The 224,121-nt window shown below is 47.8% G+C and carries 232 protein-coding genes, 9 tRNA genes, 2 other RNA genes, 2 pseudogenes and 1 riboswitch (2 of these 246 running past the window's edge); of the genes and pseudogenes, 167 read left to right on the forward strand and 78 right to left on the reverse strand.

Annotation, left to right across the window (positions count from 1 at the left end; translation table 11 throughout):
* Together A1sIIB142_RS00835 and A1sIIB142_RS00840 are read left to right on the forward strand one after the other, a co-directional pair.
* Positions 1-2,228, forward strand: partial view of a UPF0182 family membrane protein gene (locus tag A1sIIB142_RS00835; protein WP_095693290.1) — the 3' portion only. It extends 577 nt beyond the left edge of the window; 2,228 of the gene's 2,805 nt are visible here — the last part of the coding sequence; its start codon lies off the left edge, out of view; the stop codon is at positions 2,226-2,228.
* Between the two features lie 68 nt (positions 2,229-2,296).
* Positions 2,297-2,373: transfer RNA gene (locus A1sIIB142_RS00840), tRNA-Met, on the forward strand.
* A 41-nt stretch (positions 2,374-2,414) separates the two neighbouring features.
* Here the strand turns inward: A1sIIB142_RS00840 and A1sIIB142_RS00845 are convergent.
* From A1sIIB142_RS00845 to aroA, 4 genes are read right to left on the reverse strand one after another with little or no spacing between them, the layout of a single operon-like run.
* Positions 2,415-4,706: a heavy metal translocating P-type ATPase gene (locus A1sIIB142_RS00845; RefSeq protein ID WP_095693291.1), complete on the reverse strand. Its 2,292-nt coding sequence runs from the start codon at positions 4,704-4,706 to the stop codon at positions 2,415-2,417.
* A gap of 12 nt (positions 4,707-4,718) precedes the next feature.
* Positions 4,719-5,525, reverse strand: coding sequence for a histidinol-phosphatase (hisN, locus tag A1sIIB142_RS00850; RefSeq protein WP_095693292.1), 807 nt, complete (start codon positions 5,523-5,525; stop codon positions 4,719-4,721).
* 9 nt (positions 5,526-5,534) lie between these two features.
* Positions 5,535-6,545, reverse strand: a complete 1,011-nt coding sequence (gene rsgA / locus A1sIIB142_RS00855) for a ribosome small subunit-dependent GTPase A (protein WP_095684349.1) — start codon at positions 6,543-6,545, stop codon at positions 5,535-5,537.
* Complete coding sequence (aroA, locus tag A1sIIB142_RS00860) at positions 6,542-7,819, reverse strand: 3-phosphoshikimate 1-carboxyvinyltransferase (protein WP_095693293.1); 1,278 nt, start codon at positions 7,817-7,819, stop codon at positions 6,542-6,544. Before aroA ends, rsgA begins: the two co-directional genes overlap by 4 nt.
* 71 nt (positions 7,820-7,890) lie before the next feature.
* Here aroA and A1sIIB142_RS00865 point away from each other — a divergent pair, with 71 nt between their 5' ends.
* The 4 genes from A1sIIB142_RS00865 to A1sIIB142_RS00880 are packed head-to-tail and all read left to right on the forward strand — an operon-like array spanning position 7,891 to position 10,068.
* Entirely contained in the window at positions 7,891-8,613 is a 723-nt protein-coding gene (locus A1sIIB142_RS00865) for an SOS response-associated peptidase (RefSeq protein ID WP_095693294.1), read from the forward strand.
* Positions 8,614-8,628: 15 nt separating this feature from the next.
* Entirely contained in the window at positions 8,629-9,255 is a 627-nt protein-coding gene (locus A1sIIB142_RS00870; protein WP_095693295.1) for a sigma-70 family RNA polymerase sigma factor, read from the forward strand.
* Entirely contained in the window at positions 9,252-9,650 is a 399-nt protein-coding gene (locus A1sIIB142_RS00875; RefSeq protein ID WP_095684353.1) for a hypothetical protein, read from the forward strand. The genes A1sIIB142_RS00870 and A1sIIB142_RS00875 overlap by 4 nt, the downstream gene beginning before the upstream one ends.
* Positions 9,651-9,660: 10 nt before the next feature.
* Positions 9,661-10,068, forward strand: coding sequence for a thioesterase family protein (locus tag A1sIIB142_RS00880; protein WP_095674380.1), 408 nt, complete (start codon positions 9,661-9,663; stop codon positions 10,066-10,068).
* Positions 10,069-10,083: 15 nt separating this feature from the next.
* Here the strand turns inward: A1sIIB142_RS00880 and sodN are convergent, their stop codons facing one another.
* Positions 10,084-10,482 carry a superoxide dismutase, Ni gene (gene sodN, locus A1sIIB142_RS00885; protein ID WP_095693296.1) on the reverse strand — a complete coding sequence of 133 codons (399 nt, stop codon included), beginning with the start codon at positions 10,480-10,482 and terminating at the stop codon, positions 10,084-10,086.
* 51 nt (positions 10,483-10,533) lie between these two features.
* On the opposite strand from sodN, the gene A1sIIB142_RS00890 reads away from it, so the two are divergent.
* Positions 10,534-10,911: a S26 family signal peptidase gene (locus A1sIIB142_RS00890; RefSeq protein WP_190283269.1), complete on the forward strand. Its 378-nt coding sequence runs from the start codon at positions 10,534-10,536 to the stop codon at positions 10,909-10,911.
* On the opposite strand, the gene A1sIIB142_RS00895 is transcribed toward A1sIIB142_RS00890, so the two are convergent.
* A complete protein-coding gene (locus A1sIIB142_RS00895) occupies positions 10,883-11,152 on the reverse strand; it encodes a mycoredoxin (RefSeq protein WP_095693298.1) in 270 nt (89 codons plus the stop codon). The genes A1sIIB142_RS00890 and A1sIIB142_RS00895 overlap by 29 nt on opposite strands.
* Positions 11,149-14,865 carry a multifunctional oxoglutarate decarboxylase/oxoglutarate dehydrogenase thiamine pyrophosphate-binding subunit/dihydrolipoyllysine-residue succinyltransferase subunit gene (locus A1sIIB142_RS00900; RefSeq protein WP_095693299.1) on the reverse strand — a complete coding sequence of 1,239 codons (3,717 nt, stop codon included), beginning with the start codon at positions 14,863-14,865 and terminating at the stop codon, positions 11,149-11,151. Before A1sIIB142_RS00900 ends, A1sIIB142_RS00895 begins: the two co-directional genes overlap by 4 nt.
* Before the next feature lie 198 nt (positions 14,866-15,063).
* Here A1sIIB142_RS00900 and A1sIIB142_RS00905 point away from each other — a divergent pair, with 198 nt between their 5' ends.
* Positions 15,064-15,825, forward strand: a complete 762-nt coding sequence (locus A1sIIB142_RS00905; protein ID WP_095693300.1) for an SDR family NAD(P)-dependent oxidoreductase — start codon at positions 15,064-15,066, stop codon at positions 15,823-15,825.
* 7 nt (positions 15,826-15,832) lie between these two features.
* On the opposite strand, the gene A1sIIB142_RS00910 is transcribed toward A1sIIB142_RS00905, so the two are convergent.
* Positions 15,833-16,255, reverse strand: a complete 423-nt coding sequence (locus A1sIIB142_RS00910; protein ID WP_223298164.1) for a hypothetical protein — start codon at positions 16,253-16,255, stop codon at positions 15,833-15,835.
* 117 nt (positions 16,256-16,372) lie between these two features.
* Here A1sIIB142_RS00910 and A1sIIB142_RS00915 point away from each other — a divergent pair, with 117 nt between their 5' ends.
* From A1sIIB142_RS00915 to ssrA, 13 genes are all read left to right on the forward strand, one after another.
* Complete coding sequence (locus A1sIIB142_RS00915) at positions 16,373-16,774, forward strand: diguanylate cyclase domain-containing protein (RefSeq protein ID WP_190283270.1); 402 nt, start codon at positions 16,373-16,375, stop codon at positions 16,772-16,774.
* Positions 16,775-16,843: 69 nt separating this feature from the next.
* Positions 16,844-17,839: a TadA family conjugal transfer-associated ATPase gene (locus A1sIIB142_RS00920; protein WP_095693302.1), complete on the forward strand. Its 996-nt coding sequence runs from the start codon at positions 16,844-16,846 to the stop codon at positions 17,837-17,839.
* Between the two features lie 23 nt (positions 17,840-17,862).
* On the forward strand, positions 17,863-18,564 hold the full coding sequence (locus A1sIIB142_RS00925) for a type II secretion system F family protein (protein ID WP_125898842.1): 702 nt from the start codon (positions 17,863-17,865) through the stop codon (positions 18,562-18,564).
* The gene (locus A1sIIB142_RS00930; RefSeq protein ID WP_095693304.1) at positions 18,561-19,358 is read left to right on the forward strand and encodes a type II secretion system F family protein; all 798 of its coding nucleotides are present in this window, start codon (positions 18,561-18,563) and stop codon (positions 19,356-19,358) included. The genes A1sIIB142_RS00925 and A1sIIB142_RS00930 overlap by 4 nt, the downstream gene beginning before the upstream one ends.
* Before the next feature lie 64 nt (positions 19,359-19,422).
* Entirely contained in the window at positions 19,423-19,671 is a 249-nt protein-coding gene (locus A1sIIB142_RS00935) for a hypothetical protein (RefSeq protein ID WP_223299199.1), read from the forward strand.
* Complete coding sequence (locus tag A1sIIB142_RS00940) at positions 19,672-20,037, forward strand: hypothetical protein (protein WP_095693305.1); 366 nt, start codon at positions 19,672-19,674, stop codon at positions 20,035-20,037.
* Between the two features lie 2 nt (positions 20,038-20,039).
* Entirely contained in the window at positions 20,040-20,498 is a 459-nt protein-coding gene (locus tag A1sIIB142_RS00945) for a TadE family protein (RefSeq protein ID WP_095693306.1), read from the forward strand.
* On the forward strand, positions 20,495-21,076 hold the full coding sequence (locus A1sIIB142_RS00950; RefSeq protein WP_125898843.1) for a pilus assembly protein TadG-related protein: 582 nt from the start codon (positions 20,495-20,497) through the stop codon (positions 21,074-21,076). The genes A1sIIB142_RS00945 and A1sIIB142_RS00950 overlap by 4 nt, the downstream gene beginning before the upstream one ends.
* An 85-nt stretch (positions 21,077-21,161) precedes the next feature.
* Positions 21,162-22,265, forward strand: coding sequence for a peptide chain release factor 2 (prfB, locus tag A1sIIB142_RS00955; RefSeq protein ID WP_095693308.1), 1,104 nt, complete (start codon positions 21,162-21,164; stop codon positions 22,263-22,265).
* 160 nt (positions 22,266-22,425) lie between these two features.
* Positions 22,426-23,115, forward strand: coding sequence for a cell division ATP-binding protein FtsE (gene ftsE / locus A1sIIB142_RS00960; RefSeq protein WP_095693309.1), 690 nt, complete (start codon positions 22,426-22,428; stop codon positions 23,113-23,115).
* 10 nt (positions 23,116-23,125) lie between these two features.
* Complete coding sequence (gene ftsX, locus A1sIIB142_RS00965) at positions 23,126-24,028, forward strand: permease-like cell division protein FtsX (protein WP_095674390.1); 903 nt, start codon at positions 23,126-23,128, stop codon at positions 24,026-24,028.
* Positions 24,029-24,032: 4 nt separating this feature from the next.
* Complete coding sequence (gene smpB / locus A1sIIB142_RS00970; protein WP_095693310.1) at positions 24,033-24,512, forward strand: SsrA-binding protein SmpB; 480 nt, start codon at positions 24,033-24,035, stop codon at positions 24,510-24,512.
* A 231-nt stretch (positions 24,513-24,743) separates the two neighbouring features.
* Positions 24,744-25,114: a transfer-messenger RNA gene (gene ssrA / locus A1sIIB142_RS00975) on the forward strand.
* 13 nt (positions 25,115-25,127) lie between these two features.
* Here the strand turns inward: ssrA and A1sIIB142_RS00980 are convergent.
* Positions 25,128-25,403 carry a DUF3039 domain-containing protein gene (locus A1sIIB142_RS00980; RefSeq protein ID WP_095674393.1) on the reverse strand — a complete coding sequence of 92 codons (276 nt, stop codon included), beginning with the start codon at positions 25,401-25,403 and terminating at the stop codon, positions 25,128-25,130.
* Positions 25,404-25,465: 62 nt separating this feature from the next.
* Here A1sIIB142_RS00980 and argF point away from each other — a divergent pair, with 62 nt between their 5' ends.
* From argF to A1sIIB142_RS01000, 4 genes are read left to right on the forward strand one after another with little or no spacing between them, the layout of a single operon-like run.
* Positions 25,466-26,404 (forward strand): ornithine carbamoyltransferase, encoded by a 939-nt coding sequence (argF, locus tag A1sIIB142_RS00985; protein ID WP_095693311.1) that lies wholly within the window; start codon positions 25,466-25,468, stop codon positions 26,402-26,404.
* A gap of 59 nt (positions 26,405-26,463) precedes the next feature.
* Positions 26,464-27,609 carry a Re/Si-specific NAD(P)(+) transhydrogenase subunit alpha gene (locus A1sIIB142_RS00990; protein WP_095693312.1) on the forward strand — a complete coding sequence of 382 codons (1,146 nt, stop codon included), beginning with the start codon at positions 26,464-26,466 and terminating at the stop codon, positions 27,607-27,609.
* Entirely contained in the window at positions 27,609-27,899 is a 291-nt protein-coding gene (locus A1sIIB142_RS00995) for an NAD(P) transhydrogenase subunit alpha part 2 (RefSeq protein ID WP_095693313.1), read from the forward strand. The genes A1sIIB142_RS00990 and A1sIIB142_RS00995 overlap by 1 nt, the downstream gene beginning before the upstream one ends.
* Positions 27,896-29,305 carry an NAD(P)(+) transhydrogenase (Re/Si-specific) subunit beta gene (locus A1sIIB142_RS01000; protein WP_095693314.1) on the forward strand — a complete coding sequence of 470 codons (1,410 nt, stop codon included), beginning with the start codon at positions 27,896-27,898 and terminating at the stop codon, positions 29,303-29,305. Before A1sIIB142_RS00995 ends, A1sIIB142_RS01000 begins: the two co-directional genes overlap by 4 nt.
* A 3-nt stretch (positions 29,306-29,308) precedes the next feature.
* Here the strand turns inward: A1sIIB142_RS01000 and A1sIIB142_RS01005 are convergent, their stop codons facing one another.
* A complete protein-coding gene (locus tag A1sIIB142_RS01005) occupies positions 29,309-30,337 on the reverse strand; it encodes a pirin family protein (RefSeq protein WP_095693315.1) in 1,029 nt (342 codons plus the stop codon).
* A 125-nt stretch (positions 30,338-30,462) separates the two neighbouring features.
* On the opposite strand from A1sIIB142_RS01005, the gene trhO reads away from it, so the two are divergent.
* From trhO to A1sIIB142_RS01070, 13 genes are read left to right on the forward strand one after another with little or no spacing between them, the layout of a single operon-like run.
* Positions 30,463-31,392 (forward strand): oxygen-dependent tRNA uridine(34) hydroxylase TrhO, encoded by a 930-nt coding sequence (gene trhO, locus A1sIIB142_RS01010; RefSeq protein WP_095693316.1) that lies wholly within the window; start codon positions 30,463-30,465, stop codon positions 31,390-31,392.
* A gap of 52 nt (positions 31,393-31,444) precedes the next feature.
* Entirely contained in the window at positions 31,445-32,011 is a 567-nt protein-coding gene (locus A1sIIB142_RS01015) for a GNAT family N-acetyltransferase (protein WP_095674400.1), read from the forward strand.
* A gap of 2 nt (positions 32,012-32,013) precedes the next feature.
* The gene (locus A1sIIB142_RS01020) at positions 32,014-32,331 is read left to right on the forward strand and encodes a hypothetical protein (protein WP_095693317.1); all 318 of its coding nucleotides are present in this window, start codon (positions 32,014-32,016) and stop codon (positions 32,329-32,331) included.
* The gene (locus A1sIIB142_RS01025) at positions 32,328-34,100 is read left to right on the forward strand and encodes a glycosyl hydrolase family 18 protein (protein ID WP_095693318.1); all 1,773 of its coding nucleotides are present in this window, start codon (positions 32,328-32,330) and stop codon (positions 34,098-34,100) included. The genes A1sIIB142_RS01020 and A1sIIB142_RS01025 overlap by 4 nt, the downstream gene beginning before the upstream one ends.
* Complete coding sequence (gene clpS, locus A1sIIB142_RS01030; protein WP_095674403.1) at positions 34,100-34,393, forward strand: ATP-dependent Clp protease adapter ClpS; 294 nt, start codon at positions 34,100-34,102, stop codon at positions 34,391-34,393. The genes A1sIIB142_RS01025 and clpS overlap by 1 nt, the downstream gene beginning before the upstream one ends.
* Entirely contained in the window at positions 34,390-34,974 is a 585-nt protein-coding gene (locus tag A1sIIB142_RS01035) for a DUF2017 domain-containing protein (RefSeq protein WP_095674404.1), read from the forward strand. The genes clpS and A1sIIB142_RS01035 overlap by 4 nt, the downstream gene beginning before the upstream one ends.
* 24 nt (positions 34,975-34,998) lie before the next feature.
* Positions 34,999-35,415: a M67 family metallopeptidase gene (locus A1sIIB142_RS01040; RefSeq protein ID WP_095693319.1), complete on the forward strand. Its 417-nt coding sequence runs from the start codon at positions 34,999-35,001 to the stop codon at positions 35,413-35,415.
* A 46-nt stretch (positions 35,416-35,461) separates the two neighbouring features.
* On the forward strand, positions 35,462-35,734 hold the full coding sequence (locus A1sIIB142_RS01045; RefSeq protein ID WP_095674406.1) for a MoaD/ThiS family protein: 273 nt from the start codon (positions 35,462-35,464) through the stop codon (positions 35,732-35,734).
* Between the two features lie 2 nt (positions 35,735-35,736).
* A complete protein-coding gene (locus tag A1sIIB142_RS01050) occupies positions 35,737-36,687 on the forward strand; it encodes a PLP-dependent cysteine synthase family protein (protein WP_095693320.1) in 951 nt (316 codons plus the stop codon).
* 26 nt (positions 36,688-36,713) lie between these two features.
* Complete coding sequence (gene murI / locus A1sIIB142_RS01055; protein ID WP_095693321.1) at positions 36,714-37,511, forward strand: glutamate racemase; 798 nt, start codon at positions 36,714-36,716, stop codon at positions 37,509-37,511.
* 56 nt (positions 37,512-37,567) lie between these two features.
* Positions 37,568-38,293: a ribonuclease PH gene (rph, locus tag A1sIIB142_RS01060; protein ID WP_095693322.1), complete on the forward strand. Its 726-nt coding sequence runs from the start codon at positions 37,568-37,570 to the stop codon at positions 38,291-38,293.
* Entirely contained in the window at positions 38,294-38,911 is a 618-nt protein-coding gene (rdgB, locus tag A1sIIB142_RS01065; protein ID WP_095693323.1) for an RdgB/HAM1 family non-canonical purine NTP pyrophosphatase, read from the forward strand.
* Positions 38,912-38,961: 50 nt separating this feature from the next.
* Positions 38,962-39,843: a superantigen-like protein SSL4 gene (locus A1sIIB142_RS01070; RefSeq protein ID WP_095693324.1), complete on the forward strand. Its 882-nt coding sequence runs from the start codon at positions 38,962-38,964 to the stop codon at positions 39,841-39,843.
* Between the two features lie 42 nt (positions 39,844-39,885).
* Here the strand turns inward: A1sIIB142_RS01070 and A1sIIB142_RS01075 are convergent, their stop codons facing one another.
* The 3 genes from A1sIIB142_RS01075 to trhA all read right to left on the reverse strand — a co-directional run bounded on the left by A1sIIB142_RS01075 (position 39,886) and on the right by trhA (position 43,179).
* Positions 39,886-41,631: an acyltransferase family protein gene (locus A1sIIB142_RS01075; RefSeq protein ID WP_095693325.1), complete on the reverse strand. Its 1,746-nt coding sequence runs from the start codon at positions 41,629-41,631 to the stop codon at positions 39,886-39,888.
* Between the two features lie 5 nt (positions 41,632-41,636).
* The gene (locus A1sIIB142_RS01080) at positions 41,637-42,446 is read right to left on the reverse strand and encodes a hypothetical protein (RefSeq protein WP_095693326.1); all 810 of its coding nucleotides are present in this window, start codon (positions 42,444-42,446) and stop codon (positions 41,637-41,639) included.
* Between the two features lie 85 nt (positions 42,447-42,531).
* The gene (gene trhA / locus A1sIIB142_RS01085) at positions 42,532-43,179 is read right to left on the reverse strand and encodes a PAQR family membrane homeostasis protein TrhA (RefSeq protein ID WP_095693327.1); all 648 of its coding nucleotides are present in this window, start codon (positions 43,177-43,179) and stop codon (positions 42,532-42,534) included.
* 283 nt (positions 43,180-43,462) lie between these two features.
* On the opposite strand from trhA, the gene A1sIIB142_RS01090 reads away from it, so the two are divergent.
* Positions 43,463-44,224: a bacteriorhodopsin-like gene (locus tag A1sIIB142_RS01090; protein ID WP_095674415.1), complete on the forward strand. Its 762-nt coding sequence runs from the start codon at positions 43,463-43,465 to the stop codon at positions 44,222-44,224.
* Positions 44,225-44,305: 81 nt separating this feature from the next.
* Positions 44,306-44,557, forward strand: coding sequence for a hypothetical protein (locus tag A1sIIB142_RS01095; RefSeq protein WP_223298168.1), 252 nt, complete (start codon positions 44,306-44,308; stop codon positions 44,555-44,557).
* Between the two features lie 3 nt (positions 44,558-44,560).
* On the opposite strand, the pseudogene A1sIIB142_RS01100 reads toward A1sIIB142_RS01095, so the two are convergent.
* The 3 genes and pseudogenes from A1sIIB142_RS01100 to A1sIIB142_RS01110 all read right to left on the reverse strand — a co-directional run.
* Positions 44,561-45,922 (reverse strand): annotated as a pseudogene (locus A1sIIB142_RS01100) (bifunctional o-acetylhomoserine/o-acetylserine sulfhydrylase); the annotation flags it as partial.
* A riboswitch (SAM riboswitch) is annotated at positions 45,886-45,995 on the reverse strand. Its footprint overlaps the pseudogene before it by 37 nt.
* Before the next feature lie 87 nt (positions 45,996-46,082).
* Positions 46,083-46,415: a helix-hairpin-helix domain-containing protein gene (locus A1sIIB142_RS01105; RefSeq protein WP_095693328.1), complete on the reverse strand. Its 333-nt coding sequence runs from the start codon at positions 46,413-46,415 to the stop codon at positions 46,083-46,085.
* 27 nt (positions 46,416-46,442) lie between these two features.
* Positions 46,443-46,524: transfer RNA gene (locus A1sIIB142_RS01110), tRNA-Leu, on the reverse strand.
* 104 nt (positions 46,525-46,628) lie between these two features.
* Here A1sIIB142_RS01110 and argS point away from each other — a divergent pair.
* The 22 genes from argS to A1sIIB142_RS01220 all read left to right on the forward strand — a co-directional run bounded on the left by argS (position 46,629) and on the right by A1sIIB142_RS01220 (position 67,518).
* Complete coding sequence (gene argS / locus A1sIIB142_RS01115) at positions 46,629-48,299, forward strand: arginine--tRNA ligase (RefSeq protein WP_095693329.1); 1,671 nt, start codon at positions 46,629-46,631, stop codon at positions 48,297-48,299.
* Positions 48,300-48,302: 3 nt separating this feature from the next.
* Positions 48,303-49,631: a diaminopimelate decarboxylase gene (lysA, locus tag A1sIIB142_RS01120; protein ID WP_223299201.1), complete on the forward strand. Its 1,329-nt coding sequence runs from the start codon at positions 48,303-48,305 to the stop codon at positions 49,629-49,631.
* 4 nt (positions 49,632-49,635) lie between these two features.
* Entirely contained in the window at positions 49,636-50,931 is a 1,296-nt protein-coding gene (locus A1sIIB142_RS01125) for a homoserine dehydrogenase (protein ID WP_095693330.1), read from the forward strand.
* Positions 50,931-52,019 carry a threonine synthase gene (gene thrC, locus A1sIIB142_RS01130; protein ID WP_095693331.1) on the forward strand — a complete coding sequence of 363 codons (1,089 nt, stop codon included), beginning with the start codon at positions 50,931-50,933 and terminating at the stop codon, positions 52,017-52,019. The genes A1sIIB142_RS01125 and thrC overlap by 1 nt, the downstream gene beginning before the upstream one ends.
* 3 nt (positions 52,020-52,022) lie before the next feature.
* On the forward strand, positions 52,023-52,949 hold the full coding sequence (gene thrB, locus A1sIIB142_RS01135; protein WP_095684370.1) for a homoserine kinase: 927 nt from the start codon (positions 52,023-52,025) through the stop codon (positions 52,947-52,949).
* Between the two features lie 120 nt (positions 52,950-53,069).
* Positions 53,070-54,644 (forward strand): transcription termination factor Rho, encoded by a 1,575-nt coding sequence (gene rho / locus A1sIIB142_RS01140; protein WP_095684371.1) that lies wholly within the window; start codon positions 53,070-53,072, stop codon positions 54,642-54,644.
* A gap of 126 nt (positions 54,645-54,770) precedes the next feature.
* Complete coding sequence (gene rpmE, locus A1sIIB142_RS01145) at positions 54,771-54,986, forward strand: 50S ribosomal protein L31 (protein WP_095674423.1); 216 nt, start codon at positions 54,771-54,773, stop codon at positions 54,984-54,986.
* 110 nt (positions 54,987-55,096) lie between these two features.
* Complete coding sequence (prfA, locus tag A1sIIB142_RS01150) at positions 55,097-56,179, forward strand: peptide chain release factor 1 (RefSeq protein ID WP_095674424.1); 1,083 nt, start codon at positions 55,097-55,099, stop codon at positions 56,177-56,179.
* A gap of 21 nt (positions 56,180-56,200) precedes the next feature.
* Positions 56,201-57,055, forward strand: a complete 855-nt coding sequence (gene prmC, locus A1sIIB142_RS01155; RefSeq protein ID WP_095693332.1) for a peptide chain release factor N(5)-glutamine methyltransferase — start codon at positions 56,201-56,203, stop codon at positions 57,053-57,055.
* 2 nt (positions 57,056-57,057) lie between these two features.
* Positions 57,058-57,699 (forward strand): L-threonylcarbamoyladenylate synthase, encoded by a 642-nt coding sequence (locus A1sIIB142_RS01160; protein WP_095693333.1) that lies wholly within the window; start codon positions 57,058-57,060, stop codon positions 57,697-57,699.
* Between the two features lie 34 nt (positions 57,700-57,733).
* Positions 57,734-58,996: a serine hydroxymethyltransferase gene (locus A1sIIB142_RS01165; RefSeq protein ID WP_095674427.1), complete on the forward strand. Its 1,263-nt coding sequence runs from the start codon at positions 57,734-57,736 to the stop codon at positions 58,994-58,996.
* A gap of 13 nt (positions 58,997-59,009) precedes the next feature.
* The gene (locus tag A1sIIB142_RS01170) at positions 59,010-60,101 is read left to right on the forward strand and encodes an MraY family glycosyltransferase (protein WP_095674428.1); all 1,092 of its coding nucleotides are present in this window, start codon (positions 59,010-59,012) and stop codon (positions 60,099-60,101) included.
* The gene (locus tag A1sIIB142_RS01175; protein WP_095693334.1) at positions 60,082-60,510 is read left to right on the forward strand and encodes a Cg1360 family ATP-synthase-associated protein; all 429 of its coding nucleotides are present in this window, start codon (positions 60,082-60,084) and stop codon (positions 60,508-60,510) included. Before A1sIIB142_RS01170 ends, A1sIIB142_RS01175 begins: the two co-directional genes overlap by 20 nt.
* Positions 60,491-60,694 (forward strand): hypothetical protein, encoded by a 204-nt coding sequence (locus tag A1sIIB142_RS01180; protein WP_095684378.1) that lies wholly within the window; start codon positions 60,491-60,493, stop codon positions 60,692-60,694. Before A1sIIB142_RS01175 ends, A1sIIB142_RS01180 begins: the two co-directional genes overlap by 20 nt.
* Positions 60,695-60,786: 92 nt before the next feature.
* The gene (atpB, locus tag A1sIIB142_RS01185) at positions 60,787-61,614 is read left to right on the forward strand and encodes a F0F1 ATP synthase subunit A (protein WP_095684379.1); all 828 of its coding nucleotides are present in this window, start codon (positions 60,787-60,789) and stop codon (positions 61,612-61,614) included.
* Positions 61,615-61,655: 41 nt separating this feature from the next.
* Positions 61,656-61,859, forward strand: a complete 204-nt coding sequence (atpE, locus tag A1sIIB142_RS01190; RefSeq protein WP_017954667.1) for an ATP synthase F0 subunit C — start codon at positions 61,656-61,658, stop codon at positions 61,857-61,859.
* A gap of 25 nt (positions 61,860-61,884) precedes the next feature.
* Positions 61,885-62,418, forward strand: a complete 534-nt coding sequence (locus tag A1sIIB142_RS01195; protein WP_095674432.1) for a F0F1 ATP synthase subunit B — start codon at positions 61,885-61,887, stop codon at positions 62,416-62,418.
* 6 nt (positions 62,419-62,424) lie between these two features.
* Positions 62,425-63,258, forward strand: coding sequence for a F0F1 ATP synthase subunit delta (locus A1sIIB142_RS01200; RefSeq protein ID WP_095693335.1), 834 nt, complete (start codon positions 62,425-62,427; stop codon positions 63,256-63,258).
* A 17-nt stretch (positions 63,259-63,275) separates the two neighbouring features.
* The gene (gene atpA, locus A1sIIB142_RS01205; RefSeq protein ID WP_095693336.1) at positions 63,276-64,916 is read left to right on the forward strand and encodes a F0F1 ATP synthase subunit alpha; all 1,641 of its coding nucleotides are present in this window, start codon (positions 63,276-63,278) and stop codon (positions 64,914-64,916) included.
* Positions 64,917-64,919: 3 nt separating this feature from the next.
* Positions 64,920-65,834 carry a F0F1 ATP synthase subunit gamma gene (locus A1sIIB142_RS01210; protein ID WP_095693337.1) on the forward strand — a complete coding sequence of 305 codons (915 nt, stop codon included), beginning with the start codon at positions 64,920-64,922 and terminating at the stop codon, positions 65,832-65,834.
* A complete protein-coding gene (atpD, locus tag A1sIIB142_RS01215) occupies positions 65,834-67,252 on the forward strand; it encodes a F0F1 ATP synthase subunit beta (protein WP_095674436.1) in 1,419 nt (472 codons plus the stop codon). The genes A1sIIB142_RS01210 and atpD overlap by 1 nt, the downstream gene beginning before the upstream one ends.
* A gap of 14 nt (positions 67,253-67,266) precedes the next feature.
* Complete coding sequence (locus A1sIIB142_RS01220; protein ID WP_095693338.1) at positions 67,267-67,518, forward strand: F0F1 ATP synthase subunit epsilon; 252 nt, start codon at positions 67,267-67,269, stop codon at positions 67,516-67,518.
* Between the two features lie 15 nt (positions 67,519-67,533).
* On the opposite strand, the gene A1sIIB142_RS01225 is transcribed toward A1sIIB142_RS01220, so the two are convergent.
* The 5 genes from A1sIIB142_RS01225 to A1sIIB142_RS01245 all read right to left on the reverse strand — a co-directional run bounded on the left by A1sIIB142_RS01225 (position 67,534) and on the right by A1sIIB142_RS01245 (position 72,667).
* The gene (locus A1sIIB142_RS01225) at positions 67,534-68,406 is read right to left on the reverse strand and encodes a glycoside hydrolase family 16 protein (RefSeq protein ID WP_095693339.1); all 873 of its coding nucleotides are present in this window, start codon (positions 68,404-68,406) and stop codon (positions 67,534-67,536) included.
* A 9-nt stretch (positions 68,407-68,415) separates the two neighbouring features.
* On the reverse strand, positions 68,416-69,516 hold the full coding sequence (locus A1sIIB142_RS01230; RefSeq protein WP_095693340.1) for a Gfo/Idh/MocA family protein: 1,101 nt from the start codon (positions 69,514-69,516) through the stop codon (positions 68,416-68,418).
* The gene (locus A1sIIB142_RS01235) at positions 69,516-70,388 is read right to left on the reverse strand and encodes a carbohydrate ABC transporter permease (protein ID WP_190283272.1); all 873 of its coding nucleotides are present in this window, start codon (positions 70,386-70,388) and stop codon (positions 69,516-69,518) included. Before A1sIIB142_RS01235 ends, A1sIIB142_RS01230 begins: the two co-directional genes overlap by 1 nt.
* Positions 70,388-71,308 carry a carbohydrate ABC transporter permease gene (locus tag A1sIIB142_RS01240; RefSeq protein WP_095693342.1) on the reverse strand — a complete coding sequence of 307 codons (921 nt, stop codon included), beginning with the start codon at positions 71,306-71,308 and terminating at the stop codon, positions 70,388-70,390. Before A1sIIB142_RS01240 ends, A1sIIB142_RS01235 begins: the two co-directional genes overlap by 1 nt.
* Positions 71,309-71,398: 90 nt before the next feature.
* Entirely contained in the window at positions 71,399-72,667 is a 1,269-nt protein-coding gene (locus A1sIIB142_RS01245; RefSeq protein ID WP_190283273.1) for an ABC transporter substrate-binding protein, read from the reverse strand.
* Between the two features lie 277 nt (positions 72,668-72,944).
* Between A1sIIB142_RS01245 and A1sIIB142_RS01250 the strand changes: the two genes are divergently transcribed.
* Positions 72,945-74,138, forward strand: coding sequence for an acyltransferase family protein (locus A1sIIB142_RS01250; RefSeq protein ID WP_095693344.1), 1,194 nt, complete (start codon positions 72,945-72,947; stop codon positions 74,136-74,138).
* A complete protein-coding gene (locus A1sIIB142_RS01255) occupies positions 74,128-75,300 on the forward strand; it encodes a glycoside hydrolase family 5 protein (protein WP_095693345.1) in 1,173 nt (390 codons plus the stop codon). Before A1sIIB142_RS01250 ends, A1sIIB142_RS01255 begins: the two co-directional genes overlap by 11 nt.
* A 3-nt stretch (positions 75,301-75,303) precedes the next feature.
* Here A1sIIB142_RS01255 and A1sIIB142_RS01260 read toward each other — a convergent pair whose 3' ends face one another.
* Complete coding sequence (locus A1sIIB142_RS01260) at positions 75,304-75,996, reverse strand: ThuA domain-containing protein (protein WP_095693346.1); 693 nt, start codon at positions 75,994-75,996, stop codon at positions 75,304-75,306.
* A gap of 129 nt (positions 75,997-76,125) precedes the next feature.
* Between A1sIIB142_RS01260 and A1sIIB142_RS01265 the strand changes: the two genes are divergently transcribed.
* Both A1sIIB142_RS01265 and A1sIIB142_RS01270 read left to right on the forward strand, forming a co-directional pair.
* Positions 76,126-77,136 (forward strand): aldo/keto reductase family protein, encoded by a 1,011-nt coding sequence (locus A1sIIB142_RS01265; protein WP_095693347.1) that lies wholly within the window; start codon positions 76,126-76,128, stop codon positions 77,134-77,136.
* Positions 77,137-77,151: 15 nt separating this feature from the next.
* Positions 77,152-77,856 carry an SDR family NAD(P)-dependent oxidoreductase gene (locus tag A1sIIB142_RS01270; RefSeq protein WP_095693348.1) on the forward strand — a complete coding sequence of 235 codons (705 nt, stop codon included), beginning with the start codon at positions 77,152-77,154 and terminating at the stop codon, positions 77,854-77,856.
* Positions 77,857-77,866: 10 nt separating this feature from the next.
* Here A1sIIB142_RS01270 and A1sIIB142_RS01275 read toward each other — a convergent pair whose 3' ends face one another.
* Positions 77,867-78,826 carry an aldo/keto reductase gene (locus A1sIIB142_RS01275; RefSeq protein WP_190283274.1) on the reverse strand — a complete coding sequence of 320 codons (960 nt, stop codon included), beginning with the start codon at positions 78,824-78,826 and terminating at the stop codon, positions 77,867-77,869.
* Positions 78,827-78,908: 82 nt separating this feature from the next.
* On the opposite strand from A1sIIB142_RS01275, the gene A1sIIB142_RS01280 reads away from it, so the two are divergent.
* Genes A1sIIB142_RS01280 through A1sIIB142_RS01295 form a run of 4 tightly spaced genes read left to right on the forward strand, consistent with a single transcriptional unit; the run spans position 78,909 to position 82,647 of the window.
* Entirely contained in the window at positions 78,909-79,391 is a 483-nt protein-coding gene (locus A1sIIB142_RS01280) for a heme-binding protein (RefSeq protein WP_190283275.1), read from the forward strand.
* A gap of 2 nt (positions 79,392-79,393) precedes the next feature.
* Positions 79,394-80,185 carry a sugar phosphate isomerase/epimerase family protein gene (locus tag A1sIIB142_RS01285; RefSeq protein WP_095693351.1) on the forward strand — a complete coding sequence of 264 codons (792 nt, stop codon included), beginning with the start codon at positions 79,394-79,396 and terminating at the stop codon, positions 80,183-80,185.
* A complete protein-coding gene (locus tag A1sIIB142_RS01290) occupies positions 80,182-81,558 on the forward strand; it encodes a family 1 glycosylhydrolase (protein WP_095693352.1) in 1,377 nt (458 codons plus the stop codon). The genes A1sIIB142_RS01285 and A1sIIB142_RS01290 overlap by 4 nt, the downstream gene beginning before the upstream one ends.
* Positions 81,559-81,609: 51 nt before the next feature.
* The gene (locus A1sIIB142_RS01295; protein WP_190283276.1) at positions 81,610-82,647 is read left to right on the forward strand and encodes a LacI family DNA-binding transcriptional regulator; all 1,038 of its coding nucleotides are present in this window, start codon (positions 81,610-81,612) and stop codon (positions 82,645-82,647) included.
* 14 nt (positions 82,648-82,661) lie between these two features.
* On the opposite strand, the gene murA is transcribed toward A1sIIB142_RS01295, so the two are convergent.
* Positions 82,662-83,927, reverse strand: a complete 1,266-nt coding sequence (gene murA, locus A1sIIB142_RS01300) for a UDP-N-acetylglucosamine 1-carboxyvinyltransferase (protein ID WP_095693354.1) — start codon at positions 83,925-83,927, stop codon at positions 82,662-82,664.
* A gap of 28 nt (positions 83,928-83,955) precedes the next feature.
* Between murA and A1sIIB142_RS01305 the strand changes: the two genes are divergently transcribed.
* On the forward strand, positions 83,956-84,528 hold the full coding sequence (locus tag A1sIIB142_RS01305; RefSeq protein WP_095684387.1) for a cob(I)yrinic acid a,c-diamide adenosyltransferase: 573 nt from the start codon (positions 83,956-83,958) through the stop codon (positions 84,526-84,528).
* On the opposite strand, the gene A1sIIB142_RS01310 is transcribed toward A1sIIB142_RS01305, so the two are convergent.
* Genes A1sIIB142_RS01310 through A1sIIB142_RS01325 form a run of 4 tightly spaced genes read right to left on the reverse strand, consistent with a single transcriptional unit; the run spans position 84,525 to position 87,197 of the window.
* Positions 84,525-84,851, reverse strand: coding sequence for a hypothetical protein (locus A1sIIB142_RS01310; protein ID WP_095674440.1), 327 nt, complete (start codon positions 84,849-84,851; stop codon positions 84,525-84,527). The two genes, A1sIIB142_RS01305 and A1sIIB142_RS01310, sit on opposite strands and share 4 nt — an antisense overlap.
* Entirely contained in the window at positions 84,852-85,616 is a 765-nt protein-coding gene (locus A1sIIB142_RS01315; protein WP_223299202.1) for a hypothetical protein, read from the reverse strand.
* Positions 85,559-86,350 (reverse strand): ABC transporter permease, encoded by a 792-nt coding sequence (locus A1sIIB142_RS01320; protein WP_095693355.1) that lies wholly within the window; start codon positions 86,348-86,350, stop codon positions 85,559-85,561. Before A1sIIB142_RS01320 ends, A1sIIB142_RS01315 begins: the two co-directional genes overlap by 58 nt.
* The gene (locus A1sIIB142_RS01325; RefSeq protein ID WP_095693356.1) at positions 86,343-87,197 is read right to left on the reverse strand and encodes an ABC transporter ATP-binding protein; all 855 of its coding nucleotides are present in this window, start codon (positions 87,195-87,197) and stop codon (positions 86,343-86,345) included. The genes A1sIIB142_RS01320 and A1sIIB142_RS01325 overlap by 8 nt, the downstream gene beginning before the upstream one ends.
* A 47-nt stretch (positions 87,198-87,244) precedes the next feature.
* Here A1sIIB142_RS01325 and A1sIIB142_RS01330 point away from each other — a divergent pair, with 47 nt between their 5' ends.
* Entirely contained in the window at positions 87,245-87,562 is a 318-nt protein-coding gene (locus tag A1sIIB142_RS01330; protein ID WP_095684391.1) for a hypothetical protein, read from the forward strand.
* Between the two features lie 20 nt (positions 87,563-87,582).
* Positions 87,583-88,293, forward strand: a complete 711-nt coding sequence (locus A1sIIB142_RS01335; protein ID WP_095693357.1) for an alpha/beta hydrolase — start codon at positions 87,583-87,585, stop codon at positions 88,291-88,293.
* Here A1sIIB142_RS01335 and A1sIIB142_RS01340 read toward each other — a convergent pair.
* Positions 88,290-89,405 carry an AI-2E family transporter gene (locus tag A1sIIB142_RS01340; RefSeq protein WP_095693358.1) on the reverse strand — a complete coding sequence of 372 codons (1,116 nt, stop codon included), beginning with the start codon at positions 89,403-89,405 and terminating at the stop codon, positions 88,290-88,292. The genes A1sIIB142_RS01335 and A1sIIB142_RS01340 overlap by 4 nt on opposite strands.
* Positions 89,406-89,439: 34 nt before the next feature.
* Between A1sIIB142_RS01340 and A1sIIB142_RS01345 the strand changes: the two genes are divergently transcribed.
* Genes A1sIIB142_RS01345 through A1sIIB142_RS01355 form a run of 3 tightly spaced genes read left to right on the forward strand, consistent with a single transcriptional unit; the run spans position 89,440 to position 92,752 of the window.
* Positions 89,440-90,687: a DUF4032 domain-containing protein gene (locus A1sIIB142_RS01345; RefSeq protein WP_095693359.1), complete on the forward strand. Its 1,248-nt coding sequence runs from the start codon at positions 89,440-89,442 to the stop codon at positions 90,685-90,687.
* Positions 90,687-91,547, forward strand: a complete 861-nt coding sequence (locus A1sIIB142_RS01350; RefSeq protein ID WP_095693360.1) for a co-chaperone YbbN — start codon at positions 90,687-90,689, stop codon at positions 91,545-91,547. Before A1sIIB142_RS01345 ends, A1sIIB142_RS01350 begins: the two co-directional genes overlap by 1 nt.
* On the forward strand, positions 91,547-92,752 hold the full coding sequence (locus A1sIIB142_RS01355) for an MFS transporter (RefSeq protein ID WP_095693361.1): 1,206 nt from the start codon (positions 91,547-91,549) through the stop codon (positions 92,750-92,752). The genes A1sIIB142_RS01350 and A1sIIB142_RS01355 overlap by 1 nt, the downstream gene beginning before the upstream one ends.
* Position 92,753: 1 nt before the next feature.
* Here A1sIIB142_RS01355 and aceE read toward each other — a convergent pair whose 3' ends face one another.
* Entirely contained in the window at positions 92,754-95,474 is a 2,721-nt protein-coding gene (gene aceE / locus A1sIIB142_RS01360; RefSeq protein WP_095693362.1) for a pyruvate dehydrogenase (acetyl-transferring), homodimeric type, read from the reverse strand.
* 111 nt (positions 95,475-95,585) lie between these two features.
* Between aceE and A1sIIB142_RS01365 the strand changes: the two are divergent.
* From A1sIIB142_RS01365 to A1sIIB142_RS01380, 4 genes and pseudogenes are all read left to right on the forward strand, one after another.
* Positions 95,586-95,966 (forward strand): annotated as a pseudogene (locus A1sIIB142_RS01365) (DUF3052 domain-containing protein).
* Between the two features lie 9 nt (positions 95,967-95,975).
* Positions 95,976-96,434, forward strand: coding sequence for a peroxiredoxin (locus tag A1sIIB142_RS01370; protein ID WP_095693363.1), 459 nt, complete (start codon positions 95,976-95,978; stop codon positions 96,432-96,434).
* Between the two features lie 70 nt (positions 96,435-96,504).
* Positions 96,505-96,576 (forward strand) — tRNA-Val (locus A1sIIB142_RS01375).
* A 26-nt stretch (positions 96,577-96,602) separates the two neighbouring features.
* Complete coding sequence (locus A1sIIB142_RS01380) at positions 96,603-97,448, forward strand: hypothetical protein (protein WP_125898844.1); 846 nt, start codon at positions 96,603-96,605, stop codon at positions 97,446-97,448.
* A 30-nt stretch (positions 97,449-97,478) separates the two neighbouring features.
* Here the strand turns inward: A1sIIB142_RS01380 and A1sIIB142_RS01385 are convergent, their stop codons facing one another.
* Genes A1sIIB142_RS01385 through A1sIIB142_RS01395 form a run of 3 tightly spaced genes read right to left on the reverse strand, consistent with a single transcriptional unit; the run spans position 97,479 to position 100,484 of the window.
* Positions 97,479-98,681 carry a hypothetical protein gene (locus A1sIIB142_RS01385; protein ID WP_095693365.1) on the reverse strand — a complete coding sequence of 401 codons (1,203 nt, stop codon included), beginning with the start codon at positions 98,679-98,681 and terminating at the stop codon, positions 97,479-97,481.
* A gap of 4 nt (positions 98,682-98,685) precedes the next feature.
* Positions 98,686-100,062: a metallopeptidase domain-containing protein gene (locus A1sIIB142_RS01390; protein WP_095693366.1), complete on the reverse strand. Its 1,377-nt coding sequence runs from the start codon at positions 100,060-100,062 to the stop codon at positions 98,686-98,688.
* On the reverse strand, positions 100,059-100,484 hold the full coding sequence (locus tag A1sIIB142_RS01395; RefSeq protein WP_095693367.1) for an iron chaperone: 426 nt from the start codon (positions 100,482-100,484) through the stop codon (positions 100,059-100,061). Before A1sIIB142_RS01395 ends, A1sIIB142_RS01390 begins: the two co-directional genes overlap by 4 nt.
* 33 nt (positions 100,485-100,517) lie before the next feature.
* Here A1sIIB142_RS01395 and A1sIIB142_RS01400 point away from each other — a divergent pair, with 33 nt between their 5' ends.
* The 10 genes from A1sIIB142_RS01400 (at position 100,518) to A1sIIB142_RS01445 (ending at position 107,232) form a co-directional block, all read left to right on the forward strand.
* Positions 100,518-100,892, forward strand: a complete 375-nt coding sequence (locus A1sIIB142_RS01400) for a copper resistance CopC family protein (RefSeq protein WP_190283277.1) — start codon at positions 100,518-100,520, stop codon at positions 100,890-100,892.
* A gap of 76 nt (positions 100,893-100,968) precedes the next feature.
* A complete protein-coding gene (locus A1sIIB142_RS01405) occupies positions 100,969-101,697 on the forward strand; it encodes a zinc ribbon domain-containing protein (RefSeq protein ID WP_095693369.1) in 729 nt (242 codons plus the stop codon).
* Positions 101,697-102,779 (forward strand): bifunctional RNase H/acid phosphatase, encoded by a 1,083-nt coding sequence (locus A1sIIB142_RS01410; RefSeq protein ID WP_095693370.1) that lies wholly within the window; start codon positions 101,697-101,699, stop codon positions 102,777-102,779. The genes A1sIIB142_RS01405 and A1sIIB142_RS01410 overlap by 1 nt, the downstream gene beginning before the upstream one ends.
* Positions 102,776-103,666, forward strand: coding sequence for a TerC family protein (locus tag A1sIIB142_RS01415; protein WP_190283278.1), 891 nt, complete (start codon positions 102,776-102,778; stop codon positions 103,664-103,666). Before A1sIIB142_RS01410 ends, A1sIIB142_RS01415 begins: the two co-directional genes overlap by 4 nt.
* Before the next feature lie 70 nt (positions 103,667-103,736).
* Positions 103,737-104,168 (forward strand): CBS domain-containing protein, encoded by a 432-nt coding sequence (locus A1sIIB142_RS01420; RefSeq protein ID WP_095674455.1) that lies wholly within the window; start codon positions 103,737-103,739, stop codon positions 104,166-104,168.
* 23 nt (positions 104,169-104,191) lie between these two features.
* Positions 104,192-104,557: RNase P RNA component class A (rnpB, locus tag A1sIIB142_RS01425), an RNA gene on the forward strand.
* A gap of 69 nt (positions 104,558-104,626) precedes the next feature.
* Entirely contained in the window at positions 104,627-105,295 is a 669-nt protein-coding gene (locus A1sIIB142_RS01430) for a hypothetical protein (protein WP_095693371.1), read from the forward strand.
* 8 nt (positions 105,296-105,303) lie between these two features.
* A complete protein-coding gene (locus tag A1sIIB142_RS01435) occupies positions 105,304-105,753 on the forward strand; it encodes a hypothetical protein (protein WP_095693372.1) in 450 nt (149 codons plus the stop codon).
* 197 nt (positions 105,754-105,950) lie between these two features.
* Complete coding sequence (locus tag A1sIIB142_RS01440) at positions 105,951-106,391, forward strand: DUF305 domain-containing protein (protein ID WP_223299203.1); 441 nt, start codon at positions 105,951-105,953, stop codon at positions 106,389-106,391.
* Between the two features lie 34 nt (positions 106,392-106,425).
* Positions 106,426-107,232, forward strand: coding sequence for a WD40/YVTN/BNR-like repeat-containing protein (locus tag A1sIIB142_RS01445; RefSeq protein WP_125898845.1), 807 nt, complete (start codon positions 106,426-106,428; stop codon positions 107,230-107,232).
* Positions 107,233-107,610: 378 nt separating this feature from the next.
* Here A1sIIB142_RS01445 and A1sIIB142_RS01450 read toward each other — a convergent pair whose 3' ends face one another.
* A complete protein-coding gene (locus A1sIIB142_RS01450; RefSeq protein ID WP_095693375.1) occupies positions 107,611-108,351 on the reverse strand; it encodes a sulfite exporter TauE/SafE family protein in 741 nt (246 codons plus the stop codon).
* 148 nt (positions 108,352-108,499) lie between these two features.
* Between A1sIIB142_RS01450 and A1sIIB142_RS01455 the strand changes: the two genes are divergently transcribed.
* The gene (locus A1sIIB142_RS01455; RefSeq protein ID WP_095693376.1) at positions 108,500-108,781 is read left to right on the forward strand and encodes a PGPGW domain-containing protein; all 282 of its coding nucleotides are present in this window, start codon (positions 108,500-108,502) and stop codon (positions 108,779-108,781) included.
* Here A1sIIB142_RS01455 and A1sIIB142_RS01460 read toward each other — a convergent pair.
* Complete coding sequence (locus A1sIIB142_RS01460) at positions 108,774-109,250, reverse strand: GNAT family N-acetyltransferase (RefSeq protein WP_223299204.1); 477 nt, start codon at positions 109,248-109,250, stop codon at positions 108,774-108,776. The genes A1sIIB142_RS01455 and A1sIIB142_RS01460 overlap by 8 nt on opposite strands.
* Positions 109,251-109,284: 34 nt before the next feature.
* On the opposite strand from A1sIIB142_RS01460, the gene A1sIIB142_RS01465 reads away from it, so the two are divergent.
* On the forward strand, positions 109,285-110,040 hold the full coding sequence (locus A1sIIB142_RS01465; RefSeq protein ID WP_095693377.1) for an SDR family oxidoreductase: 756 nt from the start codon (positions 109,285-109,287) through the stop codon (positions 110,038-110,040).
* On the opposite strand, the gene A1sIIB142_RS01470 is transcribed toward A1sIIB142_RS01465, so the two are convergent.
* The gene (locus A1sIIB142_RS01470) at positions 110,037-111,473 is read right to left on the reverse strand and encodes an aminotransferase class I/II-fold pyridoxal phosphate-dependent enzyme (RefSeq protein ID WP_095693378.1); all 1,437 of its coding nucleotides are present in this window, start codon (positions 111,471-111,473) and stop codon (positions 110,037-110,039) included. The two genes, A1sIIB142_RS01465 and A1sIIB142_RS01470, sit on opposite strands and share 4 nt — an antisense overlap.
* A gap of 71 nt (positions 111,474-111,544) precedes the next feature.
* On the opposite strand from A1sIIB142_RS01470, the gene gabT reads away from it, so the two are divergent.
* Positions 111,545-112,885 (forward strand): 4-aminobutyrate--2-oxoglutarate transaminase, encoded by a 1,341-nt coding sequence (gene gabT / locus A1sIIB142_RS01475; RefSeq protein ID WP_095693379.1) that lies wholly within the window; start codon positions 111,545-111,547, stop codon positions 112,883-112,885.
* An 89-nt stretch (positions 112,886-112,974) separates the two neighbouring features.
* A complete protein-coding gene (locus tag A1sIIB142_RS01480; RefSeq protein WP_125898846.1) occupies positions 112,975-115,584 on the forward strand; it encodes a helix-turn-helix transcriptional regulator in 2,610 nt (869 codons plus the stop codon).
* A gap of 6 nt (positions 115,585-115,590) precedes the next feature.
* On the opposite strand, the gene tgt is transcribed toward A1sIIB142_RS01480, so the two are convergent.
* Both tgt and A1sIIB142_RS01490 read right to left on the reverse strand, forming a co-directional pair.
* Positions 115,591-116,841, reverse strand: coding sequence for a tRNA guanosine(34) transglycosylase Tgt (gene tgt, locus A1sIIB142_RS01485; protein ID WP_095693381.1), 1,251 nt, complete (start codon positions 116,839-116,841; stop codon positions 115,591-115,593).
* A 30-nt stretch (positions 116,842-116,871) separates the two neighbouring features.
* Positions 116,872-118,836, reverse strand: coding sequence for a M13 family metallopeptidase (locus tag A1sIIB142_RS01490; RefSeq protein ID WP_190283279.1), 1,965 nt, complete (start codon positions 118,834-118,836; stop codon positions 116,872-116,874).
* 63 nt (positions 118,837-118,899) lie between these two features.
* Here A1sIIB142_RS01490 and A1sIIB142_RS01495 point away from each other — a divergent pair, with 63 nt between their 5' ends.
* A complete protein-coding gene (locus A1sIIB142_RS01495; RefSeq protein ID WP_095693382.1) occupies positions 118,900-119,382 on the forward strand; it encodes a MarR family winged helix-turn-helix transcriptional regulator in 483 nt (160 codons plus the stop codon).
* A gap of 45 nt (positions 119,383-119,427) precedes the next feature.
* Here the strand turns inward: A1sIIB142_RS01495 and A1sIIB142_RS01500 are convergent, their stop codons facing one another.
* Both A1sIIB142_RS01500 and panB read right to left on the reverse strand, forming a co-directional pair.
* Positions 119,428-119,826, reverse strand: a complete 399-nt coding sequence (locus A1sIIB142_RS01500) for a hypothetical protein (RefSeq protein ID WP_095693383.1) — start codon at positions 119,824-119,826, stop codon at positions 119,428-119,430.
* A 335-nt stretch (positions 119,827-120,161) separates the two neighbouring features.
* The gene (panB, locus tag A1sIIB142_RS01505; protein ID WP_095693384.1) at positions 120,162-120,977 is read right to left on the reverse strand and encodes a 3-methyl-2-oxobutanoate hydroxymethyltransferase; all 816 of its coding nucleotides are present in this window, start codon (positions 120,975-120,977) and stop codon (positions 120,162-120,164) included.
* Between the two features lie 89 nt (positions 120,978-121,066).
* Between panB and A1sIIB142_RS01510 the strand changes: the two genes are divergently transcribed.
* The 6 genes from A1sIIB142_RS01510 (at position 121,067) to A1sIIB142_RS01535 (ending at position 128,689) form a co-directional block, all read left to right on the forward strand.
* Positions 121,067-122,734 (forward strand): NAD+ synthase, encoded by a 1,668-nt coding sequence (locus tag A1sIIB142_RS01510; protein ID WP_095693385.1) that lies wholly within the window; start codon positions 121,067-121,069, stop codon positions 122,732-122,734.
* Positions 122,735-122,812: 78 nt separating this feature from the next.
* Complete coding sequence (locus A1sIIB142_RS01515) at positions 122,813-124,105, forward strand: glutamine synthetase family protein (protein WP_095675459.1); 1,293 nt, start codon at positions 122,813-122,815, stop codon at positions 124,103-124,105.
* A 448-nt stretch (positions 124,106-124,553) separates the two neighbouring features.
* Positions 124,554-125,321: a heliorhodopsin HeR gene (gene heR / locus A1sIIB142_RS01520; RefSeq protein ID WP_095693386.1), complete on the forward strand. Its 768-nt coding sequence runs from the start codon at positions 124,554-124,556 to the stop codon at positions 125,319-125,321.
* Between the two features lie 170 nt (positions 125,322-125,491).
* Positions 125,492-127,207 carry a 2-isopropylmalate synthase gene (leuA, locus tag A1sIIB142_RS01525; protein ID WP_095693387.1) on the forward strand — a complete coding sequence of 572 codons (1,716 nt, stop codon included), beginning with the start codon at positions 125,492-125,494 and terminating at the stop codon, positions 127,205-127,207.
* Positions 127,208-127,221: 14 nt separating this feature from the next.
* Positions 127,222-127,968, forward strand: a complete 747-nt coding sequence (gene recO, locus A1sIIB142_RS01530; protein ID WP_095693388.1) for a DNA repair protein RecO — start codon at positions 127,222-127,224, stop codon at positions 127,966-127,968.
* A 10-nt stretch (positions 127,969-127,978) separates the two neighbouring features.
* Positions 127,979-128,689, forward strand: a complete 711-nt coding sequence (locus tag A1sIIB142_RS01535) for an isoprenyl transferase (protein WP_095693389.1) — start codon at positions 127,979-127,981, stop codon at positions 128,687-128,689.
* On the opposite strand, the gene A1sIIB142_RS01540 is transcribed toward A1sIIB142_RS01535, so the two are convergent.
* Positions 128,686-129,051, reverse strand: a complete 366-nt coding sequence (locus tag A1sIIB142_RS01540) for a Fur family transcriptional regulator (protein ID WP_095693390.1) — start codon at positions 129,049-129,051, stop codon at positions 128,686-128,688. The two genes, A1sIIB142_RS01535 and A1sIIB142_RS01540, sit on opposite strands and share 4 nt — an antisense overlap.
* Positions 129,052-129,801: a ZIP family metal transporter gene (locus tag A1sIIB142_RS01545; protein WP_095693391.1), complete on the reverse strand. Its 750-nt coding sequence runs from the start codon at positions 129,799-129,801 to the stop codon at positions 129,052-129,054.
* 65 nt (positions 129,802-129,866) lie between these two features.
* Between A1sIIB142_RS01545 and A1sIIB142_RS01550 the strand changes: the two genes are divergently transcribed.
* The 9 genes from A1sIIB142_RS01550 to A1sIIB142_RS01590 all read left to right on the forward strand — a co-directional run bounded on the left by A1sIIB142_RS01550 (position 129,867) and on the right by A1sIIB142_RS01590 (position 138,660).
* Entirely contained in the window at positions 129,867-130,136 is a 270-nt protein-coding gene (locus A1sIIB142_RS01550) for an antibiotic biosynthesis monooxygenase (protein ID WP_095684429.1), read from the forward strand.
* 63 nt (positions 130,137-130,199) lie between these two features.
* Positions 130,200-131,579: a glycine--tRNA ligase gene (locus A1sIIB142_RS01555; protein WP_095693392.1), complete on the forward strand. Its 1,380-nt coding sequence runs from the start codon at positions 130,200-130,202 to the stop codon at positions 131,577-131,579.
* The gene (gene dusB / locus A1sIIB142_RS01560) at positions 131,549-132,715 is read left to right on the forward strand and encodes a tRNA dihydrouridine synthase DusB (protein ID WP_095694121.1); all 1,167 of its coding nucleotides are present in this window, start codon (positions 131,549-131,551) and stop codon (positions 132,713-132,715) included. Before A1sIIB142_RS01555 ends, dusB begins: the two co-directional genes overlap by 31 nt.
* On the forward strand, positions 132,715-133,374 hold the full coding sequence (locus A1sIIB142_RS01565; protein WP_095693393.1) for a YdcF family protein: 660 nt from the start codon (positions 132,715-132,717) through the stop codon (positions 133,372-133,374). Before dusB ends, A1sIIB142_RS01565 begins: the two co-directional genes overlap by 1 nt.
* Positions 133,352-134,602 carry a deoxyguanosinetriphosphate triphosphohydrolase gene (locus tag A1sIIB142_RS01570; RefSeq protein ID WP_474117133.1) on the forward strand — a complete coding sequence of 417 codons (1,251 nt, stop codon included), beginning with the start codon at positions 133,352-133,354 and terminating at the stop codon, positions 134,600-134,602. Before A1sIIB142_RS01565 ends, A1sIIB142_RS01570 begins: the two co-directional genes overlap by 23 nt.
* A 9-nt stretch (positions 134,603-134,611) precedes the next feature.
* A complete protein-coding gene (dnaG, locus tag A1sIIB142_RS01575; protein WP_095693395.1) occupies positions 134,612-136,447 on the forward strand; it encodes a DNA primase in 1,836 nt (611 codons plus the stop codon).
* A gap of 50 nt (positions 136,448-136,497) precedes the next feature.
* Positions 136,498-136,572: transfer RNA gene (locus A1sIIB142_RS01580), tRNA-Asn, on the forward strand.
* Positions 136,573-136,601: 29 nt separating this feature from the next.
* A complete protein-coding gene (locus A1sIIB142_RS01585; protein ID WP_095693396.1) occupies positions 136,602-137,495 on the forward strand; it encodes a Rieske 2Fe-2S domain-containing protein in 894 nt (297 codons plus the stop codon).
* Between the two features lie 58 nt (positions 137,496-137,553).
* Entirely contained in the window at positions 137,554-138,660 is a 1,107-nt protein-coding gene (locus tag A1sIIB142_RS01590) for a S1C family serine protease (RefSeq protein WP_223299206.1), read from the forward strand.
* 16 nt (positions 138,661-138,676) lie between these two features.
* On the opposite strand, the gene galT is transcribed toward A1sIIB142_RS01590, so the two are convergent.
* The 6 genes from galT to A1sIIB142_RS01620 all read right to left on the reverse strand — a co-directional run bounded on the left by galT (position 138,677) and on the right by A1sIIB142_RS01620 (position 143,899).
* Complete coding sequence (galT, locus tag A1sIIB142_RS01595) at positions 138,677-139,789, reverse strand: galactose-1-phosphate uridylyltransferase (RefSeq protein ID WP_095693397.1); 1,113 nt, start codon at positions 139,787-139,789, stop codon at positions 138,677-138,679.
* Between the two features lie 26 nt (positions 139,790-139,815).
* A complete protein-coding gene (locus A1sIIB142_RS01600) occupies positions 139,816-141,111 on the reverse strand; it encodes a glycoside hydrolase family 25 protein (RefSeq protein WP_095693398.1) in 1,296 nt (431 codons plus the stop codon).
* Positions 141,108-141,377 carry a hypothetical protein gene (locus A1sIIB142_RS01605; protein WP_095674502.1) on the reverse strand — a complete coding sequence of 90 codons (270 nt, stop codon included), beginning with the start codon at positions 141,375-141,377 and terminating at the stop codon, positions 141,108-141,110. Before A1sIIB142_RS01605 ends, A1sIIB142_RS01600 begins: the two co-directional genes overlap by 4 nt.
* A gap of 24 nt (positions 141,378-141,401) precedes the next feature.
* Positions 141,402-142,088, reverse strand: a complete 687-nt coding sequence (locus tag A1sIIB142_RS01610; RefSeq protein ID WP_095693399.1) for a LuxR C-terminal-related transcriptional regulator — start codon at positions 142,086-142,088, stop codon at positions 141,402-141,404.
* 63 nt (positions 142,089-142,151) lie between these two features.
* On the reverse strand, positions 142,152-142,841 hold the full coding sequence (locus A1sIIB142_RS01615) for a response regulator transcription factor (RefSeq protein WP_095684439.1): 690 nt from the start codon (positions 142,839-142,841) through the stop codon (positions 142,152-142,154).
* The gene (locus tag A1sIIB142_RS01620; RefSeq protein WP_095693400.1) at positions 142,838-143,899 is read right to left on the reverse strand and encodes a sensor histidine kinase; all 1,062 of its coding nucleotides are present in this window, start codon (positions 143,897-143,899) and stop codon (positions 142,838-142,840) included. Before A1sIIB142_RS01620 ends, A1sIIB142_RS01615 begins: the two co-directional genes overlap by 4 nt.
* An 89-nt stretch (positions 143,900-143,988) precedes the next feature.
* Between A1sIIB142_RS01620 and phoU the strand changes: the two genes are divergently transcribed.
* Positions 143,989-144,651, forward strand: coding sequence for a phosphate signaling complex protein PhoU (gene phoU / locus A1sIIB142_RS01625; protein ID WP_095693401.1), 663 nt, complete (start codon positions 143,989-143,991; stop codon positions 144,649-144,651).
* Positions 144,652-144,660: 9 nt separating this feature from the next.
* On the forward strand, positions 144,661-145,575 hold the full coding sequence (locus A1sIIB142_RS01630) for a Ppx/GppA phosphatase family protein (RefSeq protein ID WP_095693402.1): 915 nt from the start codon (positions 144,661-144,663) through the stop codon (positions 145,573-145,575).
* Between the two features lie 19 nt (positions 145,576-145,594).
* On the opposite strand, the gene A1sIIB142_RS01635 is transcribed toward A1sIIB142_RS01630, so the two are convergent.
* From A1sIIB142_RS01635 to A1sIIB142_RS01655, 5 genes are all read right to left on the reverse strand, one after another.
* A complete protein-coding gene (locus A1sIIB142_RS01635) occupies positions 145,595-146,473 on the reverse strand; it encodes an NUDIX hydrolase (protein WP_095693403.1) in 879 nt (292 codons plus the stop codon).
* Positions 146,470-148,533, reverse strand: coding sequence for an RNA degradosome polyphosphate kinase (locus tag A1sIIB142_RS01640; protein ID WP_095693404.1), 2,064 nt, complete (start codon positions 148,531-148,533; stop codon positions 146,470-146,472). The genes A1sIIB142_RS01635 and A1sIIB142_RS01640 overlap by 4 nt, the downstream gene beginning before the upstream one ends.
* A gap of 108 nt (positions 148,534-148,641) precedes the next feature.
* Positions 148,642-149,589, reverse strand: coding sequence for a Gfo/Idh/MocA family protein (locus tag A1sIIB142_RS01645; RefSeq protein WP_095693405.1), 948 nt, complete (start codon positions 149,587-149,589; stop codon positions 148,642-148,644).
* Positions 149,586-150,617: a Gfo/Idh/MocA family protein gene (locus A1sIIB142_RS01650; protein ID WP_095693406.1), complete on the reverse strand. Its 1,032-nt coding sequence runs from the start codon at positions 150,615-150,617 to the stop codon at positions 149,586-149,588. Before A1sIIB142_RS01650 ends, A1sIIB142_RS01645 begins: the two co-directional genes overlap by 4 nt.
* A 37-nt stretch (positions 150,618-150,654) precedes the next feature.
* Positions 150,655-150,728 (reverse strand) — tRNA-Ile (locus A1sIIB142_RS01655).
* Between the two features lie 70 nt (positions 150,729-150,798).
* Here A1sIIB142_RS01655 and ald point away from each other — a divergent pair.
* Positions 150,799-151,878 (forward strand): alanine dehydrogenase, encoded by a 1,080-nt coding sequence (gene ald, locus A1sIIB142_RS01660; RefSeq protein ID WP_095693407.1) that lies wholly within the window; start codon positions 150,799-150,801, stop codon positions 151,876-151,878.
* A gap of 4 nt (positions 151,879-151,882) precedes the next feature.
* Here ald and A1sIIB142_RS01665 read toward each other — a convergent pair whose 3' ends face one another.
* On the reverse strand, positions 151,883-152,188 hold the full coding sequence (locus A1sIIB142_RS01665) for a lycopene cyclase domain-containing protein (RefSeq protein ID WP_095693408.1): 306 nt from the start codon (positions 152,186-152,188) through the stop codon (positions 151,883-151,885).
* On the reverse strand, positions 152,185-152,520 hold the full coding sequence (locus tag A1sIIB142_RS01670) for a lycopene cyclase domain-containing protein (protein ID WP_223298175.1): 336 nt from the start codon (positions 152,518-152,520) through the stop codon (positions 152,185-152,187). Before A1sIIB142_RS01670 ends, A1sIIB142_RS01665 begins: the two co-directional genes overlap by 4 nt.
* Positions 152,521-152,569: 49 nt before the next feature.
* On the opposite strand from A1sIIB142_RS01670, the gene A1sIIB142_RS01675 reads away from it, so the two are divergent.
* Both A1sIIB142_RS01675 and A1sIIB142_RS01680 read left to right on the forward strand, forming a co-directional pair.
* On the forward strand, positions 152,570-153,520 hold the full coding sequence (locus tag A1sIIB142_RS01675) for a Brp/Blh family beta-carotene 15,15'-dioxygenase (protein ID WP_095694123.1): 951 nt from the start codon (positions 152,570-152,572) through the stop codon (positions 153,518-153,520).
* 25 nt (positions 153,521-153,545) lie between these two features.
* The gene (locus A1sIIB142_RS01680; RefSeq protein ID WP_095693409.1) at positions 153,546-154,130 is read left to right on the forward strand and encodes a M23 family metallopeptidase; all 585 of its coding nucleotides are present in this window, start codon (positions 153,546-153,548) and stop codon (positions 154,128-154,130) included.
* A 64-nt stretch (positions 154,131-154,194) separates the two neighbouring features.
* On the opposite strand, the gene A1sIIB142_RS01685 is transcribed toward A1sIIB142_RS01680, so the two are convergent.
* Positions 154,195-154,398: a cold-shock protein gene (locus tag A1sIIB142_RS01685; protein ID WP_017955223.1), complete on the reverse strand. Its 204-nt coding sequence runs from the start codon at positions 154,396-154,398 to the stop codon at positions 154,195-154,197.
* 325 nt (positions 154,399-154,723) lie between these two features.
* Here A1sIIB142_RS01685 and A1sIIB142_RS01690 point away from each other — a divergent pair, with 325 nt between their 5' ends.
* Positions 154,724-155,209 (forward strand): DUF3145 family protein, encoded by a 486-nt coding sequence (locus A1sIIB142_RS01690; RefSeq protein ID WP_095674522.1) that lies wholly within the window; start codon positions 154,724-154,726, stop codon positions 155,207-155,209.
* A gap of 7 nt (positions 155,210-155,216) precedes the next feature.
* Positions 155,217-155,972, forward strand: a complete 756-nt coding sequence (locus tag A1sIIB142_RS01695) for an SIMPL domain-containing protein (protein WP_095693410.1) — start codon at positions 155,217-155,219, stop codon at positions 155,970-155,972.
* A 6-nt stretch (positions 155,973-155,978) separates the two neighbouring features.
* On the opposite strand, the gene A1sIIB142_RS01700 is transcribed toward A1sIIB142_RS01695, so the two are convergent.
* The 8 genes from A1sIIB142_RS01700 to A1sIIB142_RS01735 all read right to left on the reverse strand — a co-directional run bounded on the left by A1sIIB142_RS01700 (position 155,979) and on the right by A1sIIB142_RS01735 (position 164,158).
* Positions 155,979-157,367: an acyl-CoA carboxylase subunit beta gene (locus A1sIIB142_RS01700; protein WP_095693411.1), complete on the reverse strand. Its 1,389-nt coding sequence runs from the start codon at positions 157,365-157,367 to the stop codon at positions 155,979-155,981.
* 9 nt (positions 157,368-157,376) lie between these two features.
* On the reverse strand, positions 157,377-158,615 hold the full coding sequence (gene fabF, locus A1sIIB142_RS01705; protein ID WP_095693412.1) for a beta-ketoacyl-ACP synthase II: 1,239 nt from the start codon (positions 158,613-158,615) through the stop codon (positions 157,377-157,379).
* Between the two features lie 28 nt (positions 158,616-158,643).
* Positions 158,644-158,892 carry an acyl carrier protein gene (locus tag A1sIIB142_RS01710; protein WP_095693413.1) on the reverse strand — a complete coding sequence of 83 codons (249 nt, stop codon included), beginning with the start codon at positions 158,890-158,892 and terminating at the stop codon, positions 158,644-158,646.
* 105 nt (positions 158,893-158,997) lie between these two features.
* On the reverse strand, positions 158,998-160,026 hold the full coding sequence (locus A1sIIB142_RS01715) for a beta-ketoacyl-ACP synthase III (RefSeq protein WP_095693414.1): 1,029 nt from the start codon (positions 160,024-160,026) through the stop codon (positions 158,998-159,000).
* Complete coding sequence (locus A1sIIB142_RS01720; RefSeq protein ID WP_095693415.1) at positions 160,026-160,934, reverse strand: ACP S-malonyltransferase; 909 nt, start codon at positions 160,932-160,934, stop codon at positions 160,026-160,028. Before A1sIIB142_RS01720 ends, A1sIIB142_RS01715 begins: the two co-directional genes overlap by 1 nt.
* Before the next feature lie 62 nt (positions 160,935-160,996).
* Positions 160,997-161,848, reverse strand: coding sequence for an SGNH/GDSL hydrolase family protein (locus tag A1sIIB142_RS01725; protein ID WP_095693416.1), 852 nt, complete (start codon positions 161,846-161,848; stop codon positions 160,997-160,999).
* A gap of 1 nt (position 161,849) precedes the next feature.
* Positions 161,850-163,007, reverse strand: a complete 1,158-nt coding sequence (locus tag A1sIIB142_RS01730) for a glycosyltransferase (RefSeq protein ID WP_095693417.1) — start codon at positions 163,005-163,007, stop codon at positions 161,850-161,852.
* A complete protein-coding gene (locus A1sIIB142_RS01735; protein ID WP_095693418.1) occupies positions 163,004-164,158 on the reverse strand; it encodes a glycosyltransferase family 4 protein in 1,155 nt (384 codons plus the stop codon). The genes A1sIIB142_RS01730 and A1sIIB142_RS01735 overlap by 4 nt, the downstream gene beginning before the upstream one ends.
* Positions 164,159-164,298: 140 nt before the next feature.
* On the opposite strand from A1sIIB142_RS01735, the gene A1sIIB142_RS01740 reads away from it, so the two are divergent.
* From A1sIIB142_RS01740 to A1sIIB142_RS01870, 27 genes are all read left to right on the forward strand, one after another.
* Positions 164,299-165,081: an electron transfer flavoprotein subunit beta/FixA family protein gene (locus tag A1sIIB142_RS01740; RefSeq protein WP_095693419.1), complete on the forward strand. Its 783-nt coding sequence runs from the start codon at positions 164,299-164,301 to the stop codon at positions 165,079-165,081.
* The gene (locus A1sIIB142_RS01745; RefSeq protein ID WP_095693420.1) at positions 165,078-166,031 is read left to right on the forward strand and encodes an electron transfer flavoprotein subunit alpha/FixB family protein; all 954 of its coding nucleotides are present in this window, start codon (positions 165,078-165,080) and stop codon (positions 166,029-166,031) included. Before A1sIIB142_RS01740 ends, A1sIIB142_RS01745 begins: the two co-directional genes overlap by 4 nt.
* A 27-nt stretch (positions 166,032-166,058) precedes the next feature.
* Positions 166,059-167,201 carry a cysteine desulfurase family protein gene (locus A1sIIB142_RS01750; protein WP_095693421.1) on the forward strand — a complete coding sequence of 381 codons (1,143 nt, stop codon included), beginning with the start codon at positions 166,059-166,061 and terminating at the stop codon, positions 167,199-167,201.
* Entirely contained in the window at positions 167,198-168,271 is a 1,074-nt protein-coding gene (gene mnmA / locus A1sIIB142_RS01755; protein WP_095693422.1) for a tRNA 2-thiouridine(34) synthase MnmA, read from the forward strand. The genes A1sIIB142_RS01750 and mnmA overlap by 4 nt, the downstream gene beginning before the upstream one ends.
* Positions 168,268-170,289 carry an NAD-dependent DNA ligase LigA gene (gene ligA, locus A1sIIB142_RS01760; protein ID WP_095693423.1) on the forward strand — a complete coding sequence of 674 codons (2,022 nt, stop codon included), beginning with the start codon at positions 168,268-168,270 and terminating at the stop codon, positions 170,287-170,289. The genes mnmA and ligA overlap by 4 nt, the downstream gene beginning before the upstream one ends.
* A gap of 138 nt (positions 170,290-170,427) precedes the next feature.
* Entirely contained in the window at positions 170,428-170,979 is a 552-nt protein-coding gene (gene nadD, locus A1sIIB142_RS01765) for a nicotinate (nicotinamide) nucleotide adenylyltransferase (RefSeq protein WP_095693424.1), read from the forward strand.
* A complete protein-coding gene (gene rsfS, locus A1sIIB142_RS01770) occupies positions 170,966-171,340 on the forward strand; it encodes a ribosome silencing factor (protein WP_095684472.1) in 375 nt (124 codons plus the stop codon). Before nadD ends, rsfS begins: the two co-directional genes overlap by 14 nt.
* Positions 171,333-171,992: a histidine phosphatase family protein gene (locus tag A1sIIB142_RS01775; RefSeq protein WP_095693425.1), complete on the forward strand. Its 660-nt coding sequence runs from the start codon at positions 171,333-171,335 to the stop codon at positions 171,990-171,992. The genes rsfS and A1sIIB142_RS01775 overlap by 8 nt, the downstream gene beginning before the upstream one ends.
* A gap of 23 nt (positions 171,993-172,015) precedes the next feature.
* Positions 172,016-172,088: transfer RNA gene (locus A1sIIB142_RS01780), tRNA-Ala, on the forward strand.
* Between the two features lies 1 nt (position 172,089).
* Positions 172,090-174,561, forward strand: a complete 2,472-nt coding sequence (gene leuS, locus A1sIIB142_RS01785) for a leucine--tRNA ligase (RefSeq protein WP_095693426.1) — start codon at positions 172,090-172,092, stop codon at positions 174,559-174,561.
* A gap of 57 nt (positions 174,562-174,618) precedes the next feature.
* On the forward strand, positions 174,619-175,224 hold the full coding sequence (locus tag A1sIIB142_RS01790) for a ComEA family DNA-binding protein (RefSeq protein WP_095693427.1): 606 nt from the start codon (positions 174,619-174,621) through the stop codon (positions 175,222-175,224).
* 86 nt (positions 175,225-175,310) lie between these two features.
* A complete protein-coding gene (locus tag A1sIIB142_RS01795) occupies positions 175,311-177,341 on the forward strand; it encodes a ComEC/Rec2 family competence protein (protein ID WP_095694124.1) in 2,031 nt (676 codons plus the stop codon).
* 12 nt (positions 177,342-177,353) lie between these two features.
* On the forward strand, positions 177,354-178,304 hold the full coding sequence (gene holA, locus A1sIIB142_RS01800; RefSeq protein WP_095693428.1) for a DNA polymerase III subunit delta: 951 nt from the start codon (positions 177,354-177,356) through the stop codon (positions 178,302-178,304).
* Between the two features lie 107 nt (positions 178,305-178,411).
* Positions 178,412-178,681 carry a 30S ribosomal protein S20 gene (rpsT, locus tag A1sIIB142_RS01805; RefSeq protein ID WP_095693429.1) on the forward strand — a complete coding sequence of 90 codons (270 nt, stop codon included), beginning with the start codon at positions 178,412-178,414 and terminating at the stop codon, positions 178,679-178,681.
* 43 nt (positions 178,682-178,724) lie between these two features.
* Positions 178,725-180,605 carry a translation elongation factor 4 gene (lepA, locus tag A1sIIB142_RS01810; RefSeq protein ID WP_095693430.1) on the forward strand — a complete coding sequence of 627 codons (1,881 nt, stop codon included), beginning with the start codon at positions 178,725-178,727 and terminating at the stop codon, positions 180,603-180,605.
* Between the two features lie 4 nt (positions 180,606-180,609).
* Complete coding sequence (hemW, locus tag A1sIIB142_RS01815) at positions 180,610-181,728, forward strand: radical SAM family heme chaperone HemW (RefSeq protein WP_223299207.1); 1,119 nt, start codon at positions 180,610-180,612, stop codon at positions 181,726-181,728.
* Positions 181,729-181,754: 26 nt separating this feature from the next.
* Positions 181,755-182,495, forward strand: a complete 741-nt coding sequence (locus A1sIIB142_RS01820; RefSeq protein WP_095693432.1) for an HrcA family transcriptional regulator — start codon at positions 181,755-181,757, stop codon at positions 182,493-182,495.
* The gene (gene dnaJ, locus A1sIIB142_RS01825; RefSeq protein WP_095693433.1) at positions 182,495-183,598 is read left to right on the forward strand and encodes a molecular chaperone DnaJ; all 1,104 of its coding nucleotides are present in this window, start codon (positions 182,495-182,497) and stop codon (positions 183,596-183,598) included. Before A1sIIB142_RS01820 ends, dnaJ begins: the two co-directional genes overlap by 1 nt.
* Positions 183,598-184,314, forward strand: a complete 717-nt coding sequence (locus A1sIIB142_RS01830) for a 16S rRNA (uracil(1498)-N(3))-methyltransferase (RefSeq protein ID WP_095693434.1) — start codon at positions 183,598-183,600, stop codon at positions 184,312-184,314. Before dnaJ ends, A1sIIB142_RS01830 begins: the two co-directional genes overlap by 1 nt.
* 32 nt (positions 184,315-184,346) lie before the next feature.
* The gene (locus A1sIIB142_RS01835; RefSeq protein WP_095674549.1) at positions 184,347-185,330 is read left to right on the forward strand and encodes a PhoH family protein; all 984 of its coding nucleotides are present in this window, start codon (positions 184,347-184,349) and stop codon (positions 185,328-185,330) included.
* Between the two features lie 8 nt (positions 185,331-185,338).
* Positions 185,339-185,773, forward strand: a complete 435-nt coding sequence (gene ybeY, locus A1sIIB142_RS01840) for an rRNA maturation RNase YbeY (protein WP_095693435.1) — start codon at positions 185,339-185,341, stop codon at positions 185,771-185,773.
* Positions 185,770-186,693, forward strand: coding sequence for a hemolysin family protein (locus tag A1sIIB142_RS01845; protein ID WP_223299208.1), 924 nt, complete (start codon positions 185,770-185,772; stop codon positions 186,691-186,693). The genes ybeY and A1sIIB142_RS01845 overlap by 4 nt, the downstream gene beginning before the upstream one ends.
* Positions 186,680-186,997, forward strand: coding sequence for a cytidine/deoxycytidylate deaminase family protein (locus tag A1sIIB142_RS01850; protein WP_190283280.1), 318 nt, complete (start codon positions 186,680-186,682; stop codon positions 186,995-186,997). Before A1sIIB142_RS01845 ends, A1sIIB142_RS01850 begins: the two co-directional genes overlap by 14 nt.
* 33 nt (positions 186,998-187,030) lie before the next feature.
* Complete coding sequence (locus tag A1sIIB142_RS01855) at positions 187,031-187,819, forward strand: fumarylacetoacetate hydrolase family protein (protein WP_095693438.1); 789 nt, start codon at positions 187,031-187,033, stop codon at positions 187,817-187,819.
* Positions 187,816-189,279, forward strand: a complete 1,464-nt coding sequence (gene gltX / locus A1sIIB142_RS01860; protein ID WP_095693439.1) for a glutamate--tRNA ligase — start codon at positions 187,816-187,818, stop codon at positions 189,277-189,279. The genes A1sIIB142_RS01855 and gltX overlap by 4 nt, the downstream gene beginning before the upstream one ends.
* Before the next feature lie 58 nt (positions 189,280-189,337).
* A tRNA-Gln gene (locus A1sIIB142_RS01865) sits at positions 189,338-189,409 on the forward strand.
* 42 nt (positions 189,410-189,451) lie between these two features.
* Positions 189,452-189,524: transfer RNA gene (locus A1sIIB142_RS01870), tRNA-Glu, on the forward strand.
* A gap of 17 nt (positions 189,525-189,541) precedes the next feature.
* On the opposite strand, the gene A1sIIB142_RS01875 is transcribed toward A1sIIB142_RS01870, so the two are convergent.
* From A1sIIB142_RS01875 to A1sIIB142_RS01890, 4 genes are all read right to left on the reverse strand, one after another.
* Positions 189,542-190,639, reverse strand: coding sequence for a glycerate kinase (locus tag A1sIIB142_RS01875; protein ID WP_223299209.1), 1,098 nt, complete (start codon positions 190,637-190,639; stop codon positions 189,542-189,544).
* Between the two features lie 38 nt (positions 190,640-190,677).
* Complete coding sequence (locus tag A1sIIB142_RS01880; protein WP_095693440.1) at positions 190,678-191,229, reverse strand: DUF4287 domain-containing protein; 552 nt, start codon at positions 191,227-191,229, stop codon at positions 190,678-190,680.
* A 9-nt stretch (positions 191,230-191,238) separates the two neighbouring features.
* Positions 191,239-191,754, reverse strand: a complete 516-nt coding sequence (locus A1sIIB142_RS01885; protein ID WP_420021873.1) for a TIGR00645 family protein — start codon at positions 191,752-191,754, stop codon at positions 191,239-191,241.
* Between the two features lie 157 nt (positions 191,755-191,911).
* Positions 191,912-192,259, reverse strand: a complete 348-nt coding sequence (locus A1sIIB142_RS01890; protein ID WP_190283281.1) for a hypothetical protein — start codon at positions 192,257-192,259, stop codon at positions 191,912-191,914.
* Positions 192,260-192,311: 52 nt separating this feature from the next.
* Here A1sIIB142_RS01890 and A1sIIB142_RS01895 point away from each other — a divergent pair, with 52 nt between their 5' ends.
* From A1sIIB142_RS01895 to A1sIIB142_RS01905, 4 genes are read left to right on the forward strand one after another with little or no spacing between them, the layout of a single operon-like run.
* Positions 192,312-192,701 carry a DoxX family protein gene (locus tag A1sIIB142_RS01895; RefSeq protein WP_095693442.1) on the forward strand — a complete coding sequence of 130 codons (390 nt, stop codon included), beginning with the start codon at positions 192,312-192,314 and terminating at the stop codon, positions 192,699-192,701.
* Positions 192,702-192,709: 8 nt separating this feature from the next.
* Positions 192,710-192,847, forward strand: coding sequence for a DUF2256 domain-containing protein (locus A1sIIB142_RS06650; protein WP_095674560.1), 138 nt, complete (start codon positions 192,710-192,712; stop codon positions 192,845-192,847).
* A gap of 55 nt (positions 192,848-192,902) precedes the next feature.
* Positions 192,903-193,052, forward strand: a complete 150-nt coding sequence (locus A1sIIB142_RS06570) for a hypothetical protein (RefSeq protein ID WP_190283282.1) — start codon at positions 192,903-192,905, stop codon at positions 193,050-193,052.
* Between the two features lie 21 nt (positions 193,053-193,073).
* Positions 193,074-193,427 (forward strand): thiol-disulfide oxidoreductase DCC family protein, encoded by a 354-nt coding sequence (locus A1sIIB142_RS01905; RefSeq protein ID WP_095693443.1) that lies wholly within the window; start codon positions 193,074-193,076, stop codon positions 193,425-193,427.
* Here A1sIIB142_RS01905 and A1sIIB142_RS01910 read toward each other — a convergent pair.
* The gene (locus A1sIIB142_RS01910; RefSeq protein ID WP_095693444.1) at positions 193,424-194,914 is read right to left on the reverse strand and encodes a cryptochrome/photolyase family protein; all 1,491 of its coding nucleotides are present in this window, start codon (positions 194,912-194,914) and stop codon (positions 193,424-193,426) included. The genes A1sIIB142_RS01905 and A1sIIB142_RS01910 overlap by 4 nt on opposite strands.
* A gap of 102 nt (positions 194,915-195,016) precedes the next feature.
* Between A1sIIB142_RS01910 and A1sIIB142_RS01915 the strand changes: the two genes are divergently transcribed.
* From A1sIIB142_RS01915 to mutM, 3 genes are all read left to right on the forward strand, one after another.
* Positions 195,017-196,039 carry a methionine synthase gene (locus A1sIIB142_RS01915; RefSeq protein WP_095693445.1) on the forward strand — a complete coding sequence of 341 codons (1,023 nt, stop codon included), beginning with the start codon at positions 195,017-195,019 and terminating at the stop codon, positions 196,037-196,039.
* A gap of 230 nt (positions 196,040-196,269) precedes the next feature.
* Positions 196,270-196,343 (forward strand) — tRNA-Val (locus A1sIIB142_RS01920).
* Between the two features lie 107 nt (positions 196,344-196,450).
* Complete coding sequence (gene mutM / locus A1sIIB142_RS01925; RefSeq protein WP_095693446.1) at positions 196,451-197,290, forward strand: bifunctional DNA-formamidopyrimidine glycosylase/DNA-(apurinic or apyrimidinic site) lyase; 840 nt, start codon at positions 196,451-196,453, stop codon at positions 197,288-197,290.
* A 27-nt stretch (positions 197,291-197,317) separates the two neighbouring features.
* On the opposite strand, the gene A1sIIB142_RS01930 is transcribed toward mutM, so the two are convergent.
* Positions 197,318-198,571, reverse strand: a complete 1,254-nt coding sequence (locus tag A1sIIB142_RS01930; RefSeq protein WP_095693447.1) for an ROK family protein — start codon at positions 198,569-198,571, stop codon at positions 197,318-197,320.
* 181 nt (positions 198,572-198,752) lie between these two features.
* Here A1sIIB142_RS01930 and A1sIIB142_RS01935 point away from each other — a divergent pair, with 181 nt between their 5' ends.
* From A1sIIB142_RS01935 to A1sIIB142_RS01980, 10 genes are read left to right on the forward strand one after another with little or no spacing between them, the layout of a single operon-like run.
* A complete protein-coding gene (locus A1sIIB142_RS01935; protein WP_095693448.1) occupies positions 198,753-199,790 on the forward strand; it encodes a zinc-dependent alcohol dehydrogenase in 1,038 nt (345 codons plus the stop codon).
* Between the two features lie 35 nt (positions 199,791-199,825).
* The gene (locus A1sIIB142_RS01940) at positions 199,826-201,175 is read left to right on the forward strand and encodes an extracellular solute-binding protein (protein WP_095693449.1); all 1,350 of its coding nucleotides are present in this window, start codon (positions 199,826-199,828) and stop codon (positions 201,173-201,175) included.
* A 30-nt stretch (positions 201,176-201,205) separates the two neighbouring features.
* Positions 201,206-202,153 carry a carbohydrate ABC transporter permease gene (locus A1sIIB142_RS01945; RefSeq protein WP_095693450.1) on the forward strand — a complete coding sequence of 316 codons (948 nt, stop codon included), beginning with the start codon at positions 201,206-201,208 and terminating at the stop codon, positions 202,151-202,153.
* A complete protein-coding gene (locus A1sIIB142_RS01950; RefSeq protein WP_095693451.1) occupies positions 202,150-202,986 on the forward strand; it encodes a carbohydrate ABC transporter permease in 837 nt (278 codons plus the stop codon). The genes A1sIIB142_RS01945 and A1sIIB142_RS01950 overlap by 4 nt, the downstream gene beginning before the upstream one ends.
* Before the next feature lie 16 nt (positions 202,987-203,002).
* Complete coding sequence (locus A1sIIB142_RS01955) at positions 203,003-203,851, forward strand: sugar phosphate isomerase/epimerase family protein (RefSeq protein ID WP_095684512.1); 849 nt, start codon at positions 203,003-203,005, stop codon at positions 203,849-203,851.
* Entirely contained in the window at positions 203,841-204,710 is an 870-nt protein-coding gene (locus A1sIIB142_RS01960; RefSeq protein ID WP_223299210.1) for a sugar phosphate isomerase/epimerase family protein, read from the forward strand. The genes A1sIIB142_RS01955 and A1sIIB142_RS01960 overlap by 11 nt, the downstream gene beginning before the upstream one ends.
* Positions 204,711-204,713: 3 nt before the next feature.
* Complete coding sequence (locus A1sIIB142_RS01965; protein WP_095693453.1) at positions 204,714-205,838, forward strand: Gfo/Idh/MocA family protein; 1,125 nt, start codon at positions 204,714-204,716, stop codon at positions 205,836-205,838.
* On the forward strand, positions 205,835-206,755 hold the full coding sequence (locus A1sIIB142_RS01970; RefSeq protein ID WP_095693454.1) for a sugar phosphate isomerase/epimerase family protein: 921 nt from the start codon (positions 205,835-205,837) through the stop codon (positions 206,753-206,755). Before A1sIIB142_RS01965 ends, A1sIIB142_RS01970 begins: the two co-directional genes overlap by 4 nt.
* Before the next feature lie 26 nt (positions 206,756-206,781).
* Entirely contained in the window at positions 206,782-207,072 is a 291-nt protein-coding gene (locus A1sIIB142_RS01975; protein ID WP_190283283.1) for a putative quinol monooxygenase, read from the forward strand.
* Positions 207,073-207,113: 41 nt separating this feature from the next.
* Positions 207,114-208,265, forward strand: a complete 1,152-nt coding sequence (locus A1sIIB142_RS01980) for a hypothetical protein (protein ID WP_095693456.1) — start codon at positions 207,114-207,116, stop codon at positions 208,263-208,265.
* A 6-nt stretch (positions 208,266-208,271) separates the two neighbouring features.
* Here the strand turns inward: A1sIIB142_RS01980 and A1sIIB142_RS01985 are convergent, their stop codons facing one another.
* Complete coding sequence (locus A1sIIB142_RS01985; protein WP_095693457.1) at positions 208,272-208,685, reverse strand: hypothetical protein; 414 nt, start codon at positions 208,683-208,685, stop codon at positions 208,272-208,274.
* Positions 208,686-209,145: 460 nt separating this feature from the next.
* Between A1sIIB142_RS01985 and A1sIIB142_RS01990 the strand changes: the two genes are divergently transcribed.
* Complete coding sequence (locus A1sIIB142_RS01990) at positions 209,146-209,658, forward strand: hypothetical protein (protein ID WP_095693458.1); 513 nt, start codon at positions 209,146-209,148, stop codon at positions 209,656-209,658.
* Here the strand turns inward: A1sIIB142_RS01990 and A1sIIB142_RS01995 are convergent.
* Positions 209,655-211,841 (reverse strand): serine/threonine-protein kinase, encoded by a 2,187-nt coding sequence (locus A1sIIB142_RS01995; RefSeq protein ID WP_095693459.1) that lies wholly within the window; start codon positions 211,839-211,841, stop codon positions 209,655-209,657. The genes A1sIIB142_RS01990 and A1sIIB142_RS01995 overlap by 4 nt on opposite strands.
* Positions 211,842-211,988: 147 nt before the next feature.
* Between A1sIIB142_RS01995 and A1sIIB142_RS02000 the strand changes: the two genes are divergently transcribed.
* Positions 211,989-212,201, forward strand: a complete 213-nt coding sequence (locus A1sIIB142_RS02000; RefSeq protein ID WP_095693460.1) for a hypothetical protein — start codon at positions 211,989-211,991, stop codon at positions 212,199-212,201.
* Between the two features lie 18 nt (positions 212,202-212,219).
* On the opposite strand, the gene A1sIIB142_RS02005 is transcribed toward A1sIIB142_RS02000, so the two are convergent.
* On the reverse strand, positions 212,220-213,728 hold the full coding sequence (locus tag A1sIIB142_RS02005; protein WP_095693461.1) for a serine/threonine protein kinase: 1,509 nt from the start codon (positions 213,726-213,728) through the stop codon (positions 212,220-212,222).
* A gap of 76 nt (positions 213,729-213,804) precedes the next feature.
* Positions 213,805-214,896 carry a hypothetical protein gene (locus tag A1sIIB142_RS02010; protein ID WP_095693462.1) on the reverse strand — a complete coding sequence of 364 codons (1,092 nt, stop codon included), beginning with the start codon at positions 214,894-214,896 and terminating at the stop codon, positions 213,805-213,807.
* Positions 214,897-215,117: 221 nt separating this feature from the next.
* Between A1sIIB142_RS02010 and A1sIIB142_RS02015 the strand changes: the two genes are divergently transcribed.
* The 4 genes from A1sIIB142_RS02015 to A1sIIB142_RS02030 all read left to right on the forward strand — a co-directional run bounded on the left by A1sIIB142_RS02015 (position 215,118) and on the right by A1sIIB142_RS02030 (position 218,481).
* Positions 215,118-216,137, forward strand: a complete 1,020-nt coding sequence (locus A1sIIB142_RS02015) for a hypothetical protein (RefSeq protein ID WP_095693463.1) — start codon at positions 215,118-215,120, stop codon at positions 216,135-216,137.
* A gap of 32 nt (positions 216,138-216,169) precedes the next feature.
* Positions 216,170-217,300 carry a hypothetical protein gene (locus tag A1sIIB142_RS02020; RefSeq protein ID WP_095693464.1) on the forward strand — a complete coding sequence of 377 codons (1,131 nt, stop codon included), beginning with the start codon at positions 216,170-216,172 and terminating at the stop codon, positions 217,298-217,300.
* Complete coding sequence (locus A1sIIB142_RS02025; protein WP_095693465.1) at positions 217,297-217,995, forward strand: thermonuclease family protein; 699 nt, start codon at positions 217,297-217,299, stop codon at positions 217,993-217,995. The genes A1sIIB142_RS02020 and A1sIIB142_RS02025 overlap by 4 nt, the downstream gene beginning before the upstream one ends.
* Positions 217,996-218,169: 174 nt before the next feature.
* Positions 218,170-218,481, forward strand: a complete 312-nt coding sequence (locus A1sIIB142_RS02030) for a DUF805 domain-containing protein (protein ID WP_095693466.1) — start codon at positions 218,170-218,172, stop codon at positions 218,479-218,481.
* A 7-nt stretch (positions 218,482-218,488) separates the two neighbouring features.
* Here A1sIIB142_RS02030 and A1sIIB142_RS02035 read toward each other — a convergent pair whose 3' ends face one another.
* The 4 genes in view from A1sIIB142_RS02035 to A1sIIB142_RS02050 are tightly spaced (at most 8 nt apart) and all read right to left on the reverse strand, a layout consistent with a single transcriptional unit that may run on beyond the window.
* Positions 218,489-219,433, reverse strand: a complete 945-nt coding sequence (locus A1sIIB142_RS02035) for a DUF4268 domain-containing protein (protein WP_095693467.1) — start codon at positions 219,431-219,433, stop codon at positions 218,489-218,491.
* 8 nt (positions 219,434-219,441) lie between these two features.
* Positions 219,442-222,456, reverse strand: a complete 3,015-nt coding sequence (locus tag A1sIIB142_RS02040) for a type I restriction endonuclease subunit R (protein ID WP_095693468.1) — start codon at positions 222,454-222,456, stop codon at positions 219,442-219,444.
* Entirely contained in the window at positions 222,456-223,670 is a 1,215-nt protein-coding gene (locus A1sIIB142_RS02045) for a restriction endonuclease subunit S (RefSeq protein ID WP_223299211.1), read from the reverse strand. The genes A1sIIB142_RS02040 and A1sIIB142_RS02045 overlap by 1 nt, the downstream gene beginning before the upstream one ends.
* On the reverse strand, positions 223,663-224,121 hold the 3' portion of the coding sequence (locus A1sIIB142_RS02050) for a type I restriction-modification system subunit M (RefSeq protein ID WP_095693469.1). The gene runs 1,035 nt beyond the window's last position; 459 of the gene's 1,494 nt are visible here — the last part of the coding sequence; its start codon lies off the right edge, out of view; the stop codon is at positions 223,663-223,665. Before A1sIIB142_RS02050 ends, A1sIIB142_RS02045 begins: the two co-directional genes overlap by 8 nt.

The raw sequence follows: 224,121 nt of genomic DNA on the forward strand, positions 1-224,121 counted from the left end.
GAACAACTGTTGCAGCTAGAGTTCAGATTTCTATCCTGCTCGGACTCATTGTTCTACTCAAAGCCGTTGCTTACTGGTTTGATCGCTTTGCCCTCGCACTTAAAGAGAGCACCCTCATCACCGGACTTAAGTTCGCAGATGTAAATGCTTTGCTACCTGCGAAGGCAATCCTGTCCGCTATCGCTGTGGTCTGCTCACTCCTCTTCTTTGCAAATATCGTTCGTCGCTCATGGCTATTGCCAGCAGCAGGAACAGCCTTACTTGTTGTCTCTTCAGTTCTCATCGCTGGTCTGTATCCAGCTGCGATTCAGCAATTTCAAGTAAAGCCATCTGAATCATCTAAGGAAGCTCCCTATATTGAGCGCAATATTGAAGCTACCCGCGCTGCTTATGATCTCGACGGAGTTGAGATTCAAGATTACAACGCAACACTTTCTACTAGTGCTGGGCAACTTGCAAAGGATGCGGCGACAATTGCCAACATCCGACTGATGGATCCCAATGTAATTTCTGCAACTTTCCGCCAGCTTCAGCAGATTAAGCCGTATTACACATTCCCACAGTCACTAGATATTGATCGATACACAATCGATGGAGTTTCTCGTGATGCTGTTGTAGCTGTTCGCGAACTTAATATCGAAGGTAACCCAAGTCGAAATTGGATTAATGATCACTTGGTATATACACACGGCTTCGGTTATGTTGCAGCCTATGCAAATACCGTGGATGCAGATGGAAAGCCAAGTTTTGCAGTCGGCGATCTGCCGCCAACTAAAGGCTTAGGCGAGTTCCAGCCCCGTATCTACTTTGGTGAGAATGTTCCTGACTACTCAATAATTGGTGGAAAGAAGACTGAATCTCCAGTTGAATTCGACTATCCAGATGATAGTTCTGCAAATGGTCAGAAGAATTACACATACACAGGAACCGGTGGAGTTGCCGTTGGTAGCACCATTAATAAGTTGCTCTTTGCAATTAAGTATCAAGAGCAACGCATCTTGCTTTCTAACCTCATTAATGCTGATTCCAAGATTCTCTACAACCGTTCACCTCGTGAGCGCGTAGCGAAGGTTGCTCCATGGCTTACTCTCGATGGAGATCCATATCCATCCATTGTCGATGGCAAAGTTATGTGGATTATCGATGGTTACACAACAAGTGCTGGCTATCCATATGCTCAAACCACATCACTTTCCACAGCAACTGCTGATGCGCTGACAGCGAATTCAACTTCAATTACAGCTCAGACAAATACGAAGGTGAACTACATTCGAAACTCTGTCAAAGCAACTGTCGACGCCTACAACGGAAGCGTCACGCTCTATGAGTGGGATGAGAAAGACCCTGTCCTTAAGACCTGGATGAAGGCATTTCCAAATACAGTAAAGGCAAAGAGCGCCATGTCTAAGGGGCTACTGGAGCATGTTCGCTACCCAGAAGATATGTTCCGTGTTCAACGCGACATCCTAAGTTCGTATCATGTGAATAACGCAGCTGCCTTCTACGGTGGACAAGATTTCTGGCGTGTGCCGCGCGATCCTTCTACTTTTGGAGCAAATGCTGGTGCGCAGCCGCCGTACTACATGACTGTGCAGATGCCAGGTTCAAAGACACCGGCATACTCGCTAACAACTCCATTTGTGCCACGAGGTGGACGTGAAAACCTTTCTGCATTTGCTGCCGTGAATTCAACAGCGGGTCCGGATTATGGAAAAATTACTGTCCTGCAATTACCGCGCAGTACAGCGATCGCAGGACCATCTCAAGTTGCATCGAACTTCGAAGCCAAGCCAGAAGTTGCAAATGCACTCTCGCTTCTGCGACAAGGTGGATCTGATGTTGTGCTTGGTAATTTGCTCACACTTCCAGTTGGAAATGGTTTGCTCTACGTGCAACCGGTCTATGTGTTAGCGACTGCTAACTCGGCTGCATACCCACTACTTCAGAAAGTGTTGGTCTCATTTGGAGATGTGATTGGTTTTGATAGTTCGCTCAAGGGTGCACTGGATCAAGTATTCGGTGGAAACTCTGGAACTTCTTCATCAACAGCAAATCCAACAACGAGCAACAGTTCTGCTGATCTTGCAAGTGCGCTACAAAGTGCTAAGCAAGCAATTGCAGATGGACAAGCCGCACTTGCGAAGGGCGACTTCTCGGCTTATGGTCGCGCACAAGATCGACTTAAATCAGCTATCGCTGCTGCTCTCGCTGCACAATCGCGCAAGTAGTCAATTACACCTACGCACGTCACCGATTTGGTGATGTGTTGTAGTTGCGCTTATGATTGCGCTTCCGACGCGGGGTGGAGCAGCTCGGTAGCTCGCTGGGCTCATAACCCAGAGGTCGTAGGTTCAAATCCTGCCCCCGCTACCAATGAAGTAACTGATAGACGAAGTATCTGAGTTTTGTGCTTGTTATCTAATTCTCAGTGAGTGCGTAACGACAAATAGGCTGCTGATAGCCATAGCTGCTGCTGCATACATAGGTGAAGCAAAACCAACTGCGGCAATTGGAATCCCAATCACGTTATAGGCAAATGCCCAGGTGAGGTTTCCTTTGATGGTTGAAAGTGTGCGCTTTGATAAATCAAGGGCATCAATGACACCCATTAGTGCTGGTCGCATCACCGTAATGTCAGCGGTGGAAATTGCAACGTCAGTTCCGGTACCCATGGCAATACTGAGATCAGCAGCAGCCAAAGCTGCGGCATCGTTAACGCCATCACCAATCATCAACACTCGGTGACCAGCGCTTTGTAGTGAAGAAACCTTTGCCAACTTATCTTCCGGCAGCACCTGGGCGAGAACTCGATCAGGATTAATTCCCACTTGCTGGGCAACCGATGCTGCACTTTCAGCATTGTCGCCCGTGAGTAACCAGGTTGTAATTCCGCGCGATTCAAGGGCTGCAATAGTTGTGGCCGAATCGCGCTTAATCTGATCTCCTGATGCAAAGACGGCAAGTGCAACGCCATCCCATGCAAGTACTGAGACTGCCTGCGAATTACTCTCTGCACGCGATATTGCCTCAGAAATCTGGCTATCAAATGCAACACAGCTATGTGCAATTGAAGCTGGCGAACCAATCAGTACAACTGGTGACTTCGGACCAACATTAACGCGAGCAGCAACACCGGCTCCAGGTGTTTGGGTAAATTCGGTAACGGGTAACTGCGTTGCATGATGTGCAAGTGCGTAGGCGGTGATTGCTTGCGCAGTGGGATGTTCGCTCTGGCTTTCCAGGGTTAAGGCAGTTGAGAGAATATTGCCTTCAGTTAATAAGCCGGCAAACTCACTTCCCAGAACTTTCTGTGCTGATACTGGAATAACTACCTCGCGAATATGCATGGATCCATCGGTGAGAGTTCCGGTCTTATCCAGAACTGCCACATCGATACTTTGAGAAATTTCAAGTGCTTGAGGGTTGCGAATAACGATGCCTCGCAGCGCCCCACGACCGGAAGCCACCAAGAGCGCAACTGGAGTGGCTAATCCAAGCGCGCATGGGCAAGCCATCACTAGGACTGTGATTGCCGTGGATATTGAGAACGAGAGGGATTTATCTGCGATGAAATACCAATATCCAAATGTTGCTAGTGAAAGTGCGGTAACGATCGGAACGAAGATCGATGCAATCCTATCTGCGAGCTTTTGAATGGGTGCCTTACTTCCTTGCGCAGTGACAACCATTGCAGTGATGCGTGCTAATTCGGTATCGCTACCAATGCGGGTAGCGCGAACGATGATTCGTCCGTTGTTATTCATCGCAGAACCAATGACGCGAGATCCTGGTGAAACTTCAACTGGGGCAGATTCGCCGGTAATGAGTGAATTATCTACCGAACTTTGTCCCGAAATGATTATTCCATCGGTTGCAATACGTCCACCTGGCTTCACCACAAATTCATCGCCTATGACCAGATGAGATATCGGAATGAGAACTTCAACTCCAGCGCGTACAACAGAAACTTCTTTCGCACTGAGTGCCAAGAGGGAAGAGAGGGCGCTGCTGGCGTTGCGCTTAGCGCGTGATTCAAGATAACGCCCGAGAATGACAAAGAAGAGAACGCCGGCAGCAACTTCGGTATAGACATCGCCCTCATTCGTATACGTTGCATAGATTGACCACGCATATGCACTCATTGATCCAAGTGAAATCAAAGTATCCATCGTGGGATGAATGATGTTGCGAATAGCTGCTCTATGAATAGGCCAGGCAACAAAGACAATAAGTGGGGTAGTGATAGCAAGAACTAACCAGGATGCAAAGAGATGATCGGCGTGTGGTGGTTGCGCAATCTCGTAATTTTCAAAGAGTGAAATGAGCCAATCATTGATGGGTTGGTGCCAGCTCATCACCATCGAAATTGCTACCGCAGGAATAGCCAATAGTGTCGCGAAGAAGAGAGCTCGGGCGGCGCCTTTGCGATGTAGAGCAGGGTCAGAGTTATCTGTGAGCAGAGTTGCCGAATAACCAGCGGATTTCACTTGTCTGATGATTTCATCCGGTGATAAATCAGATGGTCCAAGAACGTGCACTGTCTCTGAAGCGAAATTAACGGAGGCAGATACTCCAGGCAGCTCATTGAGTTTGCTCTCAATGGTGTTTACGCATGAAGAACATGTCATCCCGCTGATAGCGAAAGTTTGCGCCACCAGAGCGTTCTTCTGGAGCGAGCTATCTGAATCTGACATTTTCTGGCTCATCTTGCTACTACCTTATGCGTTCTTCAGGCGAAGAGATTGAACTGCATAGTCGTGTAGGGCTGAATTTGTGGAAAGCCCATTACCACCGTGAGAACCATTTTTTCCATCGAGATTGCTAAATCGCCCACCAGCTTCACGAACAATAATGTCGAGTGCTGCCATATCCCAGAGCGCGAGTGATGGTTCAGCAGCAATATCTACTGCACCTTCTGCCACCAACATATGTGACCAGAAATCACCATGTGCTCTGGTGCGCCAAGCACTTTTTAGTAAGTGTTGGAAATTCTCTAACCGATTTTCCCACCCAATTAAGTCAGAGTATGAAATTGAGGCATCTTCAATCTTTGCAACTTTTGAAACCGAGATTTTTTTTGGCGTTTGGCCATTAACAATGACGAAGGCTCCACCGCCGAGAGTTGCATACCAACGGCGAAAGAGTGCGGGTGCACTAACTACTCCTGCTACGACGACTTCACTTCCATCATCTTGTTTTTCCATCAATGCGATGAGTGTTGCCCATATGGGCACACCACGCATGAAATTTTTTGTGCCATCGATGGGATCAATAACCCAGTAACGATCTCTTTCTAGCCCTTGGGTTCCAAACTCTTCACCGACAATTCCATCATCCGGCCGATCTCTATCAAGCATCGCTCGAATTGCAGATTCTGCAGATTTATCAGCATCGGTGACCGGAGTGTTATCCGGTTTGGTTGTAATTGATAAATCAAGTGATTGATATCGAGCCAGTGTGATGGCATCTGCAGCATCTGCTAAACGGTGTGCAAGTGCTAAATCATCACCGTAAGGAGTGCTCATATGCCCAGTCTAACCCTCGTCCTCGGCGAGCTTGACTTCAAGCAACGAACGAAGACTGGTGACTCTCCTTAAACGCTCGACCTGTAACGCAGGGTCGGATTCAATCCAAGGATTAAGCGAACAGGAAATTTCATGGTGTGAGCAGTTAGGCATGCAGGTTTGCGTGACTTGATAGATATCTGGGAAGGATTCAATGATGCGATCTTTATTTAGATGAGATAGTCCAAAGGCGCGAATACCAGGAGTATCAATAATCCAGCCACCATTTTCAAGAGGTAGTGCAATCGCACTTGATGAGGTGTGGCGACCGCGCCCAGTGACATCATTAACATCACCAGTCATTCGATCTGAATTGGGAACCAAGTCATTGATAAGTGTGGATTTTCCAACACCAGAATGTCCAACAAGAACCGAAATCTTGTCATCTAGAATATCCAAAATAGCTGCAATATCTTCTGTGCGAGACTCAGTCTTTGATGATGTTGTAATAATGTCAACGCCCAGCGCCTTGTACTCTTGAATAAATTCAGGAACTGGCGAGACATCAACTTTCGTCACAATAATAATGGGCTTAATAGATTCGTGGAAAGCGCTAACAAGGAATCTATCAATGAGCCCGCGGCGCGGTTCTGGATTAGCTGATGCAACCACAATCAGCAACTGATCGATATTTGCAACAATCGTGCGCTCAACACGTGCGACATCATCTACCGTTCTGCTAAGAGAATTTGTACGTTCATTAACAACAACTATGCGAGCGAGTGAGCCTTCACTACCAGTGACATCTCCAACGATTTCAACGAGATCGCCCACTACAACTGATTTAGGTCCAAGCTCGCGAGCTTTCATGGCTGTGATGATTACACCTTCATCAGTTACGCAGGTGGTGCGACCACGATCAACTGTGGTGACAAATGCTGTGATTGAATCTGAATGAGAAGGTCGATCTTTTGTACGCCTGCGAGTAGTGCGAGATGGCCGAATGCGAGCATCGGATTCGTCATATTCGCGAGGACTCATAGAACCAAACTCTTCCAGAGCCCTGGGAAATCGGGCAGCGTCTTACGTGTTGTGGCGACATTTTCAATCATGACATCCGGTGTAACAAGGCCAATGACAGCGCCAGCCGTTGCTAATCGATGATCGTCATATGTGTGAAATGTTCCACCACGAAGTGGGGCTGGGGTGATGTGTAGTGCGGTCTCTTCTTCGACAACGCTTCCACCGAGTGCGTTAATTTCTCGGGTAAGTGCTGCCAAACGATCAGTTTCGTGCAGACGAAGGTGTCCGATACCGCGCAAACGAGAAGGTGAATCTGCAAGGGCGGCAAGGGCTGCGATAGATGGAGTGAGTTCACCAACATCATGGAGATCTATATCGATTCCATGAATTGAATCACCGCCAGTCAGTGTTAACCCACTAGCGTCTAATTCAACCCGTGCACCCATCTTTGTAAATATCTCGCGCAAATGATCTCCGGGTTGCGTAGTTTCCTTGGGCCAATCTGCAATTGTGATACTGCCACCGCAAACCATCGCAATAGATAAGAATGGTGCTGCGTTAGAAAGATCTGGTTCAATGACTAAATCTTTTCCGTTAAGAGCTCCAGCCTTAACGCTCCAGCTCTGACTTGCTTTATCAACATCAACTTCGGCACCAAAATCGCGGAGCATCTGCACCGTCATATCAATATGTGGCATTGAGGGAAGTGCACTTCCATTGTGAGTAACAGTAATTCCTTTTTTCGTACTTGGTCCTACAAGTAAGAGCGCTGACAAAAATTGGCTCGACTTACTTGCATCAATTGTTAATTTTCCGCCAGGAATGACACCAGTTCCTTTAATCACCATCGGTAGGTAGTATCGACCTTGATGATCTATCTCAATTCCAAGTTCTTCTAAAGCCTTAATAACTGGTCCAATAGGTCTTTCATACGAACGTGAATCTCCATCAAAACTGATTTCACCTTGTGCAAGTGCGGCAAGCGGAGGTAAGAACCGCATCACTGTTCCGGCGTTTCCCACATCAATTAGTGCTGGGCCCTTAAGTGGTGCTGGTGTAATTCGCCAGCTCTGATTCTCACCTTGATCATGAATACCGACACCGAGTGAAACAAGACCGGCAGACATCAACTCTGAATCACGTGAGATCAGTGGCTTGCGAATAATTGAGGGCGAGGTTGCCTGGGCAGCAAGAATCAGCGCGCGATTAGTCACCGATTTTGATCCAGGGATGGTTACCTGAGATGAAATCGGCTTTCGTCCGCGAAAAGGTGCGGGCCAGAGTTCGTGCATATGCAGAGTCTAACGCGTGCGTAGGGCGCGAGGAGACGGAGAAAACCTGTAACAAAGTTAGAATTATCAGTATGTGTGGAAGATATGCGCAATCAATGGGTGCAGAAGAGTTAGTCGAGAGCTTTGATTTAGCTGGCTCCACACTCGATCAATCATTGCCGTTGAATTGGAATATTGCGCCCACCAATGAGATTTACATAGTGCGCAGTGAATCCGATTCACGAATCCTTGATTCTGCATCCTGGGGAATCATTGCCCCGTGGCAGAAGAATTTAGCTGATGCACGTGCCTCTCAATCACATGCAATTAATGCACGGAGTGAATCGATCCACGAGAAGCCAACATTTAGACATGCATTTAGAACTTCACGGTGTCTTATTCCTGCAAGTGGTTACTACGAATGGGCAACTTCACTTGGCAAATATTCACCGAAACAGCCTTTCTATATTTCACATAAAAACGGTGAACAACTTTCTATCGCAGGAATTTGGAGTTCTTGGCAGAGCGAGAAAGGTGTAGTCATTCAGAGCGCAGCGATTATTACCCGGGAAGCAGTGGGAGAGTTGGCAACGATTCATAGCCGGATGCCGGTATTTATGCCGCGTAATCGCTGGCAAGGTTGGCTTGATACAGAGGCACGAGATATCAACCGGCTGCTTAAGTTGATGGAGGTAGACGAGCCGGATGCGGGGCTGATTGCACAACCCGTTTCGCCTCGCGTAAACCTGGTGGCTAACAACGGAGCGGATTTAATTATTCCCATCGAGCTTGGCGAGCCCGAAACACTTTTCTAATATAACCTTGCATCAATGACATCGAAGGATTTAGTTCTAGAAAGCGCCGCCGATCGCACTACTCGGTTCGAGCGCGATGCTTTGGTGTTCACAAATCAGCTCTATGCAGCTGCACTTCGTTATACAAAGAATCCTGAAGATGCGCGCGATTTAGTTCAAGACACATACCTCAAAGCATTCACCTCTTTTCATCAATTTGAAGAAGGTACCAATCTACGTGCCTGGCTCTATCGAGTACTGACAACTACATTTATCAACTCCTATCGCAAAGGACAACGCCAACCTCTCATTGCAGATAATGAACTTGAAGATTGGCAAGTGGCTAAAGCCCAAAGTCATACAAGTGATCAAGGGAAATCTGCTGAAACTGTTGCTCTTGAATCCTTACCTGACAGCGATATCAAACGCGCGCTACAAGAGATTCCGGAAGAGTTTCGCATGGTTGTCTATTTAGCCGACGTTGAAGGTTTTTCCTATAAAGAGATAGCAGAGATTGTGGGAGCACCTGCAGGCACAGTCATGTCACGTTTGCACAGAGGTCGCAAACAGCTACGTGAGAAACTCACCGACTATGCAAAGGAACTTGGCTATTCAACTGAGTCTTCAGATAGGCCTTCTATTAAGAAAGGGGGCAGCAAATGAGTTTCATCGAAATCCAATGTAGTGAAGTTCTCTCTTCCGTGATTTTCATCATCGAAGATGAATTAGAGACCGTGCCGCAAGCGGCGCAAATTAACTCACACCTAACTCACTGCGCTCCCTGCACGGCAGAAATTGAACATGAGCGTCTCATGCACCAGATGCTTGCCGATGTTTTAAAGCGTTCGTGTAATGAGCAAGCCCCAGAGGAACTCCGTCAGAATATCAATCGCCAAATTCGCGAGCAGATGGGTAACTACGCAGGTGCTACCGAAGTGGTCACCCAGTTCAGCATGACTGAAATTTCTATTGAGGTCGATGAGTTCGGAAATATCGAACACCGCGAGATTCAAATCGAACAGACGCACATCCAACACTTCATCGACGACGAGGACTAGCCTTCGAAGCATGAAATCGGCGGATGAAGTCCTGGGAGCGGTTGGCTTCTCTGTGATGACAGTTCGCCCCGGAGATACCTGCGTAACTATGGGTGTCTCTGATCTTCCAGTTGTTGCGCCATCTCATTACTTAACTCTGATGGAGAATGCGTGTGTGGCATCACTATCGGAATATCTTGACTCCGGTGAGACAACATTTCTTACGCATTCAGCTCTTGAAATTGTTGGCTCCGCAACTGCTGGTGCTGAGATCCGTGCTAATTCACGGCTCATTGAAATTGATGGCCGCCAACTCACCTTTACCTGCGATGTTTATGACGGCGAGCGACATTTAGCTCAAGCGCAAATAAAAAGAGCGACAGTTGAGCGATTATCTTTCCTCGCTCGAACTGCCGCTCAATCACTCATTAATGAGTGAAATTTAAGTCAGCGTTTAAGCCTTCTTAGTTGCCCAGAAGATTTCAGCAATCTCATCAATTTTTGCAATGAGTTGATCTGCAACCTTTACATCCTGAGTTCCCTTAGTTCCTGCAGCACCTGCAAGCTTTGTTGCATCATTAAAGAGTGAGTGCAACTGTGGGTAGGCCTCGAAATGTGGAGCCTTGAAGTAATCAGTCCAGAGAACCCAGAGGTGCTCTTTAACTTGGTGTGAACGCTCTTCTTTAATTGCGACAGAACGTGAACGGAAATCTGCATCTGCATTGGCTGCGTACTTCTCCATGCAAGCTTTTACTGAGAGTGCCTCAATCTTTGCTTGTGCTGGATCGTAAACGCCACATGGAAGATCGCAGTGTGCGTGAACAGTGACTTTAGGTGTAAGAAAGTTTCTCATGTGCGGCAGGGTACTCCATTGCTTAAGTCGGTGCATCCTAAGATGACCGCTATGGCTAAGTATGCGAGCGTTCGGGTTGAGGGAAACTCGATGGCCCCGACTTTTAACGACGGTGACTGGCTGATGGCGCGATGGGCAGATTATTCACTGGCCCACAATCATCTTAGAAAGCTACTGCATCGCCTTCGCCTGCAGAGCACAATCGCTGTGGCAGATGTCGTAGTTATTGAAAGAGAAGAACAACCCGGGATTTTTTATGTGAAACGTATTGCAGATGTGCGAGAACCGGAGTGTGAACTTCCGATGATCTATGTTCTTAGTGATAACCCAGAAGGAACAGATTCACGCACATGGGGATGGCTACCGATACATTACGTAAAGGCACGAGTTGAATTCAGGGTTAAGAAAGTGAAGCCAACTTCTCTTTAACCGCAATCACTGATGGATTTGTTAACGAACTTCCATCAGAGAAGAGCAAGGTAGGAACAACGCGATTGCCACCGTTAACTTGCTCTACAAAATCGGCTGAATCAGGTTCTTGCTCGACATTGATTTCTCGAAAAGTAATTCCTACTTCACCAAGTTGGCGCTTAAGTCTTTTGCAATACCCGCACCAATCAGTACTGAACATCACAAATTCTTGACCCGTTAAATCAACCGAGTAAGTCATCGTGTAAACGCCTCATCTAGTAGAGCTTTTGCTTCATCCTCGTGCAGATGATGACTTCCAGTTGCAGGAGAAGCTGCTGCGCGACGCGAGATGCGACGCAATACTCGTGAATCAACACCTGTTCCGCCAATTGATTCAGTGGTGCTTAGCGCAACATGTGGCCATGCACCTTGGTTGGCAGGCTCATCTTGCACCCAGAGTAAGTTCGCATTTGGATGCTTCTTTGCTTCAACTTCCATCTGAGCGACTGGGAATGGGTATAGACGCTCGACTCGAACAATGGCAGTGCTGCTGTCATTTAAGCGATTGCGCTCTGCAACGAGGTCGTGATAAATCTTTCCGGAACAGAAAATTACGCGAGAAGCATTATTAACGGTTGGATCGCCGATGACTGGCAAGAAAGTTCCCGATGTGAAGTCACTGATAGATGAGGCAGCTGCCTTCAGACGCAACATCGACTTCGGTGTGAAGACAACCATTGGCCGACGCTTTGGATTCGCTGCGTGAAAACGCAGAAGGTGGAAGTAAGAGGCGGGAGTTGATGGTTGGGCCACAGTCATATTCTTCTCGGCACAAAGTGCCAGGAATCGCTCGATACGAGCAGATGAGTGATCTGGTCCTTGGCCTTCATATCCGTGTGGAAGTAAGAGCACTACAGATGAACGCTCGCCCCACTTTTGAAGTGCTGATGAGATGAACTCATCGATGATTGTCTGCGCACCATTTGCGAAGTCTCCGAACTGGCCTTCCCACAGGACAAGTGCATCTTCGCGAACAACGGAGTATCCGTATTCAAATCCCATCGCTGCATACTCACTGAGCAATGAATCAACAACAAAGAACTGATTGGCATCTGAAATTAGTGAACGTAGTGGGGTCCACTCACTGCCATTTTCTTTATCAATAATGACAGCGTGACGATTTGAGAATGTTCCGCGACGTGAATCTTGTCCCGCTAACCGAACTGGGCGACCTTCTTTAAGAAGTGAACCGAAGGCGAGCATTTCACCCGTGGACCAGTCGATAGTTCCATCGTTGATGGACTCTGCCCGCTTTTGTAGCTGTGGCAGCAGTTTTGGATGAATATGGAATCCTTCCGGAATCGCAATTTGGGTTGCCGTAATTTCGCGAACTAGCTGCTCAGAGATAAAGGTTGGCACATCTTCTGCATTGGGAACAATAGGGACTACGAAGTTTGGATCGCTATGTTCTTCATAGTTAGCAACGGATGCAAAGACCTCTTCGAGTTGGACCTGGTAATCGCGAGCAATTTCATCTGCCTCTTCTGGAGTGATATCTCCACGACCAACGAGAGCTTCGCTATACAAAGTACGTGTGGTGCGCTTGGCATCGATGAGTTTGTACATCAACGGCTGTGTGAAGCTTGGCTCATCACCTTCGTTGTGACCACGTCTGCGGTAACAGACCATGTCAATGACAATATCTTTATTAAATGCTTGGCGATATTCAAATGCCATACGTGCAACACGCACACAAGCCTCAGGGTCATCACCATTAACGTGAAGAACCGGTGCTTCGATTAACTTAGCAACATCTGTTGAATAACGAGATGTACGTGAAGCATGAGGTGAGGTAGTAAATCCAACTTGGTTATTAACAACGATATGAATAGTTCCACCCGTGCGATAGCCCGGAAGTTGCGATAACTGAAGTGTTTCAGCGTTGATACCTTGACCAGCAAATGATGCATCACCATGGAGCAGTATTGGCAAGACTGTGTAAGCACCCTTTGTATTTAAGCGATCTTGCTTAGCGCGAACAATTCCCTCGAGTACTGGGTTAACCGCTTCCAGGTGTGATGGGTTTGCAGCTAAATAAATCTTGGTCTTTGCACCAGATTCTGTTGTGAAGATTCCTTCCGTACCTAAGTGGTACTTCACATCTCCTGAACCATGTACTTGGTTCTCGGCATAGTGCCCTTGGAATTCCTGGAAAATTTGACCGACAGACTTACCCGCAATATTTGCCAGCATATTCAGGCGTCCACGGTGTGGCATGCCGATACATACTTCATCTAGCCCGCGTTCTGCCGCTGCAGAAACAATCGCATCTGTCAGTGGAATTACAGATTCTCCACCTTCAAGTGAGAAGCGCTTTTGCCCGACGAACTTTGTCTGTAAGAAAGATTCAAATGCTTCAGCGCTATTGAGTTTACGTAATATTCGAAGTTGCTCTACGCGATCTGGAACTTCAGAAACACCTTCGACATGTTGCTGGAACCACTGACGCTCTGCCGGGTTTGAAATGTGCATGTACTCAAGTCCGATTGAGCGACAGTATGCATCGCGGAGAATTCCAAGAATCTTACGTAGTGGCAGGAACTTCTTTCCGCCAAATCCACCTGTTGCAAATTCACGATCGAGATCCCAGAGTGTGAGTCCATGTGTGCGCACATCGAGGTCCGGATGATTTCGCTGGATATAAACAAGCGGATCAATATCGGCCATGAGATGTCCCCAGGTGCGATAGGCATGAATCAACTGCTGAACGCGCGCTGTCTTATCAATCTCTTCATCTTTGGTTACAGCAAAATCTGCTGCCCATCGAATTGGCTCATAAGGAATACGAAGTGCGGTAAAGATTTCGTCATAGAAATCATCTGCGCCAAGAAGATATTCGTTGATACGGCGCAAGAAATCACCAGATTGTGCACCTTGAATAACGCGGTGATCGTAAGTACTTGTCAGTGTTATCACCTTGCTTATTGCAAGACGAGCAAGGGTTTCCGCACTTGCTCCTTGGAACTCTGCTGGGTAATCCATCGCTCCTACACCCAGGATCAGTCCTTGTCCCTGCACTAAACGTGGAACAGAATGAACTGTTCCAATGGTTCCTGGGTTAGTCAGCGAAACAGTTGTTCCGGCGTAATCTTCAACGGTGAGAGTTCCGGCGCGAGCCTTCTTCACAATCGCTTCATAGGCCGACCAGAACTGCCCGAATTCAAGCTCCTCGCAACCCTTGATTGATGGAACTAGTAATTGACGTGTTCCATCGGGCTTTGCTAAATCAATCGCGATTCCCAAGTTGATATGTTCTGGTTTGCCAAGTGCTGGCTTTCCTTCGAGTTCACCGTAGAAAGCATTCATCTCTGGCATCGCGCGCAGCGCTTTAATCATCGCGTAGGCAATGATGTGAGTAAATGAAACTTTTCCACCACGGCCACGCTTTAAGTGATTGTTAATGACAATTCGATTATCAATCATGAGCTTTGCCGGAATTGCACGAACAGAAGTTGCTGTTGGAACGGTTAGCGATGCTTCCATGCTCTGGACAACGCGAGCAGATACTCCGCGAATTGGTTCGAGCGTTGAAGCACTTGGTGTTACTAAAGTTGGAATTGGTTTAGCAATCGGATCTGCTGGTGTTGCGGGAGTCGTAGAAAGGGTGCGAACTATTGGTTGTGTTGCAGGAGCCGAGGCCACGGGAGTTGGCTGTGCCACAACTGGAGCTGCAACCGGCGCTACTGGTGCAGCCGGAGTTGGTTGCGCTGAACCCTGAACAGAAATATTTGGGGGGGTAACTGGCTTTGGTGTTGGTGGTGTTCCGGCCTTTGGTTTGTCAGCTATCTGCGGATTATTTTGGAAGTGTGCAATCCACTCACTTGGTACAGACGATGGATCGGCTTGGTATCGCTCGAACATTTCTTCAACGAGCCAATCATTTGCTCCAAAGTCTTGTCCTGATTGCGACACTGAGCGCTCCCTTGCGTCCTTGCGTACATATCTATTACATACAAACTAGATATAAATCCTGTAACTGAACGTGGCTAAGACTATCGGCTCCACGCACCGCAAATAAATGGCATATCCCACACAACCAGCGCGAGATTGAGCACAGTTTCCTCACGCTCCCGAGAGGCGGCGGTATCCATTTTTTGAGACAGTTGCCCCATGCACGCAGCAGAAACTCGCCCCCTAGCCATCATCACCGGTGCCAGCCGAGGCTTGGGTTTTGAGAGCGCCAAAGCACTAGCCATTCAAGGTTTTGATCTGGCGCTGATTGCCAAAGATTCAGAGCGATTGACGTCGGCGGCGCAATCAATCCGCGCAGCTTCAGATGGCAGCCAGATCAACATCTCCACATTTACCTGCGATCTCGAGCAACCACACCTTGTCCGTGAACTCATTGATTCAATCAATCAATCTCTTCCTACTCCGCAACTTCTTATTCTTGCTCACGGAGTGATGAGTGAGAAAATGTCGAAGACTCTTAAGACAAATGATGCTGAGTGGCGCAGAGTGATGGCAATTAATCTTGACTCTGTCTTTCAACTTGTAAATGGAATAGCACCTGCTATGGCAGATGCCCGAAACGGCCGCGTCATTATCTTCTCTGCTTGTTTAGGTCGCATGTCTGGTCCTGGAAATGCCGGAGGGCTTGCGCCGTATCGAATCAGTAAAGCTGGTGTGAACGCATTGGTGCGAAACCTGGCACATGAGACCGGACTTGGCGCTCGCGGATTTCTTGTTGACGCAATCTGTCCTAATCACTCACGAACGGATATGGGTGGTGCGGATGCGCCACGTTCTGCAGAAGAAGGTGCTGCTACTGCAGTTTGGTTAGCGACAAGAGCATTTGATTCAGCCGGTTCAACAGATGCTCAAAAAATTACCGGAGTGCTTTGGGAGGACAACCAGATAGTTCCTTGGTAATTAGCTCTTAACCTTCTTCTTTGGCAATCATAAAAGCGAAGTAAAGCGTTGGAAGTGCAAGTGCCAGAATAACTACCGCACCGATATAGAACTGTCCTTGTATTTGATAGTAGGCCACTCCCACTGCAATTAAGTTGGCCAAGATAGTGGGAGATCTTCCGAAACTCTTTCCGTTTACATATCCGCGAGCTGATGCGAAGAGTCCAATAGCCCCAAGAACTGCAAAGACAACCACTCCAATCAGTGGCGGTAGCTCTTTCTTCTCGTGAGTAAAACCAAGCACAACTAGCCACACACCTAGGGCGAGTACGAGACTTGCCTCGATATAGAGGAGTGCTGCCACTGTTGAACGCTTAGGGGAGAGGTTGGCAGTATTTCCTAACGTGAAACTCTTTTGTGATGATTTATTCCGCTCAGGTTTCGTTGCCATAGACCTCACTTTATCAGCGCAGCAACGGTCTGTAGCAATTACTCGATGACTTTTTCACACGATGGAATACGAGATTCGCTCACTCACCTAGCTGCACCCCCATATTTTTACGAGAATTTGAGAAGAGAGTTAGGAACTGCTGAACGCAACAAGTCTGAACTCAGTCTTATTAGATTTTTAATTTCCAAGAATGTAGCTGGAATTCAAATCACGGAAAGTGGGATTGAGTCAGAAAATTCACAGTATGAGGTTGCAATTCTTTCATTTGCCGAAATTCTGAAAGCGTCAATTCGATCAGAAGATTTGTGTGCACGCCTTGGCCAGCTTGAATTTACCCTTATTCTTAAAGGCTCTTCTGAAATAGCAACCTCACTTGCCGAGCGAGTCCTTCGCTCTTGGATGTTTGAGGGATTCGGTTCTCACTACTCTGTTCTCACAGTAAATCGCGGAGAAAGTTCTCTTGAGATACTCAATCGGCTTGATAACCAAGAGTTACGATTGGTAACGAAGGGTTATTAAGAGTCTTATTTATCCACACTAGCGATTTGGCCTCCGCAGAACTTGTCGCCGCTCACCTAATTTGCCCACATGGAAAACATGAATCCAGATGTTGTATTCGGTCCAATCGCTGAGTTCATCAGAGACCCAACAGTAGAAGAAATCTGGATTAATTCCCCTGAGAGAATTTTTATCGCCAGGGCAGGCAAAAGCCATCTCACTAATTTAGTTCTGACATCAGACTCCGTTCGCGAACTAGTTGATAGGACCCTCCTTTGGAGCGGGCGGAGGCTGGACCTATCTCAACCGTTTGTAGATGCGCAGTTGCCAGACGGCAGTCGGCTGCATGTGGTTATTCCGGAAATAACAGCTGAGCACTGGGCAGTGAACATCCGCAAACATTTACTACGACACTTGAACTTGGAAGATTTAGCACGTATCGGTTTGATGTCAGAAGAGATTGCTGCTCAATTATCGAGTGCTGTGAAGTTTGGCTTAAACATTTTGGTGAGCGGTGGCACGCAGGCAGGCAAGACAACTCTCCTAAATGCTCTCGCAAGTGCAATTCCGTTGTCTCAACGCGTTATCACTATTGAAGAAGTATTTGAGCTCAAACCGAACGTCCCAGATTTAGTGCAAATGCAGACTAGGGGAGCAAACTTACAAGGAGATGGTTCAATTCCATTGCGCACGCTGATTAAAGAAGCTTTGAGAATGCGTCCATCAAGAATCATTGTTGGTGAAGTTCGTGAGGCTGAAGCCTTGGACCTATTGATAGCACTTAATTCTGGGTTGCCAGGAATGGGGACTCTTCACGCAAATTCAGCGCGAGATGCGATCACCAAACTTCAAACCCTTCCACTGCTTGCAGGAGAAAACATCTCCCATAAATTCATTGCGCCCACAGTTGCATCCGCAATCGATTTAGTCATTCAGGTCTCAATTGCAGGAGATGGCACCCGGCGGATCGTAGAAATAGCACATGTAACTGGTCGATATGAGAACGATAGAGCAGAGATAGAAAATGTCTGGCGATGGAGTGGGAAAAGTTACGAAAAAGGGTTGGGGGTCATTAAGTGCCAATAACCGTGAGCAAGAATTCCCATGTAATGAAAACGACGTTATTCATGCACTTGTCTCTTGCTTTAGTCTTTCTTTTTTCACGCTCTTTAGTCATTGCAGCAGCATTCTCACTCTTCGTGGGAATCTTTGTAGTGCTAGCTCAACGCAAGAGTGAGAGCAAACGTTCAAGTGAAATTCAATCCGCATGCCCAGAAATAATTGATCACCTGATTTCTGGACTGCAGTCGGGTTTGTCACTCAATGAATCGCTAGTAGGACTCTCACTTCGAGGCCCGCTAGCAACTCGGCCTTATTTTGAGGACTTTCGAGAGGATGTTTATAGAACTGGAGATTTCATGGGAGCTCTGGAACGGGTCAAATCCCATCTCGGAGAGCCAAGCACCGATCAGGTAATCGAAGCGCTCTTGATTTCCAAGACCCTGGGTGGCGCCGAACTCATTAACATTTTGAGATTGCTGAGCAACTTTATTCGAGAAGACTTGACGCTTAGAAGAGAAATTTTGGTGAAGCAGAATTGGATAAAGAATTCGGCACACTTATCTGCAGGTGCTCCCTGGATTCTCTTATTACTCCTATCCACACAACCTGCGACCGCTGCCTCTTTTTCTACAACCTCTGGAATTGCCGTACTAATCTCTGGCTTGATCATGACCTGCGTTGCTTATCTATGGATGAATAAGCTCGGGCAATTACCGAAGCCGTCGAGAGTCTTTTCGGGGAAATTATGAGCACAACGACCGTAGTTGCAATTCTCTTTTTGATTCCTGCTTTAATTCTGATTAATGAGGATTTCTCTTGGGAAAAGTTTGCTCTCACAACTGTGCATAAAGTTGGGGATAGGACAAGTGTCAAGAATAAACTAATTGAATTAGGCCACCCAGATCAAACTCATTACGAAAGTTTTCGCCTAAAGCAATTGCTAGTAACTTCTCTAATTCTATTTCCTTTGTTACTTATTCTGCTCTTTCAAGGTCATTCGTTAGCCTTTATTGCGGCATGCCTTATTAGTGTCGTAGCTTTAGTTTTGCTCTATTTCGAGAAGTCTTTAATCAATCAAATCACTGAACACCGAATAAGCATTGATTCAGATTTTCCAAGTGTTATCGAAATGATGACCTTGGCTCTATCTGCCGGAGAGACTCCACTCAGCTCATTGGAAAGAATTACCAAGCGAGGGAGCGGTCCACTTGTGAGCGAACTGAGGATTGTCGTAGTTGAAGTGAAGAGTGGCTTACCTTTTCAGCACGCCCTAGATCACATGGGTCGCAGGGTGCAATCAGTTGCTGTGCGCAGATTCATTGATGCTGTAGTAATCGCAATTAGTCGCGGTGCACCACTGATAGAAGTGCTACACAGTCATGCACGAGAGGCTCAAAATTTTCAACGCAACCGCATTCTTAGCGCGGCAGGCAAGTCTGAAATTTCAATGATGATTCCCGTTGTTTTTCTCATTCTACCAATTTCGATTTTATTCGCACTATGGCCATCTCTATCTAATCTGAATCTGTTTGCACAAGGTTAATGATGAACTGCGAAATTTCTCCCGGTGCCAAATATCACCTCACAACCAAAGAAAAGGAAAGCCCATGAACAGAATAGAAGAAGTAATTCAAAACCATACCCTCCACGTAAGCAGCTATTTATCCATGAAAGTAGCTGAATTCAAGAGAACGCGATTTTACCGAGTCCTTCACGATGATCGCGGAGATGTTCCGGGGTGGGTACTTGTCGTGCTAATGACAACCGGATTAGTAACAGCGATATGGACTATTGCAGCACCTCGCCTATCTGCAATTTTAAAGAATTCTCTTGATGCGATGAACGGCATTCGCTAAATGAAAATCTCACGCTTCACAACTCTTATTTTAAGCGAGAAGGGAAATATCGAGAGCGCACTGGTCCTGATTCCTTTACTCACGCTTTTTCTAGTGGCTTCACAAATCACGATTACAATTCATGGAAGAAATATGACGAAGATCAGTGCCCAGGATGGCGCTTCAACAAGAGCGATTTCGGGCAATTTTGATGAGACTGATACTTTTTTACATATTGACTCCCCGGATCCACATCAAAATCTCGATTTACTCATCAGTCACAAAAAAGGTTTTCTGCCACACATAATGCCGGGACTAGAAAAATTCATGGGATCTAAGAGAGAGATAGATGTCACTGGAGTAGCTATTGTAGAAAATCAGAGATAAATATGGTGGTTCAACAAAAGATTTCGATAAAATTTCAAAGGGCAGTAGCTCCTTTGAGGAGACGATTATTCTCCTCCGATCGAGGTAGTGCTTCGGTGGAATTTAGTCTCCTTGCCATACCGTTATTCATTCCACTCTTTATCTTCATGGCTCAGTTTTCACATTCAAGTGATGCGCAAGATTCACTGAGAACCCTAGCGCGAGAATCGGCACGTGCATTTGTAAGCAGTAAAGATGATGAAACCGCCTTCTACGTGGCAGATCAAGTGGTGGCACAGGGTGCACGGTTACTTGGCTATGACCCAAATTCTCCTAAGACATCAATCGAGCTGAGAATCGCCTGCGATTCACGGCCCTGCATCGCACCCAATAATCGAGTTTTAGTCCAACTCACTATGAATTCTTCAGGCAAGAGTCAGACCCAAGTCGCAGCTATTGAATATGTGTCTCCATGGGCATGACTTCATCTTTCAGTCTTTTGCAATGTAGTTTCTTTCCCAAGCTCGGAAAAAAGTTGCAGGATGAACGAGGATCAATCTCACTCTTAATTTTGGCACTCTTTATGTTGGTCCTAATCACTCTGATTGTGCTCACTGATATCTCGTCGGTTTATATAGCTAAACGTGCACTTACCCAAGCCACGGAGGCTGCGACACAGCGGGGCGTAAGAAATTTGGATTTAGAAAAATACTACGCACGTGAGTACAACGTTAATCGATTTGCAGCCAATCTCTTTCTAAATGGAGAAAAGGATCCAGGAATCCCAATTGATTGCGAGAAAGGCAGATCAGATTCACTTGGCGCATTACGTGACTGGAGCACTCTGGGAGGTGCAACCTCACGAAAAAACTTAAGCAAAATCCAAGTCCTAGACTTTCAGTGTGATGGTTATGAAATTGGAATTCATTCCTCAGCCAGGGTAACCCTTCCATTTGTACTTCCGTTTATTGGAGTTGAAACAGTTGATATCTATTCGCGAGTTGGGATTTTTGCGGAGCGGAAAATAACGACAAATTACTATGGCTTAAACCTTGGTTAGGAAATTTTCAATTATTCCAGCCCTATTCTTCAAGGTAAGGTGGGCTAGAAGAATACTTTGAGGAAGTTCTCGCTATCCTTAACCCATGGCTCGCGACTACATCCTCGAAATAAATGAGACGAGTGCGACCCTGACATCTATTGAAAAAGTCTTAGACCTGCCGAGGCTTGAAGCCGAAGCGGTCGAACTTGAATCAGCTGCAGGCGTTCCAAATTTGTGGGATGACCCTGATAAAGCTCAAGCAGTTACGAGCAAGCTATCTCGCGTGCAGTCAACGATTTCACGACTTACCGGGTTGCGCCGTCGGGTAGATGAGCTTCCACTTCTCTTTGAGTTAGCGGCAGGTGAACCAGATGGATCAGCTCTTACGGATGCCGAAGGTGAATTGGATTCAGCAAAGAAGGCAATTAGTGAATTAGAAGTAACGACGTTACTTAACGGGGAGTATGACGCACGTGATGCGCTGATAACTATTCGATCTGAAGCAGGTGGCGTAGAAGCTGCCGACTGGGCTGAGATGTTGATGCGTATGTATTTGCGTTATTGCGAACGTCACGAATTCAAAGTTGACGTATTAGAAACTTCCTTTGCTGAAGAAGCGGGAATTAAATCGACAACATTTAGAGTCAGTGCCCCGTATGCATATGGCACTCTTTCAGTAGAGCAGGGAACACATCGCTTAGTGAGAATTTCTCCTTTCGACTCTCAATCACGTAGACATACATCATTTGCTGGCGTGGAAATTGTTCCTGTTGTCGAACAGAGTGATCACATTGAAATTGATGAGAAAGAAGTGCGCGTAGATGTCTATCGCTCATCTGGTCCGGGCGGACAGGGAGTCAATACAACAGACTCTGCTGTGCGCTTGACCCACGTTCCGACCGGGATTGTTGTGTCATGTCAGAACGAACGCTCACAGATTCAAAATAAAGCAACAGCGATGGCTGTTTTGCAATCAAAGTTGTTAGAACGTCGTCGCCAGGAAGAGCAGGCGAAGATAAATGCCCTCAAGGGCGATAATTCGGGCTCGTGGGGAAACCAGATGCGTTCCTATGTATTAGCGCCGTATCAAATGGTGAAAGATCTCCGTAATAACCATGAAACGGGAAATACTTCAGCGGTGTTAAATGGAGAAATTGATGATTTCATCGAAGCGGGAATTCGCTGGCGCCGTAGCGCGTCACAATAATTCTCGGCAATAACCAGCTGATTCACGCGTGATGTGATTCTTATTTCCTCTGTGAATTCCCATAAAAACCCCGAATCAACCCTAAATTCCCAGCTTGCCTACCTAAACTAGGCCTAGGTCTCACGAGCGCATCACCATGCGCCTATATAAGGAGCAGATAGTGATTAAGTTTGAGAATGTCACCAAGATTTACTCGGGTCAGGAACGTCCTGCCCTCGAGAATGTCACGCTCGAAATTACCAAAGGTGAATTTGTTTTCTTGGTAGGTATGTCAGGTTCTGGTAAATCAACATTCTTGCGTTTGATTCTGCGCGAAGAGCGCCCAACATCTGGCGTCATACACGTTGCGGGCAAAGATTTAGGAACTCTTGCAAACCATAAAGTGCCTGAGCTTCGTCGCCAACTAGGCACTGTTTTTCAGGATTTTAGACTGCTTCCCAATAAAACGATTTCAGAGAACATCGCATTCTCACTACATGTGCTCGGATATTCGCAGAAGGAGATTAATCGCGAAGTTCCGGAGATGCTTGAACTTGTTGGCCTGGAAGATAAGGGTGATCGCTTACCTTCTGAAATCTCAGGTGGAGAGCAACAACGAGTTGCGATTGCTCGTGCTTATGTCACACGCCCTGCAATCATCATCGCGGATGAGCCAACTGGAAACCTAGACCCGGCACTCTCTGTGGGAATTATGAAGTTACTCGACCGCATTAATCGTGAAGGCACCACTGTATTGATGGCTACCCACGATTCTGGAATTGTTGATCAGATGCGCAAGCGAGTCATTGAACTTGATGGTGGCCATGTTATTCGCGATCAAATTCGCGGCGTCTACGGATACACAGGATAAGGGGAAAACAATGCGCGCAGGATTTCTCTTCAGTGAAGTTCGAATAGGACTTCGGCGTAACCTCACAATGACATTTGCCGTCATCGTCACCGTTGCAATTTCACTTTCTCTTCTCGGCATTGGCTTACTCTCAAATTCACAAGTAAATGCGATGAAAGATTATTGGTATGACAAGATTGAAGTATCTGTATTTCTCTGCGGATCACTCTCGGAGTCACCGTCATGTAGCGGTGGAGTTGTTACTCCCGAACAGCGCACATCAATCAAATCAGATTTAGAGGCTCTGCCAGTTGTGCAGAGCGTCTTCTATGAATCACAAACTGAAGCCTTTGCTCGCTTTAAAGAGCGTTTTAAGAGTTCGGCAATTGCGCAGAACGTTACTGCCGATCAATTACCAGAATCCTTCCGCGTTAAGTTAAAAGACCCAACGCAATTCGATGTCGTCGTCAGTGCATTTAGCGGTCGACCTGGTGTTGATGTAGTGCAAGATCAGCGCAGCATTCTCGAGAAGTTCTTCCAACTCCTTGCCGTACTGCGCAATGGTGCATTGATTGTCGGCCTTCTTTCAGTGCTCACTGCAGCGTTGCTGATTAGCAACACTCTTCGAATTGCGGCATTTAATCGTCGTCGTGAAACTGGTGTGATGCGACTTGTAGGTGCTTCCTCGTGGTCAATTCAACTTCCATTCTTACTGGAAGGTGTTTTCGCGGCATTTATTGGATGGATGCTTGCCAGTGGATTGCTCGCCGCACTTAAGTATGTCGTCGAAACTAAAGTCGCCCCGTTACTTACCTTTACTAAGTTCTTTGGATGGGGAGAAGTGGCTCTAGCTTCTGGTTGGCTACTTCTCACAGGCCTCGTGGTCTCAACTATTGCATCTGTAGTAACACTGCGCCGATACCTCAAGGTGTAATTTTATGGTCAAAGAGCTCGGACGAAAGCTGATTGCACAGAACAAAAAGGCTCGTCACGACTTTGCAATAGAAGATGTCTATGAGTGCGGGATTGTGCTTACAGGTACTGAAGTGAAATCACTTCGTGCTGGGCGTGCCTCACTCATTGATGGTTTTGCCATGATTGAAAATGGCGAACTCTGGCTACATAGTGTTCACATTCCTGAATACACAGAAGGTACGTGGACTAATCACACCCCGCGTCGCAAACGAAAGCTGCTCGTTAATAAGATTGAAATTCGCAAGATTGCTGCCCGCACCAAAGACTCAGGAATCACACTGGTGCCATTGCAGCTTTACTTTAAGGATGGAAAAGCCAAGGTTGAAGTTGCTATTGCAAAGGGCAAGAAGGCTCATGACAAGCGATCAACTCTGATGGAACAGCAAGCTACGCGCGAGGTCAATCGCGAACTGTCCCGCCGCCAATCTGGCAAAGACAGTTAATCAATGCCCCCAAGCGGGCATTTTGAAGAAGTCGAAACACTCTCTATACTTATGTCATACCGTTTGGCTCGATCGAGTTTGGCAGACAAGAATGCCGCTCCATACCTCGCCAAATAACTCATTCACACAAAATCTTTCCTCACGGAAATCAACGGGTGAATTGTCGAAAAAATAGGAAATACAACTACATAGTGTGAATTACGTTTTCCACGTAATTCCCCATTTCAACTTGGGGGTGAACGGTCTCGACTTTAGTTGTTGAGGCAGGGGAAGCGGGCCGAGGAAGCCGGGATGATCTCGTAAACCATGAAACCTGTGCAAAAATAACTGCAGACAACAGTCGCAGTGATTTCGCCCTAGCTGCATAAGCTAGTTCCGAATCCGTCAGCCCGGGCGCGCTCTCGTCCCGGAATCTGGCGTCGCTAGAGAGCTCTTCATCGAGATAGCGTTGCGAATATCTCGAGAGAACAGTTTCGCAAATGAGTTCGTTGAATACTTGTGTGTAAGAGATTCAGAACTGAGAAAACGATAAACGCACTACGCCCGTAGAAGCCCTGTTTTAATTCTGAAGGACCCGGGTTCGATTCCCGGCACCTCCACCAGTAATGCTCAGTACTACTTGTCTCCATCTTCGGAGCCAGGTTTTAGACCTTCAAAAATTTCTTTGCAGATTGGACAGACAGGATATTTCTGCGGATCGCGAGAAGGAACCCATTTCTTACCGCATAGCGCTCTCACAGATTTGCCGGTCATTGCTGATTCAACAATTTTTTCTTTCTTTATGTAATGTGCAAATCGATCATGGCCGCCATCATCTTCTTGTTCAACTGGGCGCGTGAGGGTGTCGGTATCGCTCTCAAGGGAAGGAGTACCGCGACCGAAAAGTGGCATGCGCGTAGTATCTAACAAAAACTAGCCACATAGCCATCTCGCCTTCCGGTAGAATTTTGCCGATGAAAGACTTACTGCGCACCGAGCATTTATCGCGTGCTGATGTCGAATTACTCCTCGACACTGCTGCAGATTTCGCGCAGAGCCCACTTCGCTCCCACACCGCGCTCCACAACAAGAGCGTTGCGATTTATATGACTAAGCCCTCAACCCGTACTCGCTTAGCATCTGAAACGGCCGTGGCACATTTAGGTGGAACACCAATCTTTATTCGCGGTGATGAACTACAACTTGGCCGCGGGGAAACAATTGCGGATACCGCCAAGATTATTAGTGGATATTGCGATGCGCTGATAGTTCGAACCTTTGCACAATCAGATATCGATGAACTTGGTGCACATGCCAGCATTCCAGTGATTAACGGTTTAAGCGATGACGACCACCCAACACAGTTACTCGCTGATTGGTTAACAATTCGGGAAAATTTTGGCGCTGACATAACAGGCCGCAAATTTGTTTATCTTGGTGATGGAAATAACATGAGTCACGCATGGTTGATTATGGGCGCAATCATGGGGGCACACGTTGTGACAGCGACGCCAGATGGCGAATGGGCACCTGATGCAGCGGTCGTTACAAAGGCTAAAGAGATTGCGGCAAAGAGCGGGGCCACGATTGAGGTAACAAACGATCCTGAATCTGCAGCGAGAGGTGCATCAGTTCTCTATACAGATGTATGGATGTCGATGGGTGATCCGGAAGCTGAACGCGCTAAAAAAACAAAGGCTCTTGAACCATTTGCAATTACAAAAGAATTAATGTCGCTGACAGAAAAAGATTCAATTTTTATGCATTGTCTTCCAGCTCATCGTGGAGAAGAAGTTGCAGGTTCTGTTATTGATGGGCCGAAGTCTGTAATCTGGCGTGAAGCATTTCATCGTCGCACAACCATCCAGGCACTGCTCTATCACTTAACTCGTGGTGAAATTAAGGGCAATTAACCAGGATTTCGTATTCTTTTGAGTGGCTGTTGCTCTGAGATACATGTATCTTTTCCCCCATGAGAGTTGCAGTCCCGAGAGAAATTAGAGATGGCGAGAAGCGCGTAGCGCTAGTCCCAGACATCATCAACAAATTAACCAAATTAGGTTATGAAGTTGTCATTGAATCTGGAGCGGGTGTTCATGCTCAAGCTACAGATGAGCTGTTCATCGCAGCAGGGGCAACAATCAAAAGTGGCAATGTCATTAGTGATGCCGACGTAGTTCTCTGCGTTACTTCACTAACCCCAGCACAGATCTCGTCCTTAAAAAAGGGCGCAGTCACCATCTCTTTCTTATCTCCAGTAACTGCCATAGATTCAATCGATGCAGCGGTCACAGCGGGTGTTACAGCTTTCTCACTTGAACTAGTCCCACGTATTTCACGTGCACAGTCAATGGATGCGCTGACATCTCAGGCACTCTGTGCTGGTTATCGAGCCGCACTCGTTGGCGCAGAACTTTCGCCGCGCTTTTTCCCAATGCTCATGACCGCCGCAGGAACTGTAACTCCCGCGCAAGTACTTGTTCTGGGTGCTGGTGTGGCAGGACTACAGGCAATTGCAACCGCTCGCCGACTTGGCGCCGTTGTATCTGCCTACGATGTTCGCCCATCTTCTGCTGATGAAGTGAAATCAATGGGCGCAACATTTATTGATTTGGAACTTGAGGCACTTGAAGGTGCTGGTGGTTATGCACGTGAAATGACGGAAGAGCGTGCAGCAAAGCAACGCGAACTCTTAACTCCATATATTGCCAAATCGCATCTTGTTATTACAACTGCTGCAGTTCCAGGACGAGCAGCACCGCGTTTGATGACTGCAGCCATGATTGATGCGATGGAGGCAGGAACAATCATCGTTGATCTCGCTGCTGAAACTGGTGGAAATGCTGAAGGTTCAAAACCGGGAGAGATTGTCACTACAGCCAAGGGTGTTCAGATTTGGGGCGGTAAAGATGTGCCGAGCCAGTTGCCGTTCCATGCTTCAAGTCTGTATTCACGTAACGTGGTCAATCTACTTACCTTGATGACAAGTGCTGCAAAGGATGGCGAGAAGGTAGCGCTAAATATTGACTTCACAGATGAAATTATTGATAAAGCCGCACTTACACATGCAGGTGCCAAGCACACACCTGGAGCTAGTGAAAAAGGAGGCAGCAACTAATGGATGCAATTGCCGTTATCTCAATCTTCACCCTTGCAGTATTCGTGGGGTTTGAAGTTGTTTCAAAGGTTTCATCAACGCTACACACGCCCCTGATGTCTGGCGCTAATGCAATTCATGGTGTCATCCTTGTCGGTGCAATCATCGTTGCAGATCACAGTGAAAATAACCTAGAGCTTGGACTCTCATTGGCCGCAATTGTTTTAGCAACAATCAATATGGTTGGTGGCTTTGTAGTTACCGATCGCATGCTTGAGATGTTCAAGCCCAAGAAGGGAGACCAGAAGTGAGTAGCACTCTCTATAGCTTGGTAGGTCTCGCTGCCGGTGTGGCATTTATCTTGGCACTGAAAGGACTCTCGCATCCAAAGACTGCACGCCGCGGTAACTTAATTGGTGCCTTTGGTGCAACAGTTGCGACTCTTTCAGTCTTTCTCTACGTCACCCCAAGCGGTGAAGGATCAGAATCGCACTCTCTGCCAATTCATAACTTGGGTTGGATCTTGGGTGCAATCGCAGTGGGTCTGATTATTGGAGTACCTGCGGCTCGCAAGGTCGAGATGACACAGATGCCACAGCTTGTCGCACTCTTTAATGGTGTGGGCGGTGGCGCTGCAGCACTTGTTGCAATCGTGGAGTACTTAAATCTTGGCGATAGCGCAACGACAGCAGAAGTAATCTTCACTGTATTCACAGTCGTTGTTGGCTGCGTATCTTTCAGCGGTTCCATCATTACATTTATGAAGCTACAAGAACTTATGACTACGCGCCCAGTGGTATTTCCTGGCGGAAGATTTGTTATCGCTGCCACCCTCGCTGCAGTACTTGGGGTCAGCGTCTGGGTTGTAATTGCCCTTGGAACAACTCCACTACTGGTTCTTGCAGTGCTCTCATTGCTCTTTGGTGTGCTCTTTGTACTCCCAGTGGGTGGTGCAGATGTACCTATCGTGATCTCACTGCTCAACGCATTCACAGGTCTGACTGTTGCAGCAAGTGGTTATGTGCTCTCATCAACACTTTTGATTATTGCTGGAACTCTTGTCGGTGCTTCAGGAACAATTCTGACTCGCTTGATGGCAGAAGCAATGGGACGCTCACTCTTTGGAACTCTCTTCGGTGCATTTACTGCAAAACCACAGGCAGCAACTGGCACAGCAGAAGAACGTCCAGTTCGCTCAGGATCTCCTGATGACGTTGCAATTCTTCTTAATTATGCCCGACGTGTAGTTATCGTTCCTGGCTTCGGACTTGCCGTTGCGCAGGCGCAACACACAGTGCGCGAACTTGCCGACCTTATGCTTTCAAAAGGTATTGATGTTGCATATGGAATTCACCCGGTAGCTGGTCGTATGCCAGGACATATGAACGTACTTCTTGCTGAAGCAAATGTTCCTTATGATCAATTAGCTGAAATGGATGAAGTCAATCCAACATTTGGTCAGACAGATGTCGCCATTGTTATTGGAGCAAATGACGTTGTGAATCCTGCAGCACAAACAACTCCAGGTTGCCCAATCTACGGAATGCCTATCTTGGAAGTAAATCACGCTGCCAACATCATCTTCCTGAAGCGCTCTATGCGCCCAGGATTTGCTGGCATCGAAAATGAACTTCTCTATGACCCAAAGACAATGCTTCTCTTCGGTGATGCCAAAGCATCGCTGACTAAAGTTGTCTCAGCACTGAAAGCGCTATAAGGGCTAGCTTTCTTGTAGGTCAGTTGGAGCGTTGTGCACATCCAAAATCTTGGTGCGGTTCATCGGACGCTTGGCATCGTCCTTGTATATCGCTGGAATTGAGCCAAGAAGGCCCTTCTGAAAATCTTCAAAGGCTTGCAGAACTTCACTCTTTGTATTCATCACAAAGGGACCCATCCAGGCAACAGGTTCTTTAATCGGTTGCCCGCCAAGAATGAAGAGCTCCAAGTTTGGAGAACGCGACTCTTGCTGGTTTGCAGCGCGAACAACAATGCAATCACCGTCACCGAAGACGGTGAGTTGACCCATTGAAATTGGACGCTGTTCATCTCCGACAAAACCCTGACCTGACATTGAGTAAACAAGTGCGTTGTAATCCTTGCGCCAAGGAAGTCTAAGTTCGGCACCAGGTGCAACGGTTGCGTGAATGAGAGTAATCGGAGTCTGGGTTGATCCTGGCCCAACGTGACCATCGAGTTCACCAGCAATAATTCGAATAAGTGATGCACCATCAGTTGATGTTAGAAGTGCGACATCTTTTGCTCGCACATCTTGGTATGCAGGAGGCGACCACTTCTTCACAGCAGGAAGATTTACCCAGAGTTGGAAGCCATGAAATAAACCGCCAGAGACCACTAAATGTTCTGGTGGAGTTTCGATGTGAAGAATTCCACCACCAGCTGTCATCCATTGTGTGTCGCCATCTGTAATCGATCCGCCGCCACCATTGGAATCTTTATGATCGAAGATGCCGTCAATAATGTATGTGACAGTTTCAAAACCACGGTGTGGATGCCACGGAGTACCTTTTGGTTCACCTGGCGCGTATTCAACTTCTCCCATTTGATCTAAATGAATGAAGGGATCTAACTCCGCAAGATCAACACCGGCAAATGCACGTCGAACAGGAAAACCTTCACCCTCAAATCCTTGCGGTGCAGTTGTAATGCTCTTGATACCTCGCGCACGCAAATGTGATGCATCGCTGATGCGAGGAAGAATTGTTATATCGCTAACGGTTACTGCCGGCATTGGTGCTCCTTTGAGATGAGCCAAATGTAGTTGAACTTTCAACTACATGCAACTCCGCCATTTTTTTGTGGCGTGGATGCGTAAGTCAGAGCGAAAATCGATGAGCCCTGTAAGCGGTCTAGAATATGGTCGTGAATAAGCATGCACCGAAGCTCAACAAAGTGGTTCTGTATTACGGCTTCACCCCTGTTGCAGATCCCGAGGCGATGCGTCTATGGCAGAAACAACTCTGCGAGTCTTTAAATCTCAAGGGTCGCATCTTGATTTCTCCTCATGGAATTAACGGAACTGTTGGCGGTGAGATGGCCGATGTGAAGAAGTATGTGCGCGAAACCCGTCGCTACCAAGGTTTCAAAAACATCACTTTTAAGTGGTCAGATGGAACTGGAAATGAGTTCCCTCGGCTTCGGGTGGTCGTCAAGGATGAACTCGTGGCTTTTGGGAACCCTGATGAAATAAAAGTTGACGAAAATGGTGTCATTGGCGGCGGAGTTCATCTTCGTCCAGAACAGGTAGAAGAACTTGTCAAAGAGCGCGGCGATGAAGTTGTCTTCTTTGATGGAAGAAATGCGTATGAAGCAAAAATTGGCAAGTTCAAAAATGCAGTTGTTCCAGATGTTGAGTCTTCCCGCGACTTCGTCAAGGAAATTGAAAGCGGAAAATACGATTATTTAAAAGATAAGCCGGTTGTTACTTACTGTACTGGTGGCATCCGATGCGAAATTCTCTCTGTTGTCATGAAAAACCGAGGATTTAACGAGGTCTATCAAATAGATGGTGGCATTGTGAAGTATGGCGATCGCTTCGGCGATGAGGCCTCTTGGGAAGGTTCGCTCTATATTTTTGATGATCGCATCTCTATGGATTTTTCAGATAAGGCAAAAGTCATCGGAGAATGCGATAAGTGCAAAGCTCCAACCAAGGATTTTCGAAACTGCAACACAGCATCTTGTCATCAGTTGATTTTGCTCTGCGATAACTGTGCAGCGCTACCATCTAATTTAAGTTGCACCCACGACCAGAGTCGTCACCGCGATTCTGAATTGATTGGCTAACACTTCAAGCGTACTTACCCTGATTGACTTACCTCTGCCATAAGATTGAGTAATGATTTGGTGGCCGGCGCAGATACCAACTCTTTCGCATGGACTGATTACCCTTCGTCCAAGCACTGAGGAAGATGTTGATGCGATTTTTAAGGCCTGCCAGGACCCGCTCATTCCAGCATTTACGACAGTGCCTTCGAACTACACGATTGATCACGCAATCGAATTTGTGCGCAATGTTCCCTTTGCTTTTGCAGAGCGCCGCGAAATGTTATTCATTATTGATTACGGAAATGGTGCTGATAAGAAATTTGCTGGAGAGATCTCACTTCATTCGGTCAATATTCGAAACCACACAGCTGAGATTGGTTACTGGATTGATTCCACTCAGCGCAGCAAGGGAATAGGCACTACCGCCACACAAATGATTACCGAACTTGGATTACGTGAAATTGGATTCAAGCGGATTGAAGCACTGGTTGATGTTGATAACCACGCATCTCAGAAGTTGTTAATTAGCGCAGGCTATGAAAAAGAAGGAATCATGCGCAAGAAAGTCACCCGCGAGGATCGCGGGCAGATAGATATGGCACTCTTTGCGGCAACCGATTCAACATGGGGGAGGTAGATATGGAATCACTTGTCCTACTTGTCTCTGTCTTAGTTTCCGTAGTTTTATTCAGTGCACCTATTTCAATTCTCCTCTCAAGCCGAAAAGCGCGATCGCTGACTAGCAATCTGGTGGCAAAGATTCTGCGTCGAGCTTTGATGGCCTTTGTCAGCGCTTTGGGTTCTGTTTTTTCCTTCATCTTTATCATCAGCCCAATCCCTATGTTGCTGAAGATAATTTCACTGGCAGCTCTGCTTCTGAACATCTGGTCGGTCGACCGTGAATACGGTGGGCGATTGATGACTCGCTTTAAATCTATATTTGGAAAATCGGCATGAAGAAGTTTTCGCGCGTGGGTCTCATATTTACTCTTTTATTCTCACTTCTTGCCAGCACCCCTTTTCTGCCTACTACACACGCCCAAGAGAATGTGCCACGCAAGATTCTTACCGGATGGATCCCTTATTACTCAATGAAAACAGCGCTTCCAGATGTGCTCAACAATGTAGATCTCATTAAAGAGGTAATGCCCTTCTGGTACACACTTAAATACAACGGGAAGACTAAGGCCCCCGAAATTACCGACCTTTACGCACCGGCAAATCCAAGTGTCCCGATTTCGGTTCCCCTGACCGCACTTCGCAATGCCAATCTTCAGATTATTCCTACGATTACCGATGGAACCAGTGAAGGTGTTCTCGCAGGATTACTTAAGAGCCCGACATCTCGCACACAAGTAGTCAATGCAATTGTGAATCTAGTGCGTGTCAATAACTACGATGGAATTGATCTTGATTTTGAAGGATTCGCATTTGTTGATAAAAACACAACCTGGAAGGCCACTGCTCCGCTATGGACCGCATTTGTCAAAGAGTTAAGCGTTGCACTGCATGCGGAAGAGAAGCTTCTCTCGGTAACTACTCCTTATGTGTTAAATCCTGCAGATAAGCAGAAGGGTTATTACGTATACGCCTGGGCTGCAATCGCGGATTCAATCGACAAATTGCGCATCATGACATACGACTATTCGCCAGCAAGAGTTGGTCCACAGGGACCAATTACGTGGGCTGAACGAACAGTGCAATATGCGATTTCAATCATGCCCGCATCGAAGGTGTTTGTGGGCGTCCCTGGCTATGGGCGAGACTGGGTAACGGCTGTTTCGGGAGTATGCCCAGCAAACGTTGCTAATTCAGTAAAGGTGGGAGCGAAAGCTGCAACATTCGTGATGCGTGATGCGCAATCACTTGCAGCTACTTATGGGGCAACACCAACCTATAACGAGCAGTTTGGTGAGGTCACTTTTACTTATCAAAAAGTTTATAACGGAACCACAGCCGGCGGGCTCGCGACAACTTGCACAGCATCGCGCACAGCGTGGTATCAAGACAATCGCAGTTGGGCGCTTCGAGCCGCACTTGTTACCAAATACCGCATAGGTGGAATAACAGCGTGGACATTTGGCATGGAAGAGCCACTCGCAATGGAAGCTATTCGAACAGTTGCAAAATCAATCGCTCCAGATCAAGTCAACGTTGTGACATCAGTTGATAAGAGTGAGATGAGCTATGGAACGCCATTCACAATTACTGGACAATTGAGCATTAAAGATAAGTCGCCTATTGCCAATCTTGCTGTCCGAGTCGAAGGAAAGTCTGTGGGTGAAAGCACCTGGCGCACCTTGGCAAATGCAATCACAGATGCGGAAGGCAACTTTGAAAAGTCATTGATTCTCGGCAAATCAACGTTAATCCGTGTTTATTCAGATGCAACGTGGGATAGGAGTGAAGGTCTTTCAGTTGAGATCCCAATCACCATCAGTAGACAGATAAATCTGAGCGCCCCAACGACTGCTAAGTCTGGAACACAATTCCAGATTAGTGGCAATGTGCTTCCTCGCAGCGCTGATGCCATGGTGACCCTCGAGAAACTAACCGGGAAAGAGTGGCAATCTATTACTGAAACTGTACTCACTGATGCTCAAGGTAACTTTGTCATCACGGTCGCACCACAAAATCGTGGCGTGTATACCTTGCGAACCGCTGTGAGCGAAGATGCAAATTGGGCTGCCTTAACAAGTCAAACATTTAATATCATTATCCGGTGATGGTGAAAACGGCAGATAAGGTCGAGGAAGAGATTCGCGCAATCTTTTCTAGTGATACGCCATGGGTCACCATTGTTTGGGATGACCCAGTTAACTTGCAGACCTATGTCACCTATGTGTTTATGGAACTTTTCAACTATTCCAAAGCTCGCGCCACTGAGTTAATGCTGCAAGTTCATAATGAAGGCAAAGCTATTGTTTCCACAGGAAGTCGAGAAGAGATGGAACATGATGTCGCGCGCCTACATGAATATGGATTGTGGGCCACATTGCAACGCGGTGATCAGCTGTGACCGCTACGGAAGGTTTTAAGCGCCACGGGGATCATTCATACGTTGCACAATTTGCTGACAGTGAGAAAGAAGTGCTCCTGAATTTATGTGAACAAATAATTGAACTTTTAGCAGAGCGTACAGACCATGGAAATGATGATCCACTGGCTGCAATGGTTGGAATTACATCCCATGATTCTCCACCCGAAGATGACGTGCTGCACCGTCTCTTGCCTAATGCATATGCCGATTCTGTCGATTCATCTGAATTTCGCAGATATACCGAATCAACTCTTCGCGCCAAGAAGCAGGCACATGCAGTTGTGATGCGCATACATTTAAAATCATCAGAGGATGGCACTATTGATTTAGATCACGACAATGCCAATGCCTGGCTTGGCGCGATAAACGATATTCGATTGGCACTGGGTGTGCGCCTTAAGGTGGAGAGTAATTCCAATGAACATCTTGAAATTCTCGCACCCGATGATCCGCTTCGAGGTGTCTATGCTGTCTACACCTGGCTAGGTTGGTTACAAGAAAGTCTTCTCTCAGCCCTGATTGATGATGCAGATTCGAAATCGCAACCTGAGAATTCTTAAGATGACTTCTTGTAAGATACACACATGACTCTAGAAATCTCTCGCACATTAGTTGATGCGATTCTTGAACAATCACGCGTTGAATATCCAGATGAATGCTGTGGCGTGATCTTGGGGCCAGTGGGTTCAGATAAAGCTATTCGGCATAAGCCAATGATCAATGCAGCACATTCGCCTACTTTTTATGAGTTTGATCCAAAAGATCTTTTAGCACTTTACCGCGAGGTCGATGAGAATGATGAAGAGATTGTTGTTATCTATCATTCGCATACAGAGACAGAGGCTTATCCCTCTCGAACCGATATCGCCTACGCCGGCGAACCGGGTGCACACTACGTATTGGTTTCTACCCGCAAAGAGATTGCAACAACTCCAGAATTCCGTTCATATCGCATCATTGATGGGGTAGTGACCGAAGAGCCGGTCACCATTCTCGAGTAGGAATTCTCGATTAGAGATAGCGCCGATTTTTCGACATAATTACGCCATGGCTATTGAAGTTCGCATCCCAACGATATTGCGCCCCTATACAAAAGATCAGAAAACAGTAGAGGCTCAAGGCGTAACCCTTGCTCTCATTATTAGCGACCTTGATGCAAACTTTGCAGGAATGGGTGAGCGACTACTAGAAGATGGCGCACTACGTCGCTTCATCAATATTTATATCAATGATGAAGATGTACGTTTCTTAGGTGGACTCGAGGCTCCGGTTAAGGATGGAGACTCCATCACAATTTTGCCTGCTGTCGCTGGTGGCTAAATTTGGCACGATATGACTCACTCGAATCATCGGTAGGAAACACACCTCTTATCGGTTTACCTCGTCTTTCTCCAGCACCAAATGTTCGTTTGTGGGCAAAGATGGAAGACCGAAACCCCACTGGTTCAATTAAAGATCGCACAGCTATATCAATGATTGAAGCTGCAGAACGTGATGGTCTCTTAAAACCCGGCGCAACAATCCTTGAACCAACTAGTGGTAACACGGGAATCTCACTTGCAATGGCTGCCAAAGTTCGTGGATATAAATTGATTTGCGTGATGCCAGAGAACACCAGCCCAGAACGCAGGCAGTTACTGGAGATGTGGGGCTCTGAAATCATTTCTTCACCAGCAGCTGGTGGTTCTAATGAAGCTGTGCGCGTTGCTAAAGAAATTGCGGCAAAGAATCCTGATTACGTTTTCCTCTATCAATATGGCAACCCTGCAAATACCGCGGCGCACTATAACGGCACCGGACCTGAACTGTTTAGAGATTTACCAACTATTACACACTTTGTTGCCGGCCTTGGAACAACGGGAACACTTATGGGAGCAGGGCGTTACTTGCGCGAGAAGAACCCTGACGTGCAAATTATTGCCGCCGAACCTCGATATGGTGAATTGGTCTATGGACTTCGCAATATTGATGAAGGCTTTGTCCCTGAGCTTTATGATGCATCAATTCTCACTCGACGATTCTCAGTAGGCGCCGAAGATTCCGTGAGGCGCGTTCGCGAACTCTTGGAAGTCGAAGGAATTTTTGCTGGTATTTCAACGGGTGCGATATTGCATGCAGCTATTGCTATGGGCCAAGAAGCAATCGCTGCAAAGCGTGATGCCGATATTGCATTTATCGTCTGCGATGCTGGCTGGAAATACTTATCGACCGGCATTTACGGCTCACAGGTCGAATCCGCAACCGAGGGACTCGACGGCACTCTTTGGGCTTAATCCGTTCTCGCCGTTAGACTCATCCCATGAGTTCTGCGCCAATCGGTATCCTCGATTCTGGTGTTGGCGGTTTAACGGTTGCTAGAGCAATTCTTGATCAATTACCCAATGAATCCACTTTATATATAGGTGACACAGCGCGCGGACCATATGGTCCTAGGCCTCTGGCAGAAGTTCGCGACTTCGCTCTAGAAACTCTAGATTTCCTCGTTGAACAAGGAGTCAAAGCCCTCGTTATTGCATGCAATACCGCAAGTGCTGCCATGTTGCGCGATGCAAGAGAGCGATATTCGATACCAGTTATTGAGGTAATTCAACCGGCTGTTCGTCGAGCCGTTGCTGCAACACGATCAGGTCGAGTTGGAGTTATTGGAACTCGAGCAACAATTGAATCAAGGGCATATCTCGATGCCTTTGCCGCTGCTCCGCAATTAAGAATTGAATCTATTGCTTGCCCGCTCTTTGTGGAGTTTGTAGAGCGCGGTGAAACCTCTGGAGAAGCAATCACAAAAATTGCTCGTGAGTATCTCAAGCCAATGATTGATGCCGACATCGACACATTAGTCTTAGGTTGCACCCACTACCCACTTCTTACTGGCGTCATTTCATATGTTATGGGTAACGATGTTTCCCTCGTTTCAAGTGCCGAAGAAACTGCAAAGGATCTATACCGAGTATTGGTAGAGAATAATTTGCTACGGGGCGGTTCTGAGAGCCCATCCACTCATAAGTTCCTAGCCACAGGAGATGCCCAAGCATTTGAATTACTTGCACGACGCTTCCTAGGGCCAGAAGTTGGTTCGGTGCAGCACCAAGATTTGTGAGCAATAAATTTTAATTCTAGCTTTATCCGCAGAACTAATAGAGAACGAGGAATGTAATGGCACGCAACGATGGACGCACAGTAGATCAACTCCGCGATATCAAGATTACTCGTGGCTGGTTGGATCACGCCGAAGGTTCAGTACTTGTTGAATTCGGAAAGACTCGCGTGCTCTGCGTTGCATCTTTCACTCCGGGCGTTCCTCGCTGGTTAAAAGATTCAGGTAACGGATGGGTCACCTCTGAGTATTCAATGCTGCCTAGAGCTACGCATACACGCTCTGATCGTGAGAGCGTGAAAGGAAAACTAGGGGGTCGCACACAAGAGATTTCGCGCCTAGTTGGCCGCTCATTGCGTGGAATTGTTGATATGAAAGAGCTTGGCGAAAACACAATCGTTATCGATTGTGATGTGCTGCAAGCCGATGGCGGAACTCGCACAGCTGCAATCACTGGTGCATATGTTGCACTGGCAGATGCAATTGCATGGGCTCAAAAAGAAGGTCATGTAAAGGCAAGTGCAAAACCACTTGCGGACTCAGTAGCTGCGGTCAGCGTTGGAATTGTCGATGGCGTTCCGATGCTTGATATCTGTTATGAAGAAGATGTGCGGGCAGAGACAGATATGAATGTTGTGTGCGCCGGTGATGGAAGATTTATCGAAGTCCAGGGCACTGCAGAAGGGGCACCATTTGATCGTGCACTGCTTGACTCTTTACTCAATCTTGCTGTAGCTGGGTGCGCCGAACTCACCAAATTGCAGAAACAAGCACTCGCTCGCTAAATGCCACACACGTTATTACTTGCCACTCGCAACAGCGGAAAGATTGAAGAGTTTCGCAGAATTCTTGAGGCTATTGCACCCGGGGCAATCAACCTTGTCGGCCTTGATCAATTTCCAGATCTTGCCGATGTCATTGAAGACGGCGTAACTTTCGAGGAAAATGCGCTCAAGAAGGCTCGAGAAATGTCGATAGCAACAGGGCTTCCTGCAATAGCCGATGACAGTGGACTCTGTGTTGATCACTTAAATGGTGACCCAGGAATTTTCTCTGCGCGATGGGCAGGTTCTCATGGTGATGATGCGGCGAATACGAGAAGAGTTCTAGAACAAATGCGAGATGTTCCGGATGAGGAAAGAGGAGCGCACTTCACCTGCGTCGCTGCCCTCTATCTGCCTGATGGCAGAAGCCACTCTGAAGAGGCAGAGTTCCACGGCTCAATTTTGCGTGCACCAGTGGGTGAATTTGGATTCGGGTATGACCCCATATTTTTACCCCATGGTTTCGCGCAGTCGAGTGCGCAAATGAGCGCAGAAACCAAGGATGCAATCAGTCATCGGGGAAAATCGCTTCGAGCCATTGCACCGCATGTGATTACATTGCTTGAAAACCTGGGTTAAACTTTTCCCCTATCCATCATCTTTGAACGACAACCATCTAGGAGATTACAGTGGCAGTAAAGAAGAAGTCAGCAGCGAAGAAAGCTGCGCCAAAGAAGTCAACCGCTAAGAAGAGCACAGCTAAAAAGTCTCCTGCGAAAAAGAGCGCAGCGAAGAAGAGTGCGCCTAAGAGAGCAGTCAAGAAGGCTGTTGTAAAGAAGAAGACTGCGAAGAAGGTTGCCAAGAAGTCAACCGCAAAGAAGTCAACAGCGAAGAAGACGGTAAAGAAGTCTGCTGCGCGCAAAAAGATTGCATCACAGGTTGTCATTCCGCCAGTTCCACCAGTTGGTGGATCTCGTGTAAATGTTTCAACAACCCCATCACCTGCTGCGCCACGTACTTCAGCAGCAAGTGCTACGCCAGCGGCTGCTTCAAAGCCAGCGACGAGTCCGAACAGCAAGTCGTCATCAAAGGCCCTCTTTGCAGTTCTACTTGGAATTCTCTTAGTAGGAGCAATCGTTATTACTAATTCAAATAAAGATAGCGATGAGATGGCAACTGAAACACCTGCAGCAACAGAATCTTCAGCACCTGAGGAAACACCTGCAGCAACAGAATCTGCAGCACCTGAGGAAACACCAGTTGTAACAGATCCTGCTAACGCAACAGGTGAGGCACCATCACGTTTCATTGGAAACTGGAAGGACAGCTCAAAGTCTGTCATGGTCATTACTTGGAAAGCACCAGCTGGAGAAGTAAAGGGTTACTCAATAGAGACTCGTGCAAACCTCGGTGAGTGGAAAGTTGTATCAGAGGTTTCTGCAACAACATATGCTGCAGAGTTTGCTAAGACTGCAACTGAAGGTTCAACCTCATTCCGCGTATCAGCTGTCTACCCAGATGGTTCACTCGGAGTTGCAGTTCCATTCGGCTTTGCCGGTCAGTTCGAATAAAAGTTATTGGAAAAACCCCGACCATAATTGGTCGGGGTTTTTTCATTTCAAATACTTGAGAATTTCTCCAACATAGACTGCAACACCTGTCGGCACTAAGTGAATTCCATCGGGTGCAAAGTATTCGGGATGGCCCATAGAAATTGAATTCCAATCAATTAGCGTGACTGTGGAATATTGTTGGGCAACCTCGGCAACTAATGCATTGTTCCCATCTCGCCAAGGTCTTGATACTGCAGTATTGACCACAATCACTTGCGGCTGGTCTTTCACAAGCTCGAATATTGCCTGCACATCATCACGATTTAATACTCCGTTGTTGCCTAGGTTAAAAATCACCGGTGAATTGCCCACTTGAGCCTTATCACTTTGCATGACCTCTAATAGTTCAGGCGCCTGTCGTCCAATTCGGGCATTCATCACCGATATTGGCTTTTGCGCACCAAGTGAGGAGCGAATTCCCAAGATGACCGAATCACCTGTCACCCAGAGCCCATCTGATGCCGGGGCACTGATTGAAATTTCTGGAGCGGTGAGAGCTTTCTCAATCGCAGCGCGTTGTTCATTGCCTATAGAGACTGCGCGAACGCTGACAACAGTAGCAAGTGCAAGTACAACAACGAAAACAGCTGCAAAGGTACGTGTTTGTCGCGAGCGTTCTTTTCTAGTTCTGTATTTAAGTCCTTTAAGCCAAAGTTTGAGAGCTCCTCGACGAATTGGCTGTTCCACATATCGCAAAGAAATATCAGCTAGCGCAAAGACAATAAGAATACGAAGTGCATAAAGCGCCCACATCTGACCAGCTAGATCAACGCTTGGGCGAGTAACTTGGAAAATTATCCAATGCCATAAATACATCGCATATGAACGTTGACCAATCCACACCAGAATAGGATTTTGCAGAATCGGTGCGAAGCGAGATGCCGGATGAACGACAGACATAATTATTGAGGCTCCGAAGAGTCCAGCAAGCGGGAAGGCAATTTTATATAAGGTCGGTTTGGATTCATCAATGAGTAAAAAAGTTGCGATGATTCCAATAAAACCAAAGACACCAATTCCGTCGATGAAGTCCTGAGCCTTCTTACTGACATTGATCGTGAAATTCTGTGGAATCCAACTCACGGCAAGTGCTGCACCTAAGAACAATCCAATGCTGTGCGTATCCGTTCCGAAGTACACATGGCTGACTTTCGAGGCATTTGAGGCATCGAGTGAGAATGAAACAAGAAGCAGCGTGATACCGGAGGCTGCGGCAATAACAAGTGCGGCAATTGGTATCCGACTTTTACCTAATCGCTTAAGAATAAAGTAGAGGATGAGCGGCCAAAGAAGATAAAACTGTGCCTCAACTGCAAGTGACCATGTGTGCTGAAGAAGAGGCGGCCTGCCGATACTTTCGAAATAATCTTGGTGACGCGCTACCAGCCACCAATTCATAGTGCCTGTGAGTGAAAATGGCATATCTGTGAGAAGTCGCTTGATGGTATCGGGCGCCCAAATACCAATTGCAATCGTTGTCGTGGTGACGGTAAAGATAAGGGCTGGCAGCAATCGCCGAGCTCGCGCAAGGTAAAAGCCGCGTAGATCAAGACCACCGCTCTGCTCAATAGAATCAAGGAGCAAGCGCGTTATTACATATCCAGAGATGACAAAGAAGAGATCAACACCGAGAAATCCACCCGGAATCCAATTAAAGCCCAGGTGATAAAGCATCACCGCAATTACTGCCAGTGCACGAAGCCCATCGATTGCAGGGATGTATTGGATACCGCGATTGGCAGCCATATCAATTACTTGCGCTTAGTAGCAGATTTCTTAACAGGGCGCTTTGCAGCAGATTTTTTAGTACGTTTAGGTGCGCTAATAGCCGCTCGTGTGCGCTTACTCTCCACGGCAATAGGAGCAGAACTTTTAATAGTTCCATCTTCATTTATTGCACTAGCAACTACATCGCTCATCTTACTTAAGCGAGCAAAGGCAGAATCTAATCGGTCACGAGATTGTGCGATTGCACTCTCGGCAGCAGATAACGCTTGAGTTTGCGAGCGATAGAGACGTTCAGTATCTGTGATGATCTCGGCAAGCCATGCTCGATACTCATTGACGTTCTCAGATGCTTCACCGATTACTCTCTCGGCTTCACGACGCGCAGCTGTGGCAAGTGCAGCAGCTTCGCGGCGTTTACTCTCCATAACTAGATCTGCCTCACGACTTGCCTCACGAATCAGTTCGGCTGCCTCAAGTTCAGCTACGGAAATATATTTACGCCCTCGAGTTTCAGCTCCAGCCAGGACGCTTCGTGCCTTGTTCTCAGCACCCTCAAGAACATCTTTAGCGGTACGTGATGATTCAGAAATGACACGGTCGGCAGTGGAAAGTGCCTTTGCCTCGCGAGCTTGCGCTGATTTGATCATCGCCATTGCTGTTTCGGTGGCAAGGATTTCAAACTCTTCCCTAGTAAGACCAGTGATGTCGCGACGTGAACGTAGATCAGCTAATTGAGACTCAAGATCACGAATGCGATCAACCGGGTTGGCAATAGGTTCACGATCGGTTTCTTCACGGAAACCCACCCAGTTGCGGAAATTCTTCTCTGCCATTGTGAGAACTCTCATTCGCGGTATCGAATCGGATATTTATCACCAGGCTCTACGCCCCGTGAGAGACCTAGATTAGGGCATTGCGCTACTTTCGGTAAATGGCGAAAGAGACCGCTAGGTACTGCGAAATCCATGCCGCAAGCACAAAGATGTGAAAAAGCTCGTGGAAACCAAAGTACTTGGCGTTGCGCCCCGGCAATTTCAAGGCGTAAAAAATCGCCCCGATGGAGTAGAGAAGTCCCCCGATAAGAATAGGAATTAACACCCATAAACCACCCTCGCGATAAAGCTGGGGGGTATAGATGATGGCAACCCATCCGAGTACTAAGTAGTTGGCAACATAGAGCCAACGCGGTGCGCCCACCCAAAAAACGCGGATGGCGACGCCAAATATTGCGCCAATCCAAATCACTGCCAGCAAAATATTTCTATCGCGGTTATCAAGCAGAGCAACGGCAAAAGGGGTGTAGGAACCAGCGATCAGTAGATTGATATTGGCATGATCCCAGCGGCGCCATATCTTCTTCTTCCTAGGCACCCATGGCACGCGGTGATACACGGCCGAAACGCTAAAGAGCATGATTGCCGTGATGGAGTAGAGCGCGACAGCAAACCGCAAGGATTCACGGCTGAGAATAAAGAGAACGAGTGAAGCGATGATGACTACCGGGGTGGCACCGAGGTGAAACCAACCGCGCAGTTTGGGAGGCCGGACTTCGGGATCGGCACTCATAGTAGGAAGCCTAGGGCTTTTATCGGCAATCTACTTACCCACCAGTAATGCAGGGCTAGCTGGGAGGGTGAGCGGTAAATTATGGATTTATTTTACTAAATCACGCTCAGAAGCCTTAAAAAAATGCGAAACACTTGCACGTAAGGGGGTGCGTATTCGCCCGGTTTGGCGCACAATATTGTCTGTCGGTGGTCGCTGGGGTTCCTCGAGGATTCCAATTGCCATATCCCGAACGTGCGGACCGCCCGGTCTGCATAGATAAGCACTCACGGAGGCTTAATACATGTCAGTAACACTCGACAGCAACCAATGGAACCTCGTTTATAACGTATTTTCATTCGGTTTGATCTCAATGATCGCATGCACAATCTATACCCTCGTATCACAGTCACGCGTACTTCCTAAGTACCGTAACGCTCTTGTAATGTCATCAATGGTTACATTCATTGCTGGCTACCACTACTGGCGTATCTTCAACTCATTTGGCGAGTCATCAGAAGGCATGATGGTTAACGTTTCAGGTGAGCAGGGCGCATTCAACGAGGCATACCGCTACGTTGACTGGCTTCTAACTGTTCCACTACTTCTAGTTGAAGTTATTGCTGTATTGGCACTTGCTAAGGAACTTTCAAAGTCACTTATCACTCGCCTTGTACCAGCTTCAGCTGCGATGATCGCACTTGGTTACCCAGGTGAAATTTCATCAGACCAGAACACACAGGTTCTTTACGGTGTTCTTTCAACAATCCCATTCATCTACATCCTCTACGTACTATTCGTAGAGCTTGGTAAGTCACTCGATCGCCAGCCAGCTGGCGTTGCTGAGACAGTTGGACGTCTACGTCTGCTTCTCATCGCAACATGGGGTGTTTACCCAATCGCGTACATCTTCAACATCGTTGGTGATGCTTCAGCATCATCATTCGTAACTGTTCAGGTTGGATACACAATCGCAGACGTTCTTGCGAAGTGCGTATTCGGTCTAACAATCTTGAAGATCGCTCGCATGAAGTCACATGCTGAAGGCATGCCAGCAGATCACTAATTACTCATACTAATTAGGGAAGGGCGTCGGGAAACCGGCGCCCTTCTGCTTTCCCAGCACAACCTGCATTACTATCAAGGCATGAACATTGCACGAGTAAATAATTTCCGAATGGGCGCTTATGCCGCCCTCGCTATTGGCCTCATCAATCTGCGATATCAAACTGGGGCTGATGGCAATCTTCTTAAGAGCTTCGTTTTATTTGGACCAGGACTTGCACTACTTCTCATTTCATTCACACAGCCCGGCAAAATGTGGCTACAAAGCAAGACCGCTGCAGCGATCGGAATCGTATGCGGCGGCCTGCTTCTTGCTTACAGTTTTTTAATCTAGTTCCTAACCCTTTGTCGCTTTAAATCCAGCTTCAAGGTCAGCCTTGATATCAATAATATTTTCAAGTCCAAGGCTTAGACGTACAAGTCCTGGAGTTACTCCTGCTTCCAACTGCTCTTGCGGTGAGAGCTGAGAGTGTGTGGTTGTTGCAGGATGGATAACAAGTGAGCGCACATCACCAATATTGGCAACGTGGCTAAAGAGTTCAAGTGACTCAACGAACTTCTTGCCAGCTTCAATTCCGGCTTTGAGTTCGAATGAAAGCACCGCACCTGATCCTTTTGGTGTGTACTTCTTCGCAAGTGCATGCCATGGTGAGGATGCCAGGCTTGCATAGTGAACCTTCTCAACATCTGGGTGTGCTTCAAGCCATGTTGCAACGGCCTGAGCATTTTCTAGATGGCGCTCCATGCGCAGTGAAAGAGTTTCAAGTCCTTGCGCGAGTAACCATGCATTAAATGGTGATACTGCAGCTCCTACATCGCGTAGCAACTGAAGACGTATCTTGAAGATGTATGAAAGGTTTGCACCAAATGCTGAACCTACACCGAGTGCTTGAGAGAACACCAAGCCGTGATAACTTGGATCTGGCTTATTAAAGCCAGGGAAGCGATCTTGATGTTGTGCGTAGTCAAACTTTCCAGCATCAATGATTGCGCCAACAACTGCATTTCCGTGACCAGATAGGAACTTAGTCGCTGAGTGCACCACTACATCTGCACCAAATTCAATTGGCTTAATGAGGTATGGAGTTGCAACCGTATTATCAACAATCAGTGGAACCCCAACTGAGTGAGCGATATCGGCAATCGTTTTAATATCGAGAATTTCATTCTTAGGGTTGGCAATCGTCTCACCAAAGAATGCCTTGGTATTTGGCTTTACCGCCTTCTTCCATGACTCTGGATTATTTGGATCATCAACGAAAGTTACTTCGATACCAAACTTTGGAAGCGTGTAGTGGAAGAGGTTATACGTTCCGCCATACAAGCTTGGGCTAGAGACGATGTGGTCTCCGGCTTCGGCAACGTTAAGAACTGCAAATGTAGTTGCAGCAGAACCTGATGCGAGTAGCAGTGCTGCTACACCACCTTCAAGTGCGGCAAGTCTTTGCTCCACTGCATCTTGAGTTGGATTCATGATGCGGGTGTAAATATTTCCTAGTTCAGCGAGTCCAAAAAGGTTTGCCGCATGTGTGGTGTCGCGGAACTGATAGGCCGTAGTTTGATAAAGCGGAAGTGCGCGCGCACCTGTTGTTGGATCTGCTGTTTGCCCTGCATGAATCTGCAGAGTTTCAAATGACCAATTGTTAGACATAGTTATCTCCATCGCAGTAGATGTCAGATGATTATTCTGACCAGTTCGTCACCCGGAGCACCCCACCGCGGTGGAGGGTTGCCGTCTACTAAGCCGGGGCTAATACGTAGAACTCGTGAACTGCCAGAATATTAACTCGGAAGAAATCAAATGCAAAGTTGCGAGTATCTGCTCTTTGCAAACCCCTTGCAACTCCTTTGCAGGAGACTTATTTTCTAAAGGAGAGGTCTTTCTTCTTCATCTCTGAGATGAGTATCCGAATTGCATTGGGTCCCATGCCATGTAAGTCCTTGACCAGATCGAGCGAGACTTTTCTTAGGTCACTTAATTTATAGAGACCTTCATCAATGAGTGCTCGTCGTGCTGGAGCTGCTAACCCGATTTCTCGCCATGGCCCATCGACTTCGGCATAGGCATCGAGATCTGCTTCACCGCGCACATTCTCGTTCTGGCTTACAGCTCGAGCCGCTTTTCTTGCAGCGGCCGCGCGCATGGCTTCACCGCGTAACTTTTTGATTTTTGCCGGTGATTGTTTAGCCATGGCTAATCCTGATACTCCTGATAGATCTGGTGCGGGAGGCGGGACTTGAACCCGCACGCCGAAGCACAAGTTCCTAAGACTTGCGTGTCTGCCATTTCACCACTCCCGCGTATCGCAAAGATTTCTCATCGCGATATGGGAGAAGGTTACGGGCAACTGGCCCTTGTCACCAAATAACGACGAGCCTAAGCGTGCAACCGGTAACCTTGCACAATGTCGCGCAATGAAAATACTTCAGCAGCCTCACTTGCCGACCAACTTGCCCTCGATATCCAGGCGGTCATAGCCGCATCATTTGCCCGAGGAGAAATCTCCGGCGAGATTCCGGCTGTCATCACACTGGAGCGCCCAAAGAATCGTGATCACGGCGATTACGCCACATCAATCGCGCTGCAGTTAGCAAAGGCAGCCGGCAAGAACCCGCGTGAGATTGCCACAATTTTGCAGGCAGCGATCACATCGATTGCAGGTGTAGTCAAAGTTGATATCGCCGGACCTGGCTTCATCAATATCACTCTTGACCGCGCAAGCCAGGCTGAACTTGTTCGCACAATTCTTAGCGCTGGCAGCAAGTACGGCCGCGGCTCTGTCCTGCAGGGTGTGAGAATTAACCTTGAGTTTATTAGCGCTAACCCAACCGGGCCACTGCACCTCGGTCACACCAGATGGGCAGCAGTCGGTGATGCACTAGGTCGAGTATTAAGTGCGGCCGGAGCAGATGTCACGCGCGAGTTTTATATCAATGACCGCGGACGCCAGATGGATTTATTTGGCCAATCTGTGCAAGCCGCAGCCCAAGGAAATCCGATTCCAGAAGATGGATATCAGGGGCAATACATTGGAGATCTCGCTAAGGAAGTCGTTGCTGCCAATCCTGGCATAACTTCATCAGAAGAGTTTCGGGAAGCTGCTTATCAGGTGCAGTTAGCCCAACAACAGCAAGTTTTAGAAACTTTTCACACTTCATTTGATGTCTGGTTCTCAGAACGTTCATTACACGAATCTGGCGCCGTTGAACATGGCGTTGATAAATTGCGCTCGCAAGGACATGTCTTTGAAGTAGATGGCGCAGTGTGGCTTCGCACGACAGATTTTGGCGATGATAAAGACCGCGTCATTATTAAGGCAGATGGTGAGCTCACATACTTTGCATCTGATACTGCTTATTACATCAACAAGCGAGAACGCGGATTTGATATCTGTATTTATATGCTGGGCGCAGATCATCATGGATATATCCAACGCCTTAAAGCAACGGCTGCCTGTGCTGGTGATAACCCCGAATACAACATTGATGTCCTTATTGGCCAGCTGGTAAAGATCATGGAAGGTGGGCAAGAGGTAAAGCTTTCTAAGCGCGCCGGCACCATCATCACGCTGGAAGAACTTGTGGAGAAAGTGGGCGTTGATGCAGCTCGCTACACACTCATTCGTTATCCGGTAGATACGCCGATGGTGATGGATATCGATGTGCTGCGCCGAAACACTAATGAGAATCCTGTTTATTACGTGCAGTACGCACATGCAAGAATTGCTGCGGTACTGCGTAATACTGGCGAACTTGGCATTAAATCTGACCTTGCCTCCTTTGACCCATCGCAACTCACACACGATCGCGAAAATGAGCTTCTTGGAGCCCTCTCAGATTTCCCACGCATCGTTGCTAGCGCTGCAGAATTCCGTGAGCCACATCGGGTTGCGCGTTATCTCGAAGAGTTAGCCGGCGTTTATCACGGCTTCTATGCCGATTGCCGCGTGCTTCCGCTGGGCGATGAAGCAATCGCACCTATTCATTCTGCGCGAGCAGCGCTCTGTGCTGCGACAATGCAGGTACTTGCTAATGGTCTTGATCTCCTAGGTGTATCAGCACCGGAAAGGATGTAAGTAATGAGTATGAATATGTGGTCACAGAACGCATCCCTATCTGGTGGAACACTCTCTCTTGCTGGAATTTCTGCAGCACAATTAGCAAAAGAATTCGGCACACCAACATTCTTCCTCGATGAAGGTGCGTATCGCGCCCGCGCACTTGCCTGGCATAACGGCCTGCAAAGTGAATTTGGGCCACATGCCGGAACTATCTACTACGCAGCAAAGTCCTTCATCTGTACTGCTGTTGCGCAATGGATTAGTGAAATCGGAATTGGTATAGATGTCTGCACTGGCGGGGAACTCGCAGTAGCTCTCGCTGGCGGAATCAATCCAGCAAAGATTGAGGTACATGGCAACAATAAATCTGTTGCGGAAATCGACCGCGCAGTTTCTGCTGGAGTTAAGACAATTGTTATGGATTCACTCTTTGAAATTGAGCGCGTGGCAGCGGCTGCTCGCAAGCACGGCGTGCGCCAAGGGGTCATGCTTCGGCTCACACCTGGGATCGAAGCCCACACTCACGAAAAGATTTCTACCGCCCATGAAGATGTGAAGTTCGGTTTCTCGATTGCATCCGGAGCGGCCTGGCAGGCAGTGCAAGCTGTCGCAGAACATCCAGAGTTAGAACTGCGTGGCGTGCATTGCCATATCGGTTCACAGATATTTGGAGTAGAGGCGCACGAGATAGCAACCGACCGACTTCTTGCCTTCATGGGTAAGTATCGCGACTCATATGGCGCACAACTCCCGGAACTTGATTTAGGCGGTGGATTCGGAATCGCCTATATTGATGGCGAAGTAACAGTTGAACCTGCCGATGTATTGCCCGCGATTGGTGCTGCGGTGCGAGCGGCATGTGCCAAGTACTCACTTGATATTCCCGTGATATCACTAGAACCGGGTCGAAATATTGTGGGCCCAACAATGTTTACACTCTATGAAGTTGGCACTGTCAAAGATGTTGTGCTCGATGGTGGCACAGTACGTAAATATGTTTCAGTCGATGGCGGTATGAGTGAAAATGCACGTACCGCACTTTACGATGCCGAATACACCGCTGTTATTGCCCAACGTGCATCAGCTGCGCCACATGTCTTAGCTCGACTCGTTGGCAAGCATTGCGAAACTGGCGACATCATTATTGCCAATATCCAACTTCCTTCAGATATTGCCCCAGGAGATCTCATTGCTACCCCGGCAACAGGTGCTTATGGCCGCAGCATGGCGAGTAATTACAATCACGTGCCTAGACCACCAGTTGTTGCTGTAAAAGATGGAAAAGCACGCGTAATTGTTCGTCGAGAAAATGAGGCAGATCTGCTTGCTCTCGATGTGAAAGAATAGGCAGATGAGCCCAGCAGATAAACCCGTTCGCGTCGGCATGCTCGGCTGCGGTGTTGTGGGCAGCCAAGTAGCACGTCTTCTCCTGGAAGATACTGCCGAACTCTCAACTCGTGCTGGGGTAAAGATTGAACTTACTCGTATCGCCGTGCGCACACTTAAGCCTTATCCAGGTTTAGCTCCAGCACTCTTTACAACCGATCCATTTTCTATTGTTAACGATCCTGAAATTGATCTCATAGTTGAAGTCATGGGTGGCATTGAGCCTGCCCGTGAACTTGCCATGTTGGCAATCAATAATCGCAAATCAATTGTGACAGCCAATAAAGCACTTCTTGCCAGCCATGGCGCAGACCTCTTTACTGCCGCCTATGCCAAAGGTGAAGATATCTACTACGAGGCATCGGTGGCTGGTGCGATTCCAATTATTCGACCACTGCGCGATTCTTTAGCTGGTGACTTTGTTACACGGCTGATGGGAATTGTGAACGGCACAACAAATTACATTCTTACAAAGATGCATGAAGATAACCGTGAATTTGCTGATGCCCTAAAAGAAGCACAGGCACTTGGTTATGCCGAAGCAGATCCCACTGCAGATATTGAGGGATTTGATGCTGCTGCAAAGGCGGCAATTTTATCTGGACTTGCCTTCCACACTCGTGTCACAGTCGATGATGTTTATCGCGAGGGCATCTCACATATCACCCTGGAAGATGTCTCGATTGCAAAATCAATGGACCACGTCATTAAGTTACTTGCTATTGCAGAGCTCACACCGGCCGATGAAATTTCGGTACGTGTTCACCCGGTCATGATTGATAAGAGTCACCCCCTTGCATCGGTGCGCGATGCCTTTAACGCAGTCTTTATTGAGGCAGAATCTGCTGGACCTCTCATGTTCTATGGTCGCGGTGCTGGTGGACAACCAACAGCATCAGCAGTCTTGGGCGATATCGTTGCAGTATCACGCCATATTGCACTGAATTCAATTGGGCAACGCGAGACTGATTATGCAGATCGCAATATTGCTCCGATTGAAACAACTAAGACAAAGTTCCTCATTCGCCTAGAAGTTGCCGATAAACCAGGTGTTCTGGCTGCAATCGCAAAGGTCTTTGCCGACCAAGGGGTATCGATTCAAACTGTCGATCAAAATGGCCGCAACGATGATGCTGAACTCATCGTCGTTACTCACAGAGCAACAGAAGGCGAACTCAAAGCAACTGTTGAAGCCTTAAAGAAGATGCCAATGGTGACAAAGATTTCAAGTGTGATTCGGGTAGAGGGAGCGATCTCCTAATGGGAATCTTCGCTAAGAAATCTGGCGCCCACCAGTGGCGCGGAGTGATTGAGGAATATCGCCATCGCCTGCCAGTCACTGCTAAGACTCCAATTGTTACTTTGCGCGAGGGTGGAACACCACTTATCTATGCCTGCGTGCTCTCGGAAATGCTCGGCAATAACGTCTGGGTAAAGTTTGAAGGCATTAATCCAACTGGTTCATTTAAAGATCGCGGAATGACCATGGCGATATCGAAGGCTGCCGAAGAGGGAGCTAAAGCTGTTATTTGTGCATCAACTGGAAATACATCTGCCGCAGCCGCTGCCTACGCCGTCAAAGCCGGAATGGTTCCGGCAGTGCTTATTCCGGAAGGCAAGATTGCATTAGGAAAATTGGCACAAGCTGTTGTGCATGGTGCGAAGTTGTTACAAGTTGATGGAAACTTTGATGATTGCTTGGTTTTAGCGCGCGATCTTTCCGAGCACTACCCAGTATCACTTGTGAACTCCGTTAATCCATATCGCATTGAAGGACAAAAGACAGCCGCCTTTGAAGTAGTCGATATGTTGGGCGATGCTCCAGATATTCACACAATGCCAGTAGGTAATGCTGGAAATATCACGGCATATTGGAAGGGCTATAACGAATATCGCAACGACAAGATTTCGAAAAAGTTGCCACAGATGTGGGGATTTCAAGCAGCAGGGGCGGCGCCTCTTGTGACCGGAACTCCGGTAGCAAAGCCAGAGACAATTGCCACTGCAATCAGAATTGGTAACCCTGCGTCATGGGATCAAGCAATCGCTGCCCGCGATGAATCAGGTGGGCTTATTGATTCGGTCACAGATGAAGAAATTCTCGCTGCCTATCACTTGTTAGCAGCGCGCGAAGGAATCTTCTGTGAGCCATCTTCGGCAGCTGGCCTTGCTGGACTTATTAAGTATAAGAACGCAGGAAAGCTGCCGAAAGATAAGACAATTGTTATTACCTGCACAGGTAATGGTCTTAAAGATATTCCGTGGGCCCTTGAGGGCGCGTCAGATCCGGTAGTAGTTCCGGTAAACGCTGATGCTGCCGCAAAAGCGCTCGGCTTGGTAAAGAAGTAACTCATGGCCAAACCAACTTTTAAAGCGAATCCGATTCAGGTACAGGTTCCGGCAACTTCTGCCAACGTGGGTCCGGGATTTGATTCCATCGCCTTAGCCTTTGCTATGCACGATCGTTATGTCGCACAAGTTCTTGATGAACCAGGCCTTGATATTGATGTCACTGGCGAAGGCGCTGACGACGTTCCGCGCACAGATAAGAACTTACTTGTGAAAGCAATCTATAAAGGTTTTGATTTCTTAGGTGGAAGACCAAAAGGCGTTGCAGTTCGTGCACTCAATGTCATTCCTCATGGTCGCGGACTTGGTTCCTCGGCATCTGCAATTATCGGCGGGCTTGTTTTAGCAAGAGCGCTCGTGCTCACTGGCACAGATAAAATGAGCGATGAGGCACTTCTTAACCTTGCAAGCGAGATGGAAGGCCATCCGGATAATGTGGCAGCTGCTCTCTATGGTGGCGCAACTGTTGCCTGGAAAGACGTTGTGAATGGAAAAGAAGTAGCGCACGCAATTCAGATTCCGGTAGATCTTCGTATTCGTGCCATGGCATTCATCCCTAGTACAACTCTTGCAACTAAGAAAGCCCGCACACTCTTGCCTTCATCAATTCCATTTGCAGATGCCCAACGCAACAGCACCAACACGGCGCTACTCATGCACGCGCTGACTATTCGTCCAGATCTATTGTTTTCGGCAACAGAGGATTTCTTGCATCAGTCATATCGAAGTGATGCCATGCCAGCCTCATTTGCACTGATGACAAAGTTACGTGCTGCCGGAGTTGCAGCCTTTATCTCTGGCGCGGGTCCTACTGTCATGGCTTTGCATACTGGCGACCAGGAAGAGAGTGAACAGCTCGCCCGTGCTGGAGGCGCTACATTTGAAGGTAAATCTCTGGAAATTGCTCCTCGTGGAGCCAGCCTGCTATAGTTTTGCCATCAGTTCGACCCGGTAAGTAAGGGCAGAGTAAGAATTGATAAATCCAAGAAGCTAAAGAAATTAACCCTGGGTTTCACTTATATAGGTAAGCCCCAAACTGAAAAGAAATACATGACAACAACAGAACCAATTCGTTCCAGCAGCCCAGAGCTCTCAGCGATGACCCTTCCTAAATTAAAGGAAGTTGCGTCTCAACTCGGTATTGATAACGCTGCGAAGCTAAAAAAGGATGCACTTGTAACAGCAATCGCAGATCTCCAGGCGTCAAACCGCGAGGCAGCTAAGGCTGAGCGCGAGGCACGCCGGGAAGCTCGCAATGCTAAGAAGGGCAACCGCGAGAATAAGAATTCCGATAATTCAAATAATTCAGATGATGATGACGATAACGATGAAGATTCATCAGATAACAGCGCACCTCAGGACCGTAATTCAGGTGAGCGCGAAGACCGTGGTGGCCGTAACCGTGGACGCGACCGTAACCGTGGACGCGACCGCAATCGCGACCGTGGAAACCGAGAAGAGCGCGAACCGGTAGTTGGTGAAGATGATGTTTTGGTTCCAGTAGGCGGACTCGTCGACATTATGGATAACTACTCATTTATTCGTACCGGTGGATACCTGCCAGGGCCAAATGATGTTTATGTTTCACAGGGACAAGTACGTAAGTACGGTCTTCGTAAAGGTGATGTTGTCACCGGACAGGTTCGCCAAGCACGTGAAGGTGAAACTCGTCAGAAGTACAACCCACTGATCACTCTTGAAACAATCAATGGCGCACCATATGAAGAAGCTCGCAACCGAGTTGAATTCGGCAAGCTTGTTCCGCTCTACCCACAAGAGCGTCTTCGCCTTGAGACAGAGCCAAATATTCTTACCACTCGCGTGATTGACTTGATCGCTCCGATTGGAAAAGGTCAGCGCGGACTTATTGTTTCGCCTCCTAAGGCGGGTAAGACCATGGTCTTGCAGGCAATTGCCAACGCAATTACAACAAACAACCCTGAGTGTCACCTCATGGTTGTGCTCGTTGATGAACGTCCAGAAGAAGTTACCGATATGCAGCGCAGCGTGAAGGGTGAAGTAATTGCTTCAACTTTCGACCGTCCTGCTGATGACCACACAACAATTGCCGAGCTTGCAATCGAGCGCGCGAAGCGTCTGGTTGAAATGGGTCACGATGTCGTAGTACTTCTTGACTCAATCACACGTCTTGGTCGCGCCTATAACATCGCAGCTCCAGCATCTGGCCGAATTCTCTCCGGTGGCGTTGATTCAGCAGCTCTCTATCCACCAAAGAAGTTCTTCGGTGCAGCTCGTAATATTGAAGATGGCGGTTCGCTTACCATTCTTGCAACAGCTCTGGTTGATACCGGATCTCGTATGGATGAAGTGATCTTCGAAGAGTTCAAGGGAACCGGAAACATGGAACTCATCCTTGATCGCAGAATGGCCGATAAGCGCATCTTCCCGGCAGTTAACGTTGTTGCATCAGGTACACGTAAGGAAGAAATCCTTATGGGAACGGAAGAGCTCAACATTGTCTGGAAACTACGTCGTGTTCTGCACGCACTTGAACCACAGGCAGCACTTGAACTCTTGCTCGAGAAGATGAAGGGCACAAAGTCCAACGTTGAATTCTTGATGCAGATTCAGAAGACAACATCAGGACCGGACGACAGTAAGTAAGCTCACTTTCCCGCGTGGATTTTGTGGATTACTGCTTTTAAGAGAAGATTGACCCCTATTGCCACCCCATGGCGATGAACTGGTTCACCGTTAATCACGGACCCAGCCATAGAAAAGGAAAAGAAGATGAAGAAAGATATTCACCCAGAATATAAAGAGACCCAAGTAACCTGTGGTTGCGGTGAAAAGTTTGTCACCCGCTCAACAGTTGCAAGTGGATCTATCTACGTTGAAGTTTGCTCAGTCTGCCACCCGTTCTACACAGGTAAGCAGCGCATCCTTGACACCGGTGGACGCGTCGCTAAGTTCGAAGAGCGTTTCGGTAAAAAAGCAGCTAACTAGCTTTCTAAAGAGACCGCATCGCAGCCGAAAGGTTGCGGCGCGGTCTTTTTATTTCTCCAAAGAAACAAAAAGAGTTATTCAAAATTACGAGCGAGAAAGGATGAGGTCATATGGCTAACGATCGTTTTGCATCAGCACATGAGATGGTGCGTGAATATCAAGAACTTGAAACAAAGATGGCTGACCCATCCATCCATGAAGATCAAGGCAACGCCCGTAAATTGGGTCGTCGCTATGCCCAGCTTGGTCCAGTCGTTGCCGGATTTAATGCATGGAAATCTGCCGCAGATGATTTAGAGGCAGCTAAAGAGATGGCAGAAGATGATGCATCTTTCGCCGCTGAAATTCCGGCAATGCAGGCAGTTGTTGAGGCAGCGGCGCAGAAGTTAGAAGAGTTGTTATTGCCGCGTGATCCCAACGATGACCGAGATGTCATCATTGAAGTCAAAGCTGGTGCAGGCGGAGATGAATCGGCGCTCTTTGCTGGCGATTTAGTACGTATGTATCAGCGCTATGCCGAAAAGCGTGGTTGGAAAATTGAAATTCTTGATATGAACGAATCAGAACTCGGTGGTTATAAAGATATTTCGATGGCGGTGAAATCAAAAGGAACGCCAGAGCCTGGAACAACACCGTATGCACGACTTAAATTTGAGGGCGGAGTACATCGCGTGCAACGTGTGCCAGAGACTGAGAGCCAAGGGCGTATCCACACTTCGGCTGCCGGCGTACTTGTCTTGCCGGAAGCAGAAGAGGTTGATGTTGAGCTCAATATGAATGATGTGCGCGTAGATGTCTATCGCTCATCCGGTCCCGGAGGACAGTCGGTAAACACCACTGACTCTGCGGTGCGACTTACTCACGTTCCCACTGGCATTGTCGTTTCGTGTCAGAACGAGAAATCTCAACTACAGAATAAAGAATCAGCCCTTCGCATCTTGCGTGCTCGCCTTTTGGCCGATGCGCAAGAGAAGGCTGAAGCTGCTGCAATGGCCGAGCGCAAAAGCCAGGTGCGCACAGTTGATCGTTCTGAGCGAATTCGCACATATAACTACCCAGAGAATCGCCTCAGTGACCACCGCGTGAATTACAAAGCAAATAACTTAGATGCTGTCCTTAACGGTGAGCTAGATGAGGTTGTGCAAGCACTCCTCGATGCTGACAGAGCAGCAAAGCTCTCCGCTACTAACTAAAGATAAAGCCTGGCGAAAACTATGGAACTTACCTTCAAAGAATTCTTACGAGGCGGTAAGGAGCAGTTATCAGCTGCAGGCTTTGCAGAGGTCGAAGCCGAACATCTCCTTGCGCACACACTTGGCTTAACTCGCATGGATCTACATAACCCGCTCACAGTTGAAAATGCACTGACTGCAATTGGAGATATTTCTATTGTGGAAGAGACTTTCTGGAAGCTACTTGATCGCAGATGTGCCAACGAACCCCTGCAATATCTCACCGGTGTTGCTTACTTTAGACATCTAGAGATCAAAGTCGGTCCTGGCGTTCTAGTGCCACGGCCGGAGAGTGAGTTACTCGTCGAATCTGTACTTACCCATATTGAAAAGTTAAGTGGCGCCATCAGTGTTGTTGATCTCGGTGCGGGTTCTGGCGCACTTGCGCTAGCAATTGCTACCGAAGCGCCCAATACTCATGTGATTGCAGTAGAAAAGAGTGCAGAAGCAATTTACTGGCTGAAAGAGAACATCTCTTTTATTGATGAAAAAGTGCGCATAGTTGAATCAGATGTTTCGACCGCCCTCGATGGCGTGAAATGCGATGTAGTCATTGCAAATCCACCATATATTGCCGACGGTCAAGAGTTACCAGCTGATGTGCGCAATCATGAACCTGCAATAGCCCTCTTTGGTGGGGCAGATGGAATGAAAGCTCCAAGGCTTTTTATCGCAGCTAGCGCGCGGCTGCTTAAGCCTGGAGGATTCCTTGCAATTGAACATCATGAATCACAGGGTGATGAAATTGCTGCCGTACTTAATATAGATTTCCAAGATATTCTTCTGCATCAGGATTTGACTGGACGTCCGCGCTTTACCACCGCGGTGAGGAGATAACGATGGCTCCTCGTATTGACCTAAAAAAAGGTGAGTCAAAGAACCATATTGCCAAAGCTCTTAAATCTATTCGCGATGGTTACGTCATTGTTGTACCAGCAGAGCATGGCTACATTTATCTAGCTGATGCGTTCTCGCATTTTGCTGTGCGTGCGATGCATGTCTTGCGTGGTGATGAGCTAGGAATATCTGCCCAAGTTCTCTGTCATTCAGCCCAGACCGTGCAAGGAATTACGCGGGATGTGCCGGGCGATGCACAGAAATTGATGGATGAATTCTGGCCGGGCTTACTCTCACTTAATCTGGCACCTAACCGAGGACTTAATTGGGATCTTGGTGATGACAACTCACTTGATTTAATTAGCATCAGAGTTCCAAAATCACGTTTCCTGCGCGCTCTGCTTAAAGAGTCAGGTCCACTTGCCGCAGCTAGTGCTTCACCGGCAGGAGATGCACCGATGCTCGCAGTTGATCGCAGTGCAATCAAGAGCTGGGATGTTGCAACCGTATTTGATAACGGGGTGCTGAAATCAGGCCAGCCCACAACTGTGATTGAACAGAGAAATGGCGGACTTCACATCCTGCGCGAAGGCGCTATTTCGGCTGCCCAAGTGAGAAAAATCGCCCCGAGCGTTTCTGAATAGTCACTACCTACCAAGAACTATTAGGCTGACGCCCATGTCCGAAACCTTCTATGGCCCAGATTTCACACTTCTTTCCAAGCAAGACCCTGATATTGCTGCGGTGTTGCTCTCGGAACTCAAGCGTCAACAGACCAATCTGCAACTGATTGCCTCCGAGAACTTCACATCACGCGCGGTACTCGCAGCCCTCGGTTCAACGCTATCGAATAAATATGCGGAAGGTTATCCGGGCAAGCGTTACTACGGTGGGTGTGAAGAAGTTGATAAGGCCGAGAATATTGCGATCGAGCGCGCACAGTCTCTCTTTGGTGCAGAGCATGCAAATGTGCAACCCCATTCAGGTGCGAGTGCAAATATCGCGGTCTATCAAGCATTTACCAAGCCGGGAGATACCGTCCTTGCGATGTCACTTCCACATGGTGGCCACCTGACCCACGGATCCAAAGTTAACTTTTCCGGTAAATGGTTCAACATCGTTTCTTACGGTGTGCGCCAAGACAATGAACTTATTGATTACGACGAGCTACGCGACTTAGCTATTGCCAACAAGCCGAAGATGATTTGTTCAGGTGCAACGGCTTACCCATCGTTGATTGACTTTGAGAAAGTACGCGCGATTTGTGATGAAGTCGGGGCAATCATGTGGGTAGATGCTGCTCACTTCATTGGACTCGTTGCCGGTAAAGCGATTCCGTCACCTGTGCCATATGCAGATGTAGTTTCATTTACTACTCATAAAGTATTGCGCGGTCCACGTGGTGGAATGATTTTATCCAAGGCAGAGCATGCAGCAGCAATTGATAAGGCAGTCTTTCCTGGCATGCAGGGTGGTCCGATCATGTCGGCAGTTGCAGGCAAAGCGATCGCACTTGCAGAGTGTGCAACTCCGGCCTATCAAAAGTATGCAAAAGATGTCATCGTCAACGCACAATCATTGGCCGCCGCCCTTGAAGCAGAAGGCATGCGCGCAGTTTCTGGTGGAACCCAGACCCACTTGGCGCTCATTGATATTCGCTCAACCGGGGTTAATGGAAAAGTAGCGGACGAGCGTTGTGGTGCGGCCGGCATTGTTCTTAATAAGAATTCCATTCCTTATGATCCAGAAGCACCATCTGTTACTTCAGGTATTCGCGTTGGAACCCCAGCAACTACAACGCAGGGAATGGGAACAGGGGAGATGAAGACAATCGCATCTCTGATTGCTCGCGCCATTAAGACAGATGATGCATCAGCACATGCTGCGATTAAATCTGAAGTGCACGCTCTTACCGCACGCTTTCCTATCTACGAGGCGTAAGTAACCCACAGCAATGCGTGAGTACTTAGTAACCCTCCTCTTAGCGGCAGCGCTGTGCTATGTAATCACTCCATTTGTGCGCACCTTGGCAATTAAGGTCGGCGCCGTTGCTCATATTCGTACTCGCGATATTCACACAACTCCAACTCCACGTTGGGGCGGCCTTGCGATGTGGATAGCCATGGCGCTCACCTTTGCCATAGTCAATCATTTATCACTTGTTGGAAAATCTTTCGGTCGTGAAACAGTTGGAATATTCCTGGCCGCCACGCTATTAGTTGCTATTGGATTAGTTGATGATCGCTTTGAACTCGATGCCCTCACCAAATTAGCAGGCCAAGCACTTGCTGCAGGAATATTGCTCCTCTTCGGTATTCAAGTTTTGTGGTTACCAATTAATGGCGTTATCACTTTGCCACCCAGCATTGGTCAATTAGTGACTGTCTTGATAGTCCTGGTAACAATTAATGCAGTCAACTTTATTGATGGGCTAGATGGTTTGGCGGCTGGCATCGTGGCAATTTCAGGGGCCGCTTTCTTTGCCTTTGCCTACCTGCTCGCCGTTGTCTATGGCTTTAATCGCGCAGGTGCACCATCTCTTATTACCGCAGTCATTATTGGTGTCTGTATTGGATTTCTGCCACATAATGCTCATCCAGCCAAGATTTTTATGGGCGATTCCGGCTCGATGTTCCTTGGCTTATTACTTGCCGCCTCTGCAATCACATTAACCGGACAGATTGATCCGAATGCAATCTCTGCCGAGAAGTTAGGGCCCACACTGCTTCCACTAGCTCTTCCCTTTGCAGTCCTTGCTATTCCACTTATTGACCTATTTTCGGCCATCATCCGCAGATTACGTGCAGGTCAATCCCCATTTAGTTCAGATAAAGAGCATATACATCACCGATTATTGCGTGCTGGAAATTCACATTTGCGTACTGCACTGATTATGTATGTGTGGACCGCAACAATTGCACTTCCTGTTGTGGTTTCAGCATTTGAACCGCTCTGGGTATCAGCACTCGTTGCAGGCCTCATGCTGGCATTTGCGATTTACTTCACAAGAAGTGGAGGGCGTAAATATGAGCAAGCAAAAAAGTAATGAAGCGCAGCTACTGCGAGGCGCCCTCGTTCCAACGTTGCTTGTTGGTCTGATTGCAATTGTGGTCTTCACTATTATTCAAGGACTTTCCGGATTTTACGGAGCACTCCTTGCGCAAGCAGTCGTGCTGATTTATTTCTTAGTGCATATCTTAGTTTCCAAAATTTCACGCAATCTTGATCCCATGAGCACCATGGCACTGGCGATGTTCTCCTACTTTGCCAAGTTCTTACTTCTCGGAGCTTTTTTATGGGCGCTGACTACTTACACCGATCGTTCCAGTATCGACCGAACCAGCTTTGGCGTCACTGCTATCGCCCTGACCTTCGCCTGGCTAGGCGGAGAAATCGCGAGTTATTTGAAGTTGAAAACTCATCTACCATTACCCCATGACCAACGAACCAGCTAACCGCCGCGATGAGAACGCCCTATGGTCGATCTTCGGCTATCTCATATCAGGGCTACTTTTTTGGGGGGGAGCTGGCTGGGCGGCAGACCATTTTCTTGAGACCACTTACCTGACCCTTGTGGGTCTTTTGGTGGGAGCCGGAGGGGCGCTTTACCTCATCTGGCTGCGATTCGGCCGCGAGTAAGTGAGCCGAAGCATATAAATCCCCAGGATTTGGATTTCACAGGGAGCCGGTTTTGCCCATAAGGTAAGCCTGCTTTACCGCTTCCCCAGCGAATGGTTACAACCCTTTTAGAGTTTCAAGGAGTGTGTGTGCGCGCGTTTGTTAACTTATACGCAGCTGGTGATGGATTCGTCCCACCAAGCACTAACGACTTCAACCTTCCTCCACTTACTGAATCAATTCCTTGGCTGACTAAGCCCGTTCTACTTGTTTTTCTCTCCGTAATTCTCGTTTCAGTTTTCTTCATTCTCTCTGCCCGCAAAGCGGCAGTAGTTCCTTCAAAGCTGCAATTTGCTGGTGAAAGCATCTACGCCTTTGTCCGTAATGATCTTGCTCGCGATGTTATCGGCCATGAATTCATGCGCTTTGTGCCATACCTATTCACCCTCTTTACCTTTGTACTCACCAACAACATCTTTGGAATCGTTCCATTCTTGCAATTCCCAGCAATGTCTCACGTTGCCTTCCCATACGTGCTTGCAATCTTCTCATTCGGAGTCTTTCACTACGTTGGTATTCGCAAAAAGGGACTGGGTGCATACCTGAAAGAGATTGCCTTTATGCCAGGTGTTCCTAAGCCGGTTTACATCTTGCTGACACCGATTGAAATTGCCACATTCTTCCTCGTGCGTCCATTGACGCTCTCACTTCGTCTCTTTGCAAATATGTTCGCGGGCCACTTGCTCTTGCTCGTATTCATTATGGGTGGTGACTACATGTTGCATGATTCACATCTGATCATGAAGTTATTTAGCCCATTCTCATTTGCATTTGGTATTGCCCTTACATTCTTCGAATTTATGGTGCAATGCCTTCAGGCATATATCTTCACCCTGCTTACAGCTCTCTACATCGCCGGCGCCCTTGCCGACGAGCACTAAACGCACCACCTAATGAATAACCAAACGAAAGGTAAGAAAAAATGACAGGCACACTCAACCTGGTCGGTTTTGGCCTATCAGCAATTGGTCCAGCAATTGCAACAGGAATGATCTTCGCTGCTTATATCAACGGCGTAGCTCGTCAGCCAGAAGCACGTAGCGTTCTCCAGCCAATCGCGTTCCTCGGATTCGCACTTGCTGAAGCACTCGCACTCTTCGGTCTCGTACTCGCATTCGTTCTCTAATAACTAAGAAGGATTAGGAAGACTAATGCGCTCAATTAATTTGCTTGCCGGGGGAGAACCACTCAACCCATTAATTCCGCATACCGCTGAATTAATCGTTGGTGCAATTGCCTTCACCCTGCTATTCCTAGTGCTTCGCAAGGCGGTAGTGCCAAAGTTTGAAAAGGCATTTACTGACCGCACCGAAGCAATTCAAGGCGGTTTAGAGCGAGCCGAAAAAGCGCAGGAAGAAGCACAGCGCGCTCTCGTTCAATACAACGAACAACTTTCATCTGCGCAAGGTGAAGCATCACGACTTCGAGAAGAGGCGCGCGTTCAAGGCGCAGCGATTATCGAAGAGCTTCGCACAAAGGCGCAAGAGGAAGCGGCTCGCATCACAGCAGCAGCACATGCATCTATTGAGGCAGAACGTCAGCAAGCAGTGACATCACTTCGTAATGAAGTGGGCGCACTTGCCGTCGAGCTCGCATCAAAGATTGTCGGGGAAGCGCTAGATGACCAGGCCCGTCAATCACGGATCGTGGATCGCTTTATCGAAGACCTCGAGAAGAGTAAGTAAGGAAAAATGAGAATTCACCTCGGAGGAAGTAGCCGTCAATCACTCGTGGTTGCACGCGCCGCACTTGATGCTGCCGTTAAAGGCGCAAGCGCTCCCACTTCATCTGAGCTCTCTTCTCAACTTTTCTTTGCCGCCGACGTTCTGGCTAAAAACACTTCAATTCGCCGTGCCTTTGCCGACCCTGCTCGCGATGCCGCCTCAAAGGGTGCACTCGTGAAGGATCTCTTTGCAAAATCACTCTCAGCGCCAGCGCTAGAAATACTCACAGATGTATCAACACTTCGTTGGTCAGCTGCAGGAGACCTAGTGCATGTACTTGAGCAGCTGGCGATTGAAGCAGAAGCATCAGCTGCAAATGTAAGCAATGAACTCGATCGCGTAGAAGATGAGCTCTTTGAGACATCTGAACTCGTGGTCGATAACTTCGAACTGCGCAAGGCGCTAGTAGGTGCCGGAACAGTGCAAGCAAAGTCAGCTCTTGTCACTGAAATACTTGGCAAGAAAGCATCAGCATCAACTGTGAAGTTAGCAGTGGCGCTGGTATCAAGTCTTCGCGGTCGCAGTATTGAAGCAGCATTTGCTGACTATCTCTTTGGCCTGGCAAATCGTCGCAATCGTTTGATTGCAGTGATTCGGGTAGCAACACAGATAACAGAAGCACAGAAATCACGCCTGGCAACGGCGATTGAAAAGCAGGTTGGGCAACCAATCCGCGTCAACATTGAGGTAGAGCCATCAATTCTTGGTGGAGTCTCAGTGAAGTTTGCAGATGAACTTGTAGATGGAAGCGTTTCACATCGACTTGCAAGTGCCGGACGTGCACTTGCTGGAAATAAATAGGAATAAAGGGGAAACTCATGGCAGAGCTCAAGATCCAACCGAATGAAATTCGGGATGCCTTAGCGAACTTCGTTAAGTCATACGATCCAGGCACCGCGGCTCGTGACGAAGTCGGAACAGTAAGCCAGGCAGGCGATGGAATCGCCCGTGTTGAAGGTCTTCCTTCAACAATGGCTAACGAACTACTTCAGTTCGAGAACGGAACACTAGGACTCGCACTTAACCTCGACGTGCGCGAAATCGGTGTTGTTATCTTGGGCGATTACGCAGGCATTGAAGAAGGAACTTCTGTACGTCGTACAGGTGAAGTTCTCTCTGTTCCTGTTGGTGATGGCTTCCTCGGTCGCGTTGTTGACCCACTCGGCCGTCCAATCGATGGCAAAGGTGAGATCACTCCTGATGCCCGTCGTGCGCTGGAACTTCAGGCACCATCTGTTGTACAGCGCCAACCTGTTAAGGAGCCAATGGCCACAGGTATTAAGGCAATCGATGCGATGACAGCAATCGGTCGTGGACAGCGTCAGCTCATCATTGGTGACCGTCAGACCGGAAAGACTGCAGTTGCAATCGACACAATTATTAACCAGCGCGAAAACTGGCTGACTGGCGATAAGAAGAAGCAGGTTAAATGCATCTACGTCGCTATCGGCCAGAAGGGTTCAACGATTGCATCCGTTAAGGGCGCACTCGAAGAAGCTGGCGCGATGGAATACACAACAATCGTGGCATCTCCCGCATCAGATCCAGCAGGCTTCAAGTACCTTGCGCCATATACCGGTTCTGCAATTGGTCAGCACTGGATGTATAAAGGCGAGCACGTTCTGATTGTTTTTGATGATCTTTCAAAGCAAGCTGAGGCTTATCGTTCAGTCTCACTTCTACTTCGTCGCCCACCAGGCCGCGAGGCTTACCCAGGCGATGTTTTCTACTTACACTCACGTTTGCTAGAACGTTGCGCAAAGCTTTCCGATGAACTCGGTGGCGGTTCCATGACTGGCCTGCCAATCATTGAAACTAAGGGAAATGACGTTTCCGCGTTTATTCCGACAAACGTAATTTCTATCACTGACGGACAGTGCTTCCTTGAAACAGATCTCTTTAACGCAGGTGTACGCCCAGCGATTAACGTAGGTATCTCTGTTTCTCGCGTGGGTGGTTCAGCTCAGACTAAGGCGATGAAGAAGATTGCTGGTCGTCTTCGTCTTGACCTCGCTCAGTTCCGTGAGCTCGAAGCATTCGCTGCTTTCGGTTCAGATCTTGATGCGGCATCAAAGGCTCAGCTTGAGCGTGGTGCACGGATGGTGGAACTGCTTAAGCAGGGTCAGTACTCACCATATTCACTCGAGCGTCAGATTGTTTCAATCTGGGCCGGAACTTCAGGTGCGCTAGATGATGTTGCTGTTGTTGATATCCGTCGCTTTGAAGGCGAACTACTGGACTTCATTGGCCGCGAACGTAAAGAGATCTTTACCGTGATCTCTGAGACTAAGCAGCTCGAAGATGACACTGTGGCCAAGATGGTTTCTGCAGTTGCTGATTTCAAGAAGCAATTTAAGTCATCAGTGGCTCCAGCTTTGAACGAAGCGGCTGCAAAGGCGCTTGAGGGCGAAGCTGCAGAAGCAATCACAAAGCACGTCCCACCGGCGGTGAAGAAGTAACTCATGGGTGCTCAACTTCGCATATATCGCAGACGGATGCGTTCCGTTAAAGCGACCAAAAAGATTACGAAAGCTATGGAGTTAATCTCTGCTTCTCGTATCGTTAAGGCGCAGCAACGTGTAACGGCATCGACTCCGTATGCAAATGAACTCACACGTGCGGTATCTGCAGTTGCTTCATTTTCTTCCACGAATCACCCATTGACGACAGCACACGAAAATCCACGACGAGCAGCGATTTTGATCATCTCGGCCGACCGTGGAATGGCTGGTGCTTATTCAACGAATGCGATTAAGGAAGGCGAAAAACTGGCAGCCCTGCTTCGTGAGCGTGGTCTGCAAGTCTCTAACTTCCTGGTTGGTCGCAAGGCTATGAACTACTACAAGTTCCGTAACCGCGAGATGGCTGGAACGTGGACCGGATTTTCTGATAACCCAACCTATGAAAATGCTCGTGAAGTTGCAGATGCGCTGCTTGATGCTTTTCTTGCAGACTCGACTGAGACAAATCTTGGTGTGGATGAAATTCACATCATCTTTACCCAGTTCAGATCTATGTTGACCCAGGAAGCAACTGCCAAGCGCATGATTCCGTTGGAAGTTGTTGAGTCATCTGAAGCAGTCCCAACAGGGTTGCTTCCAATGTATGAATTTGAACCCAATGCCGGAGAAGTTCTTAACGCACTTCTTCCGCGCTATATCCAAGCCCGTATCTTTAACGCGATGTTGCAATCGGCAGCCTCTGAACATGCTGCTCGTCGTCGCGCTATGAAATCAGCAACTGACAATGCTGAGGATCTCATCAAGTCACTTACCCGACTTGCGAACGCTGCCCGTCAAGCAGAAATTACCCAAGAAATCAGTGAAATCGTCGGCGGCGCAGATGCGTTGGCCTCAGCTAGTGCAGGGAGCGAATAATGTCAGCAACAGGTAAAGGCCGCGTAGCCCGAGTTATTGGACCGGTGGTGGATATTGAATTCCCCGCAGATTCGATGCCTTCGATCTTTAACGCGCTTCACGTAGAGACCACCATGAGTGGCACTACTCGTACCTTGACCCTCGAAGTAGCGCAGCACATTGGAGATAACCTCGTGCGCGCTATCTCAATGCAACCAACGGATGGAATGGTGCGCGGTGCTGAAGTAACAGACACTGGTTCTGCAATCTCTGTCCCAGTTGGCGATGTCACAAAAGGCCACGTATTTAACACTCTCGGTGAATCACTTGACGTTCCAACGTCATCACTTGATATCAAGGAGCGTTGGTCAATTCACCGTAACGCACCAGCATTTGATCAGCTCGAGTCAAAGACTGAGATGTTTGAAACAGGTATCAAAGTTATCGACCTTCTCACACCGTATGTAAAGGGTGGAAAAATCGGCCTCTTCGGTGGCGCCGGTGTGGGTAAGACAGTTCTTATCCAGGAAATGATTTATCGCGTAGCGGAAAACTTCGGTGGTGTATCAGTATTCGCCGGTGTTGGTGAGCGTACCCGTGAAGGTAACGACTTGTTCCTAGAAATGACTGAGACGGGCGTTATCAATAAGACAGCCTTGGTCTTTGGTCAGATGGATGAACCACCTGGCACGCGTCTACGTGTTGCACTCTCTGCTCTTACTATGGCTGAGTACTTCCGCGATGTGCAGAAGCAGGATGTTCTGCTCTTCATCGATAACATCTTCCGCTTTACACAGGCAGGTTCGGAAGTATCAACACTTCTTGGCCGTATGCCATCTGCAGTGGGCTATCAGCCAACTTTGGCCGATGAAATGGGTCAACTACAGGAGCGAATCACTTCAACACGTGGTCACTCAATTACATCGATGCAGGCAATTTATGTTCCTGCAGATGACATCACTGACCCAGCTCCACACACAACCTTCGCGCACTTAGATGCAACTACCGTGTTGTCTCGTCCGATTTCAGAGCTTGGTATCTACCCAGCTGTGGATCCACTCGATTCATCATCTCGTATTCTTGATCCGCGCTATATCGGTGAGCATCACTTCCGTGTTGCTAACCGCATCAAGCAGATCTTGCAGCGCTATAAGGATCTTCAGGACATCATCGCTATCTTGGGTATCGATGAACTCTCCGAAGATGACCGCGTTCTCGTAGGACGTGCCCGTCGCATCCAGCGCTTCTTGTCACAGAACACATTCGTGGCAAAGGTCTTTACCGGACTCGATGGCTCATTCGTTCCGCTCACAGAGACAATCTCTGCATTCGAAGCACTTGCTGATGGAAAGTACGACCATGTTCCAGAACAAGCATTCTTCATGTGCGGTGGCCTCGATGATGTTGAGCGCAAAGCTGCTGAACTTGCGAAGAACTAAGTAAGGGAAAAATAATGGCTCTTAACGTCGCACTAGTATCGCCAACACAGAAGGTGTGGTCAGGCGAGGCAACATTTGTCTCTGCTCGCACCACAGAAGGTGACCTTGGAGTTCTTCCAGGTCACTCACCTTTATTTGGCGTACTAGTCGACGGAGCTGTCAGCATTAAAGGCACCGACGGTTCCGTTAAAGAGTTCAACGTCCGTGGTGGTTTCTTATCTGTTTCAAATGATCGCGTCTCTATTCTTACTGAGAGCGTTGATTAGCCTTAAAGACTGCGCTTAAGGCAGTACTTGCACTTCGCCTTGGCCGTTAAATTGCTTGACCCGAATCCAGTCGACCTTCATCTTTAAACCAGACTTAGAATCTTTTCCGACTTCACCACCAAATTCTCCACCCATAGCGACATTGAGAATAAGTGAGAAATGTTGATTAAAGACCCATGTCCTTGGTGCGATGGAGTCTTTACTCTGCTTGAAGATAACCTCACCATCAAAGGTCCATTCAATTGAATCCTCGCTCCAGTTGATTCCATAAATGTGAAAGTTATCGGATAGTTTCTTATTGTTTAAATGTCTTGTTCCAATAGAACTTCCAGCAAAATACCCTGGGCCGTGGATCGTTGCGTATGCTAGATATGGGGTTCTACCCAAGCCTTCAGTGATGTCGATCTCTCCTGAGTTAGGCCATGACATTTCATCTATATTCTGTCCAAGCATCCAAAAGGCTGGCCAACTTCCTCTTCCCGCAGGCATCTGGATACGTGCCTCAATGGTTCCGTACTTAATCCAGACCTTCTCCTTTGTCGTTATTCGCGCGGAACTCCACTCGCAATATCCGTAGTAACAAATTTGTTTCTTCTTCGGTGAAATTTTGAGCGCAGTAATTGCTAAAGATCCACGACCTGTCGTCTTGGCATTTATATCAGTATAAATCTGTAATTCCCGATTTCCCCAGCCTCTGCCATCGCCAAGGTCATAGTTCCAATACTTTGGATCCGGCTTGCTCCCTGATTTTTCATTGAATTCCTGGGACCAGAGAAGCGGATTTCCTTCTTCAACGCTCCACGCAGTTGTGCCTGATGTTAAAAGAGTGCATAACGTGACGGGCAGAAGGGCTAGAGAGATGCTTCTTCTTAGCTTGTTTCTGCTCATAAACAATCCTTAGGAAGATCGGCGAAGTGGATCCCAATCAGGATCAAGTGCTGCATTCTTATCTATGTTGCTTACAACTGCAACACTTTCCTTGCGCGCAGCTGATTCACTAATTGAGATCAGGATATCCAATACGTGATTTCCTAGATTGGCTGAGGCAATATGATCATCTCCAGCTAGGAAAGATTGCATCATGTTAAGCGCCCCGAGGCCGCGACCATGTTTATTTCCCACAGCAGTTAACTTCTTTTGCTCTTGACCGGCTTGATACATGACGCTCTCGCCATCAAAATTATTTGGATCAGGCAATGTGATTGCACCCTCTGAACCAGTGATCTCGACAAAACCCGTCACTTCATGAGCTGCTTCAAAGCTAAAGATTGAGACAGCGCTGGCGCCGGATGCGAATTCAATGAGTGCGGTTATCTGAGTGGGCTCTTCGACCGGAAAGGATGTTCCTTTCTTGGGACCAGAACCTACAGTGCGATTCTCTTGAGACTTTGAAGAAGTTGCCGTAACTCGGGTGGCTTTTCCAAAGATTTGAACCAAGGTTGTTACGTAATAGGGACCCATATCAAAGAGTGGTCCCGCACCTTTAGCAAAGAGAAAAGCTGGATCTGGATGCCAAGAATCTGGTCCAGCGGTTTGAAAGATTGTCAGCGCAGTCAGTGGCTTTCCAATAGAGCCGCTACGAATGGCGTTTAAGCCGGTTTGTATACCCGCACCAAGGAAGGTATCGGGTGCAATACCAAGCCTTACTCCATTTTTCTTTGCAGTTTCTAGTAGCTGAGCAGCCCCAGATCTATCAAGAGCCATAGGTTTCTCAGACCAGACATGTTTACCGCGATTGAGGGCTGCAAGACTTACCTCGACATGTGCTGCTGGGATGGTGAGATTGATGACGAGTTGAATGCGGTCATTAGTGAGCAACTCGGCGAGAGATCCGCTTGCCGGAACTCCGTACTTTTTTGCTTGAGATGCAGCACGTTCTGCATCCAGATCGGCAACGAAGAGAACATCAAAATCTGGAAAGGTTGTTAAGTGAGAGAGATATTGGTCGCTGATGTTTCCTGCGCCAACAACTCCAACTCCAACTCTCTCAAATTGCATTAGCCCTTAATCGCGCCTTCCATTACTCCCTTGACCAATTGCTTTGAAACAAGGAAGAAAAGAATTATGAGTGGAAGTGTGGCAAAGAAGGCAGCACCCATTTGAGCAGCATGGTTGACGATATAAGCCTGCTCCTTCATCTGGGCAATAGCCATCTGAACGGTAAGCATTTTGTCTCCATCGAGAATAAGCATCGGCCAAAGGAAATCATTCCACGCGTTGAGGAACGAGAAGAGCCCCATGACAAGAGCCGTAGGACGTACAAGTGGGAAGACTATCTTTGTGTAGATCTGCCACGGAGATGCCCCATCAATGCGAGCAGCTTGAATAACCTCATCTGTAATTACCGCAGAGATACTCTGTCTCATCCAGAAGACACCAAAAGCTGATACCAATCCAGGAACAATGATCGCCTTCAGGTCGTTATTCCAGCCAAGTCTTGTGACAAGGATGTACATAGGAATGATTCCGAGCTGGCCGGGAACCATCATTGTGAGAAGGATGAAGGCAAAGAACTGCTTCTGTCCCTTAAATTTCAACTTTGCAAATGCATATCCGGCAAAGGTGCAGAAGAACATATGCGAGACTGCCATCGAAATTGCGATGATGAATGAGATGGTAATTGCACGACTTATATTTGCATATTGAAAAATAACATCGAAGGTGACAGGTAGTTGATCTCCAAGGGTAAATCTTGGGGGATTCTTGGCAATTTCATTCTTTTCATTCGAAGCTACAACCAGCATCCACCAAAATGGGAAGACAACTAGAAAGGTTGTCACTCCAAGGACTAGGTATGTGAGAGCCGAACCAATACTGAATTTCGGCTTCACGGTGAGTAGAGTGGGTTTCTTTGCAGTGAGAGCGCTCATCATGAATCCTTCGCAATCTTGCTAGCAATGGTCGAATTAATTAAGGCAAATATAACTACACAGAAAAATATGAATATACCGATGGCTGCCCCATACCCGAACTGGAACTTTCTAAAGGCTTCTTCATATAGGAACATTGCGAGTGTGTAGAACTGTTTATCGTTTCCGCCGGTTACTCCACCCAAAATGTATGGTTCATTAAAGGTTTGTAGTCCGCCGATGGTTGACATTGTGATGGTGAAGATCATTACATTTCTGATTCCAGGGAGAGTTACATATCTAAACTGTTGCCACCCAGTCGCGCCATCTAGGGAGGCAGATTCATAAAGCTCTTTAGGGATAGATTGCATTGCCGCTAGATAGATTAGGGCGTTATATCCGGTCCATCGCCAGATAATCATGGTAGCAATTTCAAAGTGGCTGGTGAGAGTTCCCTCCATCCAGTTGATCTTGTCCACGCCAAAGATTTGAAGTACATAGTTAATAAGACCAAAATCGCGTCCGTAAAGTGAGCTGAAAATAACTGCGATTGCCAAAACTGAAGTGACGTTCGGAATCAAAATGGCTGCACGCCAGAAGTTTGAAAATCTCAAGCGATTTCGGTTAAGGATCGTGGCTAGATAAAGAGCTAGCGCTAATTGGGGGATTGTGCCTAGCACCCAAATGCTCAATGTGTTGCGAAGGGCCTTCCAGAGAACTTCATCTTGGAGCAAATTAGAGAAGTTATTGAGCCCAATGAAAACTTTGTCGCCGAGGGGATCCCAGGCAAAAAATGCCATGTAGCTGGTGTAGAGAATAGGGAAAATACCAAAAATTAGGTAGAGGAAATAGAAGGGTGAAATAGCAAAGAAAGCTAATCGACCTTCGCCAGCGCGAAGTGAGGATTTACTTTTTGTCGATGAGTTTCTTCTTAAGCTCATTTTTCTCCATCTTTCGATATTAAAGTTTAAGAGTAAGCCGAGGGCAATACGGTGATTGCCCTCGGCTTACTTATTTAGAGAGGGTAGAACCTATGAAAGGCTCTTGATCTTCTTGATTTCCTTCATGAGCTGAGTCCATGAAGCTTCTGGAGTCTGCTTTCCAGACGCCATACGACCAACTGCTGCGTTGTAGGCATCCTTTACGGAAACCTGGTACTTACCTTCGTAAATTGGCTTCTTGATTGACATAACTACGTCAGAGAAGATCTTTCCGATAGGTGCATTGTTATACGCAATATCTTTGGCAGCCAAGAACTTTGAATCCTTGTATACCGCTGGAGTTGTTGGAAGTACGCCCTTATCTAGGAAGAGCTTGAGCTGCTGCTCAGGTGCGAGGACCCAGTTGATGAATGTCCAAGCTTGCTTTGGATTTGCTGCGAACTTAGGGATTGTTAGCTGTGAACCACCCCAGTTAGCGCCACCACCAGGCATCTGGGCAACGTCCCATGCACCTGGAATATCCTTTGCATTATTTTGGATATTTGCGAGCAACCATGAAGGACAGAGCATTGCAGCGAAAGCTCCATTGCCCATTCCCTGGTTCCAATCGCTTGACCAAGGTGCGATTTCCGCAGAGAGCTTCTTTGTAGCAAATGTTGCTGCTAGGTCGTAAGCCTTCTTTACCTGTGGAACTTCAACAATCTTGTCAGTCTTCTTGTCGTAGAACTGAATTCCATCAGCTCCTTGGCGTGAAACGCCCTCGAATAACTGGCTAACGTTATCTAGGAATGGCTGTCCAGTTGCTTCAACATACTTTTCAGCAAATGCTGTGAGCTTCGCTGTTGTTGAAGTAGCTGCAGATACAGCACCTCTCTCATTTGGCAAGCCAGCCTTCTTGAGAAGATCTTGGCGGTAGCACATTGCAAGCCCGCCGACATCTGTTGGAATACCGATGATTGTTCCATCGCGAGCTACGCCCTGTTCCCAACGCCAATTGATGAATGACTTTTCAAGCTTATTTGCCTTGTACTTTTTTCCGAGGTCTGTAAAGAGTTGAGGATATGCCTTGAAGCGAGATGTGTATCCAACTTCTACGCAAGCAATATCTGGGCCAGAACCTGCAATGAGCTGAGTCAAAAGACCATCATGATGGGCATTGAAATCTGCTGTCTTGAGATTTATCTTAATGTTTGGATTAACAGTCTCCCACTCCTTCAGGAGATTTCCCAAGTTGAGATCATTAAAGCAACTTAATGTGATCTCAACTGGAGCAGCTGTAGCTGGTGTTGTTGGTAGCACAAGTGCGCCAGCAACAGCAAACACTGCAGCAATCTTTACCTTCCGAATACTTTTAAACATTTGACCTCCAGGGTGTGTCAGCTCTCCGGGAACCGTTCCCGAGCTTCTCTTAATCCTTGCCATGAGAGCGCTCTTATCATTTCCCCTTTTTTTCAGGAACACAAGGGCTCAAAGGATGATTTTTGACTTGTTATCGGAAAGTTATAAAGCATCTTGAGTGTGAAAAGGGGATCCGAGGGGCAAATCATGAGAGCGCTCTTATATTTCTAGGGATTTCCGGTAATCTAGGCTCGTTCCTGATGTTCAGTGAAACGTGCCAGAAAAGGTGAGGTTGGCGATGGAGAAGAGCAAATTACACATCAACGGAGCCGATGGCTTTAGGGCAATTGCTTGCCTGTTAGTTCTTTACCACCACCTTACGCAGAAGATGAACCCTGACTCAGCTCCAGAGTGGTTTAAGCCGATTCATCACTTTGGTATGCGTGGCGAAGTTGGCGTGAGTCTCTTCTTTGTTCTATCTGGTGCTTTGCTCTCATATCCCTACTGGCGCTCTCTTTTCAACACAGAATCTAAACCGCGATTCTCGCACTACGCGCTTGCACGTGTGGCCAGAATTGTTCCAGCAACTTGGTTTAACCTAGTTTTCTGTACATTGATTGCACTCTATATTTACGAGATCCCGGTCAATTTCAAGATGCTTTTCTCGGGGCTATTTTTCTTTAACAGTTATCACTATTCGACATTCTTCCCCGCAGAACTTAATGGCCCCCTTTGGTCAATTGGACTTGAAGTCTCATGCTACGTGCTTCTTCCTATTGTGCTCTTCTTCATACTCAAAGTTGCCAAGAACTTCCTATCAGCATTTTCTGCACTAATTCTTTGGATTGCAGTAAATCAACTCGTCATTAACCCTTGGGTCATCGAAAGATTTATGACAAGCCAAGACGGAAAAGGATGGGATAAGGGCCTAGTTGGTGGTGCAAAGGAATGGCTTCCGTATTGGAATGTCGTCAGCTTTTTCTCACAGTTCCTCATTGGCGCTCTAGCGGCGCTGATTATCGCCAAGCTTCACAGCAATTCAAAAGGGAAGAAGCTCTATTTCGATGGCGGAGCAATCCTTCTGATTCTTGCAGCGATTGCCTTGGTAGGAATACGCCTTACTCCGGGAGCGCCTGACTCCTTCAGTCGCCAGCCGTACCTCTCTCCCTTCTATGCCTTGTTGATGGCATTTGCGCTTGTGGCGGTCTCGCAATCGGTCTATCTCTTCAAAGTCGTTGATAATCGCTTCTTTGTTTGGGTTTCCCAAATCTCTTTCGGAATATATCTATGGCATCAAGTTGTTCAGAACATTCTCCAGCGCAGCTTTAAAGAGAACTATGTGTACTTCGGTGTCACCAATCTTCGAGAATGGGGGCTACTCAGTGCGATCATCATCTTGACTGCATTTACGATCGCGGCATTTAGCTGGAGATTTTTCGAAAAGCCAATCCTTGTTGCTGCACGTCGAAAGATGGCCAACAATGCGAAATAGAATCCTTGCTATTGCAATTGTTAGCGCAGTGATTACTTCCATGACATCGCCAATATCTTACGCAGCATCAGCTCTGACGTTTCCCTTATCTACAAAAGGAAATCAGATTATTGACGCTGAAGGTAATCGAGTTATCTGGCAGGGGGTCAATTGGTATGGAATGGAGAATGAAGCAGCTACTCTGATAGGCCTCAATGCTCGCGATTACAAATTGATGTTGAAGCAGATACGGCAAACAGGATTCAACGTGATACGTATTCCTTTTTCGATGCAGACCGTAGCAAAGGGACCCGAAGTCTCAGGTGTAGCTGACTACATAGGTTCCAACAAGGAGCTTAAGGGCAAGAGCCCGATGGAAGTTCTTGATGCTGTAATTATCGAAGCCGAAAAGTTAGGGCTCATGATAATTCTCGACAATCACTCGCAGGCTGACCAAGGATATAGAAATGATCTCTGGTACGGACAGGCTGGGTTTACTGAAGATATGTGGGTATCGATGTGGAGAGATTTAGCTCTCCGCTATAAGAATTCGCCCAATGTTGTTGGTTTCGATTTAAAGAATGAGCCACACGGAAAGGCCACATGGGGAGATGGAGCTGATACAGATTGGCGTAGAGCGGCAGAGCGTGCCGGTAGAGAGATCCAAGCAGTAAATTCGAACCCACTCATTGTTGTCGAAGGAATTGAGAATCAGGTAGAAGGCGGACAACTTCTGACTGGGCATTGGTGGGGCGGAAACCTTGAAGGTGTTCGAAAGAACCCAGTGGTCCTTCCGGTAGCAAATAAAATTGTTTACTCAACACATGAATATGGCCCAGAGGTATCGCCGCAACCTTGGCTGGTAAGTAAGAATCTTGAGAAGAACCTACTGGATCGCTGGAGTAAGGGTTTTGGCTATATACATGACCAGAACATCGCACCAATTTTGATTGGTGAATTCGGCGCAATCAATTATTCAACTAAAACAATTAGTGGCAGATGGATGAAAGCCTTTACGGATTATCTGGGCAAAAAGGGCATGAACTGGACATACTGGGCCTGGAATCCAGGCTCGGGCGACACAGGGGGATTGCTCACACCTGATCTCGTTACGCTTGAGAAATCTAAGATGCCCACTATTCTAAAATTGATTAAGACGCAAGGAAAACTTCTCAGGAAGTAATTTCTATCGAGATCTAGATGCCCAAATCGCACCATTGCGGATGATTTGAGTAATGATCGGGTGAGAGACAACTTCTAAGTTGTGCCCTGGAGAGCAGATGAAAATTCTTCCTTCTCCCCATTGCCGAGTCCAGATTGCTGGAGAGATAACCGGAGATTTCCAAGGATTGCCAGAGGTCGAGCTCTGCGTCGTAGTCGCCAATACTTTCATATATGAGTCTGTCAATAACCAGTATTGTTCAGTTGTCAGTTCAAAATTTTGAAACCCTTTAGTGATTTCATCGACTTTGCCTGCTTCCGTGAAGTCAATGGTGTGACGAATAAAGAAGTCATCTTCTCCTCCGGTTCGCATCTCTTCTGGTTTACCAGGATGAGCAACGAATTTCGCTCCGATAAGTTGGTAATAGCTCTCTGATTGCGTGAATCCAACCAAGACGCCGCCATGCCAGCCAATGAAGCCTGTGCCGTTTGCAACTGCATGAGTTAATCCATGCACTGAGGATTCGTCGATCTCACTTTCGATACATTGAATAATGAGATCAACGGATGCCATGAAAACTGCGTCGGAGTAAATCTTCGGAGAATCAGAAACTGAAATCTCAAAGCCTTCTGATTCCAAAAAAGGTCGAAAGTGTTCGGTTGTTTCAATGGGTTGGTGGGCTGGTCTTCCCCCTCGAACAAAGAGAGCCTTTTTCATATCAGCAGCCTTTCAGATTCTCGCATTTGAAAAGGCTATATCAATAATGCTTGCCAAGGTAGATATCAGGTTATAGACTCACCCAGATTTGAGAGCGCTCTCAAAATTACTCGGTACGGAGGGATTTAAATGGAATATCGCAAACTAGGCAGCACAGGTATGTATGTCTCGGAAATCACCTACGGAAACTGGATCACTCACGGGTCACAGGTGGATGCCGATTCAGCGAAGAGCTGTGTGCGAGCGGCGCTCGATTCCGGCATTACAACTTTTGATACTGCAGATAGTTATGCATTCGGCCGAGCTGAGAGTGTCCTAGGAAAATCTCTCAAGGGAGTTAAGCGCGAATCCTATGAGTTGATTACAAAGATTTACTGGCCTACAGGTGAAGGCAAGAATGATCGCGGCCTCTCTCGCAAACATATTTTCGAATCCGCACATGCTTCTCTTGACCGACTTCAAACCGATCATCTAGATGTTTTGATCTGTCACAGATACGACCACGAGACTCCGCTTGAGGAAACTCTGAGCGCATTTGACGATCTCATTAGACAAGGAAAGGCTCATTACATCGGAGTCTCTGAGTGGAATGCCAAGGAAATCGCTTCAGCCTTAGCGATTCAAGATGCCAAGGGTTACACCCGATTTGTGACTAACCAGGCTCAGTATTCGGCGCTCTACCGGGTGATTGAAAAAGAAGTTGTTCCACTCTCCGAAAAGGAAGGAATTGGCCAGATTGTATTCTCGCCACTTTGCCAGGGCGTGTTGACTGGTAAGTATCTCCCAGGAAAGAAGCCTCCGGTGAACTCCCGTGCAAACGATAAAAATAGCTTGGTGGGCGGAGCTGGATTTATCTCAGGCTGGCTCAGAGAAGATGTTTTAACGGCGGTTCAGAAATTGAAGCCTATTTCGTCGGATCTTGGAATTACTATGGCGCAATTGGCTCTTGCATGGGTTCTCAATAATTCAAATGTTTCAAGCGCAATCATGGGAGCAACCACAGCTAAACAAGTAAAAGAGAATGCAAAGGGAGCTGGTATTAAGTTATCAGCTGACGTTGTATCTGAAATGAATAAGATCTTAAGCAATTTAGCTGAGACTGACCCTAAGAAGAACGAAAGCCCCAACCCTCGAGCTTAAAGAAAGCGATAAATCATGAGTATTTTCAGTGGCAAGAGAATCGTCCTTACCGGCGCTTCACGCGGAGTTGGTTATGAAGCCAGCAAGTTATTTCTAGCTGCAGGAGCCGAAGTAATCGGTACCGGAAGACACGCTTCTCGACTTGAGAAAGTCGCTCCTGAGTTGCAAGGTATTGGAAATTTCACGCCCTTCTTGGCGGATTTCGATACTGCGGAAGCACCAAAGAATTTAGCCGACTTTGTCCGCGGCAAGTGGAATTCAGTTGATTTCCTACTTAACAATGCAGCGGTACAGACATACCGAAATGATTGGCGAGATGAAGGATTAGAATTACTCAATGATCAGTGGCGCTGTAATGTTTTTGCTCAACATGAACTTATTTTTAGGATGCAAGATCTTCTAGAAAAGGGGACTGAGCCTCGGGTAGTGAATGTGAGTTCTGGTGCAGGAAGTTTGCAAGCGTTGAAAGAATCACCGGATATGCCAACATACCGGCTCACAAAATATGCTTTAGGTGGATTAACAATTCTCTGGGCAGGAATTCTCAAAGGCAAGGTTGCGGTGAATGCACTAGATCCAGGCTGGCTTAAGACAGATCTTGGTGGCCCTGATGCTCCTGGAGAGCCAGCAGATGGTGGTCAAAGAATGTGGGAAATCTGTTCTCTTCCGTGGGAAGAGACAGGTAAGTTCTGGCACGGTAGCCAAGAGATAGATTTCTAATCTCGTCAAATTAAGAGGTCTGTAAGAAACTGTCGAACTCTCTCCAGATTTCAGAGCTAACCTCATTATTGTAAAGCGCGACATTTGCCTTCACTTCTTCGGCACTTCGACATCCGACTAAAATTGCAGAGATGGCCGGATGCTGCATCGGATATTGAAGGGCTGCCTGAGCCAAAGAAACCCCTCTTTCATTGAAGAATTTCTCTATTTTCTGCGCTCGGGCAAGGACTTCCGGAGAGGCCGTTTCATAGTTGAATGTGGAACCAACTTTCGGATTGGTCAAAATCCCAGAGTTAAAGACTCCGCCCGCAATTACTGATACTCCCTTTCTGAGGGCTGTTGGCAATAACTCAATTGCAGCGCTCTGATCAAGTAATGTGTATCTCAGCGCTATCAGTACGACATCAATGTCAGTCTCTTCTATAAAGCGAGTTGGAATTTCGCTACTTGTAATTCCAATACCGATGGCTCTGACAACTCCCTCGGCACGCAATCTTTCAAGCACTGGATAAGCCTCATTAATCGCTTGATCAGCTGCTCCATCGGGATCATGTATGAATACCATTTCTACGCTTTCCATGTTCAGACGCTCGAGGCTCTCAAGTAGTGACCGCTCGATTCCAGCAGCGGAAAAGTCAAAAATACGTTCAACGGCGGCGGTGGAATTCTCCCAACCTGGATCGTCAGTTTTCTCGCTCGGAACTATCAGCCTTCCGACTTTAGTAGAGACTATAAAGCTATTTCGCGGCAGGTGGTCAATGTTTCGGCCGAGTCTTACCTCCGCAGAACCCATTCCGTAATGAGGTGCTGTATCAAAATAATTAAGTCCCATTTGCATTGATGTGGATATGACTTCCTGTACCGCGGATTCGGAAACTGGTGCGAAGAGCCCTCCAAAGGGAGAAGTGCCGATTCCAAACTCTGGAATCTGAAGACCAGATTTAAGTGTCACTAAAGTGTTATGAGCCATCAGTCCAAGTCTCCATATTCCGTAGATGAACGTTTTCCAGCATATTCTTGAGAGCGCTCTCATTCTATGTTATCCTATTGAAATGAATTTGGAAGAGACGGGTGGCTTCGCTAGTTCGGAACTCATTGCTGAGGCGCAAACCCTTACTTTAGATACCTTGACCCTTCGAGAGGCGGTCGCAATCGGCCATTTCACTACAGAACTGGCAGATAAGAAAAATCTTCCAGTTAGCATCGAAGTGCGAATGGGTTCTTGGTGCGTGTATCACATCAGCTTAGATGGAGCCTCTGAAGGCCATGATTCTTGGATAAATCGCAAATGCGCAGTGGTTGAGCACACCAAGAATTCTTCACTTTTGGAACTTGTCTTGTGCGAAGAGCAAGGTTTATCTTGGTATGAAAAGAGCGGCCTAAGCGAAAACATTTTTGCTGCAAATGGTGGCGCAATTCCACTCATGACTCATGACTCAAATTTAGTTGGCGTTCTCATCGTAAGTGGTTTGGCAGGTCCGGATGATCACCGCTTAGCAGTTGCTGGGGTAAAAGCATTTAAAGGAAAGAGGTAAAAATGCGAAATTCAAATATCTCATTACAGCTCTATACCCTACGACACGAGATTGAAAAGGATTTTGGTGGATCGATAGCCAAGGTCGCTAGTATTGGATTCTCTCAAGTCGAGCCATGGAATTTCATCGAAAAAGCAGACAGCTACGCGAAAGCTTTCGCGACTAATGGGATTACGGCTCCGAGTGCACACGCCCATCTTGTCGGAGTAGAACGAAAAGAGACATTTGAAGCAGCTGTGAAACTCGGAATTAAGACAGTAATCGAACCAATTGTGGATCAATCCAAGTGGGTAGATGCCAATGATATTAGCGAGATAGCCCATGAATTGAATAAAGCCGCCGAAGAGGCAATTGAATACGGCTTGCAGGTTGGGTATCACAACCATGCTTGGGAAATTGCAAATAAAATTGGTGAAGTATCGACTCTTGAGTACTTTGAAGAAATGCTTGAGGCAAGAGTAGTTCTAGAAGTTGACGCGTACTGGGTTCATGCGGGTGGCCTTGATGGACCAGATTTACTCTCGCGCCTTGGTAATCGCGTTCAATTCCTACACATAAAAGATGGTAAGAATATTCGCAGCTCTGAAAATATTTTTAATGAGCGCGGCGAATTAGTTAAGAGCGAAGCTAATACTCGCGAACAGGTGCCTGCCGGTCAGGGAGAAGTCCCACTTGCTGCAGTGGTTAAGACTGCGCCTCATGCCCTGCCGATTGTTGAATTTGACGAGTATGCCGGTGATATTTTCGAAGGCATCAAAGAGAGTTTCAATTATGTGAAAGGCCTACCTCGATGAGTCTTCGAAATGTAGATACCACTTCCCTACCGAAGGATTTTATCTGGGGAGCGGGTACCTCATCTATGCAAATAGAAGGTGGACATGCTTCTGGTGACAGAGGCAGATGCATTTGGGATGCATTGGGTGAAGTTCCTGGTGCAATTAAAGACGGCAGTGGTGCAAATCATCGTGGAGTCGAACACGTAGAGATGTTGGAGACGGATCTCAACATTATGAAAGAGCTTTCACTCGATTCGTATAGGTTTTCAATTTCTTGGCCTCGAGTTCAGCCAACCGGGAGTGGTGCTTTTAGCGAAAAGGGCATGGCATTTTACGATCGATTAATTGACGGACTACTAGAGCGCGATATTCAACCAAATATAACGCTGTACCACTGGGACCTGCCTGAAGAATTGCAATCCCGAGGCGGTTGGACGAATCCTGAGACGGTAGAACTTTTCGCGCAGTACTCGGCGAAAATGTCAGCACGATACGGCGACAAAGTTAAGTACTGGGCGATGATTAACGAACCGTGGTGCGTAGCCTGGCTGGGAAATTTCACTGGAGAGCATGCACCTGGTATCCGAGACCTCCCCACGGCTGTCAAAGTTGCGCATCAATTAGTTCGTGCGCACGCAAAAGGTTCACAGGCGGTAAAAAGTGAATCTCCTGATGTTCTCGTAGGTGCAGTAAATAACCTCACAAATCCGATGTTGATTGGCCCATCGACGGAGGAGAATCTAAAGGATCTTGAGATTGTCGACGGTTACAAGAATCGATGGTGGATGCAGGGAATGTATGAAGGAAAATACCCTGCTGATCTCGTCGAAATTTTTGAACGCAAAACAGGAATCTTTTGCGATGAGAATGAAATTGGAGATGTCTCCTTTGGCAGAGATTGGATTGGCGTGAACTACTACAACGCTGATGTCTTTAAAGGTGGAGGTAACGGCGCTGAGCTGTTCCCCGGAACTACATCAATCGATGGCTCTGGTTTTGGAAATGAACGCACAGATATGGGTTGGTCTTGGACTCCGGACGGAATTAAAGAGACTCTGATTCAGGTGTCCCAGAAATATCCAAATATTCCAATATTCATAACGGAAAATGGCACTTGCTACAACTATGGACCTTCAGAAGATGGCAAAATTCACGACACCAAACGAGATGAGTACCTAACTCAGTATGTCACTGCTTGTATTGAAGCGCATAAGAGCGGAGTCAACCTCAAGGGCTACTACGTATGGTCCCTTCTGGATAATTTCGAATGGGCGTGGGGCTTTGAAATGCGCTTCGGTCTTGTGTTTGTTGATTTCAAAAATAAGATGAAAAGGACTCTCAAGGAGAGCGCAATGGGATACCGGGACCTCATCCAATCATTCAGAAGGTAATTTTAAGCCTGAGAATTCCCCTAAAAACACTCACATTGATATGATGTGAGTGTGAAAGAAAATGTCACGCTGGAAGATGTGGCAAAACGCGCTAAAGTCTCGCGAGCCACTGTCTCGCGTGCTGTAAATACTCCAGAGTCTGTTTCACCTGAAGCGCTCAAGCGAATCAACAAAGCGATCGCAGATATGCACTATGTTCCTAATCGCCACGCACGAGCTTTGACCGGTGTCCGTTCTAAGACTATCGGTCTTATTTTCTTTCACGATATTAATACGCTCTTTGAATCTGCATTTTGGGGTCACGTCATCAACCCAATCTATGAAAAGTTAAGTGTTCTTGGTTACGACTTACAAATCATCGCTCACGCCAAAATGCACACCTCGAAATCGGGTGAAGATTCAGGAAATGAGTATTCTGAAGATATTGCGGAAAAAATCTCTGAGTACAACGTAGATGGTTTTATAGTTGTGGGGCAGACCCCCAAAAATTTGGAAGTTATTTTCAGCCAAGTCAGAATTCCGATGATTGCATTTGGCGCACCTCTGATCCCTACATCAACAGTCTCTTGGGTAGATACGGATAACAAATCTGGTGGAAGAATGGCCGTTGATTACCTTGTGAGCAAAAAGAGAAAAACAATTGGAATGATCACTGGTGGGCTAGAGCAATCATGGAGTGTCTCGCGATATGAAGGCTACAAGAAGGGTTTGGCGAAAGCAGGCATTGAATATGACCCTTCGCTTGTAGAACATAGTTCGAACACCTACGCAAATACTATGAGTTTAACGGAACGATTAATGCGAAGACGTCATGATATTAATGCGATATTCGCAGGAAATGATGAGATGGCATTTGCCGTGATTCAAACTTTGAAGGAACTCAATTACTCTGTGGGCTCTGATGTGCTTGTTATTGGCTTTGATAACACAAATCGTACTTTGCAAACATTCCCAAATATCACAACGGTAGGTCAAGACTTTGAAAAAATCGGGGAGTATTTAGTAACTGGTCTTTTGCAAAAAATGAAAGGTGAAAAGATTTCGTCAAGAAAAATCGCACCAAAGTTGATTATAAGAGGAAGCGCCTAAGAAGCAGGTAGTTTCTACTCGCGGATGACTTTTGCACCGAGCGCATCTAACTGCTCGGCAAAGTTTGGATATCCACGATCAATGTGGAATGCACCATCAACAGTTGTTTCACCTTCTGAAACCAACGCTGCAAGAACTAATCCAGCACCTGCGCGTATATCGGTTGCTTCAACTGGGGCGCCAGATAGCTGTGGGATACCATCGATAGAGGCATGGTGGCCATCGACAGTGATTTGAGCACCTAATCGCACTAGTTCGTTGACGAACATAAAGCGGGATTCAAAGACATTTTCGGTAACAATCGAGTGACCGTCTGCAATTGCATTCATACCGATAATAAATGGCAAGAGATCTGTGGCAAATCCAGGATAGGGCAGGGTTGCCACATCAATTGCTTGTGGTCGTTGATTCATCTGCACGCGAAATCCATCTTTAGTTGAGGTGATGATTGCCCCGGCTGTTGTGAGCTTTTCAAGCATGACTTCCATATGATCTGCGCGCCCACCATGAATAGTGATATCACCTTGCGTCATTGCGGCGGCAAATGCCCACGTGCCAGCAATGATGCGGTCTGTAATGGTGGTGTGGTCGGTTGGCTTGAGTTCTTTAACACCAGTGATGGTAATTGTTGGCGAGCCAAGCCCATCAATTTTTGCCCCCATGCCAATCAGGAATTCACCGAGATCGACAAGGTCAGGTTCGCGAGCTGCGTTATCAATAGTTGTCACACCATTTGCTAGAACGGCTGCGGTCATGAGGTTCTCTGTTGCACCAACTGATGGGAAATCTAAGTCAATAGATGTACCTGTGAGTCCATTTGGAGCCTCGGCAACGATGTAACCATGTTGGACATGTGCTTTGGCACCAAGTGATTCAAGACCTTTAATATGAAAATCAAGGCCGCGTGAGCCAATTGCATCTCCTCCAGGAAGTGCGACTTCTGCTCTTCCCACGCGAGCAACAAGTGGGCCAAGCACGTTAATTGATGCTCTCATCTTGCGCACGAGGTCATAATCTGCGCGATGCAGTGGTGTAGCCGGAACATCAATAGTGACGGTGTCGGCAGTGTGAATAACGGTGCAACCAAGACGTGTGAGCAGGTCGGACATGATTTCTACATCGGCAATATCTGGAACATTGCGGATGGTCGATTTTCCAACGGCTAAAAGCGAAGCGGCCATCAGTTTAAGGACTGAATTCTTGGCTCCTGTGACCGATACTTCACCGACCAGGCGGCTGCCACCGGTGATCCGGAAGCGGTCGTGGGACGAAGATGCCATATCCGAAGTCTACTTATAGGCTAGGCACATGGTTAATTTAACGCGTATTTACACAAAGACCGGCGATGACGGAACTACATCCCTTGGAGATATGAGCCGCACATCAAAAAATGACCCTCGCCTAGAAGCATATGCAACTGTTGATGAAGCAAACTCCACAATCGGTGTTGTGCTCGCAACTGATGAATTAGCCGATGATGTTCGCGCACTTCTTGTGCGAATCCAAAATGATTTATTTGATGTGGGAGCAGACCTTTGCACCCCAGTAGTAGATGCACCTGCATTTGAACCTCTTCGCGTGCTTGAATCTCAAATTGTCTACCTAGAAGAACAGATTGATAAATACAACGCAGATCTGGAAGCGTTGCGCTCATTTGTATTGCCTTCTGGAACATCAGCTGCGGCTCACCTTCACGTTGCCCGCACAGTTGTGCGTCGCGCAGAGCGCTGCACCTGGGCTGCAATCCATGCATTTGGCGGGGGAGTAAATCCGCTGACTGCCAAGTACCTCAACCGTTGTTCTGATTTACTCTTTGTTCTTGCTCGTCATGCAAACAAAGAGATTGGTGATCAGCTCTGGGTTCCTGGAGCAAATCGCTAGTTAAAGCTTTTCAAGTGCGCCCTGGCAGCGCTCTCTTCCTTCGGAAATACAAATAAACGAGGACCTTGCTTAGTCTGGGTCAGAGTTGCCTTAATTCCAACTGCAATCAACTTCTGACGCAGTATTTCGCCTTCAATGTGATTGTTTGGCTCTGCGACCGCAACGAGAGTTCCGTATTCATCTTCTGAACCAATCGATGGGCTGCGTTCGACTAGTGACTTACCTTTAGCCGAGGTCCACTTTAAAATGAAAATGAGGAATAAGACAACCGGAAATCCGGCAAGACTCATTAAAAAGAGCTGATTGTTGACCCCACCGAGCATTTACTCGACCACCTTTGTATATGTCGCAGCCGATGCTCCTTCAGGTCGTGGATCTTGATGGCAAATCACTTCAATATTGCTGATGTATTCAAGAGTTTCAATGGGTTCTGGTGAGATTAAGAGAATGGTCTTAATCTCTTTAACTGCGCTAGGCGTTGATATTGTGCGCAAGTCACCAAGTATGACGCCCTCTTTAGATAGGACCTGAGAGTTAACTTCCCACCACACACATCCAGTTTCGGCGGCAACCTGGACTGCGCCACAAACAAATTCGCTGCATGCCTTCACTTGGGAAGCCAGATTGGTCTTTGCCGAGATAACGCTCACCAACTCTTTGCTTGTCGGCACCTTGGCATAGATTCCTGATTCAAACTCAAAGTCCACCGGTGGCCACTTTGGTTTCGGTGACGGAGTAAGGCGAATCTTCTTTCGAGGTTTTGGCTTTGGTTTTGGCTTTGGTTTAGCTGAGACGGTGGGTTTAGCAGTTGTCGTAGATGTCGTTACCGTCGCTTTGGGTGTTGCTGTTGCTTTAGCAGTGGCCTTTGGCTTTGTAGTTGCTTTAGCAGTGGCCTTTGGCTTCACTGTCGCTTTGGGTGAGGCCTTCACACTCGCCTTGGCTGTCGGCGTTGGTGTTGGCTTCTTAGTTGCAGCGTCGGCACTGGCTGCAGAAAAGGCAAGGCAGAGCGCAAGTACAAGTGCTGACTTTTTCAGTCGCGCTCCCACTTGAAACTGCGAATTGCCCAGATTAATCCCAGTACGAGCCATGCGGTAATAATGGCAAAGGTGCGCCCAGTTTCCCAATTGCCGACAACTTCACGCGTAGCAAATGAGTCAGGCAAGAAGACTGAACGGGCGCCTTGGGTCATCCATTTGAGTGGAAAGATTGCTGCTACTTGCTGCATCCACTGCGGCAGATCGGTAAAGACAAAGAAGACGCCACTGAAGAACTGCAGAACTATGACAACGGGGGAGACGACAGCGGATGCACCACGGCCTGATTTAGGAACATTGGAGAATGCAATACCCAATACCGTTGAACATGCACTGCCAAGAACTAGTAGAGCAGCTAAGAGCAACCATTTATCAGCGCTCTGTGGCAGGTTAACGCCAAAGAAGGCAACGCCAGCAGCCAATAAGAGCGCTACCTGCACCAGCATGCTGACAGTGACAAGGATGGCTTTTCCAAGGAAGTAACTACTTGCTGGCATCGGAGTTCCACGTAATCGCTTGAGCGTTCCAAAGTCGCGCTCCATCGGAATCATGATTGCTAGTTGCTGGAAACCGGTATTAACAAGTCCTGATGCAATCATTCCTGCAACAAAATATTGACTAAAGGTAACACCGTCGGCAATCGTGTTAGAAAATACTGATCCAAAGATGGCAAGCAAGATGAGTGGGAATAACATGGTGAAGACAATGGATTCACGCTGTCGCATAAATTGTTTAATCTCTAACTTGCCTCGCTGCATACCAATGGAGAAAGCGGTGGGCTTATTCATCCTGGCCCCCAATCATTTCCAGATAGATATCTTCTAGTGATGCTCGCTTAATGCTCAGCTCTGGAACTTCTCCACCAAATTGGGCCGCTAACTCCGTGACGCGTTCCGTGGGGTTAGCACTCTTCTCACTGCACACTTGTGCGCCATCTCGCCAGGAAATAGTGGCAAGTGATGTTGCGCGCCCGCCAAGTTCTGCTGGTGGTGCGATTTCAACAATCTGCCCCTTGATAATGACTGCCACCCGATCTGCCAGTGCTTCTGCTTCATCAAGGTAGTGAGTTGTCAGAACAATGGTGGCGCCTTCATCGCGCAAGGTGCGAATCAAATTCCAGAATGCTCTACGTGCTTCCGGATCAAAACCTGTAGTGGGCTCATCGAGAAAGATTAGTTCCGGTCTACCAATAATTCCCAGTGCGACATCCAGGCGACGGCGCTGCCCACCAGAAAGTGTTCGACCAAGCGCATCAGATTTCTCTGTGAGTCCAACTAATTCAATGACCTCGCGGGCATCTTTCGGATTCTTGTAATAAGTGGCAAAGTGCGAGACTGACTCATAGACAGTCAGGTCGCCGGCATCTTGAGTTGATTGCAGAACAATGCCGATGCGATCACGCCACCCTTGTCCGGCGCTGCCTTTAGTTGCTGGGTCAAAGCCAAGAACTTTCACATCACCGGAATCACGATCACGAAATCCTTCGAGTATCTCCACCGTCGTGGTCTTGCCAGCGCCATTAGGCCCAAGCAGTGCGAAGATTTCGCCCTGTTCGATTTCAAGGTCAAGCCCATCGACTGCCTGCGTCTGGCCATATTTCTTATGGAGCTGGGAAACGCTGATGACCTTGCTCATAGTGTCATCTTCTCACTTTGTGGGGCAAAATGCGAGAAAATGAAGCCATGAGCCCACGTAAGAACTACCCGAAGAATCGTCGGCCAAAGAATAACGATGAAGACCGTGAGATTAATCCATCGAATCAAAGTTTTGAAGAAGATGAAAATGGTTTATGGACCGTTCGTAAATTAACCGGTTCATCTGCAAATAAACCGTATCGCTGCCCTGGTTGTGATCAAGTGATCCCGATGGCAACTCCACATACCGTTGCCTGGCTAGATGGTGAAGAAGATAATCGCAGACATTGGCACAATGCCTGCTGGAGTAAGCGAAATAATCGCGGCCCGCGCACTGAACGCACGCGCAATGCGCCCCGTTACTAAGTAGAAGTAGACTCACGCCAATGTCAGAGCCAATCCGCCCCAGCACCGTGCTTGCCGCAACGCGCACGCCATTTACTGTTCTCACCGCTGATGGCCAAACACTTGTAGGAGAAGTGGCGACTCCTCTTTCAAACCCCACAACTGCAATTTTATGTTGCCACCCCAACCCAACGGGTGGCGGAATGATGGATAGCCACATCTATAAAAAGGCTGCTAATCGATTACCGGCAATGGCTGGAATTACAGTCGTGCGCTTTAACACTCGTGGAACAAGTAGTGAAGCTGGGACAAGCACGGGTAGTTATGACAATGGACGCGCCGAAAAATATGATGTGGAAGCGATGATTGCCTATTGCTTTGACACCCTTGGCATCAAAGAGTTGTGGGTTATTGGGTGGTCATTTGGAACAAGTATTGCAATTAGCCATGCCCGTGATATGCGAGTGAAGGGCTTGATACTGCTGAGCCCCACCTTGCTCGAAATTGTGGATAGTGATCTTGAATTTTGGGCTGTAGATGGCAGACCAGTAGTTGCACTGATTCCCGAGCATGATGATTACTTAAAGCCGGAGCAAGCACGACTGCGTTTTAGTGTGATCCCGCAAACCAAGCTGATCGCTGTTGATGGCGCTAAACACCTATGGGTCGGTGAACCATTTGTGCATAGAGTCTTAAGTGAAATCGTTGCGGTGATTGCCCCGCAGCGATTACCGCTACCTACTGAGATTTAAGACTTTTCTGCGCGAGGGATAACTACTTCTTCCAGAATTAAGATTATGGAAGCGGCAATTGGTACTGCAAGTAGCCCGCCAACTAACCCAAGAAGTGATGTACCAATGAGGGCGGCAATGATTGTTACCGCACCTGGCAGGTTCAGGGTCCGCTTCATGATTTTAGGAGTGAGAATGTAATTCTCAATCTGCACGTAAATGATGTATCCGAGGAAGGCTGAAATACCTATTGTCACTGATTGTGTGAGGGCCAGTACGGTGAAGATTGCAGCTCCGATGAAGTGTCCAATAAGTGGCACCAGCCCGCAGACAAAGATAATGATTCCGATTGCCACAGGTGATGGCAGACCAAGAATGACTCCGAAAATCGTCAAAAAGATGGCAGCCAGGGAAGAGATTAATACCTGACTTCCAACAAAGGCCCCCACGCGAGCGATAATTGCATCGGTTAGTAGCGCTACTCGTGGACGACGACTACTTGGGATCAATTTAAGTCCGAGCTCAGTCATCTGATTAAGTGAAGTGATGAAGTAAAGAGTGAGAACCAGAATAGTCAGTGCAGTAAAGGTGCCAGAGAGAACAGTCTTTCCAACGCCAACGACTCCACCGAAGGCTGAGAACAAGAGCGTGCCATCGGAAGTTACCGAACTTAGTTTCTTCTCTAAGGTATCGATGATCCCGTAGTTTTCATTGATATTGGCGATTGCAGGGTTATCTTTTAATTGGCTCAGTAGCGATGGCGCTATCTCAATGAGGTTTGTGCCTTGCGAAATAAGCGGAGGAACAATAAGTGCGCCAAAAAGCACAACTGCGATGAGCACCGATACAAAGATTATTGCAACAGCTGAAATACGTGATAGCCCCCTCTTGCGAATAGCCTCAACGGCTGGGTTTAGACCCATCGCTAAGAAGAGTGCGATCACAATCAGTACGAATACTTGACTTGCACTTGCAAGTGCTCGCATGAGAACAAAGGCACTTAAGGCACCTACTGTTGCGACAAATCCGAAATAAAATGGATGAGCGCGGTCAACCGGCGCTCCAGCTGCACCAAAATCTTGTGAAGTTGGTGAATCTTTGACTTTTCGCTTCATTCGCTCTGAAATTGCCATGCTTTATTGTAAAGCGTAAGAGAGAATAACTCCCATGGCGCTACGAATAACGGGACTGGGTGAAGAGATTGCTGCCGTCACCGGACTTTCGTGGAACCTGCCGCTGGAGCAATGGCCGGAAGATCCGTTGCTGGCCGAAAAACGAGGCATCTCCCGCCACGTAGTGCGCTTGGTGCGCTCTACCGATGACCCCGAATCTGAGGTCTACGCCGTCAAAGAGACGGTGGCAGAGTTTGCAAACCGCGAGTACAAGATTTTGCGAGAGCTTACACATCTGAATTCTCCTAGCGTTCAATCGATTGCCGTCATCGAGGGTCGCACCGATAACAACGGTGAAGAACTTCCCTGCGCCCTCGTCACTAGGTTCTTGCCGTACTCATTGCCCTACCGCGTTGTACTCAGTGATAAGAACGTTACTGGTGAAGAAGTAACGCTGATGGCCAATGCACTGGCGCTGTTGCTGGTGCGCCTGCACCTGCTTGGTTTCTGGTGGGGCGATTGTTCGCTTTCCAATACTTTATTTCGCAGAGATGCTGAAGCCTATGCCGCCTATCTAGTCGATGCGGAAACGGGTGAGTTTCAAAAAACTTTAACGGCTGGACAGCGCGAACATGATTTAGAGATTGCCCACTTTAACGTTGCAGCAGAGTTAGAAGATCTACAACTGTCGGGAGTTCTCTATCCGGGCATGGACCCAATCCGCGCAAGTACCGCACTTATCAACCGGTATCACCGGCTGTGGTCTGCACTAAAAGATCGCCAGGTACTTGATCCCACTGATCGCCACGCAGTTGAACGTGCCATGCGTCAGCTACATGACCTCGGTTTTGCAGTGGAAGAAGTCTCAGTTTCTATGGAAGAAGGCGAAGATGCAGGTCGCTTAGTCTTCCAACCCAAACTTGTTGCCGCCGGTTATCACAAGAATCGATTGCGCGAATTAATCGGGCTAGAAACAGAAGAGCTGCAAGCTAAAAGGCTGCTTGCCTCATTTGATCGCTTTCGGGGCCGCGAGAAATCTCCGAAACCACCGGTAGCCGATTCAGCCAAGCGATGGCTTGATGAAGTCTTTAGACCAACAGTTAATTTGATTCCACCAGAGCACGAAGGCAGAATTGAACTTGCTCAATTTTTTCATGAGACGCTAGAACACCGCTGGTACTTAAGTGAAAAAGCAGGACATGATGTGGGTCTGGAATTTGCGGCAAAGGCTTATATTGCTGATGTTTTGCCCTTTCGCCGCGATTCTGGCGTCACGGTACGAGTTGATGGCATGATTCAGTAATGAGCTTGCCACCTAATTTTTCTCAGGCAGTAGATTTAAGTTCACTGGGTAAACCAGCACCAGATACTTCTATTGCGATGCCAGGAATAGTTGTCACTACTGAGAATCTGCAGTCAGAGATACTTCCACTATCGAATACGAAACCAGTAGTAATCATCTGTTGGTCGAATCGTTCTGCCGAATCTGTCACCGTGCTTCGATCACTGGCGAATTTGGAAGCGGCAGATAATGGAAAGTGGGCGCTAGCAACAGTTGATATCGACACCCAGGCACCTGTTGCCCAAGCCCTGCAAGCGCGCACGATTCCCTATGGCGTTGTCTTTATCGCAGGCCAAGCAATCCCTTTCCTTGAGCAATCACTGACTGAAACCCAACTTCGGGAAGTGATGAACAAAATTCTCACCATTGCCGCAAAGCAAGGAATCGGTGAAGAGCCAGCAGAAAGTTCGGAGCCAGAAGAAGATGAAGCGCTAGCCGCCCTTGATAAGGGAGATTATGAAAGCGCCGAAGCGGCATACAAGAAACTACTTGCTCGTAAACCGAACGATAATTTTGCAAAGCTCGGACTTGCGCAAGTGCAACTACTTCTTCGCACCGAAGGCATTGATGCTCATCAAGTGATGGAGTCGGCGGCGGCGAACCCAGATGATATTTCTATTCAGATGCAGTGTGCCGATGTGGAAGTGATGAGTGGATATCTTGAGCCAGGCTTTGAACGCCTACTTCGCTTGGTTCAGGTTCTGGAAGCAGATGAGCAGAAGCTGGTTAAAGATCGCCTCCTTGAACTATTTGCTTTAGTTGACCCTGCCGATCCACGAGTGATTAAAGCTCGAGCACAATTAGCAAACGCGCTTTTCTGATGTCATCAGTGATTGACCATAGCAAAGAGAAGAAACTCCTTCACACTCTCTTTGTTTGTTTTGGTTTTGGCATCATGGCCTGGCTCCCGCGCTTTCCAGAAGTAAAAGCCAATATGCAATTAGAAAATGGCGCCTTTGGTTCACTTGTGAGCACAGGCGGAATTGGTGCATTTCTTGGACTTCTCACCGTTGGGCATATTCTCCACAAATTCGGTGCCTTTCGGGTCACGATTGCATCAATTCTTCTACTCTTCTCATCTCTGACCTTTTTGGTGCAGGTGCGCTCAAGCATTCTATTTCTGCTCTTAAATATTTCATTCGGTTTCGGAATTACCGCAGTACATGTCTGCCTGAATTCTCATGGGTTTCACCTGCTTAATCGCAGCAACATCAATGTCATCACCAGTACCGCTGGTTACTGGAGTGCGGGATCACTTGCCACATCAATCCTCTCCGGGCTATTAGTAGGCCGGGTAGCTCTCACGACCCACATCACCATCCTTTCAGTTCTTCTTACTGTGATCATGCTTTCAATAGTGATTCGACTTAAAGCGGTGCTGCTTGAACCTAATACAAGCACTGATCATGACTACACAATTAAAGACATTTTTACCTCTTTTGAAATTGATTGGCCAGTCAGCCTTGGTATGGCGTGTGTGATTTATTTAGAATTCGCACTCGGTGACTGGGGGACAATCTTTCCCAAGGAGCGGCTAGATATTTCGGCGGGCCTGAGTACGGCGCCATTTATTGTTTTCACAGCCGCCATGATTGTGGGCCGGCTTCTCATCTCTCGATTGCTAGATAAAGCACCGATTCAGGTCTGGGCCAAACGTGGAGTTATCTTTGCCGGAATCGGTTTTGGTGGCTGCATTATTGTGGCAACGCATTTGCCGGCAAATCTGACGTGGTGGTCCTACTCATTGTTCATCCTTGGCTATGCAATGGCAGGCCTTGGCTCATCATTTGTGGCACCGTCTTTTTTTGCTGCAGCAAATCGTCGCTCTAAGTTACCGAGTGCTGTGGTGGTGGGTCAGTTTGGTGTGACAAATACCGTTCTTACCTTTGCCGTGAAATGGATTGTTGCCTGGACCATTCAGTTCACAGGATCAATCGCACTTGCCATGATGATTCCAACAGCCATGATGCTGGCAACTATCTTCTTTACAAGTGCTCTCAAACAAGAGAGCGCCAGACAGAGCTAGCTCAGCCAGAACCTTCGGTGTTGCCAGCATCTGCAGCGCTCACATCAAAGATTCGGTATTTATCAATAGCTTCTTGCACAACAGATTCTTTTACTTCCCCTGCCTTAGCAAGCTCAGCAAGTGTTGCCACCGTAATTGATTCGGCATCGACTTTAAAGTGGCGACGAAGTGCACCGCGAGTATCGGAAAGACCAAAGCCATCAGTACCAAGTGAGTGGAATTGATTTGGTACCCATGGTGAAATCTGGTCCTGCACCGCGCGCATGAAGTCAGAGACGGCAATAACCGGCCCTGGTGTTCCAGCAAGCTTGTCATGGATATAGGCACTCTTCTTATCACTTGGATTGAGCATGTTATGGCGATCTACTTCTAGCCCATCGCGACGAAGTTCATTCCAGGAAGTCACAGACCAGACCGAGGCTGCTACGCCCCAATCTTCGGCGAGTAACTTCTGTGCCTTAATGGCCCAGTTCACTCCCACACCAGATGCCAGAATTTGAGCATTCTTCTTGCGCTGCTTAGAGGCAGGTGCATAGAGATAAATTCCCTTGAGCAGACCTTCAAGATCAAGGTTTGCCGGCTCTTCTGGTTGCAGGTATGGCTCGTTATAAACAGTCATGTAGTAATAAATGTTTTCACTGTTCTCGCCATACATCCGGCGCAGACCATCTTTAAAGATATGGCCGACTTCGTAAGCAAAGGCAGGATCGTATGCAACCACTGCTGGGTTAGTTGCAGCCAGTAGATGCGAATGTCCATCTTCATGCTGCAGGCCTTCACCGTTCAGGGTTGTGCGCCCAGCTGTTGCTCCCATGACGAATCCACGTACCAACTGGTCAGAGGCGGCCCAGAAGGCATCTCCAGTGCGCTGGAATCCAAACATGGAGTAGAAGATGTAGATCGGAATCATTGGTTCATCATGTGTGGAGTAGGAAGAGCCAACTGCGGTAAAGGATGCAACTGATCCCGCTTCGTTAATTCCTTCGTGCAAAATCACACCAGTAGTTGATTCCTTATAAGAGAGCATGAGTTCGCGGTCCACCGCCATGTATTGCTGACCATGAGGGGAGTAGATCTTTAGCGTTGGGAACAATGAATCAAGGCCAAATGTGCGAGCCTCATCAGGAATAATCGGAACGATGCGGCTGCCAAGTCCTGGATCCTTTACTAAGTCTTTGAGCATACGAACAAATGCCATCGTTGTGGCAATCTCTTGCTGACCGGAACCACGGCGCACAGATTCATAGACTTCATCTGCTGGCTGCGGCAAAGGCTTTGATACTTTGCGACGACGTGGAATTGATCCACCTAATTCGCGGCGACGCTCTTCTAGGTATTTCATCTCAGGTGAATCAGCTGGTGGGCGGTAGTAAGAAGGTGTGTATTTATCTAACTTGTCGTCAGTGAGCGGAATATTAAGGCGATCGCGGAATTCGATGATGTCTTCCAGCGTCATCTTCTTCATCTGGTGGGTGGAGTTACGTCCTTCGAAGTGCGAACCAAGGGTCCAGCCCTTAATGGTCTTGGCCAGGATGACTGTTGGCTTTCCATTTTTCTGTACAGCAGCTGTGTATGCGGCAAAGAGTTTGCGATAGTCGTGACCACCGCGCTTAAGTCCCCAGACTTGATCATCAGACCAACCAGCGATCATTGCGGCAGTGCGTGGATCGCGACCGAAGAAGTGTTCGCGAACAAATGCGCCATTTTCGGCCTTAAATGTTTGGAAATCTCCATCGAGGGTGGTGTTCATCAAATTAACGAGAGCGCCTTCACGATCTTGTGCCAGTAGTGGATCCCACTCGCGGCCCCAGACAACTTTGACCACATTCCAACCGGCGCCACCGAACATTGATTCCAGCTCTTGAATAATCTTGCCATTACCGCGCACCGGACCATCGAGGCGCTGCAAGTTACAGTTCACAACAAAGGTGAGGTTATCGAGCTTCTCGCGAGAGGCCAGACCGATTGCGCCAATGGTGTCGACCTCATCCATTTCACCATCGCCTAAAAATGCCCAGACATTTTGATCACTTGTATCTTTAAAGCCACGGTTATGTAAGTAGCGGTTATAGCGTGCTTGATAAATTGCATTAATCGGACCAATACCCATAGATACCGTTGGGAATTGCCAAAACTCTGGCATTAAACGTGGGTGTGGGTAGGAAGATAATCCGCCGCCTTGGTGTGAGAGTTCTTGGCGAAATCCATCAAGTTGATTTTCAGTAAAGCGACCTTCTAGAAATGCTCGTGCATACATGCCGGGACTGGCGTGACCTTGGAAGAAGATTTGATCTCCGCCACCAGGATGATCTTGTCCGCGGAAGAAGTGGTTAAAACCAACTTCATAGAGGGATGCAGATGAAGCGTAGGTAGAGATGTGTCCGCCAACGCCTACACCTGGACGCTGCGCGCGGTGCACCACCATCGCCGCATTCCAGCGATTAAATCTGCGAATACGACGTTCCATTACTTCATCGCCAGGAAATTCTGGCTCGTGTTCTGGAGAAATTGTGTTGATGTAATCAGTGGTGCGAAGTTGGGAAATTCCGATGTTCTTCTCTTGCGCCCGGCGAAGCAGGGAGAGCATTAAATAACGAGCTCGGACTGGTCCGGCTGCTGTGAGGGCGGCGTCGAAGGAGGCCTGCCATTCTGCCGTTTCACCTGGATCCGTATCTACAAGTTGATCGATTATCTGATCTGGGAATCCATCGAATTCAGTCATGGCCGTATTCTCGCCCAAAATGGGTGCAAGCACAAAAAAAGAAGGGTAAGTACAGGTGAAACCCTTGTAAATATTCGTCACATTCGGTGGACTTATCCCGTGGCAATGCGCATGGGGTTTGCTCAAGGAGAGCTCGTCCTCGAGGTGGGATATGGGGCAGATTGTGATGCCGCTCTCCGCAGCGAGATCATGAAAATTACTGGAACCAAATTTCTTGAAGGTTCCACCAATGAAGTCATTGATGCCGTTCTCTTATGGTTTCGTGAAGATGATGGCGATCTCGTAGATGAATTAATGGATGCCATGGCGTATCTTTCTGAAACCGGTTCCATCTGGGTGCTCACTCCAAAGGTTGGTCGCACTGGCCATGTGGAGCCAAGTGATATTCAAGATGCAGCGCCCACATGTGGACTCAGCTAAACTTCATCCTTAGCGGTGGCAGCTGATTGGACCGCAACTCGTCTAGTGGCACGAAAAGCGGGCAAGCGATAGATTCGCGCAATGACAATTGCAATCGGTGATGTAGCCCCAGATTTTGAGCTAAAAGATCAGAGCGGCAGCAAGGTTTCCCTCTCATCATTTAAGGGTAAGAAGAATGTAGTTCTTGTCTTTATTCCATTCTCATTTACCGGCACTTGCACCGGTGAACTCTGTGCCATCCGCGATGACATTTCAGCATTTGAAAACGATAACGTGCAAGTCCTTGCCGTCTCATGCGATTCCATGCACACTCAGAAGATCTTCGCGGCACAAGAGGGATACACATTCCCTGTTTTGGCAGACTTCTGGCCACATGGCGCAGCAGCTAAGGCCTATGGGATCTTCAATGAAGATATCGGATGCGCACTGCGTGGAACATTCATCATTGATAAAGCAGGCATTGTGCGCTGGTCAGTAGTTCAAGGCCTAGGCGATGCTCGCAACAATGGCGATTACAAAACTGCTATTGCAGCTCTCTAATCTCGCTCTTCTTACGCATGATTTTCCTACTTTCGTATATATAAAGTAGTATTCGCAAGCAACATTAGCCGGGTGGCTAGCTCAGTGGTAGAGCGCCTCGTTTACACCGAGGATGTCGGGGGTTCGAAACCCTCGCCGCCCACGTTTATCTCAATGTATTCTTCTCTCATGACGTGCAGGAAAATAACCGCAGGTGGCAAGAAACTCACCGTTGCACTTGTCATTGGAATTCTTTCTTTTAGCACTCCAAGTTATGCAGATATCTTCATGGGCTTTAACACGGATGGAACTCCAATCTATGGTCCTGAACCACAAGGTGCAACGGGACCAATAGCAACTCCAGAAAATCCAACATGGATTAAGAATCCTGATGGAAGCCCAACACAAGCAGAGCTCGACTACACCTTTATTCCAAATGCAGAAGAACGTGCAAAGCTACCCCCACCACCACCTCCACCACCAGGAATGATTACACAGGGATTTAACACCGATGGAACTCCTATTTACGGTCCTGAACCGCAAGGTGCAACAGGTCCTATAGCAACTCCGGAAAACCCAGCATGGATTAAGAATCCTGATGGAAGCCCAACGCAAGCAGAGCTTGACTACACCTTTATTCCAAATGCAGAAGAGAAAGCGCGAATCGCGAATCTAAATCCCGATAAGACTCCAACTGCATTAGAGCTTGGCTACACATTCCTGCCAAATGCAGATGAGAACGTCAGAAGCGCCACACTTGAAGAGATTCAGTCAATAGTTGAAAACGAGATTACAACCTCTAAATTTAAGAAGGTTAAGAAGGGCAGCACCTTTACCCTGACTAGCAATGTAGAAATCTCTGCGGTCAACCCATCACTGAGGGCTATCGCTGTGAAGAAGGGATCTGCGAGTAAGAAGATTTCCTTCACATACTCTGAAGATGGACAACTAGTACTGAAGGCTTCACAGAAATTAAAGGGGTATCAGCTTCAGCTCATCAGTGATGATAGGATTCTAAAGAAAATAACTCTTTAGAGCTGACTTTAAGACCATTACTACCCAAGACTATTTCTTCAATTCCTTATATGTTCTTGACGCAACCCTCGCAAGAATTGCAGAGCCTTCAGCCCAACTTAACCCGTAGACCTTCTTGAAAGCTTCTTCAAAAGTTAACCCAGTAGCAATTGCTGCTTGCACATCAAATGTCTTATCGATGCCGCCAGCAGCAACTAGGGCATCAAGGAGTATGTAGCCAAGGGAGAAGTTCAAGTCGCGAGTTCCATCTGGGCATGGAACTTTCATCCCGAGTCGCATGAATTCTTCGATGCTATCGGCCTCAAAGTCCTTCAATAGCCATCGGTTATTTGTCACCCAGCTCTTTCTCAAGGCGATGTAATCAGAATATGTCTTGGCTGCAGTAACGATAGAAATCGCTTGAGGTTGACCTTCTGCATACCAACAAGGTGTGCGGGTAGAAGGGGGTCTTCCACCTTGACTTGCAAAAATCATTCCTTGAACTGCGTGAACATACTCATGTATGTCATTTTGTCCTTTGAACTTTACGATTCCGAAGCGATCTACTGGTGTTGAGATTCCCACCAGGATTAAACCGACACCACTTGCGATATTTGTAACTGCGCCATCGCAATCAGCGCCAGAACACTTTTCTTCAGCCTGATCTGGCAGTGAAATACCAAGGTTAAATGGACTCACGTACTTTGCAGCCATTTCTCTAGCCCAAGGGATATCAGTTTTATTGAATTCCACAAACCTTACTTCTTGAGGTTGTTTCTGTGCCCCCATCACCCTTGAACCAAGCTTGACCATATCTTCAGTAACTTTGTTGGGATATCTCTCAGTAGAGTTTGGCCCGAAAGTGATAGTGACTTTGAGATCCGTGGTCTTGTATTTCTCCAAATTATCTTGTGAGTTCTTCCAGGATGAGTAAGGGATTCCTTCGTAGTTGGCTTCAAGGTTTTCTAGTGAAGTAGGAACCACTGGAATCTTTTCTGCTGGCGCACTTGGTGTTGGTGAGGCAGCACTAGATGGCTGAGCACTTGGAATTGCGGCAGGCTTTGCAACAGCAACACCCCTATTCCACACCAGCTTCTTACCTGATTTAACACAAGTGAATTTCTTTCCAGCACTTGTATTCGTGGTCCCTGCTTTTGAGCACATTGCACCTGCCTTCACGGCAGCACTGGCTGGAGCATTAAGAAATGCAGTAAGGCAGAATAATGTGAGAGCCCAGATTCCAATTTTCTTCATTACTTCAATTTGCCTTGCTAATTGATACGTAAGCGCCAGCTGTAACACTCTTTATCACCTTGATTTTGAACCCGTTTGTGATTGTCGATTCTCCGACGCCCATAGACCCAAGAAGCACTCTATTTTTTCTTGTATCGCTTCCAAATTTTGTCGGGTTGGAGACAATGTTTATAGCACCCTGGTTATCGGGAATACTGGTATCTAACGTGTAGACAATTACACCGGAATTCGCCTCTGACAGATTATCGAGCTCAGTTTTCCTTCGTAGCTCTACGACCACACCGTTAGATTGGCTTATTTTAATCATCGCAATCTTTGTTCCTGTGGAAGTGGTGCCCACGGGTGTTAAGAGATGAATTGACTCCTTGCTAGAGCTGGCGCTTATGCAATTAACCTGGTTTTCCTCGATCCAACCTAGGAAGTATTTGTTGAATCCAAGGAAATCATCCATTCCAAAAACATTGCCCATGACATCCCAACCCGCAGGCCCTCTTTCACCGGCATAAATATGGTTGAGTCCAAGCAGGTGGCCCGTTTCATGAAGCAACCAATTTTTCTTAGTTGAGTCATCTAGATATTCATCAATAGGACCGAGTGTGGCCAGAAACGAAGTTCTTCCATCAGCACTAAAACCTTGCCCACCAGATGCTCCACCCTCAGTTTTCGGTTTAAATGTGGGAGTTACTACATTAACAAAATCGTATTTCGAGAAATCTATATCAGGGTCAGCCGCGACTATTGCATCCGTGAGTAGTTTATTTGTCTCTAGGGCTTGAGCAGGAATTGAACCTGGCGCATTTCCGGCTTCACTTTTTATGTATGCGCCATAAGGAGTTGAAATACGATAAAACTTTTCTTGCAACTCGTATTTGAGTTTATATCTCCCGTAACTCATTGCAGCAAGAGCCTTTTCCGCCCACGGCACTTGAGTCTGCTTCCATACGGAAATTGCACGTTGATCTGCAGGTAGATCTGGGAAATCAACAAATAATACGATGGACTTTCGATCACCGGTTGCTGGAATATATTTTCGCTCTCTAGGAAATCCAGTGTTAAGATCTGGGTTATTTCCTGCCTTATTTAATTTACATTCAGATGCAGAAATGAAATCAGAAGCTAGCGAAACCACAGGAAGCTCCTCAGGCGCGCCAGATTGATTAGGGGTGGGTGCCTGTGTCGGCGTTGAGGAAATTATGACTACACCTTTATTCCACACCAACTTCTTACCTGACTTAATACAAGTGAACTTCTTTCCAGCACTTGTATTCGTAGTTCCTGCTTTCGAGCACGTTGCACCGGCCTTCACAGCGGCTGTGGCAGGTAGGGCAAATGCTGATAAAAGGAAGGCGGCTGAAATCGTCGTAGCCAATAACTTTTTCATAGCGCAATCCTTGCCTTAATCAACTTAGCAAGCAAGGTCTTTGTGAGAGGTTTATCTACTGGGACGTGAATCGCGCTCTTTGTTGTGGTGAATTTTGCTAACTCCTCTGGAAATAACTTCAAGATAGATCCACTAAATGGGTAGTACCCGACATGCTTCTTATTGGCCAGTAGGCCTGCAACAACCTCGCCATCAACTCTAAAGCCTGGCATGGCATAACTGACAACCTCTTGGGCCTCAGGAATAATCTGCAGAATTCGCTCGCGCATCTCTAACATCGTCTGGCGATGAGGTGAAGGTGCATTGTCGTAGTAATTCTTCACATCTACAGGGATACGCCGTGCCATATGGAAATTCTCCCAGATGCCTGCTGGTGTGGGTAGGTCTAGGTTCGCAGGTACTATGACTTTATGCGTGGACATCGGATAAAAGCTAGTAAATTTCTAGACACTTTGATGTCTGCCAGCACATTCTTACTTCTGGCCTTGATCCTTTTTATCTCTCATACCGCAGCGCCAGGTGCATTCGCCCATGCCGAGATAGCACGGACAAACCCAGTGAAAAGTGCCATTCTGACGCAGTCACCTAAATCTGTGTGGATTGAATTTGGCGAAACTTTATTAACGCTAGATAAAGAGAAAATCAATGCACTGAAAGTTACCGACTCACGGGGAAAGCGCGTTGATAAGTCACCAACGATTGTCAGTGGTGTGCGAGCAACGACGAAGATCGTGGGCACCCTGAAGAAGGGCACTTACTTGGTTACCTACCGTGTGGTCTCAGAAGATGGTCATCCAGTCAAAGGCAGCTACTCCTTCAGCGTTAAGTAGCCGCTGGCGCACTGGGTAAAGTAAGGTTCGGCTAAGAATTACATATTGCACCGCCACTTTTCTAGAGGAGAACGCCGTGAAAGCTAGCGCTAGCGACCAGCGTTGCATCCTCGATATTCAAAATTTTGACCTTCACAGCGCCACCTTAAAGAACAAGGCAGCGACCCTGCCCGAACTAGCTGAGATAACTTCGAGCACCATCAAGTCGAACAATGTGCGCGACTTACTTATTGCCGCCGAAACCGAACTCAGCGATGTCAAGCGCGAGCTACTACGTGCTGAAGGTGATGTTGAGCAGATCGTTACTCGCATTACTCGTGATGAGACCCGACTGGCATCCGGCACCGGAACCCCAAAAGAACTTGAGCAGACTCAACATGAGCTTGTCACTTTAGGCGCTCGCAGATCTGAGTTAGAAGAAGTTGAGCTTGAAATCATGTTGCGAGTAGATGGACTCAAAGAGCGCATTGCGGCTTTAACGGCAGAGGAAGCAGAGCTTGCGGCAATCATTGCTGATTTAAATATCCGCAAAGAAAATGCCATGGCTGCAATTAACACCGAACTTGAAGGAATTGCCACAGATCGTGCGGCAACCACGCAATCAGTCAGCGCTGAATTACTGGCGCTCTATGAAAAAATCCGTGGAGCAGATGGTGGAATAGGTGCGGCAGCACTGGCTGGAAATCAATGCAAGGGTTGCCACTTAACCCTTAATGCACATGAGCTGCAAAGAATCACCGGGTTGGCAGATGATGAAGTTATTAGATGTGAAGAATGTCGGTGCATATTGGTGCGTGATCACTAATGGCTCGTCACTTTAAGTTAACGGCAGATGGCGGCTCTCGGGGAAACCCAGGCCCTGCTGGCTATGGCGCAGTTGTTACTGAAAACGGCAAGATCGTCGCCGAACTCTTTGATGTTATAGGGGTGGCAACAAATAACGTGGCCGAATACAACGGCCTACTCGCTGGGCTTTCTCATATCCATCAGTTGGATAAAGAGGCAACCGTGGAAGTTGCGATGGACTCTAAGTTAGTTGTTGAGCAGATGTCGGGCCGTTGGCAGATTAAGCATGCTGATATGCGCGATTTAGCTAAGCAATGCCGCGATGCTCACACGCCATCACTTGTTACCTATTCCTGGATTCCTCGCGATGAGAATTCGCATGCCGATCGCCTAGCCAATAAGGCACTCGATGGTGGCAGTGCCCATAAACCGGCCGCCGTCATTCAACAGAATTACCTGACTGATCGCTTGCGCAGCGCTGAAATTCCGACCTTTATTTATTTTGTGCGCCACGGGGAAACAGTTCTCACACCCACCCGTAAATTCTCCGGAACTGGAGCACTTGACCCAGAGCTGATGCAAGATGGTTTGGATCAAGCAGAACTTGTTGCAGAAGAAGCTGTGAAGTTGGGTGCCGAAGTTCTTATCGCATCCCCGCTAAATCGCACCCGACAAACAGCTGAAGCAATCGCGCGCACCACCGGACTTGAAATCATCTTTGATGAAGCCTGGTTTGAACTCTCATTTGGATCATGGGATGGGAAATCAATTGAAGAGGTAAGGGAAGAAGAGCCCGATGCATATCAAGCATGGCTTAACTCAACTGCCTACGCACCCGGTGGGGGAGAGTCCTGGGACCAGGCAACAGTGCGCATTGAAGAAGCGCTCGAGAAGTTGGTGGCTGAGTACCCAGGTAAGAAGATAATTGTTGTGACACATAACGGAGTCATCAAGACTGCGGTGAGATTGGCCATAGGAGCACCAGCCGAAGCGGTCTTCCACGTTGATGCGGCGCCATGTTCGATATCCTCTATCTCTATCTGGCCATCTGATGGTCTACGCGCTGTGCGGTCAGTAAATGAAAGAGGACACTTACGATGATTTCATCGACAGAATGGCTAGTAACTGTTGCGGTACTTGGCGCAGTCATAGTTGCCGATTTAATCCTGGCAATCGTGCGCAGACATAAAGAGACAACTCCACGCGAAGCCTTAAGTTGGACCCTCTTTTACGTCGTTGCCGCCATTGCATTTGGTTACTTTCTGCCGCAGTGGGCTCCTGCTGAGTACCGCAAAGAGTTCATTGCCGGCTGGCTCACCGAGTATTCGCTCTCAGTTGATAATCTCTTTGTCTTTATCATCCTGCTCGCCACACTCAAGATCAAGAAAGAGTCGCAACAGCTCGTCCTGCTTTACGGAATTCTGATTGCGATTGTTTTGCGCGTCATCCTTATCTTCCTTGGCGTAGCACTTGTCTCCAGGTTCACCTGGGTCTTCTTCTTCTTTGGCGCATTCCTGATCTTCACCGCTTATAAGTTGGTTAATGAGAAAGAGAATGTGGAAGAAGAAGAGTCAAAGCTTGTCGTATTTATGCGCAAACGAGGTTTCAGTAACTTTGCCATCGCACTTGTGGCCCTTGGCATTACAGATTTAATCTTCGCCCTCGATTCCATTCCGGCCATTCTTGGTCTGACGACCAGCAGCTACGTAGTCATCACCGCAAACATCTTTGCGCTGATGGGCTTGCGCCAGCTTTACTTCTTACTCCAAGGACTCATGGATCGCCTGATTCACTTATCTCGTGGACTCGCATTTATCTTGGCCTTTATCGGAGTCAAGATGGTCCTCCACGCCCTACATAGCATCGGGGTTCACGTGCCTGAGATTTCACTCGAGCTAAGTTTGGCAGTCATCATTACTACGCTTACGGTTACTGCGATTACTAGCCTCTATGCCACCCGTGGTGGTTCAGGAAAAGAGAAGATTTAACCAACCCGCCCTATTGCTTCTTGCTGGCAAGAGAGCAGTATGGAACCACTCAAAAGTTAAGGAGTGGCCTATGAAGATTGGCAGCATAATCTCAGGAAAGCGCGTTGAAACTATTTCAGCTAGTGCCAGCATCCATGATTTGGTGAGCTCATTAAACTCACACCATGTCGGGGCCCTAGTTGTCTCTAGTGATGGAAAGAAAATCGATGGCATCGTCTCGGAGCGAGATGTTGTCCGAGCAATGCCGGGCAAGCTCGACCAACTAATTGGGATGCATGTTCGCGACATCATGACCGTCGATGTCCACACCTGCACCGCGGATTCGACCGTTGCAGAACTGATGACGATGATGACTGAGCTTCGGATACGTCACGTTCCAGTTGTTGCTGCCGATGGAGCCCTAATCTCGATAGTTTCGATTGGTGATGTGGTAAAAAACCATGTGAATGAACTCGATTCCGAGCGCCAGGCCCTGAAAGATTACGTGGCAAGCGGTAATTAAACTCCCGTACCATTAGCCAACGAAGAGTCGCCCGGATCACCGCGTTGCAGCTCTAGATTAATTTCTAGACTGGACCGAGGAAAGTCCGGACTTCACAGAGCAAGGTGGTGGGTAACGCCCACCCGGAGCAATCCGCGGGAAAGTGCAACAGAAAGTAGACCGCCAATAGCAATATTGGTAAGGGTGAAACGGCGGTGTAAGAGACCACCAGTGCATGTAGTAATACATGTAGCTATGTAAACCCCACCTGAAGCAAGACCAAGAAGATAGTGCGTTGCTCGCGCAAGCTATCGGGTAGGTTGCTTGAATCTGCAAGCAATTGCAGATCTAGATGGATGGTGATCGGTTCGAAAGAACTACAGGATCCGGCTTATAGGGCGACTCTTCTTTTCTAAATTCACAGGGTATTCACACCACTGGATATCGATTTGAAGAATTCGAGCAGATAAGTTCCTCGAATGAAGATTAAGACTATTGCAATTTCGGCAACAGCTTTTGTTCTATTGGGTGGAGTAATAGGAGTTCAACAATACATTTCATCGCAGATCACTTCAAAAGTTCAGCGAGAGATGCCCAATGCTTCAGGTATTAGCGCTTCTGTTCCATTGGCAGATGTACCAAGCAATCTGACTTCTGATTCAATAAAATCTGCAGAGATAAACATCAAGAGTTTTGCTCTTAAAGAGAGCGGCACAAAGACTTCGCTAGACATATCTGCATCAAGTATCAGCAAAGCAAAACCAACCCTGATTGGCTCTTTAGAAGTAACGGCCACTATTCCTGCATCAACAATTACAAAACAATCCGAATTTAACAATGCACAAATTTTGGGTAATACTCTCCAGGTTGGAGTAGGAGCTGGTGGGATGGGTACAGCGCTCCTGATTCCAAAGTTCTCAAATAGCCAGCTTTATTTTGAACTTCAGAGTGTTTCTATCTTGGGAAATCAAATCCCTGCTTCATCATTACCGGCCGATCTTCAAAATCAAATTAAAAGTAGGAGCCAAAGAAGTTTGACGCCACCTAAGGGGCTTAAAGTTAAATCCGTCTCACTCAGCAGTAAAGGACTGTCTGTTAAAATGTCCGGAAACAACATTCAACTGGGCAATCTTGGATCTGGTTTATAGTTGGAACCATGAAGCTTGATATCAAAAAAGTGTTTCCCAATAATCCTTCAAAGTTTGAAGGATTTCGCATAATTCGTTTAATTGTGTTGCTCTTTATGTTCGTTATGGTTGTTCGCAGTTGCATTCACCTCTTTGCCCCTGATGGTGGTGCTCAGAGCATCGCTGGCATTGATACATCGGTTGAAGGTGGAGATAACATCATTGCGATTTTTCACCAATGGGGCGCAATACAACTCATTCTTGCCATCCTCCTGCTTGTATTGTTTCTCCGTTATCCAGGTTTAACCCCATTGATATTGCTAACTCTTACCTTTGATCCAGTTTTGCGTTTTGTTGCCGGCCAGCAGATGAGTTTAACGACCATAGGAACACCACCAGGTGAAGCGCTAAATGGGGTAGCTTTTTATCTGCTTTTAGTTTTATTCCTAGGCTCACTTTTGAATAAAAAGCCAAACTAGATCTTTCCGGCTTATAGGGCAACTTTTCAGATTGTCTAAAAAGTTGGAACTGGTAAAATTCATATATGCGCATTTTGGCCCAAAGCAATCGGAAATTATTACTGTTCATTACAATTTTGTTATTCCTATTTTCAAATGGAATTGTTACAGTCTCTGCAACAGCTAGTTCGCATGCCAGTAGTCTACAGAATTTGGGCATGAATGAGATTATGTTCGCACAAGGCATGATCCCTCATCACCAGCAAGCCATAGACATGTCAAACATGGCTTTAAAGAATGGCGCCAGTGCCGAGATAAAGAAATTAGCTAAGGGAATCATTTCTGCTCAGCAAAAAGAGAGTAGCCAGTTGAAGTATTGGCTGACCGCAACTAAGTCATCAATGACCATGGACCACGATATGGGTATGAGTGGCATGCTTTCTAAAGGTGATTTGGCAGCTCTAAAAAAACTGAAGGGAAGTAAGTTCAATACTGCTTTTCTTAAGGCCATGATTGCTCACCATGAGGGAGCGCTAGAAATGGTCGCTCTTCTTGATGGCACAGAAATAATTGAAGCTAAGGTGATGTCTGCCGATATTCTAAAAGGGCAATCAGATGAAATCACTGTAATGAAGAAATTATTGGCTAAGACTAAATAAAGTCGGACCACCATAAAGTATGGAGAATTCAGGGTTGAAAAAAGTGTTTTATCGGTATTTCGTACTTGCATTTATCTGCCTGACTGCTCTTAACAGCCACGCAAGCGCTGCAACTCTTGATTCAGTCTCACATATACATCATGTGAAAGTTGTAGAAAGCAAGATACTTGTTTTGACCCATGAGGGGCTTTATGAGCTAGTTGGCAACAATGAGATGAAGTTAGTAGGAAAAGATAAAACTGATGTGATGGGGCTGACATCCTTAGGAAAGGTATTAGTTGCAAGCGGACACCCTGCTCAAGGATCTAAAGCACCAAACCCCATTGGCCTAGTTAAATCTATTGATGGGGGGTTAAGTTGGAAAGCCATCTCTTTGGTTGGGAAAGTTGATTTCCACTCTTTAGAAGGTGCTGGCAGTGAGCTCTATGGCACAGATTCACAGAGTGGGAATTTACTGTACTCATCAGATTCTGGAAAGACATGGAAATCTTTAGGGACGAGTACCTTTGCAGATATTGCAGTTTCACCCGAGCTGCCAGGAGTAGCTATAGCACTTAAGAATTCTGAATTGCTAATTACCGAGAATGCATTCAAATCAACAACTAAAATTAAGAATAGCCTCAAATTCACCCAGATCGAATGGCGAAATTCAGGTCTGTACGCTCTGGGCGGAAACTCGCTCTACAAGTCAACAAATTCTGGTAAAACTTGGATAAAGCTCAGCACATTTAAAGGCGCTCCTGGGATTCTCAGCGCTAGTGATCAGTTAATGCTGGTAACTGTGGGGTCAGATATCTATACATCCACCAATTCTGGAAAAAGTTTCAAAGTGATTGCTTAATCCAAATGATGAGGTGACTCTTCTTTAGATCTAGTTACTGCGAGTAACCGTGCATCTATGCAATACTTTTATCACGATGGATTGATAGTAATCGGGACTTGGTTAATCACCAGGTCCCTTTTGCTTTCCATGGCAACTCTCAAGTTATGTGCAATAATGCTCATGCACTTCGGGTTTGGTAGTAATGGGGACTTGGTTAATCACCAGGTCCCTTTTGCTTTTCCACATTTGTATTTCATCCACAGGCCCCTTCATCACATCGTTTCGATAGTGGGTAATGTCCTAACTTCACTCTCGTGATGGGGGCGTGTTGTAATTGGCAGCCTGCTCGCTTACCAAACATGCGGATTTGATACGGAAAAGTCAGAAAAAATTGTTTTAGAAGAAGATTAATTTCAGGCCTACGGCCAACGCTGAGATCAGAGTAATTTTCTGAAACATTCGTAGATCAACTCTTGCGATAAATCTTCGTCCAATCAGGGCCCCTATGGCGACCATCGGCACGGCAGGAAGGATGTACTGGAGAGAATTTAGATCGAGCAAACCGAGGCCAAGGGTGAAAGGTAGTTTTGCCAGGTTGATGATAAAAAAGAACCAGGCTGTGTTTCCTAGGAAGTTAAGTACTGAATTTTTGCGCAACAACAGATAGATACTCATGGGAGTGCCACCAGAATTGGCAACCATACTCATAAAGCCAGCTGAAGAGCCAAGAAATACCCGAAGAGTTAGCGGGTAACGAATAGTGATATCGTCATTATGTTTCTGCCAATATTGACTGACGGGGTATAGCAAGACTAGTAAGACGACAACTACTCCAATAGTTCTTTTCAGGGAGCTATCCGTTGAATGGAAGAGATAGAAAGCTCCCACAACAAAACCACATAAGACTGGAAAAATAAGAGTTTTAAGGAATTTCCACTCAACGTGTTTTTTATACACTCCAATAGCAAAGAGATCACCTACCAAAAAGAGAACAAGAAGAACTCCAGTTGATTCTTTAGCCGGCATTACTTGAGCAATCAGGGCTGCAGAAAGGAGCCCAATCCCACCAATTGCGGTTTTAGATACCCCCACTAGTAAGCCAATTGCCATCATGGTGATGATGAGGGAAGTTGTCATGAAGCATCCCTATTTAGCTTATGACTAAATGTTTTCACAAAGTCAATCCTATGGCTGCTCGCAGAGAAGACGGTCACTTGCTTTGTTTTTAAGGCGCCCTTTGCCGACCCTGCTGTGCGTGCTTATGCTGGTCGAGTAATATCGGGGCATGAGCCGGAAGAGTAAATTTCTCGCCACCTGGAAAACACTACCTAGGCAGCTTCGAAGAGTAATTGTCTCCGTCATTGGCTTCACTTTAATTGTTTTAGGTTTACTGCTGATTGTGCTTCCTGGACCTTTTACTATCCCGTTCTTGGTCCTGGGACTTGCCATACTGGCGCTGGAATTTGCCTGGGCTGATCGAATGCTTGATCAAGTAAAAGCGCAAGGCAAAAAAGTAGATCCAAGAAAGTTGCTCAAGCGAAAACCGAAAAATCCAGAGCCTAATTAAGGGCAATTCGGTACTGACGTTTTCCAGATTCTAAGGTGTAGGTGTCATAGAGCTTTCTAGCTGTTGCATTATCTTCATCAGTATTCCAATAAAGACGCGAGCAGTTATTTTCTATCGCATAGCTCTTCACATATTCAATGAGCGCTCGACCCACACCTTTTCCACGCACAGTTGAATCAACGAATAAATCTTCAAGATAGCAATGTCCGCCCTCAGACCAGGTTGAGTTCTGCAGGCTATATGTCGTAAAGCCAACGATGAGGCCATCATCAATGGCAACAGCGCACTTCATATTAAATTCTGGATCAAGAATTCGCTGCCAGGTGAGTGAACTTTGTTCGACAGAGAGCTCAGTCTGATAGAAGTCGAGATAACCCTGCCAGAGAATGAACCAACGTTGCTTATCTGTAGGTAGTGCAGCTCTAATTTCAAGTGGTGGCCGCATGGACTTCTCTACCTTTTCACTCATGCGAAGATTCTAACTGCGAGGTACTCTCTACCCCATGAGCACACGTGAATATGCAGTCATTACTGGAGCAAGTAGTGGAATAGGCGCGGCAACAGCGCGATTACTGGCAAGCAATGGTTATCACGTGATTGCTGCAGCGAGGCGTGCAGATCGATTAGCTGCCCTTGCGGCAGAAGATCAGAACATCGAAGCTTTCACACTCGATGTCACCAAGCAAGATTCAGTTGATTCACTTACCAAGCACTTGCAAGGAAAACCAGTCTCAATTCTTATCAATTGCGCTGGCGGGGCATTTGATGCAGCTGCAATCAATGACTCCGATCCGGAAATTTGGAAGAAGACATTTGATATCAATGTTGTGGGTTCTGTGCGAATGGTTAAAGCAATGACCCCGCTGATGCAGGCATTTGGCCGTGGGCATATCGTGATGATTTCATCAACTGCCGGACATCGCGTCTATGAAAATGGTGGAAGTTATGTGGCGGCAAAGTTTGCTGAAACTTCTCTTGTTGAAACCCTTCGCCTAGAACTTAATGGTCAACCGATTCGGGTGACAGAGATTGCACCTGGAATGGTCAAGACTGATGAGTTTGCCGTGCAACGTTTTAGTGGTGATACCGAAAAAGCGGCAAAGGTCTATGAAGGTGTCACAAGGCCGTTGGTGGCAGAAGATGTTGCTGAGGCAATTAGATGGTCAGTGATGCTGCCGTCTCACTTCAATGTGGATTCTTTAGTGATTCGCCCACTTGCGCAAGCACAGAGTCATAAGGTGTATCGACAACCGCTTTAACTTCTCTTTACGACTCGATACTTGGCAAGAGTGGGATCAGTTGCATAGGCGATGCGAACGCCTGCAGCACGTGAGGCCCCTAAGCCCTCAATAATCTGGGCGGTGAGAATTTCACCGGGTGCAACAACTGCAACTCCTGGTGGATATGGTGCAATCAAATCTGCTGAAACACACCCAATGGCATCATGGGCACTCACTAACTCGGTCTCTGCAAAATAAGCATCACGCATAGAAATTGCGCGCTGTGGCATAACAGACCAACTCAGAGCCGTTGCGCTCGCGCGTCGTTGTTCTTGGCTGCGCTTTAGAATCGGAATTAACGCATCTGCCAATCGATCAAAGTCACCTCTGGTATCGGCAATAGTGCCCAGAAAGACAATGGTGTCTCGATCGGCCATCTCCACCCGAATTCCTTCAGCTTGTAGATCTTGCTCAATTTCAACTCCGGAAGCCCCTAGTTGCTGCACGCGCAGAACTATCTTGGAAGCATCAAAGCGGCCAGCTGGAAAATCCTGCGGATAGAGAAAGATAGGAAGGGCAAATTCTGCCTGCACCAGCTCTTTGAAGTGATGAACATTTTCAAGCAGGGCACCGATTAACTCTTCCCCGCGAGTTTGCAGCAGTGCGCGAACGCCATCGATTGAAGCAAGTGGGGCTCCGGCTGGTGAAGTTGTGTGGGTTGTTTCAAAGCTTTGTTCTAAACGTTCTGCGCTCAGCAACGTGGTGCGGGCAAGTAAGAGTGCGGAGGCGCTATAACCAGGTAGGGCTTTATGTGTACTAGTGATCAGCGCATCAGCACCTAACTGAAATGCATGCTGTGGCAGGTGTGGGTGAAAACCAAAGTGTCCGCCCCATGCTGCATCTAAAATCACTGGAACACTCTGGGCATGTGAAAGTTCAATCAGCGCCGGCAGATCTGAGATTGTTCCCAAATAACCTGGCTCGGTAAGTAGCACCGCAATTGGTTTCTGACTCAAAGCTTTTGCAAGTTCGCCAGCTGTGATTCCGGTGGGAACACCTGTTGCGCCATCAATCTCGGGTGACATCCAGATTGGCTCAAGGCCAGCTAGAACAAGTGCGCTTAAGACTGAACGGTGGGCGGTTCTAGATACAGCGACCTTATCGCCGGGCTTTCCTAGTGCGAAGATGATCGCCTGGTTTGCATGAGTGGAACCACCTGTTGAAAAGCGTGCGTAATCTGCGCCCCACAAGGTGGCCGCCAGTGATTCAGCCATCTTCAATGTCTGATTCGTTAACTTAATTTCATCAAGGCCGCCATATAAAGGTGTATCTGCATCCACCACAGCACCTAAGTCGGCATCTAGCGCGCTCGCCTTCTGCTTATGTCCAGGAATGGTGAAAGGAGTTCTGGTGCGCTCGAAGTAGGCGAGGTAGGCATCAAGTAGCGGTGCGCTATCTCTGAGTCTGCTCATGTGGCAAGCCTAACTCTTAGTCAGAGCTGGTGAGGTCTGCGGGTAGCAAATGCGGGGCTTAGAATTAGGCCATGACATCACAGGATCGACTCCCGCAAACTCGTCATCTGGTCACAGAAATTCCTGGGCCAAAATCGACGGCGGCGATGGCGCGACGCAAAGAGGCTGTCTCTGGGGGACTAGGAACTGCGATGCCGGTCATTGTTTCGCGTGCACACGATGCGATTATTGAAGATATCGATGGCAACCGAATTATCGATTTGGGTGCGGGTATTGGTGTTGTCACTGTAGGAAACGCCGCACCTCGCGTTGTAAAAGCTGTGCAAGAAGCAGTGGAGAAATTCACTCACACCAGCTTCACCACTGCTCCATATCTGGGCTATATCGAAGTCTGCGAAGCCCTCAATCGTTTAACTCCTGGAAAATTCGCGAAGAAGTCAATCTTGCAAAACTCAGGAGCAGAAGCGGTAGAAAATGCAATCAAAATTGCCCGTCACTACACAAAGCGCCCAGCAGTCGTTGTCTTTGAACACGCTTACCACGGCCGCACAAACCTGACTATGGCGTTAACTGCAAAGAACTTGCCATATAAAGATGGATTCGGTCCTTTTGCCAATGAGATCTACCGAATGCCAATGCCATATTCCTATCGCTGGCTTGGAAATCCTGACACCATTGCGCAAGACGCACTCGATATGGTGATCCATAAAATTGAGAAAGAAGTGGGAGCACATAACGTTGCCGCCATTTTGATTGAGCCGGTTGTCGGCGAGGGTGGATTTATTGTGCCACCAGTTGGATTTATGCCAGGGCTGCAGAAGTTTGCAACCGAGAACAAGATTGTATTTATTGCCGATGAAGTGCAATCAGGTTTTGCCCGCACCGGAAAAATGTTTGCCGTCGAACATGAAGGTATGGAGCCGGACATGATCATTTCGGCTAAGGGAATTGCTGGTGGCCTGCCACTAGCTGCAGTGACTGCTCACGCTGAAATCATGGATTCATCACATGTGGGTGGCCTCGGTGGCACCTATGGTGGAAATCCGATTGCCTGCGCCGCAGCACTTGCCGTAATTGAAATGATTGAAGAAGAGAAGTTAGTCGAACGCGCAGCCCACATCGGTGACATTCTCTTTGCTGCACTGAACGCACTCAAGGCGCAATACCCAATCATCGGTGAAGTCCGCGGACGCGGCGCCATGGTTGCAATTGAATTGGTACATGCCGGAACTAAAGATCCCAACCCAGAGGCGATGGCAAAGGTGATTAAGTATTGCCAGAGCAAAGGCGTGTTGATCCTTACCGCCGGCACCTATGGCAACGTGATTCGCTTCTTGCCACCAGTTGTCATCACCGATGAGCTTTTAAAGGATGCACTCGGGGTATTAGCCGAAGGCTTTGCCTCGCTCTAGCTTGATTTTGGATTAATCACCGCAGAACCTCACCCCAGAAGGGGTGATTACTTCTTCACAATCGCCGCCGCGTGCATCACCCTTTACTCATGGCGAAGGTGAAAGGTGAGGCTCTCACCCAATTCGAGGTGACTTCCGGGGTGACCCTTTCTCGCACAGTCATTCCCACCCTTCCCCCTAATTACCTTTCTCGCAAACACCTATTCAATTTGTTACAACATCCTGCACCTCAAACAACTGTGGTGTTGGCCCCTGCCGGATATGGAAAAACTTCCCTGGTTGCAGAGTGGGCCAATACGCAGCGAGATCGCGTTATCTGGGTAACTCTTACCGAAAGTGATTCACTGGAAGAGATGTCCCAGATTTTCATTCAAGCAACTCGCAATGTGATTCCAGGTTTTGCAAGCTGGTTTGATGACGAGCCTGGAATTCGCCCGGTAGAAAATGTGCGCCGTTGGGGAAATGAGTTGATTGCAACAGGTAAGGACTACATTTTAGTAATCGATAACTTACGTCAGCACACGGCTAGGGATGTTGATATTGCCGTAAAGTTAATTGAACAATTCCCACCAAATTTGCAATTTATTACGATTAGACGAGATTCGATTGAAACCGTTTATGCAACATTTGCCTCTCGCGGACCGCTGGCAATCGTGGGCAAGAGTGAATTGGCATTTTCAGAGAGCGAGACTCAGGCGCTAGCGGGTCAATACTCAATCGATATGAATAATCCCAGAGTTAAATCTTCGCTGAATGCAGCCAAAGGGTGGCCAGCAGCTGTTTCGATGATTGCCCATCAGATTTCTGGCAGTGGTTCGGAAGTTAACTTTGAAACTGTATTAGCATCTCAATCAAACCCATTGCGAGTCCTAGCTTTGTCAGTGCTTGACACGCTGCCCGCACCTCTTCGGATAAAATTACAATCACTAAGCGTGGTAGAGGAATTTACCCACGAGCTGGCAGAGTTCATTCTTGAGCAAGATTACTCATATGACGAGATCAACCAATTTGCCCTGGATGGCAACATCTTCTCCCAGACCGGATCTCCAGAAGTTACATTTGAATTCAACTCAATTTTTCGCGAGATTCTGCTCTCCGAACTTCGGGCAGATAAATTTAGAAAAATGCGCAAACATGCAAAACTTCTGCAGTTCCATGAGCATCGAAACGAACCGAATTTAGCGCTAGAACACGCATACCTAGCTGAGGATTATGAAAAAGTAGGCGAGATTTTTCCAGATGCTGCCCGCATCCTGCAGGCAACTGGCAAAGGGCGAGAGCTTATAAGGTGGTCGATTTTTGCTGGCGATACATCTGAACTTGGCTTGTTAAAAAGAGCCACCGTTGAAATAGCGGGCCGGCTAGCTAACCTGGAATTTTCAGAGGTATCTAACATGGCAGATAAGATGAACCTTGATGCCAAAGGAACAGATTTGGAAGGTTTCATTAGCCAACTCACCCACGGCGCTAAGGCTTATGTGGATATCTCGCAGGCAAGATTTGAAGAGTTTAGCCAAGACTTTTCATTGGCGATGCAACCGGCCAATAGCCCACTGATGTTAGGTGCCGATGAGCAGCTGGCGCTCCACAGATTGGCTGCAACCCATGCCTTCATGCTGGGCCAGACATCAGAGCTAGAGCGGATTTTTGAGGAAGCAAAGACGCTAGTCAACTCTTCAAAAATTTCGCAAAACAATCTCATGCTTATGTCAATCAATGCAATGGTCCAACTAGAAATGGGTGATTACCGAAGAGCTTTTGAAGTTGCCCAAAATTGCAGTATGCAATTTACCAAGCTGGGTTATGTCGGAATCTTTGGGCCACTGGAGTCACTCTTTGTCATCGCTAGATGTCAACGTGAATTCTTGCGACATCGCGAAGCAGATGAGCGGTTCGAGCAAATCAAAACCCTGGCCGAGGGATGGAAACAGTGGCATTGGTATTTCATGGCAGAGGGAAGTTTGGCTAAAACTATGGCGATGCAGGCAAATGCGCGCGGCGCCGTTGAAGCAATCAATGGCATGCGCCGGAAAGCTTCAGAGCTGGCCTATTCGAAAGGAATTGAAACTCTCATTGATGTAGCCGAGCTCAGTGTGCGCTATGAGATAAAAGATTACGATCGACTCTCAGCACTTTTGCAACGTGTGCCTGAACTTCCACAAGTTCAACTCATCAAACTGGCACTTACTCGCCACGGGAACAAGGGCAACTCAATTGATATTGCTGGTTCCCTACCCGATAAAACTCCGAGAGAGCAGATAGTCAAACATCTTGTCATGGCCGGAGGGGTAATGGACCAAGAGCGAGTCGCCCTGCTTGAGATGAAGAAAGCCCTTGATATTGGCTCGCGCGTGGGGGCTAAGGAGATTTTCTTGCGCCAATCAGATGAGATGGGAAACTTAATTTTGAAAATCGCAAGTGAGAGTCCCACTGTCTATCTAGAAGATCTAGCTGCCAGCGTGGCCCAAAAGATTAAGAGTCGGCGTGCCGGGTCTTCCGAATTTTTAGCGCCGCTGACTAAGCGAGAATTAGAAGTATTGCGTCATCTATCAACTGATCGCCCAATTAGTTCTATTGCAATCACACTTCACATCTCACACAACACGATGAAAACTCACCTAAAGAATCTCTATCGAAAGATGGGCGTTGATGGCCGGGTAACGGCCGTGGAAAAAGCACAAGCAAACTACATTCTCTAAGTCCTACTAGTCGCGCGACTGCCCCGATTTATGCTGATAACGGCCCATAAATTCTTTTTTCATATCCTGAAAATTTCCATCAAGTAGAGCCTGTCGCATCTGATCAACTAAGCGCACAATAAAGCGTTCATTGTGAATTGTGGCCAGGGTGCCAGCAACCATCTCTTTGGCACGAAAGAGATGGCACAAGTAGGCGCGGGTGTAGTGCGTGCAGGTATAGCAATCACATTCATCATCTATCGGATTGAAGTCGCGGATAAATGGTTGATTAGAGACGTTAAAGCGCCCCTCCATCGTATAGACCGCACTGGTGCGGGCAATGCGAGATGCCAGAACACAGTCGAAGGTATCGATCCCGTTTTCAACCCCAACAAATAGATCTTCCGGGGCGCCGATGCCAAGCAGATGTTTCGGTTTCTCCTGCGGCAGCGTCGAATTCACCCAGCTCACAATTGTCCCCAGTGAATCTTTATCTAGCGCGCCACCAATACCAAAGCCATCGAATTCAATTCCGGATGAACTCATGGTCCCCAGATCACCGGCGGCTTTCTTGCGCAGGTCTTCATACTGAGCGCCTTGAATGACGCCAAAGAGTGCTTGATATGGCTTTGCTGTGTGGGCATCGGTCAATTTTTTATGTTCATCCAGGCAGCGAATGGCCCAGTCATAGGTGCGAGACATGGCCAGCTCTTGATAGGGGCGAGTGTTATGCAAAGTGGTGCACTCATCGAATGCAAACATAATGTCGGCGCCCAACTTATGTTGAATCTGCATTGAGCTTTCGGCGGTAAAGCGGTGCATCGAGCCATCGAGGTGGCTCTTAAAGGTGACGCCCTCATCATCAACATGGGCCAGTCGCTCTTTATTCTTGGCAATCACTTGATCAGAGCGAAAAGTCTGCGCATCCATCGCTAGGACCTTTTTAAATCCCACACCGAGTGAGAGCACTTGAAAGCCACCGCTATCGGTAAAAGTTGGCTTATCCCAATTCATAAATGAACCAAGGCCGCCGGCCTCATCTAGAACATCAGGGCCCGGTTGGAGATAGAGGTGATAAGCATTTGCCAGCAGGGCTTGCGCCCCGAGGTTCTCCATCGCCTCTGGCAGAACTGTTTTCACCGTTGCCTTGGTGCCAACCGGAATAAAGGCAGGGGTCTGAATCTGCCCATGTGGGGTGGTGATGGTTCCGACGCGCGCTAAACCGGAATCGGCGGCGTGGTTGATCTCAAAGGCGAAACCGTTTTTTGAGTTATTCATTGGGGCCACCATTAGGTAAGTGTGGCAGAGCTACCAAATTCGCACACGCTCGTGCTCTGCCAGCCAGAGTTCATCGCTCTGACTGACACCGAATGCTTGATAGAACTCGGGCACATTGCGCACGATCTGATTACAACGAAATTCATCCGGGGAGTGTGGGTCAGTTGCAATCCGGCGACGTACTTCTTCCGGGCGGTTCTTATTACGCCAGGAGTGCGCATAGGAAAGAAAGAATCGTTGTTCGCCGGTGAGTCCGTCAATGACTGGACTTTGCGCACCGCCCAACGCTAATTTCCATGCCTTATAGGCAATCGCCAGGCCGCCGAGGTCACCAATATTTTCACCTAAGGTAAAGGCGCCATTGACGTGGATATCTGGGGTGCTTGCTGGCGATAAGGCATCGAATTGCTTAATGAGCACGGCGGTAAGTTCTTCAAACTTGCTGCGATCTTCATCGCTCCACCAATCGACCATATTGCCATCACCATCATATTTGGAGCCTTGATCATCAAAGCCATGGCCTATTTCGTGGCCAATAACTGCGCCAATGCCGCCGTAGTTAGCTGCGATATCTGCTTCGAGATCAAAGAAGGGTGGCTGCAAGATTGCCGCCGGAAAGACAATCTCATTGGCGAGCGGGTTGTAGTAAGCGTTCACGGTCTGCGGGGTCATATGCCATTCATCGCGATCAACCGGTGCGCCAATCTTGGCAATGGCATAGGCATGATCGAACTCGGCGATTCGCCATAAGTTACCAATCAGATCACCGGCAGAAATTTCTAAGGTGGAGTAGTCGCGCCACTTATCGGGATAACCAATCTTGGGGGTGAACTTAGTCAGCTTTTCTAGCGCCTTTTCCTTCGTTGCCGCTGACATCCAGGGCAGGTCAATAATGCTTAGCCGATATGCCTCAAGCAGATAATCAACTAATACCTTCATCTCACTCTTTGCTTTTTCCGAGAAGTGCTGTTCGACATAGACCTTGCCGATGGCTTCACCGAGGGCGCCTTGAGTGACAGAGACGGCGCGCTTCCAGCGATCGCGAATCTGTGGTGTGCCAGAAAGGGTCTTGGCATAGAACTCAAAGTTCTGCTGCACGATGTCATCGGTGAGAAATGCGGCGCTGGCAGAGACGAGATTGAGTTTGAGCCAGGCGACCCACGAATCGCGCTCGCCAGAAAAGTCACCAAGAAGGGCAGAGACGGATTCAAAGAAGGATGGTTCACAAACGACCAGGGATTCAAAAGCTTTCGCTGGCACTTTGGCGTGCTCGGCCCAGAGGTCGAATAAGAATTGTGGGGCAAGGCTTTCTAGCTCGGCGCGGCTGTATTTGTTATAGGTCAGAGTTGCATCGCGATCTTTTACTTGATCCCAGTGATGACTAGCTATTTTTGTCTCCAGTGCCAGGATTTGTGATCCCACGGTGGCGCCATCTGCAATTCCCACAAGTGCGCACATCTTTGCCACATGCTCCACAAAGGCGCTTCGAATTTCGGCAAATTGATCTTCCCGGTAATAAGACTCATCGGGTAGCGATAGCCCACCCTGGCCGAGATAGAGAATATTGGTATCAGAGTCCATCGCATCGGGATAGATAGCTGCGCCAAAGATTCCACCAATGCCACGCATTTCAAGTCTAGCCATAACCGAGATAAATTCGTGCAAGTTGGTGATGCCATCGATGGCAGCTAGATCTTCGACGATGGGGGAGATGCCACGAGCCTTAATGGCATCGGTATCCATAAAAGATTTGTAGAGGTCGCCAATTTTCTGCGCCTCACCTGTGCCAGTTGCGCTCTCGATGATCTGTCGAACCTGGGCCTCGGCGGCATCATGTAGTTTGCGAAAGATGCCATCACTAGATCGGTCATCTGGCATCTGATACTCGGTAATCCACTTTCCGTTGTAGTGACGGAAGAGGTCATCTTGTGGACGGACCTTTGGATCAAGTGCCGATATTTCGATTCCAGATTTCACCGGGCTCATGAGTTCCATTTCATCGTGTGTAAAAGTAGTTGAAAGTTCAACTTTGTCATTTATAAGCGTAGTATTGCCGCTATGGCAGGGCAAAACGCTACAACACCGCGCTGGCTTAATGCTGCCGAAATGAAGGCTTGGCGCCGGTACATCATCGCTAGCCGCCGGCTGCTGGAAGCACTCGATTTAGATCTTGCTAGCCATGAGCTTTCGATGGCCGACTATGAAGTCTTGGCCCAACTCAGTGATGCCCCGGAGCGCAGGATGCGAATGAGTGAGCTAGCCGATGTTGCCATGCTCTCGCGCTCGCGCCTTTCCCACCGGATCAAGGTGATGGAGAAGGCGGGCTGGGTAAAGCGAGAGGCCTGCCCGGAAGATAAGCGCGGCTACTTCGCGGTCATGACGGCCAAGGGGTGGAAGGCAATTGTTTCTGCTGCCCCGGACCATGTGGAAAGTGTGCGCACTAGGTTTGTCGATCACTTAACGAAAGAAGATCAACGAGTGTTATCAGAAATATTTGAACGAGTAACGCATTCCCTGAAAATCAATCCGCCAGCAGAATAAAAAACCCCGCCAGTTACCTGGCGGGGTTTTTTATAAGTAAATGAATTACTTAGCTGCTGCCTTCTTACGACGACGGCGCTTTGGAGCAGCTGCTGGAGCTGCTGCCTTCTTCTTGCGACGCTTTGGAGCAGCCTTCTTTGCTGCTGCCTTCTTACGACGCTTTGGAGCAGCCTTCTTAGCAGCTGCCTTCTTACGACGCTTTGGAGCAGCCTTCTTAGCAGCTGCCTTCTTACGACGCTTTGGAGCAGCCTTCTTTGCTGCTGCCTTCTTACGACGCTTTGGAGCAGCCTTCTTTGCTGCTGCCTTCTTACGGCGCTTTGGAGCAGCCTTCTTTGCTGCTGCCTTCTTACGGCGCTTTGGTGCTGCTGCCTTTACGGCAGCCTTCTTACGACGCTTCTTAGGTGCTGCTGGTGCAGCTGCCTTCTTACGACGCTTTGCAGCCATCTGTTTTCTCCTAATCGGAAGGGTTCGGATCCGTCACCCAAACCTGTTTCGTGGATAAGTGTGACGGAATTTTGAAAGAAATACCACTACATAGTGAGAAATATTTCAGTGCGTGTCGCAAATTATTTTTTAATAATTTCTATGCATCTGCGCAAATTTGGCAGTGATTTTTTCTACGAATGTAAGAAATTTGATTGAAAATTTAGGAATTTTCCAGATTTTTGCGATTTTGGCGGTCCTTCGCCACGAATTTCTCAGATCCGAACTCGAATTTTCACAATTTCGGGCAAAAAAACGACCTCATTGGCAGAAAAAGTGCGGTGAGATGGCCTTGTCTAGTGAAAGCTCTGCGCCTCAGTGGGAAATGCTCCGGTGCGAACTTCGGTAGCAAACTCTTGGGTGGCAGCTAACAATTCCTGGCGCAGATTGCGATATGCCTTAGCAAGTTTGGGTGGATTGGCGGTAAAGCCAGCCATATCTGTCCAGACTAAAACTTGGGCATCGCATTGCGCGCCGGCGCCGATTCCAATGGTGGGAATGGATAAAGCCGCCGTAATTCTGGCCGCCAATTCGGCCGGCACAAGTTCTAGCACGAGGGCAAAAGCACCTACTTTTTCGAGGGCAAGTGCGGCCTCCAACATGGCATCGCCATCGGTGCGACCCTGCACTCGATAGCCGCCTAGTTGATGAAGTGATTGCGGAGTAAGGCCTAGGTGGGCCATGACTGGAATGCCAGATGAAGTGAGTTTTTCAACGGTTGCAATATGAGCACCTTCTAACTTCACCGCCATCGCACCGGCCTCTTTGAAAAATCGGGTAGCAGTTGTCAGTGCTTGTTCTGGGGAAGCTTCATAAGAACCAAAGGGCAGATCTGCCACGACCATTGCCCGCGCGGATCCGCGCACCACTGCGCGGGTTAAGGGAATCAAATCATCGACTGTGACCGGAATGGTGTTCTCTTCGCCAAGAAAGTTATTGCCGGCGCTATCACCGACGAGCAGTACTGGAATTTGGGCCTCATCAAAAATCGATGCCGTCAGCTGTTCATAGCTGGTGAGCATCGGCCACTTCTCACCGCGCACCTTGGCTGCGCGCAGATCAAGGATGGTCACGCGGCGATGGGAGGCGCCACCGTAAAGGGTTGTACTCATTATTTCTCCTGCCTCGAAGCCGCTTGGCGCGGTCCCCGGGTCAAAAACAATGGTACCCCTGATACGCAACAGGGCGATAATCTTGAACAATGAAGTTGCGATTGGCCCTGGCGCAGGTGAACCCAACGGTCGGAGACCTCGCGGGTAATGCCGCGATGGTTGTTAAATGTGCTCACCAAGCGCAGCTAGCTGGCGCCCACATTGCGATTTTTCCAGAGATGGTTCTGACCGGTTATCCGGTCGAAGATTTAGCGCTCCGGCCATCTTTTCAAGTAGCAAGTAAGAGCGCACTGGAATCACTAGCGCGCCAAATCAACCCGCAGATTGTCAGCATCGTTGGCTATCTCGATCACCTAGCTGGGCGACCACAAAATATGGTGGCAGTTATTGCTGGGGGTGAAGTAAAAGCCCGCTATGCCAAGTGCCACCTACCTAATTACGGCGTCTTTGATGAGTACCGCAATTTTGTTGCCGGAGATTCCACGCTGGTTGTGCGCATTCATGGCGTTGATGTGGGCATCGCAATTTGTGAAGATCTCTGGATCGATGGTGGCATCACCACCCAACTCGCAGCGCGCAAGCCTGGACTTGTCATCGTGCCCAACGGTTCACCCTTTGAGCGCGCTAAAGATGATGTGCGCTTAGAACTTGTTACCCGGCGCGCTGCCCAAATGGGCGCACCACTTGCCTATCTCAATATGACCGGCGGCCAAGATGATTTAGTTTTCGATGGCGACAGTATTGTGGTCGACAAAGCTGGCGCATTGATTGCACGTGCTCCACAATTTGAAGATGGCGTGATGCTGGTAGATGTCGAAGTTGCAACGAAAACATCGAAGCCAGATGTCATTATTTCAGAGGCACCGGTAGAAATTGCTAAGCCACTGATTCCCGGAATCGCACAGCGCCTTGGCGATGAAGAGCAGATGTGGAAGGCCATTGTTGTGGGGCTGCGCGATTATGTTGCCAAGAACGGATTTACCTCCGTCCTACTTGGTTTATCTGGCGGCATCGATTCTGCCGTTGTGGCAGCCCTGGCTGTTGATGCCTTGGGCCCGGAGCATGTGCATGCGGTTGCTATGCCAAGTAAATACTCTTCCGAACATTCCATCGCTGATGCGCAAGCGATGGCCAGTGCCACTGGCCTTGGTTTTCGCGTTATTGAAATACAGAAGATGGTCGATGCCTTCACTAGCCAAGTCGAACTGACCGGACTTGCCGAAGAGAATGTGCAGGCGCGCGTGCGCGGCACCACTCTGATGGGACTCTCCAATCAGAGTGGCCACTTGGTGTTAGCAACCGGAAATAAATCAGAGCTGGCGTGTGGGTACTCCACGCTCTATGGCGATGCCGTCGGTGGCTATGCCCCGATTAAAGATATTTATAAGACCGATGTTTGGGCACTTGCGCGTTGGCGCAATCGCGTTGCTATCGAAGCTGGCGAGGTTGCTCCCATTCCGGAGAACTCCATTACGAAGGAGCCATCGGCTGAACTTCGACCTGATCAGAAAGATTCTGATTCTCTACCTGAATACGAACTACTCGATCGAGTCCTTAAGGCATATGTCGATGAAGACCTAGGACACGATGCCCTGATTGCAGCAGGCTTTGATAAGGAGTTAGTGATTCGCGTGATCGGCATGGTCGATCGGGCCGAATACAAGCGCCGCCAATATCCGCCTGGCACCAAGGTCTCCCAGCGTGCTTTTGGTAAAGACCGACGCCTGCCTATGACAAGTAAGTGGCGCGAACTCTAGTTTTGTAACATGGGCGTAACGTGACTTTGGCACGATGTGACCATGTCCCCAGACTCAGCAAATCGGCTTGAAGAAAACATGAGCAAGCAGCAAGAGTTCGTCCTGCGCACGGTGGAAGAACGCGATATTCGTTTTATTCGCTTGTGGTTTACCGACATTCTTGGCACCTTGAAATCTGTTGCCATTGCACCGGCCGAACTTGAAAATGCATTTGAAGAGGGAATCGGTTTCGATGGTTCTGCGATTCAAGGCTTCGCTCGCGAATTTGAATCAGATATGTTGGCAAAACCTGATCCGGCAACTTTTACAATCTTGCCCTGGCGGGCAGAGGCGCAAGGCGCTGCTCGTATGTTCTGTGACATTACCTTGCCTAGCGGGCAAGCCTCCCCGGCCGACCCGCGCAATGTTTTGCGCCGCACCTTAGCGAAAGCTGCTGAGATGGGTTACACCTGTTACACCCATCCAGAAATTGAATTCTTTCTCTTCACCTCACAACCGGAAAAAGGTGTGGCACCTGTTCCGGTTGATCAAGGCGGCTACTTCGATCACACACCTGCAGTTGTGGGCCACGACTTTCGCCGGCAAGCAATTACTTTGCTGGAAGCAATGGGAGTCTCAGTTGAATTTAGCCATCATGAAGGCGCCCCAGGACAACAAGAAATTGACCTTCGTTATGCAGATGCTTTAAGCACTGCCGATAACATCATGACCTTCCGTCATGTGATTAAAGAAGTGGCCCTTAATCAAGGCTTCTTTGCCTCCTTTATGCCCAAGCCCTTTACCGAACATCCTGGTTCTGGAATGCATACCCACGTCTCACTCTTTGCAGGTGAGAAGAACGCTTTCTATGATGACAAGGCTGAGCTCAACCTCTCTGCTGTTGGTCGCCAATTTATTGCCGGTATTTTAAAACACGCTGCTGAAATCACGGCCGTCACAAATCAGTGGGTCAACTCTTATAAGCGCTTACAAGGCGGGGGAGAAGCACCTTCCATTATTAACTGGGGCCACAATGATCGTGGGGCGCTGGTGCGGATCCCGATGTATAAACCAAATAAAGAGAACTCCACCCGGATTGAATTTCGTTCTCCAGATTCAGCATGTAATCCATACCTTGCCTATGCCGTGATGTTGGCAGCAGGGCTGCAAGGTATTGAGAAGAAGTATGTGCTGGAAGCTTCCACTGATACCCAGCTGCTTCCATCAAATCTAGAAGAAGCAATTACCGTGATGGAGAAGAGCGAACTCGTGCGCCAGACCCTGGGCGAACATGTCTTTGATTACTTCCTGCGCAATAAGCGCTCTGAGTGGCAGGACTATCGCCGCCAGGTGAGTGCCTATGAGTTAGATCGTTATTTACCTGTTTTGTAACTCTTAGTAATAGAAATCAGAATTTTGCTACAACCAGGAGATTCTTTTCCAAGAGTGACGCCAAGTTACCCAGTTCCGTAGAAAGATTCTGCTAGAAATAGCCCATCCGGAGAGCATCTGCCCTCCGGATGAGTGTTCGGTTCAAGCACTTGGTGGAGGCTCGCCGTTTATGCGGCGGGCTTTCCTTTTTTCAATAATTTCAAAAATAGATTTGAATATCTCAAAAAGGAATCTCAGTAATAAAATTACTGATTCCACTTCGTCCTCCTCCCTCGTTATGCACTCTTTGTGCAATCTCTGGCTAGTTGCCAGAGAGAGTTAGCGAGGAAGCAGCCGTTGGCTCACAAGAAGCCTTCGATGAGGGAGTTGAAGCGAACAGGCGGAGAATATTTCGATTAGCCATCGATATTGCCGAGAAAATGGCTGGCTGTGGATATAACCTGAGGTTATGGCTAAAGAGATTAATACTCAGAAGATCCGTAATTACAACCTCGTTGCAGGTTTCTTCCACCTCGTTCAAATGGTGGTAGTGCTTGTCCTATCGAGTGACTTCACCTTGCCTATTGTTGCCCGCTACGCAGCAGGACCTCCAGGAAGTGATTTTGCAGAACCTGTCACTCTGCTCGAGGCTCCAATCGGAATAACAGTTGCAATCTTCTTGGGCCTTTCAGCCTTCTTCCACTTTATTGTTGTAAGCCCACAATTCTTCCCGCGCTATGCCGCCGGCCTTGCGGCTCACCGCAACTACTTCCGTTGGGTTGAATATTCAATTAGCTCATCAGTAATGATTGTTCTTATTGCACTCATTACTGGCGTCTCTGATGTTGTTGCAATCATCGCCCTCTTTGGGGTCAATGCATCGATGATTCTCTTTGGCTGGCTGCAAGAGAAATATGAAGAGCCAGGAAATGGTGGATGGCTTGCATATATCTTTGGCTGCATTGCCGGTGCTTTTCCTTGGCTTGCGATCTTGTTCTATGTGCTTGCTATCGGCGGCCCAGGTGATACCAAGGCGCCTGCATTTGTTTATGGCATCGTCTTCTCAATATTTCTCCTCTTTAATACCTTTGCCGTTGTTCAATACCTTCAATATAAGAAGGTTGGAAAATGGTCAGATTATTTGCGCGGTGAGAAGACTTATATAACGCTCTCACTTGTGGCTAAATCTGCACTCGCATGGCAGATCTTCTCGGGGACCTTAATTCCACCTCAATAAGCCGCTTGATTGAATATGCATTCTCGCGTTATGCTCCACCCACTATGAAGCTCCGCGGACTCCTCCTTATCCGCCGTAGCGAGGCCTAAAGACCGGTCTCCTCGCTGCGGAGTTTGGTGTTGCCGGTAAACCTTTTTTTCCGACTACCAAACACATAGGAGTTAAGTGAAATGAATTTTCCAAAGCAGAAGCCTTCCAAGATGCCGGTGCATCGTTATGCACCTTTTATTCCAGTTGAATTAGAAGACCGCACCTGGCCAAGTAAGAAGATGACAGTGGCACCTAAGTGGTGCTCAGTAGATCTTCGAGATGGCAATCAAGCCCTGATCGACCCAATGGACACACCTCGAAAGCTTGCGATGTTTAAGTTACTTGTCGCCATGGGCTATAAAGAGATTGAAGTTGGTTTTCCATCAGCTTCGCAGACAGATTTCGATTTCGTGCGCAAGATTATTGATGAGGGTTTGATTCCAGATGATGTGATCATTCAGGTGCTTACCCAAGCCCGGGAACCGCTTATTCGTCGCACCTATGAAGCAATTGCTGGTGCTAAGCAAGCGATTGTGCATCTCTATAACTCGACCTCAACCTTGCAACGCCGGGTTGTCTTTGGTCTTGATAAAGATGGCATCAAGAAGATTGCAACCGATGGCGCTCAGCTCTGCCTTGAACTAATGGCCACCGTTCCAGAGACCAAGGTCTCCTTTGAATATTCACCTGAGTCATATACCGGCACCGAGCTCGAATTTGCCGTTGAGGTATGTAATGCGGTTAATGATGTTTGGAAGCCAACGCCGCAGTGGAAGACGATTCTGAACTTGCCAGCTACCGTGGAAATGACAACACCGAATGTCTATGCCGATTCCATCGAGTGGATGTGTAGAAACTTAAATAACCGCGATAGCGTCATTGTTTCACTTCACCCGCATAACGATCGTGGCACAGGTGTTGCTGCTGCCGAACTTGGATATTTAGCAGGAGCAGATCGCATCGAAGGAACGCTCTTTGGTAATGGTGAGCGCACTGGAAACGTATGCCTTGTCACTCTTGGCATGAACTTGGTTTCACACGGCATCGATCCACATATTGATTTCAGTGATATTGATGAGATCCGTCGCACGGTGGAATACGGCAATCAATTACGCGTGCCAGAGCGCCATCCTTATGGTGGAGACCTAGTTTTTACCGCGTTCTCTGGTTCCCACCAAGATGCTATTAAGAAAGGCTTTGAGCATCTAGAACGCGATGCAAAGGCTGCTGGCAAAGAAGTCGATGATCACTTCTGGGCTGTTCCCTATTTGCCGATTGATCCAAAAGATGTGGGTCGTTCCTATGAAGCAGTAATTCGGGTGAACTCTCAATCAGGTAAGGGTGGAGTTGCCTACTTGATGAAGAGTGAACATCACCTTGATCTGCCACGTCGCCACCAAATTGAATTCTCCAGAATTGTTCAGGCAAAGACTGATCATGAGGGCGGGGAAATTACAGCAGACCAGTTGTGGCATATCTTCGAAGATGAATATCTGCCAACAGATTCTGCGCCATGGGGCCGCTTTAGATTAAAGGGAATGTCACAGAACTCAGTCATGGGTGAAGATGTTCAACTAACAATCAAGATTACAGATCGCAGTGAGCCAGTTGAGCTTTCTGGAACTGGTAATGGTCCAATTGCTGCCTTCTGTCACATCATGCAAAATCATGGTGTTGATGTGCGAGTACTTGATTTCCACGAGCACGCGCTCTCTTCCGGCGGCGATGCAACTGCTGCGGCATATCTTGAGTGCGAAATTGATGGCCAAGTCTTCTGGGGAGTCGGAATCGACCCAAATACAACGACTGCTTCACTTAAGGCCGTCGTGTCTGCAATCAATCGCGCTATTCGCTAACTACCGTACGCAGTATGTCTGCACCTCAATCCAAGCTCTATCGCGATGAGGCAATTATTTTGCGCACGCAAAAACTGGGTGAAGCAGATCGCATTATTACGTTGCTCACCAAAGAGCATGGGCGTATTCGTGGTGTGGCAAAAGGTGTTCGTCGCACCATGTCTAAATTCGGTGCGCGCCTAGAGCCTGGCAGCCATGTAGATATCCAGATGCATGCCGGCAAGACCTTTGACACCATCACTCAAGTTGAAGCGATTATGAATTACGGTGAAGCACTCACCAACGATTATCAGCGTTGGACAATTGCTCACGCCATCCTGGAAACCGCTGAGCGCTTTACCCAGCAAGAAGAAGAGCCAGCCCCGCAAGAATTTAACTTAGTAGTTGGTGGAATGAAAGCACTTGCTGATAATCGTTATGACTCATCGCTGATCCTCGATGCATTTCTATTGCGTTCACTTTCTATTGGTGGTTATGAACCATCGATGACAGCATGTTCTCGTTGTGAAAAGCCAGGGCCGCATCGTTATTTCTCATTAGTTGGCGGCGGATCAGTTTGTATGGATTGCCGGCCTTCAGCTGCGGCGACAGCATCAGCAGAAGCGCTCGAGCTGATGCAAGCGCTATTGCGTGGTGATTGGGATGTGGCTGAAAAAAGTGAAGCTCGCCATCGCCGAGAGGCTAGTGGTTTGGTTACTGCCTACCTACAATGGCACCTGGAACGTGGACTGCGAAGTTTGCCGATGGTGGAAAGGGCTTAACTAGAAATACATGAGTAAGAAGATTGATATTCCCCAACACATCGCAATCGTGATGGATGGAAATGGGCGCTGGGCAAAAGAGCGCGGATTACCTCGCACTGCCGGACATCAAGCTGGTGAAAAAGTCCTATTTGATTTAGTAGAAGCTGCAATTGGTTTTGGTGTGAAAGAGATCAGTGCTTATGCATTCTCGACTGAGAATTGGAAGCGCAGCCCAGAGGAAGTGAAGTTCTTGATGGGCTATAGCCGCGAGATGCTGCGCACTCGCCGGGATAGTTTGAATGAGATGGGAGTCAAGATTCAATGGCTCGGACGCCCACAGCGGCTATGGAAATCAGTGATTTCAGAGCTAGAAGAGGCGCAAGAGTTAACAAGTAAGAATAAGAAATTGACACTTAATATGTGTGTAAATTACGGCGGGCGCGCTGAGATCGTTGATGCCGCAACCGAGCTGGCGCGCGATGTGAAGCGTGGAAAAGTAAAAGCTGATTCCATCAATGAAAAGACGCTAGAGAAGTATCTATATTCACCCAAGATGCGCGATGTCGATATGTTCTTGCGCTCATCAGGAGAGCAGCGCACCAGTAACTTCTTGCCGTGGCAATCAACATATGCCGAGCTCGTCTTTATGGATGTCTTGTGGCCAGATATGACGCCAGAATTACTGTGGAAAGCGATTGAGATTTATTCGGGGCGCGAACGCAGATTTGGTAGCGCTTAGCACTTAGCGCAGAGGCCAAATATTTCTGCAGTGTGGCCAACTTCGCGAAAACCATGTTCTTCCGCCATTACTTTTGCCCACTTCTCAATTGCGCCGCCTTCAATTTCAACAGTATCGCCACATGACTTGCAGACTAAATGATGATGGTGAGCCTCTCCACAGAGACGGTAGATCGCTTCGCCATCATCACGCCTAAGCACATCGACAATCTTGTCGTTGACCAAACTCTGTAGCGAGCGATAGACGGTGGTTAAACCGATTCGTTCACCTTCACGTTGCATGAGTCGGTAGACCTCTTGCGCACTAGCAAAACCGCCAGCGCGTTCAAGTGTGCTTAAAACTCTTGGATTAGATCGAGACATTTATTCCATACCGTGAAGGTAGCCGACTAGCGCCCACATGATTCCAACGCCTACTAGGGTCGCAAGAATTGTGTAGCGAGATTTATGTCGAGAGTGTGCTTCCGGCAAAATATGTGAGGTTGCAAGGTAGATTACAATTCCGGCAAATACTGCGAGATAAATTCCGACGAAGTTGTCACTGATTGCAAGAGATGCGCCAAGTGCGGCGCCGCTGATTCGAGCGATGGCATCTACGCCAAGTAGCCAGATACCCTTCTTGCCCCATGAACCGCTCTTGATAAGGAATGACACGGTATTCAGACCATCACTAAAGGCGTGAACTAGGAGCGCGATAAAGACTGCGATTCCAAGATTGTTACTTACCTTGAAGGCAACACCGAGAGCTAGACCATCAAGAAATACGTGACCACCCATCGCAACGGCGCCAAAGGCACCAGCAATATTGGATGAGTGATCATGGTCGTGGCCATAATCAGATTCGGCTGGTTCGTGGGAACCAAAGATTTGCTCATAGAAGTGAAGAAGTAAGAAGCCACCGATAAGTGCTATCGAGGCTGCCGGTGCATGAAGCACCTCTTGGGTATTGAGTTCAAAGATTTCAGGCAGTAAATCAAAAGCAACGAGCCCTAGAAGAAGTCCGGCAGATAATCCAAGAACCAGATGAAGGCGGTCTTTCGATCTGATTGCTAGATATCCACCGGTTGTGGTTGCGATTGCGGTCAGTGCCGCCAGGATGATTGCGATATTCATAGTCGGAAAGTACCATAAATGAAAATGATTTTCATTCCCATACCCCACCACTCTAGGCTCAGCCCATGATTGCAATCGCCCGATTTGAGCTCCCCTTGGCCGAAGGAGAGAAATTCCGCGTAGAACTAGAGGCGGTGCGCGATGTCTTGGCAGAGGCAACCGGCTTTATTTCAGGTGTGGTTGGGCAGAATCTAGATGAGCCAACGCTCTGGGTGCTCACAACTGAGTGGCAGAACGTCGGCTCCTATCGAAGGGCGCTTAGTTCTACCCGCGCAAAATTAGAAGCAATTCCGGTTCTTGCCAGAGCGATCGATGAGCCTGGAGCGTACGAGTAAACTAAGTACACGATTTCAACGACCGTTGTAATTCGCCGACAGCCAGCCGGATGGAGATTTGTAATGGCGGTAGACCGTTTAGAAAATATTGTTTCACTCTCAAAGCGTCGTGGATTTGTATTCCCTTCCTCAGAAATTTATGGCGGCCTTCGAGCATCTTGGGATTACGGCCCACTCGGAGTTGAAGTCAAGAACAACGTAAAGCGCCAATGGTGGAAGTCCATGGTGATGGGCCGCGAAGATGTAGTTGGACTTGATTCATCGGTAATCCTTGCACGTGAAGTCTGGGAGGCATCAGGTCACGTTGCAACATTTAGCGATCCGCTAACCGAGTGCACCGCATGTAATAAGCGTTATCGCGCAGATCATTTAGAAGAGCAGTATGAAGCAAAGCATAAGAAGAAGCTTGATTCACTTGCTGATATGAACTGCCCGGCATGTGGCAACAAAGGACAATTTACAACACCTAAACAATTCTCTGGCTTGCTTAAGACTTTTCTTGGCCCAGTAGAAGATGAGACAGGCCTTGCATATTTGCGACCTGAAACAGCCCAAGGAATCTTTATTAACTTTGATAACGTGATGACAACTTCACGTAAGAAGCCACCTTTTGGTATTGGCCAGATTGGTAAATCTTTCCGCAATGAAATTACCCCAGGCAACTTCATCTTCCGTACTCGTGAATTCGAGCAGATGGAGATGGAATTCTTTGTGGTTCCTGGCACTGATGAGGAATGGCATAAGTATTGGATTGAAACTCGTCTTAATTGGTATAAGGATCTAGGAATTAATCCAGAACGTCTGCGCCTATTCGAGCATCCAAAAGAGAAGCTTTCACATTATTCAAAGGGCACAACAGATATTGAATACAAATTTGAATTCAACGGAACTGAGTGGGGTGAGCTAGAAGGTATTGCTAACCGCACCGATTTCGACCTCAAGGCGCACTCTGCTGCATCTGGAAAAGTTTTGTCCTACTTTGATCAAGAGAAGAATGAGCGCTGGACACCTTATGTGATTGAGCCAGCAGCCGGTGTGGACCGCTGCGCGCTCACATTTATGATGGATGCATTTACTGAAGATGAAGCACCGAATGCAAAGGGCGAGATGGAAAAGCGTGCGGTGATGAAATTTGATCACCGAATTGCTCCCGTAAAAGCTGCGGTATTGCCGCTTTCTCGTAACGCTGATTTGTCACCTAAAGCGCGTGATTTGGCGACAGAGCTACGCAAGAACTGGAATATCGATTTCGATGATTCCGGTGCTATCGGTCGCCGTTATCGTCGCCAAGATGAAATCGGTACTCCGTACTGCATCACCATTGACTTCGAAACTTTGGAAGATCAAGCGGTCACAATTCGCGATCGCGACACAATGGGACAAGAACGTATTGCACTTGATCAAGTTCAAGCATGGCTAGCACCTCGTCTACTCGGCTGCTAGCGCCGCTAGAACTCCCTCTTAAAGATGGAGTTCATTTAATCGATCCGCCAGTAGTTCTGGCACCGATGGCCGGAATTACCAATGCACCATTTCGCATGCTCTGCCGCGAACAAGGTGCCGGTTTATTTGTCTCGGAAATGGTGACTGCGCGCGCATTACTAGAGCGCATCCCGGAAACACTGCGCATGATTGAACCAGGTGCTGGCGAGTGGCCACGTTCGGTGCAGCTCTATAGCGTTGACCCACACCATATGGCCGAAGCGGTCAAAATGATTGGGCGCGAGAATCTAGCTGATCATATTGATATGAACTTTGGTTGCCCGGTTCCGAAAGTTACTCGTAAAGGTGGGGGAGCAGCGCTTCCCTTTAAACGTAATCTTTTTCGTGAAATTGTGAAAGCTGCAGTAGAAAACGCAAAGCCTTATGGAATTCCAGTCACAGTCAAGATGCGTATTGGTATCGATTCAGATCACCACACTTACTTAGAGGCAGCAAAGTCAGCCGCTGACTTAGGTGTTGCTTGGGTGGCTTTGCATGCGCGCACTGCCCAGCAAATGTATGAAGGAAAATCTGATTGGTCTGCCATCGCCCAACTTGTAGAACATTTAAAACCAACCGGTGTTCCGGTATTAGGCAATGGTGATATTTGGTCTGGCGCCGATGGCATCGAGATGGTTCGTCAAAGCGGATGTGCGGGAGTTGTTGTGGGCCGTGGTTGCCTAGGTCGCCCGTGGCTCTTTGCTGATTTAGTGGCGGCTTTTAACGGTGAAAGTAGCCGGGTATTGCCCACTCTGCATGAGGTGCGGGAAGTCATGTTTCGCCACGGCGAGCTGATCGTTGAATACTTTGAATCTGAAGATCGTGGTTGCCGCGACTTACGTAAACATATGGCCTGGTATCTCAAGGGCTTCAGTGTGCCATCAGAGCTGCGCCGTCAATTTGGAATGGTCGCTTCCTTAAACGAACTTCGCTCCCTACTGAATCAATTAGATGATCAGCCCTATCCGGTTGAAATCGGTGACAAACCTCGAGGTCGCACAAGTAGCGGTCGCCCGCCAACTTTGCCAGATGGATGGCTTAATGATCCCGATGAAATGATTCATCTTGATGCTGAAGATATGTTCTCGGGTGGTTAATGTTTAAGTTAATCAGGCGAGTTATCTCCTTGGTGCTGGCAGTAGTTGTCATCATTCCTACTTACGCACTCTTTGTTACCTGGAACTCGGCTCAGAACCCAACCTTTCGTTCTACGGCAGAAGTCATTGTTGTGCCGGGGGCGGCCCAGCTCAATGGCGCACCAGGTGAGGTATTACTTGCACGCCTGATTGAGGCAAAGCGAATCAAAGATGCTGGATATGCACCACTTATTATCACCGTGGGAGCAGGTGCACCCGGTGATCGCACAACTGAAGCAGCCGCTGGGAAATATTGGTTGACCCAAAACGGAGTTGCGAAAAATAGAGTTATCTCAATTCCGGTAGGGCGCGATACTTTTTCCCAGACGCAGGCATATATCAAAGAGATGAAGAGTCGAAAGTTATATAACGTCATCATTGCAACTGATGCTTATCACTGCCAGCGCACCATTACGATGGCAAAAGACTTAGGAGCAACTGCAACATGTTCACCTGCCAGCACTGGGCCAAATACCCTTGCAAAATCACGGTATCGATATTTGATTCGCGAAGCCGGTGCCTATCTGGCATACATCACGCTAGGCAGACGAGGCATTCATATCAGCGATCACCTGACTAACAGCAAACTTGTAAGGTATGTGTATGACCCAGTTGCCTAAGGCATATAGCGCTGCCGATCAAGAGAGATTTCTTGATGAACCGGCAAAGCGTGCTGGTCGCACTGAATTCATGCGCGATCGCGCCCGTGTTATTCACTCTGCCGCCCTTCGTCGACTAGCTGCCAAAACTCAGGTCGCAGTTCCTTGGGAGAATGATTTTCAACGTACTCGTTTATCTCACTCACTGGAGTGCGCCCAGATTGGTCGCGAACTAGGAGAATCACTTGGCGCAGACCCAGATCTACTTGAGACTGCATGTTTGTCACACGATATGGGGCATCCACCATTTGGTCACAATGGGGAAGAAGCGCTAGCCGATGCTGCGCAATCATGTGGTGGCTTTGAAGGAAATGCTCAGAGTTTTAGATTACTCACCCGCATTGAAGCCAAAACTGTTTCAGCAACTGGAAAAAGTCTTGGACTCAATCTGACTCGAGCATCACTTGATGCCGCAACGAAATATCCGTGGACGAGAGCAGAGAATCCGCGCAAGTTTGGCGTTTACAGCGATGACACGGAAATTTTCACTTGGGTCCGTGCAGGTGCACCCGATGAGCGCAAATGTATTGAAGCTCAGATCATGGATTGGTCTGATGATTGCGCATACTCCGTACACGATTTAGAAGATGCCATCTTTGCTGGCCAAGTGCGGGTAAAGAATTTTGATAACGATTTTGAGACTTTATACAAAGAGATGACAGTGAACTACGGCAGCGATGCCACCAAGAGCGAGGCCGCCGCCGCCCTCACACGTTTGCAATCACTAACGTGCTGGCCAACTCACTTTGATCGCACACATCGCGCCCTTGCTCGCTTAAAAGATACGACTTCACAACTGATTGGTCGCTTTGTTCTGGCTGCCGAACTTGAAACTCGCAAAGTTCACGGCGATGGTCCATTGACTCGCTATAGCGCCAATCTTGAAATTCCACGCGAAGCAAAAGTGGAGGTTGATTTCCTGAAGGCAGTTGCTGGGCACTACTTGATTAGCGCTGCGGCGTCGCAAGAGCGCTATGCAAAACAACAAGTAGTCATTCATGATTTGGTGCAGATGCTCTTCGATGCAGCCCCCAGCGAACTGGATCCAATCTTTGAAGACGATTGGAAGCAGGCCACAAATGATTCAGAGCGGTTACGTATTGTCATTGACCAAATTGCTAGCCTGACCGACCCCGGCGCATATGCCTTACACGCCCATCTCTCGCAAGCTCCCGCAAAGCGTAGATAAGGTAGGAACATGAGCGGGCGGATTAAGGCTGATGACATCGTCTATGTGCGCGAGCATGCACATATCGACGAAGTTGTTTCAGCAGCTGGCGTTGCGCTAAAAAATGCGGGCGGGGGACAGAAGAAGGGGCTCTGTCCGTTTCATGATGAGAAATCTCCTTCCTTTCACGTCACACCTTCCAAGAATTACTATCACTGCTTTGGTTGCGGTGTTGGCGGGGATGTCATCGATTTTATGATGAAGACAGAGCATTTGAGTTTTACCGAAACAATTGAACGGCTTGCCTCTCAAATTGGTTACACCCTTCGTTATGAAGAAGGTGGGCCAGCACAACCGACTTCCCAGCGTTCACGTTTATATTCAGCCCACCTAGCTGCAGCCAAGTTCTATCAAGATCTGATTAATACTTCCCCTGATGCCGCCCATGCCCGTGATCTGCTTACTAAACGTGGATTTGATAAGGCCGCATGTGATTTATTTGGAGTGGGCTATGCCCCCAATAGTTGGGATGCATTAACTAAGCATCTGCGCGCCGCCGGATACACCATTGAAGAGTTAGAAGAAGCGGGACTTTCTAAGATGGGTGAGCGCGGACCTATCGATAAATTTAGAAATCGCATCATGTGGCCGATTAAAGATATCTCCGGAGATATCGTCGGATTCGGAGCTCGTAAATTAGCTAGTGATGAAGAAGATCAAGGTCCTAAGTATTTAAATACCTCAGAAACTCCTATCTATAAGAAGTCACAAGTACTTTATGGCCTTGATATGGCAAAAAAAGAGATTGCCAAGAGTCGTCAGGTAGTTGTCGTTGAGGGCTATACCGATGTGATGGCATGTCACTTGGCCGGAATAACAACTGCCGTTGCAACCTGTGGCACAGCATTCGGTGATGATCACATCCGCATTATTCGCAGACTACTGATGGATGCCGATACCTTCCGCGGTGAAGTGATCTTCACCTTCGATGGCGATGCCGCTGGACAAAAAGCTGCCATGAAAGCATTCGGTGATGACCAGAAGTTTGTCACTCAAACATTTGTGGCAGTTGAACCAGATGGTCTTGACCCCTGCGATCTGCGCCAACATAAAGGCGATCTGGCCTTGCGTGATTTGATTGCAAAGAGAGTGCCACTCTTTGAATTCGCCATTCGCACCGAACTTAAAAAACATGATCTGAACACCGCCGAGGGGCGCGTTAATGCGCTCAACACCGCAGCCCCCCTTGTTGCAGCGATTCGAGATAAATCACTTCGCCCGGAATACATCAAATCGTTATCAGGGTGGTTAGGAACAGAGACCGAAGTTGTCACCGCTGCGGTGAATGCAGCGCTGAAGAAAGTGAGCACAACCCAAGTTCAGAGCGAGGCACCGGCTGCCGATGCGCAGTGGCGACCTAATCCGACTGAACCAACGTTGATGTTAGAGCGAGAGGTATTGAAAGCTAAATTACAGATGTCAGGACTTGTCTTTGGCTGGAGCACTATTGAAGATGAGGCATTTACTCATCCGGCATACCGGGAACTACGCCGCATTATCGATTCATTTGGCACCGAACCGCTAGCTCTGGAAAAAGTTGACGATGATCGCATGAAGCAACTATTTACTGAACTCTCGGTGGAACCAGTGCGCACAGATGGGGCGGTCTCTGAAAAGTATGTTTCTAGTATCGTTGCCAGATTACGAGAAGTACTTGTCAGTCGAAAGATTGCAGATCTGAAATCAAGTCTGCAGCGCCTTAACCCGGTTGAAAATCAGGAGCAGTACAACGCAGCATTTGCAGAGTTGGTTGCCCTGGAAACCCAGAAACGTGGGCTGCACGAACTCTCCATTAGTTCGCTCTAACGTGGGCATTTTGGCGCAGGCTTACCCCCTGCGGTAGAGTTGCGCCTCATTCCCTGATAGCTCAACGGCAGAGCAGTCGACTGTTAATCGACAGGTTCTTGGTTCGAATCCAAGTCAGGGAGCCACGCGCCACGGCTCGCGATATCCTAAAGTTATGAACGCATTGCAGAGTATTTCCCGAGGTGCAATGAGTTCATGGGCCACGCAGAATCGAGCCCCTCGCCTGTTACGTGTATTTCTCGGTGCCACCTTTATCTATGCCGGATGGGATAAAGCATCTGATCCTGGGTTTCTCACACAAGGTGAGCCCACATATATCGGTACCCAGTTAGCTGCCTTTGCGGCAAATTCACCGATCGGATTCTTACTTAATCGCATTCTAGATCATGCAACCTATGTCGGAATCTTGGTCATGGTTGCAGAGTTTGCAGTTGGAATTGCAACTTTGCTCTGGGTTGCACCAGCGACCGCTGCCTTTGGTGGATTTTTACTTTCAGTAACGCTCTGGCTTTCTAGCTCTTTCTATACAACTCCATATTTCTTGGCAGGTGATAGCGCATATGCGGTGATGTGGCTTGCTTACTTACTACTACTGATTGGGAATCGACGAATGCCTGCTACAAATTTTCAGCGCCGAAGTGTCTTGCGCACAGCGATTGTGGGCGCCCTAGCCGTAGCCGCAACCTTTGCCGGAAGAGCCTTACCAAAGAGTTCGGCCTCAGTGAAATCTTCAACGAAAGGTAAGGGAGCGCAGATAATTAAAGTTGCCGAACTGCCTGTGGGAAAGACATTTAACTTTGTGCATTCGGCACAAGGGGTCCCAGCAATCCTCTTTCGCACCAAGGCTGGCGTCTTTGCATACTCAGCAATCTGCACCCACGAAGGTTGTTCAGTTACTTATAAATCTTCATCGAAGAAACTCATCTGCCCTTGCCACGCAGCGCAGTTTGATCCATTTGCTAGCGCTAAAGTCGTTTCCGGGCCGGCTGAAAGACCGCTGGATAAAGTAAAAGTAAAGATTAGCGGTGCGTGGGTGGTTGAAGCCTAAACTCTCTCAACGCTCTCACTGCTCTAACAGGAAAATCACAGAAGAATAGGGAAGCATCATGGTTATGAAGAACGCCAAAGTTATCGCAGCCTTTATTGCAGGAGCTGCCATTGCGGGCTCAGTTGCAACTGCCTCAACAAATTCAACCAGTGTTGTGAAGGCATGTGCTGATAAGCGCACCAATGCGCTCTATCTCTCGCCTACCGGCACCTGCACTTCGGCAAGAACACTTGTTGAACTCGGTGGCAGTGAAATGAATGCAAAGACCATTTCTTCGCTGGTAACTCCATCGGTCGTCTCGATTAGCGTTACCGCTCCTTCGGGTTCTGGCACGGGTTCCGGATCGGTCTATCAGAGCACATCTGCATTTAGTTACATCATCACCAATAACCATGTGATTGATACGGCTGTGACATCGGGAACAATCAAAATAGAACTGACTAATGGCAATCAGTATTCAGCAACGATTGTGGGACGAGATCCTGGATATGACCTAGCAGTACTCAAGGTGCAAATAGGAAATCTTCCAGCCATTACCTTGGGAGACTCTTCTAAACTCAGCGTCGGAGATCCTGTTCTAGCGATCGGTTCCCCGCTCGGATTGGCTAGTACAGTCACAAGCGGAATCGTCTCTGCACTTAATCGCCCGGTATCAACTGGCACACAAGATGCGCAGTCTTATGTCAATGCAATCCAAACAGATGCCGCCATTAACCCTGGCAACTCAGGCGGAGCACTCGTCGATGCCGCAGGACGCCTCGTTGGAGTTAACTCTGCCATTGCCACAATATCTTCAGGTGCGGCAAGTGGAAATATCGGACTTGGATTCTCAATTCCGATCAATGAAGCAAAGCGTGTGATTGATGAAATCATTGCAACTGGAAAATCAAAGCGCCCAGTTCTTGGCGTCTACTTTGATCCTGCCTACACAGGAGTTGGTGCCAAAATTACTCAGCTCAGCCCCGGTGAAGGAGCAGAGAAAGCTGGCATCCCAGTGAACTCAGTTCTTCGTAGTATCGATGGTGTGAAGGTTGCTAACTCGGAAGCGGCAATTGTGCGCATTCGCTCTTATGCACCAGGTAGCACAGTAACTGTGGTGGTAGATCTACCAACGGGTGCCAGCAAGAGCTTTAAGGTAACTTTAGGTTCAGCACCGTCGCTATAGGAAGATAACTTTCTTTTTACAGCTTCACATCTTTGAGTTGCTGTGCAGATTGTTCTGGCTTCATATCCATAATAAATGCGCCCATGGCGGATTCAGAACCGGCTAAATATTTAAGTTTGCCTGGCGCTCTGCGCACGCTCGTGATCTGCCAATGCAACCGCAGGACATCGCGCCCTTGGCGCACAGGTGCTTGATGCCAGGCAGCGATATATGCCATATCGATACCAAATACTCCATCGAGGCGCTGCATTACTTCGATGGCAATCGATGGAAAAGAATCACAGACAGCAGGTGCTAACTCTGCTAAATCTGCAACTGGTTGCAGGGGAGTGACGTGAATTTCAAATGGATAGCGTGAGGCATACGGGGTGTAGGCAACCCAATGTTCATTCTTGGCAATAACTCGAGTGCCATCACGAAGTTCGCGCGCAACTACATCATCAAAGAGCACGCGCCCGGTCTTGGCGTGGTGTGCCTTTGCGACTTCAAGCATCTTCACAACACGTGCTGGTAGATATGAATAAGCATAAATCTGCCCATGCGGATGAGCCAAAGTAACGCCGATTTCTTCACCGCGATTTTCAAAAGGCGCGATATGTTCAATAAAAGGTTCTTGCGAGAGTTCGCGGGTGCGATCACGCCAAGCTTCTAGCAGTGTGCGCACTCTTTGGGCAGAGAGTGTTTTAAAGGATCCACCGTGATTGGCCGTAAAACAAATTACTTCACACTTGCCGGCAGCTACTCCTTCATCGGTATCGGAACCGACCATATCGGGCAAGGCAAAGTCACCATCTGGTGGACGCATTGAAGGTGAGCGATTATCAAAGACAACAACTTCAAAATCATTTTCTGGAATCTCCGTCAGTAAATCACCTGTGGTGGGACAGAGCGGACAGAGTTCTTTTGGTGGCAAGAAGATGCGAGCTTGACGATGGGCTGCCATTACAACCCACTCATTGACTAATGGATCAAGACGTAGCTCGCCAATACCTGGTTGCACTTCAGCAGGGCGTTGATCTGCAACGGTGCGGCTTTGAGCCGCGGTGTCGTAATAACGAATTGTTCGGCCATCGCTCATGGTGCGACTTGTGCGCACTACACCGGCAGATAGCTCGAGGATTTCATCCATAGTGCGCCTACCTTATCGCGGGGGAGTTAATTCTTAATCTGATTTCGGCAGCCATCAGTGGCCGGTTTGCTCGGAGCCTTCTTAGTCGGCTTCGGTATCGGTGTTTCTCCCTGAGTAATCGTCAGATCAACTAGCGTCTTTGCATCTGCGTGAGTTCCAGAAGGATCTTTATATGCAACGCTGCCAAACCAGGTTCCAGCAGGAAGCCCAGAAATTGAAAGCGTCCACGACCCGCTAGATTCGCGCTCAACTTTCTGAACAACAGTTGGCTTAATTGCATTTGCAGATGTGAAATACAACTTGACCGAGCCAGTGACAACAGGTGAACTGTCTGGACGTGTGACCTCAATGGCAATCACCGCACTCTTATTCGTCGTCGTTGCCTTAACAGATGAGATTGTGATGGTTGAACTTTCACCGACTGGCATTAGATCTGCTGGATCTGGGGACCACGAGCCCGTGAGCAGTGATTCAAATTTCTCAGAGGTGCCACCAAAGACATTGAGATCTAATCGATTACCTGGAACGCCATATTTGGGTGCGATTCCACACGAGGTGTATTGCCACATCGTCCAATTAGCTGAGCATTGCGCCGTGGTCCACGAGTGCACATAACAACCACCTGGTTTCACATTAGGCCTTGCCTCTGGCTTGGCTGGGTCAATTGTGTATTGGGCGATCCATAACGGATATTGTGAAAGTTCTTTGTCCCGGTTCAAGGCATTTTCCAGAAAATGTGGCGAAGAATAAATCAAAGGCGTGCGACCTGTCTTATCTTTGAGTGTGGCAAGGAAGGTCTTGCTCCAGAGCGTTGCCTGTGCGCGAGTTGCGTATTTACTACATGAGCCAGAAGAACTGACTTTGACGCAGTTGTTTTCAAGATCTAGTACGTATGGCAAATCTAAATCATTAAAGCCGCCCAGCGCCTCAACTCTCCAGATAACTTTCTGAGCTTGCGCCCGAGCATCTCGTTGAACTGCGGCGTTGGTTGTCACATTGGGTAGGAGCGCATAGTGATAAAAACCAGTGTGGATTCCAGCTTCTTGTGCGCCAATGCGATCAGCCTTCACATACTTCAGAGCTAGGCGATCAGAATACTCTCTAGTATCTGATGCCTTAATCATCACGAAATCAATTCCAGCAGCACGCATTTTCTTGAAGTTAATTGGCTTATCGTTTGGATGCTGCCATCTACTGATATCTGCGCCATGAATCTTTCCAGCAGGACCCGCTTCTACTAATTCTGCAGCACGTGCTGGGCTGGCATGAAAGGCAAAGGAGAGAAATGCCAGGGAGAGCAGGATGGTAAGAAATTTTCTCATTTTTCTACGATCACAACCGATTCACCGAAAACATCAAGAAAAGCACTTTGCAATACTGAGCGATGACGCAGGCGTGCCTCTTGATAGTCATGGCCGGTTGCTAACTTATTGCTATCACTGAAATCTAAGGTCAGGCGCCCGTTATCAAATGATTCAAGGCGGGCATCAAAGTAGGCAATCCAAATAACTCGGTCTTGGCTTTCAACTAGATCAAGGACTTCATTCCAGCGCACCCGAATTTTTGCCAGGGTAAGAGCGGAAGACATGCGCAGAGATTACCGCAAGGCGCCTTAATGTCTTGGCGCACCGAGCCACTTGAAGTATTCGCCGGCTAAGACAACGCGCAGATTACGGCGACGATCTGGGGTGATAGATAGGTGCTGTGCGATGCGCGCCACAATCTGCTCAACTGACTTTTCTGAGACAAAGCGCACCTTAGCAATTTCAGAGTTGCTTAGCCCCTGTGCCACAAGGCGCAGCGTCTCAATCTGAATATCGGTGAGCTCATTGAGAACTGTGATGAAATCTTCCTTATGAATTGAGGTATGCATATTGATCCAATTCATCTTTGAACCATCTGTTGCAGATATCACGCTCTGTGCAAGAGCTCCGGTGATGACCGACAAATCTGAGATGCTGCGCTTAAGAATTATCTTAGAACCCGGTGGAATGTTTTTTTCCATGAGGCCAAAGAGGCGCAGATCAGGACAGGATGTTGTAATAACTATTCCCAGTGCTGGATTTACATTACGCAGCTTCTGCAATAAGACAATTGCCGCTTCACCTGAGAATTGCAGGTCAATTAAGACAGCTTCGGGTTCAAGTGAGCGAAATAAGTTCTCGGCCATGAACTTATTTGGCGCTTCTCCCACAACATTGACGCTATGAAGGCGAAGTGAGGCAGCCATCGTGGCCAGATCAAAGGAATCATCGTTAACGAGTAAGACTCGAGCAGTTGATCCCTGTCGTGTGAGCACATGTAATGATAGGACGCATCGCGCCCTTTGTATCCTGGGGGTATCCCTATCGAGACACCAAGCTTAAGCCTCGAATTTATATCCTAATCCGCGGATAGTTTGAATGAGCAGTGGGTTAGCCGGATCATCTTCAATCTTTGAACGCAGACGCTTGATATGAACATCCAGAGTCTTGGTATCCCCGTAATAATCTCCGCCCCAGACGCGGTCGATGAGTTGGCCACGAGTGAGCACCCGGCCAGCATTGCGCATGAGAAATTCGAGAAGTTCAAATTCTTTCAGAGGTAAGTTGATCAGAATCTCATTGACGGTGACTTGGTGACGGTCAATATCCATTCGGATGCGACCAGCTGCTTGTATGGAAGAATTGGCGTCGGATCCTGATTCATCGGGTACACCACGGCGCATCACAGCTTTGATTCGCGCAACTAATTCACGCGATGAATAAGGCTTTGTGACGTAGTCATCAGCGCCAAGTTCAAGACCAACAACCTTATCGACCTCTGAATCTTTAGCGGTGAGCATGATGATGGGAACAGGAGATGTTGTGCGAATTGCGCGGCAGACATCTATTCCAGAAACTTCCGGAATCATGAGGTCTAACAAGATGAGGTCGTAATGATTTTTCTTAAAGAGCTCGAGGGCAACACGTCCGTTTTCCGCAATTTCACTCTCAAATCCTTCTTTTCCAAGAAGAAAGGAGATTGCCTCTGAAAATGATGTCTCATCTTCAACAATCAGTATTTTGGTCATTGTGTAACGCCTCCGTTAGGTGTGTAAATCGGCAAACGCAGCGCAAAGGAAGAGCCAACATTGGGCGAGCTCCATACCTTTACTTCTCCGCCATGATTTGAAGCTACGTGCTTAACAATTGAGAGCCCGAGTCCGGTGCCACCAGTTTCGCGTGAGCGCGCAGGATCCACGCGGTAAAAGCGCTCAAAAATACGATCTTGTGCTTCCTCTGGAATTCCAATGCCTTGATCTGCCACGACGATTTCCACAATGCCATCACTTGAATTAGAGGAAACAGCTACCTTTGTATTCTCCGGCGAATAGTTAATAGCATTTTCAAGGAGATTGTGAATTGCCATAATCAGTTGTTCGCTATCACCGAGTACGACTACTGCTGGGATATCTCCAGCAGCGACTGAAATTCCTTTAGCTTCCGAAGTTGTCTTGACCAAGTCAATCGCCTCATTAATCAGGTCAGCCACGTTATTTTCAGTCGCCACTTGAAGTGGATCTGAATCCTGGAGCCGAGAAAGATTGATGATCTCTTGCACAAGGTCAGTCAGGCGCTTGGCTTCAAGCTGCATACGTGTAGCAAACTTAACGACAGATGCGGGTTCATCGGCTGCCGAGAGAACAGCTTCACTTAAGAGTGAGAGGGCGCCGATTGGAGTCTTTAATTCGTGTGAGATATTTGCAACAAAGTCTCGGCGTACCTCGTGCACGCGTTCTGCTTCACTCTCATCACTAAGAAGAACAACGATGTTATCGACATCTTCTAAATAGATTGCGCGCACAGTGAGCTCTCGCAAACCTTCGCCAATGGGTCCTCGTGGAATTTCAATCTTTCCGATATGTCGCTGATGTGTGCGCCTGACAACACGAATTAAGGCAACTAATTCAGGACTAGTGATACGACCATCGCGCAATAGATTGAGCGTTTCAACGCCATCGGTTGCAAATCGAACGACCTCACCCGGGGCGACAAGCATCGCATCTTGATCGAGTTGCGATAACACATTGAGAAAAGTAGGTGAAATCTCATCTACGACAACGTCATTTTCATCGCGACGAAACCACATGGCAATAGCCTAACCTCTGCCTGGGACGGTTTACCGTCCGTTCACCTTTAGTCATTGCGAAATTCACCAAGTTGTCCTACCTTGTCCCCGTGGCACTCATCCGGTCGGTCTTTCAAGAGGAACTCGACGGGGTATCACAGTCACTCGTTGACCTTTCGAATATGGCCTCTGACGCAATTCATAGCGCCACTCAAGCACTGATTGAAGCTGACCTGAAAATTGCCGAAGAGGTTATTTCTTACGATGAAAAAATTGATCTCTATCAGCATGATTTAGATACACGTATCATCGATATTATTGCTCGTCAGCAACCTGTTGCATCAGATTTGCGCGCTCTAGTCACAGCGCTACGCATGAGCGCTGATTTAGAACGGATGGGTGATCTTGCGCATCACGTTGCTAAGGTGGCTCGACTTCGACACCCAGCGAATGTTCTTCCTGCTGAACTCAAAGATCTGGTTAACCATATTGGCTCTGTAGCAGAAAATATCTCTCGCAAGATACCGACGGTCATTGAAACTCGTGATATCGAGATGGCCTTGCAGCTAGAAAAAGATGATGATGAAATGGATAAGTTACACCGTCAGCTAATTGGCACAATGACCAATAGCTCGTGGACCCACGGCATTGAATCAGCCGTTGATATCACTTTACTTGGACGTTACTACGAACGATTTGCAGACCATGCCGTCTCAGTCTCCCGCCGTGTCTATTTCTTGGTTACAGGAACTTTCGCTAATCCAACTCGCTAGACTTTAATAGTGAGATTAGGCGTACTCGATGTCGGTTCTAACACCATACATCTGCAGGTAGTTGATGCGCACTTAGGTGCCCCGCCGATTCCAAACTCTTCTCATAAATCAATTATTCGTCTGACTGAATATCTGGATGAATCAGGTGCGATTACTCAATTAGGTATCGCCAAGATCACCGATGCGATCCTTACCAACATGAAGGATGCAGCCCACTTAAATATTGATGAACTTCTCGCCTTTGCAACCTCTGCCATCCGGGAAGCAGTCAATGCAGATGAAGTGTTAGCTCACGTCAACCGAGAATGCGGAATTGATTTGCAGGTACTCAGCGGTGAAGAAGAAGCACGATTTACATTCCTAGCTGCCCGTCGTTGGCTTGGATGGTCGGCCGGAGATTTATTGGTGCTCGACATAGGAGGAGGATCGTTAGAAATTGCTCGCGGAACTGATGAGAACCCCGCTTTTAAGACTTCTGTGCAATTAGGTGCGGGCCGTCTTACCCGAAAATTCCTGAGAGGCGATCCTTTCACAGCCAAATCACTGCGTACTCTGGAAGAGTATCTTCAAGATGCGATTGCACCACTTTCGCAATCACTTTCAACTTATGAAAAAGATGTTGCTACAGGGACAAGTAAAACTTTTAGAACGCTGGCAAAGATTGCAACTACTTTTTATCCAAAGTTTGGTCCACACTTAACTTACAGCGCATTAGAAGCAATGGTGCCTAAACTGCAATCTCTCGATATTGAGGGAAGAAAGGCTATGCAATCAATTTCGGCAGAGCGCGCCCCACAGATTGTTGCTGGAGCAATGGTCGCCAAAGAGTTGATGAAGACACTTAATTTGCAAGAGATTCAGATCTGTCCATGGGCCCTTCGCGAAGGCATCGTCTTGCATCGCCTTGATTGGATAGAGCGCTAATACTTAAAGGAGTGCAGTCTTAGTTAGAAATGCTTAAGTAATCAAGGCCCACAATTTCACCGCGCACGCGGTGCACAATCCAGGCATCACCCGGTTCAAGTTTAATCAAATCCTTATTCTTTAACTTGGTGTTAAGGATCCCGCGTAGCATCGAAGGAATCACAGGGTTGTGGCTGCAGATGAGAATGTTCTTCTCATCTTGTTTGAGCGCATTAGCAAAGGAAATTGCCTTCTCTGGATCTAATTCAAAACTCTCTTCATTGAGACTTGGCACAGCGGTAATCGATAATCCGCGAGCATGAGCAAGGGGAGTCACAGTCTGCACGCAGCGGGTGTAGTCCGAGGTATAGAGCTCATCGATGGCAAAAGGCGCTAAGTGTTTAATCAATAGTTGCGCTTGATCAAAGCCAGTTTCATCTAGGGTGCGATGAGAATCTGCTTCATCCCAGTCACCGCGCTCAAGTGATTTTGTATGGCGCAAGATAATCAAGGTATCTGTGTGCTGTTCTTCGCTCATGAATTTTTCAATAATTGATTTATCAGAGTCATGAGTTGCCTGCTCCAGTGCCTGGCTGGGAGATAGCCATTTCATCTGGTCAACTTCTTCGTTGGGTACAAACTCACTGTTAGTAAGCGCGCAATGTGCAGCCCAGTACTTGACTCGCTTTGCCTCACCCGATTCTTCATACTCAACGGTACCTAGTTGTCTGGTAAATGTGGCGCGAATTCCAGTCTCCTCTTGCACCTCGCGGTAAGCACATTGCAGCGCAGTCTCACCCATTTCCAGCTTGCCTTTAGGCAGCGACCAATCGTCATATCGTGGTCGATGAATGAGTGCTACCTCTATCGATAAATCAGAATTATCACGCCACAGGAGAGCCCCGGCTGCTCTAATCATGAACGGTTATGTCTATCGATGAAGTGATCTTGGAAGTTAACTAGGAGATTTCCATCATGATCCTTAATATTTCGAACCCAGTTATTTTCTTCAGTTAGCTTCCAGGTCGAATACTTATCTGAGACAGAGTCATCAAGAATTCCTGCAAGTCGCTGCTTATGCTTTTCAGATTCGATGAGCACCAGTGATTCCACTCGGCGATCGAGGTTTCGATGCATCATGTCGGCGCTGCCGATGTAGTAATCCTCAGCTCCACCGTTGCGGAAATAATAAATACGTGAGTGCTCTAAGAATCTTCCTAAAATTGAGCGAACCTTGATATTTTCTCGGCGAGCTTGGGTATTTAAGCGAATTGAACAAATACCGCGCACTACAATTTCAACCTTCACTCCAGCATCAGCTGCTTCATAGAGTTGGTCGATAATCTCTTCATCAAGAAGTGAGTTGAGTTTAAATCTAATCCACGCTGGCTTGCCATCGAGGTGGTGACGAGTCTCGCGCTTGATACGAGCAATCAGCCCCTTGCGCAAGCTGTGAGGGGCAACCAATAACCGTGAGTACTCATGTTTGGTTGAATAACCAGAGAGTTCGTTAAAGAGACGAGAGAGATCTTCTCCCAAAACAGGATCAGCGCTGAGGATTCCAAGATCATCATAGAAGCGAGCAGTCTTTGGGTTGTAGTTACCTGTGCCCACATGGCAGTAGCGACGTAAGGTGTCGCCCTCTTCACGAACTACTAGCGATAACTTCGCATGCGTTTTCAAACCCATGAGTCCATAAACAACATGCACGCCGACTTCTTCTAACTTTCTAGCCCAGCGCACATTTGCCATTTCATCAAAGCGGGCACGGATTTCAATCACCGCAAGTACTTGCTTGCCGGCTTCGGCCGCTTCAATCAGCGCCTGCACGATGGGTGAATCACCGGAAGTTCGATAGAGGGTCTGCTTAATCGCCAATACATGTGGGTCTCGTGCTGCATTTTCTAGGAAATTCACAACGGAGGTAGTGAAGGATTGATAGGGGTGATGCAGCAGAATTTCACCTTTTCGAAGCGCGGTGAAGAAAGAATCACTTGAATCTAGATCAACATCGCGCAGCTCAGGTGCGGTCTCACTTCTAAATGGCGCATACTTCAGCTCCGGGAAATCAAGATCTGCGATCTGGTTCAGGCTGCGCAGATCAAGGGGCGAGTCATATTTCAAGACATCGATAGGTTCGATTTTTAACTCATCCATAAGTTCGTTCAGAACTTCGGGATGAATGACCTTATCCACCTCAAGGCGCACGGGCGGCCCAAAGCGACGACGAGTAAGTTCCTTCTCCATCGTCTCCAAGATGTCATCAGTCTCATCTTCATCAAGGTCAAGGTCTTGATTTCGGGTCACACGGAAGAAGAAGTGATCTTTGAGTGTGACACCGGGGAAGAGCTCAGAGAGATGCTCGGCAATAAGTTCGTCGATGAGCACAAAGCGAATCTTTGACGGATCTGAGGTGCGAATAAAGCGTGGAAGATTGGTCGGAATCTTAACGCGAGCAAAGCTAATGTCTTGATCTTCACTGGATTCGATATTGATACCGATATTAAGTGAGAGCCCGGAAATATATGGAAATGGGTGTGATGGATCCACAACCAGGGGAGTCAGCACTGGAAAGATTCGCTTGTCGTAGTAATCCTTCAGCTGACTTCGTTCTTCCTCTGTGAGTTCGCTAATCTTGCAAAATTCAATGCCATGAGCGGCAAGCTCAGGGATGATGACATCTTTAAATCGCTCGGCTTGGATATTTACTAAATTCTGGGTGCGCTCAAGGACGATTTTCAATAATTCTCTTGGTGTGTAACCGGCAGAATTGGGTGTAGTCACACCTCGCTCAATTTTGGCTTTCAGTGAGGCAACGCGCACCATAAAGAATTCATCTAAATTTGAAGAGAAGATTGACAGAAAGCGCACTCGCTCAAGGAGTGGAATAGTGGGATCTTCTGTTAGTTCCAGCACGCGGGTATCGAAATCGAGCCAGGTTAATTCTCTATCCTGGTAATTCGCTAACTGTTCTCTCACGGTCTAAGAATGTCCTATTTCGGTAAATTGTAGGTAATCAACTGATGAACGACCTACTTTACAAGCACTCCACCCATTATGGGAAAAGTGCGTTGAGCCTAAGCCTGGCTAGAACCTGGCGCGAAGTTGATCAAGGGCTCTTTGCACAAAGAGTGAAGTCTCCAGTGGAAGCACCCAACTCTCTTGTCCTTGCACCTTCTTGCCAAAATTTTCAATCATGAGTTGGTATGGATCTACTGCATCAAATTCTTCAATCTTTTCACCTAAGCGCAATTGACTTGGTGAGTTCCATGATGTGAATGCTTCACTGCCAATAAGTTCAACAGAACCTTTACTTCCGTGCACGATCAAGCTTTGATTTTCTGACAGCTCAAAGGAGGCCACACCTTGTGCAGTAATGGAGCCAGCAAAGCGCAGCTGCCAGCTGGTGGTCAGATCAATTCCGGTCGGCCCCATTGTGACATCACAGTTTTGAATTTCCACCTGCGCGTTATCACCAACTAAGGCCGCCATGGCATGCAGTGGATACACGCCAACATCAAAGAGCGCTCCACCTCCCATAGCCGGTGAGAGTCGATAGTTGCCGTCAATGTTTGCTGGGAAAGTAAATGATGACTCAATCGAGTGCAACTTTCCGATATTTCCAGCTTTCACATAATCAACTAACCGTGCCATGCGTGGATGCCAACGTGACCACACTGCTTCAACGAGCAATCGATCATTTTCACGGGCAGTCTTCACCATGAGCTCAACTTCACTTGAGTTAATAGCAAATGGTTTTTCACATAAGACATGTTTACCTGCCTTAAGTGCGGCAACGCTCCACTGGCAATGCAAATGATTAGGAAGGCTGATATAGACGGCATCAACTAACGGATCATTGATTAGTGCTTCGTAACTCTCATGAATTGTTACAGGGTTCAGTGCTCGTGATCGCGCTGAGTCTCGACTAGCCACTGCCTGCACGATCGCACCCGATGCTGCATGCATTGCTGGTGCGATTGCTTTAGTTGCAATCCACCCTGCACCCAGCAGTCCCCAACGAGTGCTTGTCATCGCAATAGTGAAGGTGTGACGGAACGGCCATTTGATTGCGCTGACTCTTCAGCTGCCTGCATGATTGCAACGACATCACGGGATTGGGCGGTGGTGACATTCATTGGGGTGTTCTTCTGTAAATAGGCGACAACGCTTTGGTGGAATGAATAGGGAGCAGGAGCAGAGTTGGCAATAACTTCCTGGCTACCATCGGCGCGATATACGGTAAGAATTGCCGGTAAATCAGCGGGCGCTGTCCCAGCAGCTGGATCCCAATTACCGATAATCGCTCCCGTTGTTCCTAATACATAGAACTTTGGTTTACGAGCCGCGGCAAGATCTGAATTGGTAAAAGTTGCGCGAGCCCCACCTGCGAAAGTGATTGAAACATCTGCGTGATCAGCATTTGTCACATGTGTCCAGAGACGTTTTTGATTAATCCCGGTGACTGAATCCACCTTCCCCGGAATGATTGCCAAAATTTGATCGATGAAGTGGCTGCCCCAGTCAAAGATGGCACCACCTGAGACTTCGACCATTGAGTGCCAATATGAACATGGCTTGGAGTAACCGCCGACAAAGCTCTCATAAGAGAAGACTTCACCGATACTTCCATCATCAATGAGTTTCTTCATCGTCACAAAATCGGCATCAAAGCGACGGTTTTGATAGACAACAAGCAGCAGGTTCTTTGCGGCAGCCAACTCCATCAATTCATCACACTCTTGCACCGTCAGCGCCATTGGTTTTTCCAAGATCACATTAATTCCGCGGGCTAGTGACTCCTTCGCCCATTGATAATGGCTGTTGGGTGGAGTTGAGATAACAACAAGTTCAAGTAGTCCAGAATCCAGCATCGCAGTTGAATCGGCAAAGGTTGTGACATCAGGTGCTAAGAGTTGCGCAGCAGCCAATCGCTCCGGATTTGTGTCAGCCACAGCTACAAGTTGCAGACCTGGCGTTGCCGCGATTGCACGGTTGTGCTCATCACCTATTGCCCCATATGCGAGCAAGCCAACGCTTATCGTGCCGGAACTTTCGGACATTCAAACCCCTTTTAGTCTTGCACTATTGCACTTCGAGTGAGGCGGGTCGGGCTCGAACCGACGACGACCAAATTATGAGTTTGGGGCTCTAACCAACTGAGCTACCGCCTCGTCGGGGATGAGTTTAAGGAGTAGCATCACATAAGTCCAAGTTAAACGAGGCTTTCTTCAGGAGTTCATCATGCGCGTAGGTATACCAAAAGAAGTGAAGAACAATGAATTTCGAGTCTCCACCACTGCAGCCGGAGTACATGCACTCGTCCTCGCTGGTCACACCGTATTTGTTGAAAAATCAGCCGGCGTGGGTTCTGCCATCACAGATGCTGAATATGAAAAAGCTGGCGCCACAATTCTTGCTACCGCCGATGAAGTGTGGACTAAGTCTGAGATGATCATTAAGGTCAAAGAGCCAATTGCCCAGGAATATCCACGGATGCGCAAGGGGCAGATTCTCTTTACCTATCTTCATTTGGCGGCATCACGTGAATGCACCGATGCAATCATTAAATCTGGCATAACCGCGATTGCCTATGAAACTGTGGAATTTAATCGCACCTTGCCACTGCTTGCGCCAATGTCAGAAGTGGCTGGACGTATGTCTATTCAAGTAGGTGCAACCGCGTTGCAGAGCCCTAATGGCGGACGAGGGGTATTACTTGGGGGAGTTCCAGGGGTTGCGCCAGGCAAGGTTGTTATTTTGGGTGGTGGAAGTGTTGGCGTTTCGGCTGCTTCAATGGCAGTTGGATTGCGCGCTGATGTCACCTTGCTTGACATCAATTTAAAGCGGTTGGCAGAAATTGATGACATCTTCCAAGGGCGTGTGAAGACAATCGCATCATCACCGTATTCAATTGAACAGCATGTAAGTCAGGCAGATCTGGTAATTGGCGGAGTTCTCATCCCAGGTGCCGCGGCTCCTAAGTTAGTAACTGATGCCATGGTGGCAAAGATGAAACCTGGCTCCGTTCTTGTTGATGTCGCAATTGACCAAGGTGGATGCTTTGAAGGTTCTCGCGCTACAACTCACGCCGATCCAACATTTAAGGTTCATAACTCACTGTATTACTGCGTTGCAAATATGCCAGGTGCTGTGCCAGCCACATCTACAGCGGCACTTTCAAATGCAACACTTAAATACTCACTTGCCTTAGCAAATAAGGGTTGGCAGCAAGCAATTTCTGACGATGCTGGATTAGCTGCTGGACTCAACGTCCACGAAGGAGAGATTAGGTACGCGGCAGTCGCTGCTGCGCACGCTTAAAGAATTAGTGTCGCTGAATCCCTCTGCGTCCCCAGAACTCCCAGAGGGCCATCACACTCAAAACAAGTGCGAATCCGAATAGAACATCCTCTGCTGGAGCGGAGAAGAATCGAAGTCCCACAATCGCATCAGGGTTGTACATCACGATATTTCTTGAGGTGAGCCACCAATTTGTAAGAAATTGGAATGGCAAGATGATTGCATAAGAGGTCCAGAATGCTGGGCGCGTGAGCATGGAAGTTTTAAAGAGAAAGAGATCTGCCATAACCGCAATGGCAAATGCGGTAATTGCGATGTCAGAGTAAATCATTCGCCGAACTCATCTTTACGCCAGTGTGGTTTAACGGTGGTGACGCCCTCAATGGTAAAGATAGCTGCCATCGGAATCACCATAAAGAAAATGTATTCCTCTAGTGGAATACTAAACGGGCCGTAGATTCCTAACATTTGTTCCCGATCGAAGAACCAGTGACCTTGTGCGATTGCATAGGCATCCCAAGCAAGAAAAAAAATACTGATAGGCAGAACACTTATTGCAACTCGCTTGATGCGACGCAAGACGCCGGTCTTCAAATAGATCTCCAGCCAGGCCGAGCCGCAGAAGGTAAATATGAGCATCGCCATATAAGACCACTGTTTCATGCCTGCATTTTTGCATATAACTCTGTGAAAAATTGCTACTGTGTTCGCTATGAGTGAGACCAAATTACGGCTCTTTAACCTAGTTCGCACTCTCTCCAGTGCAGCTGTGGCCATCGCTACCGTGCTCTCACTTCTCTTCTCGCAGTGGCTTGGAACAAACTCCCTGGGCTGGCAGTTAGTTCTGGCAACGATCGCACTGGCTATCGGTATTCCACATGGCGCCCTAGATCACCTGGTGACACTTCCCAAGGCGGCACCCATTCGGATGGCGTTATTCATCATTCTTTACGTTGCCATCGCGCTGCTGGCTATTTATGCAATCCTGCGATGGAACGTCTGGGGGTTCATCTTTGTGGTCATCATGAGTGCAACCCACTTTGGAATTGGAGATGCAGCATTCTTAAGTGAGAAAGATTCACTCGATGGTAGCTCCCGAATCCCAGCTTGGTTCTATGCCCCAGCAGCAGGCCTGCTTCCAGTTGCAATTCCGCTGGTTAACAGCCGCAGTACTGATGCGTTGGAAAAAGTTAATCCGGCGCTGATTAATTGGCATAGTGGGTTCACTACTGAAATTCTGATTCTTGTTGCTGCAGTAACAACTCTTTCACTTTTAGCCCTGCTTCAACGCAAGCGTTATCGAGATGCACTCGACATTCTGCTCTTGGCTGCCCTTGCCTCATTCGCACCACCGCTTGTGGCATTTGCCGTCTACTTCGGATGTTGGCATGCAATGCGCCATACCGCTCGTCTTACCTCACTCTTACCAAATTCAGAGAGTGCATACTTGCGAGGACGCCCTGGTCAGGCCTTTGCCTCCGCTGTAATTCCAGGGCTGCCAGCACTTGTTGGAACAATAATCTTCGTCGTTATTTTGGCTGGCTTTTCACAACAAGATCTCAGTGACAAATTCTTATGGTTGACCTTGGTCACAATCTGGGCGCTGACAGTTCCTCACATGATAGTCACAGCCAGATTAGACCGCGCCGCACTGAGGAAATAAGTTTCACCTAGTTACTCTTGCCCACATGCTCAAGAAAATTACTGTTGTGCTCTTACTTCTTAGCGCTACGCCTTCAGCACATGCGGCACCTGTATATGTATTTCCGGTGGCAAATTGCGAAGTGAACTATGCACGAGCCCACCATGACTATGCCGCAACAGATATTTTGGCAAAGGCGGGCTGCAAATTCGTGGCACCAATTAACGGCGTTGTTGATGAGGTAAATCGGGTAGATACCTGGCGGAGTCCACCTAATCTAGGAATCACACGAGGTGGTTTATCTGTGTCAATTATTGGTGAAGATGGTGTTCGTTACTACGGTTCACATCTGCGATCCATTCCGCTTAGCATTCAGCCGGGCGTTGCAGTTACCGCAGGGCGCATCCTCGGAGCAATTGGAGCTACTGGAAGTGCGCGCGGAACATCGCCACATCTTCACTTTGGAATTTCCTGGCCAACACCGCCAGATACGTGGTGGGTGCGTCGTGGAGAAGTTCTACCGTGGAAATATTTAGATGCCTGGAAGAACGGTAATGATTTATCTCCCGCGAAAGCTGTTGCTGCAATGAAAGCTAAAGTTGGCGAGATACCACCGGAGCCTAAGAAGTAGTTATTTTTTGGGAAAAAAATAAGGCCCGCACGATTTCTCGCACGGACCTTATTTATAAGTGAATTTAGTTAGCGTTCACTGCATCTGCCTGAGGACCCTTAGGACCCTGGACAACCTCGAATGACACTGACTGACCCTCTTCAAGGGACTTGTAACCGTTTCCTTGGATTGCTGAGTAGTGAACGAAAACATCTTGTCCGCCACCATCAACTGCAATGAAACCGAAACCCTTTTCAGAGTTGAACCACTTAACTGTACCTGTTGCCATATTTTTTACTATTCCTTCGATATGTGTAGGTGTTCGAGAATTCCTCGACCACCAGTCTTCGTCTTGCGTTCAGCCATACCGAGTAAAGAAGTAAATCTAACAACGGGTACTGATTAAAGCGTCCGACTAGGCAAAAGCGTACCGGCAATACATGGGTATTCCTATTCCGTAAACAGCTCATACCAACCCAGATCACGCTCAAAAAATGGCTGGGGATTCACAAAGTCAGTCAAAAGTTGTATAAATGAGGTACTCAACTACCAAAGAGTAAGCGTTTGTGGATCGGGGAAGGTCGCACAAGGCAGCCTTGGTAGGAGTTTTTCATATGCACGACAAACGCTATGCCGGATTGATTACCATCCACTCGGCGCCATCACCCCTGCGCCAACATATTGAGTGGGGGCTGAACGCAATTCTTGGCATCACACACGAGTACTCATGGCGTGATCAACCACTAGCAACCGGCACCTTACGCACCATCATTGAATATCGCGCACCACTTGGAACTGCGGCAAAAATTGCAACGGCGCTCAAGAATTGGCATTACTTGCGTTTTGAAGTGCAAGAGTTTTGTAGCCAAGGCGCTGAGTTCTTTCGCTTCACCCCAGAGCTAGGTATACATCGCGCCTTCACCGATGGAACTGGTTCGATACTGATTTGCGAAAATGTTATCCGTAAGTCACTTGCCAGCTTTGATGATGTAGAAATTCGTGAGAATTTAGAGGCAGCACTCGGAAGTGCATGGGATTTAGCACTCGAGCCAATGCGCGGGGTAGATCTACAGGAAGTTCACAGACTCAGAGCTATATAATTAATTTATGACTTCACAAGCACCCATGACTTCCATCGAACGTCGCCGATCAATTCTCTATATTGCAATTGCACTCATTCTTGCAATTGCCGTCGGCGGGGGACTTGTTAAAGTCGGCGCCGGTTTTGCGGCACGCAGTGCAAATGGCATCACAGTCACTGGCTCTGCTAAGACATCTGCTACCGCCGATAATGCTGTCTGGACACTCAATGTTTCACTCACTCGTCCAACTGTTTCTGAGGCAGTGACCAAGGTGGGCAATGATGTCGCGGCGGTCAGCAAATACCTCACCGATGGTGGAATTCCTGCCAGCGCACTCACACTCGGTTCAGTCTCTACCTATGCCAATGAAGAGTATGCAAATGGAAATAACACCGGAAAGATTCTTAACTACCGCGCCTCCCGTGATGTTGTTGTTCGCTCGAAAGATGTTGATCTCATCGCTAAGTTAGCTCAAGGCATTGGCACAATTCTGCAAGCCGGAGTGGCAGTCAATAATTACGGACCGCAGTACTACCTCTCCACTCTTCCGGCCTTGCGCCCTCAGCTATTAGAAGAAGCGATGAAAGATGCCAAGATCCGCGCGCAAGCAATTACCAAAGCGGTTGGCGGAAAAGTTGGTGCGGTGCAGGCTGTGCGCTCTGGTGTATTTCAGGTGACAACTCCAGATTCAACGATGACCCAAGATACTGGCGCATATGACACATCAAGTATTGAAAAGACTGTGACATCTACCGTCTCAGTTACCTTCGACGTTAAGTAGCAGCCCTTAGAGCGGAATATTGCCGTGAGATCCACGGCGATATTCACTTTCACCTAAAACTTTAGCAATCGCACTGCGTGTCTTATCAGGCTCAATCATTTCATCGACCGCCCCTATTTCAATGGCGCGGGCAACACCGCCAGATACCTTCTCGTGTTCGGCGGCAAGTTCAAGTTCCATACCTTCGCGTTGTGCTTCCGGTAGATCTGCCAATAATCTGCGGTGCAGCACGCGCACAGCAGCAACTGCGCCCATCACCGAAACTTCAGCTTGTGGCCAGGCAAATACTCGAGTGGCACCCAGTGACTTTGAATTCATGGCAACGAAAGCTCCGCCATAGGCCTTGCGGGTAATGACAGTGACACGAGGAACTACAGATTCAGCAAATGCATGCAGCAACTTGGCGCCACGTCGTACGGCGCCTTCCCACTCTTGGCCAATGCCGGGCAAGAAGCCAGTGACATCTGCAATAACAATGAGCGGAATACCAAAGGCATCACACGTACGCACAAAGCGCGCCGCTTTCTCTCCTGCTGCCGAATCAAGCACGCCACCAATAACTTGTGGGTTATTAGCAATCACACCGACCGTGCGCCCACCTAGCCTGCCAAGAACTGTGGTCATGTTCTGTGCCCACATATCTAGTAGCTCTAGCTTTTCGCCATCGGGATCCAGAATTGCATCGACCAGCGGATGAACTTCATAGACGCGCTTTTTAGATTCAGGAACTAAGTGAGCAAGTGGAACATCTGCCACAGTTGGCGACATCAGACCTTGATTAGAAAAGAGTGAGACTAAATCTTGAATCTCACTAAAGGCAATATCTTCGGTGGGGGCAATAACGTGAGCAACGCCAGAGTTCTTACTATGCGCCTCCGGGCCACCGAGTAGCGCCATATCAACAACATCGCCGGTGACAGATTTAACGACATCGGGACCAGTCACAAAGATGCGACCTTCTGGCGCCAAGACAACAACATCTGTCAGCGCTGGACCATAAGCACCGCCACCTGCTGTGGGGCCAACGACGAGTGATAACTGGGGGATGCGCCCACTTGCTGTGACCATTGATTGAAAGACTTCACCGAATGCATTTAAGGATGCAACACCGTCACTAAGCCGGGCTCCACCTGAATGCCAGATTCCAATTACCGGAACTTGGGCGCCCATCGCTGCGCGGTATGCCTGCACAATAACTTGCGAGCCCTCAATGCCCAGTGCGCCACCTTTACTGGTGGGATCGGATGCAAAGACGACAACTTTATTTCCTTTTACTAACCCGGTTGCTGCAACCATTCCGCAATCTGTACGCGGTAGCAGAAATTCAAATGCGCCGTCATCTGTAAGTCTGGCAATGCGAGCCTCAGGATCTAGCGAAGTGACTGGGGGTGTCATGGTTCTAGATTAGAGCGATTTGAATGCAAGCACCACGTTGTGGCCGCCAAAACCGAATGAATCATTGAGCGCTGCGATATCTCCGGCTGGAAGGGCGCGAGGCGTGTCGCGCACGACATCGACTGTGACAGCTGGGTCTAAGTTCTCGATATTAATTGTTGGGGGAGCAAGGCGTTCTTGCAGCGCCTTGACGATAAATACAGATTCAATTGCGCCAGCGCCACCCAGTAAGTGGCCAGTCATTGATTTTGTGGCAGAAACTGCAACGTGGTCAGCATCGGCACCTAACGCTTTGCGAAGTGCGTTTGCTTCGGCAACATCTCCTGCCGGAGTAGATGTTGCGTGAGCGTTTAAGTGAACAATATCTTTTGTGGAAAGCCCGGAGTTGGCTAGTGCAAATTTAATTGCCCGCTGTACGCCGCCACCATCAGGATCAGGTGCGGCAATGTGATAACCATCGGATGTGAGCCCTTGTCCGGCAATCTCGCAATAAATCTTTGCCCCACGTGCCTTGGCACTTTCGTATTCCTCAAGAATAAGTACGCCGCCACCTTCACCGAGTACAAAGCCATCTCGATCAATGTCATAGGGGCGAGATGCTGCAGCTGGATTGTCATTACGTGTGGAGAGCGCTTTCATCTGACCAAAAGCAGCCATCGGCAGTTGATGAATAGCAGCTTCCACGCCGCCAGCAACAATAATGTCAGCGCGATTACTCTTAATCATTTCGTAGGCGTATCCGATTGCTTCGGCGCCAGACGCGCACGCACTAACAGGAGTGTGAACACCAGCCTTTGCTTGAAGTTCCAGACCAACATTTGCCGCTGGCCCATTGGGCATCAGCATCGGAACAGTATGCGGGCTAACACCGCGCGCACCTTTTTCTTTTAGGATATCAAATTGATCAAGAAGAGTGATGACGCCGCCAATGCCAGAGGCAATCACAACACCGAGACGTTCCTTTTCGATCTCATCCGGTGAGCCAGCATCTTTCCAGGCTTCTCGGGATGCGATCAGAGCAAATTGTTCGGAGCGATCAAGGCGACGCATTTCAACGCGCTCCATCTGATCTGCCGGTTCGGTCGCAACGCGCGCCGCAAAGTGCACGGGTAGGAGTTCTCGCCAATCTTCAGTGAGAAGTCGAACACCACTCTGGCCGGCTAAAAGCGCCTTCCAGGTTGTGGCAACATCGCCACCGATTGGAGTTGTTACTCCAAGGCCGGTGACGACTACGCGACGTTGTGACATAGAGCTATAAATTCTTTACCTAAGCTACTTACGCTGCAGCGTTAACGATGAAGTTAACTGCGTCGCCCACTGTTGCAAGCTCAGTTACCTTCTCATCAGGAATCTTCACACCGAAGCGCTCTTCGCAGGCAACGACAACTTCAACCATGCTTAGTGAGTCAACTTCTAGATCATCAGTGAAGCTCTTATTAAGTTCGATTGATGCAGCTGGGATACCCGCTACTTCTTCAACGATCTCTTTAATTCCGGCAAGTACATCTGCTTGTGAAAGCGCCATTATTTTTCCTTTACTTAAGTGAACCTACGTATCGGGGACAGGTGTGTAATTGTCTATGAAAAGGGGCTCTACTTCCCAGTAAATCGGTAAATATTCGGGAAAAAATTATGGTTTTGGGGGTAATTCAACGACTTGGCCCGCATAAACGAGACCTGCGCCATAGCCAATGAGCAACGCCAGTTTTCCATGTAGCTCTGGGTGTTGATCAAGGAGTACGTCCATCGCAAGTGGAATAGAGGCCGCCGATGTATTTCCATTGACGCGAACATCATCTGCAATGACAACTGAATCGGGCATGCCCATCTCTTTCGCCATCGTTTCAATGATGCGCATATTTGCTTGATGCGGAATAAATGCAGCAATGTCATTCACGGTAAGTCCGGCAGCCTCCATAGCTTTCACCGCCGCTTTGCTCATCGAAAATACTGCCCATCGATAAACTTTCTGACCTTCTTGGGAAATATTCGGCCACTTACTTCCAGCCTTTGTTAATTGTGTTTCGACATCGCGCACCTCAATCCAGGAAGGATTCATCTGGATTGCATCACGGTTATCAGCATCAGAACCCCACTCAACTGGGCCAATGCCAGCTTCGCGTGATTGACCAATGACAACGGCTCCTGCGCCATCGGCAAAGATAAATGCTGTTGCGCGATCATCGGGATCTGTGAAATCTGAAATTTTCTCCGCACCAACTACGAGCACAGTCTTGGAAGTTCCGGCCTTAATAAAATCGTGTGCCATGGAGATGCCGTAGGAAAAGCCAGCACACGCGGCGTTGATATCGAAGGCAGCTGCTGTGGGATGACCGAGTCGTTGCAAGATGGCTGTTGCGGCAGAGGGCATTTGAAAAGGAAAGGTGACGGTGGCAACGATGAGAGTATCAATATCGCTAATACTTAATTTTGCTTTAGCCAGTGCATCTTCCACAGCCCACGTTGCCATATCAAGCACAGATTCTGAATCATCTGCAAAGCGGCGGGATTCAATACCTGTGCGCTGCTGAATCCATTCATCACTTGATTCAATGCGATCAACAATTTCAGAGTTAGGCACCAACCGCTTTGGTCGATAGGAGCCAACGGAAAGTATTCTGCTCTCACTGCCTGACTTTGAAGCAATCACCTTAGACATTACTTGCCTCCGTGTTGAGCAATGAATTCATGTGCTGATTCTAAGTCTGCCGCAGATTTCAGAGCGCACTGCGCAATACTCGGAGTTGCGCGCTTGATGAGCCCCACCAGCGTGCCGGCCGGAGCAAGCTCAATCACGCCAGTAACACCTTGGGTTACGAGTGATTGCATACACAGATCCCAGCGCACTGGATTAGCAATTTGATTGACGATGCGATCCAGTGTTTCGCGGCCACTACTGACAACGCCACCATCTTTATTAGAAAGCAGTGCAACGGTTGGATCACCGACCTTCATCGTTGCGGCAAGTTCTCGCATTGGTTCCACCGCTGGCTGCATATAAGAGGTATGAAATGCGCCAGCAACGGCCAGCGGGCGCACGCGAGCACCGTCAGGTGCCAATTGCGCAAGAGCATCGAGATCACCGGCTGCAACTATTTGTCCACCACCATTGTCATTTGCCGCAACTAGTCCTAAATCTGTGATTGCGCGCAGCACAACCTCGCGCTCTCCACCGAGTACTGCAGCCATTCCGGCAGGAGTAACACTGGCGGCCTTCGCCATTTCAATGCCACGAGCGCGTACTAATTTCATTGCATCAAGTGGAGTAATCACACCTGCAACAACTGCTGCCGTTATCTCGCCAACAGAGTGCCCTGCCACGCAAGCGAATTTCCCATCTGCGTTAAGGGCGCGGGCGGCAAGTAAGCCTGCAGCAACAATCAGCGGTTGTGCATTGGCAGTTTCTTTGATTTCTTCGGCATCGGCTGTCGTACCAAGGTGAATCAGATCTAAATCAATGGCATCAGACCACTGCTTCAATAAATCTTTGGCATCAATATCTTCTAGCCACGATGCGAGCATTCCTGGAGTTTGCGAACCTTGACCGGGAGCAATGATGGCGAGCACACACTTAATATAGTAGAAGAGAGCGGTGGAAGTCCGCGCTTACCTGCCTGTAACGAGAAGTTCTAGGAAACTCGCTCATCTTCGAGCATAGATATTGCGACATCTTGCTTCTTGTTAAAGTCTGGGAAGTACAAATCTGCCGGCTCTGCTGTACTTTTATTTCGCGCCATATGAATGAGCTCTGTAATTGAAAGAATCAATAGCGCTGGGAGTAAATCTACGCTGCGCTTAAGAAACCAGGGTGTGCCATTTTTTAGCATCCATTTAATGGAATCTTTCCGATTTCGATTGTTGATGGGATCAATAACAATCTCGTCAATATGAAAACCACGTTGGCGAAGTAGATGTGCAAATTCTTGGGCAATGAACTGATGCCCATGCTTACTTGGGTGCATCCGATCCACATGCCACTTATCGCGCTCATATATTCCTTTCAGTGAGCGAGTTTCGAGCAAGATGGCGCTGTATTTGCGAGCTAACTTACGAGTCACATGATTGACAGCAGATACTCGGCGACGACACACACGCGCAACCAGGTATGGCATCGGAACAATCTCGGTTGGATCATGGAGTTCAAGAAGCATTACCTGCGCTCCGCTTTCCACAATATCTTTGAGGGTGGCGGTGAGATTTTCTTCAAATACTTTAGGGGAGAAGCCATTGCGCAGCAGGTCATTGCCGCCGACGATCACGCCCACAAGTTCAGGTTCATGGATAAGAACTTTTGGAAGTTGTTCAAAGCGAACTTCCTTCGAGCGCGCACCAGGACGAGAGACATTGAGGTATGCCAAGGGTTCGTTAAATGCTTTGACTAAGTGGTAACCCCAACCGTAGTAATTACCGAATGAATCAGAGTCACCCACACCAGAGGCTGCGCTATCTCCCACAATTGCGAAGGTGATTGGCTTATCCATGTTAAGCCGCGCTTTTATTTGTTGGGCGATGTGCAACCGGAGTAGCACCACCGAGTCGACCTAAGCGCATAATTGTCTCTGACCACGGGAACTGTTCTGCTTGGGTGCGACAGCGATCTGAGAGCGTGGCATCTTCAGTAATTTCATCGAGCAAGATTTGAACAGCATCGGCAAATGCGCGTCCGTTATTTGCAGCGGTCAGTCCGACAAAGTCGCCATTGTGATCTACAAGAAATTCACCGACCGCACTTGTCTCTGATGCCACGACCGGAGTTCCACTTGCCAGAGATTCAAGTGCTGCCAGGCAGAAGGTTTCAATCGGACCTGGTGCAAGTGAGATATCGGCTGATGCAATCATTTGGGCGAGTAACTTTTTATTTGCCACATAACCCCAGAAAGTTACGGGGATATCGCGCGATGAGTCATAGAGCTTCTTATGTAGTGGTCCACTACCGATATAGACAAGGCGGGCGTTAATTCCACGATCTAGTAGCTCGCGCAAGGTTTCTAGTGAACGCTCTGGTTTCTTCTCCGGGGAGAGGCGACCACAGTGAACTAGCAGAACTTCTCCACCTTTGATCATCTTCGTGCGAAGTTCTTCATTACGAAAAGCTGGTGAGAAAGTTTCCAGATCCACACCCAGTGGCACCCGCACCACATTCGTGGTTCCAATTTCATCAAATTCAGCTGCCGCAAAGTTGGTAGTGGTAACCACAAAATCAAAGCGAGATGCCAGGCGAGTGTTATGCCAGACAACAAATCGCTTCAGCGGAACTCCGAGATAATTCTTGACTAGACCACGCAAAGTTTCGTGGCTAAACACGATTGCCGGAATGTTGCGATCAGCGGCCCACTTACCCAGACAGGAGAGCGTGAAGCGATCAGATACTTCGATGCGATCTGGCTTAAGTGAGTTAAGAATTGTTTTGACGCGATAGGTGGAACGAATTACACGGTAGCCACCGCTAAAGGGAATCTGCCATGAAGGAAGTGAGATACAAGCACCGTGAATTGTCTCTTCACGCCCAAACTTCTTTCCGGGAACCACATAGATAAATTCGTGGCCTTCGGCTGTGTAACCGCTACCAAGGTTATGCAGTGTGGTCTTGATGCCACCTGATTTAGGCCCGTAGAAGTTAGCGATATGAATGATTCTCATGCGACTAGTTCACCCTTTCTTGCAACCTGGGCAATCGTCTGGCGGTAATAATCAATGAGCTGGGCGTTGATGTAATCCCAGGTGCGATGCTCTACTGAACGACGGGCAGCTACCTGCATCAGATCAAAAGCGCTGTGACTACGAAGTGTTGATACCGCTTCTAGTAGCGCGTATGAATCAGCGGTATCAATAAGCAGGCCAGTAATGCCATGATCGATTAAGTCAACCGGACCACCAGTATCAGGGCCAATCACTGGAACGCCTGCTGCAAGTGCTTCTTGAATCGCTTGGCAGAAAGTTTCATGCTTGCCGGTGTGTACGAAAATATCAAATGAGGCAACGTAGCGACCAAGTTCAGTACCAGATTGATATCCAACAAAGCGTGCATTTGGTAGCTCGCGCTTTAGGCGCGCTTCGGCTGGGCCGCCACCAACAATCACAAGTTGAATATCAGCTTGGCGATCTAAAATGGCAAGGTCATCAATTCGTTTTTCATTAGCAAGGCGGCCGACGTAGCCAACAATTAACTTGCCGCTATCTTTCCCGCGAATATTTTCACGAAGTGATTCATCGCGGCGAGCAGGATCAAATTTCACCAGATCCACACCGCGCTTCCAAATCTCAACGTTCTTAACTCCAGTTGCTTCAAGATCACGGCGAGCCCATTTGGAGGGAGCCAGTGTCAGGTCGGTCGACTGGTGAATACGTGCCACCCACTTTTTCAAAGTGTTGTGGGCAATTGTTAAACCGTAGTGACGAGCAAAACCTGCGATATCAGTTTGATAGACCGAGACCGTTGGAATTCCGTTCTTCTTGGCAAAGCGGGCGACGTAATGTCCTAAGAAGATGGGTGAAGCAAGGTGAATGACATCGGGTGCGAAACCTTCAATTAGTGGCTCCAGATATTTACGAGGAACACCCATTGGAATAAGCTTTTTCATCGCAATGCTTGGCACATGTTTAATCTTGTAATCTAGGTAGTGAGTAGGTGCGCCTTCACTTTCTGGTGCGATGATCAGAACTTCGTGACCTTGCACTTTGCAATATTCGAGTAAGCGCAGGACTGAGTTGGTGACGCCATTGACCTGTGGCAAAAATGCCTCAGTCACCACTGCAATACGCAGTGTGCGCGGTTTATCTATCTCAATCATGTGAGAAGCATGTGAGGCTCTCACATCTAGATTTTTCCCTGCGGGTTACATGTCTCTGAATAGAAGGTGAACCGTTGGTTGAGAGTTTTGCGCCTCTTTCATCCTTCCGAAAGGGGCTACTGACCGGTAACATCTGCCCCATGAAGATTGCCGTCTGCATCAAACAGGTGCCTGATTCCTGGGCTGAGAAGAAGATGGTCAACGGCGTACTCGACCGCGAGAGCGTTGATGCAGTCCTTAATGACCTTGATGAGTATGCAGTGGAAGAAGCACTTCGTATCGTTGAAGCTCATGGCGGCAATGAAGAAGGTGGTGCGCACACCGTGACCTTGATCTCTATGGGCCCAGAGCGCGCAACGGATGCACTTCGCAAAGGCCTTTCCATGGGGGCAAACGATGCAATCTTGGTAACAGATGCTGCGTTGGCAGCAGCCGATGCGCTCTCAACCTCGCGCGTATTAGCTCAAGTAATTGGTGATGGCGGATATGACATCGTCATCTGTGGCACCGAATCTACTGATGCTCGCATGAGCGTGGTGCCGGCGATGATTAGCGCTCGCCTTGGTTGGGCGCAACTGACATTTGCCGCAAAGGTAGTTGTTGATCCGGGCGGGAAAGTATCCATCACTCGCGTGACAGAAGCGGGCGTTGATGAAATAAGCGCTGCTTTTCCAGTAGTAATCAGCGTTGTCGAGAAAATTAATGAACCGCGCTATCCATCCTTTAAAGGAATCATGGCGGCGAAGAAGAAGACGATTGAACAAAAGGATTTGGCGGCAGTGGGAGTAAGCGCCCAAAGCGGTTGGTCAGAAGTTATTGATGCCACACCACGTCCTGCTCGCGCAGCGGGTGTGAAGGTTAATGATGAAGGTGGCGCCGGTGATGCGCTGGTTAGCTTCTTGGCTGAGAAGAAGTTGATATGAGCACAGTATTTATCCTGGTTGATTTCTCGGGTGAAAAAGCAAGTAAGACAACAGCTGAGATTGCAACAGCTGCGGCCCGTATTGGCACAGTCACAGCCATAGTTCTAGCTGGCGCCGGAAAAGGTGCGGCACTTGCGGCAACTGTGAATCAAGGACCGATTAGCGAGATTATCGTTATTGAATCTGATGATTTCACATCACACGGCGTTGCAGCATCTGCCGATGCACTAGCAAATCTTGTGAAAGAAAAATCTCCAGCGGCAGTTCTCATTGCATCACATGCATTTGGAAAAGAGATGGCCGGTCGCGTGTCTGTGCTCTGTGATTCTGGGATTATTACCGATGCCATTGATATTGCAAGTGATGGCAGTGCCACACAATCAGTCTTTGGTGGTTCCACTACGGTGCAATCAAAAGTTTCACACGGCACACCAATTATTACGGTGCGCCCCAACAGCATCGATGCCGATTTCACATCGTGCGCACCTGCTATCACAAATGCAACTGCCACAATTAGCGCCGATGCAAAAAAAGCAACGGTTTCATCTACTCAACCTCCATTAAAGGGCGGTCGACCAGAGTTAACCGAAGCCAACATTGTTGTCTCGGGTGGCCGCGGAACAGATGGCAACTTCACGGCCGTTGAATCATTTGCAGATTCATTGGGCGCAGCGGTGGGCGCATCACGCGCCGCAACCGATGCTGGTTGGTATCCACATTCACATCAGGTGGGACAGACTGGCAAGACAGTAAGCCCGCAGCTCTATGTTGCCTGCGGAATTTCTGGCGCAATTCAGCACCGCGCTGGAATGCAGACCTCCAAGACAATCGTTGTAGTCAATAAAGATCCAGAAGCACCCATCTTTGATATCGCAGACTTTGGTGTAGTCGGAGACTTGTTTAACGTGCTACCTAAGGCCACCGAAGGCGTGGTTGCTCGAAAAGGATAAGTAGGCCAGACGAACTAGAATGCTCCCATGAGCGTCTATCTCGATCACGCGGCCACTACGCCGATGTGTGAATCGGCAATTGGCGCCATGAATACCGCTCTTCGCAAATTAGGTAATCCCTCATCACTTCATACGCAAGGTCGTTCTACTCGCAAAGATGTGGAAGATGCGCGCGAGCAGATTGCACGTGCTGTGCACTGCCAACCCAGCGAAGTGATTTTTACCGGTTCTGGCACAGAGGCAAATAACGCAGCAATTAAAGGTCTCTTCTGGAATTCACCGAAGAAAGTCATTGTCATCTCCAGCATTGAACATCATGCCGTTCTTGATCCGGCGCTCTGGCTCGTTGAACATGAAGGCGCCGAGCTGATCCAGATTCCAGTGACAACCGATGGCGTTATTGATCTTAAATTCTTGCGGGCACTTGTTGCCGCGCGCGGATCAGAAATTGCACTGATCTCTGTGATGCATAGCAATAACGAGACCGGTGTAATGCAGCCGATTGCTGAAGTAGTAAAAATAGCAGCGGATATTCCGGTGCATACCGATGCCGTGCAGAGTTTTTCTAAGGTGCCTCTTTCTTATAAGGATCTCGGCCTCTATGCCATGACAATTAGTGGCCACAAAGTTGGTGGCCCACTCGGAATCGGCGCACTGATCTTGCGTCGGGCAGTTGAGATTCCAGCACTTCTTCATGGTGGGGGACAAGAGCGCGATATTCGAAGTGGAACCCTGAATGCGCCATCGATTGTGGCACTTGCTGCCGCTATTGCGGCAGGTGTTTATGATGCATCGGCAGTTGCAAAATTACGTACTGACTTTGAAGAAGGAGTGTTGCGTGCTCGCCCTGATGCTGTGATCAATGGCCAAGGTGCACCGCGCTTACCTGGAATTTCAAATATTACTTTTCCCGGAACCCAGAGTGATTCACTGTTATTGCTAATGGATTCAGAGAAAGTCTCCTGTTCCACCGGCGCTGCCTGCACCGCAGGTGTTCATAGACCTAGCCATGTATTAATGGCGATGGGCCTTACCGATGTCCTCTCGCAATCTTCGCTGCGTTTCTCATTTGGTGCCACTAATACCCAAGCAGATGTTGATTACGCGCTCTTGGTCTTGCCCAGTGTGATTGAACGTGGACTTGCAGCAAACGCGGTAGGTAAGAAATGAAAATTATTGCCGCCATGAGCGGAGGAGTGGACTCTGCAGTTGCGGCAGCTCGCGCAGTAGAGGCCGGACATGAAGTTATCGGTGTGCACTTAGCACTTTCTTCTAACCCGCAGAAATATCGAAGCGGTGCGCGCGGTTGCTGCACGATTGAAGATTCACATGATGCTCGTAGAGCTGCAGATGTCATCGGTATTCCTTTCTATATCTGGGATATGGCCGATGAGTTTCATGAAGGTGTGGTGGAAAACTTCATGAGTGAATATGCCGCAGGGCGCACGCCTAATCCGTGTCTGCGCTGTAATGAAAAAATCAAATTTGCCGCAGTCCTGGACCGTGCAAAGGCGATGGGCTTCGATGGCGTGGTTACTGGCCACTATGCGCGTACCGAGGAAACAAGTAGAGGTCGAACGCTTCATCGCGCAGTTGATCCGCTAAAAGATCAGTCATATGTATTGGCGGTTTTAAATCGCGAACAGATTAACGGCGCTATTTTTCCTTTGGGGGATACTGAAAAAGTAGATATCCGCATTGAAGCCGAAAAGCGTGGGTTAGCTGTCGCGCAGAAGCCAGATAGTCACGATATTTGTTTTGTTCCATCGGGAGATAACGCCGGTTGGTTGCGAGATCGACTTGGTAGTGAAGTTGGTCCAATTGTTGACCAAGATGGAACAAAAATTGGCGAACATAAAGGCGCTTACACCTACACCATCGGACAACGTAAAGGTCTAGGTCTCTCGGTTGCCGCCCCTGATGGTTCTCCACGCTTTGTCTTAAAGATTGAGCCTGTGACAAACACTGTTGTCGTAGGTGCACGCGAAGATTTGGCTGTGAGTTCAATGCGAGGTGAGCGACCAATCTTCTGTGGTCCAGCGGTAGGAGCAGCGCCCACGCGCGGCTTTGTTCAGGTGCGAGCACATGGCGCAGCACTTGATTGCACCTATTACTTAGATGGAGCGCACCTGGTTGCAGAACTAGATGAACCTCTTCTTGGACTAGCTACAGGGCAAGCAATGGTTATCTACGATGGCGATCGCGTCGTGGGGTCGGCCACAATCTGCGAGACCGCATGAGCACCCAAGCGCGACATCGCATCACTGAATTAACGCAAGAGATCCGTGATCATCAATTTAAATATTATGTATTGGATGCTCCCACCATTACCGATGCCGCATTTGATTTACTCATCAAAGAGCTAGCAGCACTGGAAGCAAAGCATCCAGAATTACTTGAACCAGATTCACCCACGCTGGGTGTGGGCGGGGGATTTTCCACCACATTTGATCAACACGATCACATCGAAAAGATGATGAGTCTGGACAATGTATTTGATAACACCGAACTTGATTCCTGGTTTGAGCGGGTTGAAAAAGAATCAGCAGTTGGTGCTTTCTTATGTGAACTTAAAGTAGATGGCCTAGCAATTAATTTGCTCTATGAAAATGGACAGCTCACGCGCGCACTTACTCGTGGTAATGGCACTACTGGTGAAGATGTCACCTTAAATGTGAAAACGATTAAGGGCCTGCCACATACTTTGTCCGGCAAAAACATTCCATCGCTGATTGAAGTTCGCGGTGAAGTCTTCTTACCGGTTGCCGCTTTTAACCAACTCAACGAAGAACTTGAAGAAGCAGGTAAGCCACTCTTTGCTAACCCTCGTAACTGCGCTGCCGGTTCACTGCGCCAGAAAGATCCAAGAATTACAGCATCTCGTGCGCTAGATGTTGTGGTGCACGGTATTGGTGCACGTGAAGGGATTTCATTTGATTCACAATCTGATGCTTATGCAAAGCTCAAAGCCCTAGGTCTTCCCACATCTGCTCGCTTTAAGGTGTGTAAGAGTCGAGCAGAAGTTCTGGCATTTATTGAAAACTACAACCTGCACCGCCACGATGTGGAGCACGAGATTGATGGCGTTGTGATCAAAGTAGATTCGTTGGCAGAGCAAGAAAAACTAGGTTTCACATCCCGCGCTCCAAAGTGGGCGATTGCCTATAAATATCCACCGGAAGAAGTAACTACCAAGTTACTGGATATCAGAGTTTCTGTGGGTCGCACCGGGCGCGTAACTCCATTCGCATTTATGGAGCCAGTCAAAGTCGCCGGATCTACGGTGACTAATGCCACCCTGCACAATCAAGAAGAGATCGAACGCAAGGGCGTATTAATTGGCGATGTTGTCATTATTCGCAAAGCAGGAGATGTCATCCCAGAAGTCTTGGGTCCAGTTCGAGATAAGCGCACGGGAAGTGAGAAAGCATTTGTGATGCCGACTCACTGTCCTGAGTGCGCCTTTGAACTGCGCGCGATAACTGAAGGCGATGTGGATATTAGATGCCCAAATACTAGAAGTTGCCCCGCGCAATTACGCGAACGTATTTACTACATCGGCTCGCGCGCAGCCCTTGATATCGATGTGCTTGGTTATGAAGCAGCTGTTGCACTGCTGACTGATTCGATTATTACTGATGAAGCCGACATCTTTAACTTGAGTGAGAAGTCGCTGATGAAATCTCAGTTCTTTCTTAAAAAAGATGGCACAGCCGGAAAGAATTTAGAAAAGCTATTGGCAGCGTTAGAAGAAGCAAAGAGCAGACCGCTCTGGCGCACACTTGTGGCACTTTCGATTCGCCATGTTGGGCCCACCGCGGCGCAAGCGTTAGCCACGAATTTTGGAAGCATGGATGCCATTGCGAGGGCTTCGGTGACAGAACTTGCCGACATCGATGGCGTGGGTGAGGTCATTGCGCAATCGGTTATTGAGTGGTTTGAAATTGATTGGCATCGCAACATCATTACCCAATGGACAAAGGCTGGGGTGGCGATGGTTAACGCCAAGGGCGCGGATCTGCCGCAAACCTTAGGTGGACTCACCATTGTCGTAACCGGCGGGCTAGCGAATTTCACTCGTGATTCGATTGCCGAGACAATCACGGCACATGGTGGAAAGCCATCATCGTCAGTATCTGCAAAGACGGACTATGTATTAGTCGGCGCCGACCCAGGTTCTAAGCTGGCAAAAGCGCAAGAGTTAGGCGTCAAGATCATCGATGAAGCGCGCTTTTTAGAACTTCTTGCAGGTAAGTAGTAATCTTCATCCCATGTTAAGACTTAGTGAAGAAGCGACCCGGGTACTTCCAATGCCTCCTTACGCATTTGGACTCGTTGCATTTGGGATTTTCGGCTTTCTTCTCTACATCACTCTTCGCTTAGATAAGTAACGCCCTTGCGAGTAGGGCTATACGGCGGCACCTTTGACCCGATTCATAACGGGCACGTTCACGTCATTGAACAATTAATTGGGCGCAATATTGTTGATCGCCTGCTCGTTGTGCCAGCCGGACAACCGCGACTTCGCGAACATGAACCGAAGGCAACCGGGGCTGAGCGCCGGCAGATGTGTCAGTTAGCAGTTAATTCTTTAGCACCAGAAATTAAAGGCAAGGTGGAAGTTAATCCGATTGAGGTACTGCGCGAAGGCCCGAGCTACACCATTGATACCGTGGAAGCAGTTGCCCAGACCTACCCAACAGATTCCATCTTTGTCGTCGTGGGCACCGATGCCTATACCAATATCGATCACTGGCATCGCGCTGAAGAGCTTAAGAAAATGGTTGAGTTCGTTGTGATTGATCGCCCAAATTTTCCTGGCACGCCTAACCTTGATGTCGATGCCATTGCCGTGTCGGCAACCCAGATTCGCGAACACCATTCTGATGAAGTACCCGCAGCAGTTGCTGCATATATAAAGGAGCACAATCTCTATGCCAGCAAGTAAAGCCTGCGTTGAACGCACCCAAATTGCCGCTCGCGCTGCTGCCGATAAATTCGGAACTGAACTTGTCGCCCTCGATCTTTCGGAGCAATCAGTATTAAGTGAAGTCTTTCTGATTGTCACCGCCACCAATACCAAGATGGTTGATTCGATCGCCGATGAGGTGGAAGAGAAGTTACGTCTTGCTGGTGATAAGCCACTTCGCCGGGAAGGAACCGCGGAATGGATTTTGCTTGATTACTCAGATCTCGTTGTGCACATTCAGTCCAGTGAGCTTCGTCGTTACTACATGCTCGATCGGCTGTGGAATGACTGCCCCAAGATTGAGTTAGAAGTGGTCAAAGAAGAGGTTGCACGTGGGTAACCAGATAATTCTCTGGCGTCACGGCCAAACCGATTGGAACGTTGCAAATAAGTTTCAGGGACATACTGATATTCCACTCAACGCAGTGGGTCATTTTCAAGCACAGCATGCAGCGCCCATGTTGGCAGCCATTGCCCCGACCATGATTATTGCTAGTGATTTAGTGCGAGCACAGAGCACCGCGCACGAACTAGTAAAACTCACCGGACTTGAAGTATTAACCGATGCACGTTTGCGCGAGACCAACTGCGGAAATTGGGAAGGTCTGACCGGTGATGAAATACGCAAGGTAGATCTTGATAATTTACGGCAATGGTCGATGGGCGGAGATAACCCAGCCGGTGGAATTGGCGAACGTCGCAGTGAAGTAGGAGCACGTGGTGTGGCAGCGATTAACGCCGCACTTGTTGGCAAAGATAATCAAAGACTTGTTGTTGCAACACATGGTGGAACAGCACGCACAATCATTGGCACCTATCTTGACCTTCCCATTCCATTCTGGTCACGCATCGGCGGACTTTCCAATGCGCAATGGTCGATTCTGGAAGAATCACCAAAAGGTTGGCTTTTGGTTGAACATAACGCGGGATCTATTCCAGAGCCTGTAATGGGTGAAGAATCCGGCGGAGTTATCCCGGATTCAGTGCGGTAAAGTTCGCACTCCTGAACGACAACGGGGATATGGCGCAATTGGTAGCGCGCTTCCATGGCATGGAAGAGGTTAGGGGTTCGATTCCCCTTATCTCCACGTGAGTACTGAACGCGAACACGCGGCCTACGATTTTGCATACGTGCAAGAGAAGTGGCTTCCCATCTGGGACACACTCCAACCATTTAAATCAGGTCGCGCAGATGATGCCCGTCCGAAGAAGTACGTGCTCGATATGTTTCCTTATCCATCGGGTGATCTACACATGGGCCATGCCGAGGCATACGCACTCGGTGATGTAATTGCTCGCTATTGGATTCAAAAAGGTTTTAACGTCATGCACCCCATTGGTTGGGATGCATTTGGGCTGCCGGCAGAAAATGCGGCAATCAAACGTAATGAAGATCCACGTATTTGGACTTATGAAAACATCGCAACGCAGAAAGCTTCGATGCGTCGCTATGCCTGCTCTTTCGATTGGGATCGCGTCTTTAATACTTGTGACCCGGAGTACTACAAGTGGAACCAGTGGTTATTTACCAAATTACATGAACGTGGCCTGGCCTATCGCAAAGACTCTGCCGTTAACTGGTGTCCTGGCTGTCAGACAGTTCTTGCCAATGAACAGGTAGTAGCAGGGCTCTGCGAGCGTTGTGATACCGCGGTAACAAAGAAGAAATTGAATCAGTGGTATTTCAAGATTACTGATTATGCCGATCGCTTACTCGATGACATGTCTGAGTTAGAAGGCAAGTGGCCAGAGAAAGTGCTGATGATGCAGCGCAACTGGATTGGTCGCTCCCAAGGTGCCAATGTGCAATTTGTAATTGAAGGGCGCACCGAGCCAGTAACTATCTACACCACCCGCCCCGACACGTTATATGGCGCAACCTTTATGGTGGTGGCCGCAGATTCCGCACTTGCTGCCGAACTTGCTAGTGGCACACCAGTAGAAAAAGAGTTCACCTCTTACTTAGAGAAAATTAAAGCGGCATCCGATATCGATCGCTTAGCGACAGATCGACCTAAATCTGGTGTTGATCTCAAGCGCTTTGCCATCAACCCAGTTAACGGAGAAAAACTGCCTATCTGGGCATCAGATTATGTTTTAGCTGATTACGGCACCGGCGCCATCATGGCGGTTCCGGCACATGATCAGCGTGACCTTGATTTTGCAAAAGCGATGAAGCTGCCCGTGCGGGTTGTCGTTGATACTGGTGAAGAAGATCCAAGTGAGACAGGCATTGCCACAACAGGTGATGGAAAAATTATTAATTCAGGCGCACTTAATGGTCTTTCCAAGGCAGATGCAATTGCGGCCATTAATAAGCAGTTAGAAGCCGATGGACTTGGTAAGTCAGCACGAAATTATCGCCTGCGCGATTGGCTCGTTTCGCGCCAACGCTATTGGGGCACACCTATTCCTATCGTGCACTGTGAAAAGTGTGGCGAAGTAGCTGTTCCAGATGCAGAGCTTCCATTGCTCTTGCCTGATGCAAAGGGACTGGATTTAAAGCCAAAGGGGCAATCGCCACTTGCTGCGGCAACTGAGTGGGTTAATACGAAGTGCCCTAAGTGTGCGGGGCCTGCCATGCGCGATACCGACACCATGGATACTTTTGTTGATTCATCTTGGTATTACCTGCGTTATCCATCGTCAACGAATGCGACCGAACCATTTAATCGCGCAGATATCGATACCTGGCTACCGGTGGATCAATATGTCGGCGGAGTAACTCATGCCATCTTGCACCTGCTCTACTCCCGCTTTTTCACCAAAGTACTTTTTGATATGAAGATGCTCTCTTTCACAGAGCCCTTCACGCGCCTACTTAACCAAGGCATGGTTGTTATGGATGGCTCTGCAATGTCGAAATCTCGCGGCAATCTGGTGCGCCTATCTGATGAACTAGAAAACCATGGCGTCGATGCCATCCGTTTATCAATGGTCTTTTCTGGTCCACCAGAAGATGACGTTGATTGGTCAGATGTCTCGCCATCCGGCTCGGTGAAGTTCTTAAGTCGCGCTTGGCGTTTATCAGGTGATGTCACATCAGCTCCAGGAGTTGATTTCACAACTGGTGAAATTAGTTTGCGTAAAGCAACACATAAAGCACTCAACGATGCCGCCTTTGCAGTTGAATCATTTAGATTTAACGTTGCGGTGGCGCGTGTGATGGAGTTAGTGAATGCAACGCGTAAGGCAATTGATTCAGGGTGTGGTCCGGCAGATCCTGCGGTGCGTGAGGCAACGGAGGCAATAGCCATCATGCTCTCACTCGTTGCTCCCTTTACAGCAGAGGAAATGTGGGAGCGACTTGGCCACAAACCAGCGATTGCAACTGCTGGCTGGCCAGTAATTGACTCAGCGCTATTGGTCGATGATGAAGTAGAGGCCGTTATTCAAATCAACGGCAAGATTGTTGATCGGATGAAGGTTTCACCAACAATTGGTGATGCTGATTTTGAGGCTGCCGCACTTGCTTTGCCTTCGGTCATGGCGGCGCTAGCGGGTGCCAGCCCGAAGAAAGTGATTGCTCGCGCTCCCAAGCTTGTCAACATCGTTCTGTAATCAACAGCTAGACCTGATTCATCATTTTCCTACCTAGATCTACCCCACCATCTGCGGATGGAAAATCAATATCTCGAGAAGGCACATAACTGGTGGAGTGATCTCCACTATTCATCAACACAAAAAAGAGCGTTGGCACTGGTTGCACTGCTCGTTCTACTTATCTCCGGCCTCTTTGTCGCCCGCGGTGCTTCGCAAGAAGTAGTTGCAGCCCCTATTGCACTTGATGTGCAAGAAATTACTCAGGAAATCATCGTCGATGTTGCAGGCGCTGTGATAACTCCTGGGGTGTATTCGCTGCCGATGAACTCACGCGTTGTGGAGGCAATCAAAGCTGCTGGAGGACTGAAGAAGGGCGCTGATACTTATGATATTAATCAAGCGCGCATCCTTAAAGACGGCGAGCAGATATATGTATTTGCCGCAGCAACATCTTCTGGTGGTGTGGCAAAGAGAGTTGTGCGCAAGAACGGACCCGTGATGATTAATCGGGCGACGGTGAAAGAGTTTGAGGCACTCGATGGAATCGGGCCAGTGCTGGCAAATCGCATCGTGGCCTATCGAAAGATCAATGGTCCATTTACTGTGATTGAAGATGTGATGAAGGTTTCCGGAATTGGAGCGGGAACATTCGCAAAGTTCAAAGAGAAGCTGCGCGTCTAATTGATAGCCGCGCCCTCGCATTGGGGGGCGCGGTGTGGGTGGGGGCGCTGGCGCAGAGTTGGAGTCCAACCTGGGCAGTAGCAGCCATGGCTGTTATCACCGCAGTTTTCTTATATAACAAGCGGCGTTTGGCAGTTCTGCTTATTGCCATTGTGCTTGGTGCAACGATTATGTCGATAAGAATTGCGGCTCTTGATTCCAGTGCGATTAACCAATTTCGGGGCGCGGTTACAACTGTTGAACTACAGGTAACGACAGATCCTAATCGAGTGGTTCCAAAAGTCTTTGGTAGTTCCTTTGCACCTATCACTTATTCATTTATGGGCCAGGCGCTTCGAGTTGATGATAGATATTCAATGCGGATTCCGGTGCGCGTGATTGTTTCTAATAGAGTCGTGGAAACTTTGTTGCCCGGTCAGAAGATTCGGGTGCAGGCTAAAGTGTTGGAGAGTAAAGAGGGGCGAGTTGCTGCTCTACTGATTGTTAAGCAGCGCGTTGAAGTACTCACTCAACTCTCGCGCTGGGCGAAAGGATTGGCGCATATTCGCCTAGGACTGCGCAGTGCAACTGGCGGCGAAGATGCTGGTGCACTTATTCCCGGAATGGTCATCGGCGATACTAGTAAACAGAGCGTTGAATTTAAGAACCAGATGCGCAGATCAGGCCTTACCCACTTGGTGGCTGTCAGTGGCGCCAACTTCGCCATCGTTTCAGCCTTTGTCTTGTGGGGAATGCAATTTATTTTCCGCAAAGTTAATTATCGCCTGATTGCCACTGCGATAGCACTGGCTGCATTTATCGCACTGGTGCGGCCATCACCTTCTGTCTTGCGCGCCGCTGCCATGGCGGCGGTCTTACTTGTTGCTTATGGCACCAGACAAGGGCGAGATCCGCTGCCGGCGTTGGGCTTTGCGATCGCAGCTGTAGTGATTTTAGATCCCTTTCAAGCACGCGATGCGGGTTTTGCACTCTCTGTTTTAGCAACTGCTGGGTTGTTACTTCTGGCACCGAGGATAAAACCGAAGTTCTTAGCACCCCCCATTGCAGCGATGGCTTTTTGTGCTCCTGTCATTGTCGCTTTATCTGGATACATCAGCCCCATGAGCATCATTGCCAATGTCTTAGCTGCACCCGCCGTTGCTCCCATCACCATTGTTGGATTCATTGCTGCCCTTATTTCACCTTTTGCGCCGTGGCTTTCGCATCTGCTTATTCTGTGCGTGAAGCCACTTGCGATCTGGATTGTCTGTGTTGCGAAGTGGAGTGCCGGTTTTCCAGTCTTCACCTTAAAGACCGGGCTCTATGGATTCCTCATTGTGGCAGTACTCATTCTTGCTATCTATCTTGGTAGAGCAAAGGTCGCAATCGCGCTACTCATCGTTGTTATTTCCTTTTCCTGGGCACAGCGATTTCCAGCAGGGGATTGGCAGATTGCCAACTGCGATATTGGCCAAGGTGATGCGATGGTGATTAATTTGAAGCACCACCGCGCAATAGTTATTGATGTGGGTCCTGATCCACAATTAATTGATAGGTGCCTGCGCCAGCTTGGAGTACGTGAGATTCCGCTCTTGATATTGACCCATATCCACGCGGATCATGTGGGGGGATTGGCGGGTGCGGGAAAGAATAGAAAGATCGGAACAACTTGGTATGGAGATGTATTTGCTGGCACCCGAGCCACAATTGAAGATGTGAAGATAGAGGTGAAGTGGCCTGATCGCGCGGGTGAATACACGCCAAATAACTCCAGCATTGCGGTGCTCTTTACTTCATCAAATTTCACACTCTTCGCCGCCGGTGATATCGAACCGCCGGTGCAGAGCCAACTGGTCTCACGCATTGGCGAAGTAGATATCTATAAAGTGGCCCATCATGGCTCTAGATTCCAGGATTTAGATTTAATGCGAGAACTCTCACCACAGATTGCTGTCATCAGCGTGGGCGCAACTAATACCTATGGACATCCGGCACCTGCCACCATCTCGGCCTTGACGCAGTTAGGCGCTAAGGTATTGCGTACTGATATTGATGGGGCAGTGGCAATCAAAGCAACGAACCATCAATTTTCACTACAACGCAGCAAGCGCTGGTTTAGATTTTTCTCTTGGAGTTAGGAGGCAGGTGAAATGAACCCTTTCTATCTCCTGCTCGGTCCGGAAGGCGCGCTAGCAGATCGCGCACTGGCCAAACTTCTAGCCCAACTTAAAGACGAGAACGCCGAAATCACAACAGTGAGTGCCGCCGATGTCATCGTGGGCGACATCGCAGATGGCCTAGCACCATCACTATTTTCCGAACGCCGCGCGCTGATTGTTAAAGATTTGCAAGATTTGCCGGAAGAGTCAAAAGATGAAATTACTCGCTATTTGGATTCCCCGGATCCCACCATGACCGTGGTCTTCGTGCATAAAGGTGGCGTCAAAGGCAAGGCGCTGCTGGATGCAATTAAGAAAGTGAAGCCAGAAATCATCGCCTGTGAGGCGATGAAGAAAGAGGCTGATAAAGAGAGCTTTGTGAAAGATCTATTCCTTGATGCTGGACGCAAGGCAACACCAGGTGCCATCAAAGCTTTAGTGGGCGCACTGGGAAATGAACTGCGGGAGTTGCAATCAGCCGTTTCGCAAATCTCACTTGATGCACCAGCAGGTGCTATCGATGAGGCGATCGTTGATAAATTTCATCAAGGGCGAATTGAAACCACCGGATTTGATGTTGCCGATGCCACTATTGATGGCAATCTGCCGGTGGCACTTGTCACTCTGCGTAGTGCACTTGAAACCGGAACAGATCCAGTCATGGTCACATCTGCCATCGCCTCATCGCTACGTAGTTTGGCTAAAGTTTCTGGAACAAATAAAGGAAGCAAATCATTTGAATTAGCTGGTCAACTAGGAATGGCGCCATGGCAGATTGATAAAGCCCGTCGTCAGTTGCAATCCTGGACACCTCGTGGAATTGCAACGGCCGTTGAAGCAATTGCCAAGGCTGATGCTGATGTGAAGGGGGCGGCATCGGATCCGATATTTGCCCTAGAAAAAGCGCTGGCGAGCATCACCGCCGCTCGCGCAGCCCGCTAATTTGAGGGCCGTTTTCTCGATTTTGGGCTGATACCCCTGCGCTGATAACCTACCCCTCTGCACAAATCACAAGGTTTGGCTAAAAACACACAGACGGAGCTATCAACGTGGCAAATATCAAGTCGCAGATCAAGCGTATTAAGACAAACGAGAAGGCATACCTTCGCAACAAGTCTGTCTCATCATCTATCAAGACTGCTGTTCGCAAGTTCCGCGACGCAGTTGCCAAAGGTGATGCTGCAACAACAACTGCTGAACTACGCGCAGCTTCAAAGGCTCTTGATATTGCAGTCTCAAAGGGTGTTCTTCATAAGAACGCTGCTGCAAATAAGAAGTCTTCAATGGCTAAGGCTGCTGCTAAAGCCGGCGCACGTTAATTCATATCTATCAATTCACGATAGAAAGATAAAGGTCGCATAAGTGCCTGCAATATCTATTGCCAAGGCGCCGCAACCAGCAGCAACTAATCCGGCGCAGATTCGAAATTTCTGCATCATTGCCCACATCGATCACGGTAAATCAACGTTGGCCGATCGCATGCTCCAAATTACCGAGGTAGTGGAAGCACGCAATATGCGCGCCCAGTATCTAGACCGTATGGATATCGAACGCGAACGCGGCATCACCATTAAATCCCAAGCAGTTCGCTTGCCCTGGCGCAGCGCACTTGATGGCCAGGAATACATCCTGAACATGATCGACACTCCAGGTCACGTGGACTTCACCTATGAAGTTTCTCGCTCTCTTGCTGCCTGTGAAGGTGCAGTGCTGCTCGTTGATTGCGCCCAAGGCATCGAAGCACAAACGCTGGCAAATCTGTATTTGGCGATGGAGAATAACCTCACCATTATTCCGGTGCTTAACAAAATTGATCTACCTAACGCCCAACCAGAGAAGTTTGCGGCAGAACTTGCCGGACTTATTGGTTGCAAAGTAGAAGATGTATTACGCGTCTCTGGCAAAACAGGCGATGGCGTTGCCGATTTACTTGATCAAATCATTGCTCAAATTCCAGCGCCTGTGGGAGATCCTGATGCACCAGCGCGCGCACTGATCTTTGACTCTGTCTATGACTCATATCGGGGTGTTGTTACCTATGTTCGCGTTGTCGATGGACACATCAAGCCGCGCGAGCAGATTCAAATGTTTTCAACTGGCGTCAAGCACGAAGCACTGGAAGTAGGTGTCATCTCACCAGAACCGTTGCCATCTAAGGGTCTGGGTGTGGGCGAGGTGGGATATTTAATTACTGGCGTAAAAGATGTGCGCCAATCACGTGTGGGTGACACCATTACAAACTTTGCAAGGCCAACGAAAGATCCACTCGGTGGTTATAAAGATCCGAAGCCCATGGTCTTCTCTGGTCTCTTTCCACTTGATGGCGCAGATTTTCCGGTATTGCGAGATGCGTTAGAGAAATTGCAACTCAATGATGCCGCCCTGGTCTATGAACCAGAGAGCTCAGCCGCGCTTGGCTTTGGTTTTCGTTGCGGCTTCCTTGGCCTATTACATATGGAAATCGTGCGCGAACGCTTAGAGCGTGAAGCAAAACTGAATCTTATTTCAACGGCTCCGAATGTGGTCTATCGCGTGACGATGGAGGATGGCAAAGAATTCGTTGTGACAAACCCTTCTGAATTTCCCGATGGCAAGATCAATAGCGTGAAAGAACCGATTGTGAAGTCGACGATTCTGGCGCCAGCAGAATTTATCGGAACCATTATGGAGCTCTGCCAAGAGCGTCGTGGTGTCATGCTCGGAATGGATTACATCTCCGAAGATCGGGTGGAAATCCGTTACACCTTGCCGCTTGCTGAAATAGTCTTTGACTTCTTTGATCAATTAAAGAGTCGCACTCGCGGCTATGCCTCTCTTGATTATGAAGAGCTCGGTGATGAAGAAGGTAATTTGGTTAAGGTCGATATCTTGCTGCAAGGTGAGGCAGTCGATGCTTTTAGCGCCATTGTTCACCGTGATAAGGCATATTCCTATGGTGTGATGATGACTGGCAAGTTACGTGAACTCATTCCACGTCAACAATTTGAAGTTCCTATTCAGGCCGCTATTGGATCGCGCATCATTGCCCGCGAATCCATTCGTGCGATCCGCAAAGATGTTCTGGCAAAGTGTTACGGCGGAGATATTTCACGTAAGCGCAAACTTCTGGAGAAGCAGAAGGAAGGTAAGAAGCGGATGAAGATGGTGGGACGTGTTGAAGTTCCACAGGAAGCCTTCGTTGCAGCCCTTGCTACCGATGCTGATATCGAGAAGATTAAAGCAGCGCGCAAGCTCGAATCCTAAAGCGATGCTCTCGTTCTACGTCCATATCCCATACTGCGTGCGTCGCTGCGGGTATTGCGACTTCAATACCTACACGCCATCAGAGCTCCAAGATGGGGCAACTTTAGAAATTGTCTCCGGTGATTACATCGATGCTGTGCTCAAAGAGTTGGCAGCAGCCCCACTAGATGAAGTGCCGACTATCTTCTTTGGTGGCGGAACTCCATCACTGCTACCACCAAAAGATTTAGGTCGTGTTATTACCGCGATTAAAGAGCGTAATGGCCTCACCGAAGATTGTGAGATCACGCTGGAGGCAAATCCAGATTCAGTGACGCAAGAAAAGTTGGAGCAGCTGATTGCGGCGGGTTTTAATCGCATCTCCTTCGGTATGCAATCATCTAATCCAGAGGTATTAAAAGTTCTTGATCGCACGCATAACCCGGAGAACGTGCGCAAGGCTGTTGATATGGCGCGCGCTGCCGGATTCTCATCAGTCTCAGTCGATCTGATTTATGGCAGCCCCGGAGAGTCATTGGCTGATTGGGCAGCAACTATCAAAGAGGCGCTCTCACTTAATATCGACCACATCAGTGCTTACGCACTGATTGTGGAGGAAGGCACAAAGTTAGCTGCCCAGATAAAACGCGGTGAATACACCATGCCTGATGATGATTTGATGGCCGATATGTATTTACTTATTGATCAGCAATGTTTACAAAAAGGTTTGAAGTGGTATGAACTTTCAAATTGGTCGAAACCGGGCCACCAATGCCGCCACAATATTGCATACTGGAAATCAAATAATTGGTGGGGACTTGGCCCAGGTGCGCATTCTCATATCGACAGTAAACGATTCTGGAATGTGAAGCACCCCAATGCCTATAAAGAGAAGGTCTTCGCCGGTGATTCACCGATTAAGGATTCGGAAGTGTTAACGGATGAGCAACGAAAATCTGAATACATCATGCTCGCACTGCGTATGCCAGACGGTGTGAAGAAGGCGGCGCTGACTGTGGCGCAATACGAGCGCACGATGGAGTACATCAAGAGCGGGCATGTGATTGAAAAGCAAGACGCGCTGGCGCTGACCCCGACAGGTCGCTTGATTGCCGACCGCCTGACACATGAAATGCTCCGCTAAGGCGCACCGGTTAAGATTAAGACCTCATGACTACCGATAGACGCCTAGAGATTCTTCGAGCAATCGTTGATGAATATGTAGAGACCCAAGAACCTGTGGGCTCAAAGGCGATTGCTGATAAACGCGCTCTTGGCATCAGCCCGGCCACTATTCGTAATGAAATGGCAGTGCTGGAAGAAGAAGGCTTTATTACCCAGCCTCACACCAGTGCCGGGCGCATACCAACAGATCTTGGATATCGACTCTTCGTCGATAAGTTATCAACGATTAAGCCACTTTCAACTGCTGAACGTCGCGCCATTGAAACATTTCTTGGTGGTGCACACGATCTAGATGACGTTGTTAAGCGCAGTGCGAAGTTACTTGCTGATATCACTAAGCAGGTAGCAGTTGTGCAATACCCAATTCTTGGCGATTCTCACGGCCGCGACATGATGGCTATCTCAGGAACAGCAAACCTTGCTCGCTCAGGTGATGATTTAGGCTCCACCCTTTCTCCGATTCTAGAAGCGCTAGAAGAGCAGGTAGTTTTGCTGCGTCTGCTTAGTGATGCTCACCCCACTGTGCACGTGACTATCGGAAGTGAACAGCACGAGGCGAACTTGCAAACAACTTCGCTTGTCACAGTTGGCTATGGCCAAGGCGAATCACCAATGGGGGCGCTAGGAATCATTGGTCCCACTCGCATGGATTATGCAGGATCAATTTCGGCAGTCTCAGCTGTTGCTCGCTATATCGGTCGATATATCACTGAGAGTTCAAGGTAATGGCTGATTACTACGGCTTGCTTGGTCTTGATCAGGGCGCATCACAAGATGATATTAAGAAGGCCTATCGAAAGATTGCTCGCGAACTACACCCGGATGTTAATCCTGATCCAGAAGTACAGAATAAATTTAAAGAAGTGACTGCTGCCTATGACACCTTAAGTGATCCACAAAAGCGTCAGCAATATGACATGGGCGCACAAGGTGGTTTTGGTGGTGGATTCGGTGGCGGTGGATTTAGCGACATCATGGATGCCTTCTTTGGTGGTAGCGCTAATCGCGGACCACGGCCACGGATGCGCCAAGGACAAGATGCCTTAATTCGCATTGAAGTAGATCTCTTTGAAGCTTGCTTTGGGGTGGAGCGCGAAATCACCTTGGAGTCAGCTGTTGTGTGTCAGAAGTGCACCGGGCAGGGAACAGCGAATAACAGCGCGCCATCGATGTGTCCGGTATGTAAAGGTCGCGGTGAAACACAATTTGTGCAGAAGTCATTCCTTGGTCAAGTGATGACATCTCGTCCATGTAATAACTGTTCTGGTTACGGTTCGGTCATCTCCGATCCTTGTCGGGAATGTGCTGGCGACGGCCGAGTACGTGCCCGCCAGACAATTAATGTGAAGATTCCGGCTGGTGTTGAAACTGGAAACCGAATTCAGATGGCGGGACGCGGAGAAGTAGGTGCTGGTGGTGGACCAGCAGGAGATCTCTATGTTGAAATTGTGGAGACAGATCACGACTTTTTACTTCGCGATGGCGATAACTTACATATCGCAATTGAAGTCTCCTTTACCGCAGCTGCACTCGGCACGACCGTGAAAGTGGAAACCTTAGAAGGTCCGGTCGACCTACAGATTAAGGCTGGCACCCAGAGCGGTGCCACACTTCCTATCAAAGGCAAGGGCATGACTCGCCTTCGCACTGCTAATCGCGGGGACCTCATTGTCCATGTTGATATTGCAACGCCTCATAAGCTCTCTCGAGAGCAAGAGAAGCTACTCAAGGAATTTGCGCAATCACGTGGTGAAAAATCGGGCGATGTGAAGATTAAGGGACATAAAGAAGGTCTCTTTACTAAATTTAGAGATTCATTCGGTCGCTAGTGCTCACACTTTTCTTTGTTGATGATCTTCCCACCACGGTGGGCGACAAGTATGAATTTGCGAATGAGGATGCCAACCACGCTATTCGCGTGCTGCGTATGCAAAGTGGTGGTTACTTCAACTTAAGTGATGGCAAAGGTAATTGGTCCCACGTTGAGATTGTGGAAGTACATAAGAAACATCTGACAGTTACTGTCCTTGAATCTGGATTCCAAGAGCCACTTGAAACTACCTTCACCATCATTCAAGCGATACCTAAGGGTGATCGCATCAAAGAAGCGATTGAACTCTGCACCGAAGGGGGCGCCGATCGCATCGTGATGTGGAAGGCAGCGCGAAGTATTGGTAAGTCTGAAGACAAAATGGAGAAGTTACAGAACACCGCCCGTGAGGCAAGTAAGCAATCGCGTCGATTTAGAATCCCTGCCGTTGTTGGAGTAGCAACGACTGCCAACATCATCGATGAGATTGCCAAGGTTGATCTGGCAATTGTTTTTCATGAAAGCGCCACGATGAAACTTTCCCAAGTGATAGTTCCAGGGGCGAAGAAGATTGCCATCATTATTGGCCCCGAAGGTGGGTTAACAGATGATGAAATCGATGCTTTTGCAGCAGCTGGTGCAAAGGTTGCGCTCATGGGGCGCCCAATTCTGCGCTCGGCCCATGCTGGGTTAGCCGCACTTTCTGCCATCAACACATCGCTTTCCGTGTGGTGAATTCACCCTATTAACGATAGATTTTCAGTTATATGGAACGCCTGTTGATCACGGTACCTCCCGCCATCTCGATGGTTTCACTGCTCGGAATAAGCGATGCAAATATGTTGGCTATCGAAGCCGCATTTCCTTCAGTCAATGTCACCGTACGCGGCAATGAAATTACCTTGCGCGGTCCTCATATCGATTGCATTGCGATGGAAAAGCTCATTACCGAGATGATGGTCGTTATTCGCTCCGGTCAAACACTGAATGTGGATGCGGTCTCGCGCAGCATTGCCATGTTAGAAGCGATCCCAGAGCAGAGCCCAGGTGAAGTGCTCTCACTTAATATTGTCTCTAATCGCGGTCGCACCATTAGACCTAAGACTGCCAATCAAAAGCTCTATGTCGATGCGATTGAAGAGAACACCATCACCTTTGGAATTGGCCCAGCTGGAACCGGAAAGACTTACCTTGCAATGGCAAAAGCAGTTGCTGCGCTGCAAGCGAAGAAGGTTAACCGCATCATTTTGTCACGTCCTGCTGTGGAGGCAGGAGAGAAGCTCGGCTTCTTGCCTGGAACGCTCAATGAAAAAATTGATCCATATCTGCGCCCACTCTTTGATGCGCTGCACGACATGATTGATATTGATTCAATTCCGCGCCTGATGCAATCAGGTGTGATTGAGGTGGCACCGCTTGCCTTTATGCGTGGTCGCACGTTAAATGACTCATTTATTATTCTTGATGAAGCACAGAACACAACACCAGAACAGATGAAGATGTTCTTAACCCGCCTGGGCTTTGGTTCCAAGATGGTTATCACCGGTGATGTCACTCAGACCGATCTACCCAACGGTCAGCGTTCCGGGCTTGCCATTATTCGCGACATCTTAAATGGCGTTGATGACATCTCCTTTATGGAGCTCACCGCAGATGATGTAGTTCGACACCGACTTATTGGTGACATTGTGAAGGCATATGATGCTTACGATGCAACCAAATCGGCTCCTCGTTCACTTCGTAGCAACTAAGTCCTGTCATGAGCGTTGATTTAACAAATCGTTCTGGGGCTTTGGTGCCAGAAAAGCAGATGCATTCACTGCTTGATTTTAGTATCACCTATATGGAACTTCATCCGGATTGCGCCATCTCACTTACCTTTGTTGATGTAAATGAGATGGAAGAGCTCCACATCAAATGGATGGATGAATCTGGACCGACCGATGTGCTCTCTTTTCCTATGGATCTTCCAGAACATGATGGTGAGATTGTGACCTTGGGCGATATCGTGATTGCACCAGCTGTTGCAGCTAAGCAAGCAAAAGATGCCGGACATAGCACCGAGCACGAGATCTATATCCTTGCTACCCATGGACTACTTCATATTCTTGGTTATGACCACGCAGATCCGGATGAAGAGAAAGTAATGTTTGCCCTGCAGGAGAAGATTGTGAAGGAGTGGTCACAGAAGTGAACCAAGTTCGAAAGAGCATCAGCCTTGCCCTGGCATTTATCTACACCCCGATTGCTAAGGGTGTGATTGCACTCGGTAATCTGATTACCCCTGATAAAGGTTTCAAGTGGGGCCTATTTACGAACGAGGACGAATTCCGAGAACTGATGGATCACGCCCACGTTCAAGGTCTGGTGGAATCTGATGAACACGAGATGCTACAAAATGTATTTGAACTAGGTGACACCTTGGTGCGCGAACTGATGGTCCACCGCACAGATATGGTCTGGATTGAACGAGATAAATCACTGCGCCAAGCACTTTCATTGGCGCTGCGCTCTGGTTATTCACGAATTCCGGTCACCGGTGAAAACATCGATAACGTTATTGGTATTGCCTATGTGAAGGACTTAGCTAAGCGCGCCTTAGATCACCATGAGGCAGAGACAACTGAAAAAGTAGAGCAGCATATGCGCCCTGCTGTCTTTGTCCCTGAAAATAAGGAAGCGGCAGAGCTACTTAAAGAGATGCAGCGCGATCAGATTCACTTAGCAATCGTGGTCGATGAATACGGTGGCACCGCGGGCATTATTACGATTGAAGATATTATTGAAGAGATTGTGGGTGAGATTGCCGATGAGTATGACGATGGCGTTGAAGAGTTCAATTGGATATCAGAGACAAAAGCGCGCGCTAAGGCTTCGATGCATATTGAAGATTTAGCCGATGAACTTAAAATTGAGATAGACCGCGACGAGTTTGAAGATGTAGATACCGTGGGCGGATATATGGCGGAAAAACTTGGCCGTGTTCCAATTGCTGGTTCGACCATCAACTTACATGGCTACTCCATAACATCTGAGCGCCCATTAGGTCGCCGTCGCCGAATTAGCTCAGTTATTATTGAGCGGCTGGATAAGGAGGTTGATGAGCATGAATAATCCAGAAGATGCAAAGCTGGTCACCCTTGCCACATCAACTCTTGCTCGCAGTGGCGCCGAACAAGCAGCAGCGCTGCGTGATTCAACCGGGCGCACCTATGTGGCAGTCAATGTCACATCACCATCACTGAACCTCGATGCCTTTGAAGCTGTGCTCACAGTTGCCCTCGCATCTGGAATTTCTGGAATTGAAAGCGTGGTGGCAACTGGATCAAGGCCGGCGAATGTGAAGGCGATTAAAGACTTCACACCAACTGCGACCGTATTTTTCGTTGCAGTAAGCGGAGAAGTTATCTCGCTTTAGGCATCTGGCGCTAGGAAAAGATAAGATTGTCCAATGCGCGTCGTTCGATTTACTCCATCACCTGATGCTGGACTAGGAAACGACCCACTCTTTGGAATCCTGGAAGATGATGATCAGATAACAATCATTTCTGGAGATCCGATTTATCACGGTATTCAAAAAACGGCAGCAAAGGTTGAGCTGGCAAAGGTGCGCCTGTTGGCCCCGGTCATTCCGCGCTCAAAGATTGTCTGCGTGGGAAAGAACTATGCCGACCACGCCGCTGAAATGGGTAGTGAAGTTCCGACCGAACCCATCATCTTCTTAAAACCAAATACATCTGTCATTGGCCCCGGCGACACCATCGTCTGGCCGGCGATGGCGCCAACGATTGATTATGAAGCAGAGCTGGCAATTGTTATTGGTCGAGTGTGTAAAGAAGTTCCGAAGGAGCGCGTGAAAGATGTGATCTTTGGCTACACCATGGCAAATGATGTGACTACGCGCGAGCTACAAAAGCGCGATGGCCAATGGACGCGTGCTAAATCATTCGACACTTTCTGTCCTTTGGGTCCATGGATTGAAACTGAGTTTGTGCCTGGTACCCAGCGCATCTCACTGACTGTTAATGGTGAAATCAAGCAAGATGCATCAATTTCACAGATGATGTTCGGTATCGAAGATATCGTGCACTTCGTTACCCAAGTGATGACCCTGCTACCTGGAGATGTCATCATTACTGGAACACCTGCCGGAATTGGTCCGCTACCTGAAAAATCTACCGTCACAGTTTCGATTGAGGGCCTGGGCGAGTTAACAAATAAAGTGAGTGCGCGCCCATGAGTACAAAGAGAGCAGTCAAAGTTCGCTTTGCGCCATCGCCAACGGGTGACTTGCACGTTGGAAATATTCGCACCGCACTCTTTGATTGGGCATATGCCCGTCACACCGGCGGCACATTCTTATTCCGGATTGAAGATACCGATACCACTCGCGTTACCGATGAATATATTCAGGCTGCCATCGACACACTTAAATGGCTTGGCTTGCAATGGGATGAAGGTCCAGAAGTAGGTGGGGCTAATGGTCCTTATCTGCAATCACAGCGACTTGATATCTATGCCGAGTGGGCGCAGAAGTTTCTTGCCCAAGGCGATGCCTATCACTGCTACTGCTCACCAGATGAGTTAGAAGCGGTGCGTGAAGGACAGCGCAAAGCAAATGTGGCACCGGGCTATAACGGACACTGCCGTGACTTAACTGCCGAGCAGATTGCCGCCTTTAAGGCGCAGGGCCGAGAAGCGGTAGTGCGTATGCGGATGCCAGATGGCAGCACCACCTTTACTGATGAGATTCGCGGAGATGTCACCTTCGATCATAAGTTTGTGCCGGACTTTGTCTTGGTGCGCGCAGATGGTTCACCTCTTTACACGCTCGCAGTTGCCATCGATGACATCCTCATGGGTGTTACCCATGTGCTGCGTGGCGAAGATTTACTTTCATCCACCCCGCGCCAGATTCGCGTCTATCAAGCGATGGGCGTTAAGTTAGAAGATTACCCAGTCTTTGCCCACCTTCCCTTTGTGATGGGCCAAGATAATGCCAAGCTCTCTAAGCGCAACGGTGAAGTCTCTATCGCCTGGTATCGCGAACAAGGTTATTTGCCGGAAGCAATCTGTAATTATCTAGCACTGCTTGGTTGGTCTCCTGGAGATGATCGGGAAAATATCTCGATGAAGGAGCTGACTGAACTTTTCACTGTGGAAAAAGTGCACTCATCACCTGCTCGCTTTGATATGAAAAAGCTGGAGGCGATTAACGGAGATAAAATCCGCGCGCTCTCACTCGAAGATTTCACGACCTGGACCCTGCCCTTTTTGAAAAAGGCAAATGTAATTGCCGGAACAGCTGAAGAAATCGAGCTAGTAAAGAAGGCGCTGCCTTTGATTCAAGAGCGCATTGTTAAACTCGATGAGGCACCGGCGCTGCTGAACTTCCTCTTTGTGAAAGAGTTTGCAGTCGACCCAGATGCGGTGGCAAAGATTAGCGATGATGCGGCAAAAGATATTCTTAAGCGCTCAAAGAAAGAGCTAGAAGCCTTGGCTGATTGGAACCACGAATCTATAGAAGGCGCTCTTCGTACCTCGCTGATTGAGGAGTTAGGACTCAAGCCACGTATTGCATTTACCGCACTTCGTATTGCAACAACAGGTAGCACCATCTCCCCACCTTTATTTGAATCGATGGAGTTACTTGGCAAAGATGCCTGCCTGACTCGTATTTCTGCAGCTCTGGCTCTGTAATTTCTACTGTGATGGTGGGGTAAACTTCTCACCTTGCCACAAGGAGAAAAATCAATATTGGGGTATGGGGTAATTGGCAGCCCTGCTGATTCTGGTTCAGTAAGTCTAGGTTCGAGTCCTGGTACCCCAGCGATTACAACTAAATATGTTTGTCCTAGTTATTTTTTGGCACGGCCCCGTCGTCTAGCGGCCTAGGACTCTGGCTTCTCAAGTCAGCTACGAGGGTTCGAATCCCTTCGGGGCTACAGATCGTCACTTTCATCTATTGCGATGATGTGGCGTTAGCAATTAGAACACCAATTTTGTTAAGCAATGGTGCCGGGCTATCAATGCATTTCTGCACATCAGATTCAATATCGGTAAGTGCATAAACTTTTTTAAACTCTGTCTCGCCACTGATATCTGCTTGTCCGCAGACCATCATCACTGGAATACCAAGAGATTGCGCAGCTTTGAGCACCCCCATCGGCGCTTTGCCACTGAGCGATTGTGAATCAAATTTTCCTTCACCAGTAATTACCAAATCGGCGCCGACAAGGAGTTCTTTAAATGAGATGAGCTCCAGTACTACCTCGATGCCGCTGCGTTGTTTTGCGCCAAGGAAGGTAAAGGCCATATAGCCCGCTCCACCTGCCGCCCCGGCACCGGATGAGTTGATATGCCCACCGCCTGAAATGGAGGCGAAGTGAGTAATTGCTGCTTCAAGAATTGCAACATCATTAGGTGTCGCACCTTTTTGAGGAGAGAAGATATGTGCAGCACCGTTGACGCCCAACAGGGGATTGGTGACATCACTTGCAAGAATGAATTTCGCATCAGAGATACGAGGATCGAGCTTGCTAATATCGATAGCTGCCAAGTCAATCAGCGCGCCACCGCCATGGCCGATCTCTGCTCCACTGTTATTTGTTAGGCGTGCTCCGAGTGCTTGAAGTGCTCCAGCACCAGCATCGCTTGTTGCCGAGCCGCCGATTGCAAGAATGATTGTCTGCACGCCGTGATCGAGTGCTTTCACAATCAATTCACCAGTGCCAAAAGAAGTTGCGGTCAGTGGTGCAAATTTCTTCTCACTTAGTTGCCCCAGACCTGATGCCTCTGCCATTTCAACGATGGCAATGCCATCTTTGATAGCAATGCGGGCCGAGACTGGGTTTCCAGCCGGTCCAGTTACTTGATAAGTAAAGGCTTCAAAACCAGAGTGCAGCAAGGCGGCTAGTGTTCCTTCACCACCATCACCGATTGCAACAGCACGTATTTCGCATGTCGGGATTACAGTGAGTATTCCTGCTGCAAGTGAGCTGGCAACTTCAAGAGATGAGGCGCTGGCCTTAAAGGAATCGGCGGCAATCACTATCCTCATATCAGAATCCTATAAGCAGGTTAGTGCGCTAGTAAGTACTAAAGCTGCGCAACTCGAGCCTTTGCAAGTGCAACCAGTAATTTGGCATCGACATCCCAATCAGATGGGACCTGAATCGTCTTCTTATTTACTTTGTATTCTGTGAGCTTAGGTGCGAACTTAGCGATGATTCCATCACCCCACGGACCAATTAAAAGATGGTTTTTCAATACTGAAACACCCAGAATGTAATCTTCGCCCAACTTCAGCATCGGATGATTCCACGCGATGACAACCTTCATCTCAGGGTATTGGCTCTGGATTGCTTTAAAGATTGCCTTCACCGTCTTCTTCTTCACCGCATCGTGCGGCTCAAGATAACTTGTCAGAGTCGTAAACCGCTTTGAAGTACTCGAACCGCGGTGGGACATGACCACTGCATTAGCGTGTGCCTGACTAAAGCCATGTTCTTCTCTCAAATATGCAATCTGCGCCGGGTATTTGTCTTCACCCAAATCCTTAAGGCGCGCAAACCAATAAGACATCGGCTGCCCATACTTCTTCTCTATTGCAGGAAAGAAGGCGGAGCGATCTCCGGACTGTGTTGCCATAAGTGAACTCTAGCGCTGAGACTTATGCCGATCAGCCATCATATCCATCAGCGCAAAGAGCACTCCGGAAACAACGAATGTCATATGAATACCAATACGCCATCCTTCACGCTTGGCATCATAAGTTCCTTCTTGCATAAAGTCTTTCAGTAGCTCAATGACCGAGATTGCAACTAACGAGCCAATGAGCTTGATCTTGAGGCCACTGAAATCAACGTGACCCATCCAGTGTGGACGATCTTCAGAGCCTTCCGCAATTGCCATCTTGGAAACAAAGTTTTCATACCCAGCAAAGAGCACGATGATGATCAAGTTAGCCAGGAGCACTGTGTCGAGCAGTTCAAGCACTTCAAGAGTTACTTCTCCGGTTGTGAGATCTGTCAGGTGAGTAATCATGTGCCAGAAGGCGTCAAAGAAGCGGAACAAGATTGGTACTAGGGCAAGTGCGAGTCCTAAATACAGGGGAGCAAGTAACCAGCGACTGGCAAAGATAATCTTTTCAATAAGTCCTTCTAGCATCTTCACATGACCTCCGAGTTGGCTCGCCCTCGAGTGAAGGCATGCCGAAATTATTACAGCCACCTACCCGACTTCTTGGGAAAAAGGGCAACATGGCTTACTAATATTTCCTGAGAATCCCTTTTCCACGAGAAACCATGCTCACTCTGCCGTCGAAAGCTAACTACGGCAGTTGCACCACCTTCTGCACAATCTCCTCCGCAGTTGCCGCAGCACCTAACTCAACGCTGACGTTGGTAGCAAAACCGCGCAGCGTGGCCTCTGATAACAAGACCATCTGCGCTGCTATATCTGTCATCCAATAAAAAGCGCCCGGACCCACTTGTTCAATCAGCTCGGCTGCTTTCTCAAGTGCTTCATCACTAAATTTTTCAGAATCGTTGCGATTGTCAGCTAGAACTCGTAAGAGATATGCACGAATATCGGTGGCATCACGGCGCACCTGTTGATGTCGATCGAGGATTTCAGTTAACTCACGATCCATCGCCTTATGTCGAAACCAGTTGAACATGAGATGACTCTAAATCTGGGCACTGACATCAGGTCAGAACTATGCTCTGCCCATGACCCTGGCAACCCGCGCCCTGGCAGCGATGCTGCTCATCGCTGGTATTGCCCACTTCATCGCTCCTAAATCACTTGATGCCATCGTTCCGGCATTCCTACCTGGTGGCCCACGCCTCTGGACTTACTTAAGTGGCGCGGCAGAGATTGCAATCGGCTTGGCGCTCTTAGCACCACTCTCAATGAAAATCGGCACAATATCTATTCGATTACTTGCTGCCTATGCCGCACTCTTTCTCTTTATCGCCGTCTATCCTGCCAATATCAAGATGGCTATCGATTGGCGTGATCGCCCGATGCCATATCCACTCATCGCTTTCGCACGGCTACCACTGCAATTTGGATTGTTCTACTGGGCTTGGTCAATTATTAAAGCGTTAAAGCGGTAGCTAAAGATATGAAAGCAAAGACCAAGAACGGATTTGCCCCCAAAGTCTGCCTTCGTTGCAATCTGGAATTTGAATGGCGAAAGAAGTGGGCTCGCGATTGGGAGAATGTGAAATATTGTTCCGAGAAATGTAAGGCAGGTAAGTAGCTGTAGTATCGGCCAGTAGTTAATGAGGAAAAACTAATGAGGGAAGAAGGAAATCATGGGAGCTTGTCAGTGCGGTCACACCAGAGATGAAGAGAAGAATTGCGATGGAACACATAAGGTCGTTAGGGCCGTCAAAGAAGATTTAGCTGTGAAGTTAGAGGCTGCTGGCTTTCCACATGCCTCTGAATTTGTGAAGAATAACTAAAGCCCTTTTCGCTGGGCCATCATGGGAGCTCATGAAATAACGGTTATCTATGATGGCCAGTGTCAGTTATGCAAGAACTCCATTTCTTGGATAAGTAAGAAAATAGCCATTCACGCACTAGATTTTCACAGCACAGACCTCGCTCAATTTCAGTTGAGCACAGAGCAATGTTCGCGTGAGGTCTTTGTGATCACCGAAGGCAAGCGCTATAGCGGAGCACGCGCCGTTGCCTTCTTGCTTAAAGTGCGAGGAAACAGAGTTCTTTCAGCGCTATTAACTCTTTCTGGCCCCGTTGGTCGCGCTGGCTATCGCTGGGTGGCCGGACATAGAAACTCATGGCCGGTCAAAGTTCTTTCCAGGATTTTAGAAAACTAAATCTTTCCTTGCTCTAACCCTTTAAGTACCTCCTTCGCCCGCATTTTCAGCTCTGGCAGATCACTTAAGCGATTGAGCCCATACACCTGTTGGCTCATGCGATGGTTTTTTACAAATGTCTCTCTATGACGGTCAAGAAAATCCCAATACAAGGTTGTAAAGGGACAGGCCGTAGCGCCGACTCGTAACTTTGGGTCATAGATGCAGGACTTGCAGAAGTTAGACATACGAGAGATATAGGCACCACCTGCGGCATAAGGCTTAGTCATCATCGCCCCGCCATCGGCATGCACTCCCATACCAATCACATTGGGCACCATCACCCACTCGGTGGCATCGATAAATACTTCCCGCATCCAATCAAGGAATTCCTGCGGGTTTGTGCCGGTAACTAGCGCTAAGTTTGAGAGCACCATCAGCCGTGGAATGTGATGGACCCAGGCGCGATCTTGGATATCGCCCACAATCTCTTTCATGCAATTCATCTGCGTGGCAGACGGGTCAGAAAAGAGCGGCAGTAGTTTTCTGGTTGCAGCTAACTGATTGTTATTGCGGTAATCAGGGCCAAGAAACCAATACATACCATTGACATACTCACGCCAGCCAATGAGCTGGCGGATAAAACCCTCGGCCGATGCAATTGGAATAGCGCCAGTGTTATATGCCTTCATCGCGGCATGAATGACTTCACTGGGATGCAAGAGGCCATTGTTGAGATAAGGAGAGAGAAGTGAATGATGCAGCGCCCAGTTATCAGTTGTCATGGCATCTTCGAGCGGGCCAAATTCGGCGAAGTGATTGTCAATAAAGTTCTGCAGCACCTTCAGTGCGCCCTTGCGAGTAGTGGCCCAGGTTGTTGTTGGCGTGTGAGAAAGCTCGGCAGCCACCTGCAGATCAATCTCATCTCGCTTATGTTCTAGATAAGCCGGGCCCTCATATTTTCTAGGCGGCGGCAGCCGATTCTCTTTATCAAAATTCCAGGCACCACCTTCGGGCTCTTTGCCATCCATCAGAACATTTAGCCGGGTGCGCTGCTTGCGATAGAAGTTCTCCATCAAATAAGACTTTTGCTCACTGGCCCATTGAGTAAAGAGCGGGCGAGGAGTTAAGAAGAAATCATTATCAATAAATTCCGCACCATAGCCTTGAAGCGCGTCATACTGCCGAAAAGAACTTGGCTCCGCGCAGATGACGGGAAGTTTTGGGTATTTCTCTGCAATCTCTTTCAAGCCATCGAGCGTGGTTGGCGCTTTGATGTATTTGACGGTGAAACCTTCGGTCTCTAATGATTGTGCAAAGTGGCGAGCGCTAGAGATGAGAAAGAAGAGCCGCTCTTGATGCCAGTTGCGCCCAGTTGTCATGCGGGCACTTTCGACCATGACAATCAGATCAGTGGCTGGGTCGGCCTCTTTTAAGGCGCCAAAGTTGCGATGCAGATGGTCGAAGGGGATATAGATAATCCGCTTAAATGCATCAGCTCTCGACATGAGGGCAATGGTAGGTCAGTGCGCTTCAGGAGTTTAATTACACTCCAGTGGGTTGTCCTGCCAGAATCAACATAGATTCACTGCTGAACATATACTCGCGCAATGAAAATCAAGAGCGCGATTGCTGGAAGTTTACCCAAGCCTCATTGGCTCGCTGAGTCAGAGCAGTTATGGGCGCCCTGGAGGCTAGAGGGAGAAGAGCTTCGGGAAGCTAAAAACGATGCGATGACTATCGCGGTGGCAAACCAACTACGAGCAGGCATCGATGTCATCGGCGATGGGGAACAGAGCCGCCAACACTTTGTGACTACATTTGTGGAAAATCAAAGTGGTATTGATTTTAAAAATAAGAAAACTATGCGCATCAGAGATCGCTATGACGCACTTGTGCCAGTTGTTGTCGATCAAATTCATCGGGAGCGCTCAGTCTTTGTTGAGGACGCTAAGTTCTTGCGCACACTGACCGATAAGACCCTGAAGTTCACCCTGCCTGGGCCGATGACGATTATCGACACCCTCTTTGATCAACACTATGGAAGCCGTGAGAAGTTGGCATTCGCTTTCGCTGAGATTCTAAATGCTGAGGCAAAGGAGCTAGTTGCTGCTGGAATCGACATTATTCAATTTGATGAACCAGCTTTCAACGTCTTCTTTGATGATGTCCACAATTGGGGTGTGGCAGCACTTGAGCGGGCAGCAGCTGGACTGAGCAGTAAAACGGCAGTGCATATTTGTTATGGCTATGGCATAGAGGCCAATATCAAGTGGAAGAACACTCTCGGTGATGAGTGGCGCCAATACGAGAAGATCTTCCCAATGCTGGCCCAAAGCTCGATTGACCAAGTCAGCCTTGAGTGCCAAAACTCGAAAGTGCCGATGGAGTTAATAGAGATATTGCGGGGCAAGGAGATTATGGTCGGTGCCATCGATGTTGCCAGCAACACGGTAGAAAGTGCCGAAGATGTGGCAAAGGTCTTGCGTGAGGCACTTAAGTATGTGGATGCTGAGAATTTGTTAGCGTGTACAAATTGCGGAATGGTCCCACTTGCAAGAGATGTGGCCAATGGCAAATTACAAGCGTTAGCAGCGGGCACGGCTCTGATCAATAAGGAGTTGGGTCTGTAGCTCGCTCGAAGCTAACTAGCCTCGCTAGGCCCCATTACTCTAAGAAAAAAGACCCCACCATTTCTGATGAGGTCTTTAACTTGTAGCTCTATCTTGCGATGCTCTGACGAAAATTCAGACCACTTTTAGAAACAACCCCTTAACGCAATAGAAGATTATCAGATAAAAAGTATCCACACAGATTTTTTCTACGTCTTTATCGTGTCCAACTAATGCGATTGTTCGCTCACGTCCGTGTAGCTCAGTGGATAGAGCAACCCCTTAACGCAGGGTTAGGTCGTGGGTTCAATTCCCACCACGGGCAGTTATGGCACAGAGGGCTCCGTTGCGTTAGCGGGGCCCTTTGTTTGTAACTCTCGGTAACTTTTCTTTGAATTGCACCTCGCTCCAATCTGTAATTGGATTACCCACATGCCAGAGCTGCCCGAGGTTGAAACAGTACGCAGAGGATTGGCTCATTTTCTGATCGGCTACCGATTCAAAAGTGCTGCCGGTCTTCATCCCCGGGTAGTAAAGCCAGCATCGCTGCAACCACTTTCAGCTGTTGTCGGCGCACAGATCAAGGGCATTAATCGCCGCGGTAAGTTCTTATGGTTCGCACTCGATCGCGAGCTAGCACTCGTTGCCCACTTAGGAATGTCGGGTCAGTTTCTAGTAGCACGTAAAGATCGTCCAGCACCAGGTCATGTACGGGCGCACTTTGAGTTAAGTAAAGGCTTCAAAAAGCAGGAGCTGCTCTTTAGTGATCAGCGCACCTTTGGTTGGTTATCGGTAGAGCAGTTAATCGATGGCATCCCACAATCTGCCCGCCACATCGCACTAGATCCCTTTGATGCAGCCTTTGATCGCAGCGCGGTGATAGCCAGAATGAAAGCTCGGAAAGCAGCGATTAAGAGTGTGATCCTGAACCAAGAGATTATGAGTGGGGTTGGCAATATTTATGCTGATGAATCCTTATGGCGAGCAAAGATTCACCCAGAGATCCCCGCATGTGATTTAAGTGTGAAGAAGATTGGCTCACTCGTAGATGCTGCCGTGCAAGTGATGGCAGAGGCGGTAGAAGTAGGTGGCACCTCATTTGATGCCATGTATATCAACGTCAATGGCGAGAGTGGATTCTTTGAAACATCCTTAGCTGCCTACGGCCAAGAAGGTGAGCCATGTCCACGGTGTGGTCGAGGGATTAGAAGGATTGCCTTCGGTAACAGGTCATCACATTTTTGTCCGAAGTGTCAGGTGGTTCGCTCATAGCTCCAGTTCAAGACTAGGGGCTGACATTTAGGCGAGACCGCCTTGTTGATAGGTAATAGGTAGATGAGGGCTTCCGTGTTCCACCCACTGCGTCAGAATTGCAGGTGAAAACAGCTCCGACATAACCATCTCTGCAGCCCCACGCAATCCGCTGCCATCTCCGGTGTCACCCAAGCGAATCTCTAGGTCACGCGTAGCAAGGGGTAGTGAGCGGCTATAAACCGTCTGTCTAATCGATGCAAGTAGCAGATCGCCTGCAGATGAAACTCCGCCACCTATGACAATTACTGATGGGTTGTGAAAGTTAACAAGCGTTGCAAGGATTTTTCCTATCTGTTGCCCAGCGCCAGTAATGGCATCTACACACCAGTTATCTCCACGCAGCGCTCCTTGTGTCACATCTGTTCCAGTGAGAACTCCATTTTTCTTCAATTGTTGTTGTAGGAACGGGCTCAGGGCTTTTGTCGCAGCGATATTTGCTTCGCGTGCAAGGGCGGCTCCACCAGCAACAGCTTCAAGACAACCAACGTTTCCGCAGCGACAGACAATATTTGATGGCTCACCCACGGCAATATGGCCGATATCGCCAGCGCACCCTTGGGCGCCGCGATGCAAGATGCCTTTAGAGATGATTCCGCCACCAATACCGCTACCGATTTTAATATAGATCAACTCTTGATTTTTGGAATTTTGGTTTAACGAATATTCACCTAACGCCATTAGGTTTACATCGTTATCCACCCAAACAGGAGCGTTGAAAGTCTTCATGAATTGTTCGCGTACCAAACTTCTATCCCACCCGGGCATAATCGGTGGCGACATAGGTAATCCAGTTGAGAACTCAACCGGGCCAGGAAGGCCAATACCAATTCCCCACAGAGCCCCGCTCTGTTGATTTTTCAACTTTTTAAATACCTGCTCCACTTGCTTGAGAACAATCTCTGGACCATCTGCGATATCGGTTGCAATGGAAGATACTTCTCCAATATTTCCGCGCAGATCGGCGCAGGCGACGCTGAGGCCAGAAGCACCTAATTGAGCTAACAGGAGATAGCCACTTTGGTGATTGAACTCGACCATGCGCGGTGCTCGACCTCCAGTTGAGGTTCCTAGCTCACCTTCGATTGCCAACCCTTCTTCGATTGCCAATTCAACATATTTGGCAACAAGCGTGCGGCTCAAACCGGTAGCCCGTGAGATGTCAGGGCGGGTGCTAGCCCCAGTTGAACGAAGGAAATTCATGAGATCAGAGAGGAGGTGAGCCTCATTTATATCCAGCATCTCGACCCTCCCAACTTGGTGGCTTTTTTGGTTCCCAAACTTTAGCACACGCTTGTATAACATTTGTATAACTCATCACTCTATTTGTAGATTAAGACTTGACTTCAGCATATAAAAGCATAAGTTATGCCCATGGTTCGATTGAGTATCCAAACTCGCAAGACTGAAATCGAGGATATTTATGTCTAAAACAATGTTGGCAGCACGACTTCATGCAGCAGGGGACCTTCGGATGGATTCCATCGAAGTGCCCACTCCGAAATCTGATGAAGTACTAATCAAAGTCCATAGAGCGGGAATTTGTGGAACTGATCTACACATTGCAAAGGGAAACTTCCCAGCACCGAATTTACCCCTCACGTTGGGACACGAATTTTCAGGAACGATCGTCGGGCTAGGTAGTGCTCAATCATCATTAGCCATCGGAGCAAAAGTAGTAGCTGATATCAATATTGCATGCGACTCTTGCGAATTTTGTCGTAAGGGTGCCAAATTGTTCTGCCCAGAAGTTCGCCAACTAGGAGTGCATGACGCCGGCGCGCTTGCCGAATTCGTCGTTGCCCCAATAAAGAATGTTTACGTACTTCCCGATTCAATCTCACTTGATGCTGCCGCATACGTAGAGCCACTGGCATGTGCCATCCATGGTCAAGATCGAATTGGTATCCGGGCAGGGGAGACGATCCTCATTATTGGTGGGGGACCAATGGGACTTGCCCACGCTGCGCTAGCTAAATTACATGGGGCGGCACAAATCATCATCAGTGAGCCAGATCCCCATCGCCGAGAGATAGCCAAAAAAATGGGTGCAGATATAGCAATCGATCCCATCAATGAAGATCTTGCCGCGATTCTTAAGTCAAAAACCAACAACATCGGACCAGATGTTGTGATTGAAGCAGTTGGAAGCATTCCAACTTATGAAGCTTCTGTGGCGTTAGTTCGCCGCGGAGGACGCATCCTCGCTTATGGGGCTGCGCCGCAGGATGCGAGCATGCAACTCCGTCCATTCGACATATATGCAAAAGAGCTGACGATTGTTGGCTCTTATGCAGGCACTTATGACACGTGGCCACGTGCCATAAATCTAATTGCTGCTGAGCGATTTAACCCAGCTCACATAGTTGACTGCATTCGACCTCTTTCAGAGGCCGTGGAAGCTATTAAGAGCCTTGAGAGCGATCGCTCAATAGTAAAAATCCATATCCAAGTTTCATGAGAATTCGCTCAAGAAACTATTCGAAAGGTTAAGTAATGGAGAAAAATACAATTAGAAAGCATCGGAAAGGGCTAGGTGGAGTTGCCGCAATTATTGCGCTTTGTACTGCAATGAGCACAGCAAATCTAACTCAGGCCAACGCTGCAGTAACACTCAATGCAATCTTCCTGCCTGCGACATGGGGAACCGTTGTTAAAGACACGCTTGCACCTGAATATGAGAAGTTGACTGGCGTAAAGGTCAATGTTCAATTAATTGGCCGCGATGAGATTTACCAGAAGATGGGTACCCTCTTTGCTGCAGAAGATGCAAGCTACGATATTTTTAATCTGGACTACAACTGGATTCCAGAATTTGGACGCGCTGGATACCTAGTCCCACTTGACGACGCGCTGTCTGCGGCAGATAAGGCTGACTTCCTGCCTAAGGCAGTGGCAGTTGGAACTTACAACAAGAAACTGCTTGGAATTCCACAGACAATTCACCCTGCACTACTTTGGTACCGCGCTGATCTCTATAACGATGCAAAGATCAAGGCTGAGTTCAAAAAAGATACAGGTGCAACACTTGTCGCTCCAAAAACAATGAAGGCTTGGGAACAACAAGCTGCTTGGTTTAATGGAAAGACTCTCAACGGAACTAAGGTTTATGGTTGGGCCGCGCAAGCAGCTAAGGGATATGGAAACGTCCATACTTGGTTGAGTTTTGCATATAGCTATGGTTGCGAACCACTAGATGGAAAATTCACAAAGTCCCAACTCTCTACTCGTAAGTGCCTCGCTGCTACAACGCAGTGGAACAAGATGATGAAATTGATGCCACCAGGTGCCAATGACTTCACTTATGACAGCGTTACACAGGCAGCTCAGCAAGGCACAATTGCAACTGCAATTCAGTGGTCTTGGGGTGCATTTGCAACTGATATCCCTGATGCTTCACAGACCGTTGGAAAATGGAGCTTCACACAGATTCCTGGTGGAGATGGCAACAAGGGTGTATCACACTTAGCTGAATGGGTAATTTCAGTATCTAAGTTCTCTAAGAGCCAAGATGAAGCGAAGAAGTTCGTTGCATGGCTTGAAACCAAGAACAATGACGTCAAGCAGGCATCACTTGGTGGCGGAGATCCAGTCAGACTCTCAAGTTACTCCAATAGCATTCTCACAGGAGAAAAACTTGCGGGAACAACTACTGATCGTTTCCGTCGTTACCCAACTGTATTAAAGGCAATGGAACTAGCACGCCCACGGCCATTCTTCCCTGGCGAAGAAGCTTGGGAAACTCTATTGAGCACACAACTCAGCGCAATCTCCTTAGGACAAAAGAACGTGTCCCAAGGTTCTAAAGCTGCTGATAGTGCAATCAATAAGTTCCTAAAAGACTAGCCAAGAAAAACTCTAAAAGGAGAACACACGTTGAAGACCCTTCAGGTAGATCGCACACCTAAAAAGTGGAACGATCTCAGCAGAACTGAGGGGTCTTCGCGTGCTCCAAAGAACCGTCACCTAAGTCGATATATATCTGTCTTCCCTGGCGTCGCGCTTCTATTAGCTCTCTCCGTCTTTCCCAGCCTCTATTCAATAGTTGTATCTTTTCAAAAATGGGTACTTACCGACCCAAAAGGTCGAGAATTCAACGGTATAGATAACTACCGAGAGTTACTTTCAAACCCAGATTTCTGGCACTCTCTTAAAGTCACCTTAACTTTCGTTCTTTTAACGGTCCTCATTGAATCGGTTCTGGCTTATATGTTGGCCCTACTCTTCTTTAGACCAATGCCCTTTCACCGCCTAATGCGCACACTCATATTAGTACCAATGCTCACCGCTCCCATAGTGATCGGAATGCTTTCGCGCTTCATGTTTGATTCCCAGTTTGGAATCATTAATAGTTTCTCCGAGTCCCTAGGTTTAGGTCGCCATGATTTCTTAAGTGGTCTGCATAGCGCATTTTTGACGCTGGTCGCAGTGGATATCTGGCAGTGGACACCATTTCTCTTCCTTATCTTTCTTGCCGCCATGCAATCTGTTCCAGAAGAGTTAATCGAGGCAGTCAAGCTCGATGGCGCTTCCAGACTTCAGATCATCACACATATATTTATTCCACTGATGAAGTACCCCATCATCGTGGGAGTCACTCTCCGTCTGATTGACTCCTTCCGTGTGTACGACCTCATTTATGCAACTACACGTGGTGGGCCAATTAACCTGACATCGACGATGTCATGGAGCATTTATGAGTCAGGATTTAAGATTCTAAATGTCGGACTCGCATCAGCCTATTCGGTCATATTCCTTGTCACAGTCTTAGTGGTTTCCAGCTTCTTCTTAAGAAAACTGGCCAAGGAGAGTGACCTTTCATGAGCGCTAAAACCATGAAGAAATCCAGAGCTATGGATCACGTGAGACTTGTGCTTGGAATCTTTGCCACACTTATCTTTATCTTTCCAATCATTTGGATGGTAATGACTGGTTTCAAGACTGGAAATCAAGCCTTTAGTAATAGCACCTCATTCTTCTTCACACCAACCTTAGATAACTACCGAGAAGTTTTCTTCGAGAGTGATTTTAAGTCAGCTGTAGTTACCAGCTTCCGTGCCGTCAGCATATCAGTTGTCCTGACCGTGCTTTTAGCATCCGGGATTGCATACCCCATGGCACGTTTTCCTTCCAAGAGATTAGATGGCCTTGCCTCTTGGATTATCTCGCTGCGAATTGTGCCGCCAATCGTCACGATCATTCCACTCTTTTTGCTACTGAAGAACGTGAACTTGACCGGCTCTATCTGGTCTCTGGTTTTGGTCTATACATTTATGAACATCCCACTGGCAGTCTGGTTACTGCGAGGATTCTTTAAAGAAGTACCGCGCGAGATTGAAGAGGCTGCCGAACTTGATGGCTTGGATAGTAAGCGAATCTTTTTCAAGATCGTGCTTCCACTATCGGCTCCAGGTGTGGTTGCCACTGCATTGTTGAGTTTTGTATTTGCGTGGAATGACTTCCTATTCGCCAATATTTTAAGTGGCGCTACAACCCGTACCGCCACCGTTGGACTCACCGAGTTTGTCACTCCGGTAGGTACTGCTTGGACCACCATCATGGCGGCAGGAACAATTGTGGTGATTCCAGTTTGGATTGCAGCTTTATTTGCTCAGAAGTATCTCGTCCGTGGACTCACCATGGGCTCAGTGAAATAGATAAAGGGAGATAGTCATGCTCAAGTACGCCTACAACATGCTGGTATATGGAACAGAACCAATCGAGTTAGGTATCGCTCGATTAGCAAAATTTGGCTATGACTATGCCGAAATTGTAGGTGAGCCAACACAAATCTCAGCTGCCCAATACGGCCAGGCTTTGAGCAAGCACAATATGCCCGTCTCCTCGATCGTCAGTATCTACACCCCTGAGCGAGACTTAGTCAGTAGTAACCCTGCGATTCGTGCAAACACCGTTGCCTACATCAAAGGAAACGTAGATTTTGCCGCAGAACTTGGCGCAAAAATTGTTACTTTGACTCCAACCGCCTGTATGAAAATTAAGCCCGAGGTAGATATTGAGCAAGAGTGGGCCTGGGCGGTGGCAGGTGCTAGAGAAGCAGCGCAATACGCATTTGATCATGGCGTGCGCTTAGCGCTAGAACCGTGGAATAGATATGAGAGTTACCTGGTCAATCGCCTTGATCAATCCATTCGAATGGTAGATGAGGTAGATAACCCAGGAATTGGTGTCATGGCTGACACCTTCCATATGTCTATTGAAGATAAAGATATCCCAGGTGCGATTCGTAGCGCCGGCAAGCGCTTAGCACACGTGCACTTGGCGGATTCCAACCGTGCAGCTCCAGGTGAAGGATTCCTAGATTTCACTCCGATTGTTGAAGCTATTAGAGATGTTAATTACCAAGGTGTCTGCTCCTTTGAACTACTTCCTGCAGCAGGAGACATTTGGGGAGTATTGCAAGGTGGGAAAGCACCAGAGTTCTTAGATCCATATACAGAATCTGCAATCAAGTATATGAAGAACATTGAAAAGAGCCTTGGGATGAGTGATGTCAAATAAAATTGGTCTCTCTACCTTCGTCCTAGCTTCACCTTTTACCAATGCCGATCTGAACCTCATGGGCAAGGTAAAAGGCATGGGATATGACGTAATAGAGATATGTATTGAAGATCCAGCCAAACTCTCATCAGATCAGATACTTTCGGCGGCAAAAGAGCATGATCTGCAGATTTCGATCTGTGGCGCATTTGGACCTGATCGCGATATCTCACATGAAGATGCGAAGATTCGTGATTTGGGAGTTCAATACTTAAAGACCTGTGTCGATTTTGCAGCCGAAGTCGGCTCATCATTTGTCAGCGGCCCGATGTATTCAGCAACTGGCAAAGCGCGTTTACTTTCCCAACCAGAGCGCAAAGAGCAGTTCAACTGGGCGGTAGATAGCTTGAGTACCGTTGCCAGCTACGCTCAAAGTCGCAATGTTGGATTGGCCATAGAGCCACTGAATCGTTTTGAAACTGATTTAATCAACACAGTAGAACAAGGCGTAGAACTCTGTCGCGCCGTTGGTTCTGCCAATGTGGGACTTTTAATTGACACCTTTCACATGCATATAGAGGAGAAATCACTCTCAGCCGCCATTGAAAGTGCAGCTCCATATATTTTCCATGTTCAAGTCTCGGAAAATGACCGGGGCACACCTGGAAAAGGTCAAGTCCGCTGGGACGAATTCTTTGCCTCACTTTCAAAAATTAATTATGGTGGCCAAATAGTCATTGAATCATTCCTGCCCACCGTCAAAGAGATTGCTAGAGCAGTATCTGCCTGGCGCCCGGTCGCCCCATCAATGGACGCGTTAGCCATTGATGGGATTAAATTTATCAAAAGTATCGCGGCTAAACATTTGGATGTGAAATAGCTAATGACACTCAATAGCTTTGATATCAAGCAGAAAGACTCAACTACTGCGATAACGAAAACTCTCAACACCGGGTTAGTCGGATTCGGATTTATCGGTGAAGTACATGCCAGGGCTATCCGGGCAGCGCATGGCAATATTCGATCAATCGCCGGGGAGACCTTAACAGAGGCACAAGATGCCGCTGCGAGGCTAGGTGTTGCTAACGCGGTCACCATCGAAGATATGGTCAAAGATCCTGAGATAGATGTGATTCACATTTGTACTCCAAATGTATTTCATGCTGAACTCGCCGAAATTGTCATCAGGGCCGGAAAGCATGTTATCTGCGAAAAACCACTTGCAGTATCTGCCGAGCAAGCAGCGCATTTAACGGCTCTTGCCGCCGAATTTGGTGTGGTTGCAACGGTTCCATTTGTCTATCGTTATTATCCAAGTGTGCGAGAAGCACGCTCTAGAATTTCGCAGCTAGATGAGCCCTTAGTCCTGCTTCACGGTTTCTATCTACAGGATTGGCTTTCACGAGAAACAACCTTTAATTGGCGTATCGATCCGGCTTTAGGAGGCCCCTCAAGAGCCTTTGGCGACATTGGAGTTCATTGGTGTGACCTTTTGGAGTTTGTCACCGGCCATCGAATTACTCGCATTAGCGCTCAACTCTTAAAGGTATTTAATACAAGAGGTGAATTTAAGGGGATTGAGACTGAAGATGGAGTGAGCTTGATCTTCACTACAGATAAAGGAGCACAGGGTTCACTTGTTGTCTCTCAGGTCTCAGCCGGCAGAAAGAACAAACTATGGTTTTCATTCGAAAGCCCGACCGAGAGCTTTGTCTTTGATCAAGAATCACCCGATGCCTTGTGGGTTGGCGGCCTTGATACAAACCAAATCGTGATGCGAGGTTCGACAGCTGATTCAAATGAATCTCGAGAGTTCTCATTTCTTCCAGCCGGACACCCACAGGGGTATCAAGACTGCTTTAACCGCATGATCAGTGACACTTATAGTGCTATTTCAGGGTTACCCACCTACGGTTTACCTACTTTCCAAGATGGATTGCGCGCTGCTAAGTTAACAGAAGCCGTGTTGCAATCAGCGCAATCAGGGGGTTGGGTGGAGATTAAATGAAGTTAGGGTTTTTAACCGCATGTCTTCCCAAACTCTCTCTTGAGCAAATTGCAGATTGGGCTGTGCTGCAAGGCTATGAGTCCCTCGAGGTCGCTGCCTGGCCTGATCTCGGTGAACGCCCATTTATTGCCACACATTTAAATGTTGAGAATCTAAGTGCGCAATATCTAAATAGCGTAAAAACTATCTTTGATTCCCGTGGAATCGAACTTTCCTCGATTGCCTTTTATGACAACAATTTACATCCTGACCAATCTGTGCGCGATGAGGTAAATGCACATGTAATCAAATGCATTGATGCCGCTGCAGCCTTAGGAGTCGAGACGGTGGGCACATTCGTGGGACGTGATTGGAATAAACCGGTGCGTGAGAACTTAGCTATGGCCAAGGATGTCTTTGCCCCACTTGTTAGCCATGCTAATTCAAAGGGCGTGAAGATTATTATTGAAAATTGTGTGATGGAGGGCTGGCACCCAGATGGCTATCCGGGCAATCTTGCTTATTCTCCGGAGCTTTGGGAGTGGATGTTTGGATTAGGACTGTATTTGAATTTTGATCCTTCACATTTAGTGTGGATGGGAATTGATCCAGTGAAGGCGATAAAGCCTTATCTAGATCGCATTCCACACGCACAGGCTAAAGATATTCAAATTGATCTAGACCGTAGGAATCATTTTGGATTTCCAGGTAAGGCTGTACAACGAGAGAACCCATGGGATGTCGGCTGGTGGAGATATCGCGTACCTGGGCTAGGAGATGTTGACTGGCGTCGACTCATCGATGAGATGTATGACGGTGGATTTACTGGCACACTTTCAGTTGAGCATGAAGATCCCGTCTGGGGAGGAACCGAAGAGAAAGTCAAAGTAGGCTTAAAAGTTGCCTATGACACCTTACGTCCATTGATAGTTCAATAGGGAGAAGAATGAGTCAAAATCTATTTATGTGCGTACGGTTTAAAGCCAAACCAGAGCGAAGAGATGAACTTCAGGCCCGTTTACTGGAAATGGTGGAGATTACAGTCAAAGAAGAAGGTTGTCTTTTCTATGATCTTCACGTCGATCGAGACGATGAGAGCATTTTCTATTTCTTTGAAGGCTGGGCGAGCCAAGGTGCACACGATATCCATGGGCAAACCGCTCATGTGCAGGCCCTAGTTGCTGACGCACCTGGATTAACAGTCGATGGCATACGTTTAGAGTTCATGCATAAGATCTCGCCAGCCAGACATTAAGAAGCAACGCAAGATAAGTTCTCATTGCTACCATTTCGCCCATGAAGCCAGTGGTTGCAATCGCTTTAGTTCTTAGCATTGCCTTACCACCCACCTCCGCCTCAGCTGCTACTTCGATTAAGCCAGGTGCTGAATGCAAGAAACTAAATCAAGTAGCAACTTCTTCTGGTGTGAACTACATCTGCCTACAAAGCGGTAAGAAGCTCAGCTGGAGCTCACAAGCAGCCAACTATGAGAAGACTAAGTTAAAGGCGTATGCGCAAATCCGCGCAGGGGCAGATTCTGGAAACCTCGATAACGTCGAGCTGGTTTATCACATCAGCAGTAGCTTCCCCAAGGATCTTAAGCAGCTCTATACCGCCCAAGTGGAGTATGCCTCCAAACTCTATGGCTCACTCTTTGCTAAAAAAGAGGTAGTTAATATCTACATGTATACCGAGAAAGATGAAAAATACTTACGCACCCAACCGATCTTGGCTGAATTTCTAGATGAGCATCTTCCTTGGTTTCAAGCTTGGCGCCAAGGCAAGGATCAAGAACATAACCTCGGACTGGCAGCGTGGTTTAAGGAGGGCCCTCCTGGAGTCCTAGCAGGTCACGCTGGTGTTCTAGCCTCAAGCAAGGCATCTGCCAAAACGATGCGTAAGTATGCAATTCAAGTGATGCCGCATGAGTATTGGCATGTAGTGCAGGATTACTACTTCAAACCTACATTTGAAGATAAATTCCAAGCAAGAGCCGATAAGAGTTTAGATGGCCTAGATTTCTACACCCTGCACTTCCCAACCACCTTCCGAGAAGGCTCAGCAAACACCATCTCCTTTGCCATGGCCGCAAATACCAAGAAAGAGTATCTAGAGCTCTACCGCTATTTCATCACCGAGTTAAAGAATTACAGCCACCTAAAGCTGATCACAACGCTGACTTCAACACAGAGCGTTGAAAAAGCCTTGAAGAAGATTGAAGATAGGCGCACATTTTCAGAAGCCCATGAGGCTTCATATCCACTTGGTTCACTGCTCTATGAATGGGTAATTGCCGAGTATGGATTTGCTGCCTATAAGAAGATTCTAGAAAACCAGGTGACTGGTGAAACCTTTGAAGACAACATCCAGGCATCCTTAGGCATGTCAGTTGCTGAGTTATATAAGAAGGGGGCGCCTCATATCTTGGCGGCGTTTAGCGGGCGGTGAAAAAGGTTAAGGAAGCAGCTCCTGGAAATCATCCACCCGCAAGTAATCCTTAAACATCTGCACCGATCTACTCGTTGCCTTCACCTTTGATAGGTGAAACTTCGCCTCCCACCTAGCCAGTCGAATAAAAGGCTCATTACGCCATGATGGCACTGATTCAAAGAGCACTCGTGCTTGCAAGGCGCCCCAATCAGAGATGCTGCCGGCAACATCAAGAAAGTGCAGCAGATCCTTTGCTGCCTCTTCCTGAATGCGCTTAGTTGCACTGATGGGAATCCCGTATCCATTCATGATCGAGTGCCGCCCCAGTGGCAGGCTCACCCCATAATCAGCACCTAACTTGCGATTGAATTTCAAACACACCTCACAGACATTCCATGAGTAACGTCCGGTGCCACCTGCAACTGATGAGGCACACATGTAACACAGGTGAAATCCACTAGGGCAATCAACTCCTGGGTAGGGTTTATAGACTTTACATCTACAGACTTGCATTCCGTGCCCGGCAGATGTGAGACCAAAACAGGTAGTACAGATAAGTAATCCAATGGGTGACATAGCAAATAGTCCTTACTGGACCTCATATATAGAGACCCGCTCTTCCAGCGGTGTCTTTCATCGCTGGCAGGTCTTCCTTTAGAACCACCGTGCGCGAGTAATGCGCGGATTGGTACTAAGCAAGCTAAAGGGCTTAACGCTTAGTTCTTGACCTAGGTAAAGGGTAGCAGGGGGGAGTGACAAGCATTAAAAATCAACCTGATGAGTCGGAGTAAACGCAAGTAAAGACTTACGCGCTGCACCGCTTGCAAAAAGCCGAGTAAACGCAGAATTTCTACTGGTAATTGGGGGTTGTTATGGGCGCATAACCTAAACTAGCGAGATGAAGAAAAATCTTCCAGTATTACTCGCTTTGACTTTTTTGATTAGTTCTTCCTCTCCTGTCCAAGCAGCTGGCGGCCTTGATGGTTTTGTCGTGATTCCTGGATTTACCGAGATTTCGTATCCGACAAAAGTGACAATTGGAACCTCAGGTTGCAAGACAATTAAGTTCAGTTATGTTAATGACGAAGATTTAGTTCAAGAAAATTCTGCTTTCTTAATTCAAATATTGCACAAAACTAAGAAACAAAGTCACGGATTTGGTGCCTGGTTTTCCACATTGACCGCAAACCCTAACTCAATCGAATTGGGTCCAATGCCTCGTGCCGGGCTCATCAGTGTAAAGATTTGCAAAAAGAAATGGACTATCGGATCTGGAACGAGTAAGGCATTGGCTGCGGCCACTCCACCAGGTGCCTATCGAATCTATTTTACAGCTGGGTACGTAGACTCGATAACAGGGGAGCCCTTAGAGGGCAAAATTGAGATATTCAAGGATCTTAAGGTTTCCTAGGAGCAGAAGGTCACTATTCCGGTTTCCGAATTTTCTACAAGCTTTTGATCAGTAGATACAAAGGAACCCTCAGTTTTTTTGAGTTTTTCTGCAAGACTTAGGGTCGAGCGGAAATAGTTGCAAGCTTCCATCGGATTGTTCATGTCATTTAGATAAATCATTGCGAGTTGATAAGTTGATGTAAGGTCGTCATTCGAGGATGCTTTCTTATACCAAATGATTGCATCTGTAGGATTTTTTTCACTTCTAAATATTTCACCTAATACTCTCGCTGAAAGAATATTATTCAACTTTGCTGACTTTAACAACCAAGTTTTTGCTTCAGTAAGATTCTTGTCCCCTTTATAATAAGAATATCCAGCCGCGAACATCGAAACATCATCACCTGCATTACCTCCTATGATCCCCCATTTCTTGCCTTCCACATAGTTTTTGTCCCCGATCGTTAAGTGCAGAGCCAATTTTCGAACATCGGTGATGTTCCCTTCGTTGGCGGACTTTGTGATCCATTTTTTCCAGACATCAATTTTTTGCAAATCGTACGAGAGAGCAATTAACCCAGCACGAGCTAATGGATCACCTTCCTCCGCCGCCTTTTCATACCAAATGAGCGCCTTTGAATTATTTTTTGAAGTTTCGTAGTACTTGGCTAGGTAAGTACCGGCAGAAACATTCCCCCAGTCAAAAGCGTCAGAGAGGTAAGCAATTCCTGCTTTTGTCTGTCCAGCACCCAACTGATCAATACCATATAACAACTTGCAGCGTGCCCCGCTAGTTGTCTTGATTTGGTAACTCGCGCATCTATTTACCCAGAAGTTGTAATTCTTATCATCTTTACGATCTAGATAAATCTGGACTAGCCCCTCCATACTTCTCGTGTCGTCTTTGTAAAGATTGACGGCTTTTAAGTAATAGGTTTCAGCTTCTTTCTTCTGTCCACTTTGATCATAGAGTGCAGCAAGATAATAAGTAGAACGATCATCGTTTTTGGAAGAAGCGGATTTACATGCCGCAATCGCATCTTTGGAATTAGAGAGAAACAACTCTTGACATTCGTTTGAGTTGAATTCCGTTGGCTTGGGGCCGGAGGTGATCGACCCTCGAGATGCTGGACTTGCCGTGCCGGATGGACTTGCCGTGCTGGATGGACTTGCCGTGCTGGATGGACTTGCCGTGCTGGATGGACTTGCCGTGCTGGATGTGCTTGCCGTGCTGGATGTGCTTTGAGTAGTTGTAGACGAATTTAAGCCAGTTAAAATCACGAAACCGATTGAGATAGCTACAATACTTGAAATCATTAAGTGCTTTTTATTTGAGGAAACAAACTTACTCAATCTACTGCGAGATTTCAGCGGTCGGGGCCGCTTTTTCTTACCAAGTAAGAACTCGATGTACTCTAAGGCTCTTTGATGTGTTTCTAGAGCTTCTGGTCGATCCGATGGATTTTTCTCGAACAGTGGGAGCAGAAATTTGGTTTGATTTTCAGTAAGCCCTTCTAAATCAGGCGAATCTTCATTGATGCTACGCATTAACTGAAGGTCATTATCGCCTTTCCAAATACTTCTACCTTTTCCAGCGTATGCGAGTGTGGCTGCAGCACTAAAAACATCCATCTTCGGGTTGGATTTGATAGTGAAATGCTCTGGTGAACTGAAGGGCGTGGAACCTTCGCGATCACCAAAGATAGCTGTTCTAGTTTGCCCTGATATATGTGCTATTCCAAAATCAATTAACTTATTTCCAGTTTCACCTAGGATTACGTTGCTTGGCTTTATGTCTTTGTGAATAACTCCTAACTTATTTGCCGTAACTATTGCATGGAATAAATTAGCGGCTAGATTGAACCAGGCAATTTCTTCCAGAGGCCCTTCATATTTAACTTTATCGTGGAGTGTAGGACCGTTAATAAACTCAGTTGCGATCCAAGGGAGTTCGCCCGTTAAGTCAGAATCGAGGATCTTTCCGATGGAGGGATCTGAAAGTTTTGAAAGTATTTCAGCTTCAGTTACAAGGCGACTACGTGCATTATCTTCTTGAACAAATTCTTGTCGGATGACTTTGATCGCCGCTTTTTGTGCGCCTTTCTCCGCTAGAAATACAGTTCCAAAACCGCCTTCGCCTAATCGACCGTTGATGCGCCAACCACCCAGTTCATTAGGGTCATTTGTCTTCTTTGGCTCCATGGCGCACCTCCTTAAGTTGAATTATGAAGGGAGTTGGAAGGAATAGTTAGTCATTTGGGGTCAAAGATTCTGAAATGCTCAAAATCAGAAGTAACTGAGCCCATTTGGACACCTTAGGCGGGAGACTTCTGTCTTACTATAGGTTTTATGACAAAAACACGGGTTGCAGTTCTAGCTGCAACATTCCTATTTGCGTTTAATTTCCAGCCAGGATGGGTATCAGATAACTTTTGGTATAAAGCTGATTTCTATAAAAGTTTGCCCTTTGAGGTTCCCTACCTTATTTATCAACTTATTTATGCATTTATAGCGACATTTTTAGCGGAATGCGGAATTCGATTTGTAAAGAGATTCACATAACGCATATATGATACAACTTTATGGAATGTAGTCCGAAGCACAATCAGGAGTTCCAGAGTTCCAAATTTTGACGACTAGATTATTCTCAACCCTGACAAATCGAAATTCAGGACAAACTTTTTTCTTAAACAATAATTCAAAATAGAGTTTATCTACAATCGCTTGAACGCCTAGATTGCTGACCTTTAATTCATAGCCGACATCAAGCCAGGTCTTATTTGGGTAACCAACAAGCCTAAACTGCAGATTAGTTATTGGTGGGACGGGCTCTGAACTTGAGCTAGTAAGTGGAACCGACCAATCCAGACCTCCATTCGCCTCAAATGAACGACCGAAAATACTTGAGACAACTACATTCGCAGCCTCTGCCGAACTCTCCTTCAGTGATCCAGAAGAGCTTGGAGCAGGTTTTGGAGTGAGACTTATTGAAGCTAGAGGTGATGGGCTTGCTTTAGGCGTAGAACTCTGACTAGTTGAAACTGAGGGTTTAGCTGATGAAGTGGAATCTGCTTCAGGACCAGGTGATGATGTACTTGACGCCTTAGGGGAATTGTTACTTTGGGAATCAAAAAGACCGTAGATCCGAGTTCCTGATAATAAAAGTCCAATGAATAAGAAAAAGGCGACTATAGAATTCCCAACGTAGAACAAGAGACCGCGCCTTCTCTTCTTCTTGATTTTTGATTTGCGCACCCATTCAGATAATCCCTTGGAACTATCTTTTTTCCCGTAGCTTGCGATCAGTTCAAGGGACATCGTGTAAGCCGATTCAGATGTTGGTCTTTCAGAAGCATCCTTATTTAGAAGTGGTAAAAGAAAATTTTGCTGCAGCTCGCTTAATCCAGAGAGATCTGGCACATCTTCATTAATACTTCGCATCAATTGTAGTTCTGAATTACTCTTCCAAATAGTTCGGCCCTGTCCTGCAAATGCAAGAGTGACTGCTGCTGAAAATACATCCATACCAGGCAAGCTCTTTCCAGTCGAACTCTCAGGTGAGCTATATGGGCGCGATCCTTCGAATTCTCCAATATTGATGATTCTCGTTTGGCCAGAGACATGTGCAATTCCAAAATCAATTAGTTTATTTCCGGTTTCACCGAGAATTATGTTGCCTGGCTTGACATCCTTATGGACAACGCCTGCGGTGTGTGAAGTTCGCAGGGCATGGAAAAGATTAGAAGCCAAATTGAGCCACGAAAGCTCTTCAAGAACGCCTTCGTATTTAACCTTTTCTTCGAGCGTAGGACCATTTACAAATTCGGTTGCAAACCAAGGAACTTTAGAATTCAAATCTGCATCAATTATTCTCGCGATGTACGGATCATTTAATTTCTTTAGTGCTGCAATCTCAAGTTGAAATCGTTCGACACCTTCACCCTCAAGAAAATCACGAATAATCTTAATTGCCGCTTTTTGAGCACCTTTCTGGGCCAAGAAAACAGTTCCAAAGGCACCTTCACCTAATCTGCCGGTGACACGCCATCCGCCTAATTCATCCGGGTCATTCGCTTTCTTTGGCTCCAAAGCGCACCTCCGTTAGTTGAATTATGAGGGGAAGACGGTGGTATTCCTAGCCAATCTCCGATCAATTCTGGTGGAACTAGATCAATTGGAGCAGGACTTCCTCAATCTTCTTAAGATCTTGCTTTGATGCATTTGAAAGAGATGCTGTTACAACAGTATTACCGCTTTGGAGGGACACATTTAGTAGTCCTTTTCCCGCATACACAAGGAATTGTGCCTTCATCGCTTTAACAAATTGAGAAATCACATCTTCTGATACTCCAGGGGTTAATTGAATTTTGAGCGGCCTACCTGATATTTCAAGATCATAATTGTCTACATTTTGCAGAGCAGCAGAACTAGTTCCTTTATTAGTCACCGCTGTTGCTCTTTTCTGAAAGACAGCAGAGGTTCTAGCTTCAGTTATGTCACCGAGCATTGTGGTCCAAGTTCTCGACGCACCGTCTTCCAGATTATTTAGTTTTCCTGTCAACGGGCTTGCATGATTTTCCTTAATTTCTATCGAAAAAGTTGGACCTAGTTTTTCTGTGGCAAAAAGCTCCCATTGCTTGAGATATGTTGTAATTGCCTTTCGGCTGATCAAGCCTTTCTTGCTAATGCCATCGGAAAAATCTTCCTCATCATTTTCCGCTATTTCTCCAGCACTAACATCTGAAAGCAAGTCGTGGGTTTCTTTTATCCATTTATAGAAATCGGCGGCATTTGACACGTCCTTCTTTAGGAACGCATTAGACCTATTCACCACTTTCTTGAGCTCATCTGTACTTAGGAAGGGGGAGTACACCTGGGGCAACGAGCGATCAGGTTCTAATATATTTAGATGAGCATTCACGCAGCTCGCACGATTTCGACTTAAGTTCAGCGTTTTTTGATGCTCAAGAACTAATGCACTGATTTCAATGACGACTTCCGGTAGGTCAATGTTTTTGGCATCAGACGTGGCGAGCTTGTAAATCATGTCGCTAAGTTTCTGACGGCCAGCCAGACCAGATACAAGCGCCGCTTTTGCGAGCGCCGAATAAGTCTTCTCATCCAACTTGCCTAAACCCTTGCGCTCCCAATAGGTCGAGATTTCGATACTGGCAGCAGCCTCGGTAAGTAGGCGAGCACGATTCGCCTCAAAGCCAAGGTCGCGCTCTAAGCGCTCCTTTATCTGCTTGCCTGTCATAGATGCCATTGTGCCTCCGGTTTGCTTCTATAAGAACTATATCAAGTTCTATAAAAAATGGCTATACGCCTCTCCAGGCCTACGAGCCGTCCCATTACGCTCAAATTAGCCCTGGAGTGACACGCCGAAGGAAATACTTTGCCAAATGGCCTTGACTTCCTATCTTTCTATAATCTACTATAAATCTTATAGAAGTGATAGACACTTCAAGAGAGGCAGAAATGTTAAGCAAGAATTCAATAAAAGCAGTTAGAAACAATGCTTTTAGATGTGTGGTCGTTGGTTTTAGTGGAGTGGCACTGGTCATGTCACTCTCAGCTTGCTCGCCTTTGAGCTCACTCAAATCAGCCTATGAGGGTCAGCCTTTCCCTCAGATGCCAGCTCCCGAGGTAGCTACATACGTCCTGGACTTATCGGGGTCCACATATCCAACAGCTCAGTTGGAGGCTTTGGGATCAGGAATCACTGATTTCATCGCAGGACAGTCATTGGGTAATCCATTCGCCCAATCACCCGTAGCTCCACGGGGGTTAAGCATTCAGTTCGTAACCAAGAACTCAGCCCAAGCTCCTCGAATTCTCCTAGTCTCAACTAAGACGAGCCAGAGCCTCTATGAGTACTTAAAAGAGAAGACACCCAACCTAGAGGGAGCACTCCAACTCTGGGATGGCTTGGTCAACGCACGAACTCAAATTTGGCAGGACTCGGCACTTGAAGCCAACCAGGCTGAATGCGTCGAGGCGGTTGTGTCGATGTTAGGTCGTCAACAACTTCTCCCAGATGCTCTCAGATTCCCAGCAGGCATCATCTGCCAAGACGCAAAACAAACAGCAACATCCTTCAAGCGCCTTCAAGACTTTGTAGTCAACCCAGGGGTTCAAATGGGTTCTGACGTCAAAGGTGCAGTCGAAGCGAGCTTGAAAAATCTAGCAACAGCAAAAGCGGAAAATCCATCAGCACGCCTGACTCTTGTAATCGCATCTGACATGGTTGACGAGGTTTCACTCACTCTTCCTGGTCGATTGAACGGAAGCGATTCCAAGAGCGTGTGTGACATGGCAGTCCAAGATGCAGGAAACGCCGCCAATGACTACTCGTCTGTGAATGTAGTAATTGTAGGCGCTCGCAATTCGAAAGTGAATACAAAAACACTGGATCAAGTTCAGGGTTACTGGACTTGCTACTTGAATCAAATCGGAATCACAAACGTAACAGAGCAGTCTGATCTCTCAGGCTTCTAATCAACCAAACCCATAAAAATAGGAGAAATATCATGAAAAGTAAGTCAACATCATCAGCACCAAAGGAAGCCATCAAGGATGCTCGCAAGCAGGGTCGTCGTGATGGAAAGAATCAAATTCCTCGTCAAGAGTGGGCGCATAACAGCGTCCCCTATTTGATGCAGTTACAGCGTCAATATGCAGCATTTGGTAGAGAACTAGATCTGGATCTTGAAGAGAAGAAATTAGCGAAAGAATCACAAAAAATTAGCGCAGTTCGGAATGAAATCCAAGAAAAAGGTAAGTCTCAAGCACTTGCTGACAGCTTAGCTGTCGCACAGGCAGAGTTGGCCTCTGCTCAAGCAAAGCTGGATGGTGGAAGTGACGAAGTTCCCATGGCGAAATTCGCTCGTGTTCGTCAAATAGGTAACACGTTCTACCTACCGTTCCTGTTCTTACTCTTTATTGGTGAATTCACAATTACCGCACCTGCCTTTAGAGTTCTACTTGGTGAAAAAGTAGGACCGTCATTGATCGTAACGTTAGCTGTAAGTGGATTGTCAGTGGGGGCTGCTCACATTCTTGGCATCTACTTCAAATCGCTATTCGACCGAAATCGCCCAAAGTCCGGCATTTATCATGTGATGTTTAGCGTCGTTGGCGTCCTATTGGTTGGAACAATCACCTTCTTGTCCAACATTCGTGCCCGTAATGGTGTTCTGACTTCAGGCAACCTTACTGGTATGACAGAAGATGAAAAGATCATCTATCTATGGATCTTCTATACGCTTTTACAACTTACATTTATTGGCGTAGGAATTGTAATTTCTTTCATGCACTATTCAGAAATTGAAAGTTCAGTAGCCCGCGCCAAGCGCAAAGTCTGGTTTCTTCGCAATCTACAAAACCGTCGAAATACTGCCAAGCTCAAATCAGGTGCGTCTGTAGAAGAAGCAGATATCGACACATCTAAGATGTTGGATCAAGAGCTCGAGGTGCTTGAAAGCAAGAAGATCCTTCTTCGCGCACAGTATGAAGAAGTTGTGGCCGTCTATCGTGGTGCAAACATCCAATCTCGTCGGGACGAGATGAGCGGTGCTCATCCATGTCTTCAAGCATCGGAGTTGGATTTTCGTACTTCGGGATTTGAATTCAATACAGAACAATTGATGGGTGTCCGATGAAGAAGTTGTTTGCTTTAGCAAGTGTCATTCTTGCTCTAAGTGTTTCTTCGGCAGGGTCTCCAGCAAGCGCTGGTAGTCCAACCTTGAGAGTTATTGACGGGGACACCATTACCTTGAGTTCAGGAGAGAAGGTCAGGCTCTTGCAGATTGATACCCCAGAACTCAATCCAGCCGAGTGTTACGGCAAAGAAGCACGGAGTGCGCTATTCACTTTACTGAACGCTCCTGGAGAGCTGACATTAAAGTCGGATCCAAAACTCGACGAGCGGGATCGCTACGGTCGACTGCTTCGATACGTCTTTGTTGGCAAGACAAATATCAATCTCAAATTAGTTGAAATCGGTGCGGCAGCCCCTTACTTCTATCGGGGGGAAAGGGGTCAGTACTCAGCCCAAATCCTTCAAGCCGCACTCAATGCAAAAGCTAAGTCATTAGGTCTATGGAAAGCCTGCCCTAGCACTCGACTAACTCCAGGTAATGTAGTCACAACTGCTGCGGTCGTCAGTGACCTCAAGGCAGCAGTCGTTTCAGCTGGAGTTAATTGCGATCCCAACTATGCAGGTTGCATCCCATTATTCACATCGGATCTCGATTGCGCTGACATCAAGCGTCTAGGTCTAGCTCCAGTGAAGGTCATTGGTATAGACGTACACAAACTTGATCGTGATGGCGACAGAGTCGGGTGTGGCAAATGATCTGCATAACCTTTTTCAACGCAAACGCGCGGATATACAGCCCAATCCCTAGATGTCTGAGGAAAATGAATACAGCAGAAAAGAACGACTATGCGTCCCAGCTGTCTGACTACGTCTTCTCACTGGGAGAGCGTACTTTTTCACCACCAACAATTGAAATCTGAGGAGTACAAAATGTTTAATCAAATCGGCAATTCACTTACAAAGTATGTTGATTTTCAGGGAAAATCTACAAGAAAAGAATTCTGGAGTTTCTTCCTATTCTTCTATGTAGTCACTTTCATAGCAGGCGGTTTAGATGGTTTATATGGAACCGAATTTATTGGAGCTTTTGCCTTCGTTGCTCTCATTTTGCCATATTTGGCAGTAGCTGTAAGGCGCATGAACGATGTTGGAAAAAGCGGCTGGTTCATCTTGGTACCTTTTTACAATCTTATACTCGCCCTTAGCCCTACGAGGTCTGAGAAAACGAGTCATGATTATTGATTGCTAACTACTTACTCTCTTCCCTGTATTTGGTTACGTATGGCGAGAATACCTTTTTGAACAAAAGCACTTTGGAATACATCCACTCGAAATATTGTTCTTGCTTACTCTCGTTAAATACGTCAGGAACTGTCAAATAAATCCCAAGCCCAGCAGCTACTTTTCCTTCAAACCAAGAAAAATCCTCACCAAGCTCATTCTTGATTTGTTCGTAGTTGTCATTGAGGTATGAGAACAAAACTTTGTCATTGGGGATGTATAGCTCGCATCCAAATCGCTGCTTTTGCGTATGAACTGTTAGAGCAATGTGTGAAATGGAGTTACCCATGGAAAAGTTCAGCCAATGCTGCGGTGCTGGAGTATGAAGTTTGATCTGCTGATCTTTGGATCGGATATATCCACAAAGGTTCTGCCAATATTCCAGCTGACGAAGTTTTGTTGAGCTGACATCGCCAACCACCGAGGTGCTTTTCAAAGTTGCCGCCCAGTCATTCTTGACGCTGATAACTTCAAATCTTGGCGCTGGCTTCGAGTCACCAATTTGCCATACTTCAATCTTTATTAGGAAGCATCGAATATCATCGTCAAGGTGCTCGTTTAGCCATTCGACTGCTTTCAAATGCTCTGGCAGAACATCTTTTACAATCCAAATTAAATACTTTGCATCAAGACCAGCTGCATAAGTGATTACCTTTCCTAGGTGATCATGATTTGTCGCCTCAAGCTGATTCTCAATAATTATTTTGTGACCTGTTCTTGGCTCTTCAGCCAAAATATCGATACGAAAACGACCGACCCCAATCTCAGTACCAGTAGGTTCAATGTCTATCCCAATTTGCTCAGACAGCAGCTCTAAGTTTTCTGGCTTCACGAGCCAAGCACTGAAGTCTCGGGCTTCATGCTCCCAAACTTTACGGACATCAACTTTTTCGAGTTTCCCTAATTGAGTCATTGTTCTCCTTAGTAGTTTTCTCGGATGTAAGCGTATGCACGGTCAAATAGATCACCAGCAGGCGGTAGACCTGAGTTTTTAAGAATCAGACGAAGCTCTTGTCGAACCATTCGATCACCAGGGTGGGATGTTTGCCAGCCTGTACCTCTCACTGGTTGTACTAATGAATCTACTTTCTCTACAACGCTTTCGATAACAACTGGGACACCTTGAGGTTTGAACTCTTCAAATATCTGAGTCAGTGCACCTTTGCGAGGATCTATAACTTTGATCTCGTTGATGCGACCCTCATCATCAGCACGCTCTGCCTCTAGCAAGTCTTTAGCGAGTTCTAATAGATGGCGCAGGAACTCAACACTCTCTGCGGCACTTGAAATGCGACTCAGGCGAAGTAGCTCTAAGCGTTCAGCCAAAGACTTCCAAATCTTTATTCCAGTAGCTCCCGCAATTCGAGCCATGATTCGCTCTTCTAATCGCTGCAATACTTCTAGAGCTGTTGGCGCAGGTTGTCCAAGCTTTGGTGGCGCTGGGAAGAGCCCGTTATCTCGAAGCGCTTCTAGGACTTCAGCATCCATCGCAACTTTGTCGAGCTTATCCGCATCAATGGTGATTCCAGTTAGGTGTGTATGAACAATCTCCATGGTCTTTGCACCGAGCTTTTGCCAGAGCAAAAGATCAGCAGAATTATTTGGAGCAATCGACGCATAGACCCGAGCCAAGAATCTGTAGCTTTCTTCAATCGGGCGAAGCTTGGTATCTGGCCATAGGAACTCAAATAGACCCTGACAGCGCATGAACTTTGCAGCAAACTCATCACGCTTTTCGATTGTGTCTAAGATTTGCTGCGCATCATGGATCTGATTAAAGACAGATGCTTCCTTATCGACGCTCTCAAATTCAGAAATAGTGTTGGCAACTTCAGCAGTCAGTTCACCTAGCAAAATCTCAACATCTTCTTGATTCTGTCCTGGCTTCATTGTGGCCTTTGTAGATAAAGCCTTTGCAAGCTCCTTGCCAAGACCCACATAATCAACAATCAGACCATGAAGTTTTTGTTGGCCCGTTATTGGGTTGGTCCATCTACGGTTAGTTCGGCAGACAGCTTGGAACAAGGTATGGGCTCGAAGTGGCTTATCTAAATACATCACACCTTCAATGGGTGCATCAAACCCAGTTAGAAGCTTGGCTGTAACAATTACAAACTTGAGTGGATCATTGATATCTCTGAATCGATCCTTAATCGTTGCCTCTTGCTCACGATCAATATTCCAGCGATCCCACTCCTGCGGATCATCTTTAACGGTCGTCATCACAACGGTTGCCTCTTCGCCTTGATTAAGTAACTTAGTGATCTCGTCGTAATAAGCCACACAAGTTGCTCGATCAAAGGCAACAACCTGTGCCTTTAGACCAAGGGGTGCGATACGAGCTCTGTAGTGATCAACTATGTCTTTACAGACTGCCTCAATACGATCTTTATCTCGAACCACAATGGAAATACTTGAAGCCCTTGCTGCAAGCTTTCCTCGTTGTTCCTCACTTAAATTCTCATCATCTGCCAACTGATCAAAGGCAGCTTGTAAATCTTCGCCATTAAAGTGGAAGTTAACTAAACGAGTCTCAACGTGCACAGGCAGCGTTGCCCCATCATGGATAGAACGCTCAACTGAGTAATGGTTAAGCGCACCATCTGGATCATCCAAATCGCCAAACATAGAAAAGGTGTTCTTATCTTCTGTCGATATCGGTGTACCAGTAAGTCCAATGAACTTCGCATTAGGCAGCGCCTCACGCATATCTAAACCAAGGCGGCCCTCTTGCGTTCTATGTGCTTCATCAACCATCACCACAATGTTGGCTCGATCATTAAGTAACCCAGCCTCGGCAAATCTAAATATCGTCGTGATGATCACGCCACGTGCATCATTTTTTAGCAATGCTCGAAGTTCATCTTTTGTCTCAGCGGTCTTGAGAGATTGAATACCCACAGATTTAAACTCGGATTCAGTCTGTTGAATTAGTTCCAAGCGATCCAAGACAATCACAATTGTTGGAGCATCCAGTTCACTTTCATGGCGAAGCTTGGCCGCTGCATATGCCATCGCAAATGTCTTACCCGAACCTTGGTGATGCCAGATCAATCCCTGTTTCTTCTTAGGATCCTTACAACGAGCAACTATTGCTTCTACCGCTTCAACCTGCGGATAGCGAGGAATCACCTTGGTGCGAAGCGCCCCATTGGCAGTTCTGCGGGATGAATACAAAGTAAAGGTGCGCAAGATATCTAGCACCATCGCTGGAGTTAGCAATAACTCTGCAGATCTCAACATGTTAGGTAAACCTGGAGGCATGATCACATCAGTCGTTGATGACCAGTTCAACCATAACTCTGGCGGCTGTCCCACTGCGCCATATCTAAACTCACGTCCCTCTGAAGCAAAAGACAAGACATTGGGAACAAAGAACTCAGGAGTCTTCTTCTCGTAAGCATTGTGAACATCTGTTGCACCATTTAGCCATGAGATGTTCTTATCCTTTGGAGTCTTCATCTCACCAACAACTAGAGGAAATCCATTGACCCATAAAACGAGGTCATATCTACGATGCTCGCGGCCTATGTGAAAAGTAGCCTCTGTCGTAACTCGCAGAGTGTTCGCCTTGGGATTTTCAAAATCAATCAGATTAACTTGGACATCTTTATCTGTGCCAATGTATTTGATAGTTCTGCGGCCACAAAGCCAAGCAACAAATTCTTCGTTAGAAGCAACAAGTCCATCGTTTCGAACACCGAGTAGAACAGCTCGTAACTTTGAAAGCACCTCTTCAGCTCGAGCAGGAACCTTTGCGATATCAGGATTCAAGCTAACTAACCCTTTGATTAAATCATCATTTAAGAAAACACTTTCAAATGGGCGTCCAAGAGTTTCATCCTCTGCCCATATCCAACCAAGTCGAGAAAGATGGTCTGCCAACCCCATCTGAACCATCTTCTCGTCGATGCTCTTTTCGATCTGAGACATCATTACGCAGCACCCATGATTTTGTCGTAGCTGGCAGGGATTAGGTGTTCTCCGCTGAGAAGATCCGACAACAATCCAGACCTTAATTGTTTTGCCTCTTCGATTACTCGAACTGATTGGGCAATCTCACCATCAAATAAAGAAATCAAATTCACGATTTCAAGTTGCTTTTCTTGTGAAGGGATTACAAAGGAAATTTTGGCCAGGTTGCCTCGTGAGATTCGTTGACGGGTAGTTCCTGTAAGAAGGGAGAAAGCTTCTGTTCGAAAATCAGATGAATTAATCAGTAGAGCAAGAAACTTCTGCAAAGTTTCGTTACCAGTTCTAACAATTGCTACATCCACGACTGTTGCGCACACAGGCAAGCCTTCTGGAAATAGACATGCTCTACCAATGGGATCTGGCATTCGAGCAATCAAAACATCGTTAACTTCTAGTTTTGTACAACCTAGCCGATTGAACTGTTCTCGATTCATCCAACGATCTGACTTGTTCAAAAAGGTGCCATCCCCAATGTCTGCAAGCTGTAGCAGACGATAATCACCCTCAGGGTCCTGGTCTTTAGATTCGACCCAGTCTCCATCGGCAAATAACCCGTCTGCACATATTTCGCCAAGAGTTGTCTCAATCCAATCATCGCTGCCTGTCGTCAACAACTCATGTAGTACAGCATTTCTAGATCTTTTCGCACTATCTAATTGTTGTTGTAGGGCTTCGATGTAGGAATCAACTGAAGTAATGAGGTCAACAATTCTTTTTTGTTCGGGGAGTGGTGGAAGGTGAACTGGTATATCCATCAAAGCGGTGGCGCTCAGAGTCTTACGCCTCAGAACGGAACCAACTGTCCTCTCCCGCATTGACTCCCAAAACGGGTTATACCGACACAATAATGAGAGATATTGTGGATTCAAGTTTTTGGCATCGATATCAAAAACTGGAAAAACTCCAGAAACATGGAAACCGCTGTGTTCTTTTGTTGTCACTTGAATTGGGGCTTCCCAAGCAGTTATAGACCGCAAAACTAATTGATCAGGTTCAATAGGAGTGAGCTGCTTGTATGTTGTCTTCCCTCCAATAAATGGAGGGCGGGTAACAAATCCCCTTCCTTCCATCATGACACCAATCGCAGGATATTCTTCCCCGTCTACAACCTTAATTTTCTTTTTCGATTGTTTGATGTATTTTCCCAAAGGCACAAATTCCCAACCATTACGCATAGCCAGCAGCCTTTAACTTAGCTAGCAAAGCCTTTTCGGCAACAGCTAATTCACTACGAGCTTGATCAAAGGATGCGAGCGCATCCTGAACGTCAACAACTTCTGCAGCATCTGCTTTGAGATAGCGACCGATGTTGAGATCCCAATTGTTCTCTTCAATTTCGTCATGAGAAACTAGGCGTGCTGAAATATTTTCCTTTTCGCTCTCGCCCAAAGTCTGGTAAACAGAGAAGATATCTTCAACATCTTCATCTGTTAGGAAGTTCTGAGCTTTACCCTTACCAAATCGCTTAGACGCATCAATAAAAAGTATGTGTTTCTTTCGCTTCTTATCTTTGGTTGCTCTAAAGAACATCAAGCTGGCTGGGATGGTTGTGCCGTAGAAGAGGTTTGGTGCAAGTCCGATAATGGTTTCAAGGAGGTCTGATTCAATGAGGTGCTTACGAATGGT

Source organism: Candidatus Planktophila versatilis, from assembly GCF_002288345.1.
In the GTDB taxonomy this organism is placed as follows: domain Bacteria; phylum Actinomycetota; class Actinomycetes; order Nanopelagicales; family Nanopelagicaceae; genus Planktophila; species Planktophila versatilis_A.

What these genes read in the sequence shown, in the direction of transcription:
- A1sIIB142_RS00845 (WP_095693291.1), bottom strand. Translation starts at nt 4,706, where the DNA reads ATGAGCCAGAAAATGTCAGATTCAGATAGCTCGCTCCAGAAGAACGCT.
- hisN (WP_095693292.1), bottom strand. Translation starts at nt 5,525, where the DNA reads ATGAGCACTCCTTACGGTGATGATTTAGCACTTGCACACCGTTTAGCA.
- rsgA (WP_095684349.1), bottom strand. Translation starts at nt 6,545, where the DNA reads ATGAGTCCTCGCGAATATGACGAATCCGATGCTCGCATTCGGCCATCT.
- aroA (WP_095693293.1), bottom strand. Translation starts at nt 7,819, where the DNA reads ATGCACGAACTCTGGCCCGCACCTTTTCGCGGACGAAAGCCGATTTCA.
- A1sIIB142_RS00865 (WP_095693294.1), top strand. Translation starts at nt 7,891, where the DNA reads ATGTGTGGAAGATATGCGCAATCAATGGGTGCAGAAGAGTTAGTCGAG.
- A1sIIB142_RS00870 (WP_095693295.1), top strand. Translation starts at nt 8,629, where the DNA reads ATGACATCGAAGGATTTAGTTCTAGAAAGCGCCGCCGATCGCACTACT.
- A1sIIB142_RS00875 (WP_095684353.1), top strand. Translation starts at nt 9,252, where the DNA reads ATGAGTTTCATCGAAATCCAATGTAGTGAAGTTCTCTCTTCCGTGATT.
- A1sIIB142_RS00880 (WP_095674380.1), top strand. Translation starts at nt 9,661, where the DNA reads ATGAAATCGGCGGATGAAGTCCTGGGAGCGGTTGGCTTCTCTGTGATG.
- sodN (WP_095693296.1), bottom strand. Translation starts at nt 10,482, where the DNA reads ATGAGAAACTTTCTTACACCTAAAGTCACTGTTCACGCACACTGCGAT.
- A1sIIB142_RS00890 (WP_190283269.1), top strand. Translation starts at nt 10,534, where the DNA reads ATGGCTAAGTATGCGAGCGTTCGGGTTGAGGGAAACTCGATGGCCCCG.
- A1sIIB142_RS00895 (WP_095693298.1), bottom strand. Translation starts at nt 11,152, where the DNA reads ATGACTTACTCGGTTGATTTAACGGGTCAAGAATTTGTGATGTTCAGT.
- A1sIIB142_RS00905 (WP_095693300.1), top strand. Translation starts at nt 15,064, where the DNA reads ATGCACGCAGCAGAAACTCGCCCCCTAGCCATCATCACCGGTGCCAGC.
- A1sIIB142_RS00910 (WP_223298164.1), bottom strand. Translation starts at nt 16,255, where the DNA reads ATGGCAACGAAACCTGAGCGGAATAAATCATCACAAAAGAGTTTCACG.
- A1sIIB142_RS00920 (WP_095693302.1), top strand. Translation starts at nt 16,844, where the DNA reads ATGGAAAACATGAATCCAGATGTTGTATTCGGTCCAATCGCTGAGTTC.
- A1sIIB142_RS00925 (WP_125898842.1), top strand. Translation starts at nt 17,863, where the DNA reads ATGAAAACGACGTTATTCATGCACTTGTCTCTTGCTTTAGTCTTTCTT.
- A1sIIB142_RS00930 (WP_095693304.1), top strand. Translation starts at nt 18,561, where the DNA reads ATGAGCACAACGACCGTAGTTGCAATTCTCTTTTTGATTCCTGCTTTA.
- A1sIIB142_RS00935 (WP_223299199.1), top strand. Translation starts at nt 19,423, where the DNA reads ATGAACAGAATAGAAGAAGTAATTCAAAACCATACCCTCCACGTAAGC.
- A1sIIB142_RS00940 (WP_095693305.1), top strand. Translation starts at nt 19,672, where the DNA reads ATGAAAATCTCACGCTTCACAACTCTTATTTTAAGCGAGAAGGGAAAT.
- A1sIIB142_RS00945 (WP_095693306.1), top strand. Translation starts at nt 20,040, where the DNA reads ATGGTGGTTCAACAAAAGATTTCGATAAAATTTCAAAGGGCAGTAGCT.
- A1sIIB142_RS00950 (WP_125898843.1), top strand. Translation starts at nt 20,495, where the DNA reads ATGACTTCATCTTTCAGTCTTTTGCAATGTAGTTTCTTTCCCAAGCTC.
- prfB (WP_095693308.1), top strand. Translation starts at nt 21,162, where the DNA reads ATGGCTCGCGACTACATCCTCGAAATAAATGAGACGAGTGCGACCCTG.
- ftsX (WP_095674390.1), top strand. Translation starts at nt 23,126, where the DNA reads ATGCGCGCAGGATTTCTCTTCAGTGAAGTTCGAATAGGACTTCGGCGT.
- smpB (WP_095693310.1), top strand. Translation starts at nt 24,033, where the DNA reads ATGGTCAAAGAGCTCGGACGAAAGCTGATTGCACAGAACAAAAAGGCT.
- A1sIIB142_RS00980 (WP_095674393.1), bottom strand. Translation starts at nt 25,403, where the DNA reads ATGCCACTTTTCGGTCGCGGTACTCCTTCCCTTGAGAGCGATACCGAC.
- argF (WP_095693311.1), top strand. Translation starts at nt 25,466, where the DNA reads ATGAAAGACTTACTGCGCACCGAGCATTTATCGCGTGCTGATGTCGAA.
- A1sIIB142_RS00990 (WP_095693312.1), top strand. Translation starts at nt 26,464, where the DNA reads ATGAGAGTTGCAGTCCCGAGAGAAATTAGAGATGGCGAGAAGCGCGTA.
- A1sIIB142_RS00995 (WP_095693313.1), top strand. Translation starts at nt 27,609, where the DNA reads ATGGATGCAATTGCCGTTATCTCAATCTTCACCCTTGCAGTATTCGTG.
- A1sIIB142_RS01005 (WP_095693315.1), bottom strand. Translation starts at nt 30,337, where the DNA reads ATGCCGGCAGTAACCGTTAGCGATATAACAATTCTTCCTCGCATCAGC.
- trhO (WP_095693316.1), top strand. Translation starts at nt 30,463, where the DNA reads ATGGTCGTGAATAAGCATGCACCGAAGCTCAACAAAGTGGTTCTGTAT.
- A1sIIB142_RS01015 (WP_095674400.1), top strand. Translation starts at nt 31,445, where the DNA reads ATGATTTGGTGGCCGGCGCAGATACCAACTCTTTCGCATGGACTGATT.
- A1sIIB142_RS01020 (WP_095693317.1), top strand. Translation starts at nt 32,014, where the DNA reads ATGGAATCACTTGTCCTACTTGTCTCTGTCTTAGTTTCCGTAGTTTTA.
- A1sIIB142_RS01025 (WP_095693318.1), top strand. Translation starts at nt 32,328, where the DNA reads ATGAAGAAGTTTTCGCGCGTGGGTCTCATATTTACTCTTTTATTCTCA.
- clpS (WP_095674403.1), top strand. Translation starts at nt 34,100, where the DNA reads ATGGTGAAAACGGCAGATAAGGTCGAGGAAGAGATTCGCGCAATCTTT.
- A1sIIB142_RS01040 (WP_095693319.1), top strand. Translation starts at nt 34,999, where the DNA reads ATGACTCTAGAAATCTCTCGCACATTAGTTGATGCGATTCTTGAACAA.
- A1sIIB142_RS01045 (WP_095674406.1), top strand. Translation starts at nt 35,462, where the DNA reads ATGGCTATTGAAGTTCGCATCCCAACGATATTGCGCCCCTATACAAAA.
- murI (WP_095693321.1), top strand. Translation starts at nt 36,714, where the DNA reads ATGAGTTCTGCGCCAATCGGTATCCTCGATTCTGGTGTTGGCGGTTTA.
- rph (WP_095693322.1), top strand. Translation starts at nt 37,568, where the DNA reads ATGGCACGCAACGATGGACGCACAGTAGATCAACTCCGCGATATCAAG.
- rdgB (WP_095693323.1), top strand. Translation starts at nt 38,294, where the DNA reads ATGCCACACACGTTATTACTTGCCACTCGCAACAGCGGAAAGATTGAA.
- A1sIIB142_RS01075 (WP_095693325.1), bottom strand. Translation starts at nt 41,631, where the DNA reads ATGGCTGCCAATCGCGGTATCCAATACATCCCTGCAATCGATGGGCTT.
- A1sIIB142_RS01080 (WP_095693326.1), bottom strand. Translation starts at nt 42,446, where the DNA reads ATGGCAGAGAAGAATTTCCGCAACTGGGTGGGTTTCCGTGAAGAAACC.
- trhA (WP_095693327.1), bottom strand. Translation starts at nt 43,179, where the DNA reads ATGAGTGCCGATCCCGAAGTCCGGCCTCCCAAACTGCGCGGTTGGTTT.
- A1sIIB142_RS01090 (WP_095674415.1), top strand. Translation starts at nt 43,463, where the DNA reads ATGTCAGTAACACTCGACAGCAACCAATGGAACCTCGTTTATAACGTA.
- A1sIIB142_RS01095 (WP_223298168.1), top strand. Translation starts at nt 44,306, where the DNA reads ATGAACATTGCACGAGTAAATAATTTCCGAATGGGCGCTTATGCCGCC.
- A1sIIB142_RS01105 (WP_095693328.1), bottom strand. Translation starts at nt 46,415, where the DNA reads ATGGCTAAACAATCACCGGCAAAAATCAAAAAGTTACGCGGTGAAGCC.
- argS (WP_095693329.1), top strand. Translation starts at nt 46,629, where the DNA reads ATGTCGCGCAATGAAAATACTTCAGCAGCCTCACTTGCCGACCAACTT.
- lysA (WP_223299201.1), top strand. Translation starts at nt 48,303, where the DNA reads ATGAGTATGAATATGTGGTCACAGAACGCATCCCTATCTGGTGGAACA.
- A1sIIB142_RS01125 (WP_095693330.1), top strand. Translation starts at nt 49,636, where the DNA reads ATGAGCCCAGCAGATAAACCCGTTCGCGTCGGCATGCTCGGCTGCGGT.
- thrC (WP_095693331.1), top strand. Translation starts at nt 50,931, where the DNA reads ATGGGAATCTTCGCTAAGAAATCTGGCGCCCACCAGTGGCGCGGAGTG.
- thrB (WP_095684370.1), top strand. Translation starts at nt 52,023, where the DNA reads ATGGCCAAACCAACTTTTAAAGCGAATCCGATTCAGGTACAGGTTCCG.
- rho (WP_095684371.1), top strand. Translation starts at nt 53,070, where the DNA reads ATGACAACAACAGAACCAATTCGTTCCAGCAGCCCAGAGCTCTCAGCG.
- rpmE (WP_095674423.1), top strand. Translation starts at nt 54,771, where the DNA reads ATGAAGAAAGATATTCACCCAGAATATAAAGAGACCCAAGTAACCTGT.
- prfA (WP_095674424.1), top strand. Translation starts at nt 55,097, where the DNA reads ATGGCTAACGATCGTTTTGCATCAGCACATGAGATGGTGCGTGAATAT.
- prmC (WP_095693332.1), top strand. Translation starts at nt 56,201, where the DNA reads ATGGAACTTACCTTCAAAGAATTCTTACGAGGCGGTAAGGAGCAGTTA.
- A1sIIB142_RS01160 (WP_095693333.1), top strand. Translation starts at nt 57,058, where the DNA reads ATGGCTCCTCGTATTGACCTAAAAAAAGGTGAGTCAAAGAACCATATT.
- A1sIIB142_RS01165 (WP_095674427.1), top strand. Translation starts at nt 57,734, where the DNA reads ATGTCCGAAACCTTCTATGGCCCAGATTTCACACTTCTTTCCAAGCAA.
- A1sIIB142_RS01170 (WP_095674428.1), top strand. Translation starts at nt 59,010, where the DNA reads ATGCGTGAGTACTTAGTAACCCTCCTCTTAGCGGCAGCGCTGTGCTAT.
- A1sIIB142_RS01175 (WP_095693334.1), top strand. Translation starts at nt 60,082, where the DNA reads ATGAGCAAGCAAAAAAGTAATGAAGCGCAGCTACTGCGAGGCGCCCTC.
- A1sIIB142_RS01180 (WP_095684378.1), top strand. Translation starts at nt 60,491, where the DNA reads ATGACCAACGAACCAGCTAACCGCCGCGATGAGAACGCCCTATGGTCG.
- atpB (WP_095684379.1), top strand. Translation starts at nt 60,787, where the DNA reads ATGGTTACAACCCTTTTAGAGTTTCAAGGAGTGTGTGTGCGCGCGTTT.
- atpE (WP_017954667.1), top strand. Translation starts at nt 61,656, where the DNA reads ATGACAGGCACACTCAACCTGGTCGGTTTTGGCCTATCAGCAATTGGT.
- A1sIIB142_RS01195 (WP_095674432.1), top strand. Translation starts at nt 61,885, where the DNA reads ATGCGCTCAATTAATTTGCTTGCCGGGGGAGAACCACTCAACCCATTA.
- A1sIIB142_RS01200 (WP_095693335.1), top strand. Translation starts at nt 62,425, where the DNA reads ATGAGAATTCACCTCGGAGGAAGTAGCCGTCAATCACTCGTGGTTGCA.
- atpA (WP_095693336.1), top strand. Translation starts at nt 63,276, where the DNA reads ATGGCAGAGCTCAAGATCCAACCGAATGAAATTCGGGATGCCTTAGCG.
- A1sIIB142_RS01210 (WP_095693337.1), top strand. Translation starts at nt 64,920, where the DNA reads ATGGGTGCTCAACTTCGCATATATCGCAGACGGATGCGTTCCGTTAAA.
- atpD (WP_095674436.1), top strand. Translation starts at nt 65,834, where the DNA reads ATGTCAGCAACAGGTAAAGGCCGCGTAGCCCGAGTTATTGGACCGGTG.
- A1sIIB142_RS01220 (WP_095693338.1), top strand. Translation starts at nt 67,267, where the DNA reads ATGGCTCTTAACGTCGCACTAGTATCGCCAACACAGAAGGTGTGGTCA.
- A1sIIB142_RS01225 (WP_095693339.1), bottom strand. Translation starts at nt 68,406, where the DNA reads ATGAGCAGAAACAAGCTAAGAAGAAGCATCTCTCTAGCCCTTCTGCCC.
- A1sIIB142_RS01230 (WP_095693340.1), bottom strand. Translation starts at nt 69,516, where the DNA reads ATGCAATTTGAGAGAGTTGGAGTTGGAGTTGTTGGCGCAGGAAACATC.
- A1sIIB142_RS01235 (WP_190283272.1), bottom strand. Translation starts at nt 70,388, where the DNA reads ATGAGCGCTCTCACTGCAAAGAAACCCACTCTACTCACCGTGAAGCCG.
- A1sIIB142_RS01240 (WP_095693342.1), bottom strand. Translation starts at nt 71,308, where the DNA reads ATGAGCTTAAGAAGAAACTCATCGACAAAAAGTAAATCCTCACTTCGC.
- A1sIIB142_RS01245 (WP_190283273.1), bottom strand. Translation starts at nt 72,667, where the DNA reads ATGTTTAAAAGTATTCGGAAGGTAAAGATTGCTGCAGTGTTTGCTGTT.
- A1sIIB142_RS01250 (WP_095693344.1), top strand. Translation starts at nt 72,945, where the DNA reads ATGGAGAAGAGCAAATTACACATCAACGGAGCCGATGGCTTTAGGGCA.
- A1sIIB142_RS01255 (WP_095693345.1), top strand. Translation starts at nt 74,128, where the DNA reads ATGCGAAATAGAATCCTTGCTATTGCAATTGTTAGCGCAGTGATTACT.
- A1sIIB142_RS01260 (WP_095693346.1), bottom strand. Translation starts at nt 75,996, where the DNA reads ATGAAAAAGGCTCTCTTTGTTCGAGGGGGAAGACCAGCCCACCAACCC.
- A1sIIB142_RS01265 (WP_095693347.1), top strand. Translation starts at nt 76,126, where the DNA reads ATGGAATATCGCAAACTAGGCAGCACAGGTATGTATGTCTCGGAAATC.
- A1sIIB142_RS01270 (WP_095693348.1), top strand. Translation starts at nt 77,152, where the DNA reads ATGAGTATTTTCAGTGGCAAGAGAATCGTCCTTACCGGCGCTTCACGC.
- A1sIIB142_RS01275 (WP_190283274.1), bottom strand. Translation starts at nt 78,826, where the DNA reads ATGGCTCATAACACTTTAGTGACACTTAAATCTGGTCTTCAGATTCCA.
- A1sIIB142_RS01280 (WP_190283275.1), top strand. Translation starts at nt 78,909, where the DNA reads ATGAATTTGGAAGAGACGGGTGGCTTCGCTAGTTCGGAACTCATTGCT.
- A1sIIB142_RS01285 (WP_095693351.1), top strand. Translation starts at nt 79,394, where the DNA reads ATGCGAAATTCAAATATCTCATTACAGCTCTATACCCTACGACACGAG.
- A1sIIB142_RS01290 (WP_095693352.1), top strand. Translation starts at nt 80,182, where the DNA reads ATGAGTCTTCGAAATGTAGATACCACTTCCCTACCGAAGGATTTTATC.
- murA (WP_095693354.1), bottom strand. Translation starts at nt 83,927, where the DNA reads ATGGCATCTTCGTCCCACGACCGCTTCCGGATCACCGGTGGCAGCCGC.
- A1sIIB142_RS01305 (WP_095684387.1), top strand. Translation starts at nt 83,956, where the DNA reads ATGGTTAATTTAACGCGTATTTACACAAAGACCGGCGATGACGGAACT.
- A1sIIB142_RS01310 (WP_095674440.1), bottom strand. Translation starts at nt 84,851, where the DNA reads ATGCTCGGTGGGGTCAACAATCAGCTCTTTTTAATGAGTCTTGCCGGA.
- A1sIIB142_RS01315 (WP_223299202.1), bottom strand. Translation starts at nt 85,616, where the DNA reads ATGGCTCGTACTGGGATTAATCTGGGCAATTCGCAGTTTCAAGTGGGA.
- A1sIIB142_RS01320 (WP_095693355.1), bottom strand. Translation starts at nt 86,350, where the DNA reads ATGAATAAGCCCACCGCTTTCTCCATTGGTATGCAGCGAGGCAAGTTA.
- A1sIIB142_RS01325 (WP_095693356.1), bottom strand. Translation starts at nt 87,197, where the DNA reads ATGAGCAAGGTCATCAGCGTTTCCCAGCTCCATAAGAAATATGGCCAG.
- A1sIIB142_RS01330 (WP_095684391.1), top strand. Translation starts at nt 87,245, where the DNA reads ATGAGCCCACGTAAGAACTACCCGAAGAATCGTCGGCCAAAGAATAAC.
- A1sIIB142_RS01335 (WP_095693357.1), top strand. Translation starts at nt 87,583, where the DNA reads ATGTCAGAGCCAATCCGCCCCAGCACCGTGCTTGCCGCAACGCGCACG.
- A1sIIB142_RS01340 (WP_095693358.1), bottom strand. Translation starts at nt 89,405, where the DNA reads ATGGCAATTTCAGAGCGAATGAAGCGAAAAGTCAAAGATTCACCAACT.
- A1sIIB142_RS01345 (WP_095693359.1), top strand. Translation starts at nt 89,440, where the DNA reads ATGGCGCTACGAATAACGGGACTGGGTGAAGAGATTGCTGCCGTCACC.
- A1sIIB142_RS01350 (WP_095693360.1), top strand. Translation starts at nt 90,687, where the DNA reads ATGAGCTTGCCACCTAATTTTTCTCAGGCAGTAGATTTAAGTTCACTG.
- A1sIIB142_RS01355 (WP_095693361.1), top strand. Translation starts at nt 91,547, where the DNA reads ATGTCATCAGTGATTGACCATAGCAAAGAGAAGAAACTCCTTCACACT.
- aceE (WP_095693362.1), bottom strand. Translation starts at nt 95,474, where the DNA reads ATGACTGAATTCGATGGATTCCCAGATCAGATAATCGATCAACTTGTA.
- A1sIIB142_RS01370 (WP_095693363.1), top strand. Translation starts at nt 95,976, where the DNA reads ATGACAATTGCAATCGGTGATGTAGCCCCAGATTTTGAGCTAAAAGAT.
- A1sIIB142_RS01380 (WP_125898844.1), top strand. Translation starts at nt 96,603, where the DNA reads ATGACGTGCAGGAAAATAACCGCAGGTGGCAAGAAACTCACCGTTGCA.
- A1sIIB142_RS01385 (WP_095693365.1), bottom strand. Translation starts at nt 98,681, where the DNA reads ATGAAGAAAATTGGAATCTGGGCTCTCACATTATTCTGCCTTACTGCA.
- A1sIIB142_RS01390 (WP_095693366.1), bottom strand. Translation starts at nt 100,062, where the DNA reads ATGAAAAAGTTATTGGCTACGACGATTTCAGCCGCCTTCCTTTTATCA.
- A1sIIB142_RS01395 (WP_095693367.1), bottom strand. Translation starts at nt 100,484, where the DNA reads ATGTCCACGCATAAAGTCATAGTACCTGCGAACCTAGACCTACCCACA.
- A1sIIB142_RS01400 (WP_190283277.1), top strand. Translation starts at nt 100,518, where the DNA reads ATGTCTGCCAGCACATTCTTACTTCTGGCCTTGATCCTTTTTATCTCT.
- A1sIIB142_RS01410 (WP_095693370.1), top strand. Translation starts at nt 101,697, where the DNA reads ATGGCTCGTCACTTTAAGTTAACGGCAGATGGCGGCTCTCGGGGAAAC.
- A1sIIB142_RS01415 (WP_190283278.1), top strand. Translation starts at nt 102,776, where the DNA reads ATGATTTCATCGACAGAATGGCTAGTAACTGTTGCGGTACTTGGCGCA.
- A1sIIB142_RS01420 (WP_095674455.1), top strand. Translation starts at nt 103,737, where the DNA reads ATGAAGATTGGCAGCATAATCTCAGGAAAGCGCGTTGAAACTATTTCA.
- A1sIIB142_RS01430 (WP_095693371.1), top strand. Translation starts at nt 104,627, where the DNA reads ATGAAGATTAAGACTATTGCAATTTCGGCAACAGCTTTTGTTCTATTG.
- A1sIIB142_RS01435 (WP_095693372.1), top strand. Translation starts at nt 105,304, where the DNA reads ATGAAGCTTGATATCAAAAAAGTGTTTCCCAATAATCCTTCAAAGTTT.
- A1sIIB142_RS01440 (WP_223299203.1), top strand. Translation starts at nt 105,951, where the DNA reads ATGAATGAGATTATGTTCGCACAAGGCATGATCCCTCATCACCAGCAA.
- A1sIIB142_RS01450 (WP_095693375.1), bottom strand. Translation starts at nt 108,351, where the DNA reads ATGACAACTTCCCTCATCATCACCATGATGGCAATTGGCTTACTAGTG.
- A1sIIB142_RS01455 (WP_095693376.1), top strand. Translation starts at nt 108,500, where the DNA reads ATGAGCCGGAAGAGTAAATTTCTCGCCACCTGGAAAACACTACCTAGG.
- A1sIIB142_RS01460 (WP_223299204.1), bottom strand. Translation starts at nt 109,250, where the DNA reads ATGAGTGAAAAGGTAGAGAAGTCCATGCGGCCACCACTTGAAATTAGA.
- A1sIIB142_RS01465 (WP_095693377.1), top strand. Translation starts at nt 109,285, where the DNA reads ATGAGCACACGTGAATATGCAGTCATTACTGGAGCAAGTAGTGGAATA.
- A1sIIB142_RS01470 (WP_095693378.1), bottom strand. Translation starts at nt 111,473, where the DNA reads ATGAGCAGACTCAGAGATAGCGCACCGCTACTTGATGCCTACCTCGCC.
- gabT (WP_095693379.1), top strand. Translation starts at nt 111,545, where the DNA reads ATGACATCACAGGATCGACTCCCGCAAACTCGTCATCTGGTCACAGAA.
- A1sIIB142_RS01480 (WP_125898846.1), top strand. Translation starts at nt 112,975, where the DNA reads ATGGCGAAGGTGAAAGGTGAGGCTCTCACCCAATTCGAGGTGACTTCC.
- tgt (WP_095693381.1), bottom strand. Translation starts at nt 116,841, where the DNA reads ATGAATAACTCAAAAAACGGTTTCGCCTTTGAGATCAACCACGCCGCC.
- A1sIIB142_RS01490 (WP_190283279.1), bottom strand. Translation starts at nt 118,836, where the DNA reads ATGGAACTCATGAGCCCGGTGAAATCTGGAATCGAAATATCGGCACTT.
- A1sIIB142_RS01495 (WP_095693382.1), top strand. Translation starts at nt 118,900, where the DNA reads ATGGCAGGGCAAAACGCTACAACACCGCGCTGGCTTAATGCTGCCGAA.
- A1sIIB142_RS01500 (WP_095693383.1), bottom strand. Translation starts at nt 119,826, where the DNA reads ATGGCTGCAAAGCGTCGTAAGAAGGCAGCTGCACCAGCAGCACCTAAG.
- panB (WP_095693384.1), bottom strand. Translation starts at nt 120,977, where the DNA reads ATGAGTACAACCCTTTACGGTGGCGCCTCCCATCGCCGCGTGACCATC.
- A1sIIB142_RS01510 (WP_095693385.1), top strand. Translation starts at nt 121,067, where the DNA reads ATGAAGTTGCGATTGGCCCTGGCGCAGGTGAACCCAACGGTCGGAGAC.
- A1sIIB142_RS01515 (WP_095675459.1), top strand. Translation starts at nt 122,813, where the DNA reads ATGAGCAAGCAGCAAGAGTTCGTCCTGCGCACGGTGGAAGAACGCGAT.
- heR (WP_095693386.1), top strand. Translation starts at nt 124,554, where the DNA reads ATGGCTAAAGAGATTAATACTCAGAAGATCCGTAATTACAACCTCGTT.
- leuA (WP_095693387.1), top strand. Translation starts at nt 125,492, where the DNA reads ATGAATTTTCCAAAGCAGAAGCCTTCCAAGATGCCGGTGCATCGTTAT.
- recO (WP_095693388.1), top strand. Translation starts at nt 127,222, where the DNA reads ATGTCTGCACCTCAATCCAAGCTCTATCGCGATGAGGCAATTATTTTG.
- A1sIIB142_RS01535 (WP_095693389.1), top strand. Translation starts at nt 127,979, where the DNA reads ATGAGTAAGAAGATTGATATTCCCCAACACATCGCAATCGTGATGGAT.
- A1sIIB142_RS01540 (WP_095693390.1), bottom strand. Translation starts at nt 129,051, where the DNA reads ATGTCTCGATCTAATCCAAGAGTTTTAAGCACACTTGAACGCGCTGGC.
- A1sIIB142_RS01545 (WP_095693391.1), bottom strand. Translation starts at nt 129,801, where the DNA reads ATGAATATCGCAATCATCCTGGCGGCACTGACCGCAATCGCAACCACA.
- A1sIIB142_RS01550 (WP_095684429.1), top strand. Translation starts at nt 129,867, where the DNA reads ATGATTGCAATCGCCCGATTTGAGCTCCCCTTGGCCGAAGGAGAGAAA.
- A1sIIB142_RS01555 (WP_095693392.1), top strand. Translation starts at nt 130,200, where the DNA reads ATGGCGGTAGACCGTTTAGAAAATATTGTTTCACTCTCAAAGCGTCGT.
- dusB (WP_095694121.1), top strand. Translation starts at nt 131,549, where the DNA reads ATGGCTAGCACCTCGTCTACTCGGCTGCTAGCGCCGCTAGAACTCCCT.
- A1sIIB142_RS01565 (WP_095693393.1), top strand. Translation starts at nt 132,715, where the DNA reads ATGTTTAAGTTAATCAGGCGAGTTATCTCCTTGGTGCTGGCAGTAGTT.
- A1sIIB142_RS01570 (WP_474117133.1), top strand. Translation starts at nt 133,352, where the DNA reads ATGTGTATGACCCAGTTGCCTAAGGCATATAGCGCTGCCGATCAAGAG.
- dnaG (WP_095693395.1), top strand. Translation starts at nt 134,612, where the DNA reads ATGAGCGGGCGGATTAAGGCTGATGACATCGTCTATGTGCGCGAGCAT.
- A1sIIB142_RS01585 (WP_095693396.1), top strand. Translation starts at nt 136,602, where the DNA reads ATGAACGCATTGCAGAGTATTTCCCGAGGTGCAATGAGTTCATGGGCC.
- A1sIIB142_RS01590 (WP_223299206.1), top strand. Translation starts at nt 137,554, where the DNA reads ATGGTTATGAAGAACGCCAAAGTTATCGCAGCCTTTATTGCAGGAGCT.
- galT (WP_095693397.1), bottom strand. Translation starts at nt 139,789, where the DNA reads ATGGATGAAATCCTCGAGCTATCTGCCGGTGTAGTGCGCACAAGTCGC.
- A1sIIB142_RS01600 (WP_095693398.1), bottom strand. Translation starts at nt 141,111, where the DNA reads ATGAGAAAATTTCTTACCATCCTGCTCTCCCTGGCATTTCTCTCCTTT.
- A1sIIB142_RS01605 (WP_095674502.1), bottom strand. Translation starts at nt 141,377, where the DNA reads ATGTCTTCCGCTCTTACCCTGGCAAAAATTCGGGTGCGCTGGAATGAA.
- A1sIIB142_RS01615 (WP_095684439.1), bottom strand. Translation starts at nt 142,841, where the DNA reads ATGACCAAAATACTGATTGTTGAAGATGAGACATCATTTTCAGAGGCA.
- A1sIIB142_RS01620 (WP_095693400.1), bottom strand. Translation starts at nt 143,899, where the DNA reads ATGTGGTTTCGTCGCGATGAAAATGACGTTGTCGTAGATGAGATTTCA.
- A1sIIB142_RS01635 (WP_095693403.1), bottom strand. Translation starts at nt 146,473, where the DNA reads ATGATTAGAGCAGCCGGGGCTCTCCTGTGGCGTGATAATTCTGATTTA.
- A1sIIB142_RS01645 (WP_095693405.1), bottom strand. Translation starts at nt 149,589, where the DNA reads ATGACAAGCACTCGTTGGGGACTGCTGGGTGCAGGGTGGATTGCAACT.
- A1sIIB142_RS01650 (WP_095693406.1), bottom strand. Translation starts at nt 150,617, where the DNA reads ATGTCCGAAAGTTCCGGCACGATAAGCGTTGGCTTGCTCGCATATGGG.
- ald (WP_095693407.1), top strand. Translation starts at nt 150,799, where the DNA reads ATGCGCGTAGGTATACCAAAAGAAGTGAAGAACAATGAATTTCGAGTC.
- A1sIIB142_RS01665 (WP_095693408.1), bottom strand. Translation starts at nt 152,188, where the DNA reads ATGATTTACTCTGACATCGCAATTACCGCATTTGCCATTGCGGTTATG.
- A1sIIB142_RS01670 (WP_223298175.1), bottom strand. Translation starts at nt 152,520, where the DNA reads ATGAAACAGTGGTCTTATATGGCGATGCTCATATTTACCTTCTGCGGC.
- A1sIIB142_RS01675 (WP_095694123.1), top strand. Translation starts at nt 152,570, where the DNA reads ATGAGTGAGACCAAATTACGGCTCTTTAACCTAGTTCGCACTCTCTCC.
- A1sIIB142_RS01680 (WP_095693409.1), top strand. Translation starts at nt 153,546, where the DNA reads ATGCTCAAGAAAATTACTGTTGTGCTCTTACTTCTTAGCGCTACGCCT.
- A1sIIB142_RS01685 (WP_017955223.1), bottom strand. Translation starts at nt 154,398, where the DNA reads ATGGCAACAGGTACAGTTAAGTGGTTCAACTCTGAAAAGGGTTTCGGT.
- A1sIIB142_RS01690 (WP_095674522.1), top strand. Translation starts at nt 154,724, where the DNA reads ATGCACGACAAACGCTATGCCGGATTGATTACCATCCACTCGGCGCCA.
- A1sIIB142_RS01695 (WP_095693410.1), top strand. Translation starts at nt 155,217, where the DNA reads ATGACTTCACAAGCACCCATGACTTCCATCGAACGTCGCCGATCAATT.
- A1sIIB142_RS01700 (WP_095693411.1), bottom strand. Translation starts at nt 157,367, where the DNA reads ATGACACCCCCAGTCACTTCGCTAGATCCTGAGGCTCGCATTGCCAGA.
- fabF (WP_095693412.1), bottom strand. Translation starts at nt 158,615, where the DNA reads ATGTCACAACGTCGCGTAGTCGTCACCGGCCTTGGAGTAACAACTCCA.
- A1sIIB142_RS01710 (WP_095693413.1), bottom strand. Translation starts at nt 158,892, where the DNA reads ATGGCGCTTTCACAAGCAGATGTACTTGCCGGAATTAAAGAGATCGTT.
- A1sIIB142_RS01715 (WP_095693414.1), bottom strand. Translation starts at nt 160,026, where the DNA reads ATGTCTAAGGTGATTGCTTCAAAGTCAGGCAGTGAGAGCAGAATACTT.
- A1sIIB142_RS01725 (WP_095693416.1), bottom strand. Translation starts at nt 161,848, where the DNA reads ATGGATAAGCCAATCACCTTCGCAATTGTGGGAGATAGCGCAGCCTCT.
- A1sIIB142_RS01730 (WP_095693417.1), bottom strand. Translation starts at nt 163,007, where the DNA reads ATGAGAATCATTCATATCGCTAACTTCTACGGGCCTAAATCAGGTGGC.
- A1sIIB142_RS01735 (WP_095693418.1), bottom strand. Translation starts at nt 164,158, where the DNA reads ATGATTGAGATAGATAAACCGCGCACACTGCGTATTGCAGTGGTGACT.
- A1sIIB142_RS01740 (WP_095693419.1), top strand. Translation starts at nt 164,299, where the DNA reads ATGAAGATTGCCGTCTGCATCAAACAGGTGCCTGATTCCTGGGCTGAG.
- A1sIIB142_RS01745 (WP_095693420.1), top strand. Translation starts at nt 165,078, where the DNA reads ATGAGCACAGTATTTATCCTGGTTGATTTCTCGGGTGAAAAAGCAAGT.
- A1sIIB142_RS01750 (WP_095693421.1), top strand. Translation starts at nt 166,059, where the DNA reads ATGAGCGTCTATCTCGATCACGCGGCCACTACGCCGATGTGTGAATCG.
- mnmA (WP_095693422.1), top strand. Translation starts at nt 167,198, where the DNA reads ATGAAAATTATTGCCGCCATGAGCGGAGGAGTGGACTCTGCAGTTGCG.
- ligA (WP_095693423.1), top strand. Translation starts at nt 168,268, where the DNA reads ATGAGCACCCAAGCGCGACATCGCATCACTGAATTAACGCAAGAGATC.
- rsfS (WP_095684472.1), top strand. Translation starts at nt 170,966, where the DNA reads ATGCCAGCAAGTAAAGCCTGCGTTGAACGCACCCAAATTGCCGCTCGC.
- A1sIIB142_RS01790 (WP_095693427.1), top strand. Translation starts at nt 174,619, where the DNA reads ATGGAAAATCAATATCTCGAGAAGGCACATAACTGGTGGAGTGATCTC.
- A1sIIB142_RS01795 (WP_095694124.1), top strand. Translation starts at nt 175,311, where the DNA reads ATGGCTGTTATCACCGCAGTTTTCTTATATAACAAGCGGCGTTTGGCA.
- holA (WP_095693428.1), top strand. Translation starts at nt 177,354, where the DNA reads ATGAACCCTTTCTATCTCCTGCTCGGTCCGGAAGGCGCGCTAGCAGAT.
- hemW (WP_223299207.1), top strand. Translation starts at nt 180,610, where the DNA reads ATGCTCTCGTTCTACGTCCATATCCCATACTGCGTGCGTCGCTGCGGG.
- A1sIIB142_RS01820 (WP_095693432.1), top strand. Translation starts at nt 181,755, where the DNA reads ATGACTACCGATAGACGCCTAGAGATTCTTCGAGCAATCGTTGATGAA.
- dnaJ (WP_095693433.1), top strand. Translation starts at nt 182,495, where the DNA reads ATGGCTGATTACTACGGCTTGCTTGGTCTTGATCAGGGCGCATCACAA.
- A1sIIB142_RS01835 (WP_095674549.1), top strand. Translation starts at nt 184,347, where the DNA reads ATGGAACGCCTGTTGATCACGGTACCTCCCGCCATCTCGATGGTTTCA.
- ybeY (WP_095693435.1), top strand. Translation starts at nt 185,339, where the DNA reads ATGAGCGTTGATTTAACAAATCGTTCTGGGGCTTTGGTGCCAGAAAAG.
- A1sIIB142_RS01850 (WP_190283280.1), top strand. Translation starts at nt 186,680, where the DNA reads ATGAGCATGAATAATCCAGAAGATGCAAAGCTGGTCACCCTTGCCACA.
- A1sIIB142_RS01855 (WP_095693438.1), top strand. Translation starts at nt 187,031, where the DNA reads ATGCGCGTCGTTCGATTTACTCCATCACCTGATGCTGGACTAGGAAAC.
- gltX (WP_095693439.1), top strand. Translation starts at nt 187,816, where the DNA reads ATGAGTACAAAGAGAGCAGTCAAAGTTCGCTTTGCGCCATCGCCAACG.
- A1sIIB142_RS01875 (WP_223299209.1), bottom strand. Translation starts at nt 190,639, where the DNA reads ATGAGGATAGTGATTGCCGCCGATTCCTTTAAGGCCAGCGCCTCATCT.
- A1sIIB142_RS01880 (WP_095693440.1), bottom strand. Translation starts at nt 191,229, where the DNA reads ATGGCAACACAGTCCGGAGATCGCTCCGCCTTCTTTCCTGCAATAGAG.
- A1sIIB142_RS01890 (WP_190283281.1), bottom strand. Translation starts at nt 192,259, where the DNA reads ATGTTCAACTGGTTTCGACATAAGGCGATGGATCGTGAGTTAACTGAA.
- A1sIIB142_RS01895 (WP_095693442.1), top strand. Translation starts at nt 192,312, where the DNA reads ATGACCCTGGCAACCCGCGCCCTGGCAGCGATGCTGCTCATCGCTGGT.
- A1sIIB142_RS06650 (WP_095674560.1), top strand. Translation starts at nt 192,710, where the DNA reads ATGAAAGCAAAGACCAAGAACGGATTTGCCCCCAAAGTCTGCCTTCGT.
- A1sIIB142_RS06570 (WP_190283282.1), top strand. Translation starts at nt 192,903, where the DNA reads ATGGGAGCTTGTCAGTGCGGTCACACCAGAGATGAAGAGAAGAATTGC.
- A1sIIB142_RS01905 (WP_095693443.1), top strand. Translation starts at nt 193,074, where the DNA reads ATGGGAGCTCATGAAATAACGGTTATCTATGATGGCCAGTGTCAGTTA.
- A1sIIB142_RS01910 (WP_095693444.1), bottom strand. Translation starts at nt 194,914, where the DNA reads ATGTCGAGAGCTGATGCATTTAAGCGGATTATCTATATCCCCTTCGAC.
- A1sIIB142_RS01915 (WP_095693445.1), top strand. Translation starts at nt 195,017, where the DNA reads ATGAAAATCAAGAGCGCGATTGCTGGAAGTTTACCCAAGCCTCATTGG.
- mutM (WP_095693446.1), top strand. Translation starts at nt 196,451, where the DNA reads ATGCCAGAGCTGCCCGAGGTTGAAACAGTACGCAGAGGATTGGCTCAT.
- A1sIIB142_RS01930 (WP_095693447.1), bottom strand. Translation starts at nt 198,571, where the DNA reads ATGCTGGATATAAATGAGGCTCACCTCCTCTCTGATCTCATGAATTTC.
- A1sIIB142_RS01935 (WP_095693448.1), top strand. Translation starts at nt 198,753, where the DNA reads ATGTCTAAAACAATGTTGGCAGCACGACTTCATGCAGCAGGGGACCTT.
- A1sIIB142_RS01940 (WP_095693449.1), top strand. Translation starts at nt 199,826, where the DNA reads ATGGAGAAAAATACAATTAGAAAGCATCGGAAAGGGCTAGGTGGAGTT.
- A1sIIB142_RS01950 (WP_095693451.1), top strand. Translation starts at nt 202,150, where the DNA reads ATGAGCGCTAAAACCATGAAGAAATCCAGAGCTATGGATCACGTGAGA.
- A1sIIB142_RS01955 (WP_095684512.1), top strand. Translation starts at nt 203,003, where the DNA reads ATGCTCAAGTACGCCTACAACATGCTGGTATATGGAACAGAACCAATC.
- A1sIIB142_RS01960 (WP_223299210.1), top strand. Translation starts at nt 203,841, where the DNA reads ATGTCAAATAAAATTGGTCTCTCTACCTTCGTCCTAGCTTCACCTTTT.
- A1sIIB142_RS01965 (WP_095693453.1), top strand. Translation starts at nt 204,714, where the DNA reads ATGACACTCAATAGCTTTGATATCAAGCAGAAAGACTCAACTACTGCG.
- A1sIIB142_RS01970 (WP_095693454.1), top strand. Translation starts at nt 205,835, where the DNA reads ATGAAGTTAGGGTTTTTAACCGCATGTCTTCCCAAACTCTCTCTTGAG.
- A1sIIB142_RS01975 (WP_190283283.1), top strand. Translation starts at nt 206,782, where the DNA reads ATGTGCGTACGGTTTAAAGCCAAACCAGAGCGAAGAGATGAACTTCAG.
- A1sIIB142_RS01980 (WP_095693456.1), top strand. Translation starts at nt 207,114, where the DNA reads ATGAAGCCAGTGGTTGCAATCGCTTTAGTTCTTAGCATTGCCTTACCA.
- A1sIIB142_RS01985 (WP_095693457.1), bottom strand. Translation starts at nt 208,685, where the DNA reads ATGTGTGCCTCATCAGTTGCAGGTGGCACCGGACGTTACTCATGGAAT.
- A1sIIB142_RS01990 (WP_095693458.1), top strand. Translation starts at nt 209,146, where the DNA reads ATGAAGAAAAATCTTCCAGTATTACTCGCTTTGACTTTTTTGATTAGT.
- A1sIIB142_RS01995 (WP_095693459.1), bottom strand. Translation starts at nt 211,841, where the DNA reads ATGGAGCCAAAGAAGACAAATGACCCTAATGAACTGGGTGGTTGGCGC.
- A1sIIB142_RS02000 (WP_095693460.1), top strand. Translation starts at nt 211,989, where the DNA reads ATGACAAAAACACGGGTTGCAGTTCTAGCTGCAACATTCCTATTTGCG.
- A1sIIB142_RS02010 (WP_095693462.1), bottom strand. Translation starts at nt 214,896, where the DNA reads ATGACAGGCAAGCAGATAAAGGAGCGCTTAGAGCGCGACCTTGGCTTT.
- A1sIIB142_RS02015 (WP_095693463.1), top strand. Translation starts at nt 215,118, where the DNA reads ATGTTAAGCAAGAATTCAATAAAAGCAGTTAGAAACAATGCTTTTAGA.
- A1sIIB142_RS02020 (WP_095693464.1), top strand. Translation starts at nt 216,170, where the DNA reads ATGAAAAGTAAGTCAACATCATCAGCACCAAAGGAAGCCATCAAGGAT.
- A1sIIB142_RS02025 (WP_095693465.1), top strand. Translation starts at nt 217,297, where the DNA reads ATGAAGAAGTTGTTTGCTTTAGCAAGTGTCATTCTTGCTCTAAGTGTT.
- A1sIIB142_RS02030 (WP_095693466.1), top strand. Translation starts at nt 218,170, where the DNA reads ATGTTTAATCAAATCGGCAATTCACTTACAAAGTATGTTGATTTTCAG.
- A1sIIB142_RS02035 (WP_095693467.1), bottom strand. Translation starts at nt 219,433, where the DNA reads ATGACTCAATTAGGGAAACTCGAAAAAGTTGATGTCCGTAAAGTTTGG.
- A1sIIB142_RS02040 (WP_095693468.1), bottom strand. Translation starts at nt 222,456, where the DNA reads ATGATGTCTCAGATCGAAAAGAGCATCGACGAGAAGATGGTTCAGATG.
- A1sIIB142_RS02045 (WP_223299211.1), bottom strand. Translation starts at nt 223,670, where the DNA reads ATGCGTAATGGTTGGGAATTTGTGCCTTTGGGAAAATACATCAAACAA.